The sequence below is a fragment of the Peribacillus suis genome, assembly GCF_059384845.1.
Map to the genome: position 1 here is coordinate 2,017,352 of NZ_CM182019.1, position 230,686 is coordinate 2,248,037.

The 230,686-nt window shown below is 37.4% G+C and carries 215 protein-coding genes, 7 pseudogenes and 1 riboswitch (1 of these 223 only partly in view); of the genes and pseudogenes, 42 read left to right on the top strand and 180 right to left on the bottom strand.

Annotated features, from left to right (window positions below; all coding sequences use genetic code 11):
- Positions 1–1,825: 1,825 nt before the first annotated feature.
- Together AC503W_RS09815 and arfA are read left to right on the top strand one after the other, a co-directional pair.
- The gene (locus tag AC503W_RS09815; RefSeq protein WP_494917108.1) at positions 1,826–2,035 is read left to right on the top strand and encodes a hypothetical protein; all 210 of its coding nucleotides are present in this window, start codon (positions 1,826–1,828) and stop codon (positions 2,033–2,035) included.
- A gap of 122 nt (positions 2,036–2,157) precedes the next feature.
- Positions 2,158–2,292, top strand: coding sequence for an alternative ribosome rescue factor ArfA (gene arfA, locus AC503W_RS09820; RefSeq protein ID WP_402991715.1), 135 nt, complete (start codon positions 2,158–2,160; stop codon positions 2,290–2,292).
- 270 nt (positions 2,293–2,562) lie between these two features.
- On the opposite strand, the gene AC503W_RS09825 is transcribed toward arfA, so the two are convergent.
- From AC503W_RS09825 to AC503W_RS09835, 3 genes are all read right to left on the bottom strand, one after another.
- Positions 2,563–2,820 (bottom strand): hypothetical protein, encoded by a 258-nt coding sequence (locus tag AC503W_RS09825; protein WP_402959434.1) that lies wholly within the window; start codon positions 2,818–2,820, stop codon positions 2,563–2,565.
- 497 nt (positions 2,821–3,317) lie between these two features.
- Positions 3,318–4,295 carry a bile acid:sodium symporter family protein gene (locus tag AC503W_RS09830; RefSeq protein ID WP_494917111.1) on the bottom strand — a complete coding sequence of 326 codons (978 nt, stop codon included), beginning with the start codon at positions 4,293–4,295 and terminating at the stop codon, positions 3,318–3,320.
- A gap of 4 nt (positions 4,296–4,299) precedes the next feature.
- The gene (locus AC503W_RS09835; RefSeq protein ID WP_494917113.1) at positions 4,300–5,688 is read right to left on the bottom strand and encodes an FAD-binding oxidoreductase; all 1,389 of its coding nucleotides are present in this window, start codon (positions 5,686–5,688) and stop codon (positions 4,300–4,302) included.
- 394 nt (positions 5,689–6,082) lie between these two features.
- On the opposite strand from AC503W_RS09835, the gene AC503W_RS09840 reads away from it, so the two are divergent.
- Positions 6,083–6,835: a FadR/GntR family transcriptional regulator gene (locus AC503W_RS09840; RefSeq protein ID WP_494917114.1), complete on the top strand. Its 753-nt coding sequence runs from the start codon at positions 6,083–6,085 to the stop codon at positions 6,833–6,835.
- Between the two features lie 84 nt (positions 6,836–6,919).
- Here AC503W_RS09840 and AC503W_RS09845 read toward each other — a convergent pair whose 3' ends face one another.
- On the bottom strand, positions 6,920–7,216 hold the full coding sequence (locus tag AC503W_RS09845; RefSeq protein ID WP_403122838.1) for a hypothetical protein: 297 nt from the start codon (positions 7,214–7,216) through the stop codon (positions 6,920–6,922).
- Positions 7,217–7,559: 343 nt separating this feature from the next.
- Here AC503W_RS09845 and AC503W_RS09850 point away from each other — a divergent pair, with 343 nt between their 5' ends.
- Positions 7,560–7,829 carry a Parvovirus coat protein VP1-like protein gene (locus tag AC503W_RS09850; RefSeq protein WP_402872983.1) on the top strand — a complete coding sequence of 90 codons (270 nt, stop codon included), beginning with the start codon at positions 7,560–7,562 and terminating at the stop codon, positions 7,827–7,829.
- 461 nt (positions 7,830–8,290) lie between these two features.
- Here AC503W_RS09850 and AC503W_RS09855 read toward each other — a convergent pair whose 3' ends face one another.
- The 10 genes from AC503W_RS09855 to AC503W_RS09900 all read right to left on the bottom strand — a co-directional run bounded on the left by AC503W_RS09855 (position 8,291) and on the right by AC503W_RS09900 (position 19,332).
- Positions 8,291–8,761, bottom strand: a complete 471-nt coding sequence (locus AC503W_RS09855; protein ID WP_402872986.1) for a hypothetical protein — start codon at positions 8,759–8,761, stop codon at positions 8,291–8,293.
- A 47-nt stretch (positions 8,762–8,808) separates the two neighbouring features.
- The gene (locus tag AC503W_RS09860; protein ID WP_402959423.1) at positions 8,809–9,291 is read right to left on the bottom strand and encodes a (2Fe-2S)-binding protein; all 483 of its coding nucleotides are present in this window, start codon (positions 9,289–9,291) and stop codon (positions 8,809–8,811) included.
- Positions 9,284–10,126: an FAD binding domain-containing protein gene (locus AC503W_RS09865; RefSeq protein ID WP_402959421.1), complete on the bottom strand. Its 843-nt coding sequence runs from the start codon at positions 10,124–10,126 to the stop codon at positions 9,284–9,286. The genes AC503W_RS09860 and AC503W_RS09865 overlap by 8 nt, the downstream gene beginning before the upstream one ends.
- Positions 10,126–12,450 (bottom strand): xanthine dehydrogenase family protein molybdopterin-binding subunit, encoded by a 2,325-nt coding sequence (locus AC503W_RS09870; protein ID WP_494917124.1) that lies wholly within the window; start codon positions 12,448–12,450, stop codon positions 10,126–10,128. The genes AC503W_RS09865 and AC503W_RS09870 overlap by 1 nt, the downstream gene beginning before the upstream one ends.
- A gap of 13 nt (positions 12,451–12,463) precedes the next feature.
- Positions 12,464–13,069 carry a nucleotidyltransferase family protein gene (locus AC503W_RS09875; protein WP_402959417.1) on the bottom strand — a complete coding sequence of 202 codons (606 nt, stop codon included), beginning with the start codon at positions 13,067–13,069 and terminating at the stop codon, positions 12,464–12,466.
- Positions 13,066–14,019 carry an XdhC family protein gene (locus AC503W_RS09880; protein ID WP_494917126.1) on the bottom strand — a complete coding sequence of 318 codons (954 nt, stop codon included), beginning with the start codon at positions 14,017–14,019 and terminating at the stop codon, positions 13,066–13,068. Before AC503W_RS09880 ends, AC503W_RS09875 begins: the two co-directional genes overlap by 4 nt.
- 258 nt (positions 14,020–14,277) lie before the next feature.
- A complete protein-coding gene (locus tag AC503W_RS09885; RefSeq protein ID WP_427591311.1) occupies positions 14,278–14,724 on the bottom strand; it encodes a HEAT repeat domain-containing protein in 447 nt (148 codons plus the stop codon).
- A gap of 273 nt (positions 14,725–14,997) precedes the next feature.
- Complete coding sequence (locus tag AC503W_RS09890; protein WP_494917128.1) at positions 14,998–16,728, bottom strand: glycine betaine ABC transporter substrate-binding protein; 1,731 nt, start codon at positions 16,726–16,728, stop codon at positions 14,998–15,000.
- A complete protein-coding gene (locus AC503W_RS09895; RefSeq protein ID WP_494917134.1) occupies positions 16,725–17,936 on the bottom strand; it encodes a quaternary amine ABC transporter ATP-binding protein in 1,212 nt (403 codons plus the stop codon). The genes AC503W_RS09890 and AC503W_RS09895 overlap by 4 nt, the downstream gene beginning before the upstream one ends.
- 256 nt (positions 17,937–18,192) lie before the next feature.
- Positions 18,193–19,332 carry a glycerate kinase gene (locus AC503W_RS09900; protein ID WP_494917139.1) on the bottom strand — a complete coding sequence of 380 codons (1,140 nt, stop codon included), beginning with the start codon at positions 19,330–19,332 and terminating at the stop codon, positions 18,193–18,195.
- 203 nt (positions 19,333–19,535) lie between these two features.
- Here AC503W_RS09900 and AC503W_RS09905 point away from each other — a divergent pair, with 203 nt between their 5' ends.
- Positions 19,536–21,140, top strand: coding sequence for an FMN-binding glutamate synthase family protein (locus AC503W_RS09905; protein ID WP_402873010.1), 1,605 nt, complete (start codon positions 19,536–19,538; stop codon positions 21,138–21,140).
- Positions 21,141–21,217: 77 nt separating this feature from the next.
- Here the strand turns inward: AC503W_RS09905 and AC503W_RS09910 are convergent, their stop codons facing one another.
- The 4 genes from AC503W_RS09910 to AC503W_RS09925 all read right to left on the bottom strand — a co-directional run bounded on the left by AC503W_RS09910 (position 21,218) and on the right by AC503W_RS09925 (position 24,794).
- Entirely contained in the window at positions 21,218–22,453 is a 1,236-nt protein-coding gene (locus AC503W_RS09910) for an MFS transporter (protein WP_402959406.1), read from the bottom strand.
- Positions 22,454–22,625: 172 nt separating this feature from the next.
- Positions 22,626–22,898, bottom strand: a complete 273-nt coding sequence (locus AC503W_RS09915; RefSeq protein WP_402873015.1) for a hypothetical protein — start codon at positions 22,896–22,898, stop codon at positions 22,626–22,628.
- A gap of 177 nt (positions 22,899–23,075) precedes the next feature.
- On the bottom strand, positions 23,076–24,014 hold the full coding sequence (locus AC503W_RS09920) for an MBL fold metallo-hydrolase (protein WP_402959404.1): 939 nt from the start codon (positions 24,012–24,014) through the stop codon (positions 23,076–23,078).
- Positions 24,015–24,200: 186 nt separating this feature from the next.
- Positions 24,201–24,794 carry a branched-chain amino acid aminotransferase gene (locus tag AC503W_RS09925; protein WP_402959402.1) on the bottom strand — a complete coding sequence of 198 codons (594 nt, stop codon included), beginning with the start codon at positions 24,792–24,794 and terminating at the stop codon, positions 24,201–24,203.
- A gap of 176 nt (positions 24,795–24,970) precedes the next feature.
- On the opposite strand from AC503W_RS09925, the gene AC503W_RS09930 reads away from it, so the two are divergent.
- Both AC503W_RS09930 and AC503W_RS09935 read left to right on the top strand, forming a co-directional pair.
- A complete protein-coding gene (locus tag AC503W_RS09930) occupies positions 24,971–26,086 on the top strand; it encodes an NAD(P)/FAD-dependent oxidoreductase (RefSeq protein WP_402959400.1) in 1,116 nt (371 codons plus the stop codon).
- A gap of 348 nt (positions 26,087–26,434) precedes the next feature.
- Positions 26,435–28,039 carry an esterase/lipase family protein gene (locus AC503W_RS09935; RefSeq protein ID WP_402959398.1) on the top strand — a complete coding sequence of 535 codons (1,605 nt, stop codon included), beginning with the start codon at positions 26,435–26,437 and terminating at the stop codon, positions 28,037–28,039.
- Positions 28,040–28,273: 234 nt separating this feature from the next.
- Here AC503W_RS09935 and AC503W_RS09940 read toward each other — a convergent pair whose 3' ends face one another.
- From AC503W_RS09940 to AC503W_RS10000, 13 genes and pseudogenes are all read right to left on the bottom strand, one after another.
- Positions 28,274–28,846: a tyrosine-type recombinase/integrase gene (locus AC503W_RS09940; protein WP_402873024.1), complete on the bottom strand. Its 573-nt coding sequence runs from the start codon at positions 28,844–28,846 to the stop codon at positions 28,274–28,276.
- Positions 28,847–29,647: 801 nt separating this feature from the next.
- Positions 29,648–30,619, bottom strand: a complete 972-nt coding sequence (uvsE, locus tag AC503W_RS09945; RefSeq protein WP_494917144.1) for a UV DNA damage repair endonuclease UvsE — start codon at positions 30,617–30,619, stop codon at positions 29,648–29,650.
- A 206-nt stretch (positions 30,620–30,825) separates the two neighbouring features.
- A complete protein-coding gene (locus AC503W_RS09950; RefSeq protein WP_494917146.1) occupies positions 30,826–31,323 on the bottom strand; it encodes a PCYCGC motif-containing (lipo)protein in 498 nt (165 codons plus the stop codon).
- A gap of 263 nt (positions 31,324–31,586) precedes the next feature.
- Positions 31,587–32,153: pseudogene (locus tag AC503W_RS09955) on the bottom strand (helical membrane plugin domain-containing protein); the annotation flags it as partial.
- Entirely contained in the window at positions 32,146–35,109 is a 2,964-nt protein-coding gene (gene fdhF / locus AC503W_RS09960; RefSeq protein WP_494917148.1) for a formate dehydrogenase subunit alpha, read from the bottom strand. The gene fdhF and the pseudogene AC503W_RS09955, both read right to left, overlap by 8 nt.
- Positions 35,110–35,339: 230 nt before the next feature.
- A pseudogene (pulA, locus tag AC503W_RS09965) lies at positions 35,340–37,292 on the bottom strand (type I pullulanase); the annotation flags it as partial.
- A 436-nt stretch (positions 37,293–37,728) separates the two neighbouring features.
- A complete protein-coding gene (locus AC503W_RS09970) occupies positions 37,729–39,855 on the bottom strand; it encodes an ATP-dependent Clp protease ATP-binding subunit (protein ID WP_494917151.1) in 2,127 nt (708 codons plus the stop codon).
- Between the two features lie 201 nt (positions 39,856–40,056).
- Positions 40,057–40,500 (bottom strand): C40 family peptidase, encoded by a 444-nt coding sequence (locus AC503W_RS09975; RefSeq protein ID WP_427651816.1) that lies wholly within the window; start codon positions 40,498–40,500, stop codon positions 40,057–40,059.
- Between the two features lie 189 nt (positions 40,501–40,689).
- Complete coding sequence (locus AC503W_RS09980) at positions 40,690–41,316, bottom strand: metal-dependent hydrolase (RefSeq protein ID WP_427591298.1); 627 nt, start codon at positions 41,314–41,316, stop codon at positions 40,690–40,692.
- A gap of 261 nt (positions 41,317–41,577) precedes the next feature.
- Positions 41,578–42,543, bottom strand: coding sequence for a nucleotidyltransferase family protein (locus AC503W_RS09985; protein ID WP_494917157.1), 966 nt, complete (start codon positions 42,541–42,543; stop codon positions 41,578–41,580).
- Positions 42,543–43,007, bottom strand: a complete 465-nt coding sequence (locus tag AC503W_RS09990; protein ID WP_494917159.1) for a signal peptidase I — start codon at positions 43,005–43,007, stop codon at positions 42,543–42,545. The genes AC503W_RS09985 and AC503W_RS09990 overlap by 1 nt, the downstream gene beginning before the upstream one ends.
- The gene (locus AC503W_RS09995) at positions 42,997–43,263 is read right to left on the bottom strand and encodes a PqqD family protein (protein ID WP_494917161.1); all 267 of its coding nucleotides are present in this window, start codon (positions 43,261–43,263) and stop codon (positions 42,997–42,999) included. The genes AC503W_RS09990 and AC503W_RS09995 overlap by 11 nt, the downstream gene beginning before the upstream one ends.
- Complete coding sequence (locus tag AC503W_RS10000) at positions 43,263–44,033, bottom strand: hypothetical protein (protein WP_494917163.1); 771 nt, start codon at positions 44,031–44,033, stop codon at positions 43,263–43,265. Before AC503W_RS10000 ends, AC503W_RS09995 begins: the two co-directional genes overlap by 1 nt.
- Positions 44,034–44,594: 561 nt before the next feature.
- On the opposite strand from AC503W_RS10000, the pseudogene AC503W_RS10005 reads away from it, so the two are divergent.
- From AC503W_RS10005 to AC503W_RS10015, 3 genes and pseudogenes are all read left to right on the top strand, one after another.
- Positions 44,595–45,002, top strand: a pseudogene (locus tag AC503W_RS10005) (Ig-like domain-containing protein); the annotation flags it as partial.
- A gap of 51 nt (positions 45,003–45,053) precedes the next feature.
- On the top strand, positions 45,054–46,874 hold the full coding sequence (locus tag AC503W_RS10010) for an Ig-like domain-containing protein (RefSeq protein WP_494917325.1): 1,821 nt from the start codon (positions 45,054–45,056) through the stop codon (positions 46,872–46,874).
- A 15-nt stretch (positions 46,875–46,889) separates the two neighbouring features.
- On the top strand, positions 46,890–47,042 hold the full coding sequence (locus tag AC503W_RS10015) for a hypothetical protein (RefSeq protein ID WP_494917164.1): 153 nt from the start codon (positions 46,890–46,892) through the stop codon (positions 47,040–47,042).
- Positions 47,043–47,191: 149 nt separating this feature from the next.
- On the opposite strand, the gene AC503W_RS10020 is transcribed toward AC503W_RS10015, so the two are convergent.
- From AC503W_RS10020 to AC503W_RS10035, 4 genes are all read right to left on the bottom strand, one after another.
- Entirely contained in the window at positions 47,192–47,620 is a 429-nt protein-coding gene (locus AC503W_RS10020) for an IS3 family transposase (RefSeq protein WP_494917327.1), read from the bottom strand.
- Positions 47,595–47,885: an IS3 family transposase gene (locus tag AC503W_RS10025; protein WP_494917166.1), complete on the bottom strand. Its 291-nt coding sequence runs from the start codon at positions 47,883–47,885 to the stop codon at positions 47,595–47,597. The genes AC503W_RS10020 and AC503W_RS10025 overlap by 26 nt, the downstream gene beginning before the upstream one ends.
- Before the next feature lie 59 nt (positions 47,886–47,944).
- Positions 47,945–48,160: a hypothetical protein gene (locus AC503W_RS10030; RefSeq protein WP_494917168.1), complete on the bottom strand. Its 216-nt coding sequence runs from the start codon at positions 48,158–48,160 to the stop codon at positions 47,945–47,947.
- Positions 48,161–48,295: 135 nt separating this feature from the next.
- Positions 48,296–48,505 (bottom strand): transposase, encoded by a 210-nt coding sequence (locus tag AC503W_RS10035; RefSeq protein WP_494917170.1) that lies wholly within the window; start codon positions 48,503–48,505, stop codon positions 48,296–48,298.
- A gap of 251 nt (positions 48,506–48,756) precedes the next feature.
- On the opposite strand from AC503W_RS10035, the gene AC503W_RS10040 reads away from it, so the two are divergent.
- Positions 48,757–51,090 (top strand): right-handed parallel beta-helix repeat-containing protein, encoded by a 2,334-nt coding sequence (locus AC503W_RS10040; protein ID WP_494917172.1) that lies wholly within the window; start codon positions 48,757–48,759, stop codon positions 51,088–51,090.
- A gap of 236 nt (positions 51,091–51,326) precedes the next feature.
- On the opposite strand, the gene AC503W_RS10045 is transcribed toward AC503W_RS10040, so the two are convergent.
- From AC503W_RS10045 to AC503W_RS10185, 29 genes are all read right to left on the bottom strand, one after another.
- On the bottom strand, positions 51,327–52,880 hold the full coding sequence (locus tag AC503W_RS10045; RefSeq protein ID WP_494917174.1) for an oligosaccharide flippase family protein: 1,554 nt from the start codon (positions 52,878–52,880) through the stop codon (positions 51,327–51,329).
- A gap of 359 nt (positions 52,881–53,239) precedes the next feature.
- Complete coding sequence (locus AC503W_RS10050) at positions 53,240–54,418, bottom strand: polysaccharide pyruvyl transferase family protein (RefSeq protein ID WP_494917176.1); 1,179 nt, start codon at positions 54,416–54,418, stop codon at positions 53,240–53,242.
- Positions 54,415–55,527, bottom strand: a complete 1,113-nt coding sequence (locus AC503W_RS10055) for a glycosyltransferase (RefSeq protein WP_494917177.1) — start codon at positions 55,525–55,527, stop codon at positions 54,415–54,417. The genes AC503W_RS10050 and AC503W_RS10055 overlap by 4 nt, the downstream gene beginning before the upstream one ends.
- Positions 55,524–56,564 (bottom strand): glycosyltransferase family 2 protein, encoded by a 1,041-nt coding sequence (locus tag AC503W_RS10060; protein WP_494917178.1) that lies wholly within the window; start codon positions 56,562–56,564, stop codon positions 55,524–55,526. The genes AC503W_RS10055 and AC503W_RS10060 overlap by 4 nt, the downstream gene beginning before the upstream one ends.
- 8 nt (positions 56,565–56,572) lie before the next feature.
- Positions 56,573–57,703: a glycosyltransferase gene (locus AC503W_RS10065; RefSeq protein WP_494917179.1), complete on the bottom strand. Its 1,131-nt coding sequence runs from the start codon at positions 57,701–57,703 to the stop codon at positions 56,573–56,575.
- Between the two features lie 18 nt (positions 57,704–57,721).
- Positions 57,722–58,912, bottom strand: coding sequence for a glycosyltransferase (locus tag AC503W_RS10070; protein ID WP_494917181.1), 1,191 nt, complete (start codon positions 58,910–58,912; stop codon positions 57,722–57,724).
- Positions 58,913–58,921: 9 nt separating this feature from the next.
- Positions 58,922–59,656, bottom strand: a complete 735-nt coding sequence (locus tag AC503W_RS10075; RefSeq protein WP_494917183.1) for a glycosyltransferase family 32 protein — start codon at positions 59,654–59,656, stop codon at positions 58,922–58,924.
- A gap of 3 nt (positions 59,657–59,659) precedes the next feature.
- Positions 59,660–59,998 carry a helix-turn-helix domain-containing protein gene (locus AC503W_RS10080; RefSeq protein ID WP_494917184.1) on the bottom strand — a complete coding sequence of 113 codons (339 nt, stop codon included), beginning with the start codon at positions 59,996–59,998 and terminating at the stop codon, positions 59,660–59,662.
- 61 nt (positions 59,999–60,059) lie between these two features.
- Positions 60,060–61,166 (bottom strand): DegT/DnrJ/EryC1/StrS family aminotransferase, encoded by a 1,107-nt coding sequence (locus tag AC503W_RS10085; RefSeq protein ID WP_494917329.1) that lies wholly within the window; start codon positions 61,164–61,166, stop codon positions 60,060–60,062.
- Positions 61,167–61,215: 49 nt separating this feature from the next.
- Positions 61,216–61,860: an acetyltransferase gene (locus AC503W_RS10090; RefSeq protein ID WP_494917186.1), complete on the bottom strand. Its 645-nt coding sequence runs from the start codon at positions 61,858–61,860 to the stop codon at positions 61,216–61,218.
- Entirely contained in the window at positions 61,857–62,471 is a 615-nt protein-coding gene (locus AC503W_RS10095; RefSeq protein ID WP_494917188.1) for a sugar transferase, read from the bottom strand. Before AC503W_RS10095 ends, AC503W_RS10090 begins: the two co-directional genes overlap by 4 nt.
- Positions 62,472–62,490: 19 nt before the next feature.
- A complete protein-coding gene (locus AC503W_RS10100; RefSeq protein ID WP_494917189.1) occupies positions 62,491–62,634 on the bottom strand; it encodes a YwzD family small protein in 144 nt (47 codons plus the stop codon).
- A 16-nt stretch (positions 62,635–62,650) separates the two neighbouring features.
- Positions 62,651–63,724 (bottom strand): UDP-glucose 4-epimerase GalE, encoded by a 1,074-nt coding sequence (galE, locus tag AC503W_RS10105; protein ID WP_494917191.1) that lies wholly within the window; start codon positions 63,722–63,724, stop codon positions 62,651–62,653.
- Between the two features lie 26 nt (positions 63,725–63,750).
- Positions 63,751–64,833: an EpsG family protein gene (locus AC503W_RS10110; RefSeq protein WP_494917193.1), complete on the bottom strand. Its 1,083-nt coding sequence runs from the start codon at positions 64,831–64,833 to the stop codon at positions 63,751–63,753.
- Positions 64,834–64,868: 35 nt separating this feature from the next.
- Positions 64,869–65,759, bottom strand: a complete 891-nt coding sequence (locus AC503W_RS10115; protein ID WP_494917195.1) for a glycosyltransferase family 2 protein — start codon at positions 65,757–65,759, stop codon at positions 64,869–64,871.
- Positions 65,760–65,777: 18 nt separating this feature from the next.
- Positions 65,778–66,881: a glycosyltransferase family 1 protein gene (locus AC503W_RS10120; protein ID WP_494917197.1), complete on the bottom strand. Its 1,104-nt coding sequence runs from the start codon at positions 66,879–66,881 to the stop codon at positions 65,778–65,780.
- An 11-nt stretch (positions 66,882–66,892) separates the two neighbouring features.
- Complete coding sequence (locus AC503W_RS10125; protein WP_494917198.1) at positions 66,893–67,960, bottom strand: glycosyltransferase family 2 protein; 1,068 nt, start codon at positions 67,958–67,960, stop codon at positions 66,893–66,895.
- Positions 67,923–69,089: a glycosyltransferase family 4 protein gene (locus AC503W_RS10130; RefSeq protein ID WP_494917200.1), complete on the bottom strand. Its 1,167-nt coding sequence runs from the start codon at positions 69,087–69,089 to the stop codon at positions 67,923–67,925. Before AC503W_RS10130 ends, AC503W_RS10125 begins: the two co-directional genes overlap by 38 nt.
- Positions 69,090–69,124: 35 nt before the next feature.
- Complete coding sequence (galU, locus tag AC503W_RS10135) at positions 69,125–70,003, bottom strand: UTP--glucose-1-phosphate uridylyltransferase GalU (protein WP_494917202.1); 879 nt, start codon at positions 70,001–70,003, stop codon at positions 69,125–69,127.
- Between the two features lie 12 nt (positions 70,004–70,015).
- The gene (locus AC503W_RS10140; protein ID WP_494917207.1) at positions 70,016–71,842 is read right to left on the bottom strand and encodes a polysaccharide biosynthesis protein; all 1,827 of its coding nucleotides are present in this window, start codon (positions 71,840–71,842) and stop codon (positions 70,016–70,018) included.
- A gap of 282 nt (positions 71,843–72,124) precedes the next feature.
- Positions 72,125–72,829: a CpsD/CapB family tyrosine-protein kinase gene (locus AC503W_RS10145; protein ID WP_494917209.1), complete on the bottom strand. Its 705-nt coding sequence runs from the start codon at positions 72,827–72,829 to the stop codon at positions 72,125–72,127.
- A complete protein-coding gene (locus AC503W_RS10150) occupies positions 72,801–73,589 on the bottom strand; it encodes a YveK family protein (protein ID WP_494917211.1) in 789 nt (262 codons plus the stop codon). Before AC503W_RS10150 ends, AC503W_RS10145 begins: the two co-directional genes overlap by 29 nt.
- Before the next feature lie 192 nt (positions 73,590–73,781).
- Entirely contained in the window at positions 73,782–75,578 is a 1,797-nt protein-coding gene (locus AC503W_RS10155; protein WP_494917213.1) for an ABC transporter ATP-binding protein, read from the bottom strand.
- A complete protein-coding gene (locus AC503W_RS10160; protein ID WP_494917215.1) occupies positions 75,575–76,771 on the bottom strand; it encodes a nucleotidyltransferase domain-containing protein in 1,197 nt (398 codons plus the stop codon). Before AC503W_RS10160 ends, AC503W_RS10155 begins: the two co-directional genes overlap by 4 nt.
- The gene (locus AC503W_RS10165) at positions 76,764–77,195 is read right to left on the bottom strand and encodes a lasso peptide biosynthesis B2 protein (protein ID WP_494917330.1); all 432 of its coding nucleotides are present in this window, start codon (positions 77,193–77,195) and stop codon (positions 76,764–76,766) included. The genes AC503W_RS10160 and AC503W_RS10165 overlap by 8 nt, the downstream gene beginning before the upstream one ends.
- Before the next feature lie 63 nt (positions 77,196–77,258).
- On the bottom strand, positions 77,259–77,564 hold the full coding sequence (locus AC503W_RS10170) for a lasso peptide biosynthesis PqqD family chaperone (protein WP_494917216.1): 306 nt from the start codon (positions 77,562–77,564) through the stop codon (positions 77,259–77,261).
- A gap of 3 nt (positions 77,565–77,567) precedes the next feature.
- Positions 77,568–78,497, bottom strand: coding sequence for an aldolase (locus AC503W_RS10175; protein WP_494917218.1), 930 nt, complete (start codon positions 78,495–78,497; stop codon positions 77,568–77,570).
- 120 nt (positions 78,498–78,617) lie between these two features.
- The gene (locus tag AC503W_RS10180; RefSeq protein WP_494917221.1) at positions 78,618–78,755 is read right to left on the bottom strand and encodes a paeninodin family lasso peptide; all 138 of its coding nucleotides are present in this window, start codon (positions 78,753–78,755) and stop codon (positions 78,618–78,620) included.
- A 4-nt stretch (positions 78,756–78,759) separates the two neighbouring features.
- Positions 78,760–80,706 carry an asparagine synthase-related protein gene (locus AC503W_RS10185; protein WP_494917223.1) on the bottom strand — a complete coding sequence of 649 codons (1,947 nt, stop codon included), beginning with the start codon at positions 80,704–80,706 and terminating at the stop codon, positions 78,760–78,762.
- A gap of 704 nt (positions 80,707–81,410) precedes the next feature.
- On the opposite strand from AC503W_RS10185, the gene AC503W_RS10190 reads away from it, so the two are divergent.
- The gene (locus AC503W_RS10190; protein ID WP_494917224.1) at positions 81,411–82,079 is read left to right on the top strand and encodes a VTT domain-containing protein; all 669 of its coding nucleotides are present in this window, start codon (positions 81,411–81,413) and stop codon (positions 82,077–82,079) included.
- A 37-nt stretch (positions 82,080–82,116) separates the two neighbouring features.
- Here AC503W_RS10190 and speD read toward each other — a convergent pair whose 3' ends face one another.
- From speD to AC503W_RS10210, 4 genes are all read right to left on the bottom strand, one after another.
- Positions 82,117–82,971 carry an adenosylmethionine decarboxylase gene (gene speD / locus AC503W_RS10195; protein WP_494917226.1) on the bottom strand — a complete coding sequence of 285 codons (855 nt, stop codon included), beginning with the start codon at positions 82,969–82,971 and terminating at the stop codon, positions 82,117–82,119.
- Positions 82,972–83,327: 356 nt separating this feature from the next.
- Positions 83,328–84,419 carry a S1C family serine protease gene (locus AC503W_RS10200; protein WP_494917228.1) on the bottom strand — a complete coding sequence of 364 codons (1,092 nt, stop codon included), beginning with the start codon at positions 84,417–84,419 and terminating at the stop codon, positions 83,328–83,330.
- Positions 84,420–84,717: 298 nt separating this feature from the next.
- Positions 84,718–85,395 carry an oxidoreductase gene (locus AC503W_RS10205; protein ID WP_402958851.1) on the bottom strand — a complete coding sequence of 226 codons (678 nt, stop codon included), beginning with the start codon at positions 85,393–85,395 and terminating at the stop codon, positions 84,718–84,720.
- Between the two features lie 60 nt (positions 85,396–85,455).
- Positions 85,456–86,034, bottom strand: coding sequence for a histidine phosphatase family protein (locus AC503W_RS10210; protein WP_427687135.1), 579 nt, complete (start codon positions 86,032–86,034; stop codon positions 85,456–85,458).
- Positions 86,035–86,381: 347 nt separating this feature from the next.
- Here AC503W_RS10210 and AC503W_RS10215 point away from each other — a divergent pair, with 347 nt between their 5' ends.
- Positions 86,382–86,912, top strand: coding sequence for a DUF2179 domain-containing protein (locus AC503W_RS10215; RefSeq protein ID WP_402958845.1), 531 nt, complete (start codon positions 86,382–86,384; stop codon positions 86,910–86,912).
- A 40-nt stretch (positions 86,913–86,952) separates the two neighbouring features.
- Here AC503W_RS10215 and hlpB read toward each other — a convergent pair whose 3' ends face one another.
- From hlpB to pdxS, 25 genes are all read right to left on the bottom strand, one after another.
- Positions 86,953–87,231 carry an HNH nuclease-like protein HlpB gene (hlpB, locus tag AC503W_RS10220; RefSeq protein ID WP_427687134.1) on the bottom strand — a complete coding sequence of 93 codons (279 nt, stop codon included), beginning with the start codon at positions 87,229–87,231 and terminating at the stop codon, positions 86,953–86,955.
- Between the two features lie 190 nt (positions 87,232–87,421).
- Positions 87,422–87,625 carry a hypothetical protein gene (locus tag AC503W_RS10225; protein ID WP_427687132.1) on the bottom strand — a complete coding sequence of 68 codons (204 nt, stop codon included), beginning with the start codon at positions 87,623–87,625 and terminating at the stop codon, positions 87,422–87,424.
- 64 nt (positions 87,626–87,689) lie between these two features.
- Positions 87,690–88,445, bottom strand: coding sequence for an exodeoxyribonuclease III (locus tag AC503W_RS10230; protein WP_402873103.1), 756 nt, complete (start codon positions 88,443–88,445; stop codon positions 87,690–87,692).
- A gap of 77 nt (positions 88,446–88,522) precedes the next feature.
- Positions 88,523–90,028, bottom strand: coding sequence for a cardiolipin synthase (cls, locus tag AC503W_RS10235; protein WP_427687130.1), 1,506 nt, complete (start codon positions 90,026–90,028; stop codon positions 88,523–88,525).
- A gap of 103 nt (positions 90,029–90,131) precedes the next feature.
- Positions 90,132–91,568, bottom strand: a complete 1,437-nt coding sequence (glgA, locus tag AC503W_RS10240) for a glycogen synthase GlgA (RefSeq protein ID WP_427687128.1) — start codon at positions 91,566–91,568, stop codon at positions 90,132–90,134.
- 13 nt (positions 91,569–91,581) lie between these two features.
- Positions 91,582–92,688, bottom strand: a complete 1,107-nt coding sequence (glgD, locus tag AC503W_RS10245; RefSeq protein ID WP_427687127.1) for a glucose-1-phosphate adenylyltransferase subunit GlgD — start codon at positions 92,686–92,688, stop codon at positions 91,582–91,584.
- 16 nt (positions 92,689–92,704) lie between these two features.
- Positions 92,705–93,871 carry a glucose-1-phosphate adenylyltransferase gene (locus tag AC503W_RS10250; protein WP_402873115.1) on the bottom strand — a complete coding sequence of 389 codons (1,167 nt, stop codon included), beginning with the start codon at positions 93,869–93,871 and terminating at the stop codon, positions 92,705–92,707.
- Entirely contained in the window at positions 93,871–95,811 is a 1,941-nt protein-coding gene (glgB, locus tag AC503W_RS10255) for a 1,4-alpha-glucan branching protein GlgB (RefSeq protein ID WP_402988607.1), read from the bottom strand. The genes AC503W_RS10250 and glgB overlap by 1 nt, the downstream gene beginning before the upstream one ends.
- A gap of 257 nt (positions 95,812–96,068) precedes the next feature.
- Complete coding sequence (locus AC503W_RS10260) at positions 96,069–97,082, bottom strand: glycoside hydrolase family 15 protein (RefSeq protein WP_427687125.1); 1,014 nt, start codon at positions 97,080–97,082, stop codon at positions 96,069–96,071.
- Positions 97,083–97,351: 269 nt separating this feature from the next.
- Positions 97,352–97,678, bottom strand: a complete 327-nt coding sequence (locus AC503W_RS10265) for an AzlD domain-containing protein (protein WP_402958824.1) — start codon at positions 97,676–97,678, stop codon at positions 97,352–97,354.
- On the bottom strand, positions 97,669–98,406 hold the full coding sequence (locus tag AC503W_RS10270) for an AzlC family ABC transporter permease (protein ID WP_427687122.1): 738 nt from the start codon (positions 98,404–98,406) through the stop codon (positions 97,669–97,671). The genes AC503W_RS10265 and AC503W_RS10270 overlap by 10 nt, the downstream gene beginning before the upstream one ends.
- 25 nt (positions 98,407–98,431) lie before the next feature.
- Positions 98,432–98,938 (bottom strand): mismatch-specific DNA-glycosylase, encoded by a 507-nt coding sequence (locus tag AC503W_RS10275; protein WP_402873129.1) that lies wholly within the window; start codon positions 98,936–98,938, stop codon positions 98,432–98,434.
- A gap of 227 nt (positions 98,939–99,165) precedes the next feature.
- Positions 99,166–99,387, bottom strand: a complete 222-nt coding sequence (locus tag AC503W_RS10280) for a hypothetical protein (RefSeq protein WP_427687120.1) — start codon at positions 99,385–99,387, stop codon at positions 99,166–99,168.
- Between the two features lie 657 nt (positions 99,388–100,044).
- Complete coding sequence (locus AC503W_RS10285; protein WP_427687118.1) at positions 100,045–100,659, bottom strand: NAD(P)-binding protein; 615 nt, start codon at positions 100,657–100,659, stop codon at positions 100,045–100,047.
- A complete protein-coding gene (locus AC503W_RS10290) occupies positions 100,640–101,401 on the bottom strand; it encodes a sirohydrochlorin chelatase (protein WP_427687116.1) in 762 nt (253 codons plus the stop codon). The genes AC503W_RS10285 and AC503W_RS10290 overlap by 20 nt, the downstream gene beginning before the upstream one ends.
- A complete protein-coding gene (cobA, locus tag AC503W_RS10295; protein ID WP_427687114.1) occupies positions 101,401–102,177 on the bottom strand; it encodes a uroporphyrinogen-III C-methyltransferase in 777 nt (258 codons plus the stop codon). The genes AC503W_RS10290 and cobA overlap by 1 nt, the downstream gene beginning before the upstream one ends.
- Before the next feature lie 18 nt (positions 102,178–102,195).
- Positions 102,196–102,414 (bottom strand): DUF3906 family protein, encoded by a 219-nt coding sequence (locus tag AC503W_RS10300; RefSeq protein WP_402988589.1) that lies wholly within the window; start codon positions 102,412–102,414, stop codon positions 102,196–102,198.
- Between the two features lie 14 nt (positions 102,415–102,428).
- Positions 102,429–104,057 (bottom strand): nitrite/sulfite reductase, encoded by a 1,629-nt coding sequence (locus tag AC503W_RS10305; protein WP_427687112.1) that lies wholly within the window; start codon positions 104,055–104,057, stop codon positions 102,429–102,431.
- 16 nt (positions 104,058–104,073) lie between these two features.
- Positions 104,074–104,673, bottom strand: a complete 600-nt coding sequence (gene cysC / locus AC503W_RS10310) for an adenylyl-sulfate kinase (RefSeq protein ID WP_402958809.1) — start codon at positions 104,671–104,673, stop codon at positions 104,074–104,076.
- Positions 104,674–104,702: 29 nt separating this feature from the next.
- Positions 104,703–105,851, bottom strand: a complete 1,149-nt coding sequence (gene sat, locus AC503W_RS10315; RefSeq protein ID WP_402873151.1) for a sulfate adenylyltransferase — start codon at positions 105,849–105,851, stop codon at positions 104,703–104,705.
- A 27-nt stretch (positions 105,852–105,878) separates the two neighbouring features.
- On the bottom strand, positions 105,879–106,583 hold the full coding sequence (locus AC503W_RS10320; protein WP_494917331.1) for a phosphoadenylyl-sulfate reductase: 705 nt from the start codon (positions 106,581–106,583) through the stop codon (positions 105,879–105,881).
- A 167-nt stretch (positions 106,584–106,750) separates the two neighbouring features.
- Positions 106,751–106,867 (bottom strand): YezD family protein, encoded by a 117-nt coding sequence (locus AC503W_RS10325; RefSeq protein WP_402873240.1) that lies wholly within the window; start codon positions 106,865–106,867, stop codon positions 106,751–106,753.
- A 168-nt stretch (positions 106,868–107,035) separates the two neighbouring features.
- Positions 107,036–107,143: riboswitch (SAM riboswitch) on the bottom strand.
- Positions 107,144–107,383: 240 nt separating this feature from the next.
- On the bottom strand, positions 107,384–107,920 hold the full coding sequence (ssuE, locus tag AC503W_RS10330; RefSeq protein ID WP_427687110.1) for an NADPH-dependent FMN reductase: 537 nt from the start codon (positions 107,918–107,920) through the stop codon (positions 107,384–107,386).
- Positions 107,921–108,109: 189 nt separating this feature from the next.
- Complete coding sequence (gene pdxT / locus AC503W_RS10335; protein WP_427687108.1) at positions 108,110–108,703, bottom strand: pyridoxal 5'-phosphate synthase glutaminase subunit PdxT; 594 nt, start codon at positions 108,701–108,703, stop codon at positions 108,110–108,112.
- A 2-nt stretch (positions 108,704–108,705) separates the two neighbouring features.
- Complete coding sequence (gene pdxS / locus AC503W_RS10340) at positions 108,706–109,593, bottom strand: pyridoxal 5'-phosphate synthase lyase subunit PdxS (protein ID WP_427687106.1); 888 nt, start codon at positions 109,591–109,593, stop codon at positions 108,706–108,708.
- Between the two features lie 131 nt (positions 109,594–109,724).
- Here pdxS and pdxR point away from each other — a divergent pair, with 131 nt between their 5' ends.
- Complete coding sequence (gene pdxR / locus AC503W_RS10345) at positions 109,725–111,152, top strand: MocR-like pyridoxine biosynthesis transcription factor PdxR (RefSeq protein WP_427687104.1); 1,428 nt, start codon at positions 109,725–109,727, stop codon at positions 111,150–111,152.
- Positions 111,153–111,165: 13 nt separating this feature from the next.
- Here pdxR and dsdA read toward each other — a convergent pair whose 3' ends face one another.
- The 7 genes from dsdA to AC503W_RS10380 all read right to left on the bottom strand — a co-directional run bounded on the left by dsdA (position 111,166) and on the right by AC503W_RS10380 (position 121,915).
- Positions 111,166–112,497, bottom strand: coding sequence for a D-serine ammonia-lyase (gene dsdA, locus AC503W_RS10350; protein WP_494914103.1), 1,332 nt, complete (start codon positions 112,495–112,497; stop codon positions 111,166–111,168).
- Positions 112,498–112,531: 34 nt separating this feature from the next.
- Positions 112,532–114,280, bottom strand: coding sequence for an aminodeoxychorismate synthase component I (gene pabB / locus AC503W_RS10355; protein ID WP_427687100.1), 1,749 nt, complete (start codon positions 114,278–114,280; stop codon positions 112,532–112,534).
- A gap of 89 nt (positions 114,281–114,369) precedes the next feature.
- A complete protein-coding gene (locus AC503W_RS10360) occupies positions 114,370–115,392 on the bottom strand; it encodes an LLM class flavin-dependent oxidoreductase (RefSeq protein ID WP_427687098.1) in 1,023 nt (340 codons plus the stop codon).
- A gap of 88 nt (positions 115,393–115,480) precedes the next feature.
- Positions 115,481–116,479 carry an LLM class flavin-dependent oxidoreductase gene (locus AC503W_RS10365; RefSeq protein WP_494914104.1) on the bottom strand — a complete coding sequence of 333 codons (999 nt, stop codon included), beginning with the start codon at positions 116,477–116,479 and terminating at the stop codon, positions 115,481–115,483.
- Between the two features lie 271 nt (positions 116,480–116,750).
- Complete coding sequence (locus tag AC503W_RS10370) at positions 116,751–118,997, bottom strand: AAA domain-containing protein (RefSeq protein WP_407406898.1); 2,247 nt, start codon at positions 118,995–118,997, stop codon at positions 116,751–116,753.
- Positions 118,998–119,213: 216 nt separating this feature from the next.
- Positions 119,214–121,010 carry an oligoendopeptidase F gene (pepF, locus tag AC503W_RS10375; RefSeq protein WP_494914105.1) on the bottom strand — a complete coding sequence of 599 codons (1,797 nt, stop codon included), beginning with the start codon at positions 121,008–121,010 and terminating at the stop codon, positions 119,214–119,216.
- Between the two features lie 170 nt (positions 121,011–121,180).
- Positions 121,181–121,915 (bottom strand): YqcI/YcgG family protein, encoded by a 735-nt coding sequence (locus AC503W_RS10380; protein ID WP_427687093.1) that lies wholly within the window; start codon positions 121,913–121,915, stop codon positions 121,181–121,183.
- A gap of 239 nt (positions 121,916–122,154) precedes the next feature.
- Here AC503W_RS10380 and AC503W_RS10385 point away from each other — a divergent pair, with 239 nt between their 5' ends.
- On the top strand, positions 122,155–122,409 hold the full coding sequence (locus tag AC503W_RS10385; protein WP_402868617.1) for an alpha/beta-type small acid-soluble spore protein: 255 nt from the start codon (positions 122,155–122,157) through the stop codon (positions 122,407–122,409).
- A 196-nt stretch (positions 122,410–122,605) separates the two neighbouring features.
- On the opposite strand, the gene AC503W_RS10390 is transcribed toward AC503W_RS10385, so the two are convergent.
- Positions 122,606–123,694 carry a branched-chain amino acid aminotransferase gene (locus AC503W_RS10390; protein WP_402868619.1) on the bottom strand — a complete coding sequence of 363 codons (1,089 nt, stop codon included), beginning with the start codon at positions 123,692–123,694 and terminating at the stop codon, positions 122,606–122,608.
- 551 nt (positions 123,695–124,245) lie between these two features.
- Here AC503W_RS10390 and AC503W_RS10395 point away from each other — a divergent pair.
- Entirely contained in the window at positions 124,246–125,517 is a 1,272-nt protein-coding gene (locus AC503W_RS10395) for an L-lactate MFS transporter (protein WP_427687091.1), read from the top strand.
- A gap of 373 nt (positions 125,518–125,890) precedes the next feature.
- A complete protein-coding gene (locus tag AC503W_RS10400; protein WP_427687089.1) occupies positions 125,891–126,703 on the top strand; it encodes a formate/nitrite transporter family protein in 813 nt (270 codons plus the stop codon).
- A gap of 120 nt (positions 126,704–126,823) precedes the next feature.
- Here AC503W_RS10400 and AC503W_RS10405 read toward each other — a convergent pair.
- Both AC503W_RS10405 and AC503W_RS10410 read right to left on the bottom strand, forming a co-directional pair.
- A pseudogene (locus AC503W_RS10405) lies at positions 126,824–127,307 on the bottom strand (HIT family protein).
- Between the two features lie 55 nt (positions 127,308–127,362).
- A pseudogene (locus AC503W_RS10410) lies at positions 127,363–127,582 on the bottom strand (IS1595 family transposase); the annotation flags it as partial.
- Positions 127,583–127,868: 286 nt separating this feature from the next.
- Here AC503W_RS10410 and AC503W_RS10415 point away from each other — a divergent pair.
- Complete coding sequence (locus AC503W_RS10415; RefSeq protein WP_427687087.1) at positions 127,869–128,945, top strand: AI-2E family transporter; 1,077 nt, start codon at positions 127,869–127,871, stop codon at positions 128,943–128,945.
- A 93-nt stretch (positions 128,946–129,038) separates the two neighbouring features.
- Here AC503W_RS10415 and AC503W_RS10420 read toward each other — a convergent pair whose 3' ends face one another.
- From AC503W_RS10420 to yknW, 14 genes are all read right to left on the bottom strand, one after another.
- Entirely contained in the window at positions 129,039–129,497 is a 459-nt protein-coding gene (locus AC503W_RS10420; RefSeq protein ID WP_402988534.1) for a YueI family protein, read from the bottom strand.
- Positions 129,498–130,060: 563 nt separating this feature from the next.
- Complete coding sequence (locus tag AC503W_RS10425) at positions 130,061–130,183, bottom strand: hypothetical protein (protein WP_402868629.1); 123 nt, start codon at positions 130,181–130,183, stop codon at positions 130,061–130,063.
- A gap of 114 nt (positions 130,184–130,297) precedes the next feature.
- On the bottom strand, positions 130,298–130,720 hold the full coding sequence (locus AC503W_RS10430) for a nucleoside 2-deoxyribosyltransferase (protein WP_402988525.1): 423 nt from the start codon (positions 130,718–130,720) through the stop codon (positions 130,298–130,300).
- A 472-nt stretch (positions 130,721–131,192) separates the two neighbouring features.
- The gene (locus tag AC503W_RS10435) at positions 131,193–131,543 is read right to left on the bottom strand and encodes a hypothetical protein (protein ID WP_402988520.1); all 351 of its coding nucleotides are present in this window, start codon (positions 131,541–131,543) and stop codon (positions 131,193–131,195) included.
- 124 nt (positions 131,544–131,667) lie between these two features.
- Complete coding sequence (locus AC503W_RS10440; protein ID WP_427687085.1) at positions 131,668–131,934, bottom strand: DUF4190 domain-containing protein; 267 nt, start codon at positions 131,932–131,934, stop codon at positions 131,668–131,670.
- 141 nt (positions 131,935–132,075) lie between these two features.
- Positions 132,076–132,726, bottom strand: a complete 651-nt coding sequence (locus AC503W_RS10445) for an amino acid ABC transporter permease (RefSeq protein WP_402868637.1) — start codon at positions 132,724–132,726, stop codon at positions 132,076–132,078.
- A gap of 14 nt (positions 132,727–132,740) precedes the next feature.
- Positions 132,741–133,379, bottom strand: a complete 639-nt coding sequence (locus AC503W_RS10450; RefSeq protein ID WP_427687083.1) for an amino acid ABC transporter permease — start codon at positions 133,377–133,379, stop codon at positions 132,741–132,743.
- Between the two features lie 122 nt (positions 133,380–133,501).
- On the bottom strand, positions 133,502–134,329 hold the full coding sequence (locus AC503W_RS10455; protein WP_402868641.1) for a transporter substrate-binding domain-containing protein: 828 nt from the start codon (positions 134,327–134,329) through the stop codon (positions 133,502–133,504).
- A gap of 22 nt (positions 134,330–134,351) precedes the next feature.
- Complete coding sequence (locus tag AC503W_RS10460) at positions 134,352–135,080, bottom strand: amino acid ABC transporter ATP-binding protein (protein ID WP_402868643.1); 729 nt, start codon at positions 135,078–135,080, stop codon at positions 134,352–134,354.
- A gap of 457 nt (positions 135,081–135,537) precedes the next feature.
- Positions 135,538–135,948 (bottom strand): hypothetical protein, encoded by a 411-nt coding sequence (locus AC503W_RS10465; protein WP_402869851.1) that lies wholly within the window; start codon positions 135,946–135,948, stop codon positions 135,538–135,540.
- Between the two features lie 240 nt (positions 135,949–136,188).
- Positions 136,189–137,382 (bottom strand): ABC transporter permease, encoded by a 1,194-nt coding sequence (locus AC503W_RS10470; protein ID WP_427687081.1) that lies wholly within the window; start codon positions 137,380–137,382, stop codon positions 136,189–136,191.
- On the bottom strand, positions 137,382–138,071 hold the full coding sequence (locus AC503W_RS10475) for an ABC transporter ATP-binding protein (RefSeq protein ID WP_427687079.1): 690 nt from the start codon (positions 138,069–138,071) through the stop codon (positions 137,382–137,384). Before AC503W_RS10475 ends, AC503W_RS10470 begins: the two co-directional genes overlap by 1 nt.
- On the bottom strand, positions 138,068–139,189 hold the full coding sequence (locus tag AC503W_RS10480) for an efflux RND transporter periplasmic adaptor subunit (RefSeq protein WP_427687077.1): 1,122 nt from the start codon (positions 139,187–139,189) through the stop codon (positions 138,068–138,070). The genes AC503W_RS10475 and AC503W_RS10480 overlap by 4 nt, the downstream gene beginning before the upstream one ends.
- Entirely contained in the window at positions 139,189–139,863 is a 675-nt protein-coding gene (gene yknW, locus AC503W_RS10485; protein ID WP_402988510.1) for a YknW family membrane protein, read from the bottom strand. The genes AC503W_RS10480 and yknW overlap by 1 nt, the downstream gene beginning before the upstream one ends.
- A gap of 339 nt (positions 139,864–140,202) precedes the next feature.
- Here yknW and AC503W_RS10490 point away from each other — a divergent pair, with 339 nt between their 5' ends.
- From AC503W_RS10490 to AC503W_RS10500, 3 genes are all read left to right on the top strand, one after another.
- Positions 140,203–140,670 carry a nucleoside deaminase gene (locus tag AC503W_RS10490; protein WP_402958745.1) on the top strand — a complete coding sequence of 156 codons (468 nt, stop codon included), beginning with the start codon at positions 140,203–140,205 and terminating at the stop codon, positions 140,668–140,670.
- Between the two features lie 35 nt (positions 140,671–140,705).
- Positions 140,706–142,469, top strand: a complete 1,764-nt coding sequence (gene ade, locus AC503W_RS10495; RefSeq protein WP_427687075.1) for an adenine deaminase — start codon at positions 140,706–140,708, stop codon at positions 142,467–142,469.
- A 136-nt stretch (positions 142,470–142,605) separates the two neighbouring features.
- Positions 142,606–143,667 carry a lactonase family protein gene (locus AC503W_RS10500; protein ID WP_402869853.1) on the top strand — a complete coding sequence of 354 codons (1,062 nt, stop codon included), beginning with the start codon at positions 142,606–142,608 and terminating at the stop codon, positions 143,665–143,667.
- A gap of 159 nt (positions 143,668–143,826) precedes the next feature.
- On the opposite strand, the gene AC503W_RS10505 is transcribed toward AC503W_RS10500, so the two are convergent.
- The 3 genes from AC503W_RS10505 to AC503W_RS10515 all read right to left on the bottom strand — a co-directional run bounded on the left by AC503W_RS10505 (position 143,827) and on the right by AC503W_RS10515 (position 146,987).
- A complete protein-coding gene (locus AC503W_RS10505; RefSeq protein WP_494914114.1) occupies positions 143,827–144,624 on the bottom strand; it encodes an endonuclease I family protein in 798 nt (265 codons plus the stop codon).
- Between the two features lie 90 nt (positions 144,625–144,714).
- Positions 144,715–145,329, bottom strand: a complete 615-nt coding sequence (locus AC503W_RS10510; protein ID WP_402868655.1) for an NUDIX hydrolase — start codon at positions 145,327–145,329, stop codon at positions 144,715–144,717.
- A 317-nt stretch (positions 145,330–145,646) separates the two neighbouring features.
- The gene (locus tag AC503W_RS10515; protein WP_407406770.1) at positions 145,647–146,987 is read right to left on the bottom strand and encodes an aspartate aminotransferase family protein; all 1,341 of its coding nucleotides are present in this window, start codon (positions 146,985–146,987) and stop codon (positions 145,647–145,649) included.
- Between the two features lie 393 nt (positions 146,988–147,380).
- Here AC503W_RS10515 and AC503W_RS10520 point away from each other — a divergent pair, with 393 nt between their 5' ends.
- Positions 147,381–148,346, top strand: a complete 966-nt coding sequence (locus AC503W_RS10520; protein ID WP_494914115.1) for a D-2-hydroxyacid dehydrogenase — start codon at positions 147,381–147,383, stop codon at positions 148,344–148,346.
- A gap of 180 nt (positions 148,347–148,526) precedes the next feature.
- The gene (locus tag AC503W_RS10525; RefSeq protein WP_071349777.1) at positions 148,527–148,727 is read left to right on the top strand and encodes a cold-shock protein; all 201 of its coding nucleotides are present in this window, start codon (positions 148,527–148,529) and stop codon (positions 148,725–148,727) included.
- Positions 148,728–148,940: 213 nt separating this feature from the next.
- On the opposite strand, the gene AC503W_RS10530 is transcribed toward AC503W_RS10525, so the two are convergent.
- From AC503W_RS10530 to AC503W_RS10565, 8 genes are all read right to left on the bottom strand, one after another.
- Positions 148,941–149,771 (bottom strand): enoyl-CoA hydratase-related protein, encoded by an 831-nt coding sequence (locus AC503W_RS10530; protein ID WP_402868662.1) that lies wholly within the window; start codon positions 149,769–149,771, stop codon positions 148,941–148,943.
- A 199-nt stretch (positions 149,772–149,970) separates the two neighbouring features.
- Positions 149,971–150,963, bottom strand: coding sequence for an ABC transporter ATP-binding protein (locus tag AC503W_RS10535; protein WP_494914117.1), 993 nt, complete (start codon positions 150,961–150,963; stop codon positions 149,971–149,973).
- Positions 150,964–150,975: 12 nt separating this feature from the next.
- Positions 150,976–151,986 (bottom strand): ABC transporter ATP-binding protein, encoded by a 1,011-nt coding sequence (locus tag AC503W_RS10540; protein ID WP_402868665.1) that lies wholly within the window; start codon positions 151,984–151,986, stop codon positions 150,976–150,978.
- A gap of 48 nt (positions 151,987–152,034) precedes the next feature.
- Positions 152,035–152,964 (bottom strand): ABC transporter permease, encoded by a 930-nt coding sequence (locus AC503W_RS10545; RefSeq protein WP_402868667.1) that lies wholly within the window; start codon positions 152,962–152,964, stop codon positions 152,035–152,037.
- Positions 152,964–153,893, bottom strand: a complete 930-nt coding sequence (locus tag AC503W_RS10550; protein WP_402869855.1) for an ABC transporter permease — start codon at positions 153,891–153,893, stop codon at positions 152,964–152,966. Before AC503W_RS10550 ends, AC503W_RS10545 begins: the two co-directional genes overlap by 1 nt.
- Before the next feature lie 119 nt (positions 153,894–154,012).
- Positions 154,013–155,647, bottom strand: coding sequence for a peptide ABC transporter substrate-binding protein (locus AC503W_RS10555; RefSeq protein ID WP_427650520.1), 1,635 nt, complete (start codon positions 155,645–155,647; stop codon positions 154,013–154,015).
- 531 nt (positions 155,648–156,178) lie between these two features.
- Positions 156,179–156,760 (bottom strand): GNAT family N-acetyltransferase, encoded by a 582-nt coding sequence (locus AC503W_RS10560; RefSeq protein ID WP_402868670.1) that lies wholly within the window; start codon positions 156,758–156,760, stop codon positions 156,179–156,181.
- A 63-nt stretch (positions 156,761–156,823) separates the two neighbouring features.
- Positions 156,824–158,059: an NAD(P)/FAD-dependent oxidoreductase gene (locus AC503W_RS10565; RefSeq protein WP_494914120.1), complete on the bottom strand. Its 1,236-nt coding sequence runs from the start codon at positions 158,057–158,059 to the stop codon at positions 156,824–156,826.
- A gap of 343 nt (positions 158,060–158,402) precedes the next feature.
- Here AC503W_RS10565 and AC503W_RS10570 point away from each other — a divergent pair, with 343 nt between their 5' ends.
- Complete coding sequence (locus AC503W_RS10570; protein WP_427687069.1) at positions 158,403–159,029, top strand: CAP domain-containing protein; 627 nt, start codon at positions 158,403–158,405, stop codon at positions 159,027–159,029.
- A 202-nt stretch (positions 159,030–159,231) separates the two neighbouring features.
- Positions 159,232–159,831, top strand: a complete 600-nt coding sequence (locus AC503W_RS10575) for an exonuclease domain-containing protein (protein ID WP_402868676.1) — start codon at positions 159,232–159,234, stop codon at positions 159,829–159,831.
- Positions 159,832–160,007: 176 nt separating this feature from the next.
- Here AC503W_RS10575 and AC503W_RS10580 read toward each other — a convergent pair whose 3' ends face one another.
- The 11 genes from AC503W_RS10580 to AC503W_RS10630 form a co-directional block, all read right to left on the bottom strand.
- Positions 160,008–162,398, bottom strand: a complete 2,391-nt coding sequence (locus AC503W_RS10580; RefSeq protein ID WP_494914123.1) for a YhgE/Pip family protein — start codon at positions 162,396–162,398, stop codon at positions 160,008–160,010.
- A 320-nt stretch (positions 162,399–162,718) separates the two neighbouring features.
- Positions 162,719–163,720 (bottom strand): NAD(P)H-dependent flavin oxidoreductase, encoded by a 1,002-nt coding sequence (locus AC503W_RS10585; RefSeq protein WP_427591230.1) that lies wholly within the window; start codon positions 163,718–163,720, stop codon positions 162,719–162,721.
- Positions 163,721–163,875: 155 nt separating this feature from the next.
- Entirely contained in the window at positions 163,876–164,616 is a 741-nt protein-coding gene (locus AC503W_RS10590) for a Cof-type HAD-IIB family hydrolase (protein WP_494914130.1), read from the bottom strand.
- A gap of 119 nt (positions 164,617–164,735) precedes the next feature.
- Positions 164,736–165,731 carry a cation diffusion facilitator family transporter gene (locus AC503W_RS10595; RefSeq protein ID WP_402868684.1) on the bottom strand — a complete coding sequence of 332 codons (996 nt, stop codon included), beginning with the start codon at positions 165,729–165,731 and terminating at the stop codon, positions 164,736–164,738.
- Positions 165,732–165,930: 199 nt separating this feature from the next.
- A complete protein-coding gene (locus AC503W_RS10600) occupies positions 165,931–166,701 on the bottom strand; it encodes a hypothetical protein (protein ID WP_427687064.1) in 771 nt (256 codons plus the stop codon).
- Between the two features lie 178 nt (positions 166,702–166,879).
- A complete protein-coding gene (locus tag AC503W_RS10605) occupies positions 166,880–168,139 on the bottom strand; it encodes a glycoside hydrolase family 18 protein (RefSeq protein ID WP_494914132.1) in 1,260 nt (419 codons plus the stop codon).
- Between the two features lie 327 nt (positions 168,140–168,466).
- Positions 168,467–169,216 (bottom strand): (S)-benzoin forming benzil reductase, encoded by a 750-nt coding sequence (locus tag AC503W_RS10610; protein ID WP_402958719.1) that lies wholly within the window; start codon positions 169,214–169,216, stop codon positions 168,467–168,469.
- A 48-nt stretch (positions 169,217–169,264) separates the two neighbouring features.
- The gene (gene cls, locus AC503W_RS10615; RefSeq protein ID WP_402868691.1) at positions 169,265–170,722 is read right to left on the bottom strand and encodes a cardiolipin synthase; all 1,458 of its coding nucleotides are present in this window, start codon (positions 170,720–170,722) and stop codon (positions 169,265–169,267) included.
- A gap of 248 nt (positions 170,723–170,970) precedes the next feature.
- Positions 170,971–171,234 (bottom strand): metal-sensitive transcriptional regulator, encoded by a 264-nt coding sequence (locus AC503W_RS10620; protein WP_402868692.1) that lies wholly within the window; start codon positions 171,232–171,234, stop codon positions 170,971–170,973.
- A 136-nt stretch (positions 171,235–171,370) separates the two neighbouring features.
- Positions 171,371–171,817 carry an SRPBCC family protein gene (locus AC503W_RS10625; protein ID WP_427687060.1) on the bottom strand — a complete coding sequence of 149 codons (447 nt, stop codon included), beginning with the start codon at positions 171,815–171,817 and terminating at the stop codon, positions 171,371–171,373.
- 206 nt (positions 171,818–172,023) lie between these two features.
- Positions 172,024–172,632 carry a flavin reductase family protein gene (locus AC503W_RS10630; RefSeq protein ID WP_494914140.1) on the bottom strand — a complete coding sequence of 203 codons (609 nt, stop codon included), beginning with the start codon at positions 172,630–172,632 and terminating at the stop codon, positions 172,024–172,026.
- Between the two features lie 575 nt (positions 172,633–173,207).
- Between AC503W_RS10630 and AC503W_RS10635 the strand changes: the two genes are divergently transcribed.
- On the top strand, positions 173,208–173,807 hold the full coding sequence (locus AC503W_RS10635; protein ID WP_494914142.1) for a nitroreductase family protein: 600 nt from the start codon (positions 173,208–173,210) through the stop codon (positions 173,805–173,807).
- A 165-nt stretch (positions 173,808–173,972) separates the two neighbouring features.
- Here AC503W_RS10635 and AC503W_RS10640 read toward each other — a convergent pair whose 3' ends face one another.
- Genes AC503W_RS10640 through AC503W_RS10650 form a run of 3 tightly spaced genes read right to left on the bottom strand, consistent with a single transcriptional unit; the run spans position 173,973 to position 176,270 of the window.
- Positions 173,973–175,034, bottom strand: coding sequence for an alpha/beta fold hydrolase (locus tag AC503W_RS10640; RefSeq protein WP_494914144.1), 1,062 nt, complete (start codon positions 175,032–175,034; stop codon positions 173,973–173,975).
- Positions 175,035–175,036: 2 nt separating this feature from the next.
- Positions 175,037–175,471 (bottom strand): hypothetical protein, encoded by a 435-nt coding sequence (locus tag AC503W_RS10645; protein WP_427687052.1) that lies wholly within the window; start codon positions 175,469–175,471, stop codon positions 175,037–175,039.
- A 22-nt stretch (positions 175,472–175,493) separates the two neighbouring features.
- Positions 175,494–176,270 carry an SDR family oxidoreductase gene (locus tag AC503W_RS10650; protein ID WP_407408609.1) on the bottom strand — a complete coding sequence of 259 codons (777 nt, stop codon included), beginning with the start codon at positions 176,268–176,270 and terminating at the stop codon, positions 175,494–175,496.
- 202 nt (positions 176,271–176,472) lie between these two features.
- On the opposite strand from AC503W_RS10650, the gene AC503W_RS10655 reads away from it, so the two are divergent.
- Complete coding sequence (locus AC503W_RS10655; protein ID WP_402988461.1) at positions 176,473–176,925, top strand: OsmC family protein; 453 nt, start codon at positions 176,473–176,475, stop codon at positions 176,923–176,925.
- A gap of 46 nt (positions 176,926–176,971) precedes the next feature.
- Here the strand turns inward: AC503W_RS10655 and AC503W_RS10660 are convergent, their stop codons facing one another.
- The 6 genes from AC503W_RS10660 to AC503W_RS10685 all read right to left on the bottom strand — a co-directional run bounded on the left by AC503W_RS10660 (position 176,972) and on the right by AC503W_RS10685 (position 180,276).
- A complete protein-coding gene (locus AC503W_RS10660; protein ID WP_402868709.1) occupies positions 176,972–177,223 on the bottom strand; it encodes a YkuS family protein in 252 nt (83 codons plus the stop codon).
- A gap of 108 nt (positions 177,224–177,331) precedes the next feature.
- Positions 177,332–177,493, bottom strand: a complete 162-nt coding sequence (locus AC503W_RS10665) for a hypothetical protein (RefSeq protein WP_407408608.1) — start codon at positions 177,491–177,493, stop codon at positions 177,332–177,334.
- 97 nt (positions 177,494–177,590) lie between these two features.
- Complete coding sequence (locus AC503W_RS10670; protein ID WP_402868713.1) at positions 177,591–178,529, bottom strand: magnesium transporter CorA family protein; 939 nt, start codon at positions 178,527–178,529, stop codon at positions 177,591–177,593.
- A 19-nt stretch (positions 178,530–178,548) separates the two neighbouring features.
- The gene (locus AC503W_RS10675; protein ID WP_402868715.1) at positions 178,549–178,674 is read right to left on the bottom strand and encodes a hypothetical protein; all 126 of its coding nucleotides are present in this window, start codon (positions 178,672–178,674) and stop codon (positions 178,549–178,551) included.
- Positions 178,675–178,866: 192 nt separating this feature from the next.
- Positions 178,867–179,133: a YbyB family protein gene (locus tag AC503W_RS10680; RefSeq protein WP_402988456.1), complete on the bottom strand. Its 267-nt coding sequence runs from the start codon at positions 179,131–179,133 to the stop codon at positions 178,867–178,869.
- A gap of 60 nt (positions 179,134–179,193) precedes the next feature.
- Positions 179,194–180,276: a nitric oxide synthase oxygenase gene (locus tag AC503W_RS10685; protein ID WP_402958711.1), complete on the bottom strand. Its 1,083-nt coding sequence runs from the start codon at positions 180,274–180,276 to the stop codon at positions 179,194–179,196.
- Between the two features lie 266 nt (positions 180,277–180,542).
- On the opposite strand from AC503W_RS10685, the gene catR reads away from it, so the two are divergent.
- Together catR and AC503W_RS10695 are read left to right on the top strand one after the other, a co-directional pair.
- On the top strand, positions 180,543–180,866 hold the full coding sequence (gene catR / locus AC503W_RS10690) for a catDE operon transcriptional regulator CatR (RefSeq protein ID WP_402868720.1): 324 nt from the start codon (positions 180,543–180,545) through the stop codon (positions 180,864–180,866).
- A 132-nt stretch (positions 180,867–180,998) separates the two neighbouring features.
- Positions 180,999–181,913 carry an NAD(P)/FAD-dependent oxidoreductase gene (locus AC503W_RS10695; RefSeq protein WP_403122732.1) on the top strand — a complete coding sequence of 305 codons (915 nt, stop codon included), beginning with the start codon at positions 180,999–181,001 and terminating at the stop codon, positions 181,911–181,913.
- A 96-nt stretch (positions 181,914–182,009) separates the two neighbouring features.
- On the opposite strand, the gene AC503W_RS10700 is transcribed toward AC503W_RS10695, so the two are convergent.
- Positions 182,010–182,156: a lmo0937 family membrane protein gene (locus AC503W_RS10700; RefSeq protein ID WP_402868724.1), complete on the bottom strand. Its 147-nt coding sequence runs from the start codon at positions 182,154–182,156 to the stop codon at positions 182,010–182,012.
- A 259-nt stretch (positions 182,157–182,415) separates the two neighbouring features.
- On the opposite strand from AC503W_RS10700, the gene AC503W_RS10705 reads away from it, so the two are divergent.
- Positions 182,416–182,742, top strand: a complete 327-nt coding sequence (locus AC503W_RS10705) for a DUF2680 domain-containing protein (RefSeq protein ID WP_402958705.1) — start codon at positions 182,416–182,418, stop codon at positions 182,740–182,742.
- Positions 182,743–182,929: 187 nt separating this feature from the next.
- Positions 182,930–184,906, top strand: a complete 1,977-nt coding sequence (locus AC503W_RS10710; RefSeq protein WP_494914149.1) for a S9 family peptidase — start codon at positions 182,930–182,932, stop codon at positions 184,904–184,906.
- Between the two features lie 48 nt (positions 184,907–184,954).
- Here the strand turns inward: AC503W_RS10710 and AC503W_RS10715 are convergent, their stop codons facing one another.
- From AC503W_RS10715 to AC503W_RS10745, 7 genes and pseudogenes are all read right to left on the bottom strand, one after another.
- Positions 184,955–185,386 (bottom strand): CBS domain-containing protein, encoded by a 432-nt coding sequence (locus AC503W_RS10715; RefSeq protein ID WP_402988437.1) that lies wholly within the window; start codon positions 185,384–185,386, stop codon positions 184,955–184,957.
- 55 nt (positions 185,387–185,441) lie between these two features.
- A pseudogene (locus AC503W_RS10720) lies at positions 185,442–186,280 on the bottom strand (MBL fold metallo-hydrolase).
- Positions 186,281–186,381: 101 nt separating this feature from the next.
- Complete coding sequence (locus AC503W_RS10725; RefSeq protein ID WP_427687044.1) at positions 186,382–187,365, bottom strand: ABC transporter permease; 984 nt, start codon at positions 187,363–187,365, stop codon at positions 186,382–186,384.
- Positions 187,358–188,272, bottom strand: coding sequence for an ABC transporter ATP-binding protein (locus AC503W_RS10730; RefSeq protein WP_427591216.1), 915 nt, complete (start codon positions 188,270–188,272; stop codon positions 187,358–187,360). The genes AC503W_RS10725 and AC503W_RS10730 overlap by 8 nt, the downstream gene beginning before the upstream one ends.
- Positions 188,269–189,066 (bottom strand): SGNH/GDSL hydrolase family protein, encoded by a 798-nt coding sequence (locus AC503W_RS10735; RefSeq protein ID WP_427687042.1) that lies wholly within the window; start codon positions 189,064–189,066, stop codon positions 188,269–188,271. The genes AC503W_RS10730 and AC503W_RS10735 overlap by 4 nt, the downstream gene beginning before the upstream one ends.
- Before the next feature lie 261 nt (positions 189,067–189,327).
- The gene (locus tag AC503W_RS10740) at positions 189,328–190,500 is read right to left on the bottom strand and encodes an MFS transporter (protein ID WP_427687040.1); all 1,173 of its coding nucleotides are present in this window, start codon (positions 190,498–190,500) and stop codon (positions 189,328–189,330) included.
- A 42-nt stretch (positions 190,501–190,542) separates the two neighbouring features.
- The gene (locus AC503W_RS10745) at positions 190,543–192,729 is read right to left on the bottom strand and encodes a PAS domain S-box protein (protein WP_427687038.1); all 2,187 of its coding nucleotides are present in this window, start codon (positions 192,727–192,729) and stop codon (positions 190,543–190,545) included.
- Between the two features lie 357 nt (positions 192,730–193,086).
- On the opposite strand from AC503W_RS10745, the gene AC503W_RS10750 reads away from it, so the two are divergent.
- Complete coding sequence (locus AC503W_RS10750) at positions 193,087–193,995, top strand: YitT family protein (protein WP_402868742.1); 909 nt, start codon at positions 193,087–193,089, stop codon at positions 193,993–193,995.
- 91 nt (positions 193,996–194,086) lie between these two features.
- Here AC503W_RS10750 and AC503W_RS10755 read toward each other — a convergent pair whose 3' ends face one another.
- Positions 194,087–194,281: a cold-shock protein gene (locus AC503W_RS10755; protein ID WP_402868744.1), complete on the bottom strand. Its 195-nt coding sequence runs from the start codon at positions 194,279–194,281 to the stop codon at positions 194,087–194,089.
- A 916-nt stretch (positions 194,282–195,197) separates the two neighbouring features.
- On the opposite strand from AC503W_RS10755, the gene AC503W_RS10760 reads away from it, so the two are divergent.
- Positions 195,198–196,357 (top strand): IS3 family transposase gene (locus AC503W_RS10760; RefSeq protein ID WP_427689212.1). Its coding sequence is split into 2 segments (ribosomal slippage): positions 195,198–195,456 and positions 195,456–196,357, totalling 1,161 coding nucleotides; the frame shifts between segments, so codons are not numbered across the junction.
- Positions 196,358–196,409: 52 nt separating this feature from the next.
- Here the strand turns inward: AC503W_RS10760 and AC503W_RS10765 are convergent.
- The 3 genes from AC503W_RS10765 to AC503W_RS10775 all read right to left on the bottom strand — a co-directional run bounded on the left by AC503W_RS10765 (position 196,410) and on the right by AC503W_RS10775 (position 199,812).
- Positions 196,410–196,616: a cold-inducible protein YdjO-related protein gene (locus AC503W_RS10765; protein ID WP_402868746.1), complete on the bottom strand. Its 207-nt coding sequence runs from the start codon at positions 196,614–196,616 to the stop codon at positions 196,410–196,412.
- A 133-nt stretch (positions 196,617–196,749) separates the two neighbouring features.
- On the bottom strand, positions 196,750–198,870 hold the full coding sequence (gene recQ, locus AC503W_RS10770) for a DNA helicase RecQ (RefSeq protein ID WP_427688735.1): 2,121 nt from the start codon (positions 198,868–198,870) through the stop codon (positions 196,750–196,752).
- A 135-nt stretch (positions 198,871–199,005) separates the two neighbouring features.
- Complete coding sequence (locus tag AC503W_RS10775) at positions 199,006–199,812, bottom strand: 3D domain-containing protein (protein WP_427688737.1); 807 nt, start codon at positions 199,810–199,812, stop codon at positions 199,006–199,008.
- Between the two features lie 257 nt (positions 199,813–200,069).
- Between AC503W_RS10775 and AC503W_RS10780 the strand changes: the two genes are divergently transcribed.
- Genes AC503W_RS10780 through cotJC form a run of 3 tightly spaced genes read left to right on the top strand, consistent with a single transcriptional unit; the run spans position 200,070 to position 201,154 of the window.
- Positions 200,070–200,303: a spore coat associated protein CotJA gene (locus AC503W_RS10780; RefSeq protein ID WP_402868751.1), complete on the top strand. Its 234-nt coding sequence runs from the start codon at positions 200,070–200,072 to the stop codon at positions 200,301–200,303.
- 2 nt (positions 200,304–200,305) lie between these two features.
- Entirely contained in the window at positions 200,306–200,572 is a 267-nt protein-coding gene (locus AC503W_RS10785) for a spore coat protein CotJB (protein ID WP_402868753.1), read from the top strand.
- A gap of 12 nt (positions 200,573–200,584) precedes the next feature.
- Positions 200,585–201,154 (top strand): spore coat protein CotJC, encoded by a 570-nt coding sequence (cotJC, locus tag AC503W_RS10790; RefSeq protein WP_402868755.1) that lies wholly within the window; start codon positions 200,585–200,587, stop codon positions 201,152–201,154.
- A 48-nt stretch (positions 201,155–201,202) separates the two neighbouring features.
- Here cotJC and AC503W_RS10795 read toward each other — a convergent pair whose 3' ends face one another.
- From AC503W_RS10795 to AC503W_RS10810, 4 genes are all read right to left on the bottom strand, one after another.
- On the bottom strand, positions 201,203–202,075 hold the full coding sequence (locus AC503W_RS10795; RefSeq protein ID WP_402958689.1) for a CvfB family protein: 873 nt from the start codon (positions 202,073–202,075) through the stop codon (positions 201,203–201,205).
- A 285-nt stretch (positions 202,076–202,360) separates the two neighbouring features.
- A complete protein-coding gene (locus tag AC503W_RS10800; protein ID WP_427688740.1) occupies positions 202,361–205,093 on the bottom strand; it encodes an ATP-binding protein in 2,733 nt (910 codons plus the stop codon).
- The gene (locus AC503W_RS10805) at positions 205,068–205,451 is read right to left on the bottom strand and encodes a response regulator transcription factor (protein ID WP_427591207.1); all 384 of its coding nucleotides are present in this window, start codon (positions 205,449–205,451) and stop codon (positions 205,068–205,070) included. The genes AC503W_RS10800 and AC503W_RS10805 overlap by 26 nt, the downstream gene beginning before the upstream one ends.
- Before the next feature lie 129 nt (positions 205,452–205,580).
- Entirely contained in the window at positions 205,581–207,032 is a 1,452-nt protein-coding gene (locus tag AC503W_RS10810; protein WP_402988398.1) for a GGDEF domain-containing response regulator, read from the bottom strand.
- Positions 207,033–207,527: 495 nt separating this feature from the next.
- Here AC503W_RS10810 and AC503W_RS10815 point away from each other — a divergent pair, with 495 nt between their 5' ends.
- Positions 207,528–208,721: an alanyl-tRNA editing protein gene (locus tag AC503W_RS10815; RefSeq protein ID WP_427688742.1), complete on the top strand. Its 1,194-nt coding sequence runs from the start codon at positions 207,528–207,530 to the stop codon at positions 208,719–208,721.
- A 73-nt stretch (positions 208,722–208,794) separates the two neighbouring features.
- Here the strand turns inward: AC503W_RS10815 and AC503W_RS10820 are convergent, their stop codons facing one another.
- Entirely contained in the window at positions 208,795–209,208 is a 414-nt protein-coding gene (locus tag AC503W_RS10820) for a hypothetical protein (RefSeq protein ID WP_427688744.1), read from the bottom strand.
- A gap of 78 nt (positions 209,209–209,286) precedes the next feature.
- Positions 209,287–209,478: a hypothetical protein gene (locus tag AC503W_RS10825; RefSeq protein ID WP_402958677.1), complete on the bottom strand. Its 192-nt coding sequence runs from the start codon at positions 209,476–209,478 to the stop codon at positions 209,287–209,289.
- A 141-nt stretch (positions 209,479–209,619) separates the two neighbouring features.
- Between AC503W_RS10825 and AC503W_RS10830 the strand changes: the two genes are divergently transcribed.
- Positions 209,620–210,141 (top strand): GNAT family N-acetyltransferase, encoded by a 522-nt coding sequence (locus AC503W_RS10830; RefSeq protein WP_427688746.1) that lies wholly within the window; start codon positions 209,620–209,622, stop codon positions 210,139–210,141.
- 53 nt (positions 210,142–210,194) lie between these two features.
- On the opposite strand, the gene AC503W_RS10835 is transcribed toward AC503W_RS10830, so the two are convergent.
- Positions 210,195–212,438: a HelD family protein gene (locus tag AC503W_RS10835; RefSeq protein ID WP_427688748.1), complete on the bottom strand. Its 2,244-nt coding sequence runs from the start codon at positions 212,436–212,438 to the stop codon at positions 210,195–210,197.
- 518 nt (positions 212,439–212,956) lie between these two features.
- Between AC503W_RS10835 and AC503W_RS10840 the strand changes: the two genes are divergently transcribed.
- Positions 212,957–214,576: an ABC-F family ATP-binding cassette domain-containing protein gene (locus AC503W_RS10840; RefSeq protein WP_402958671.1), complete on the top strand. Its 1,620-nt coding sequence runs from the start codon at positions 212,957–212,959 to the stop codon at positions 214,574–214,576.
- Positions 214,577–214,697: 121 nt separating this feature from the next.
- Here the strand turns inward: AC503W_RS10840 and mnmH are convergent, their stop codons facing one another.
- Both mnmH and selD read right to left on the bottom strand, forming a co-directional pair.
- Positions 214,698–215,735, bottom strand: coding sequence for a tRNA 2-selenouridine(34) synthase MnmH (gene mnmH / locus AC503W_RS10845; protein ID WP_427688750.1), 1,038 nt, complete (start codon positions 215,733–215,735; stop codon positions 214,698–214,700).
- A gap of 114 nt (positions 215,736–215,849) precedes the next feature.
- The gene (gene selD, locus AC503W_RS10850; RefSeq protein WP_427688751.1) at positions 215,850–216,899 is read right to left on the bottom strand and encodes a selenide, water dikinase SelD; all 1,050 of its coding nucleotides are present in this window, start codon (positions 216,897–216,899) and stop codon (positions 215,850–215,852) included.
- 167 nt (positions 216,900–217,066) lie between these two features.
- On the opposite strand from selD, the gene AC503W_RS10855 reads away from it, so the two are divergent.
- Entirely contained in the window at positions 217,067–218,125 is a 1,059-nt protein-coding gene (locus AC503W_RS10855) for a permease (protein ID WP_427688753.1), read from the top strand.
- Between the two features lie 285 nt (positions 218,126–218,410).
- On the opposite strand, the gene AC503W_RS10860 is transcribed toward AC503W_RS10855, so the two are convergent.
- The gene (locus tag AC503W_RS10860) at positions 218,411–218,992 is read right to left on the bottom strand and encodes a hypothetical protein (protein ID WP_402868781.1); all 582 of its coding nucleotides are present in this window, start codon (positions 218,990–218,992) and stop codon (positions 218,411–218,413) included.
- Between the two features lie 193 nt (positions 218,993–219,185).
- Between AC503W_RS10860 and AC503W_RS10865 the strand changes: the two genes are divergently transcribed.
- Positions 219,186–219,446, top strand: a complete 261-nt coding sequence (locus AC503W_RS10865; RefSeq protein WP_494914165.1) for a hypothetical protein — start codon at positions 219,186–219,188, stop codon at positions 219,444–219,446.
- 440 nt (positions 219,447–219,886) lie between these two features.
- Here the strand turns inward: AC503W_RS10865 and AC503W_RS10870 are convergent, their stop codons facing one another.
- From AC503W_RS10870 to AC503W_RS10905, 8 genes and pseudogenes are all read right to left on the bottom strand, one after another.
- A complete protein-coding gene (locus AC503W_RS10870; RefSeq protein ID WP_402868785.1) occupies positions 219,887–220,750 on the bottom strand; it encodes a 3-hydroxyacyl-CoA dehydrogenase family protein in 864 nt (287 codons plus the stop codon).
- A 176-nt stretch (positions 220,751–220,926) separates the two neighbouring features.
- The gene (locus tag AC503W_RS10875; protein WP_402988383.1) at positions 220,927–222,078 is read right to left on the bottom strand and encodes a thiolase family protein; all 1,152 of its coding nucleotides are present in this window, start codon (positions 222,076–222,078) and stop codon (positions 220,927–220,929) included.
- Positions 222,079–222,143: 65 nt separating this feature from the next.
- Positions 222,144–223,292 (bottom strand): acyl-CoA dehydrogenase family protein, encoded by a 1,149-nt coding sequence (locus tag AC503W_RS10880; protein WP_494914166.1) that lies wholly within the window; start codon positions 223,290–223,292, stop codon positions 222,144–222,146.
- A 60-nt stretch (positions 223,293–223,352) separates the two neighbouring features.
- On the bottom strand, positions 223,353–224,393 hold the full coding sequence (locus AC503W_RS10885) for a phosphotransferase family protein (protein ID WP_427688756.1): 1,041 nt from the start codon (positions 224,391–224,393) through the stop codon (positions 223,353–223,355).
- Positions 224,371–225,582: an acyl-CoA dehydrogenase family protein gene (locus AC503W_RS10890; protein ID WP_427688757.1), complete on the bottom strand. Its 1,212-nt coding sequence runs from the start codon at positions 225,580–225,582 to the stop codon at positions 224,371–224,373. The genes AC503W_RS10885 and AC503W_RS10890 overlap by 23 nt, the downstream gene beginning before the upstream one ends.
- A 72-nt stretch (positions 225,583–225,654) precedes the next feature.
- Positions 225,655–226,413, bottom strand: coding sequence for an SDR family NAD(P)-dependent oxidoreductase (locus AC503W_RS10895; RefSeq protein ID WP_427688759.1), 759 nt, complete (start codon positions 226,411–226,413; stop codon positions 225,655–225,657).
- 104 nt (positions 226,414–226,517) lie between these two features.
- The gene (locus tag AC503W_RS10900) at positions 226,518–227,306 is read right to left on the bottom strand and encodes an enoyl-CoA hydratase/isomerase family protein (RefSeq protein ID WP_427688761.1); all 789 of its coding nucleotides are present in this window, start codon (positions 227,304–227,306) and stop codon (positions 226,518–226,520) included.
- Positions 227,307–227,343: 37 nt separating this feature from the next.
- Positions 227,344–227,520: pseudogene (locus AC503W_RS10905) on the bottom strand (acyl-CoA dehydrogenase family protein); the annotation flags it as partial.
- Between the two features lie 924 nt (positions 227,521–228,444).
- Here AC503W_RS10905 and AC503W_RS10910 point away from each other — a divergent pair.
- On the top strand, positions 228,445–228,711 hold the full coding sequence (locus tag AC503W_RS10910) for an SDR family oxidoreductase (RefSeq protein WP_427688762.1): 267 nt from the start codon (positions 228,445–228,447) through the stop codon (positions 228,709–228,711).
- Between the two features lie 77 nt (positions 228,712–228,788).
- Here AC503W_RS10910 and AC503W_RS10915 read toward each other — a convergent pair whose 3' ends face one another.
- Together AC503W_RS10915 and AC503W_RS10920 are read right to left on the bottom strand one after the other, a co-directional pair.
- A complete protein-coding gene (locus tag AC503W_RS10915; RefSeq protein ID WP_427688764.1) occupies positions 228,789–229,895 on the bottom strand; it encodes a TRAP transporter substrate-binding protein in 1,107 nt (368 codons plus the stop codon).
- Positions 229,896–230,026: 131 nt separating this feature from the next.
- Positions 230,027–230,686 carry the 3' portion of an SDR family NAD(P)-dependent oxidoreductase gene (locus tag AC503W_RS10920; RefSeq protein WP_427688766.1) on the bottom strand. The gene runs 108 nt beyond the window's last position, so the window shows 660 of its 768 coding nt (coding positions 109–768); its start codon lies off the right edge, out of view — the gene reads right to left on this strand; its stop codon occupies positions 230,027–230,029.

Genomic DNA, 230,686 nt, shown 5'->3' on the forward strand with positions numbered 1-230,686 from the left:
TCCAGAATCCAAAATTATTAATTAATTTGCAGTTTAGTAATAAGTACATGTACTATGATTACTTATTTCACTAACCTCCTTAATTAGAACTTCATCTTACTCAAAACAAATTACTTTAATTTGAGTAAGATATTATTAAAGGTTACAATTGATTTTTTTCTTAGTCAATGCGAGTAAAGTACTTTACTGATAGTAGGTATAATGGAGGAATGTTTAGAAATATAGTTTTAAATCTGTATAACTTTGCTTATAAAAGAAATCTATATCTAACTAATTAATTGACTAAAGTGTGTATTCAATTAATAGTTAGGAGTGACACTTGTCCATTTATACTCAGCGAACTTATTAGTGAACGTATTAACGGAATTGCTATCATTCGTAACAAAATCAGACTGGAGGGAAAACGGAAAGGAAACATAATTATCATTATCAGTTTAATTTATGGAAAGCGGCTACAGTTATATTTAACAATTGGGAAGGTTGTGATGTTGAAAAGAATTTATAGATATTATTAGTGTTAAAGTGGAAATCACTAATAAATTCGAATGAATTTATTATTCTGAAATACTTTTATTGAAGTGTTAACCCGTGATTTTTATCATTTTAGTTATATTTATATATATTGATATAGTAATGGGCGTTTTAAGAATATCTTGTTCATTCGTTATACTTTTGATTGATTGAAGCCAGTGAAGTAAACGGATTTTACTAATATATATAATACGAGATAGAAGGGGAAGGGCGGGTAATATTGATAGTGGGTTTAAAAACAATTCAAGTCAATACACATCCAAAATTGAGAGATATTACTCGTATAGTAAACCAAAGTTTACATAACAATAAAAAAGTATTTTGGATGTTGTTTCATTTAGAATTAAAGACTCTTGGTGGTTTGCTGTTATAACGTACAGGCTTGATACAAAATGTGATACAAACGCTTGTTATTATTTGGTAAGTAATTTAAAGCGAGACTAATATTAATAATATAAGCAGGAGCTCATATTATTAATATTTCTGTTATGGAAATAAAATAACACTGGAGTTTCCAGATTACATTTACTGTGAGTGCATTAAAATGAATGAAAATTGTAAGTGATCCTGATCAAGAATAATCAATAATAGTTTTATAAATTATTTACATTAAATCTAAATCATTTAAATAGATGAAAACTTGTATGTGTTATAAAATTCATAGTTATGTTAGAGCTTTATATAAAAACATAAATTTTGATTTGGTCTCACTTAGTTAAGTATTCTTATGATATGAGACAAATGTTGATATTATTTTATAACTTCCTATAATATATATTATGTAAACTAGAATTATTCATTTTGCTCTGTGACAGACTTTCTGCCCTAACCTTTCATGACTGATGACATTAATCTATTATATATTTTACATTCCATTAAAGTGTTACCTTCTTTCCATAGATTCTGTTATACTTTAATATTGATTTCAAGAATAACCACTTTTTGTGATCTTTTTATTAATCTAAAGCCCCATTAGTTCCCGTTGAAAATCAAAATAATTCTAAAGTAATTCCTGCATTTCATAACACTATGGTAGCTGGAACTTTGGATGCTCCAGGTAATTAATGCTGTTCTTTCAGAATTGGGATCAATGTTACAAGGTTATGTATAAGCATATAATGAAAAAGCAGAATTAATTGCTGTTAAACGTTCAATTGGCTCATGAGAATAAAAAGCTCGGATAACCTTAAGCCCAACCCCTCCTTCTCTTTCTAATTTTGTGTTATTTGTAAATATTGGATGTTATTATAATGAGAATACCAATACATACATAAATTAGGATTGGAGGATACCTATGAGTAATAATCAAAAGTTATTTTTAATATTGACCTTGATACCTTTAGTGATCGCTCTTGTTATTGTATTTAATCCCGACTTTTTAATACCATTAGGGTATGAACTAGGTGTCAATGGTCTAGTCATTTCAAGAAATCTTTATGTCTTGTTTATCTTATACTTGATAACTAAGATCGGTTTTTATTTTGCAGAAAAGAAAAAGGATTAGCCATATAAAGCTAGTCCCTTTTACTTTATGTTTGACATCTTATTTTCCTCCCTTCCATAGAAAGGTAGCCATTTCCGGCTGTCTTTTTTTATTTCTACATATCTACGAAAGAAGGAATACATATGGCTAAAACTAAAAAGAAAACAATTGGCGAACTAACAAATAGTAGAATGTGTTGGGCTTTCGACCCCTCCACTCGTGTAATCAAGAATAAGAAAGGAAAGGGTTCTTATAATCGTAAAAAGGTTTCCGTATAAAATGCTACACAGGTTTCGCTCTTTAATGCACCAAAAATTTTATAATGCACCAAAACGATTTAATGAGCGGAGCTGAGATAATAAATAAGAGCAGTCCATTTAAGGCGCTGCTCATTCCTATAATATCTATACTAGTGAAGTTTTCTTCTTCCAGTTCCTCATAATGACTTCTCCTTCTTAATGTCCGATAATCTCTCCTTTTAGTAAAAGGAAGTGCCCGACTCGTTATTGAACTAAAGCCCCTATTTGCTCAATAAGTGTATTACTTTTTTAGGATTTTCCATTATTCTTTGAATTCACAATACGTTCATTTCCTCTTTTAAAGTTCCCTGTGATCTTTGCCAATATCAGTTGCACTGCTTTTTCATTTTCAGCAATGTTAATCTTTTCTAAAATTTTTTCAGCATCTTTACCTTTTAATAATTTTACTTGTTTTCCCTTATAATCGATAAAAACAGTATTACTTTTGGTAATTCTGTAACTAAACGGAGCTTCATCTAATCGTTTTCTATTATCAATATTGCCCACTTATATACCTCCCTAATAAACTCCGAATCTACATTCCATTTAATCTCATTCGATTCCCGCCCCGTGCTCAAAGGCAATTATTTTGCCCCATTTTCTTTTTCATAAGCATTTCACAGAAAAAGGCCAATCCTACTTGGTTCAGGAATCCTTCCAAAATCTTTTAATATGCAAATACCATTCGAAATATTTTACAGATTTCCTTTTATTGAACGACAATATATTGTTGCTGTCGAACGTAGTTCTGAATTTTTTCATTATATGTTCAAAGGATCTCCAAATAGAATGAAATTTTATTTGGAGACCAATAATAGATACTATTTCATATGATGTACATGATTATGTGAGACAAAGTGTTACTTTCACCTTGTCTGAATTCTTGTCTGATCCCAAAAACTCTACTGTTCGACATTCTACTATTGGATCTAAATTCTTTGGACTTTTCAATTTCAGACAAAAAAAGAATCCCATGAAGAATGGAATTCTTAAATCATTCATATTTAAACCTTCGTCTCCATTGGCTGCACCGGTATTTCCTCGATCTCTTTATTACCAGCAGACTTTTTTGACCAGTATGTCGCAAGAATGGGTCCGGATATATTATGCCAAGCAGCCGCCAGAACGCTTGGGAGCGCTGCTAACGGTCCGAAATGAGCAGTTGCAAGGGCAACGCCTAATCCAGAGTTTTGCATGCCCACTTCAATTGAAATCGCCCTTCTATTCACTTCATCAAGCCCAAGCGCTTTTGCCGCAAAGTAACCAATCAGAAGTCCGAATCCATTGTGAAGCATGACTGCCGTGAAAATAAGGAACCCAGATGTAGCAATACTGGAGGCGTTTCCTGAAACTACTGCGCTTACAATCGTGATAATAGCTACAACAGATATAAGCGGTAATACGGTTAAGCTTTTCTCTACTATAACTGGGAAAAACTTTTTAATGATCAGACCTAAAACAATGGGAAGAATGATGACTTGAACGATGGACATGAACATTGATGAAAAATTAACCGGCATCCATTGGCCTGCCAGCAACAGCAGAAGCAATGGTGTCATAATTGGAGCCAGTAAGGTTGATACCGAAGTCATAGCAATTGACAAGGGAACATTCCCTTTTGCTAGATATACCATAACGTTCGAGGCGGTCCCGCCTGGTACACAGCCAAGTAACACCAACCCTGCAGCCAATTCAGGTGGTAAATTCATGACTTTCGCAATAAAGAATGCCACTAATGGCATGATGACAAACTGTGCGGCAACACCAATGATTACGGGCAGAGGTTTTGTAATGATGATTTTAAAATCAACTGCCTTTAACGTAAGACCCATTCCGAACATGACAATGCCTAACAATATCGTAATATACCCTCCAAGACCCAAAAAGGGATCTGGAAACATAAAGGCAATGACGGATATTAAGATAACCCAAACAGCAAAATATTTTCCGGCTAACGCACTGAGAGTTTCTAGAACTTTCATCTCGTCACTCTCCTTCTTGCATGAATATTTTACTTGGATTTAATAGATTGTCAGGATCAAGGGCTTTTTTTATTTTTTCCATCACCAAGAGTGACTCCCCATGTTCTTGTTTCTGATATTTTTGTTTACCGACTCCCACTCCATGTTCTCCCGTACATGTTCCGTTGCGTTCAAGGGCGTATAGAACAATTTGTTCATTTAATTGTTTAGCCCTTCCCACCTCTTCTTTATTTTCGTTATCGATCATTAAGAGGATATGATAGTTGCCATCGCCTACATGGCCAACGATTCCACCGGTCAGACCTAATGAATCCACCGTTTCCCTGGCGTGGTGAATGGCTCCAGATAGCTCCGATATCGGCAGGCAGACATCCGTTACCATCAGTTTTTTCCCAGGATGGCCGTGAATATAAGCATAGGCAAGATTATGGCGAGCTTCCCATAGGCGGTTCCTAGCAGCATTATCTGTTTCGAATTCAATATCGAGGCAATTATGTTCTGCTACTATTTCTTTTGTGAAAGCTACATCTTGTTTCAATCCAGCTTCATTCCCATGAAACTCCAAAAATAGCGTAGGGCCTTCGTTATAGCTTGTTTCGCTATGGAGATTCACCTGTTTCATGGATGGCTCATCCACTAGCTCTACCCTTGCGATTGGAATGCCAGCCTGTAATATAGATACTACGCCTTCAACTGCATCATTCAATGAAGGAAAGGATGCTCTTGCGGCCATAATATGCTCAGGAATTCCGTAAACTCTAAGGGTTAATTCAGTAAAACATCCTAGGGTCCCCTCAGAACCAACGAATAGGCCGTTTAGATGGTAACCTGATGATGATTTAGCGGCCAAATTACCGGTATGTATAATTGAACCATCCGCAAGAACCACTTCAAGATCACGGACCTGGTCTCGCATTACACCATATTTAACTGATGTAGTTCCACTGGCATTGGTAGCAGCCATCCCTCCTAGGGTAGCATCTGCTCCCGGATCGACGGAAAAGAATAAACCGTATTTTTTCAATTCTTTGTTCAGTTGAGAACGAGTCACGCCAGGCTGCACCTTTACAAGAAAATCATCACCACGTACTTCCAATACTTTATTCATTAGTGAAAAGTCAATGGTGATACCATGTTGGTATGGGATGACATGCCCTTCTAAGCTAGATCCCAATCCAAAAGGAACCACTGGAACTTTATGTATACTTGCCACCTTTACAACTTCGCTCACTTGCTGCGTTGTTTCCGGAAATACAACAATATCCGGAAGGCTTGTAGCATGATAGGATTCATCTCTGCCATGCAGTTCTCTTACTGTCTGGTTTTCGGTTACTTGACTTTCCGATAGAACTTCTTTTAAAGCCTTTACTAAATCTACGCTAGTTGCTTCCATCCCCATCTCCCACTTTCTACTCAAATATCTGATTGTAATAAAGTAAACGATTTCATAAACGAGTTATTTGTCCACGAGTTATTATGAACCTTAATAATTGGTCCAACCAGTTTTCATTATACTAAATATTTTGATTTTTTCAACAACTTTCCGTTTTCTTGAAATTAACGCTAATAAAACACATATTTATTAAAGATTGGTAGGTTCCTCCAATATCACCATGTATGAAATCTATCTTTTATAAGGGGGAAAGTTATCAATATTGGTCTAACCAATGTTAAGACTCGTATTTATTATGGAAAGTGAAAGTACATTCCACTTATCCGCTTGCTACAATGAGAAATGCTTGTTAAAATGAGTCCACTTATAGTGGGATAAGGATGTGTAATGAGTAATGGATTCTATACCAGTTAAATCGCCAAAAGTATACGAAATAATCTTCAATCAAATTAAAGAATCTTTTATTATCGGGGAACTCAAACCTGGTGATAAGTTACCCTCTGAGCGGGATCTATCCATACGGTTTAAGGTGAGTCGAACTTCTATCAGAGAAGCTCTTCGGGTATTGGAGATTAACGGAGTCATAGAGGTAAGACCAGGCGATGGGAGATTTATAAGACATTCTGAAGTTCAGTCACTGATCAATCAGTTATCTACCACCATCACTGATGCTGAGAATGATATGGTTTATGAAATGCTCGAAGTTCGTAGAGTAATTGAAACTGAGTGTGCATTTTTAGCCGCACAGAAAGCAACCTCGCTAGATTTACAAAAAATGCTTAAGGCTTTAGAAGATATGGCGAATTCAGAACACGATGATGAATTGGGTTTACAAGCAGATCTGTTGTTCCATAATAGTATTGCACAAGCTACAAACAATTCCATATTTGCAGGCCTGGTACATACCCTTAGTGATCAAATGAAAGAAACGATTCAAGCGACTAGACATCACCGTTTTTCTAAACCAGGTCACTTTCAAGAAACCCTTCAAGAACATAAAGATATCTATATTTCTATCGCATTAAAGGATGCCGACAAAGCCAAGCACCTAATGGATGTCCATATTAAACGTATTAGAGAACAAATGGCCACAGCTACACTTGATAGCATTGGAGATAACGGGGAAAATAAGCTTCCAATAGTTTAAAAAAATCGGAAAGGCCGTATTTCATGCTACCGTCCCCTTTTCGCTTCCTACTTCATTGCATATAGTTCGTGGAAAATTTACTAGCTACTTTTTTTGTTTGATTTTGGCACCAGTAATATCAATTTCATTATATTTGCTTTTGTAATATACTTTGTCACCTTTATAATAGATGTTCTTTTGTTCAGTGGTCATCACATTACCATCAGGCAATTCGATTGTTAACATTTGATCACTTTCATTTGAACTTCCCCCAGCCGGAACGAAAGTATTCTTATTCTTGGCTACCTGATTCCATGTGCCAAGAAAAAGGATAAGAGTAAAGATTGCTATGGCTATATATAAAGTCCATTGACGCTTTTTTAATCTATCACTTCTGTTCAATTTAGTTCTCCTTTAGTAAGTTTTTCATAAGTCACAAAATAATGTACTCCTTAAAAGGAACGAGTTCAAGAGAAAGGGTTTGGAACTTATAACCAACCTCCGAAATCAGGAAGCTATTACCCTTTTAAAACCTCATAGTATCAGTAATCAAACGATATCTATCCATATAGAATAACGTTTTGAAAATAGGATAGCGTGCTTTGTCTTCATTTCATTTTCTCATTTCCAAAGCCAATGCCCTTTTCCTATATATTTTATGACAGTCTGCAAAAAGCCCTACCGCTTCCAGGTATTCCTACATAAAGTATTATAGCTAATCCCTCTTAGGAAAGAAGGCGGTATTTTGAACAGAAGTAAACGATTAAATCGAGGTTTTTGTGTACCAGGGTATAGATGGTGTGGTCCGGGTTGTTCGGGACCTGGTGCACCTACTAACGCGGTCGATTCGTGCTGCAAATCACATGATATTTGTTATGAAAAATATGGACCTTCAGAACACTGTGATCGAATCTTCCAGAATTGTCTTCGTCCATACATGAATACACGTAACAAAATGGGTAGGGATGCTTCCTTATTTTATGGAATTACGAGATTAAATAATAAATTCAGGTGAAGGCACGGCTCACCTTATGATGTAATTAATATAGGGAAGAATCTATTTTATAACCCATGTTTTTTCACTATTTGTCTTACCTGTCGCTCTCTACCTATTATGCTTAGGTTATGAAAGAAAGGGATGGCTCACTTGTCACCTAGAAATAATGCTCTCTAATCAGGAACTCTGGTTAAGCAGGGCTGTATTTAGTGGATACCTTCTGATCACGTGTCTGTCACTTAATTGCTCTTCCATTGAAGAGTCCAATATTACCTGTCACTTTGGTCCATGAAGTGTATGAAATAAGAAAGGTAAAGCCATTTGATATGCTTTACCTCTAAATGTCTATAAAATGATGACAATTCCTTTTTGTAGTTTATTGGTCCGTGGTTTTTTGTTGAGTGAAGAAAAAAATGAAAAAAATTATAGGAAGAGCTATTAGAAATACATTGTACCTCGAATTTTTTACGGTAGGTATATCAGTTAATGACATTATACTCATTCCCTCTTAATTTAGTTACCATTTCTGGAGGAACGTTGTAATGTTTACTTACGATTTTATTAAAAAAGTCATAATCTTCAAAAGGCAGTGCAGGGACAACTTCCGGGTAACCAAAAATGGGGCCCGAAACATTAATGGAGAAGTCACCGGATGAAACGAATGTGCCAGTAACATGTATGACGTTATTGATGAGTAATATAGCTAAAATAATATCAAGTATATCGATGAAAAGATTTCCAACTTCCTCATGATTCTTTCCCTCTAAACGATGCCCTCCAAAAAGTGGCCCACCTAAAGAGAGGCTAAATCTACCCGGTCTTACAAACACGCCAATAATTGTGATCTGTCCGGTCAATAAAAGGATCGCTGTCGTAATTTCAATACTACGCTGAAAGGAGTGAATTATCGTTAAATTGGTATCCTTCTCACAGGATTCATTCAATATCATCACTCCCCATGTAGGCATTTTATTCAGGTAAACAGAAATCCGTCACTTCATTCATTGAATTTTAAATTGTGTATGGCTGAATGCACCGCTTCTTCAATTTCTTTGTACCCGGTGCATCGACAAATATTAGAAGAAAGCCATGTTTTGATTTTCTCAGGGGTTGGGTCGTTGTCATTAAGAAGTAAAGCCGTAGCATTCATGATAAATCCAGGTGTACAGTACCCGCATTGAAAAGCAAAATGCTCAACGAATGCCTGTTGTATGGGGGTTTTGTGAAGACCTTCAATAGTAATGATTTCTGTATCATTGGCTTCAATCGCTAATACTAAACATGATTTCATTGGCTGTTTACCCATGATTACCGTGCATGCCCCGCAATCACCATTTAAGCATCCTGGCTTGGCTCCCGTGAATCCTATTTTTCGCAATACATCTAGTAATAGATCTGAGGCCAGTATCTCTCTCTCGTACCTCTCCTGATTAATTTTTAAGCGAATTGTTGTATTTTGATTCCCCAAATTTCTATTCATATTCTTCATCACCCAACTTAGACAAAATAGAAGTTAGCGTATTTTCCAATACAAATAGTCGATATTCATTAGATCCTTCAATGTCATTTAAAATTGAATTAGGCAAGTATTCAAAAGATGCCAAAACTCGGTCTTTATAGGATAAATTCTGGTCATTGAGGGTTTCTTCCATTGGGATCGAACGAAAGGGAAATGGACAAACTCCGCTAAATGCAAAACGTACATAACCGTCTTTTTTCAGGGAAGCCACGGTCAAAAGTGGATATCCCGTATCCCATTGTTGCCGTTTCTTAATACTCAGATGGGGAGCAGGAAGATACTCTTTTTCTGTAAGGATTTGCACTAGAAATTCACCTTCTTCCAGTTGTAATTCTTTATGAAAAACTTTGCTTAATAATAATTTTCTTATTCCTTTAGGTCCTGCAATAATTACAGCACTATCCGCTAATAAGAATGGCAGAACAGACTCTCTATAAAAAATATTCCCACATATATTCCCGCCAATTGTAATCTTATTTCTTGAAGTATAATCTGCAACTTCTTTTGAAGTCTTCGTTAATAAAGGGAAAAGCTTTTTCTCTTCAAAATCGCTTAGGCTCACCATAGAACCAATAATGAGTTCATTATTTTGGAATTCAAATATATTACATTCGTAAATTCCTTTTAAATCTATAATAGCATCGGCGTATACAAGATTCAGTCGTCCTAATGTTATAATCTCTGTTCCTCCACCATAGTACAAAGGAGTCTTTCCTTGAACTTTTAATGTTTGAAAAAGGTCAAGAGCTTCTTGTATGGATTCTGGTTTATAATAATCAAAATGGAAGGGTAACATCAGTGATGCCTCCCTTCTTTCTTCCCTTCCCAAATTAGTTCGGGAAGTAAGGGTAATTGATTTAAAGGTATACCCGCAGCAAGAGATAAACAGTTACCTAATGCAGCTGGCATTCCTAACAGGCCATGTTCACCAAGACCTCTTGCCCCATATGGTGCTTCTAAATGTGGTGTTTCTAAAAACTCACAAATGTATTCGGGATTTTCACCATATCTTAAGGGTCGGTACGTCCTGAATTGCGGGTTAAGGACTCTGCCTACATGGTCGAAATAGAACGTTTCACGACCAGCAAAGGCTAAGCCCATACTCATTGCCCCCATTATTTGACCTTCTGCCGTTTTTTGGTTCAGCACTTTCCCTGCATCGATGACGGATATGGCTCTTACTACCTTATAGGTATATTCATGGGTATCATATTCTACTTCAACCCCTTGTACGCCTACTGTCCATTCAGGTCCTGGGTTCCCTGCTCCCGTTTCGGAATCTAATTTGGAAATATGGGGAGTTATATAATGTCCTCTACCGATGATTTGTCCTCCAATGGCATTTCCATTTGGATAAGTATATCCATAAACTAGCTCCTTGAAAGGAATGCGTATTGTTGGATCACCCTTGAGATATACAATTTCCTGACCGATTTCAATGTCTTCCAGGGGAACTCCTAATACAACCGAAGCAAGTTTCTTGATTTGAAAGATAGCATCTTCAGCGGCTTGGATTGCTGCTCTTCCAGCCATGAACGTTCCACGACTAGCGACCGTCTTCCAATGCTCAGGAGTACTTAGCGTATGGACTCCCATCTGAACATTCACACGATCGACTTCTATCTTCAATTTATCTGATACAATTTGTGCCAACACCGTTTTCGTACCTGTGCCGATTTCCACTACTCCTGATATAAGGTTAACACTCCCATCAGGATTGAATGTTAAAATCACACCGGACCCTGCGTTTGTATCAATGGTGGAATTTTTCCATACGCAAGCTATCCCCTTCGCCAATACTGTTTTGTCACTTTTTCTAATGAACTGTCCTTCTTCCCAATTCATTTTTTTCTTGAGGACATGTATACACTCAGGAAGATTCCCTACGGTACTTGAATTCAACGTAACTTGAGTTGGAGTAGAATGTCCAGGAAGTATCGCATTCCGTTCACGAAGTTCAAGTGGATCCATGCCAAGTTTTTTTGAAAGAGAATCCATGGTCCTCTCAAAAGCAAACAAAACCTCTGCATGGGCAAACCCTCGATATGGAGAGGCGTATGGATGATTTGTATACATACAAAAAGAATCACACCAAACATTTTCAATGTGGTAGGGTCCCGTGCAATCCACTGCTCCAGCACGACTAAGGTCTGTAGCCTTGTCAGCATATGCTCCCCCATCCCAGAGATAAGTCAATTCAGCTACCTTAAGGACCCCAGACTGTGTGCATCCCAGTTTCACTGTCGCATCTAAACCTATATGGCATGGGGATGTAATGATATCCTCTTCACGACTATTTTCCACCTTAACCAACTTTCCACCGACCGCTTTAGAAGCGATATAGGCTAATAGCTCAAGTTGTACTGAGGCTTTACCGCCGAATCCTCCTCCAACCAAAGGAGTGTTTACGACGACTTTTCCGATTTCAACGCCAAAGTAATCGCTTATCAGCCGCTTGATCATGAAAGGAGCTTGCGAAGAAGAAGTGATGAAGACTTTTTGATCTGCATGAATTTCTGCCAATGAACATCTTGTTTCCATTGCAACATGATCAGAAGGAGAAAAGGAGAAATTTTCTTCAACGATTATATCGCTCTCTTGCCATCCACTTTCTTTATCACCTTTTCGGATTTTTGAATGATTTGCTATATTCGTACCTGGTTCAGGATATACCTCGAATATTTTTGTATATGTACCTAAATGGGAATGGAGTAGAGGAGATGAAGGGTTTATGCTTTCAGTCGGAGAATTGACAACAGGCAAAGGTTCATAAACAACTTTTACCTGGTCAGCAGCCATTCTTGCTTGTTTAGGCGTGTCCGCGACTACGAGTGCGACAACTTCACCGTGATAACGGACTTTGTCTTGAGCTATGGGATAACGATCTCTAATCTCTTCTCCTGTTAGGGGTAAATTTCCGCCTGTTATGATTGCACGGACCCCACTGATTTTTTCAGCTTTCGATATATCAATCTTTCTAATTAGTGCATGAGCATAAGGACTGATCACCTTTTTAACGGAAAGGATATTTGCATGATGATGATCTCCTGTATACCTGGCTTGACCGGTCACCTTATCCCACGCATCTTTACGAATCACACCTTTTCCAATGATATCCATATAAATCCCCTCATTATCTGTTTGATTCTACGTGTTTTTTCCAAAACAAGTACTCATCCATATAATCAATGTCAGTAAACAGTTTTTCGTCATTAAAGGGTAAAAGAATTCCTTGCTCCATTTGCTCCTTCAATATCTTTTTTGCACCTTGATCTCCTGTTAAGTGAAGTATCTTGGAAAAAAGCTGGTTATCTAAAAGAATGGGTGGCTGGATAATATCAAGAAAACTAGAGGCAACAAAGGAGGTAGTAGGTTTTTGTTTATATATTTTAATGAGTTGATTTATCATATCTGTCGTAATAAAAGGTTGATCGGCAAGTAAAATGATGACTGCATCCGAATGTAAGATGTTCGCTTGTTCTATACCGACTTTAAGTGAGTGAGATTGTCCCGCATTAGATTTGGTAACTTCTACTTCCATTACTTTTTGGGTGCATAATCCAGATAAGTCTAGTCGATTTTGGTGTTGAGAAATGAGGATAATATCATCCAGATTTGAATCGAGGGCCTTTTCTAAACCCCATCTACCTATTTCTTTATTACCTAATGTTAAGGTTAATTTATTTGTTCCCATACGATAACTATTACCAGCAGCCAAGTATATACCGGAAATTCTCATTGACTGGTCTTCCTTGTTTTTATATGAATTAGTTCAGCTATGATACTTACTGCAATCTCATATGGTCCTACAGCTCCGATCGATAAACCAATGGGTGCATGTATATTCTTAGGGATTTCATCATCAAATAGACTTGCCGTTCGCTTTCTTGAACCTAAAATGCCTAAATAGAATAATGACTCATCTTTAACAAAAGAAAGGATTTCCTTATCTCTCTGAAAGTTATGGGTCATCATAATGACATAATCGTCTTTTTTGAAGGAAATTTGTTTCTCAATTTCTTTTGGGAAGCCAATTATATACTTATCCGCTTCAGGTATATTATGTTCGTTACAAAGTGATTCTCTCCAATCACAAACTGTAACCGAGAATCCGGTTTGGGAAGCTAAAGAAACAACTGGATGTGCATCTGCTCCAGCACCAAAGATAATTAATCGAGGTTTTGGCGAGAACTTTTGAGTAAATACATAATTAGATGTTTGACTATATCTAAGCGATTCGTCTTTGAATGAATCTTCTGGTGAAAAATAGGATTCTGATAAGTTCCATTCATTACTTAGTACTCTTTGATAAATGATATCCTTACCCTTGGTGATTGTGTCGTTGATACATAAAAGATTTTCTTTTAACTTATGATCTACATATTCAAGTAAAATATATAAGATTCCATTACAACCTGTAGATACTCCCCAATCCAAATCTTCATTATTTTCCATGTTATAGACGATGGTTTCCGCTTTTTTACTTTCAAATATTCTTTGAGAATGATGCAATAAATCGGTTTCCAAACAACCAGCACTAATAATGCCTGTGAATGTGCCATCTTTTTTTATGAGCATCGAGGTACCTTCACGCAAGTATGCCGAACCTTTCACCTGAATAATTGTTGCTAAGACACACTCCATAGAAGTGTTTTGCACTTCTTCCAAGATTTCGAATAGTTGATTCATGATCCTCCCCCGGTCATGTATGAATTCAAATAGGGTATTACTATCATTATGTTGAGTTATGAAAAAAATGAATCTTAGTGGAGAAAGTAGGATTACTACTTTTATGATTCGATGTACAAGCTCTAGGAGATTAGGCCTTTCAATGGTTTATGAATATTTAGAATATGTTACGAGATGCATATTCAATCTAATATGTATGCATAAGAAAAAGGAGCAAAATGATTGCTCCTTTTCCCTATACTATGAAACTAAATCGAATTACTTTTTCGATAACCCTTCCCAGGTAGACTGAAGCCACTTATCGAAGTCGGCTCCCTTTTCGCCTTCGTAGGCATCATATATATCAATTCTCATCTTTTTGAACTTCTCTTTGAACTCGTTATACGTATGGCCTTCAGGTAAGCTCTTTTTAATTCTTACCAAGACTTTGGTTACCCCTTTAAACAATTCACCTTTTTTCTTTGCGGGTAACTGGACATCTTCACCTAAACCTTTTAATTGACGGTAGGCTGCCTCTTGTACTTTATATACAGCATCGTTATTCATAATATGTGTTAGAATATCAATAACTTGTTGGTTTTTCAGCTGTCCTAACTCTTCGATAGCATCTAACCGTTCTCTCCAGTTCGCAGTACGGTGTGCCGATTTTTTTAATTCCTCATAATTTGCTGGTAATTCGATTGCTTTTGCTTCTTTATTATTCAAACGTATCAATTCTCCTTCTGTCTGTATGTAAGAATCAAGTTCTGACTAAATGAAACCATTCTTACATGTGGTACTAAGAATATATATATTCTTATCTATCTAGTATACCCTTTTCTTTATGTTAATATAGGAAAATTTTATAGACTGCCTAAGTAAATGTCCTATTCTGCACAAAAGTATAAACAATATTCACCATTTTGGTTTTGTTACCTTACATTCTGCTTCAAATAGTCTAATGCAAAAAGGGATCCCCAAAATGAGAATCCCTTTTCTTTAGTCATTTAATTCTTCAATAGAATCGATATCCATATAGGTTGGTACCACTAACCCGAGTTTCGTACCTTTCAAGTTTGGCCCAAGATCTACAATATCTTCTTTGTATTCTTCGTAATATTCAGCTGAAGTGGTTGGTAACCAGGCGGCAACCATAGCATCAGCGCTACCATTTGCGATTCCTGCGAACATAGGACCTATCTCTACTTGCTGTAAAGTAACCTTGAACCCTTGTTGTTCCAGAACCTTTCCAATTACATGGGTGCTAGCGATTTCTGATTCCCATGCTACGTAAACTAGACTGATACTTTCTCCATTTCCTTTTTGTGCCCCGTCTGTCCACTCTGCTACTTGTTTTGGATGTGCCGCTATCCATTTTTCTGCAGCTTCTTCGGGTTCCATTCCAGTTGCTGTATCTGCCATCACTTCTTCCATATCACTCGATTTCCAGAAGAATTGATCCAGTACGGTATGGGCTCCTTTCGCATCCTTTTCAAGGCCTTTTCTAGTAATGGTATGAATGTCTTCATCTTTACCATAGGAGTTTTTGGGGTCTTCAAGATATTTTAAGTCGAATGATTGAAACATCCAGTGCGGTGTCCAGCCAGTTACAATGATGGGCTCTTTATTGCCATAAGCCTTTTTCAATTCCGCGGTCATGGCAGCGGATGACCCTTCAACAAGGGTCCAATCATCCAGGTTATAATCTTCCATAGCCTTTTTGGTGGATTTCATGATTCCTGCTCCTGGGTCAATGCCGATAATTTCATAATTCGTCAGACTGCCTACACTACCTGAATTCTCTTCGGAAGGATTCTCTCCTTGTAAAGAAGCAAAAATACAGGCACCTAGAAACAAGACGCCAAAAACAGAGAAGACTATTTTTTTACTCAAAAATTTCGTATAGGCAGGATTTCGTAGGTTTTGTGTGATTCTGTCAAGGATAATGGCGATTATGACAATAGACAAACCCGCTTCAAATCCTTGTCCCACTTTGATTTGAGAGACAGCCCGATAAACTTCTGCGCCTAGACCTGGCGCTCCCACCAACGAAGCTATAACAACCATGGAGAGAGCTAACATAATACTTTGATTTATGCCGGCAAAAATGGTTGGCGCAGCCAATGGTAATTGAACTTTGAATAATTTTTGATTATTTGTTGAACCGAATGCATCAGAAGCCTCAATTAAATCTTTGGGAACTTCCTGTATGCCAAGATTGGTTAAGCGAATTGTCGGTGCAACTGCAAAGATAATGGAAGCGAAAATACCAGGAACAACGCCTATTCCAAAAAATAAAATGGCTGGAATCAGATACACGAAAGCTGGCATTGTCTGCATGAAATCCAGTGTCGGAATGATGATTTTTCTCGCCGTAGGACTTTGGGCAGCCCAAACCCCAATCGGAATGCCAATCGCAATTGTCAAGATCGCCGATGAAAGAACGAGGGCCAAAGTTTGGACACTAGCTTCCCAATAACCAAGATTATCGATTAACAGGAGCGCTACTAATGTAAAAATCCCTAACTTCCATTTACTCGTATAGGCAACTAAAAGCGTCAAAAATATAATTAAAACCAGGGGTGGCCCTATACTCAAAGCATCCACAAGTATATTTAAAATTCCCTCGATCAATCGCGTTAGAAAAGAGAATAAACCAGCGAATGTGATGGTGATCCAATCAACGATTTTATCAACCCATGTGCCTAAAGGAATTTTTGCGATATTCATGTATTCACTTCCATCTCGTTCAAGGAATCTTTATTACCAGCCAATGCACCAATGACGGCTCCACGGATAATGACTCCTTTCAATCTTTTCTCTTCATCGATTACAGATATCGGAAGTGTAGAAGTAGACATCACATCTAGGATTTCAATGAGTAATTGGTCTTCCTTTGCTAGCGGTATATCAGTTGTCATGACCTCTGATATGGGTTGATGGCTGTCTATAGCTTTTAGGGCCTGCTCTGCGGTAATGGCACCCAATAGCCTTAGCCTTCGATCAACTACAAAAATACTTGAATATCCTTGTTTCCGCATAATTTCCAATGCGACCCTAGGACCACGGTCCACACTGATTTTCTCTGCTCTTTTCATAACATGGGAAGCGGTTAATACCTTCGACAAATCTACATCTTCAACGAATTTCTCAACATATTCATTTGCTGGGTTCATCATGATCTGTTCAGGCGTCCCGAGCTGGATGACGCTTCCATCTTTCATCAATGCGATTCTATCACCAATCCGTAAAGCTTCATCCAAATCATGTGTGATGAAAATGATGGTTTTCTTAAATTGGTCCTGTATCTCAAGTAATTCATCTTGCATATCTTTTCGAATTAGCGGGTCAAGCGCACTGAATGCTTCATCCATTAAGATGATATCAGTATGGCTAGCAAGAGCCCGGGCTAAGCCGACACGTTGCTGCATTCCACCGCTCAATTGCGAGGGTACCTGATTTTCATACCCTTTTAGCCCGACAATCTCAAGGGATTGCATCGCCCTTTTTTCTCGTTCTTCTATCGGCACTTTTTGTATTTCTAATCCAAACTCGGTGTTTTCCAAGATCGTTTTATGAGGGAATAATGCAAAGTTTTGAAACACCATACTAATTTTTTTTCGTCTAACTTCCCTTAATCGAGAAGCATTCATTTTAACAATGTCTTCATTATTGATGAGGATTTCTCCCCTAGTAGGTGAAATTAAACGATTGAACATTCGAATTAAGGTGGACTTCCCGCTTCCAGATAGCCCCATGATCACGAAGATTTCACCCGGATAGATTTCGAAGTTCACTTTATTGACACCAACTGTTTGACCAGTTTCTTTTAAAATTTCCTTTTTGGATTTCCCTTTCTCTAATAAATCGATGGCTGTTTTTGGAGACTTACCGAAGATCTTTGATACATTCCTAACCGTTACAATTGGTTCTTCCATCAACTCACCTCTTCATTCATTATGTGTTCTTAACGAGTTATGTATAGAATGTGCTTCCAAATCAAATACATTCGTATGCAACTAAGTATGTACAATCATCCCATCGAGGATTCAGGAACTTTGTAGATCCACCGGATGTGAAAAGGAATGTTCTATAAGGATATGTTCTTATCTGGCATACGATAAAAAAAACACAGCAAGTACACTGTGTTTAAGGAATTTCCACTATTATTTTCTCAATCCCTCATGTTAATAATTACTGTCCAGAAGAAGCAATAAAGGTACGTAGAACTTGTTCAGTCAGCATCTCTAACAGTTCTGCTCCACGTTCCATAGCTTCTTGTAGTGACATAGGTTCGTTGACAAGGCTATGCACACTTGTAAATCCATGTAGATATAAAGCATCAACTCCTTTGCCTATTGAGCCAGCTAGGGCAAATACAGGGATTCTTAGTTTCTTCGCTTCTTCAGCCACTCCCATTGGCGTCTTCCCTGATGCCGTTTGAACATCGATTTGTCCCTCTCCAGTAAAAACACATTGTGCATCCGTTAACTTTTCTACAAGACTTGAATATTCCATGACGATATCGACGCCTCTCCTCGTTTTAGAAGGAAAGAAAGCTTGAAATGCACCACCAATTCCACCCGCTGCACCAGCCCCTGCTTTATGATGTAATCGGACACCTGTCTTGAGTTCCACCAGATCGGCCCAGGTTGATAATGCCTCTTCCAGCATTTCAACCATGTCTGGGGTTGCCCCTTTTTGCGGACCGAATACTTTAGTTGCCCCATCGGCTCCAATCAACGGATTTTGGACATCTGTAGCAATGATGAATTCACATTCCGCTATTCTTGGATCGAAATCATGCATCTCAATTGCTGTCATGCGTGATAGTTCCGCTCCTCCAGGTCCGATTTCTACCCCTTCTTTATCTAAAACCTTCATACCTAACGCTTGGAGCATACCGACACCAGCATCATTTGTGGCGCTACCACCGATGGCTAATATGAATTTTCGATACCCGTCATTTAGCGCTTGATGAATAAGCTCACCCGTTCCATAAGTCGTCGCAATTAAAGGATTCAGCTTATTGGGTTCAACTAGACATAAACCGGATGCAGAAGCCATTTCGACTACACAGGTTTCTTCATCTCCTAAAACCCCATAGGCAGCTTGTACTTTGTTTAATAGTGGTCCATATACTAGTACGTCAACTCTTTGACCATGTGTCGCAGCTATTAGACTTTCCATCGTTCCCTCACCGCCATCAGCCATGGGGACTACTACTGTTTCTGCCGCAGGCAAAACCCTTTTAACGCCACGCTCCATTGCCTGTGCCACCTCAAGGGCAGTCAAACTTCCTTTAAAGGAATCTGGTGCAAGAACGATTTTCATAATTCCATCTCCTTCCTAAGCGGTTTATATATACAGTTAATTATAAACTTAATAGACGGATTATTCCTTCTTCTATTGAATCACGCAGTAAACGGGGACCATGAGGAAAAAATGAAGCGCATGTGCCCCCATTGGATAATTGTATAAATGCAGGAAGGACCGCGTAGATTAAACGATATAGTTCTGCATATAGGAGGGGTAAAATGGATGTCATAGCCAATCTTTTGATTATCTTGGGATTCGCTCTTGTCTTTATCATTATAATTATGGCTGTCCTGATGTTGATTTACATGATTTTCTTTGACCGAAACCAGAAGCATCATGCAATACTTAGAAACTATCCCGTACTCGGAAGGGTTCGCTATTTCTTGGAAAAAATCGGACCAGAAATGCGGCAATATTGGTTTAACAGTGATAATGAAGGGAAACCTTTTTCCCGTGATGAATACGAGCATATGGTTAAAGGTTCTAAATATTTAAGAGATGTGGTAGGGTTTGGTTCAAAACGTGATTTTGATGAGGAAGGTCTTTTTGTTCGAAATAGTATGTTCCCAAAACTAGCCGAAGAAGAGAAATACGATAGGGAAACAAAAGTGAAAACCAAAAGGTATATCCTCCTAAAAGATCCTCTCTTTTCGCAAAGAGAGGAAAAATGGGAAGATGAAGAATCACTTGCCTTTTTATTGCACGACAATGATACGGTAGTTATAGGCCCAAACGTAAAATACCCATTTAAATTAAAAGGTCTTATCGGAATGTCTGCGATGAGCTATGGATCTCTGGGTAAGAATGCTATTACAGCTTTGTCTGAAGGGTTAGGCATGGCTAAAGGTACTTGGATGAACACGGGTGAAGGTGGTTTGTCTCCTTATCATTTAGAAGGTGGAGTGGATATCATCATGCAAATCGGCCCCGCAATGTTTGGCGTACGGGATAAGTTTGGTGAGATGGATTGGGATGAACTGAAAAGGAAAAGCGAAATTCCACAAATCAAGGCATTTGAAATAAAATTAGCTCAAGGAGCTAAAACTCGCGGAGGACATATCGATGCAGAAAAGGTAAATCCTGAAATTGCCGAAATACGAAAAGTTGAGCCTTATAAATCGATAGATAGCCCGAATCGTTTTCATCAATTTAGTGATGTAGGTACTTTATGTGAATTCATTGAAAAAATCAGGAATCATACAGGGATACCAGTAGGAATCAAGATGGTCATCGGGGGAAATGATAGTGTCGAGGAATTGGCTAAATATATGAAAGATACTGGAAAAGGGCCTGATTTCATTTCATTGGATGGTGGGGAAGGCGGTACGGGAGCTTCATATCAGGAATTGATTGATAGCGTAGGATTGCCTATTAAATCGGCGTTACCCATTCTTGTATCAACCCTTGAGAAATATGGAGTAAGGAATCAGGTTAAAATCATTGCCTCAGGAAAATTATTCACCCCGGATCGGATAGCAATTGCTTTAGCCATGGGAGCTGATTTGGTCAATATTGCCCGGGGATTCATGATAGCGATTGGTTGTATACAGACAATGAAATGTCAATCCAACGCATGTCCAGTCGGAGTAGCGACAACTGACCCAGACTTGCAAAAGGCACTGGTCATTGACGAAAAGAAGTACCGGGTCGTTAACTTTCTTGTCACTTTACGAAAAGGTCTTTTTCGTATATCGGCTGCTGCTGGTTTAGATTCACCTGTCGATTTTCAACCAAAGCATATTAGCTATAAAGATGAAAAAGGCATCGTAACTTCATTGGAAAATATCATGCACGAAGTAAAAGAAAAAATAGCCACACAATAACGTCTACTCCTACACTTTATTTTCATAAAAGAAAAGGGCCTCCCGACGAGAGACCCTTTTCATATATATATCAAGAATTAGGCATTTAAACGAAAATCCACTTTTTCCTCTTCAGGTTTCTTGTTCTTGTCTACCAACTGACCATGGCGATAATAGACATACACCGCAGAAATAAAACCTATTATTGAGAGAAAAGCATCGAAAATGAATATGATAGATATATTCCCACTTTTCGACATCATCCCTGTGATAAGCGGCATGACAATTGATGCCAATCCAGCTGCGGTTGCAACAAATCCTGTAACGGTCCCTTTTTTCTCCCAAAAGAATTCAGTCATAATTGTAATGGCTAATTGGAAAACGCCTGCAGTAGAAAGGCCAATAAAAAAGGCTGTAATGGACACGATGATAGGTATCTTAACTAAAAGGATCGTCAAAATAGAAATAAAGGTAATAATCGGATAAACCATGATGACGGTAATTGGTTGTAAAAATTTCTTTAGCAATACAGATAGAACCAAAACGGAAATGAGAGCACCCAAACTATAATAACTTAATAGTTTTATTGAATTGGCCATACTCATGCCTACCGCTTCCTGTCCATATGATGGAAGCCATATTTGGGAAACGGTGAACAAGCCAGTCGATGTAAACCCAATTAAAATAAGGGCAAATCCCTCTTTCCTCAACACCGGTTTCCCTTTGAACTTGCTCTTCTTTGTATTATTCTCGGAAATGCTGGCATTACCTTTTGGGTTACTCGGGAAAGATACAGTAAATAAAAATAGCATATTGATTAAATAAATAGCAGCAGGTATAAAGAAGGCGTATCCGTAAAACATATCATGATCTGAGATAAATAGAATCATGAAAGGAAGAAGGAATGCTCCTGCAGACATAAAGGCTTTAACTAAAACACTAGCAGAGCCAGCTGAATTAGGAAAAATCTCGATCAGACCCGGATATGAACCGGCATCCATCGATGAATTGGCAACACCTGCGAGTATTGCAAAAACAAAAGCCAATTGATAACTCGGGGACAGGGGAATCCCGATTAGAAAAATGCCCATACCGAATGCAGAGGCATAGACTAGCGGTTTCCGCCCGATTTTATCTGATAAATAACCAGTATAGGCATATGTAAGCAATTTCCCTACTCCGATAGCAGCAATAATATAACTAATACCAGCACTATCCGTATCCCATTGCTCCGATAAATAAGACATATTCGATGCCAGCATGATATTCACCATACCAAGCAAGAAATAATTCATATAAACTCCTGTTGCGGTATTCAAATGCCTGTTCTTCATTCTCAAAACTCCCAACTAATTAGTGACAGAGAATCAACTTTAAATTTTCTGAATAATATAATTATATAACACTTTCCATCATATTACGATACCCCGTCATGTAAATAACGCCATATATTCATATTTTTAATGAGTATGAATAATCTCCATCTCTTAGTGCTGTCCTATTTTCCTAACTTAAAGAATTATACGTATCGATCAGCAGATTAAGTTGTTTAATATCCTCTCTTCCTCTGATTCCTCTGCAAAGATCCGCCATCTTTTGTAACATGATTATTTGTTGTTCATATTTAAAAGCTTTATTATTGCTCTCCACTCTACTAGTCTTTTTATCGACATTCGAAATTATTAATCCTAAAAGCCGGTTTTTAATTTTCATTTGATTAGTAAGCTCTTTAACGAAATGTTCTTTCTTTGCTTTATCCCAAAATAATACTTTGTCCACGGAGTACCCTCTTCCTTTCACTTGATTATTAGTATAAACTTCGAAACAAAAAAAGAATAATGGTAAATCTCAACTTCAATTGTAAGATTACAATGGGATAGAACAATGTTGGCAGTTTTTTAATATTGAATATATTGGGTCAAAACGATAAAAAAGCTCATAAAATGAGCTTAATCATTAAATCGATTGGTAATACCAAATCCCATCTCTTTTATATTTTCGGCATTTTCCTTTGGAATGGAGATACTCTAGGTGAGCCAATGTCTCCCCAATTGCAAACCGAGATTCGTGAGTCGATAGGTGTTTGAACAGAATCTTACAAGCAGCTTGTATAGTGGTCGGTTCTTTCATATTTTCATAGGCTACATGTAACCGTTCTTGGTGGTGATCTAATAATTCCGTAATTCTTTTATTTGCGTCTTTGAAGGGCTTTCCATGTGAAGGAATCACATAGTCTACATGTAACTTCTGAATTTTCTTTAAGGAAGTAAAAAAAGCCTCCAACGGATTGCTGATTCCTTGAAACCAATAAGATATGTTTGGAGAGATTCTCGGCAATATATGGTCAGTAGAAAAAAGAATGCTGTTTTCCTTATTGTATAAAGTAATTAACCCGTCTGAATGTCCTGGTGTAAAAATCACCTCATACTCTAGCTTGCCAAATAAAATCTTCATTCCTTCCTCAAGATGATGGTTAACCGTGGGATAGGGCTTTACCTTTGGAATAAAGCTGCTTTCATCACTAGATAAGGCTTGGGCTAAATCCTCTTCCATACCGCATGATTCATAATTAGATTTCAGGAAATCGAGTGTTTCAGGTTCCCAATAGGTAGTGCCTGCTTTTTCATCCACTTCCGTCATCCACACATCAGCACCCGTTAACCGTTGTAAATGACCTGCATACCCAAAGTGGTCGGGATGATAATGAGTAAGGATAATATCCCCTATTTCATGTTTTTCGATTATCGGTTTCCATATATCACGTGCTGTTTGGTTGTTTAATCCTGCATCGATAATTGTCCACCCATTCGCTCCTTCGGCTAAAAAACAATGCACGTGATCTAACCTAAAAGGCAATGGAATCGTCACTTGTGTAACTCCCAATTCATTCAGCAAATATAATTACTCTCCTTCTAATTCTGGATTTTTTATATTAAATAAAAAGAGAACTAAATAAGAATTCAATGTTATTTACTAATTCGGCACTTTTTCAATAGTTCCTTTAATTTGGTTATGACAATAAAAATAAAAGGATGCACATGAAGACCCCCATCAAACAATGATGGGGGTCATTCATCTATTTTATTGTTCTTCTTCGATTGCTTCATTGAGGTTAAAAAGAAAATGGTAAATTAGTTGGAACGCTTCACCTAACGTCATCTCTTCCTTAAATCCTTGTACAGCATTCAAGGCAAAATTAACGTCCCATAGCCCGTCACCTTGGTTAAATATCATGCTGAATGTTCCCATATCTCCTTGAAGTTCTTGATTGAAATATGCTTTAAGTGCGTCTCCCATTTTTTTCTGGAATTTCAACCCGAACATGGCGTTATAAGTGCCGAATACATCATCTACTTCCAAAGAAAGCGCCTCAACTCCAATTAAATCAAACCAAGATGATTCAAAGTAAAGGAATTCATTTTTATTCGTTTTTAAGTATTCAAGCGGCTGTGTTAGAAATGCAGCGGTTTCTTCTTTAATCAATTCTTCGGTTTCTTTATCACTGAGTTCGATATAAGCATCAGTAAAGCGGGTAGTGTTTTCGATTTCTTCTATAGTTATATCATCAGCGAGCAACTGATGCTTTTTTACATACGCCTTTTCTTCTGTATATAACTCAATCGTATCTCCATTCAAAGTCTTCGATATGTATGTTTCCATTTGTTTTCTTAACATCGGTATTCGTCCTCCTAATATCTTTTCAAGCCTTTTCCTCTTAATCATAGCATAACTTACAGAGATAAAATAACTGTGTGAATAATCAAATACCATTCAAGATGTAGCAATCGGATAGTGTCTTCGTTATAGTTATAGAAGAACGTTTACACATATGAAAGAAATGGGATGTTTATATGCAAAAAATCATTATAATAGGTGCAGGGATTTTAGGCGCATCCACTGCCTACCAGCTTGTGAAAAAAGGCGCTGAAGTAGTCATTATAGATCGTCAAGATAATGGGCAAGCCACCGCTGCTGCGGCAGGTATCGTTTGTCCTTGGATATCGCAGAGACGTAATAAAGCATGGTACCATCTTGCTAAAAATGGGGCCCGCTTTTATCCAAGTTTAATTAAAGAGCTTGAAAATGATGGGGAAACAGAGACAGGCTACGCTAAAGTAGGGGCCATCAGCTTACATACTGATGAAGAAAAACTGATTGGCATGCAAAAAAGAGCGACAAAGCGTAAGGAAGAGGCTCCTGAAATTGGTGATATCACCATGCTCAGTGTGGAAGAAACACGTGCTCTCTTCCCGCCACTTTCGGATGAGTATGCTGCGGTTCATATAAGTGGTGCGGCACGGGTTGATGGTCGCGCGTTACGAGATAGTCTATTGCGTGCGGCACAAAAAAATGGAGCGACATTGATTCATGGTGATGCTTCACTGAACTTCGAAGAAAATTCTGTAACTGGTGTAATGGTTGAAGGCAATAGCATGGTTGCGGATAAAGTAATTGTCTGTGCAGGTGCATGGGCGTCTCATTTACTTGAACCATTAGGAGTAAACTTTCAAGTTAGCTTCCAAAAGGCGCAGATTATCCATCTAGCATTACCAAATAGCAACACAAATAACTGGCCTGTCGTAATGCCCCCTAGCGATCAATACATATTAGCTTTCAATGAAAATAAAATTGTAGCAGGAGCCACTCATGAAAATATGGAGGAATTTGATTACCGAATGACGGCAGGAGGTATGCAGGAGGTTTTTGATAAAGCTTTACATACTGCGCCAGGTTTAGCCGAGAGTACATTTACTGAAGCAAGAGTCGGCTTCCGTCCCTTTACCCCTGGCTTCCTTCCGGTCATTGGCCCCCTTCCTGATTGGGATGGCATCATCGTAGCCAATGGACTTGGTGCTTCTGGTTTAACAATGGGACCTTATATTGGATCTCAACTGGCGAACCTTGCTCTTGACAGGGAATTAGACATTGATTTAGAAAACTATGACGTAAAGGGTGCAATAATGTAAATCTTCATTTCGACTTAAGTAGAACAAAAAGACCAAGGAATAGATTAATTCCTTGATCTTTTTGTTTTGCTTCTTAATTAATCTATCATAACTATATTATGTAAACTAAACATTTGCTCCCATCGCGAACAACATTTTATCACGGAGAAAACCCCTATATACCTCTTGGACCATTTTTTTCACTCATATCAGTTACTTTATCCTGTTTATCTTCATTCTTCGATGGTATGAGCTAGACTTATTCACTCATTTTATTAAAAATTGAAGGAATAACATAGGCGACGCCTGAATTTAAACTTAAGAGTCAAGGTTGGTTTTGGAAATTATAAAGCACAAGGAGGAATGTGTATGAAAAGAATATGGTATCAAATCATTCTTGTTACTTTTCTATTTTCATTATTTTTGTTTATGAATTGTCCATCTAAAACTTCAGCTGCAGAAATCGAGCCCTATGGTAAGCTAAAGCCCCCCAGTGAAAGTTTTACACCTGGTGATTGGTTTCTAGGCAGCACCCCTCCTAATTATAACTCAAGTAAGCCGCCCATCGTTTTTGTTCAAGGGAAGAACGGATCTTCAACCAGTTGGTACGGTGAAACGGAATATCATGGAATCAATGATATGTATACAAAAGCATACGAAGCGGGGTATCAAACGGTTTTTGTTCAGCTTTATGATGCAGCAGGAAATGGATCTTCCAGTCAATATAAGAATGGGAGGCTATTAGCTACTAAGCTTGGTCAAATCAGTGCACACTTTGGTGGAAAAAAAGTGAATATTATCGCTCATAGTAAAGGGGGACCAGATACACAAGCTGCACTAGTCACATATGGAGCACATCCATATGTGGGTCGAGTTATAACCCTTGCCTCCCCTCACCACGGTTCCAACTTAGCCGATTTGGCTAACAGCTGGTATGCGGGATGGCTAGCTTCTCTTCTTGGAGCAAATGATGAAGGAACGGCTTCGTTACAAATTGGACAGATGGCTGAATTTCGCTCTGTCATCGATAACCATGCAAATTCAAGGAAAAATAAATACTACACGCTTACCGGTACCAATCAGGGGCCAGCACTGTCTGCATTATCAATTGGAGGGCTGTATTTATCATCCTATGGCAGTAATGATGGGCTCGTCAATGAGTGGAGTTCAAAATTACCCTATGGTACCCATCTCTTTACTGATAGCAAATATGATCATGACAATATCCGTACAGGATCCGCTGTTTTCTCAAGAATTGAACCCTATCTACGCAGTTCCTCGACTGCAGGGATTGCTAGTTTAAGTGAACAGCCTGCCAAAGAAGAAATTATTTCGACTACACACAATCAAATTATCCACGGTGGTCCTTTACAATCAAATAATTGGATAGAACAGCCTATCCCTTTGAATGAATCAACTAAAGATGGTGAAGTAACCATTTATACGGCAACTGCAGATGTTGATATAGAACTAATCTCTCCATCAGGAGTGGTTTATCCAACCTTCCAAGTTTCACAGGCTTCTAAAGAAGAAATGTCTTTTCTTGCAGGTGCCTATATTCACACTTTAAAACAAACGAATATGGAACCTGGAAAATGGATTATTAGAATGAAGACAAAGGCCCAGCAAGATGCGTATTTACTTACCGCAAAAGTGGATGACAAGGAGCCGCTTGTTCTTGAAATGCCAGGGAAAGTAAAGCAGAATGATGCACAGTTTGTACTTAAATCTCCTGTCAAAACCAACCTCTTAACCAACCCATTAACATTTGATGTTCACCTAACAGACGAAGAAGGTGTTGAAATTAAAAATAAGGGTTCTCTTAATAAAGTGAATTCAGGTACCTACTTTGGTAATCTTCCGGCCGTCCCAAAATCGGGGACCTATAATCTAACGATCGATGTAAAAGAAAAAAATATGACTGGTCAAATGGTGAATCGCACCATTGTTCGTTCTATTTATATTAATAAGTAAGGGAACCACTGTCCCAAACTGTCGTTTACTTGGCGGTTTGGGAAGATTTCTAATTAATATGAATAAAATAAGTTTTAAATTGGATAGTTTCTATAGTGAGAGGCTAAGAAGTTTTTACTCTTTCGAATTAGTAACGAATCACTGCTATTTATTTATTTTTCTATCACTATTTTACCTTGTTTACATAATGCTATTATGGGCAATATAAAAAAAGACCATTTCTGGTCCCTTTTTTCAAAAATAAAAATCCATCAATGTTTCATCCATCAAATCTTGAGTGAGTCCTATGTATATCATGGTGTCTTTCGGATTAGAGTGATTAAGGATTTGTTGGAGCAAAGCTATATCCTTAAACTTCTGATAATGGAGATAACCGAAAGTTTTTCGGAGTGTATGTGTCCCCACGTCTGGAATGTCAGCCATTTCAGCGGCCTTATTCAAAACACGATAGGCTTGAACCCTGCTTATGGGACCATTGCCTTTGCGACTAGGAAATAAATAGTCATCATTTTTTAATTTCATTTTTTTTACATACTTTCTTACTTCTTTACGAAGTTGTGGGTTGACTATGAAACGTTTAATTTTTTCAGTTTTTTGCTCAACAATGACAATATGCGTCCCTTCCAATATATCCCGGACGCGTAATTTTAAGAGATCACCAATCCGTAGACCGATGTTGATTCCAATAGAGAACATCATGTAATCACGGTAGCTGCAATATTTTAATAGAGACTTTTTCATCTTATCTATATGATCTAGCCGGCGTATCGGCTGGACATTTTTTATTCGTTGTGAGGTCCTTTGCATCTGTCATTCATCTCCCCTTTTCCCTCTTTATATTGTACGTTAAGACGCAAAAAAAAGCCAAGTTTTTTGATTTTCATAAGGCTTATAAACGTTGATTTAAAGGGATTTCGAATGTATCAAAACAGGTCCTTTGTTACATTCGGAATATTTTGTTATATTGTGACGGAATATCATTAAAAAACATAGAATCTCATTAAACGATCTTATTGGAGTAATACAGATCATTTAGGTTCTAAGGTACCTATTACTCTAGTTTTAAATTATAAGCACCTTAAAATAAGAATATGGAAGCCGTTTTTGATTCATCTTTGAGAACGCTCTGTCGATTTTAATGAATATCACACTATATTGGTGTTAATTATTTCGAAATATCATGCTGGTTCACGATGACATTTAATTTTCCTACTGAAAATAATTTTGTGCATAGTTTTGTTCCTAATTGTTCTATTTGAGAATTTTCTCCTTCCAATAACTGCAACTATAGCGTCAATCCTCTTAAATCAATTATATGATACCTTGTGTGCACTTAAATCCTTTTGATACCTATTGTTCTAGTAAAATAAAATAGGTATCTTAAAACGGAAATATGAGCCTCGTTTTTTTGAGAATCTTCATATTTTCCGTATAATTTCAGATAGTGGTCATAACTTAAACCTATGCAACCTATCCATATTTCTGCTTTATCGTTTTTGTTCCTTTTTATAGATACCATAATTATATTATGTAAACTAATATATAAATACCTGATAAATTCATAAAAGTCAACTATTTTACCAAGTATTTAAAAAATATTATATTTTATCAGTGTATATAAAAGCTCCCCCCATCAATGATTTCAATTTCAGGAAATTCTTTTATTTGGTCCATTAACTGGAATAGAGCTCCATCCTTTTGTTTTGCTTCAATCATACAATCCAACTGTGGTAAACTCCCCTTGATTTCCCGTAAAAAATCGACAAACATATTAACATCCACAAAATCTGCATGTGCTCTAAATTCTTTTTCATTCCTAGGACTAGAAATGTGCATTTTGGGTGGTAATTTCGAATAGTGCCATGTATTAAGGATACGATCCCAATGCTCGCTCCAATCTTCATCCTTAGAATGATGAGCTAGATAGTGATGATAATCAAATACAAGAGGTACGCCCAGTTTTTCACATAAGTAGAGTGTCTCTGATAAAGTGAAAGTCGTATCGTCATTCTCAAGGATAATCATCCTTTGAAGAGATTCTGGGATGATCCCCCAATTTAGTATGAACTGTTCCAAAGCTTTCTCGTTTTCGCCATACCCTCCACCTACATGGAGAACACACCGATGCTCAGGATCAATACCTAGTTTCTTCAATAATAAAAAGTGCATTTTCAGTGTTTTCATTGAAGTTTTTAGTATATCAATATTGCTACTATTCAAGATGACAAAATGATCTGGATGAAAGTCTATCCGCACTTCTGGATGAGATAGAAGGAAATCTTTTATCTTGTTCAGTTCATCAGCCAGTGGTTCAAGATAGTCCCATTTTGGTATTTCTGGATGGTTTACTAGAGGTATAAGTTTTGAAGAAAGACGAAAAAACTGGATATCATATGCCGCATTATGTATGAGAAGACGCCAGCAATTTTGGAGATTTGAAGCGGAAATCCTTTCTAACTTTCGTATTGCAGCTTCTTTATCTTTAATTTTAGAGAATTGTGCAAAAGTCATCGTTTGAGAAGGCGAACAATGTGGTACTTGATTGCTCATAGCTACATAACCAAGGCGGATTAAAGTCAATATGAAAACTCCCTTGAATGTCTTATATGAGGAAGTATCCCCATAGCTCCTATTATTATTACATCTTGAGCTTAGGATTTCTGATTGCAAGATTGGAATCAATGCCTACAAAGAAAAAGGGATAAAATAAAGAAACAGATACATAAGTGCACCTGTTTCTTTATTTTGGATTTATTTTCATTCCTTTTTAGTACCTGAACTCTTACTTACACTTCAGGAGTCGGAGTTGGTTTAGCATACCCTTTTTTATAGGCTTTATCTACTTTGTCCCGTATATCCTTTATCGTCATTCCATCATTTAAATCAAGGATGGATTGTGCTGCTATCTCTAGGCATACTCCACATTTGGTCCCATGATCATCCCAAACTACTGCTCCATTTTTTTTATTTTCATGGATAAAACAATCGTAATTGTTTTTGTGGCCAGCTTCCTCTCCACATCCACAGTAACACGGTATTTTTTCCAATAACGCCTGGTTTTGGGCAACGGCTAAATAGATGGTTTTCATGTCTTCAGGTTTTCCAGAAAGAAACTCAGGTGCTGTAGCTTTGTTAATAGTTTCTTGCTGAACATCCCCAGAAACGGTATGGTCATGGCTCTCATGACTAGTTTCTTGCTTCACTTCACTTTTCTCTTCAGTACATGCTGAAAGTAATAAAGACGAACACATACCGAGACTTAACGCTGTGTATTTAAGTTTCATTTTTACACTCCTTGAAAATTTTGGTTACCCTTATTTTATGTGTAAAAGTTTTAAACTACAAGTGGATTGTTTAAATGAAACCTTAAAAAAGGACCCTCAGTATAAGGATCCTTCTCTCGTTATTATTCAATTTTATTTTGTTCGTTCTTTTGCCTCTTTGATAGAAGCGGAAGGGTCATGAGGGAAACCCCTGCTGCAATCCAAAGCCAATTACTGCTTTTTCTTGATTCTCTTCCGCTTTTACTGGGCATACTTGAACCGAAATCTTTCTTTGAAGTCGGTCTTTGAATGGTTGCCTGTTCATTTTCTTTATGAACTTGTTGATCTTCTGGTAATTGAGTGGTTCGTTCTAAATCACTTGTGTCTTCTCCCATTCCTTTTAAGAAGGTCATCAATAACGTCATCGCTTGTTTTACTTCTTTGTCATTTAATGAACGTACCAATGAAAGGTAGCCGGATTTTTCATCCGATTTATCAATTTCTGCGACTCTGGCTATACCTGAATTCACCTTCAGGATAAGTGGCTCCAGCTGTTTAACATTTAGCGTTCCTAATGTTCCAAGCATGAGAAGAAGGTTTTTTAGAGTATTGGCTGTTTCAGGAGTATCCGCTGTTTTGACCAGAATATTCAGGACTTTATCTCCTTCCTTCAGCAGGCTGTTGACCATGGAAAGTATCCCACGGTCCTGCATGCCTTTCATGACTTCGAACGTTTCTTTAATGACCTCTTTATTTTCGAGAAGAGTTCTTTCAATATCTTCGAATTCAATTTTTCGTAATTCCTCTTCACTGAGTTCTATGCGATTGATTACTTTTGTCGCTTTAGCCACGGTTCCTCAACTCCTTTTTTAATTTTAAGAGGTCACCAGGGAAAATATAATCTTCACGGGCCCATTTTTTCTGTACTTGTACCCCGATTTGAGGTTGAGGATTACCATTACGATGGTTGATGCGAGGTAATGGATTTTCTCCTTTCGCCTTCAATACTTCCATTTTTGCCTGTACTTCTTTATAGGCTGGAGTATCCGTGTCTTTATCAGCATAGCTGCTGGTCAAAAAGTTGATGGCGCCATCTCCCGAATCATTCATTGGCAAGTAGACCTCTTTACCTTTCACTCGATCGGTAATGAGACACTGTATTTTTACATTTCCGTATGGAGAAGAAAGGCGGACTAGCGTACCATCCTCTAGGCCTCTTTCTTCAGCCAATTCAGGTGAAATCTCAAGAAATGCATTTGGAGTCTTGGAAGTGATTCCTTTCGATTTATATGTTAGATTTCCTTCATGGAAATGCTCTAATAATCTTCCATTATTCACATGGATATCGTATTCTTCTCCAAAATCGATTGGTTTTGACCATTCAACCGGGAATAGCCGTGCTTTCCCATCCGGGAATGGGAATTCTTCTGTAAATAGAAGTGGTGTATCCTGACCATCTGCGGCAACGGGCCATTGAAGGCTATTGTATCCTTCTAACCGCTCATAGCTTACACCTGCATAAATTGGTGATAAGCGAGCGGCTTCATCCATGATTTCACCTGGGTGAGCATAATTCCATCCGGCACCTAACCTATTTGCCACTTCCATAATGATTTGCCAATCAGGTTTAGAGTCACCAAGGGGTTCAAACACTTGGTACAATCTTTGAATACGGCGTTCCGTATTTGTAAACGTACCCTCTTTTTCAAAACTTGGGCTAGCAGGAAGAACGACATCCGCAAATTCAGCAGTTTTGGATAAAAAGATATCTTGTACTACGAAAAAGTCCAGCTTTTCAAATGCATCATGTACATAGTTGATATTGGAATCGACTAATCCCATATCTTCCCCTTTTAAATACATGGCCTTTAAGGTGCCTTCATGGATGCCCTCGACCATTTCATGATTGTTCAGTCCAGGCTTTGAAGGTACTGGTGTGCCCCATATTTTTTCATATTTATCCCGGACTTTTTTATCTGTGACCATTTCATATCCAGGAAGTTTGTCCGGCGTACTACCAAAGTCGCTGGCTCCTTGAACATTATTATGACCTCGTAATGGATAGGTACCTGTTCCTGGTTTTCCATAGTTACCAGTAATAAGCATGAGATTGGAAATGGCGGTGCTTGTATCACTTCCACCTATATGCTGTGTTACACCCATTGCCCAAAGGGAAACAGCACTGTTAGCTTCATGAAGTGCTTCTGCAATGGTGATTAAATCTTTTTTGCTTACTCCCGTATGCTTTTCTGCATAGTCCATTGTAAAAGGTTCCAGGCTTCTGATGTATTCATCCATGCCATTCACACGATCTTTGATGAACTTTTTGTCAGCCCAGCCTTTATCGATGATATATTTAGACACGGCTGATAACCAAACGATATCTGAACCTGGAGCCGGTTGAATGAATAAATCAGAGCGTTCAGCCATTTCATGTTTCCTGATATCAGCAACGATTAATTTTTGCTTTCCAAGTTTATGTGAACGTTTAACCCTGGTCGATAAAACTGGATGAGATTCTGAAGTATTCGATCCAATGATCAAAACAAGTTCAGATTTTTCTATATCCTTAATTCCACCTGTATCCCCACCATAACCGACGGTCCTGAACAAACCAACGGTTGCTGGGTTTTGGCAATATCTAGAACAGTTATCGACATTATTGGTTCCAATAACGCTTCTGGCCAATTTTTGCATCAAGTACGATTCTTCATTTGTACACTTTGAGGAAGTAATGAAGGCTAAAGAATCAGGTCCGTTTTCTTTTTTGATTTCAGTGAATCTCCTAGTAATTAAATTCAGTGCCTCTTCCCATTCGGCTTCGCGGAAAGCATCGCCTTCCCTTATCAATGGCTTAGTTAGCCTTTCTTCACTATTCACGAAATCCCAACCGAATTTACCCTTTACACAAGTAGAAATACCATTTGCCGGTGCTTCTGCTTGTGGTTCTACTTTTAATATTTTTCTATCTTTTGTCCACACGTCAAAGCTGCAGCCTACACCGCAATATGTACAAACGGTCTTTGTCTTTTTGATTTTTGCATCACGCATGGCAGATTCCATATCAGAAATGGCTAAAATAGATCCATATCCAGTTTCGACATTTTTGGTAATTTCAATCATTGGTCTAAGGGTTTGTTTAGCAATGCCTGTCAAAAAGCCCGCTTCCCCTTCCATTCCTTTTTCCATCATCGCGTTACATGGGCAAACAGTTGAACAATGGCCGCATGATACACATGATGATTCATTGATAGGAACATTATTATCCCAAATGACCCGTGGTCTTTTGGCTTCCCAATCAATCGATAATGTTTCTGTTACTTGAACATCTTGACAGGCTTCTACGCACCGGCCACAAAGGATGCATTGATCAGGGTCATATCGGTAAAATGGATTGGATTGATCCACTTCATAAGGTTTTTGATCAAACGGAACACTTTGGTGGTTCACTTTCATTTCTTTCACCGTATTGTGGATTTCACAACCGCCGTTATTATAATCACAAACCGTACAATACAATTCATGGTTATATAATATCTTATCCATTGCCATTACCTGTGCTTCTTTCACATCAGGTGCTAATGTATCAATCACATCTCCGTCTTTGATTTCAGTTGAACAAGATCTCACAAGTTCACCATTTACACTAACGAGACACGTATCACAAGTTTCAATCGGCCCTAAGCTTGGATGATAACAAACACTAGGAACCTCTATTGAACTATCATTAAGCATTTGTAGCACTGTTTGGTTGCCATCCAGAACTGTCTCCGCTCCATTAATTTTTATATGTACTTTTTCTCGCAAAATAAACTCCTCCTAATACAAGTGGTCAATCTATAAATCTAATTTACCCTGCTTAAAAACGCCTTAAACTTGTTAAAATAATGGATAATCACATCTGTCCTGGAATCTTCCGGTACTTTTGATAGCATTTTAGATTCAAACTTGCCATTAGAACGATTCATCTTATCTTTTTTCACGAAAAAAAGAAAGAACGCAATTTACCGTTCTTCCTTTTCGGTTCTCATGAGATATTAATCGGCAGCACTTTTTATCACAAATGAACTTAAGGGTGATACGTTAATATGACTACCATGAATTACTTCTATTGTTTCTAGACCCGCTTTCTGTCCATTAACTAAAAGTGACCACTTTTTTAGATGAGGCAAAGTAATGTCGATTGAATGCCAGTTTGCATTATGAATGACAACTATATTTGAATCTTCTGTCATTAATGAATAAGCTATTACATTTGCAGGAGCATCGAGGAACATCAAGTGCCGTTCAATCTCTTCAGCCGAAGTAAGTCTAAATACAGGATGTTTTTTTCGCAAAGCAATTAATCCTTTTACATACTCTACTTCATGGTCGAATTCCGCTCTTCGTTTCCAATTCAGTCGATTGATCCAATCTGGGGATTGATAGCTATTTTCATCTCCATCTTTTGTTCGCATGAATTCTTGACCGGCATGTATCATGGGGATTCCCTGAGATAACAATACGACAGAAGTTGCCAATTTATGCATCTGTTTACGTTCTTCATCTGACACGTCAGGTTGGGTGATGACAAGCTTATCCCATAAAGTATAATTATCATGTGCCTCTACATAATTTATGACCTGGGATGGGGTCTGGTACGTAGCTAAATGATCATCGTATTTCAATCCACCAGCAATTCCCCTTTTTACGATATCTTCCATGCCTTGTTTGCCGTTGACAAAGCCCCTATCGTATTTATCCATTACAAAACCTTTCAAGCCATCTCTAATGGCGTCATTAAAATGAGCAATACCCGGCATCTTATGCGCGTTTTTCTGGTTTGCCTTCAAGGAAGCATCCAGTGGTGTATTCATATCCCATCCTTCACCTAACAGAATGATAGACGGATCAATTTCATGAACAGCTTTTTTCACCTCATTCATCGTCTCCACATCATGAACCCCCATAAGATCGAACCGGAAGCCATCGAGGTGATACTCTTTTGCCCAATAAACCACAGAGTCGACAATGAATTTACGCATCATGTTATGTTCGGAAGCGGTGTCATTCCCTACCCCCGTCCCATTAGAAAGTGTTCCGTCTTCGTTATAGCGGAAAAAGTAATTGGGTACGAGTTTATTAAAATTTGAGTCATCCACTGTATATACGTGATTGAAAACTACATCCATGATGACACGTAAACCTTGATCATGCAGCGTTTGAATCATCTGCTTTAACTCTCTAATTCTTAGTTTCGGCTGATAAGGGTCCAATGAGTAGGATCCTTCGGGTGCATTATAATTTTTTGGGTCGTATCCCCAGTTATATTGAGGCTCAGTCAATCTCGTTTCATCTACCGTAGCAAAATCAAATATGGGGATGAATTGAACATGAGTTACACCTAAGTCCTTAATATGATTGATTCCTGTTTTCGTACCATATGGGCTTATAGTATCTGTTTCAGTCACACCTAAATATTTACCTTTTTGTTGAATCCCACTGTCAGGATGAATTGATAAATCCCTGATATGAAGTTCATATATAATCGCATCCTCCGGTTTAGCTAACGATGGCTTATCAGTACTCCATTTTTGGGGATTGGTATCATTTAAATTAATGACTACCCCTCTATTCCCGTTAACTGTGACGGCACGGACGTATGGATCCACAGCTTCATTCCATACATTACCGACTTTCACTTTGTATGTATAAATCAAGCCATCTTGATCACCTGGAAGTTCAGCCGTCCACGTTCCCTTCTCCGAGCGCTTCATATCAAACTCGGTACCAACAGGATCATCCCAACTTTTATACGTAACAAGCTTAGCTTCGCTTGAAGTAGGTGCCCAAAGACGAAAAGCTGTTCGATCTAGTTGAAAGTCATTCCCCAAATCATTTCCATCATAATAATAAAGGTTATCCATTTCTTGCGGGCTCATTGGGTCAATTTCTGCAACCGGCAAGGAGTCCAGAATTTTTTCGATTTCTTTTTCCTTAGGTGCTTGATTGGTATTTTCCTCTTCGAAATAAGAAAGTGAATCTTTCATAGGTCACTCCTCCAATGAAATTCCCCTTATGAAATAGGAATTCGTTTTTTTATATACTATTTTGATTTCATTTGAATGGCCCAATCCATAAAAGTGAATGCACTTTCCTTTTAATTCCACAACTGTTTCACCATCAAACATATACCATTTTTCCCATCGTTACACAATATTATATACTATGCTCTCTGCAAAAAGAAATAAGTCCTTGTTTATACCTAACAGTTTTCTATTGCAGTTCCTTCAAGTAATTGGTGTCATTATCAAAAAAACTATTTCAAACAAAGATTTCATTAAAGGAATTCTAATTATTCAACTAAAGTAGCGGTCTTTATAGAACGTTTTAAAAAATGCCCCCATTACAGTCATACTGTCTTGGAGGCATTTCTAGTACTAATCATTATGAATTGATAATTTTCAATTGGTCATCTTCAACGACTGCTTTGAAGTTTTTCACCTCAGGCTGTTCAAAAATATAGTCTGTTATGCCATCTTCAAGTTGTTCCTGAAGAACACGGCGAAGCGGCCTTGCACCAAACTGTGGGTGATAACCCATTTCAATCAATTTGTTTCTGGCTTCATCCGTCACGACAAGTGATAAGCCTTGAGCAGTCAGGTTTTCTTCAAGTTCATGAATCATGATATCGACAATTTGTAATAAATCTTCTTTCTTCAGTGCGGAGAACTCGATAATACTATCAAATCGGTTTAGAAATTCCGGTTTAAAGAAACTGCCCAATGATTGTAGGATTGAAGCTTCTTCAACAGCAGTGCTCGTACCGAATCCCATAACTTTTTGCTTTTCACCGACTCCAGCATTACTTGTCATGATGATGACAGTATCTTTAAATGTTACAGTCCTTCCTTGACTATCCGTCAGACGACCATCCTCAAGAATCTGTAAGAACATATGCATCACATCAGGATGGGCTTTTTCAATTTCGTCCAATAAAATAATGCTGTAAGGTTTACGGCGAACTTTCTCAGTTAATTGTCCTGCTTCCTCATGACCAACATAACCCGGAGGAGAACCAATCAATTTAGAAACACTATGTTTCTCCATGAATTCACTCATGTCAAGGCGAATCATAGCTTCTTTATCGCCAAACAGTTCCTCGGCTAGCGTTTTAGCCAATTCAGTTTTACCCACGCCGGTCGGTCCAACAAAAAGGAAAGAGCCGGTCGGACGGTTTTTGGATTTTAAACCTGCACGGCTTCGACGAACAGCTTTTGCAACCTTTTTGACTGCTTCTTCTTGACCAATGACTTTTTTCATTAAATCCTCTTGAAGATGAATCATTTTTTTCTGTTCATCTTCCTGCAGCTTGCCTATAGGAATTCCCGTTTTTTGTTCTATAATCCTTTGAATATCTTCTACAGTGACATTCGGTTTAGCTGCATTGGCTCCAGCCTGTAGGGATTTTTCCAACTTTTCTTCTTCATCTCGAAGCTCAGCCGCTTTTTCGTAGGCTTCTTCTTTTAGAGCCAATTCTTTTTCTTTAAAGATTTGTTCAAGACGTTGTTTTACTACATCCTCTTGACTATATTCAATCGTCAAATTTTGTTTTGAGCCGGCTTCGTCCATTAAGTCAATTGCTTTATCTGGTAGAAAGCGATCTTGGATGTAACGATGTGAAAGTTCGACAGCTGCTTCCAGCGCTTCCTCCGTATATATGACTCCATGGAAAGACTCGTAACGATCTTTCAGACCTTGTAAAATGACTATCGCTTCTTCTGTTGTCGGCTCATCAACTTGTACGGGTTGGAATCGTCGTTCAAGTGCCCCATCTTTTTCAATTTTCCGATATTCAGAAAGGGTCGTTGCACCCACAAGTTGAAGTTCACCGCGTGCTAAGGCAGGTTTTAAAATATTCCCTGCATCCATTGAACCTTCAGCTGAACCAGCACCTACGATTTGGTGAATTTCATCAATGAATAGAATGACATTCTTTCTATCTTGTAATTCACTGATTAATTGTTTCACTCTTTCTTCAAATTGACCACGAATGCCTGTGTTCGTTACAAGAGATGCCATATCGAGTGAAAAAACCAGTTTGTTACGCAATTTTTCCGGGACCTTTCCTTCAACAATTGCTAAGGCCAATCCTTCTGCAATAGCTGTTTTACCAACGCCAGGCTCACCAATCAAAACTGGATTGTTTTTGTTTCGTCTATTTAACACTTCGATGACTCTTTTGATTTCTTCATTTCTTCCAATGACCGGATCAATGAGTCCTGCTTTTGCAACATCATTCAGATTGTGACCATACTCTTCAAGCAAACCTCCGTCTTTATCTTCTTGTACGGGTTTTGATGGAGGCATGTTGCTACTATTAAAAGGGTTGAATGAATTTGAAAATCCATCAAATTGGAACTTTCCTGTATCCATTCCTCCCATGGCTGCACCAAGTTTATTTTGTTCTTCTTTATAACAAGTGGAGCACAATTTGACATCATGCTGTTGCCCATTCATATTGAGATGAACCTGAATATTTGCTTGGTTTTCATGACATTTTTCACATAACATATGAGTACTCCTCCTTATTTATTATTACGAGTTATCATTTGACTTTGACTAACTTTGACCTTATGCCTTTATTATACATTGACCTTCTTTGACTTTCAAGAATTTTGCTTGACTAGTTTTAGTGCACATTTAATCTGTTAAATAAAAAAAGAGACTGAATTCAGCCTCAATTTCCGTTTCTATAAGGAATAGTTTTACTAATTATATACGTTTTGCCCCAATATACTGTGGTTTCCAATAACTATTATTCGTCTTTGCGTAGGTAACTCCCTTGGAAGATGCGGAGTGTATGAATTTATTGTCACCTATATATATCGCTACATGCGTTGGTTTTTTTGCTTTATTCGGTGAGAAGAACATTAGATCCCCTTTTTTCAAGGTTTTAACTTTCTTTCCTTTTTTGTAAATGTCAGCAGCTGTTCGCGGTAATGTCTTTCCAGCTTTGTTATATGAATATTTCACCAAACCTGAACAGTCAAAACCGGAAGAAGACATACCACCCATTTTATATTTCGTCCCTAATTCACTTTTAGCGGTTTTAATTGCTTTGGTATGATAAGATGCAGCTTCTACATTGTTTCCAGTAAAGGAACCAAATCCAATCATTGTAACTAACGACAATCCGACAAAAATTTTCTTTAACAATATAACTTACCCCCTGATGCAATATGCTAAACCTAATATACTAGAAAAGTCATAACATGCGCATCACAGGGACTTTACAATTATATTACATTAGTAGATTTAGGAAATAAACGATACTAAAATAAAGATCACCTTATATAAAAGGAAAGGAGCCGCAATGTCTCTATTAAAGAAACACTGCGGCTTTTCCTAAAATTCCTTTGAGAAAAATGGTAGCAATAACTTTACCCCCCGTTTATTAAAGGGCAGAAACTTCATATCAGCCAGCAAATGACTTATGTACCCTAAAATGCAAGTAGTGAAAATCCCTTCAGTCCCCAATGTCTCTTGGAACTGAAACGCAATCACTCCAAAGAATAGAACCCCCGCTATCGAATGGGTATAACTACGGTGCGGTGTAAAGGAAGCTAGTATAATATAAATTCCTAAAAGCCATAGCCAGTCAACATCTAAAGAGAGCCCAGTCCCTAAAATACCAAGACCTGTAAGAGTCAACATATGTCTTTGTGTTATAAAAGAAGAAATGATAATAATACCGATACCTGCGCCTACACCTAGCCATCTCTCCGTTTCAGAACTTGCTAAAAGACTATAAATGATCATAAGAACTCCGATGGTTTGAGCCAAAGTTCGAATGAATTTGTGAGAAAAGGTAATCTTATTACTCAACTTCCCGTCAATATCCATGTCAGGCATTAATCCTGAAACTCCACCTACACCGACTAGAAATAACGTGGTGGTTGGATCGGTCTGTAGAGTGTTCGCCGTTAGAAATCCTACTGTTGCCCCTATTGCCATATGTGCTGTTCCGTTCACTTTCTCTCCCCTGTTCCTCTAAGAAGTTAGCTTACAAACAAGAAACGAATGTTTGTTCGAATCTCGTCTTTTTAACTATACATTATTTTGGATTAATTTTCTTTAATTTAGGGAAGAAAATTTACCTGTATATTATCTTAGAGAGCTATATTCTTTATTGGAAGAGGGAAGTCATCAGATTGTTTTACGAACGAGAGTTAAACACATGAAAGTTCAAAGGAGCGAAGTAAAATAGTTGTGTATGTGGATCCTATCTGGTATTTAATATTTAGGATGCAGCCAATGATAAAGCTCAACCATGCTATGTTTTGGGGAATCGTAACTAAGGAATGAATAATCAATGAAATCCACATACTTTTTTAATGGTGAATTCCGTTGATCATAAGAAGTCGGAATCTCATCAGGAAATTTTTTGATTAAATGAAGAGTCGGTAACTGATGGTATACAATTGATAACGTTCTGATGATTCTTTTTCTCGTTTTGTGGCGGCTTGCATCTTCCAGTAATCTTTTATAATCAATATCCAGAGTAGAAATCAGTTGGATAATATCAATAAAATATTTTAATGATTCCATATTATGCCGCCATCCGTGTAGGCAAATCATATAAAAAAGATGAAACTCAGAAAATTGTTTAATAAAGAAAGAGTCATTTATTGATAATGCTTCCTCCCAAATTTCTTCAACACAAAAATTTGCAGTAGTCTGCTTTAAAATATCCCAATGAAGTTCGACCGTTAAGGGAATAGAAGAACCAGGTAGGACTTTACTGTATGAACGATGAAAATGGAATGGGATTGGTTTCCTCTCTTCTATGTATCCCAAGCTTTTAACTATATCAATAGCACGATCCATATCAGTAGGTTTAATTAATAGATCAATATCAGAGGTTGGTCGTGATCCTAGATGACCAAAATGTTGTTCAGCAAATGCAGTTCCTTTTAACGGAATGATATCTATGCCGCTTTTTTCAAAAACATTCAGGATTTGGTTCGTTTGATTTTTAATAAGGATATTTTGGAATAAGACACGTTGAAATTTTTCTTTTAATATTTGTTGATAGAACACCGGAGTTGCCTCCAACCTCCCTCCCTGCTTCATAATAGTATATGTTTGTGCGTGAACATTCGATTTTTCAATATCATCAAGAAGCCCCCAATAATAGGCTGAATCGTTGGGCAGCCCTATATGTGAATCATATAGAATGTGCAACAATGTAGGATTCATTAATTAACCCCTCCCTTTTTCCTTCGTTGAAAATTGATATACCTTCGTAAAACAATCGTCAACATTGGAACAGACATAATCAGTTTCCCCCATGTTTTAGCTAGAAAATTAGAAACATAAAGTTTAGTATGCCTTTTTTGAACATAAAGCAGCTTACCGACAATCTGTTCTCCATGTATGGGCTGATCGTAGCCCAAATTCGTGTCTCCTTTGAAAAGGAATTGCCGCTGTTGATTATTCTTCATTTCCTTATAATAACGGTGCGCAATCAATCGCTTTGTTGCACTATAAAACAATACAATATCTCCCTTTTTCAATTGAACTAGCTTACATTCATTAAAATAGCAGATATCACCGCTTTTTATGAAAGGGTACATACTATTCCCTTGAGCTGGTAGATGAAAAGATCCTTCTTTTTTCACCACAGTTTTAAATAAGTCTACTGTCTCTTTATCAAACAACATTCTGAATTAAACCAAAATTTAATAAGTCAGTTAAGTAATTTTCTATATCAATTTTAGATTCATCTTCTGTCGTGTCATATTGATTCGTGATTTTCTGAATCAAGGAATCCACCGTTTGAGCCTGGCTTAGAAGATCCCAACAATATCCCCCGAGTCCGTTTAATTTTGTGACTGTGAATGTATCCGTATGTAAAATAATCCACTCATCATCAAGCTGTGTAGCTTCCACATGATTACTTTGTATATATTGAATCATTACGAGATCAGCTCCCAAAAAGAATTATTTTTTTGAAAAAAAAGATTATATCCTGGCACCTGGTTTGCAACTTTAGTTAACATGCCCAAAATCACTTTAGTATTCACTGGCTCATCGGACCAATAAAACACTTTATCAATCAAAGTTAAAAGCGTGTCCGACTTCGCTAATTTACTTCTTCGATTAGTAAGTGACTGATGTAAAAATTGTATACTACCTAATGGTAAGTGGCCCTCTTCTCCCTCTGATCGTAGTTCACTTCGAAAAGGTGAATTAAAAACTTCTACTTTATCAGGGGTAACTTTTAAAATGGTCGCTTCGTCCGACAGAAGATTTCTGGGATATGATAGTTTAGCAGCCGTTGATTTTCCAGCTCCCGAGTGCCCAGCAAAAATGTGAGCTTTTCCGTCATCAATCACACAGGAGGAGTGAAGTAACAACCCCCATTCATGATATACAATGAATGAACTATATAAATTTATGAATGCATGCTTTAAAGCCAACTCATTATAAGCGGAAATTTCGGCAAATTGGTAACCTGCATCTACTTCTACTAGATAATCCGATCTTCGGAAATAAATTCTATCAGCCGTTTTAGTAACATTCACCTCGTAATCTACAAAAGGTTCTCCAAATTCCATCTGGACGGTTATGGTAAGATCAGGATTTTTATTTGAGTTTCCTAAATCACGAAACATTCCGTCTATAGTATCAGGAGCATTTTCTATCTGGATAAAATGTTCCCCTATTTTAGTTTGAATTATTTTCATAATTAGTTCCTTTCTTTATGATATTAGTAATATTATCCTATAGAGGTCATTATAAGGGATTGTTTATTCTTTTTAAAGAACAAATTGCAAGCGATATATAATATATTGCTCATAAATTTAAACATACTTGCCATTTCCAAAGTCAAAATGATGAATTAATGAATTCATTAATTATTTTTCAAACGTATTGTTCTTTATCAAGAACGATGGTATTCTGAAAAATATAGGGTATTTAGTTCTATATAACGTGAGATATATCGAGTGAGTGAGGAATACATACCATTACCTTCAACCTGTTCTCTCCGTGCTTATTCTTTATAAATAAAGATATTTTGATAGGGGGAGGGTACCAAAGATAGTTTAGTTTCTATAAAACATTCTTTACTGGGGGAAGATTTTATGTTGTTTACAAGGTATTTTAAAACGCTCACTATTTTAATGCTAACGATTTTCTTTATTTATCTAAACGGTAGCTCGCAAGCCTATGCAACAAATGGAGGTGGAAAAGGCAATAAATCTGTCCCTGTAACGGGTGTTTCCTTACATCCGGATACCTTATATATGAACGTTAAGGAAAAAGATGAAAGACTTACGGAAACGATTAAACCTTCTAATGCCACAAATAAACAGGTCACCTGGACTTCTTCAAATACTAAGGTAGCCACGGTATCTGGCAGTGGAATTGTCCACTCTGTAAGTGCGGGGTACACTACGATTACTGTCACTACAAAAGATGGTAACTTTAAAGCTAGAACCACAGTAATTGTAAGTAATCCAAATATTGAAGTAAAAGGTGTTTCTTTAAATCCACATTCATTAAAGCTAAACATCGATGATAAAGATACTCCACTCAATGCGACAATTAAACCATCGAATGCCACTAACAAAAATGTCACCTGGACTTCATCCAATCCGAGTGTAGCTACAGTTTCAAGTAGCGGGCTTGTACATCCTGTCAAACCGGGTACAACTACAATTACTGTTACAACACAGGACGGGAATTTTAAAGACAAAGTCACTGTGACGGTTTGTGATCCGGTTATCGCTGTTTCATCTGTGCATTTAAATCCGAAAATAGTAACCCTTACTGTTGATGGAGAAGACGCAACATTAAAAGCAACAATTAAACCATCGAATGCGACAAATCAGGAACTCATTTGGTTATCTTTTAACCCAAAAGTAGCTACCATATCTTCTGATGGAGTAGTGCGCGCCATAAGTCCTGGAGTCGCCATAGTAAAAGTATTTACCAAAAATGGACATTACGATTGGTCCTTGATAACCGTGTGTGCTAGTAAACTAGTACCTGTTAAAAGCTTATCAATCAATCCAAAAAATGTAGACATGACTGTCGGTGGAAAAGATGCCGCATTAACAGCCGCAATATCACCCAATAACGCTACTAACAAAAACGTCGTCTGGTCTACTTCTGACCCTAGTATTGCCACTGTGAAAAATGGCATCGTCCATGCTGTCGGTCCTGGCACAGCTATTATTACTGTTTCAACAGAAGATGGCAAACTTCAAGACAAAGCTAAAGTTAGTGTTGCAGTACCGGTGACAGGAGTAACCGTTGATCCTAATTCTCTCAATCTTACTGTTGGTGGAAAAGATGCAACGTTAACTGCTTCGATCGCTCCATCCAACGCATCAAATAAAAATGTCACTTGGTCTACCTCTGACCCAAGTGTGGCAACTGTCGATAACGGAGTCGTTCACCCAGTCGGACCAGGTAAGGCTATGATTACCGTTACGACAGAAGATGGCGGGTTTACCGATACAGCAACTGTTATTGTAACGGTTCCTGTAACCGGTATATCACTTGACCCTAAATCTCTTGACCTAATCGTAGGCGGAAAAGATGAAACACTAACTACTACGATTGCTCCATCCAATGCATCAAATAAAAATGTTACTTGGTCTACCTCCCACCCAAGTGTCGTAACTGTCGATAACGGTGTCGTTCACCCAGTCGGACCAGGAAAAGCTACAATAACAGTTACGACAGAAGACGGTGGTTTCACCGATACAGTAGCCATTACCGTCACGGTTCCAGTTACTGGTGTATCAATTGATCCAGAAATACTTAATCTAATTGTTGGTGGAAAAAACGCAACGTTAACTGCTACCATTGCTCCATCCGATGCCACTAACAAGAATGTCACTTGGTCTACTTCTGATTCAAGTGTAGCCACTGTAGAAAATGGTATCGTCCATCCTGTTGGACCAGGTATAGTAATTATTACAGTTACGACGGAAGATGGGGGATTCATAGATACAGCAACCGTTACTGTAACAGCGCCAGTGTTAAGCGTATCACTTGACCCTAAAACACTGAATTTTAATCTAGGCGATGCGGACCAAACCTTAACGGCAACGCTAAATCCGTCCAATGCCACTAATCAAAATGTTACTTGGTCTACCTCCGATCCGAGTGTAGCCACTGTAGAAAATGGTATCGTCCACCCTGTCGGTCTAGGCCAAGCCACCATCACGGTCACGACATTGGAAGGTGGATTAACTGATACAGCTATCGTAACGGTTATTGACCCAGACACAATACCGCCGGTCACAAAAAATAAAATGACTCCTATTTTCAACGATAAAAACACCTATATCATCGCGTTAACCGTTACTTACACAGCGACTGATGATAAATCCGGTGTAAAAGAAACCTTATATCGTATAAACGGTGGTGCTTGGCAAGTCTATACAAATCCATTTGATGTCTATGCCGAAAATACCCACACCTTGGAATACTACAGCATTGATAAAGCGGGCAACAAAGAAAAAATCAACGTATACGATTTTGACAAAGGAACATGCTCTTGCTCCAAGTAAAAAGGAGGAAATATAATGGAAAAGAAAAACAAAGTCAAACTGAAATATGAAGCACCTAAAGTTTTGCATCATCAAAATGTTACCTTTGAAACAGCTATCTCTGCTGCTGGACATTGGGAGTTTCAAATTGTTAATGGTGAGTGGATGAGGGTTTTTGTTCCAGGTTAATTGGAAATGAAATTTAATATTGAAAAATCCGTTATAATCGTATAAGTGATGTGACCCCTAAAAGTTAGAGTTTTATATTACGCAGCCAATTGGTTGGTGTGAAGATGGTATTGAACCGGGCTCATACCAGCCAATTTCTGTTTAATGCGTTAGTTATTATAATAATGAACGTAGGATTCGATATCTCGTTTCAGTTCCTCGTACTTGGGAAGTGGTTCACCATAATACATCTCTTGCTTTAACAATCCGAAGAAGTTCTCCATAGGCGAGTTATCTAAGCAATTTCCCTTTCGGGACATACTTTGGAACACGTGATGTTCTTTCAATGTAAGAACCCATTTTCTATGCTGATAATGCCAGCCTTGATCTGAATGGATGGTCGTTCGGTACCTTGCCTCTTTTACTACTCGAAGAATTTCCTTCAAAGGCTCCATCACGAAGTCCAGTGTCGGATGCATATTCATCCCATACGAAAGAATTTCACCATTATACATATCCATAATCGTACTGAGGTAGAGTTTACCTCCATCCGCACACTTAAATTCTGTAATGTCAGTGGTGAGTTTTTGAAAGGGAATAGGGGTTTTGAACCGGCGATGTTCTGTTCTTCGCTACCTTGCCGATCGTTCCTTTGTACGAACTAAAACGACGTGATTTCCGGATGAACTTATCCCCCTTCAAACCTCTCTTTTTCATGATGCGTTGTACTTTCTTATCATTCACTAGGATTCCCCGGTTCTTTAATGCTAAACGAATCCTGCGATAGCCATAGTTTCCATTGTGCTCAACAAAAATGGATTGTATCGTTGTTTCCAGATCCTGATGAGAATTTTTTTGATTCATTATTTTTACATGATAATGATAAGAGGATTCTGGAATGCCAATGACCTGAAGCACATCCTTCAGTCGGAATTCTTCTTTGAGTTCGAATGATAGCGCTGCTTGTGCTTTTCGAGATAGCCTTCCGGATTCATCTGAAAAGCTCGCAACTTTTTTAGGTACTCAACCTTCAAACGGAGAAGTTCATTTTCACGTTCTAGTTTCTGTTCACATATCATCTCTTTGTCTTTTACAGGTTGTTTACTTCTTTGACTGTTCTTCTTCGCTTTGTCTGACATGGCTGGCCTTCCTTTCGGTTTGTCCAGGCCTTCAGCACCACCCTCAAGAAGTTTTTATTCCACGAAGAAATCATCGATGGATTCGTTAAGCCGAAGAGAAGAGCTGTTTCAGTTAAAGATGCGCCTGTCCTTTTCCTAAAGCTTAGTACATCCAGCTTGAATTGAACAGGATAGTTTTTTTCTAGAAAGTCCAACAGCACCGTGTTTCTTGTATATATTTACCCAATTTTTAAGTTGCGTAGATGATTTGATTTCGTATTTACGCACGAGTAGTTCGTAGCCAAGGAGACCCTTCAGATACTCTCTCACAACCATCAACTTAAAATCCTCACTATATTTAGCCATACTAAAACACCCCAAAAGTTAGATTTTGACTCTAACTTTTGGGGTGCACTTCAAAGTTACGATAAGATCCAACACAAGTTCTTAGATTTTTCAGTTATGCCAATTCCACAAAGTTTAAGTTGACATTAATTAGCTTACTTGTCCAATCAAAAAAATTTCCACTTCATATAATATCTTAAAAGAGTTAAAGAAACACAGTAAAAAACATAAAATATTTATCAATTAAACATTAAAAAGGAGTGTCTTAAAGCTTGTATACAATTGACCTTGTCAAATGGAACATAAAACAGGGATTACCTAGCAAGCCTTATACAGTCGCAGATTATATGACCGCAGATGCAAATATTCAAGGGATAAACAATGCAATCCAATTTGCTACAAATAATGGGTATACGACTATAGTTTTGCCAAGAGGACAATACGCACTTTGTTATCCAAGAGCGATAAAAATGGTTAGCAATATGACTTTGGACTTAAATGGATCCACCTTGAAAGTCATTTATGATTCTGATAAAAAATCTCCTTTTGATAACAGGACAACAACTGATTATTACAATTTCAAAGGTAATAGTATAGAATTTGATAATACTACAAATGCTCATTTAGTTGGCGGAACAATTATTGGTTGCAGAGATGACCGAAGCTTTTCAAATCCAACAGCTGAAAGAAAAATGGAACATACTTATGGTGTAGTGTTTCAAAAGAGTACAAGATATAGTTCTATAAAACATTGCATTGTAAGAGATTATATGGGAGATAATATTACATTCACCAGTTCAGCAATTAAAGAATTAGTCGAATTTAACATGTATCTAACATTAAATTCATTAGATTATACAACTGGACAATTAGCTACTTCTTCCAATTCTTTAACAACAGGATATATTAATATTCCAACTGATGTAGAATTTTCTTCTTTTCAAATCGCTGGTGCAGGTTATTCAAGATTAACTAATTTAATGAACAAGGAAGTAGATGTCTTCTTTTACAAAGCAGATAATACTTTTATTGGAGTGCTTAAAAAGAAAAAAATTTATACTGATATTTCTATACCTGTTTCAGCTTCGAGAATGAGAATGCAATTCACCAACGAAACTAATCCTGGTAAAAATCTTCAAATAAGTTTAAAGTTTGGTTTAATTCCCCACCATAATCTAGTTGAATTCAATGAGATATTTAATGGCCATAGAGGAGGCATTTCACTTGGAGGAAGTTATAATATTATACAACACAATACAATTAGAGATAATGGGAAAGGAACTAACAGTTTTCTAGACGGCAAATATATTTTTAGCGATTCAACTAGATACGGGATTAATCAAGAAGACTCATACGGAGATAACTGTGTGATTAGAAACAACCTCATATATGGAAGTAATCACGGGATTCTTGCTGGATGTTATTCTATACAGATTGAGAATAATCACATTTACAATATGGATATGATTGGTATTAATCTGTATAGTCTATTATATGCTAACATTAAAGGGAATATAATACACAATTGTGGATCCTCAATTGGATTAATGAATTCTAACTTTGTCAATGCCTATGTTAATATATCAGAGAATAGTATATACGGAGGTAATTTCGGTGTCGCTGCAAATAACTCTTACCAAATAAATATTGTTAATAATAATTTTGTGGATATCACAGGAGTGGATTTGGGGGTTAGTAATCTTAACAATACATTTAGGAATAACCGTATAAAGTTCGCTACTTTAGTCGGCGTACCAGTAATTTCGATGTATAAAATGGAAGATTGCATAGTGGATTCCCTATCATTAAAAGAAATTAGTTTTAAGGTTTATAAATTTAATAGATGCTCATTTAACAACTTGAAGATAAACGTGCAGACCCGTAATGATAAAACCTTTAGTGAAAAAGTTATTATGGATAATTGTGAATATACCAATAGTATTATTAATAATCATACTTTTATTACCAAAGATAGAGAAGTAACTATTTTAAATTCAAAACTCATAGATACTGTTGTGAAGGTTGGAAATATTAATTCTCAAGGTTTTTCCTCAACGACTATTCTAAACAATTGCGAAATAGTTGCTATTACTTTAACTTATATATTCGCAACTGATTTTAATCAACCTAGCGGAGTAATAAAACTAAATGAGTGTAATATTGAAATTTCTAATCCTAAATTTAATTTTCTCATCTTTCACGAAAAAATTGTTAATCAGGTGTTCACTCTAATTATAAACGACAGTAATTTTAATTATAAAGGAACTAATCCGATTTTAAAACTAGCTTATTATAATAATAGTAAACCTATGGTTAAACTAATTTCATCAGAAAACACCTTCAATAATATAACTTTACCTATACCCGATACAGCCATTTTCGTGGGATTTAATCCAGAAATTGAGTTCAAACAAACTGTAACCCTTCAATCAGATGGCAATAAGTTCTCAACTACCATTGTGCATAACTTAAATACACTAGAACCATTTATTTTATGTGTATCTGGCTCTACTATTATTGATCCTATAATCACACTAGTGAATGAAAATACAGTTAAAATAACCTATTCAGATAAAATAAATGTGAAAATTTATGTGAAAAGATAATTTTATATTTTTCTTTTCGATTTTTTTGAAATCTACCAATAGAAGAAATTGGTAATACTTCTTGGTTATTTCCTAAATGTATAATAATTTATTATACATTTAATATTTGCATTGCGGCTCCACTGGATAAAAAATCTAGTGGAGCTTTAGGAAACTTTCCCCCTTTCCCAGCAAGATATTAATATACATGTTTGTTTATATAAAAGAGAAAGATAACCTCCGGTAATGCTTAATTTTCAAATTCCAGCGTCTTTTTTATTTGGGAGTTTCTGTTTATATTTACCAATTGGTGTCCTGATAAGAGAAGAAAAAATATTCTTTTCAAATGTATTCATACCTAAAGCATACATTAAAATAGAATAAATAAAGCTATATAAAAGTATTTTAATAATTAAGAATGTTATACTATTAATGTCTATTAATATATTCATTAAAAAACCCACTAATAAACATAACCATATAGGTAAGCTCATTCTCGAAATTTCAAACCAAAATTTCAAGATATCAATTTTAATTTTCTTATAATAATAAATATTCATAATAAGTATATTCCCAATTATCATTGAAATGGCAGTACCTAGAGCAGCACCAATACCTCCATATAATTTTACAAGAGGTATACTTATTATTATATTACCGAAAGCAATAAAAAGTAATACAATGGATCGAAAGCCATGTAAATTTTTAGCCTGCAATATAGTAATTCCGGTATTTTGTATAAGCGGAATTGTAAACGGAGTTATTAAGATAATAGCCATTATATAAGCCTGGTGATATTCTGGTCCTGCCCACAATAATATAAACTCTTTACCAAAGGAAATAAATCCAGTTAAAATTAAGCCAAGTGTTATTAGCTGAATTCTACCTATTTTAATAAACAAATCTGTAAGTTCTTTATCTTTTGATTTCTTTATGACCATACCTGTTATTCTAGGTAAAAACATCCCTGAAATTGCCGTTGAAAACTGCATATAGTACATATTAATTTGTGAAGCTATAGCAAAAATAGAAATGGTTATAGTCCCAGAGTAAATCCCCAATAAAAAATGATCTGTTGTCCAATAAATTTTATCTACTACGATTGCTAAAAAGATAAAGAAAGTATATATGAACATTTCTTTTAATAACTGTAAATCAAATTTTTTAAAATGTATTTTAATTTTTAATTTCTTAAAACAATAGTAGACATTAACCCACAAAAAAACTATGTTAATTATCGTATTTGTAATAACCATTGCTAATGAATCATAGCCCATATACAATACCGTTAAAAGTGCTATAGGGTTTATTAGAGTTCTAATGATTCCAATTATTTTTGGAAATATAAATTTTTCATATGCAACAATGATGGAACCAAATACAGCAAACGGAAAGCCAATTGCTAAATTTAAAACTAATATCATAAACATTATTTTGAATTTTTCGATTTCTTCGATTGTTAAACTTTCATCGAATAATCCACCAATGTAATAATATGAAATTAAACCAATAATTAGAGTTAAACAACCTATGACTGTATATATTATTAAAAACATACCATTCACGCTATATTCTTTTTTCTTATCTCCTAATATCCTATATTTAGATATATACCTTATACTTGCATTACCAAATCCTAAATCTACTATACTTAACATAGCTATCATTGACCCGACAAGTGAATATAAACCATACTCAGCTTGCCCAAGTAATCTTAACATGATTGGCGTGTATATAATGCCAACTATATTTCCCATAAGAATGGAAATGTAGGATAATATAGCGCCTAATTTATATTGTTTATTATGCATACTTCACCTTTTTTATTCTAATTTAATAATTAATTAATTGATTTAATATTTGGTAGCAAAAAGTTAAAAAGTATATAAGTTGTAATTAGTTTCCTAAGGATAGTTCCATACAATTGTGTATCTCTTTTTTTGCTATATCCTTCTCAAAAACTCGGACCAAACTTAAATTTTGTTGATCATCTGGTTCCTTGATACTATTAATTCTTCCTAATCCCGGAATCAAAGGTAATACCTATGTGTTAAATTAAATGGATGTTCCCTTAAGTCTTATGAAAGGTAATACACTGATTTTTTATAAAAAAGCAAGTTTATCGATTTCAAGGCTCATGCTAATCATCAAGTATCCTTGAGTTCCAAAATTAATTAAATTTCATTAATTCCATTCCAGCTAGATCACATTTATCCTTATATATTGGCATTAGCTTTGTTAACTGGCTTCTTATTTTTAATTCATTTTCTTTGATAAATTCATATGCATTGATTAAATCTATATGGTTATCCAACTCTTGAATCTGTATCACCATTTTTTCTTCACTTCCAAATATATCTCTCGCTATCCCTCTTGATTTAACTGAATAACCTAATACTAAAGTAGGGACACATGATGAATAAGCAGCTATTGTGGAGTGGGTCCTTGCTCCTATAAATAACTTGCATTGGGAAATAATGTATTTTAATTGCATACAATTATACTCTTCATTTATTAATACTACTCTATCAGTTTCCTTTACCTTGGAGTATATTTCATTTAATACTTCTAAGTCATTATTATGACTCCAAAAAACATGGGGTATTAATGCTATTTGCATATCACTGGTTTCAATAATATGCTTAATTAAGCATAAATATAGTTCAACAACTTCATCTTTAGAAATCTTGCTCTTAAAGATATAGGGGCTTAAATTGATTCCAACAGTATTCCCTACTCTAAATCCAAAAGGTAATTTTGTCTCCTCTATATCTAATTGGAACGCGGGATCAGGATATAATTTTGATTTATTCTCAAGTCCATGATTTTTTAACAAGCTATATGTAATACTTTCTCTAGCAATAATAAGATCATAACTATTTAAATCTTTTATCAGTTCTTCATTCATGTTATTCTCTTCTAATGAACAACCCCATAAAACTGTTTTAGCATTTCTTTTTTTTGCTGCTGAATGACTTAGATATAACCATTTGGAATTTGAATAACAATAATTATCTCCCCCTATAGATAATGCTATAGTTTCTTTATTAAAGTTCTTATATAGATCCTTTTGTGCTAATGTAATGTATTTTTCGTTATTGTGAGTAAATCGATTATTAATTGCTGCTACTATATGATTAAACGATTTTCTTTTTACATAATTAGAATATTGAATTATGTCATTAAAACCAGAAATTCCTACATCGTTATCTTCTTTTTTGTTTAATGAGCAAAGATAAAACATTCTATCACCATTAATATTATCTAACATTTTTTGGGTACTTCTTACAATTGCTTCACACCCGCGATTTCCACTCCCACCATGGCTAAATAGTACAATCTTTTTCATAGTGAACTCTCCTCCAGCATATTTTCAATTTGCGAAATTATATAACTTTTTTCAAATTTATTGAAAGTTTCCAAATTAAAGTTCTTGTAGTCCATAAAAAGTTCTCTGTTATCTAACATACTTTTTATTCCTAATGATAAAGAGTCATAATTATTTTCTACTAACAAACCATATTTACTATTATCTAAAATTTCTTCTGGCCCTCCACATTTTGTTGATAATACTGGTATATTTAAAGCTATTGATTCTACAACTGATAAACAAAAAGATTCTGTTATGGAACAACAAACTAATAAAGAAGATTTACTCAAATAGGGGTATGGATTGTTTTTATATCCTAATAATTTTATATAACCTTCAGCGTTAGCCATCTGAACTCTATTATAAAGATCTTCATGTTTATGGCCTTCCCCAATAATTATTAATTCAATATTTCTATAATAATAATGTAATGAAATCACACTTTCTACCAACATATCAACTTGTTTTTCTTCTGATAATCTACCTAAATAACAAATTCTAAATTTGCCATTTGAATCAGTAAGATCAAAAATATGTTCGTTGGATAATTCTTTTATTTTCTTAAAATCTATAGGATTATATATTACTTGTATTACAGTGTTTAAATCTATATATTTTTTATAGCCCTCAACAATAAAGTTTGAAACGGCAATAACATTATCAAACTTATTTAAATTTTTTTTTAATTGTTTTTTACTTCGAAAAAATGGGAGGTTGAAATCATAGTAATCTGGATCATTATGAAGCCAGCAAACTTTTTTTGTTTTTCTATGTGCTCCAGATATTATTTTCGTAGGATATCCTTCTTGAAATGAGATTTCTATATCATAATATTGTTTAATAAAAAAATTATGCAGTAAAAAAGGAGGGAAATAGACTAATATACTATCTAAACCTCTAAACTTTTTTTTAAATAAATTTTTATAATATATATTTTGTGGAAGGTTGCGGTGTATTTCCTCATTATAACTACCCGTCATAACGGTAATTTCGTATTTGGATATGTCTAGTGAACATACTATATCTAATAAAACCTTTTCTAACCCACCAATCGTATCACTTTTACTTATAAAAAGTATCTTTTTCATATAATACCTCCAAGCTTTCTTTTTAGTATTAAAGAATAATAAATAATTATATATCTAATAGATTTTTTTGATTCAATGGCTTTAATTAAAGAAACTGGATATTTATTAATAATGGGGTTTTTTTCAGAAATGAAATTACAAGTATTTTCATCTTTTAGAATTTTCGATATATTTTTTATTTTCTTAATAAATCTTTGGTTATTATTTAAACTTAAATTTTCATCTAAACAGAATTTAATTATTTCTAAAAACCTTTTATCTAATACTTCTTTTACCTCTTCGGAATAACACTTCTCTTCTAAACAAAATTTCAAAAGTTCATTAGATACATTACATAATAAAACAAATTTATCATCCCTTGGTTTATATGTAAGGGTTTCATTAGAATGGATTAAATAGTTATATTCCGCGTTAGATAATATAAAAATATTTTCACTATGTTTGAGTACATCTATTACAAAAAGCGTATCTTCACCCAGGCTAACATTTTTATCAAATCTAATATTATTTTCAATTAGTAACTTTTTTTTAATTAATTTTGAATAACAATAATTAATATATGAAGAATTTATTAACTCAGCCATTATAAAAAATAGATTCTTTTTTGTATACAACCCTGAATCTTTTGTTTTAATTTCTTTTATAACCTCTATTATTTGATTATTCATCTTAACTTGTTTAATACCACTTATAACTATGTCAAGCTTCTCTCCTTTTAATGCACAAACCATACTAGAAATATATTTCTCATTGATGAAGTCGTCTGCATCTACAAATTGTATATATTCACCTATACTTTTCTCAATACCATAATTTCTTGCATTTGATACTCCTTGATTAGCTATATGGAAAACCTTCACTTTTTTATTTAAGGATTGATATCTGTTACAAATTTCTCCACTTTTATCTACAGATCCATCATTTATTATTAAGATTTCATAATTTGGATAGTCTTGTATCAATAATGAGTCAATACACTTTATGATATGATTTTCATTATTATAGATAGGAACTATAATACTTACAAAAGGATTCATATTATCACCTACATTAGTATTTGTTCAATTTCCTTTATTACTGGTTCAACTTCAAATATTTTTTGTCTTTCCATAGATTTATTTTTAAAATCATTACGCATTTTTTCATCTGTTAACAATATCTTAAGCCCTTCATATAATGAATTTTCGTTATTTTCAACAATAAGGCCATACTTTCCATGTCCCAATAACTCATTAGGTCCCGCACAATTTGTACTAATAATAGGAATACCCAATATAAGTGATTCAGCAATTGCTAAGCTAAAACCTTCAGCTCTAGAGGAACAAACGAAAAGATCACACATATTCATTAAATTATAAGGGTTTTTTTGAAAGCCCATCATCTTAATATTTTCCCCCATATTATTTTCAGTTATATATTGTTTTATATTATTCTTTTCAAGTCCATCTCCTATTATCCATAGTTCAAATTCCAATCCATCATCCATCAATTTTTTACATACTTTAAGTAACCTGTCGTAACCTTTTTGATTTGTAAGTCGACCAACAGTACCAATTAATATTTTTTCCGGCTTTTTCTGTTCAATTATTTCTTTACTCCTATTAATTATCATCTCTCTATCAACAGGGTTATATTGAACAATAATATTCTCATGTTCGTACATTTTTTGTTCAAATGCTTGTTTTACACTATTTGAAACACAAACAATGCTATTGTACTTTTTATAACACTCAACTTGAGTTTTATTATTCCTATAATAATTATCCGCGTAATCTCTATTTATTGGATCTACATGAACCCAAGCAATTTTTTTACTCTTAGTATTGTATGAATGAGCTATGAATTTTGTAGAAAAACCCTCAACAAATCCAATTTCTATATCATACTTTTTTTTAACATAAAGTTTATAGACCCATGAAGTAGGAATTTTGTAAATTAACTTATATTTTATTTTATATAAAAGCTTGCCAAAAAATCGATTATACTCATTGTGGTTTTTTAAAATACTTAAATATTTACATTTTTTGATTACATCTTCCCTATATACGCCTGTATCAACAACAGTTAGAACAGTAATATCGAATTTTTCTTTATCTAAGTTATTAACTAATTCTATTAAAACTTTTTCTGCTCCTCCACCTGCTAGACTTTCTAAAAAGAAAAGAACTTTCTTCATTTCAACACGTCCAATTTTTTAGAATAAACTATATAATTTGTAAAGTTCCTCACTGTTTTTGTAGTCTTCTTTCTTACAATTATTAATTAATTTTATTCTTAATTTTTCATTCGTATACAAGCTTCTTATACCTTCAACTAACCCATCAATTGATAAATCGGTTATTTCCCCATCAAGACCAGAATTAATTTGACTATGAGCAGTAGAATAATTTGTAATTAAAATGGGTTTTCCAAGTATTTTTGCTTCTGTAACAGTAACGGCCTTTCCTTCATACCTAGATGGTTGTATATATAAATCAGCAGCCTTAATAAAGGGGTAAGGATTTGTTTTTTTACCTAATAATACAAAACAATTTTCAAGTCCGTTTTTAATAATTAATTCTTGGATTAATTGTTCATCTCCACCATATCCAACTACATACCAGGCTATCTTATTTATCCCTCTACCTTTGAGGATTTTCATAGCTTTAATCGCAAGGTCTATTCCTTTTGCATGAGATAACCTAGCTACTGTTATGATCTTAAATCTTCTATCATTTAATAATGGATTTTCTACGTTCTCTTCTGCCATTTTCTTAATAAAATCTGGCGAAGTAATATTTTCTATAACTTTAACTCTTTCTTTTAAGGTGGGATACTTTACTAAGAATGATTGTTTACAGGCATCTGATACTGCAATTATATGGTCAAACATTTTCCACATTTTCAAATCCATTTTGATATTTGTCTCTACATTTGAATAGTCCGTATGGATCCACGCTATCTTATTTTTGGCTTTTACTTTTTTGGCAATAAAGTAATGGGGCCATAAGAAGCTAATAGCTGTATCATATTCTTTATCTAATTTAGGTAAAAAAGGTAAGGCATATTTCCACATTAATTGCATTTGGAAATACCCAGGCTCTGATGATTTTTTAATATTACCAATGAACTCTGCATGTGCTTTTGAAAGTAATCTTGTCATCCCAATTGTGTATTGTTTATCTTTTATTGTATTGCTTATTGATTTTCTGAAAGTAGAATAAAAAGGATTTTCCGTTAATAAATTTACATCCTTTACAATTAAATTCATGAAATCCCCTTGATGCTTGTATAGCATTAAATCGACACTATAGTTTTCATAATCAAAATTATTTAGCATACTTACTAAACTTCTTTCAACTCCACCGACTTCCATATCGAAAGAAGAAATCAATATTTTTTTCATTTTTCTCTCCTAGGTAACCAATTTTCTAATTCTAGCAATATTTTTTCCACCTATTAATTTGGCTAGTAATTTTTTTATTAGACTTTTAAATCTTACTTTTGCTGGCAGCCAACTTTTATAAAAATGATGCATGGCATACGTTTCACCTGTTATTAATGTCCTGCAATTAATATAATCATATGGTGAAAAGTAGGTTCGGGGATAAAATACACCCATATCCTGAAGTTCTTGGTACTCTCCATTTTTGATTAAACCTAGATTTTCTATTAATTTAGTTACAATCGCTACATTTGTTAACTGATCTAAGCTACCATCTTCTTTTATGAAACTTTTCTTCTCGTATGAATCAAGAAACATTTTTATTAACTCATTCTCTTTAGCTGCACCAATCGTACTTGTCGCAATGTAATTCTCCTGTTCAAACCCCCAAAACGAATCATGGTGAAGTAGATCATCAAAAGGTTTAAAGATTTCTACGTCAGTATCTAAGTAAATACCACCCATATGATATAAGGTATAAACACGAACATAATCACTGACAAAAGCAAACTTTTTTGCTTCATATGCCTCTTGTACATAAGAATTTATATTAAGATTGAAATTTTCTTCATTCCATTCAATAATTTCATATTCTGATAGGTGTTTCTTCCAACTTTCCAAGCATTTCTTCACAGTTTCAGGCTTTTCTTTTCCTCCGAACCAACAGTAGTGTATAACTTTCGGAATTTTATTATTTAGATTCATAAATTAATCCCTCTTATTTTGCCATTTAATGAACTCAATTAATGGTTTGTACTCTTTTATTTGGTCTTTTTTAAGACCATTTTTTTTAAGTTCTTCTACAAAATCTATCCATTCTTTTTCTAAGTAGCATGGATTAACCTTGGTAGTCTCTTGTTTTAGTAGTGTTACGAAATCAACATTTAATACGTTCGCAATTTTCTCCATAACTTGCAATGAGGGATTTTTATTAAGGTTACGTTCTATATTACTAAGATAAGACTTCGAAATTTCTGCCTGTTGAGCAAGTTCCGATAAGGTATACCCTCTTTGCTTTCTTAACTCTGCAATGTTTTTTCCAATCATATGTTTACCTCTTCACTGTTTTTTTCATTTACCAATTGGAGTAATGGAGTGTAACCATTCTTTATGTTAATAGTTTTTTTATTGAATGAATGACTCTCAGTTGATCGTCACGAGTCATATTGGAACCTGAGGGTAAACAGATTCCGGTATTGAATAGTTGTTCAGACACGCTTGTTTCTCTAGTATGAGAATAATAATTGTATTTCTGAAAAAGAGGCTGCAAGTGAAGTGGTTTCCAGACATGTCTAGCTTCAATATTTTCTCCATCAAGAAAAACAAGTAGTTTTGATATAGGAATTTTTATTGCTTGTTCATTCAGTGTTAAAGCTGTCAGCCACCGATTAGATAGGGTATTTTCTAATTCAGGCATAAATGTAATTCCAGGTAGATAAGCCAGTTTTTGATAATATAGATCGTAAATTTCTCTTCTGGCTTTAACTCTATCCGTTAACACCTCTAATTGACTTCTTCCAATCCCAGCAAGAATGTTACTCATCCGATAATTGTAACCTAGTTCACTATGCTGATAATGGGGTGCTGTATCTCTTGCTTGAGTGGCTAAAAACCGAGCTCGTTCCATTGCTGAAGTATTATTAGAAACAATCATGCCCCCGCCAGAAGTTGTAATGATTTTATTTCCGTTAAATGAATAAATACCTAAGTCTCCAAATGTACCACTGGCTTTTCCTTTATAAGTGGCACCAAGTGACTCTGCTGCATCTTCAATTATTGGAACTTCATACTGATTACAGATTGTTAGCAATTCATCCATTTTAGCGGGTTGACCATATAGATTTACTATGATTACAGCCTTAGGAAGATTCCCTGAATAAGCAGCTTCTTTAAATGCTTTTTCTAAGGCAAGCGGTGACATATTCCAAGTTTCTGGCTCTGAATCAATGAAAATAGGTTCTGCATTCTGATAAAGTATTGGATTTGCAGTTGCAACGAATGTAAGACTAGAACAAAAAACGGTATCTCCTTTCTCCACATTTAATAAAGAAAGAGCCAAATGGATTGCTGCAGTTCCAGAACTAACTGCAACGGCTTCTTTCACCCCTACATATGCTGCTACTTCTTTTTCAAAAGCATCAATATTAGGTCCTGTAGGTGCAATCCAATTTGTTTCAAAAGCTTCTTTAATATACTTATTTTCATTTCCGCTCATATGTGGTGATGAAAGGAAAATCCGCTTTTTAATAGTAGCATTTAACACTTTACACACCTCCTAATCCTATTTTATTTTTCAATATGGCTGGAGTACCGACAGCTAAACTATAAGGTGGAATGTTATTAATAGCTGTAGATCCAGCTCCGATTACGGACCATTCTCCAATTTCCACATTCGGTATTAGAGTAGAGCCGGCACCAATATGAACTCCTTCTTGTACCTTGACAGAACCAGTTAATGTAGCCTGAGGTGATATATGTACAAAGTCTCCAATGTTGTTATCATGTTCTATTACAGCACCAGTATTGATAATTGAATGGCGGCCGATTTTAGCGTCTGCATTAATGACTGAAAATGGCATGATTACTGTGCCTACACCTATTTGTGTACTAGAGCTAATAATTGAAGAAGGATGCTGTAACGTTATATAAAAAGAGTCAGGTATATTTAATTGATGAACAATACTTTTCCGAACATGGTTGTCACCTATTGCGATAATAAACTTTATATCCGTGAAATAATCTAGTAAATTAGATACCGTTGAAAGCGGTGCGAAAAAAAGATGTTCTTTAACGAGTGTTTGTTCATATTTGTCGTCTAAAAATCCAATAATCTCATAGCCCTTAATTGAATCTATTATGTCTTTTATAACTTTACTGTGACCGCCTTCTCCAATTATTACAATTCTCATCTCTGCTCCTCTCTTTCATTACTTGCTGAACCCTTAAAAGGACTCATGGTTACATGTGTAGTAGAATTTATCCCTTCAGATTGAATAACTTTGAATATCGTAAACATTAAAATTTTGATATCAAGTAGGAATGAACGATGATTTACATACCAAACATCTAATTTGAATTTTTCTTCCCATGTTATTGCATTTCGCCCATTTATCTGTGCCCATCCAGTAATACCAGGGCGAACATGATGACGTTCAGCTTGATCTTCTGTATATAACGGAAGGTATTCCATTAAAAGCGGCCGTGGCCCTACTAAACTTAGGTCTCCTTTAACAACATTGACTAGCTGAGGCAATTCATCTAGGCTAAACTTTCTTAGTGAGTTACCAAATGAATTTAATCTCAAGTGATCCGGAAGAAGTTTTCCTTGATCATCCTTTTGATTATTCATGGAACGAAACTTATAAAGATAAAATGGAGTTCCGTTTAGACCTGGTCTCATCTGTTTAAAAAGAATAGGTGATCCAAGTCTAATCTTTATTAAGACACCAATAATTAAGATTAGTGGGCTTAAGCATAGTAATAAAATGATTGATATGAATAAATCAAACATTCTCTTCATATTTTCACTTCCAGCGGATTTATTTACGATACGAAACAACTAATTGTTGTTTGATTTCTTCTAATAAATTAGAAACCTTCATGTTTTCTGATTCCGTACCCAATTTGTATGCATGTAATAATAGATTTTTGAACTTCTCCTTATTTAGTTCTTCTTGTTCCATTCTTTTCACCATATTTCTATTTATTTTTCATTAAAAAATCCTCACTTTGTTCGAAGCGGGGATTTTCCGTATCTTTGTTCTTTTTGTACCCATTAGGATTTCGAGATTGCCATCTCCAAGAATCTCGACACATATCACTGATGTTTCTCTTTGCAGTCCATTTCAACTCTTTTTCTGCTTTTGTAGGATCAGCATAGCAAACTGCAGCATCTCCTGGTCTAGGTTGTGTAATTTTAAATGGAATGTTAACACCTGTTGTTGATTCAAATGCTGATAAGACTTCTAAGACGCTGTAACCTTTTCCAGTACCAAGGTTATAGATATTTACTCCAGATGCTTTTAGAGTTTTATCAAGTGCTACTACATGTCCGTGTGCAAGATCGACTACATGAATATAGTCTCTGACACCTGTACCATCGATAGTTGGATAATCTTCCCCAAAAACCTGAAGTTCTTTTAATTCTCCTACGGCTACTTTAGTGATATAAGGCATCAGATTATTAGGAATTCCACAAGGATCTTCACCTATCTCTCCACTTTCATGAGCACCAACCGGATTGAAGTACCTTAGAATTGAAATGCTCCATGCAGTATCTGATATATATAAATCCTGAAGTATTTCTTCAATCATTAACTTGGTTCTCCCATATGGATTTAATGCTTGTAAAGGAAATTCTTCCGAAATTGGCACTCTTTCCGGCATCCCATAAACAGTAGCAGAAGAACTAAATACAAGTTTTTTCACTTTGTACTTTTGCATGAGTTCACAAAGAATAATGGTAGACGTAATATTGTTTTTAAAATATTTGAGAGGAAGATCGACTGATTCTCCTACTGCTTTAAGTCCAGCGAAGTGGATAACAGCATCTATTTTATTTTCTATAAACACCTTTTCGAAAAGATCTCGATTTAAAAGGTCGACCTGATAGATCTTAATTATTTTCCCTGTTATTTCACAAACACGCTTTAAGGATTCGGGTTTACTATTAGAAAAATTATCAACCACAATAATATCATAGCCCTCATTCAAGAGCTCAACACATGTATGGCTTCCTATGAATCCAGCTCCGCCGGTGACAAGAATGGTCAAAGCATACACCTCCATTATGAATTGGTTTAAAATAATCTACTTAATACATCACTTTCGTACAAAATATTCAAACTAATAACATTTTCATAATAATAAAAAATAAAAAACAACAGAAGTATTAAATAATATAGAAGTTTTCGGTCTTTTTCACTGAAAAGCTCAATGATCCAAGAAATTAGAATCAGTTGATATAAATTAAAGTAAATAGAAACCCTTGCAAATATCCATTGTTGTGTTGAAATGATCATAAAGACTAAGCCTAACAAAGCCATATTTACTATATAGTCACTTTTGGGAAATATTTCTCTAAGTCTTTCTTTTCCCAAGTAGGCAATCAATAATGGTGCAGCACTTACAGCTACTCTTATTAAATTAGCTCCCCCTTCATTAAATTCAGAATAGTCACTGTATTGAGTATCTTCTAAAGCCGAAAATAATATAGAGGAAAATTGTCCAAAACTAAGAACGATAAGGACAGATAAAAATAACCATGCAAATGTTGTTTTAGTCCATGCCTTAGATCTAACAAAAAAATAAATTGGAAGAAGGATGAGTGCGCTTTGGTGAAAAGTCGACGCAAATAGAACAATCATTGCATATCTCGGGAAATCTCCATTTAATAAGTACTTTGTGGCAGTAAAGAATATGGCTGCTGCTAGTACTTGACGTATTCCATTCATCGATACTAAATGTAGTCCACCTGTAATATATACAAATGTACTTAGTTCAAAAAGTCGTGAATATTTATATAAAACTATAATAATTAGGACATTAGTTATTAAAGCTGTAGTAAATATCATGATCTGTGGATCATCAGAAACCTTTTTTAATAGCATCTGTAAAATTCCAAAGCCGATATCCTTTTGTGATGAAATATACTCCCAATTAAAATCATTTTTTATATAAGAATTCTTATAAGTAAAAGTATCTCCAATATTTGTTCTAAGTCCTGAGATGAAAACTAAACATACAATAGCACCGAGAACCAAGACCTTATTTGGTTTATAAATTTGTACGCCAGTTGTAGTTATAAGTGAATACGTAGAAAAGTACCTACCAAAATATGAAAAAATTAATACTATGGCGAGATTAATCCAAAGTATGGTCATATAATAATTCCTTTCAATATTTCCTGATTCTTCAATTAGACTGACCTAGTTTTACTAATTATGAGGACATATAATAGGAAGCCTAAAGGAAAGGCAAAAAAAGTAAGAATCTTCTTAGGTGTTTCCATAAATAGTTTCCAATTCTTCATAAGAAGATTGCTGGATACATAATGTGTTGCTTGTTTAAATTTATAGATTCTTCCTCCAAAAGGTAATTTCATAAGTTCTTTTCGAAAAAACGAAAATCCCATTGGATTTTTGCGATACTGGTTAAACATATTTAGTGAAGAACCGTCTGGAAGGTATTCAACATGACAAAGAACTTCATTCATAATTAATAATGGCTGTATTTGATCGATTAAAATATATTTGTAACTTAGAGGACAGTATTTTTCACCTGGAAATAATGGATAAGGAGGAGTTATCTTTGTTAATTCAGTTCTGAAAACTAATTTTTTATCCCCTTTTATCTGATGTTTTTCATATAGTTCTGTAAGCGTGGAGGCTTTAATCGTAGAAGGAAGGAAGGTACCAATAATTTCGCCTCTTTGATTTGCATCCAAACCTACTATTCCTGCATAGTTCGAATTCCCATTTTCTTTCCAAAATTTAATGATTTTTTCAACAGCATTATCCGACAAGTAATCATCCGAGTCTATACAAACATTCAGTTCCGTTTTTATTAATTCATAGGCTGTGTTATGTGCTCCATGCATACCTTGATTTTCCTGAAAGTAATACTGGATAGGAACTATATTTTCTTCTTTCCAATCGGCTACTAATTTCTTAGTATTATCTATGGATCCATCGTCAATGATTAACCAAATGAAGTCTTTACAAGTCTGTTTTTTTAAACTTTCGTAACATAGATGAAGTGTATAGGCTCTATTATACGTTGGAGTAAAAATTGTAAGGATTGGGGACAAAAAATATCACCTCCGAAATTATTTTGCTTGATAATCCATAGAGTAGTAATCTGAAAGCCATTCAGCCATGTACTTAGCGTCATATCCATGCTCTCTTAAGTCATTTAACGTATTTGCATGTTCATAATTGAGAGATAAGATTATATTCGCCCATTCAGACTGATGACTTCTAAGACTCACAAAATGAACTCTTCCAGTGACATCAGTTTCTTTTGTAATTGAATCTGATACTACACATCTTAATCCTGCAGCTTGACCCTCAACCAGGACAACCGGTAGTCCTTCGAATAATGAAGGAAATAGAAATAAATCCATTGCTTGCATCAAATCGGGAATATCGTCCCGAACTCCAAGAAATTTCACTTTTGATGATAACCCCAGATTCATTACTTTCTTTTCAATTTCGCTTCTTAAATGTCCAACTCCTATAAGCAAAAGAATCGATTCAGGAAGTTTATCATTCACAGATTTAAAAATATCTATAAGAAAATTGTGATTTTTTTGTTTATTAAATCGACCGACGTGGCCTAAGACCAATTCATCTTTTATACCTAATTGGCTTCTTACATTATTTCTTGTAATTTGATTAAACGAAAATTCATCAGCATTCACTGCATTATTCAAAATAATTACATCATTCTTATTCTTACCGAATAACCATTTTCCTGCTTTTTCTGAGCATGCAAAGTAGTGATTCGGGCAATCTTTCATTAATAAACGAGCATACATACGAAACGGGAATTTAAAATCCATCCCTAAATCACTTAAATGGCTGTGAGCAATTCTTATAGGTATTCCAAATTTCTTTGCAGACCTTAATACAAAACTGCTATTCTCATTTATGTGTGAATGAACTATATGAAATTCAGGATGGTTTAAAAAAAATTGATCAAGCGACTTGAAGTATTTGAGGTAATTTCCAGGTTTTATCTGGGGCATGTGAAAGATTTGCCCTCCAAGCTTCAATATTTCTTCATCATAATGCCCTTTTTCTGTACGATGTACCATAAAATCAAACTGTATTTTACTACGGTCCATTTTTCTGTAGTAATTCATCAGCATGGTTTCAAGGCCACCTCTATTCATTATTGTTACAACTTGGAGAATACGTTTCGGTTCCAAAAAATTCACTCCTACTTTACAATCTTTCGTAGCTTTTCAATTATTAACAATATAAGATAAAAGCAAATTGAGGATTGTGTTTTTGCACAAAAGTAAAACGCCTTCCAAACAATTGATAAATGAGTTAACTCAAATTGTTTGAATGAACGCTGAATTCTACTATCATTAAGAATTAAGTTTAATTTTTCAATTTTTTTAAAAGAAGAGTCTTTATTACCTTTACAGACTGTGTTTAATCCAAGTCCTAATGTACCAAGACAGATACGATTATTAAGTGCAGAAAAATAGTCATCATTCATTTTTCCATTTTCAAGAAACATGTTAATTTTGCTGTATAGAGTAAACCATTGATTCATTAAATTTGGTTTATAATTTGATGTTTCAGATGAATCATTATTTCTCCAATAGTGGTAATAAGGAACATTTAAAAAGACAAATGATTCCGCATAATAAAATGCCTCAATATTAAATAGTGAATCCTCATTTGTTCCTATTTCTTTTAAATCCGTAAAATTAAGTTTATGCTTGAACAATAGGTCAGCTCGATATAACTTAGACCATACAGTTCCCCATGCATCGAGTAATTCAGGATTAGAAATCTCTTCATTAATTGGACCTATCAGTCTCCTCATTATATTATCTTTTATATCATTCCCACTATAGAGAACTTTTTGGGGCATATTAAATATCTTTTCCTTAGAATGAGACCCAAACTCTCTAATATAGGAACACATAACGATATTCGCATAATGTTCAATTGCTTCATTATACATATTTTCATACATACAATGATCTATCCAATCATCAGGATCTACAAAACCAATAAACTCTCCTGTGGCATTATTTATGCCTAAGTTACGAGCTGAAGACACTCCACCATTCAATTTGTTAATTACCTTTATGCGTTTATCTTTTTTTTCATACTCCTTAATAACACGATAACTTGAATCGGTAGAGCCATCGTTTACGGCGATTATTTCTATTTCTTTTATGGTTTGATTTAGTAAACTATCGATGCACCTATTCAAATATTTTTCCACATTATATATAGGCACGATAATACTTATCTTTGGTCTCATTAGAATCCTCCACCATATACCTTGAGTAAATTTCACTCAATTCTGTACCAACTCTGTTAAGATCATATCCTTTGATAATCATCTCACTTTTCCTGCCCATCTCTTTACGAAGATCACTTAAGTGAAACATTTCGATTATTTTTTGACTGAATAATTCAATATTTCCAGACGGGATTACAAAACCATTTTCTTTATTACGGATAAGTTCAAGATGTCCCCTGTTAACATTTCCAACAACAGGTAGCCCACACGCCATTGCTTCCATAATATTAACTGGTAAACCTTCTCTCAAACTAGATGCCACAGCAAGATCACTTATCTTCAGTAACACATCAATATCATTCCGAAAACCTAGAAAGTCGACATTTTCACTTATACCTAGAGTCTCTGCCAGTTTCCGACAGTCATCTAACAATTGTCCTTCTCCAGCCAGTAGTAACCGAGCATTTGGTATCTCATCCTTTATTAAGGAAAAAGAGCGCAATAATAATTGTTGGTTTTTGTTTTTATTAAATTCAGCTGCGTAGAACAAAAGAAAATCATCATCACTATAGCCTTTCTCTAATCTAAGTACAGATCTGTTAAAAGGAGAAATTGGATGAAAACATTCTGTATCCACTCCAACACCATGAACATGCCTAATCTCCTTTGCTTTGAATTTCCTATTTCTTGCAAGCTGAAAATCTTCTTCATTGATCGTAATCAAGCAATCTGTTAGTTTTGCTAAGTATTTTTCAATAGGATAGTAGAGTAGCCAATTTATTAAAGGAGCACCTTTACAAAAATGGAATCCATGTGCCGTATATATCATCTTTGTTCCTTTTTCTCTTGCTTTCCGTCCAGCGAGCCTAGCAAGAACTCCTCCCATAGGAGTGTGACAATGAACAAGTTGAAAGTTGTTACTTTCAATGAGCTTTTCTAGATCTTTGTAGGCTTTAAGGTTTTCAATTTTAATCGGAGACCTTTGAATGGGTATAATATGCTTTTTATCAACAAAAGGAAGAACTAAATCACCATGTGCAGCTGTATGAACTTCATATCCTTGCTCTTTAAACCATTTAAAGTAAGGTAGGTGAAACGCTTCAAAATGATAATCCTTTGTTGCACAAAATAGGACTTTCTTCTCCATGAGTCACCGTCCTTTCCGTATCCATTTCAAGTTTTTCATTTAATTAATTCTCGATTCAATACTGTTGTTAAGTAATTTAATATATTTTCTCTTAAGTCCCCACGTTGTAGAGCCATTTCAATAGTTGTTTGAATAAAGCCCATCTTTTCACCTACATCATACCTGATGCCTTCAAAATCATACGCATAAACACTTTCATATTCATTCAAGCGGCTGATTGCATCTGTTAACTGAATCTCGTCGCCAGCACCAGGTTTTTGGTCTCCAAGAATTTTGAAAATTCCAGGATTTAAAATATATCTTCCCATAATAGCTAAGTTGGAAGGTGCATCTTCTTGTTTTGGCTTTTCAACTAGACTTGTAACATTGTATAAACGGTTTCTAATCTCATTGGCTTCAATAATTCCATATCTGGATACTTCCTCATTAGGAACTTTTTGTACTCCAAGAATTGAAGCTTCAGACATTGCATACTGTTCAATCATCTGTTGTAGACACGGTTTCTTCGCATCTACAATATCATCACCTAGCAAGACGGCAAATGGTTCGTCACCTATAAACTTACGCGCACACCAGACAGCATGTCCTAATCCTTTAGGTTCTTTTTGTCTAATATAATGTATATCAACTAACTTAGAAGATTTCTGAACTTCCTTTAATAATTCAAACTTTCCCTTTTCGAAAAGGTTTTGTTCCAATTCAAAGGAATGATCGAAATGATCTTCTATTGCTCGTTTCCCCTTCCCAGTCACAATAATAATATCTTCAATGCCTGATTCAATTGCCTCTTCTACGATATATTGAATGGTAGGTTTATCAACAATTGGTAACATTTCCTTCGGCATAGCCTTTGTTGCCGGAAGAAATCTAGTTCCTAATCCTGCAGCCGGTATGATGGCTTTTCTAATTTTCAAGGTGATTCCTCCTTAGTTTGAGAGTGGCACCAGCGAAGGTGTGGTGAGACGCTCATTGGCCAAATCAACAAGTATTTTTCGTAATGATTCTTTATCCATATCTGAATAACTATTTATGATATCCTCAATTTCTTTAGAATAAAGTTTGCCTGTCTTGCCTACGTATATATTGGGATAGATTTGCTGTTCGTGAATTTCTTCTTTATTTAACAATTCTTCAAATAGCTTCTCTCCCGGTCGCATTCCAGTAAATTCTATGGATATATCTTCTTCCGAATGTCCTGAAAGTTTGATCAAGTTTTTAGCCAAGTCGACTATCTTTACAGGATGCCCCATATCTAGCACGAAAATTTCGCCTCCTTTAGCAAGGGCCCCCGCTTGGATGACCAGTCTAGAAGCCTCTGGGATTGTCATGAAATAACGAATCATATCAGGATGTGTAACAGTAATGGGTCCACCTTTTTCAATTTGCTTGGTGAATAAGGGGATGACACTTCCACGACTGCCCAATACATTCCCAAAACGAACTGCAACAAATTTAGTGTCACTGTCCTTATTCATTTGCTGAATCGTCATCTCCGCGAGTCTTTTAGTGGACCCCATTACACTAGTAGGATTAACTGCTTTATCACTAGAAATCATCACAAATGTTTTAACTCCATTCCAACTAGCGGCATTTGCGGCGTTCATCGTACCTATTAAGTTATTTTTGACTGCTTCTTCCGGATTTCGTTCCATTAGGGGTACATGTTTATGTGCAGCTGCATGATAAACGACATCTGGTTGATATGTAGCCATGACTGATAGCATTTTTTTATGATCCTGAAGGTCAGCAATTTCTGTTATAAACTCAATTTTAGAGTGTTGATATGTCTCTTTTAATTCAAGTTCTATTGTATAAATGCTATTTTCTCCATGCCCAAGTAAAATTAGTTTTGAAGGGTTAAAATTTGAAATTTGCCGACAGATTTCTGAACCAATAGAACCGCCAGCCCCCGTGACTAAGATAACCTTTTCAGTTACATATTCTGAAATTCCATCGATATCCAGCTCTACTGGCTCTCTCCCAAGAAGATCCTGTACCTGTACATCTCTAAATTTATTAACAGATACTTTACCTGTCAGCAAATCTTCTAACATAGGGAGGATTTGAGTTTTAGCATTTGTTTTTGCACATTCTTGAAATATTCGATTCATTTCCTGTTTTTTTAACGAGGGAATGGCAATAATAATATGTTCAATATGTAAGGCTTCAACTTTTCTTGCAATTTTGCTTACTCCTCCAACTACTGGAATTCCTAAAATATCGAGTTTTTGTTTTCGAGAGTTATCATCAATAAATGCTACAGGTAATAAATCCACCTCATTATTTTTTAGTAATTGCCTTGCAACCATCGTGCCAGCTGATCCTGCTCCTACAATTAACGTTCTTTTTTTATTTTCATCTTTAAGTAAATACTGATCTCTATACATTCTCCAGAAAAATCTAGAACCACCTATCAACAACATATGAAGTAGCCAAGTTACCGCTAATAAACGGTTAAAAACGTCTTGAAAAAGAAGTGCCTGCACAAGTCCTGTTATAAAAATTGATGCCGTAACCGTCTTGAAAATAATGACTAATTCACCTATGCTTGCATACTCCCAAGCTTTTTTGTATAAGTTAAAAGAAATGGCAAATAAATGATGACTGAGTAAGAGTGTAATAGAACTGAGTACTATTGGAATCGTAAAAACATAAATACTAGCATTTACTAAAAAACGACCTAAGAAAATAGCTGATATGACAATACATGAATCTATTAATATAAATAATGATAGTCTTTGCTTATACGTCATATGAATTCACCTCACTTTTTCCTTTTTATCGATAAAGTACTAATGAATGCAGTCCTTACTTAAAAACTGCATTCATTAGTACTTTAATAGAAATATAGGGCATTTAACCCCACCTCACTCCACACTCTTGACGACTAGCGTCTAAGGTTTTGCAACCCACAGCATGATCGAGTGCCTCCGTTTATATTGGCAAGGAGACATCACCAAAATTTTATTTAATTGTTAAAACATTCGTTAGTTCTTAATAAAGAACATACAGGATGAAAAAATTTCTAATTTTGTTTAAAGGATTTTCTTAACCATATTGATAAATCGATTTTGTGGATTTTCATTTAAGATTACTCCAACAACCTTATCTTCAACAAACTCAAGGATTCTTTTCGTCGCTAGGGCATTTTTTAATTCCGTTTTTCCATAATTGAATACGAGGACAATTCCGTTACAATAATTTGCTAGAATTTTTGTGTCTGTGACCTCTAAGATTGCCGGAGAATCTATAAGTACTACATCATAAACCTTTTCACACTGAGTTAAAAAATCCTGCATTACTTTCAATCCAATAATCTCCCCTGGATTGAATGGTATAGGGCCACTTGTTAATACATCTAAACTTCCCATCCCTGTTTTATATACAGTCTCTTCCAGTGATGGTTGTAACGACTCGGATAAAATGCTAGTCAATCCTACTTTATTTGAAGTCTTAAAAATTGAGTGGATGGAAGGACTTCTTAAGTTAGCATCTATTAGTAAAACCTTTTCTTTATTTTGTGCCATAGAAACTGCTAGATTTGCTGCAGTGGCTGATTTACCTTCTCCAGAATTTGGGGAAGTAACCATAATGATATTCCTTTTTATTGAAATAGAAGAAAATTTAATATTCGTTCGAATCGTTCTATATTGTTCGGAGATTAGAGAATCTGGACTTGAGTACGCTACCAAATTTCTTTTTTTTAGTTTATCACCTGATTTTTGTTGAATTATCGCCATGTAATCCGCCTCTCAATTCTACTCTTGCGTTATTTGATTGTTTAGCTTGCTGCGTTTCTTTGAATTTTTGTATATTCTTTTTATTAACATTTGAATTCTTTTTATTCATTTTGGAAACACGTCCTATAACCGGGTATCCTATAATATCTTCTATTTCTTGTTCGGTACGCACTGTATAATCCAGGGAATTCAATAAAAATGTTATACCAATGCCTATAACTAAACCGATAATACCACTTTTGATAATTGTTCCATTAGCATCACCATTAATTCGGGAAAAGTTTACCTTTGCTGATGACAAATTCTTTATTTTTTTAAAATTCACTATATTAGGTGCTTCTTTTTTGAATACCTCAGCTGTCGTATTAGCAATCTCGGGAGCCAAATATGGATCGGAGGATATGGCACTAATACTTACAACTTCAGAGTCCTCTACACTGTTGACGTTAATAGATCCAGCTAACTCTTCTGGTGACATTGGTAATTCCATTTCGTTTACAACTTTTTGTAAAACTGTAGTATCTTTTATGATAACTTGAAGTGTTTTCATTTTATCTTGGTTCGCCTCGATGATTATTCTTGTAGATGCTTGATAAAGAGGTGTTGTTGTCAACGTTTTTAAATATCCTGCCAAAATAAATAAAGCTGTGATAATAAAAACAATCCAGAAACGTCGTTTAATGATGCCTATCAGTTCTTTTAAATTTATTTCTTTGGCAGGTTGTAGGTTTTCATAATTTCTTTGAGGTTTATTTGTCATGAAACCACCTTTTTTTTTTTTATGATAAGGATTTTTCAACGAAATTTCTTAATAAAGAACAAAAGGGTTAGTTAAAGATATAAATCAGCAAAACCAACTACTATACTCTTATAGTAGTTCGTTATAAAGAACGTGTCAACGAAATATTGCGGAATTTACTAATAAATCTCAATTTTGGTTTTTTTCTTATTCTTATTGAGATATGACTTCCAATTGATTACCAAGCAAGTGGCTGAATAAGCCTTTACTTTCTTCAGCTAGTTCATGAAATTCACCTCTTTGAATAATCTCACCTTGGTCCAAAACAAGAACTTGGTCAGCATTTGAAATGGTTGATAAACGATGTGCAATAACAATAATAGTCATACTTCCTTTTAGGCTTTCTAATGCTTTTTGAATTTTAGTTTCATTTTCGGTATCCAATGCACTTGTTGCCTCATCTAATATTAGGATCGTTGGTTTACGTAAGATAGCCCTGGCTAGAACTATTCTTTGGCGTTCTCCGCCTGATAAACGTATTCCTCTATCACCAATTAAAGTATCAATACCTTGGGGAAGTTGTTTTACGAAATCCGCAGATGCGGAAAATTGTAATGCCTCCCAAAGCTGTGCTTCACTGGCCTCAGGTTTAGTTAACAACAAGTTTTCTTTTATCGAGGTATTAAACAGAAATGGTTCCTGAGGAATATAGCTAATTGATTTTCTTAAAGGTAGTAAATTGTCGGATGTGAGAACTGTATCATCTATTAGAACCTCTCCTCTTTCAGGATGGTTTAAGCCCATTATCATATCAATTAATGTGCTTTTCCCTGCTCCTGATCTCCCTACTATAGCCGTCATTTGATTTGTTGGTATGTGCAGGTTTATTTTTTTAAGAGTAAATGAATCGACCGCATGGTTATATCGAAAATATACATTTCTAAACGTTAACCCTTTGTCTATATCAAGGGACTTAACATTAGAGTATTCAGCAGTATCCATCTCTTTGTTTTTGAGACTATCATTCTTTAATTCTATTAATGCTTTAAACGAAGGAATAATAGAAACTAACTGTTGCATTTGAGACTGAATACCTGTAATTCGCGGCCATAACCTTGAAAAAATTAACATGATCAGAATCATCTGAGCCGGCTGAGTTTTAAAAAAAGTAATAGAAAAAAACAGAAGAATGGTGATTAAAATGGCTGATGCTACCTTATAAACTATAGTTGATGTTGTACTCAATTTTACAAAATTCACTATATTATTTTCCATCTTCTTACTCAATTTAAGAAACCACATTAAATGAGTTTTCTCAAGGGTATTACTTTTGATATCTTTAATTCCATTAAATTGTTCTGAAATTCCTGATAAATAGGTTCGAGTGATTTGAAGTGATTCGGTTCCTAATATTTCTGATTTTTTTAAAAAACTTCTGGATAAAAAGAGAAGAATGACTCCAAATACAATGATAAAACTAGTCATTTTAAAGGACAGCCAAAATGCTATACTAATTTGAATCAATGTAAATATAAGAGAGGAAAGAAATTGCAAAAATATATTGATTCCCCCACTGACACGAAATATTTCAGATGTCATTATGTTAATTAAATCTGATTTTCGTTTTTTTAAATGAAATCCCCAGTTTGCCTGTAATAAATTTCTATATGTTTCTTCTCTCAAGTATCGTGTAAAACTTTGTTGGATTTTCGCATTTAAAATTGTTTGATTTCGCTGAAAGATGCTTTGCCCAGTAATCAATAGTAAAAAAGTTACTAAAATAATGATTAAACTTGCTGATTGTGGTAACCCTTGAAAAAATTCTGATAACCAAGATAATCTAAAATCTGTTTCTGTCCCCATGACTCCAATAAATCCCAATAAAGGAACTAATAGAAAAATCCCTATTCCTTCAAAGGTACTAATCAAGATCATACCAATTAGATTGATATAAAGAATTTTTCCAGAGTAAGAATGTATTTGTCCGGCAAAGTATAAAATTTCTTTCAATTTCTATCCTCCTCATACAAAGTATTTCTCCTTGTTTTCCTCCAAACTGCTAAAAAGGGACGCAATGGAAAATATAATATGTGTAATTTTTTAGGCAAAGGGAAGGTTTCTAGATCACTTGGATAGGGGTACAATGTGCTTAAGGCATATAAGCATTTCTGCTGGATGGACATCATGGAGTAAAGATGATGTTTATGATACTCGGCTATCACTTCAGGTAATGGTTCTGAATGGAGATTAACCATTCTTTCCATATAAAATATGGAATCCTGAGCTAATTCCTTCGGACGATTTCCTTCTATTATATTTTGCATGTTTTTTGAAAGAGGTGTGTGGAGTAATACATTTGAAAGAATAAAAGCTTGTCCAGCTATGTTAAAAGAATGAAATTTTTTAAATAATTTGCTTACTTTAAACCAATTGATATTATGTTGTACAATCCGGTCTATATCCACTAACCAACGAAGCCTAGACCAGCCATGACGTGCTCCATGAGTAATTAAGAACAATAGTAAATCTTCTTTTCCTAATAAATTGATAGAGTACCCCGTAATTGAACTAGTGTTTTTTCGGCCCCATAATTCAGTGAAACTAGGTTCTTTTCCAGGCCCAGGATGTAATCTCCAATGGATTTCAATTTTAATTTCTTTATCAGGATGTACAAATGTAAAATGATGATGTCTCCAGGTCCAATCATTTAGAACTGTCTGGATATAATCTTCTTTCACATATCCATTATTAATAAGTAGAGCTTCTGCTTTCTCTATATCTACTATTGGAACTAGAAAATCTATGTCACTCGATGTCCGAAGTGAAATGTCTCCATATAACTCGGTTCCAAGGATAGGACCTTTTAAAAAAAGGGTTGGTATCTCATTCTCGGTAAAGTATTTAGCGATTTTCTCTAATTCCGCTGCTAGATGTAACATATGAAAGATATTTCGTTTATAATAGTGCTGAATAGTTTCGAGAATCTCTTTCGGCACACATTTTTCGTTCTTTTTTAATTTTGTATATAATAAAGGGTATATTCGATGGTGAAGTGCTAAATCAATAAATAAGTTCCAGTCTATATCTTGGTATTTTTCAATGATATGTTTAGATTGTTCATTACTCTTCATCGTTATAATTTCAAGTATCAGTAATAATTCATGAGGTATATTTGATAAATCAAGTTCGTTGTTTTTACCCATTACTATCTCCTTGAAGAGTTTGCTCACTCATATTTTTTGAAAACTTACTAATAATTGTGTACTGTTCCATTTCCTCGAATCCCGTTATATAGAACGGACCGCTCCGCAACCAAGCATGAGCTATTAACCTTCCATCTTCAGATTTCGCTGTTCCTAAGTAGAGAGTGCTATCGATATTTCTTCTTTCTAACATTTTCATAGCTGCCATTGCTTTCACTAAACATAAGCTGTCCCATATAGTATGACGGCTCATAATATTTATAGCCCTCGTTATTTCGTGTAATATTTTTTCATTTGATTTATCGGTAAAAGAGGTTTCAATCATTTGCTTCCCTAATAGCGGGGCAACTTTTGAAAACTTAAGGCTTTTAAGAATTCGGGCCCATCCTAAAAATAAATATGCCTCCACTAAAAGAAGTCTCATCTCTCGTTTGAATGACAAGAAATTATTTAGTTTTTTCAATTTTTTATTCCTTTCTATTATCCATTAGGACAAAGCATTTTCTTCTATTTTAATTAGCCCTTCCTTTTGTAAACTTTTAAGAAATGAAAGTACTTGTTCCTGACATTCAGCATAGTCTACTTTATACTCTTTCATTAATGAATCAATAATCTTTTTAATAGAATCGTGCTCATTCATTATTTCCCAAATATCACCACCAATTCGTCCTAGATTATAATATTTTCCATTTTCAATACTAAGCATAACTTTTTCACTACCCATATCACTAACGATGTTGCCTTCAAGTTGATAAGCGAAATGTTCAAGCGAGATATTCTTATTTTGGATCATGTATTATTCCTCCACATTTAAAGTATTTAAAATTAAGGATGTTAATTTTAAAGCGGGACAACCTTCCTCAGGTCGACGCAATTGTAAAACTTCAATATGATTCAAGATATTAGCAGATGTTTTAAAATGCCAATCCATAAGACCTAAGCGAGGGATAATAAAATTTCGGTATGTATGTTGGTAGAGTGTTTGCAAACTTTCCAGTTTATTTAATTCTTGAACCTTCGGTGATTCCGTCTTTTCCTTTATCAATTCAAATATACCACCAAGTGGGAGGACTTTATTATAAAATTGAGAGGTTACTGGCACACTGTATTTGGTTTCTCGACCAAAAATAGAGGTATATTCATTTGATGTCATTCCAAATTCAGCAAGACTTTCTTGCCATAATTTTTGCTGCGGGTAAGATGGTGTGACAAGTGGAGGAAGGTTAACATCTGAAAATGAAACGGCTATTACGTCATCACTAACTAACTTATACCCACGGCTTATGAAGGCGGCAGCCAAAGTTGACTTTCCTACCCCTGATTCAGCAACGAAAGCATAAGCTTTTCCGTTAATCTCTATAGCACTTCCATGTAAAGGTATTACCCTTCTCTGCATTAGAATTACTCCCATACAGGTACCTAGAATATATAGACGTAACAAGCCTTCATCTGCACCATTTATCGGGGATACAGTAATTTGTTTTCCTGCTTCAACTGTAAAAGAGGCTACTTCCGGAATGTGAAATTGAACTTGACCTTCTTTAACAAAGTGTCTATATGGATTATTTTTTAGTTCATTGTCTTCAAGGAGCATATAATTAATTTGAACAGTGATATCAATGTCTTGTTTCAAATTATTTAATATTTTCAATTCTGGGAAAATGAGATCACTCATCATATTTAACCCAAAAACTTTGTAAATACACTTATTTGCGGTTTTCACCATGATACCACCTCATTTATAATACTCTGTTAAGTTAATAGCCCTTATACATTGTTAATGTACAAGGGCTTAATAACATAAACCCTATATATTAACTATCCTTGTGTTCATTTTTATACATTTTCAACTAGTAAAACGTGGTTTTTCGCTCCATTGACCGGGTACATAAGCTTCGTCGGTATATGGACCATTGGTAATGGAAGCCATTGTCATATTGATATTTAGAACTTCTAATACAGGCTTTTGCCAATCTTTTTTCATATTATCACCTCCTTTCAAAAAGTTTAATAAATCGATAAACTATTAAACTTCTCATTAAAATTTTATAAGTGGGATCTGTCGCATGTTCAGATTGTGGATCTTCTCCAATTTTTTCAAGAGCTTCTTTTATCAGTTTCCTGTTCAAAAAGTTTGACACTCTATCATCTTCAAGAAGTTCACTGATTTCCTCTATAATCTCATTCCAATAAGGCTTTATCCTATGAACCCAATCTGCTCCCTGTACCCCATGAACGGAATGGTTTAACCTCACCGATTCCGGTAAGCAATCTTTAGTGGATCTTCGAATAAGCGCTCGGTCTAATCCATTTTGAACATATTGATGTTCAGGTAAGGACAGACAAAAACGGATTACTCTTAAATCATTCGTTGGATCTCTTTTCCAAAGCGAGTAGCGTAGAGATAACTTTGTAGCTAAGGTATTACTTGCGTTCCAATGGAATAAATCACTAAAATGTCGTTTTCTTTGCTTTAAAATATCTAGATTTGAAAACCATCCCGTATCATCTATATCGTATTTTTTAAGTTTTTTAAAAACACTTCTATTTTCAGAAAAAACAGTGTCAATAATTGGAGGAATGGTATAACTAGTTTCTATAGTATTGAATCTATCTAAAATAGGGAGAGCTTCCCTAAGAATATCTGGTATTACTTGTCGTTTTCCAGTCTTGTGGTAATTTTTATAAAGCTCTAATTCATTATTAAGGTGGATCCATTTAAAACTTTTTAAAAGACTAGCGAAATAGGGAATAGCGGGCCCCCAAGAAATTGATAAGTTTCCTCTCCCTCCATTTAACAAAATACCTACGCCTTCTAGTTGAGCCTTTTCAAACATGCCCTTTAACCAAAAAGAATTTTCAAAAAACTTATAAGGCATCTCCATTATGTTAAGAATGTCGTCTATCTCGGAATAAGAATCTCTTTCTTTAAAATCATGATAAGAATCCTTAATATCTCCGATGTACTCAACTGTACGTTTTATATATGGCCTTTCATCTGGCATTATATTTTGAGGAGTAAAGTCTTTAAAATCTTCATGTGGAATATAACTAAACGTGTGAAGTTGTTTGTTTGTTTTTCGTATTGGTTTAGCTGCAAATCCAACGACTGCTCCAGAATCCAGACCTCCACTTAATTGGGCACCAACTTCCTTGTGTGTACGTAGGCGTGATGAAACTGCATCTTGGAAAACATCTTGAAACGCTTCTACATATTCCTCATCAGTTTTGAGTTTTAGTTTCTTCCCGGAAGTTAAGTGACAATATCTCGATAAAGTTACATTATTCTTTGTTACAGAGATACTATGTGATGGTGCTAGCTGCTCAATGTTCTTATATACTGTAATGGATGTATCTACCACATCAACCATTCCTGATATAGCCAGGAACTCAGCCAACCATTCCTCATTCAACCTCTTCTCGACATAAGGTAATGCAAGCAGCGGTTCTATCGTCGTTGAAAATGCTAATTTATCTTGATTTTTGAAATAATATAGAGTCCGACTTCCTGAAAAGTCCCTTGCTCCGAAAAGCTTGCGTTGTTTTTGATCCCAAATCATAAAAGCGAAATCACCTACTAAATACTTTGGTGTTACATCTCCCCATTTATGGTAGGCTAGCAGGATTAACTGGCTATCGGTCATATATGGTCGATCCGATTTCTCTACCTGTAAGCGATTGAACAATTCATCTCGATTATCAATGATCGCATCAGCTGTTATCGCAAGTTGTCTAGCATAATCATAGAATGGCAGAGTTTCATTCACCGATTCAGGAGTAATCCATTGATTATGGCAGCCAAGGAAGATTTTTTCATCATTCCAAACTTGAATGCTCTCGGCCGGGAACTTACGAAATGAATTCATTAATAGCTCTCCATGCTGGAGATCGATTGGTTCTTGATTTAAATGATAGAGTCCCGCGATTGCACTCATGTTCTCTTCCTCCCAGCGATGATTAAAAAAGCTTATTAAAGTCCTTTATTAACTACCTATCATAAAAAAAGTTGTAAGATTCCTTTTTTCGTTCTTTATAAAGAACTTCTATATGTACAAAGTAACATCTCCCTCTATTAAATGTCAATAACTTGTAAATTGATTTGTGCAATAATTAAATTTTTCCTTCTATTTCGACATTTACTTTATTTATCATGTATATATTTGGGTATAAAATTATTTAATATGTAGTCTTACAGAGATGAATTCACCTGGAGATAATAAGAATTCAAACATTAATTTTTTTTACAAATCTCTTTACTTTCATTGAATAAAGAAAAAGACCATCTTATGAATTCCTCTTGAACTTGAACAATTTATATTTAATTTGGTTATCTTCACACCTGAGATTTTGCTAACAATTACAGAATAGCAGTCTTACCGCACTCTTCTCAACAATGTGGGATCCATCCTTGAAGTCCTATACTCCAATACAAACACTTTTCCCCCTCCATTACATTTTATTACTCATTTCACCCCCATATTCCCAGTTATAAACCATTTACTTGGCATAATATAATATGTAATATTACTAAGGGTATAAATGTACCTTTTTGCTTTAATCTTTATTCCGTCTCTGGCCTTATTTTTACCAAACTGCATTTTGGATTTTTTTTTATTCTCATAAAGGAGGGTGCATTAATTTGCATAACCTTTTACATGTTACTCAATCAATCGATACGGATCTGACTCAATATATCACTGTTTTCGGTAAACAAATTTATGTCATTTTATTCATCATCATTTTTGCGAAAACGGCTTATATTGTACTGACTTTCCTGCCTGGGGATGCGACATTGTTTGCCAGCGGTACCATTGCTGCGATTGGACACTTGAGTTTCCCTACACTTTTGTTCCTTTTCTTCCTTGCGACTGTTGCGGGGGATGCCCAGAACTATTTTATCGGGAACCTGATTGGAAAATCCACGAAGAAAGAAAAGAAATACTCAGTATTTAAGTACATCCCAAATAAATCGATTGAAAAGACCCATCGATTTTTAACCAGTTATGGAAAATACGCGATTATGTTCTCCCGATTCGTTCCTTTACTTAGCACAACCTTACCTTTCATTAGTGGGTTCACACGCTATTCGTTCAAACGATTCATCGGACACAATATGGTCGGAGCGATGGTCTGGACGATCACTTGGGTATGCGCGGGATACCTACTCGGCAACCTTACATGGGTAGGCAGTCATTTATTCCTCTCATTGCTCGGCATTACTCTTGTCAGTTTTATCCCTCCATTCATCGCATTTGCCATTGAATATACGAAAAAGAAAACGGCTGCCGCAAAAGTCCTTGAAATCTGACTTTTGCCAGCAGCCGTTTTGGCTTCATTTTCTTAATTTAGAGCGCGAACAAGTTATTCTTACCCAAGGTGCTAGTCTTACTTGGGTACTGGAACATTTGCCCGTAAAAAATTTCATCCATTTCCGTTTGAAGCCTTTCGATAATTTCATCACGTTCAGCTGGTTTCAGTTTTTCTTCTGAATAACCAAATAGATAATTGTTTAGTTCGAATCTTTTCAGTTTACATTTAGTATGAAAGATATTTTCTTGGTACACATTCACATCGATCATATCGTATAATCCCTTTACTTCATCAGGGATATAATTTTGGATGGAATTAATATCATGATCAATGAACAATTTTCGACCATTTGTATCTCTGGTAAATCCTCGAACTCGGTAATCGATCGTGATGATATCGGTGTCAAAAGAATGTATTAGGTAATTAAGTGCTTTTAATGGAGAAATTTCTCCACACGTAGATACGTCAATATCAGCTCTGAATGTGCTGATTCCCTCATTTGGATGAAACTCAGGATATGTATGAACCGTAATGTGGCTCTTATCCAATTGCATGACAACATTGTTCGGCAAAGGTCCAGGCGTTTCCTTATAGGTATCGGTGGGTACTTCTACCACGGGCCCCTCAGAAATAAGCATCGTCACGCTTGCTCCCTGTGGTATGTAATCCTGTTTGGCTGTATTCAAAACATGAGCTCCAATTAAATCCGATACATTCTTCAATATGCTAGAGAGTCTTTCCGCATTGTATTGTTCATCAATATATTCTAAGTATGCTTCACGTTCCTCTTTCGTTTTCGTATAACAAATATCATACATATTAAAACTTAATGATTTAGTAAGATTGTTAAAGCCATGAAGTTCAATTCTTTGCTCAGGTGTAATTTTCATGAACGATTCCCCTTAATTTTTTTACCAACCATATTTATAGTTACCCATTATTTGAGAATAGAAACTTTTAATTATCGTAGAGGAGTTTACCTATATATAACTTCTAAATTAAACTAAAATAGGTAATTGGAATTAAATGTATTTTCGATTGTTGTTCATAGCTTAACCACTATTTAGATTTTAAATTGATATATTCTAGCGAGGTTATTATTGGAATAAATATTTAAGATATTTTAATATTCTATAAAAAAGGTGTTTTATTAATTTTTTTCAGGAAAATAGTGTTTTCAGTAAAGAATCCATCCCTGTTTAATCGGAATGGATTCTTTACAGTTATAAGTTTCAAAGCCCGTCATTTAATAGTCACCATCATCTTCATTACCTTCGTTATCCTCATAATTCTCGTAGTCTTCATCTTCATAGTCATATTCTTCATCTTCGTCTTCATAACCATCTTCGTCAGAATAATCTTCGCCATCCTCAGCCAAGTCTTCGTCTTCATAGTCCGAATAATAATCTTCATCCATATCTTCACTATCATCTTCGTCTATAATTTCCTCTTCATAGTCTTCAAAGTCTTCCTCTGATTCTGACCATTCATCTGGGATATCATAATAACTGTCTTCTTCATCATTATAATCGCCCCCCTCGAAATACCACTCACCATCTGATTCGTCTTCGTAATAATAACTGCCGGATTCATTGTAAAACAAATCGCTAATTTCCTGTTCTGAGAGTGGTTGAGCGATCCAGCCTTCGATTAACAGGAATATATCCTTTATTGGTATGCTGAACCCTACGGATTCATCCGTTATTAACCTTGCTGAATTAATGGCCACAGCCTTTCCTGTTTCCATGGAAACAAGAGGTCCACCGCTACTACCTGGAGCAATATGAGCTGACATTTGATAAATATTATCATATGAACGCTCTCCAATAAAGAAACTGCGATCCACTCCAGTTATGGTCCCAAGCGTTGCTGTATTCTCAAGGCCCAATGGACTGCCAAGTGCGACTACTTCCTGACCAATCTTGGCCACTCCTGTTTTTTCAACATCAATTGGCTTTATCCCGGCTAATTTGGGAACTCTAATAATGGCTACATCTGTATCGGTGGAATAACCGATAACCTTTCCATTATACTCTGTGCCACCTTTATCTTTAATACTTGCTTCAAGATACCCTTCCACAACATGTGCATTTGTCAAGACATCACCTTTGTCATTAATTAAAAATCCAGAACCTTGGCTGTCCCCGGCAAAAATGGTATACACTTTTTTCTGAGATTCCTCGATGATCTGCGTGACACTTTGTTTTGTACCTTCTTTCATCTTCTCAACTGGCTTTGATGCAACCACCCTTGTTACTTCTTTCTTTTTCCCCGTTTCATTTTTATCTTTTTTGGTTTCTACTACAGTAGGTATAGTGGCTGTTTTTTTATTGTCCACTTCACCCCAATAATATTTGATGGTAAACACAAAAGTTAATGTGCTTAAAATACTTAATATAACTAAGAATGGTATTAATTTAGATTTCTTTTTCTTATTTCCACAACTAGGACAATAGCGACCATCGCTTGATAGTTTCTTACCACATGTTGAACAAAACAAAATATCACCTATTCATCTAAGACTTTATACCTATTATATTGAAAAATAAGGAACTTGTATATCAAAATTCATAAAAATAAAAACGAGCCTCATATAATTGGCCCGCTTTCGTTTTTTTATCTTATCAATCAAACTGCTAATATAGTTCTCTCTCATTAGCAAGTTCCTCAATTTCATTGGACTGGTACACATGGTTTCCTGAATTAACGGATTTTGCCGCAATACTCATGGCAGTAGCCACCGTTTCTACATGTATGGCGCGATATGGGCGAAGAGGTCCCACTAACAAAAATTTAAAAATCGAACTCAGTTTACCGGATATCTTTTCACCGATACGGAGTTCTTTTCGTTCTCCGATTAGTAACGAAGGTCTGAAAATATGTAAAGAATTCAATTTTAATTGTTTTAGTATTTCTTCCATATCTCCCTTTACTCGACTGTAAAAGAAACTTGATTTAGAGTCAGCACCGATAGCACTTATAACTAACACATTCTCTACATTTGCCGCTTTTGCCAATTTTCCCGCCTCTACAACGTAATCATAATCAACTTTCCGAAAAGCTTCTTTAGATTTCGCTTTTTTAATCGTAGTGCCTAAACATATGAACACATCATTGACATGAAACAAATCTGCAAATTCTTTCATATTATCAAAATCGACAATATGCACTTTACAGACGGAATCTTTATATTCTAGTTCTCTTCTCGTAAATAGATGTATGGTTTGATAATCCTTACTAGTACATAACCTTTTCAATAGTTGGGTGCCTACAACCCCAGTTGCACCTAAAACTAACGCAGTTTTTTTAGTCATGATTTCCTTCTTTCTCGTATAGGCTGCTCAATAGCAACCGAACTGTTAAATTAGAAAGGATTAGGACAAGTGATTCACTTGATTATAATCGGCTATAACCCATGAATTCAGTTCAAACTTGATTGTACTCAGGCAAGCATTTGATAATCTGGTTTCAGTTGATACAATCTTTTCATTCGACATCATACGTAAAATCATATGAATGACCGCCCCATGTGCAACTAAAATTACTTTCTTATCAGGATATTCTGCTTCAATATCCTGTAGGCCTTTCATAAGGCGTTCTCGTAAACTTTCCTGGTCTTCCTGATTAGGGTATTCTTTATTAAAAAATGTGGATTCCCTCTCATCAGCTGTCATTCCTTCAGCGTCCCCAAAATTCTTTTCAATGAATTCCTCTTTAATAATAATTGGGGAATCGATCATTTCACCTATAATATTGGCTGTATCCCTTGCTCTTTTTAGAGGACTAGTAAAAATTACATCCCACTCGTCTTTGAATAAAAACTCTCCACACTTCCTGGCCTGCCTCTTTCCATTTTCATTAAGTGGTATGTCTGTTTGCCCCTGTAACCGTCCTTCTGCATTCCAATCTGTTTCTCCATGGCGTACTATACAAATCGTTGTAATAACCTTCAACCCTTTCGTTTTAGAGTGGTGAACTTTTCACAGTTTTAAATTTCCTTTGCATGCTTTTGCAGGTGAACATGAAAATCCTTAATACTAGGCAATTTAACATGAATTGGACCAACAAGTGAAAGCAGAAGACACCCTCTTCTTCACATGTGATAAATAGTTAGAACAATAATACCAAATTTAAGATTGATTTAGTACCTAGAACTACTAACTAAAAAAGCGATAGGATGTGCATGCCCATGTTCATGCATAATATTTCCATAGCTTTATTGTGTGCCATATGTTTAGATTATGGAAGATGTTTCATATAGAATAGTTAATGGACTTAATTATAATGGAGAGGTGCCCAATTGAAGGAAATATTATTAATCTTATTATTGCAACTTATTTATGTTCCCATCTATACATTACGTACCATATTCTTAGTCAAAAACTTAACCTCTTTGGCCTCTATTTTAGGCATAGCCGAGATGTTAGTTTATGTATTTGGACTATCCCTCGTATTTGGTGGAGACCAAAGCATATTGGCCATGGTTGTATATGCAGTTGGTTTTGGAATAGGTATCATATTCGGGACGAAAATTGAGCAAAAACTTGCTATTGGTTTTATCAATGTTACCGTTAATACACAGACGAAAAACACCCAATTGATGGACACATTAAGGAACAACGGCTTTGGTGTTACTCTCTATACAGGCGAAGGAAGGGATAGTAACCGTTATCGGATGGAAATATTAACAAAACGTAACCGAGAACAAGAATTAATTGCTACAATTGAAAAATTCGAACCTAAAGCTTTCATCATTTCTTATGAACCGAGGTATTTTAAAGGTGGATTTTTACTGGATCGTTTAAAGAATAGGGGAAGCATGAATAGATAAATAATACGAAGGCCCATCTAATTCAAGATGGGCCTTCGTATTATTTAATTTTGGACTTTCTTGTTTTTACAGATTTGCTAGCAGGTTGCTTCTTGATCCATTTTATATATTTTTTCAAAGCTTCATCATCTTTTAACAATATAACGGTATATAATCTTATGGCTAACTCCCGGTTTGAATATAAGGCATGAATTTGCTTGTGGCACGATTTACAAAGAAAAGCGGTTGGTAACTGACTGCCTCCTTCCTCCCTGGGCGTTAAATGGTGCACAGTCAGTTCTACCTCACTTCGAGAACATAATTCACACGTCCCTTGCATGGCTCTACCTCATCCATTCATGGTTTTAATATTTTTACCTTCTTCTACATTATGAAACATCAAATGTTCCATGTGATGAATTGGACCATACTCTTGCTCTTCTTCCTCCATCCCTTGCAAATAAAGAACCATGAATTCATAACAATCATTTCTTGAAAATGAATAACAATCACTAGGATCATTGTTTTCTTCAGGATATAGAAGGATGAGATGGGAAAGGAGTCCGTCTCCATTTTTGGTCAAAAAAGACAAAACTACCTACATTTTTTTCAAGTTCGAATAACCTTCGGAAACCACTTGCCCCTGCTTCAATAAATTCACTGGCTGTAAGCTTTTGTACTTGCATGCTATCTATATGATTTTCTTGATGGAAGCTTGCAATAAACGTTCTCATCACGTCACCCCCCGTTAAGCTGGATAACGGATAGTATATTCCCATACCATCAGATTTATCCTACTTAAAAGGCCGTTTCCAAGACAATTGGACAATGATCGCTACCCATTATATTTGAATGAATGCTAGCATCTTTTAAATCTACAGCCAACCGCTCCGAAACAATAAAATAATCAATCCGCCAGCCAATATTTCTTTCTCTTACCTTGCTCATATAAGACCACCAAGAGTATGAACCTTCTTTGTTTGGATAAAAATGACGAAAAGTATCAATGAAACCCGATTCTAACAAGTTAGTCATTTTACCTCTTTCCTCCAGGGTGAAGCCGGAGTTTCCAACATTCGTTTTGGGGTTTCTTAAGTCTATCTCGGAGTATGCTACATTAAGGTCCCCACAATAAATGACTGGTTTATTCATATCCAAGGCTTTTAGATATTCGATCATTTCATCTTCCCATTCCAAACGATAGTCCAGTCTCGTTAAATCTCGTTTGGCATTAGGCGTATACACGTTTACCATATAAAATTTTTCAAATTCAAGAGTTATTATTCTTCCTTCAGGCTCTTCATCTCGGTCACCAACTCCATATTTAACCGAAATAGGTTTTTCCTTCGTGAATATCGCTGTTCCTGAATACCCTTTTTTCAAAGCATAATTCCAATATTGATAATAGCCTTCTAAATCAAGTGTGATTTGCCCTTCTTGAAGCTTTGTTTCCTGCAGACAAAAAATATCGGCATCCACATCTTTAAAGTAATCTAAAAATCCCTTTTTCACACACGCTCTTATGCCATTTACGTTCCAAGATACCAATTTCATTTTTTATTCTATTCTCCTTATATCTATCTGTTTTGACTTCCAATCCTACTATACTATGATTTCTTAATGCATGCCCATCATAGAATATTGGAAAATAGTCGGGCAAATGATTCTTTTGAACGTTCCAATAGTGTCCTATTTTTATAGGTTAATGGATCAATCCTTTCACAATCTTTTATATCTTCTTGAAAATGAGTGGCTAAATCAGCAATAGAACTATTGCCCATCAAGAAGACATTTACCTCAAAGTTTAAATGAAAGCTTCGCATGTCCATATTTGCCGTACCTATCGAAGCCATGTCTCCATCCACAATGATTATTTTTTGGTGTAGGAAACCTTTTTTATAGGAGTATATTTCTACGCCAAATTGTAGAAGCTCACCAAAATAGGAGCGGCTCCCATACTGGGTTAAGAACCCGTCATTTACAGCAGGAACCATAAGACGAACTTGTATCCCTTTTAAAGCAGCATTCTTCATCGCAGCTTTAATTGCTTGATTGGGGACAAAGTATGGACTTGCTATCCAAACTGATTTGGTTGCAGTCGTTATGAGGGAAAAATAATAATCGCTCATGATTCCCTGCTGGGTATCGGGTCCACTCGCAACAACTTGGACAGCTCCATCTCCCTTTTCAAATTTATTCATTTTTGGTCGTTCTTCTAAGACATCTTCTCCACTTACATATTCCCAATCCATTAGGAATACGGTATGAAGCATATAAACAGCTTCCCCTTTAAGAACCATATGTGTATCACGCCAAAATCCAATGTTTTTATTTTTTCCAAGATATTCTTCCCCTACATTCAGTCCGCCAACAAAACCAATCTCTCCATCTATGATAATTATTTTCCGGTGATTTCTAAAATTGAATTTTTGATTAAAAAATCCGTGCTTTAACGGCGAAAATGGAAATATCTTCACACCTGCCTCTTTCATTCTATTGATTTCTTTATTTGCTAGACTTAAGCTTCCTGCTGCATCAAAGATAAATAATACCTCTACCCCTTCCTTTGCTTTTTCAATGAGGATATCGATGATTTCCTTACCAAGCCTGTCAGAACGAAAAATATAATATTCTATATGTATAAACTTTTCCGCCTTTTTTAACTGTTGAATGATTTCTGTAAATGTTTCATTCCCATTTTTCAATACTTTCGTTTCTGAAGATGTACTGATGGTTGTTTCTGAAGCATTCTTTGCAAAATCCGCAAAAGATTGCTGATGATTATTCAGAAACGATAAATCAGGAGCTGATATGTCATTGACAAGGTTCTTCCATTCTTCTCTATCTTTTCTTCTTTTAGATTGAAATAAATATCCTTTTAGATAAAGTTGACCTGAAAACAAATAGAAAATAAATCCGAAAACAGGAAAACAAAAAAGAACATACATCCATAAAAGTGTATCATGGGCAAATCTATTTTCTAGCATAAGTGAGATCATCGTAATAAGCATAACCAAGATATATAATCCCATAAAAAATAGCTTCACATTGAAGCTAGCAGAGCTAAATAAAACCATATAAACAGATGCGATTAAAATAAATAAAAACACAATTTCCATTCTTCTTCTACTTTTCATTTTTCATTCTCCTATAAATAATTTATATCTATACATACCCATGAAGTATGATAAAAGAAACAAAAACACTTACGAAAATTAATCGTAAGTGTTTTATACTGTCTTATTTTTTGATTGTTAATAAGTTTTCATATAAATCTATATATTCGGAAGATGAGGAATCCCAACTGAAATCTTCATTCATGGCATTTTCAGTCAACTGCTTCCATCTTTTTGGTTGGAATTTATACATTCCTACCGCTTGTTCAATAGTATGAAGCATATCATGAGCATTATAGTTCGTAAAACTAAAACCATTACCTTCGCCTGTAAATTGATTGTAAGGGATGACCGTATCACGAAGGCCACCAGTCTCTCTCACCAGCGGTAAAGCACCATAGCGCATTGCTATGAGCTGACCGATTCCACATGGTTCGAATTGTGACGGCATCAAGAAAATATCAGAGCCCGCATAAATCCTCCTGGCCATTCCTTCATCAAAATATGTGTTGGTTGATACTTGATTAGGATATTGCTCAGCCAAATTACGGAAAGCCCATTCATATTTTTCCTCGCCCGTTCCTAGTAATATGAATTGAATGCCTTGACCCATCATTTCATGGAAGACATGCAGGATAAGGTCTATCCCTTTTTGGTCAACCAATCGTGTCACCATTGATATAACTGGAACCTCATCATTGACTGGCAAATTCAATATTTCCTGTAATTCGCGCTTGTTTTTCATTTTCCCTTCATATGTGGAAAAAGGCACGGGTAGATATTCATCTGAAGCAGGATTATAGGATTCATTATCGATCCCATTTATGATGCCTTTAAGATCCCCGTTCCGTTTACGCAGATAGCCATCCAGTTGCTCTCCATAATATGGAGTCTGTATCTCTTCTGCATAACTTGGACTTACGGTTGTAATATAGTTAGAGAAGGCCAGACCCGCTTTAAGATAACTCACATTACCGTGAAATTCAAGACCATCCATATTGAAATACAATTCACTTAAATCCAACAATTCCGCTAGGACAGTTTTAGGGTAGACACCTTGATAGAGTAAATTATGTATGGTGAATACCGTTTTAATATTTTCATATAATGGATGTTTTTGATAATGTGCTTTCAACAAGACACTCACAAGACCTGTTTGCCAATCATGACAGTGGATGATTTCTGGGTGATCGTCTAAAAAAGGTATGGATTCTAATATGGCACGGGAAAAAAATGCAAACCTTTCACCGTCATCAAAATATCCATAACTTCCGTGTCTTTTAAAATAATATTCATTATCAAGAAAATAATATGTAATCCCATTGGCAACCAACTTTTCAATTCCACAAAATTGTTGGCGCCAGCCTACAGGGACCTCGATACTGGTCACGTGCGTCATTTCCTGTTTGATATGAAAAGGAAGGTCTTTAAACTTTGGAAGAATTACACTTACATTGACCCCCTGTTTTTTAAGTGCTTTTGGAAGTGCGCCTATCACGTCTCCAAGTCCTCCGGTTTTTATGAAAGGAGCGCATTCTGAAGCGGCAAATAGAACATTCATAGCTGTACCTCCATTAAATAACTTCTGCTTTCTTTATTACAGTTGGTTGTTGTAGGCCAATTACTTCTTTATCCCGTGTAATTCTAACTTCTTTATCCGTTATAATATTTTCTACGACTGCCCCTTCTTCTATCTCACCTTTTTGCATGATGATGCTGTTCTTTACGACTGCCCCTTTTTTCACCTTGACTCCTCTGAATAGAATACTGTTTTCAACTGTACCTTCAATATTACACCCATTGGCAATCAATGAATTAGTAACCTTGGAGGATTGTGTGTATTTAGCCGGAGCCTCGTTTTTAATTTTGGTATAGACATCCCATGTATCCCCAAAGAAAGTCCGAATGACGGCAGGATTCAAGAAATCCATATTACTCGAATGAAAACTTTCAATAGAATGTATGAACGGCATTTCTCCAGTGAAATGATAGCCTTTAACCGTAAAACGATGAAGATTGGCTTTAACCGCATCTTTCAAGAAATCGTATTCCCCATTGGCAACACAGCTCTTAATCAAATTGACCAAAAGGCTTTTACTGATAATGAAGGTTTCTAGACAAACATGGTCTCCCGGTTGAGGTATGGTAAAAAAGCTAATGTCGGTGATGGCGCCATCCGAATTCACTGAACATTTGTGGTAGATGGGTTTTTCAATGGACTCTCCCACATAATCTTTATAGACGACAGTGATATCCGCTTTCTCTTTTTTATGGTAAGAAAGCACTTCGTTAAAGTCCAATTTACAAACATGGCATCCAGGAGATATGATGACGGTGTCGGCATCTGCCCGCTCAAAAAAGCTGAGATGGTCATAAAATTGTTTCATGTCTCCAGTGACCGTTTCATCAGGATGTATAGGTGGCAAAATGAATAATCCACCTGAACGCCGGTCTAAGTTCCATTCTTTCCCTGATCCTAAGTGGTCCATAACAGAGAGGTATTTTTCCTTTGGAAAGACAGCGACCTTTGAAACATCCGCATGAATAAAGTTCGACATTGTGAAGTCGATTAGACGGTATCGTCCGCCAAATGGCACAGATGCCACATTACGGTGAGCAGTCAATTCTTTTAAATGTTGTTTTTCATTAATTAAATTGATGATTCCTAACACATTTTCCATTGCAGCTCCCCCTTGATCAATTAAGAGTTATCTTTTTTTTATTTGAATCAGTAATGGTCTGATTTTCTCCAATTAAGGTAATGTCAGAAGTCACGGTTGAATTACCTACCACTGCTCCGTCTTCAATCACGCAATTACTTGCTATGATACTTCTTTCAATGTGGACATTATTGCCAATGGTGACATTCGGCATTATGACCGAGTCTTTTATGGTTGAGCCAAATCCAACCTTGACATTATAGGATAAGACGGAATGGTCAATGTTCCCATAAATCATGCAGCCTTCATTCACGAGCGATTGTGTGACTTCCGCTTCTCTCGAAATATATTGTGGCGGATGATTAGCATTTCGGGCGAAAATTTTCCATTGCGGGTCATCTAACTGGAAATTAGGGTTTTCTTCCAATAAGTCCATATGGGCTTGCCATAGGCTCTCAACCGTTCCAACATCCTTCCAATATTCATTAAATCGATAAGCATACAATTTCTTTCTATCTTCCAGCATCTTTGGAATGATATTGCTGCCAAAATCATTGGAAGAATTCACATCTTTTTCATCATTTATAAGATATTTTCTTAATGTTTTCCAGTTGAAAAGGTATACACCCATTGACGCCAGATTACTCTTCGGGTATTTTGGCTTTTCATCAAATTGAGTGACCCTATCACCTTCATTCGTATTCATAATGCCGAAGCGGCTTGCTTCCTGCCAAGGTACTTGAATCACTGCTATAGTTGCCTCAGCAGATTTTTCGATATGATAGTCCAGCATTTTGCTATAGTCCATTTTATAAATATGGTCGCCTGAGAGGATTAACACATGCTCAGGATCATAGTTATCGATATACTGAATATTTTGATAAACAGCATTAGCTGTACCCTTATACCATTCCCCACCCTCTTTTCCTTGATAAGGGGGAAGGACAGAAACGCCACCCACATCTAAATCCAAGTCCCATGCTTTTCCGTTTCCGACATAATCATTAAGTATCAATGGCTGATATTGAGTCAGGACCCCAACCGTATCGATACCGGAATGAGTGCAGTTACTTAATGGAAAATCTATGATTCTATATTTACCACCGAAAGGAACTGCAGGTTTTGCCAATCCAATAGTTAATTCACCTAACCTTGAGCCTTGACCTCCTGCCAATAACATCGCAATCCACTTTTTTGCTCCCATTATTCGTTCACTCTCCCAGCCCTTTTTTTTGTTTGCTTCATAAAAATTGAAACCCCTAATGGAGGAACTGTAATATTCATACTGTATCTTTGGTTATGATAAGGTTCTTTTTTTACATGAAGAGGTTCTTGATTGATTTGTCCAGACCCTCCAAAGGTAAGGTCATCACTGTTAAATACCTCCATATACTTCCCTAGAGATGGGACACCAATTTTATGCTGATAGTGTGTCTGCTCTGAAAAATTACAAACCACGATACAATAATCTCCTTTTCGCTTACCTTTTCTCATAAATGTAAGAATGCTCTGGGAACGATTATTGGGATCTATCCATTCGAAACCATCCTGTACGTGGTCCTGTCGCCATAAAGATGAATGTTCTCGATAAAATTGTTGCAGGGTTCGAAAATAAAGAGCTAACTTTGTATGGGACTCATACTCCAAAAGAAACCAATCCAACTGTTCATCATCTTTCCATTCAATAAACTGTCCAAATTCCCCGCCCATAAAGAGAAGCTTTTTTCCTGGGTGCGTCATGAAATACCCGAGGAGCAAGCGCAAATTAGCAAACTTCTGCCAATAGTCTCCCGGCATCTTATTCAATAAAGACTTCTTTCCATGAACCACATCATCATGAGAGAAAGGCAAGACGAAATTTTCTGAAAATGCATAATGAAATGAGAAGGTTAAGAGGTTATGATGACTGGGTCTATCACTTGTTTCCAATTGCATATATCGGAGGATATCATTTGACCATCCCATATTCCATTTATAATTAAAGCCTAGACCTCCTATATCAGTTGGAGAAGTAATAAGGGGTCTATCTGTTGCTTCTTCAGCCATCATTAAGGCATTAGGATACTTATCAAAAATCACTTCATTCAATTTTTGTAAAAACCGAATCGCTTCTAGGTTCTCTTCCCCGCCATATTGGTTTTTAAGTTTTACTGGCAAGGGATTATCATGATTCAAATAAATCATGGAAGAAACGGCATCCACACGTACACCATCAATATGGTATACATCCATCCAGAACATCACATTTGATATGAGAAAACTAATAACCTCTGGTTTCGTAAAATCAAAATTAAATGTTCCCCATATTGGTCGATTAGCTCGATCAAATTCAATTGGTTCATAGAGTGGAGTACCATCAAAACAGCTAAGACCATGGGAATCCTTACAAAAGTGTGCGGGAACCCAGTCTAATATGACACCTATCCCTTTTTGGTGGCAAAGGTTCACCAAGTATTTAAAATCATTTGGAGATCCAAAGCGGCTATTTACTGAATAATAACCGGTCACCTGATATCCCCATGATTTATCGAAAGGGTGTTCCATTATGGCCATCAGTTCAATATGGGTAAATCCATTATCAACCACATACTCTACTAAGCTATCAGCCAACTCTCGATAGGTATAAAACTCGGACATCGCTGTCTGTCTCCATGTACCAGGGTGCACTTCATAAATGGACATGGGTTTTTGATAAACATTTCCCTTTTTCCTATCACTCAGCCATTTCGAGTCAGCCCAATCGAAGCTATTCAAACCATGGACAATGGAGGCTGTATCTGGTCTCTTTTCAGAATAAAAAGCATAAGGATCTGCCTTTAGAAATTGCTTATTTCCCGGTGAATGTATTTCGTATTTATACAAATCACCTTCTTTTAATCCAGGTATAAATAATACCCAGATACCGGAATTATCGATACGTTTCATAAAATGATCTGTACCGTCCCAATTATTAAAGTTTCCCACTACTGAAACTTTCTTGGCATGAGGTGCCCAAACCGCAAATCTTACACCTTCTATACCTGATGATGTTAGAATATGCGCCCCAAGCATTTTATAACTTTCATAAAGCGTACCTTCATGAAATAAATATAAATCAAAGTCACTTGGATAACTATCTTCTAGTTGGCCAATCATTGTCTTCATTTATCCGCCTCCATCAACATGAACAATATAAACTCGATAGCATATTCGTATCAATAAGTACCAGTTAATATATATATTCGTTAAACATGGCATTTATCCTTCAAACAGAGGCGATATATTGTAATAAATGCCCTTTTTGCACTACCTTTAAACATTTTAATGGAAGAATACCCAATAAATGTAATAAAATATTTCCCCCAAAATAAATGTAAGCCCTTCCCTTGATGGGAAGAGCTTATTTTCATGCTCTAAATGACTTATTTAATTTTTTCATTCTGCATCATATTTGTTTTCTCCAAAAATAAATATGATAAAGAAACTGACCAAGCTAACGGGGTATTTCCGTTAGGGACGTCTCTTCCTCCAATATATAATTCGGGCACCTCCCAATTTAAAGGAATGATTTTTTTTGTTTTATCAATATAATCCATCGCCTTGTTCACCATACCTAGTTCAAGGTAGCAAAGTCCAATCCAAGGGAGCCCGAAGCACCATTCGGCTTCTTGCCCTTCATTATAATAAAGATCCTTCTCGTAACGTATACAACCGTAAGTCCTTTCAAGACGATTCGTAACATTCTCTAAAATTTTCAGGGCAGTATTTCGATCAACTAGACGGTATGGATAAATTAATGATAAAAGGGCAAGATCGGTTTCCTTCGTATAGCTTTCTCGTGGAAGCAGGAAACGAAGAGCTTCCTCTCCCTTCTTGATTAATTCTTCCTTAACGGTCACAAGCATTTTTACGGAAGTTAAACCGGCTACACAAGCTCCAATACTTGATGCATGTATTTCAATATTCTCTTCCCACATCCCATTATCTCCGGCCTGCCAATATTGAAGACACTCAAGATAATCGACTAACTTTTGCACAATTTCCAAGTCATGTTCATCTCGTATGACCTTTTGCCCATTCCGGTAACCTTCGCCAACCCCCCATAAAAAAGCACCAATTGAATCATTCTGGGCATGGCCCCATACAACTGGAAGTTCTTTTAAATCAGTGGAGTACCGAGCATGAATATATTCAAAAAGATATTGAGGTTTTTTTTCGGTATGAATGTCTATTTTCCATTCATACATACGAAATATATCAAATAATGCATGATAGGCATTCATATATCGATCGGATGAATCAGTTAAAAAAGGTAACACTGTGTAAACTACATCCCTAACCCATACATAATTATAATCTTCAGAAAGACTTGCTGTATATGCCCCATTAGAAAGACGCATACGATCAAGGACTTCTAAGGCTCCATTTATATTCATTACTTAAACACCTCCGTAGCAATTTGCTTATTTCCATTATTAACAGCCATTCAATTATTAAACATTCATCCAATCTTTAAAGCGCTTACAATACGAATTCTTTTATTATAGAATATGTAAGCCCGCGCGTTTTTGATAATCAAGCTTCCTAAACCTTTTAAGTTAAGATAAATCCCCACCCAATTATCACGCACCAAAAAAACCAGTGAGGCGAACCTCACTAGTTATATCGACTCATTCAATAAAAAGTTAGTACTTTTTAAACTTTTTTAAAAGAATATTCTTAATGCCATTAATGAAAGAACTCCTCCAAGTACGGTAATTAGTAAGCTTCGTGTGAAAATGGCTATTGCAAATGTAGGCAGTGCAGCAGCTAGGCTCAATAAATTTTCCCTTAAAGAAAACGATTGATCCACTAAAAGAAGTTCCTGAGCAAGTAGGGCAGCCATGACAGCAACAGGAACATGTTTCAGCCAATTGATGCCCCACTCAGGAATATGCATTTTGCTAAGTAACACTAATGGTAAGACTCTAGGGATGACAGTAACGATGGCGGCCCCTAAAATCACATAGAAAATATATGCGTTTATTTCCACCTTTCAATCACCACCCCTATGGTTGATGCTATTATTGTTGCCACGATGACACCTGTGCTTCCAGAAAAAACAAAGCTTGAAGCCACTACAATTATGATGGCACCGAGAGCTACCAAACAGTCAAGAAAATACTTTTTATGTCTTAAAATCTGCAAAACAAGAAGCCCAATAAACATTGCAGGCAATGCAAAGTCCATGCCATATTTCTCGGGATTGGGAATCCATTGCCCTAAAAAGCCCCCTGCCATGTTTGCCACGAACCAATTAAAGTAGGCGGCAACATTCAGACCTAACATCCATTTAAAATTGATGGCTCTATTTAGCTGTGCATGATTAATGGCAACGCCAAAAGTCTCATCTGTTAACAAGGCACCTGTTAGTATATTTTGCTTCGTTGTTTGATGACGGAAATATGGTGCCAATGCCGCACTTAGTAAAAGATGGCGGCTGTTGATGAAAAAGATCGTAAAAACAATGGCAGAGATCGGGTGACTTGCCGCAATCATGCCTGACGCTATAAATTGACCGGATCCTGCATATAATAAGAGGGAAATAAGGGCAATTTCCACCATGCTTAAGCCCGATGTTTTTTCGACTACCCCAGCCGCAAAGCCGATACTTAGATATCCCAGTAAAGTTGGGATACAGTCCTTCACCCCTTCCCAGAAACTTTGCCCTTCATTGACATCTGTATAGATACGCTCTTCTCCCAAACTATCCTGCCTCATAAGTCTCCGCCCTTATTATGTATTTTCACTTCTTCAAAAGCTCCGGCAATTCTCGATAGATTTCAATAATATCCTCTATCCTCATCCTAACCAAACCGCTTGAAGATGGGGCTACAAATTCCATCGTTTCCTTCGACAAAGGATCTTTCTGTAAGCCCCATGGAACGTCTCGTTTCTGCCGATACTCTTGATATACTCCCTTACCGACGAAACAAACAATCCTAGGCTTGAAAAGCTTTATCTTTGCAAGTAGTTGTTTTCTTCCCTCTTTGTATTCTTCTTTAGTGATATCGGCAGCCCCTTTTGTCGGTCTAGAAACAATATTAGTAAATCCAAAACCCAACCCTAATAAAGCGAAGTCTTCAGAAGGATCGTATTTTCTTTCGGTTAATCCAGCTTCGAAGAGAATCTTCCAGAAGCGATTATTTGGATTGGCATAATGATGTCCTGTCTGTCCTGAACGGATACTAGGATTGAAGCCAACAAACAGGATATCCAAATTTTTCGCTAGGTGATCGGGTATGCTGTACATTTTAAAACTCCTTTTATAACGTTAAGTTATCTCTTTTATATTATTGTACAAAACTGTAAAATATTTAACTACCTTTTCAGATGTTTTTATCTCGATAATAAATCCATGATGACTTAAAAAGGCAAAACTCTTTATAGATCGACCTATAAAAAAACAGCCATCCATTCAGATGACTGATTCTTTAAGAAGATTACTGGTCAATCTTGACACATAAATCATGGAATGGTTTAATCATTTTCTTTATTGTCGTGTTTGTTTTTTCGTTCCTGACACGTCTCATCTTGCTTACACTCTTTCTCCTTTTTTTTCTTGAGTGTAGCGTTGAACTTGTTATTGACTGTGAAGATATACCCGGGAACGATCTCTAATGAAAATGAATCGCCAGCCCGAAACCGTGCTAGAACTTTGCCTAGCCTTGAGCCTGTTGAGTCTTTTGAAAAAATGGACATTGATGTACCCCTTTCTTATTTAGCCTCAACAATAGTATATGGATACCTTGTCTCATTCGATTGGACTTATTATAGTAAGAAAACTTCTTAAAAGGGAAGAAACTAAATTCCTCGTATAAATGAACTGATTAAATTTTAGAATGAGGTTTCCATGGAATGCAAAAAACAACCACAAGGGTTGTTTAAGAGTCAATTCGCTTAGGCTGAATATGTTCCTAGCTTTTTTGCTAAAGACAGTTTTGTGACTCTATGGTAGATTCCGAGACAGCCTAAAAAGACATGTATTCCATTTCCCCTGGAAACCATGCGATAGACTATATTCTTGTCTACAATACCAAGGTTGATAGACGAGGCCACTGAAACAGCGGTGGTTCCAATTCTGATAAGGGACGGATAACATGCTAAACTGAAGCAACTGCTGGAGTAGTTCAAAACATCAATTGGAGTGAAGATGAACTTTCCCATGACTGTTCCAAGTGAACCATCTATTCATTCTTGAAAAACTGATGAAAGCTAACACGATGAACTTTCCCATGACTTCCTCCCCATTAATACACTGACCTTATATACACCATTCATGTATAGTCAAAAGAGGCACCTTGCAATGATAAATTATCATTGCAAGGTGCCTTCCTTTTCTCTGATGAGCGCAATCTATTAATCAATTTCAACCGGCATAAGACTCACTAAAAATCGATATCTTTCCTTAACGGAATGCTTATACAACACGTCGATTGAATTTTTTAACAACATGGATTTTTCTGTTTTTGAAAATGAACTGCTTTTTATATGCTGTCTTGCTTCGAATAGGAATTCGAGATAATCCTCATACGATTCATCATATACTTCCTGTAAATCATTACGGATCTGTTTAGCTAGCTGAGGGCTTGCCCCATTTGTGGAAACACTGATTGAAAGCTTTCCTCTATGTAAAGTTGCCGGAATGTGGAAGTTTGCCATCTCGTGATTACTGATGACATTGACGAGTTGATTTTCATGAGCATTTTTGTAGATTTCTTCATTAACCTTGGATGAGTTGGTTGCGGCAATGATTAAAAAGGCTTCTTGATAATCCGATGCTTCCACCTCTTTACGAACAACATGAACGGCCCCTTGTTCTTGAAGTTGCTGGAACCCTTCACAAATCTCAGGACTTATCACAGTGACAATAGCTCCTGCTTTTATTAAAGGGTTAGCCTTAAAAAAGGCTATTTTACCGCCGCCGATAATGACGCACTTTTTATTTTCGAGATTAAGCGTAATCGGATACATAAGCACTCTCCCCAGATAATTCCTGAATTCTATCTGATATTGCTTGTTCAATCTTAGGATGATAGCCAAGATAAGGACAAAGGACAAATTTCTTGTCGCTGTTTCTCTGGACTTCCGATATTGCCCTTTCCATCGATTGCATTAAAAGACCAGTAAACAATAGATAAGGGATTACGAAAATTTGGTTTACAGGAGTCGAATTCGCTTTTAACAGTGCTTCTCCAAAGCTTGGTGACGCCGCTGTCAAATAACAGTCCTTCACTCTAGTGTTTGGTATCCTGTTTTGAAGTGAATTGGCTATATGGCCTAAGTCTCTTTTTACATCAGGATCACTGCTTCCCCGCCCAACCAATAAAACAAGTGAATTTTCCGTTATCTTTTCTTTTGTTTCTACCAAACGTTCCTCTAAGATATCCACCATTCTGTCACTGACCCCTATTGGCCTACCATATTTCATTTCCACATCAGGAAATTGGTTTTTCATTTTACGTAAAACCTGTGGAATATCATGTTTAGCGTGCGCAGCAGTTAATAAGAGAATCGGGATCGCTTTAATTTTTGTTGCTCCCCTGTATACACAAGCTGCATATGCTTCTTCTATGGTCGGGCTTTCCAATTCCAGAAAGCAATACTCTTGAATAACATTGGGGTGTCGTTTCATACAAATTCGAATAAAATCGATAGCTTGCGCGGAAGCCTCTTTAACGCGACTACCATGACATATGTAAAGAATCGCTTCCATTAAAAGGCCTCGTTAGCCAATAACTTTTCGACTTCCCTTGGTTCGAACCAATTAATTTTCCCACTTAAGTTAACTACTTCTCCAACGACGATCATACAGGGATTTGAGATTCCTTCGTTTTGGACAGTTTTTAGTATAGTGCCTAATGTACCGATAGCCGTCTTTTGTGTATCCAATGTCCCCCAATGGATTAATGCTACAGGTGTCTCTGGGCTTTTCCCATGTTCCAAGAGTTTTCCTTGAATATACGGAAGGTTCTTAATACCCATGTATATCGCCAATGTATCGATGCCTTTAGCAAGCGATTCCCATTTGATGTTATCGTCTTCACCCTTTTTACGATGACCGGTTACAATGGCAAATGATGATGCATGGTCTCTATGGGTAACCGGAATACCTGCATAGGCCGATGCGGCTATGCCAGCTGTAATGCCCGGTACTATTTCAAAGCGTATTCCATTTTCGACAAGAGCCTCCGCTTCCTCTCCGCCTCTACCGAACACAAAGGGATCTCCGCCCTTTAATCGGGTGACCACCTTACCCTTTTTTGCATATTTGACGAGAAAACGATTGATTGTTTCTTGTTGCAAGAGATGGTAATCCGGCAGTTTTCCACAATTAATCAATTCTACGCCATCTTTGGCATGAGTCAACAACTCTTTGTTTACAAGGCGGTCATATAAAATAACATCAGCTTCCTGAATACATCTTAACCCTTTTACTGTAATTAAATCTGGATCTCCGGGACCGGCTCCTACTAGATATACTTTCCCCATTTTGCAATCCGCCTTTCCTCAGAGTACTGTTTCGAAATTCGTTAAAACGAAACCTGCTCCATTTTTAATTTGTTTCTTTTCATATAATGATACGTCATTAACCATCGGCATTTTCAAAAACCGTTTTTCCAGCTCGATATCGACAAGCTGGAAAGCCATTTCATCTGAATCTGCGGCAATGACGACATGACATAATTCATTCTTAATTGTAACTTCAAAGCGATAAAGATTCATCATTTTTTTACCTCTTTTTAAACAGCAATCATGCTCGCTAAGACATTATCCAGTTTATTCTGTAATTCCGACGTTCCAACCCGTTCAACAAATTCAAGAAAACTTTCCGAGGGAAGTTTTTTGTCTTTAAAATAAAGAATTAGCTCTTTCAAGACATGATAAAGTTGTTCCGCTTCCACTTTTCCTTTTAGTTTTTCATTGAATTTTCCGCCAGCATTTAATGTTCCGCCCACGTATATTTCGAAAGCCTCAACCATCTTTTTATCTTGGTTTTTCATTTTTATCCCTTGTAATCCTATATCAGCAATCGCTCGCTGGCCACAGTTATTAGGGCAGCCAACCATATGCAGCCTTACCGGAACATCTAAATCAATTTCCTTATCCAATGTTTCGGCAATGGTTTTCATCCTGTTTTTCGTTTCAACAAGTGCTAGGTTACAATATTCTATACCTGTGCAGGAAACGGAGTAACCGAGAAATTTCTTGGGCTCGTATGGAAATCTTTCAAAGATTGTTTCCTGTTTTAAGGCTTCCAGATTTCCATCCGATACATTCGGAATAATCAGGTTTTGTGAATTACAATTCCTGATTTCCCCATTTCCATATCTTTTAGCTATTTCGGCGAACTCGATAACCTCTTCGGGCGTTAGTCGACCAACTGGAATATTGACACCCACATAGTTGAGGCCTTCCTGTTTTTGTTTATGTATGCCGTAAAAATAACCAGCATTCCATTCCTTCAACGCACTTTCTCCCTTGTCAGGTAGCGGCCCAGTGTATTCCAGTACTTTTTCCGTGAATTGTTCAGGGCCCCAATCAGCAACAAGAAACTTCAAACGTGAACGGTGGCGTTTTTCCCGGTATCCGAAATCACGAAAAATCGTTGTGATCGCTACAGCCACTTCTACCGTTTTCTCAGGTAAAACGAATAAATCCAGTTCTTGTGCCAGCATAGGGACTGAGGATAGACCCCCACCAACTTTCACATGAAAGCCGACTTCTTCTTTCCCATCTATGACCTTTGTTGCCGGATTAAAGGAAACGCAATTGATTTCGGAGTTTGAAGCATTATGTATATTAGCACTGACTGACATTTTATATTTACGTGGAAGGTTCGAAAAGTCTTCATTCATTCTGAAGTATTCAAATACATCCGTAAGGACTTCCCGCGTATCGAATAACTCATCTGGATCGATTCCAGCTAGAGCGTTGCCGATAATATTCCGTGTTATGTCTCCGCAAGCACCCGCTGTTGTCAATCCTACCTGATCTAGACGATTTAATATATCAGGGACTTGCTCTATCGTCAACCAATGAAATTGTATAGCTTGCCGTGTAGTGATGTCATAGACATCGTGGCCATAATCCTTAGCAATATTTGCAAGGGTGATCTGTTGGTCGTATGTGAGAATCCCTCCTGGAATCACAACACGCATCATCCAATAACCAGCTTCTTTAGGACGTTGTAAGTAAAGACCTGCCCATTTGAACACATCCCATTCTTCTTTAGGGATGGAGTCGAATCCATTTGCCGCGTAATGAGGAATATCGTCAAAAATCTTCAAAGCATCTTTTTCCAGTTTCCGAATTTCCATTTTGTTTTTGGCAAGCGCTGGATTGTCCGCCCAAATCTTCTCGTACACCATTTCTTTTCCCCCTAGGTTAAATCGCTCTCTTTGTTGTCAAATAGTCTATAACCTGTTCGACGCACTCTTCTACACTAAACTGACTGGATTCCAATACGATTTCCGGATGTTCCGGTTCTTCATATGGAGAATCGATTCCAGTGAAATTTTTAATGATACCTTTACGCGCCTTGTCGTAAAGACCTTTTGGATCACGGACTTCACATTCTTCAAGTGGACATTTTATGTACACTTCAATAAACTCGCCTTCTCCAAGCAGGTCCCGAACAATTTGACGATCTGCACGAAAAGGTGATATAAATGCCGTTAATACGAATTGACCACTGTCCACGAAGAGCTTGGATACCTCTCCAATCCGTCTAATATTTTCTGTGCGATCTTTTTCTGAGAAGCCTAAATCCTTGTTAAGTCCATGACGGATATTATCCCCATCCAAAACATAATTTCGGATATTCCGATTATACAACTCTTTTGCAACAGCATTGGCGATCGTTGATTTCCCAGAACCTGAAAGCCCGGTAAACCATATCACCGTGCTCTCATGACCGTTTTGCTTCCGTCTAAGTTCCTTCGTTACCGATGCATCATGCCAAGTTACATTAGTACTTTTACTCATGAGGATCCTCCTTCTAAAACTTACAATAATTAGTTATATACCTCGTTCTTCTTAAGCCCTTCTATCAATACTTCGATTACTTCTTTGCGGCTGAAAGTGGCTGGTGGAATTTCCCCATTCCGTAACATTTCCCTAACCTTCGTCCCAGAAAGGATGACGTGATCTTCTTTACCATGCGGACATGTTTTTGCAGAAGCCATATTCCCACATGTTTTACAATAGAAGCTATGTTCAAAGAATAATAATGTTATCCCTAACTCATCAGAAGTGAAGTTCCCGAAGATCTTTTGTGCGTCATACGTACCGTAATAATCGCCCACACCTGCATGGTCGCGTCCGACAATGAAGTGAGTACATCCGTAGTTTTTACGAACCATTGCATGAAAAATCGCTTCTCTAGGTCCTGCATATCGCATGGCTGCTGGGAATACCGCAAGTGAGACACGGTCCTTTGGATAATACTTTTCAAGTAATACTTTATAGCTTTCCATCCGAACGTCAGCAGGAATGTCATCGGACTTCGTGGCACCAACTAATGGGTTTAAGAATAATCCATCCACTATCTCCAATGCTGTTTTTTGAATATATTCATGGGCACGGTGAACGGGGTTTCTTGTTTGGAAACCGACAACCGTTTTCCACCCTTTTTCTTCAAATGTTTTTCGGGTATCAACTGGGTCTAAATAATGATCCTCGAATAATGGACGCTCGATCCGTTTAATAAGCTTGATTTTACCACCTACATATACATCGCCACGATTATATAGATTTTTTACACCTGGGTGATTCTCATCATCCGTTTGATAAACTAAAGTTGCCTCCACTTGCTTATCAGGTGTAAATATATCGGAAACGGCAAGGACTCCATAAGTTTGGCCCTCATGAGTTAACTTTACTTCTTCTCCGATTGTAAGAGCGTTTGCCACATCAGCGGAAAGTGGTAATGTAATAGGAATACTCCAGACATGCCCGCTGCTAAGCCTCATATCCTTTACTACTGTTTGATAGTCTTCTTTTGAAAAGAATCCCTCAATGGGGCTGTATGCTCCAGTCCCTATAAGTTCCAAGTCGCTTAATGAGATTTCATCAATTTCAACGGATTGTTCTATTTTAGTTAAATCATAGTCTGGTTCAAAGCGATTGATTAATGTTCCTCCGTGCGGCAAGCTAATGGTCATGCTGATTTCCCCCTGAATTTTTTATAATTATGATAAATGTAATCCGCATTCTGTTTTTTGGGCACCTTGCCATCGTCCTGAACGAAGATCATCAGCATTAATGGCAGGTGCTGTACATATTTTACAGCCAATACTTGGATATCCATTATCATGAAGCACATTATATGGTAAGCCATTTTTATGCGCATAACGCCATACATCTTTCCATGTCCAATGAATGAGCGGACAAATTTTGATAGATTTGAATTTGTTGTCCTTGTTTATATATTCAGTCAATGCACGGGTTTCCGATTGCTCCCTGCGCAGTCCCGAGAGCCAAGCCGTCGCTGTTGATAATACTTCAGTGAGCGGCGTAATTTTGCGGATGTTACAGCATTGATTTGAGTCATGAAGCCATAATTCATCACCAAATTCAGCGGCTTGTTCTTCCAATGTCATTTCCGGTTTCTTCATTACAATGGAAAGCCGTGGGTAACGATTTTTCACTTGTTCGATTAATTGGTAAGTCTCAGCGAAATGAACATCCGTATCCAAGAATACGATTTTGGCGGAAGGATTAACCTTTGCCAGCAAATCTGTCAGTACAATTCCTTCAATCCCAAAACTACAGGCATAAATGAGTTTATCTCCGTACTCTGAATTTGCCCATTCCAATACTTCTAACGCGCCTTTTGTATCGCTATCTTCCGGGAACGAAGGTAATGTCGCTGTATCAATATTTTCATAGTCCACTAGCTCTGCCAACTCTATACCCCCTTTTAAGAATCACCCTATGGTACAGCAGATATCTTTGAAAGCCTTTGAAACACCATTTCTTATAATGAAAAAGGCGGCTTTAACCAATAGTTTCCTATTTATATCAGCTAAATCCACCTCTAGTTTTCTAGTCAGCAGTCCATTTATTTAATTCTCAATTTTTCGTTTCTTTCCATTTGTATAACCTTACCGTCCTGAACGATAAGGGTTATGGATCCATATTTCATAGTTTTTAGCATTTCTTGCAGCCTTTCAAATATTTCCCCCAGCTGATTTTCCTTTTCCAAGGCTATTCCTCCTTTAAGAAAACTCGTCGACTAGCTTGTCGTAAGATGATCAGCTTGTAAATGAATTCCCCCAAATTAATAAAATCAATCAGAAAAATCCTTCCATGCCAAGATGGAAAGATTGATAAGGTAATCTTATTTACCTTATCTTCCAAAATGATGACATTTTGTTGGATGTAGCACCTTGCATTCATGATGCAGGTTGCTGGACTTCAAAGGGCCAAATCCCTCCGTCGCTCTTGATAAGTTTTATTATTTTAAATATTAACACATATCAAATCATTGTCAATGGAGTTTTCATATAAATTAACTTGGTTTAATATTTTGGTTTAACTTCAATTATTATACACAAATAGTTCAAGTTTGTTACAGTGATTTGTTAAGCCAGTAAAAAAGGTTCATTCATCCTGAACAAGCTTGAATAAACCTTTAAAGTAGCCTATAACTTAACTCGTTGATGGGAAGGGTCAAGATAAAAAGAAGAAATCATCAATTTCTTCTTTTTTGTATGGCTTCTACAAATTCCTTTACTTGACTCTTTGTACGATCAAGTAATTCCACTTCCTTAATCGGATGTTTTGGATTCTGCTTATCGATTTCTTTATCCACAAAGTATAACCCCTGCATCGGTTCCCCTTTTAATATTGATATAAGAGGTTTCAGCGCATAATCTATAGCCAATAAATGCCTGTTGCTTCCCCCAACCATTATGGGCAAAACTGGCTTATCCTTAAACGCGCCCTCGGGTAATAAATCAATTAGAGCTTTCAACACTCCTGTATAAGATGCCTTATAGACAGGTGAACCAATAATGATACCATTAGCTTGCTTAATCTTTTCTGAAAGTCTTAGAATATCCTCGCTATCATAACGACCTTGGAATAAGTCGTTTGCAGAAAACTCGGTAATAGAATGATAGTTCGTTGTAAATCCTTCTTTTTCCACCAACGTTTGGATATATTTTAATGAAATATCTGTTCTTGATGGTATAGCAGGGCTGCCTGATAAAATTATAATTTCGCTCATATCTATTCCTCCTGTATGTAAAATCTGCAAAGGATCTGGGTCCTTTCCAGTTAAGCAACTTCAATTAATTATCTTAATTATCAGAAAAATAAAAGTCAAGTAACTTAATTGGAATTTATATTTTTGAAACACTAATAAGAATCGTATTATGCCATTGACTAAAAATCCTGCCCCGTTAGGGCAGGATTTTTAGAGCTTTTCAACTCTATTGATTGAGTCTTTCACCATTTTTAAAAAAAGTTGTATAAATCGTTGATCACCGGTCAGTTCTGGATGAAACGAACTGACAAGAACCTGTTCTTGTCTAGCCGCCACTACTTTCCCGTCATAATTTGCTAATATCTCCACATCTTCACCTACGCCAACGGCAAAAGGTGCTCTGATAAAGACACCCATGAAAGGTTCTTCCATTCCTTTAACTATAAGGGGTGCTTGAAAACTTTCCCTCTGACGACCAAAACCATTTCTATTCACTGTAATATTGATAAAACCAAGATGGGGATGTTCCAAACTAACCATTTCCTTTGCCACTAATACCATCCCTGCGCAAGTACCGAAAATCGGTTTTTTTTGTTCGAAAAATGCCGTAATCGGCTCCATGAAACCATAATGGTCCATTAGTTTTCTCATAGTGGTGCTTTCTCCACCCGGAATGATTAGGCCATCGATATCCTTTAACTGTTCTGGGTTCTTAACTAATATCGCATGCTCACCGGCTTCCTTGATTTGGTTCATATGTTCATCTACAGCACCCTGCAAACCTAAAACACCTATGGTTACCATGTTTACCATCCACGCTCCTGCATTCTCTCAGCTGGGGCCAACTTAGAAATATCAATTCCTTTCATCGCGCTTCCCAATTCTTTAGACAACTTGCCTATTAAATCATAATCGGTGAAGTATGTAGTTGCTTGTACGATGGCAGCAGCGAATTTATCGGGATTTTCCGATTTGAAGATTCCTGAGCCCACAAATACACCGTCTGCCCCAAGTTCCATCATCAGGGCGGCATCTGCAGGAGTCGCAATTCCACCTGCTGCAAAGTTTACTACAGGTAATTTCCCTGTGCGCCGGATTTCCTTCAGAACTTCATAAGAAGCACCAATACTTTTTGCTTCAGTCATTAATTCATCCTCGCTCAGCATGCATACTTTACGAATTTGAGATTGAACTTTTCTCATATGCCGTACAGCTTCCACAATGTTCCCTGTCCCAGGTTCTCCCTTCGTCCGAAGCATCGAGGCCCCTTCGCCGATACGTCGGGAGGCTTCCCCTAAATCCCGGCAACCACATACAAAAGGTACTATATAATCGCTTTTCAAAATATGATATTCTTCATCGGCCGGAGTCAGTACTTCACTTTCATCAATGTAATCCACTCCCATGGATTCCAAGATTCTCGCTTCCACAATATGACCGATCCTTGCTTTAGCCATCACTGGGATCGAAACAGCTTTCATCACTTCCTCCACGATCCTTGGGTCGGCCATCCTTGCCACACCGCCTGCAGCACGAATATCTGATGGTACCCTCTCAAGAGCCATGACAGCCACCGCCCCCGCCGCTTCAGCAATTCTTGCTTGCTCTGCATTTATGACATCCATGATTACGCCACCCTTTTGCATCTGCGCCATTCCTCTTTTAACTGTATCGGTTCCTACAAGCTTTTCCATTCTTCTTCCCCCTAATATTTGCATAATTAAGATTTGTTCATTAGTATAAGAAATAGTTGACCACATTGAAAGTGTCAGTTTTAATGAAAATGATAGGGTCAGATAGAAACCACGAAAAGGGCGGTAAAAAAATGGATATGCTAGCATGTAATTTAAACCGTATGGATGAAGTGCCATTATATGAACAGTTATATTCACACATAAAAACGGAAATTGTAAATGGGCGGCTCCCTTTTGGTACAAAGTTGCCTTCAAAACGGAAACTAGCCGAATTTCTCCACATCAGTCAAAATACTGTCGAGACAGCATATGAGCAATTATGTGCTGAAGGCTATGTTGAAGTCATCCCACGAAAAGGGTATTACATTCAAACTTCCGAGGATTTGGAATACACACAACCTGTGAATGCCCCAGTCGAAAAGACGGTCAATAACAAGAATGATTTCCTGTTTCATTTTCACCCCAGCCAGATAGATACAGAAAACTTTCCTTTTGAAAAATGGCGTAAATATACAAAAAACACTATAGACATATCAAATCAAGAACTCCTTTTACTAGGAGACCCTCAAGGCGAATATGAGTTACGTTGTGAAATTGCCCATTACCTGTACCATTCTCGCGGAGTCCGGTGTGTGCCCGAGCAAATCATTATCGGTGCAGGGCTGGAGATTATACTGCAACAGCTGATACTACTGTTTGATAAAAAAACAGTATATGGTGTCGAAGACCCCGGATACCATTTAATTTTGCGGCTTCTGAAAGGCTATCCAAATGATGTGTATCCACTAGAAGTGGATGAAGAAGGCGTGAAGGTGGATAGAATCGATCAATCCAATATTGACGTCCTTTATATAACCCCTTCTCATCACTTTCCCTATGGAACGGTTTTGTCCGTTAACCGACGTAGTCGCTTGTTGAACTGGGCTCAAGAGACGGAAAACCGCTATATCATTGAAGACGATTATGATAGTGAATTTCGTTATAGTGGAAAAACGATTCCCTCTCTACAAAGTTTGGATGCTGGTGATAAAGTGATTTATTTAGGATCATTTTCTAAATCATTGATTCCTTCTATTAGGGTCAGCTATATGGTTTTGCCTCTCGCTTTACTAGAAAAACATAAAGAGGAATTATCTTTTTACCATTCAACTGTCTCCCGAATCGATCAACATATTTTGACACAGTTTATGAGAGAAGGAGATTTCGAGAAACATTTAAACCGAATGAGAAAAGTTTATCGTAGAAAGTTGGAAAAGGTTTTGGAACTATTTAAACCCCATCATCAGCAGATAACGATAATTGGCGAGCGATCAGGACTTCACATCGTCCTCATCGTTAAAAATGGTATGAATGAAGAGGATCTTATCCTAAGAGCTTCAAATGCTAATATTAAGATTTACGGACTATCTTCCTATAGCATTCAACATAAGAAAGAAAGTCCACCCAAAATCATTCTTGGTTTTGCAGGAATTCCTGAGAAGGAACTGGAAAAAGCCATTCAACTATTGCTGGTTTCATGGGGATTCGACACAAAAAAAGAAGTTCAGAATGGTTACTGAACTTCTTTTTTTGTTACATTCTTGTTAAGTATCTTTCCATCATTTCTTTCGGGACCATACTTCCCCCTGTAGCCCATATGATGTGCGTGGACTGATTTAACCTTCCTGTCAATCCTTCCTTAATGATATACTTTTCTCCTTCTTCCCTACTGAATATTTGAACCGGTCCATATGCTCCTGCCAGGGCTGATGGCTCTAAATAATAAGCTTCCGTTTTAGCCATCATTCGAAGGAAGTCAAATAATCTCTCGTCCCCAATCGTGAAACTTCCACTCAACATAGAGTCCATCATATTCGAAACCAACTTGGAGGGTCTACCGACTGCCAGGCCATCTGCTTCCGTTTTATTATCCACCCCAAAATCCTGTACGGAAACTTTTTCATGAAGTCCTGTTGCCAACCCGAGCGTCATACATGGTGAATGGGTTGGCTCTGCGAAAAAGCAATGAACATTTTTTTGAAAGGCCAGTTTAAGCCCATACGTTATCCCTCCTGGGCCTCCACCCACACCACAAGGTAAGTACACGAACAGAGGATGTTCTTCGTCAACTATAATCGACTTTTCATTCAATTGCTCTTTTAGCCGTGTTGCGGCCGTTGCATAACCAAAAAGTAAATCGACTGAATTTTCATCATCAATAAAATGACAACTGGGATCGAGAGAGGCCTGTCTGCGCCCCTCCTCAACGGCTTTACTGTAGTCCTCTTCATATTCCTTTACGATGACACCGAGCGACCTGAGTTTATCCTTTTTCCACCGCTTGGCATCAGCTGACATATGAACGGTTACCTTAAACCCAAGGTGGGCACTTATTATCCCAATGCTTAAACCTAGATTCCCTGTCGACCCGACAGCAATGGAATAGTGTGAAAATAACTCTTTATATTCATCACTGGCCAATAATTCATAGTTATCGGTTTCTTTAAACCCCCCATCTTTCATCGCTATTTCTTCCGCCCGTTTTAATACCTCATATATGCCACCTCGAGCCTTGATGGAACCGGAGATCGGTAAATGACTGTCACACTTAAGCAGTAGTTTACCTGGGATGGCAATTTCATAGATTTTTTCCATTCGACTCTTCATGGAAGCTATTTCGACTAATGGAGATTCAATGATTCCATTCATGGGTTTTGTTTCCGGAAAGGCTATGGCAATATACGGAGCAAACCTATTCAATCTTTCTTCTGCCTCTTTCACCTTTGCTGCTTGAACAATTGGATGATCAAACATGCTTGTGTAGTTCGGATTTAACCAGAAAGTTTCTTCAGTGTCCATTAGTTGTTTAAGTAATGGATTTTCCTTCCATTTTTTTATCAGTCCCGCAACTGTATGTTCTTTCATGACACCCCTCCAAATAATGAATGTTATAGAGTTTTTATTGATTGGTAAGCTGAACCTTAATCCTTCCTCTTACACTATTAATAAACCAAATTTCCTCAGCAGTAACCAATTCTTCCTTTTTTATGACCCTTTCCTGGATTTCTTTCCTCTTTAATAGTTCTCGACGAAAAGTTCCTGCAAGCAAGCCTGATTCCAAAGGGGGAGTGATGAGTTCCCCATTGATTTTCACGACAATGTTTCCGTTCGTGAACTCCGTGACATCCCCTTTTTCATTCCAGAGCAATACGTCATGAAAGTCAGGATACCTTCTTTTAAATTCATCATAAACGCCTCGATTCGTAGTTTTATGATGAAGAAAAGGATTTTCACTATGAATCGGACTTTCGGCTACGATAACTGATATTTCCGGATTTACCCCATCAATTATTTGCCCAGAGACACTAATTTCCCCATTTTCCGAAACTAGCACACGAATCTTTTCTAACGTGTCGGTATGTATGGAGGCGTATTCTATCAGTTGATTTCTAAGCGTCTTTTCAGGGAGCCTGAAGCCAAAATAATCTGCAGATTGCATCACTCTTTCAATATGTTCCTCCAATAAAGAATATTCGCCATTCTCAAGCCTGATTGACTCTAAAAGCTGGTAAGCCGGGTGCTCTTCCGTCAATAGTTTTGCTTTCAAGAAGGCTTCCTCGTATTCTTCCAAAGAAGCCGAGTCCCAAGTGATTCCCCCTCCGACTCCATATGCAGCCTGACCAGTTTCCTTATCAATTACTACTGTCCGTATCGGTACATTGAAAACTGCTTCCCGATTAGGATTGATGTAGCCAATGGCGCCACAATATATTTCACGCGGTGAATTCTCAAGTTCAGCGATGATTTCCATTGTTTTAATTTTCGGTGCACCCGTTATCGATCCACATGGGAAAAGTGCCTTGAATAAATCAATAATAGTCGTTTCCGGCTTCGTACTTGCAGTGATTGTCGATGTCATTTGCCAAACTGTCGGATATTTTTCGATTTCCTTAAGCTTAGATACCTTAACAGTCCCTTTTTCCGATACCATCCCCATGTCATTTCTAAGCAAATCGACAATCATTAAATTTTCGGCTTGATTTTTTTCGGAATTGGCTAACCATTTGGCATTCTCCAAATCTCTCTCTCTATTTCCAGCCCGCTTTACTGTCCCCTTCATGGGACGGGTGATTAATTGTCCATCTTCCCATCGAAAGAATAACTCTGGAGAAGCGGAAAGAATCCGATATGTTCCCAGATTTAAATAAGCACTATAGTTGGAACGTTGAGCTCTTACAAGGCGATTATAAAATGCATAGTCATCCCCTTCAAACTTCGATCGTAACCGCATTGTGTAATTCACCTGATAGCTGTTACCTCTCTCTATCTCTTCTTTAATCCTTTGAAATCCAGCATGATAGGATTTAGAATCGGTTTCGGAATCCCAATCGGCCATATGAAAGGCACCCAACGTTTCTTCTATGAATTCTCCCGGACTTTCAAAAATCCCAAACCATAATAAAGGCATGTTTCCACCCTCTTTTACTTTCAAACAGTTATTAAAGGCTGGGGCGGCTTCATAAGAAACATAACCTGCTACATAATATCCTTCATCAATCGCTTTCTGTACTTCATCGAATTTGATTAACACTTCTTCAATCGAATGGGCAATCAGAATCTTTTTCGGCTTATTAAAATACATGGGCTTTTTATGTCCATATTTATCTGTAAAATGAAACAATAATGATATTGGAACTTCCTGGGTCATGTTTTGCTCCTTCAGTTTTAGTGAATAAAGATATCCCGTTTCCAGTTTTAAAAAAGAGCTTGCAGTGTTTCTGCAAGCTCTTTTAACCCTCATTTCATTCCAGTGACCTCGGCAACGATTTCATAAGAACGAAGTCGAGCTCCGTGATCATAAATCGCCGAGTTTATAATCATTTCATCCGCCTGTGTTTCATCAAGGAAAGCCTGTAATTGTTCCTTGACTTGTTCCGGATTCCCGATGATCGATGCGTTCAATTGCTTCATGACGATCGCTTTTTCGTATTCGGTCCAGAGCCCCTCCATCGAATCGACCGGCGGCGCCATTTGGCCAGGGGTATTCCGAATTAAATTTAAGAATTGTTGTTGATAAGAGGTCGCAATTTTGTGTGCTTCTTCAGTAGTGTCTGCCGCAAATACATTGATGCCTACCATCGCATGTGGTTTATCAAGTACATCGGAAGGTTGGAAATTATTCCGATATCGCGCTAATGCCGGTTTAGTGTTTTCGGGTGAAAAGTGACTGGCAAATGAGAAAGGCAGACCAAGTTTTGCCGATAGCGCTGCACTGAATCCGCTTGAACCGAGTAACCAAATAGGGATATCCTGTCCTTCCCCAGGTATAGCCCGGACCCGATTATGTTTGGAATCGGCACTTAGATAGCTGCGAAGCTGTTCCAACTGTTCCGGAAAATCCTGTCCATTATTACGGACATCACCGCGAAGAGCCATAGCAGTATACTGATCGCTTCCTGGAGCTCTTCCTAGACCCAAATCTATTCTGCCCGGATACATCGCCTCAAGTGTACCAAACTGTTCCGCAATAACAAGAGGAGCATGGTTCGGAAGCATGATCCCCCCTGAACCGACCCGGATTCTCTCCGTCTTGCCAGCGACATGGCCGATTAGCACGGAAGTCGCAGAGCTTGCGATGCCGGGCATGCTATGATGCTCAGCCACCCAGAAGCGGCGATATCCCCATTCTTCTGCGTGCTGGGCTAAGTTTACGGTATTATGAAATGCTGCAGATACTGTACCGCCTTCAATAATGGAGGCTAAGTCCAATACGGAAAAAGAAATATCACTCAGTTTTTTTGTTGATGTGTCATAATTCATATATTCAACTTCTTTCTCTTTTTAAAATGAATGGTCGCAAAGCCATCATATAGAAAATGCAGGGAAATTGCACATGAATTGCTTATACTTACTTTCCAAAAAGCTCCTTGGCAATCAAACGGAACGAGTTCAAGCGGTCTTCCAATAGATGTGTGATCGTGATAATCATGATTTCATCCGCTTGATATTGCTCCTTTAGGTCCAAAAGGCGACGCTTGACTTGTGATGGAGAACCAACAATCATCTTTTCATCTATTTTCCTCTTCCATTCTTTTTCCCTATCCGTCCATACATATTCGCTAGCCTCTTCTATACTAGGAACCATACTTCTTTCCCCTTTATCGCTTTGAATTCTCCATAAAGTATTGCTCAATGCAATTTCTTTTGCTTTTTGTTCATCTTCTGCACAAATTACAGATACCGTTAAGATTGTTTTCGGGGACAAAAGGTTCCCTTTTGGTTGAAAGTGGCTGCGATAATGCTGTAAACTTTTCACACCATCATTTTGGCTCATGAACTCGCCGAATGCGTACGCAACACCATTCTCCGCAGCAAGCTTCGCACTTTTTTCACTTGTGCCAAGAATCCATGGTTCCGGTAAAGTCTCTGGGACAGGTGCAGCCGCAACATTAGAAAACTGGTGATTCTCCGGAAAATCCCCTCTCAGAAAATGTAGCAATTCCTGTACTAGCTCTGGCATTTTGTAGACATTTTGCAAATAATTATCTGACAGTGCCATCGTTGCTTCTGCAGAACCACCTGGGGCACGTCCAATCCCAAGATCGACCCGACCTGGAAAAAGTGTGCCCAGCATGTTGAATGTTTCAGCCACTCGATATGGCTTATAATGTGGCAGTAAAACAGCACCTGCCCCAATTCTAATGTTCTTCGTTTGAGTACCAATGTAACTAAGCATCACCTCGGGTGTAGCACAGGCCAAACCTGGTAAATCGTGATGTTCCGTCAACCAAATTCTGTTGTATCCCAGTCTATCACCTTCCTGCGCTAGAAGTAGTGAATCATGTAAAGCTTGTTGTGCCGTTTGGCCAGATGAAATGGGCGATTGATCTAAAATACTAAGCTTCATTTCTTCCTTCCTTTCATGTTCTCTTTATACTTCATCGTAAATCATTGGTAGAAAATTGTCGCCTAATTGGCTTATACGTTGAATTCCTTAACTAAGACGATAAGGATTGGAACAAATTTCAGGATGAAAGGGTGATAACGATATTCTAGCGAGGTTATCTATTGGATAATGAATGATTTTTGGTCAAAAATAATTACTTATTCATATATTTTAACGAGTTGAACTATAAAATATTCACAAAAAAAGACCCAATCAGGGTCTTTTCGTCAAATTATTCATTTCTTTTAAATTGAGAGGAAAGTTCCATGGCGATGATTGACGAATCCAGTCGAGCGGATATAAACGGTGGCTGAATTCGATTATTTGTCTCAATAGGGACTCCCAGCCAGACAAAGCGTTTATCAAAGATGATAAACGAGAAGGAAACCGGCAAACTTATAAAGGAATGTAAAGGGATATCCGAATTTCTCTTTCCGGATATGATTGTCAACTTCACCTTGGGGTTTCTTTTCAACAAAATCTGCTTCCAATCATCTGACAGCAAGTTTGCATCAGGGATTGCCATAATCATCTCATGGTTGGTATTACCCAGATCCTCCAAGACTTTTTCCAGTTTTCGTGCATGCATCCACTGCAATCTGGAATGTTGGTGTTTCACCCATTTCCCAATGTCTTTCCTTGGAATCACCTGACCGTTATGCGTTTGATGGTCCACAAGTTGTCGAAGCGTTTTACTACGATATACATGTTTATTTATAAAAGAAGTATCGCACACATGCAGAAATTTACCTTTTGTCCGCGTTATTGCTACATTAATGAGCCGTTCACTTTCTCTTCCTGTCAATAACATCCCAGCTCGATCCTGTGGATAGCTATCTACCGTATCAAAAACCATTACATCACGTTCACTGCCCTGAAAACGATGGACAGTTGCGGCAATAATATCAGTGGTTTGCCGTTCGTTCCGGTACAGATCATCCAATAGCTTTTCCATCCATTCAGCCTGTGCCCGATATGGTGCCACATAACCAATCGATTTAGCACCATCAACATATGCTTCATGAATCAGCTGAAATGATAATAATAATTGCCAAAGATTCATCCTTGAGTGGGAAGTACGCTCCGTCATGCAATATTCACCAGAACAGCTCGTATCAAGAAGAACAGAAGCCTTGTTGGCAAACGGTTCCGCAGCCCTGATACTTTCTCTGCTCATCGAAACACTTTCATGATCTCCCACAAAATTGTTGTAGACAACACGGTTTGTAAAGGCCGAAATCTCTGGATGCATACGGCGCTGTTCTTTTAAAAGGAATAAATGTGGATGAAGCGTCCCTTCTTCAACTGATTGCGCAACTCCAGCCCTATGGAATATATCCTCTTTCAACCAAAGTTTCACTAAGGAATCACGGGCTGCTGCGATCGGTGGAAGCTGTTTGAAATCACCTGAAACTAAAATGTGTTTAGATAAAGCCGCAGCAAATGCTACTTGCGGTACGTATGCCATGCTGGCTTCATCCAAAATGATCAAGTCATACTCCCTAGTGTATAACGTTTCATCTTTAGCGGCTTTTGCCAGGGTCGTCCCGATTATTTTAGCTTCTTTTAGGAATTCTATCTCTTTTTGACGGATTTTCTCCAAAACCCGCGCCAATTTCTTTTCTAATTCAAGCAATTCGTCGGTGTCCCTTTTACTGAATGAACCTGCTAAATCCTGTTTCAATAAACGTTTTTCTCCTACAAGTTTCTCTTTATCCGCTAATAAGTCCGGTTCATGCTTCCCTAGTAATTGCCCCGTTACAATATCTTCATGAATTGCTAAGGATTCACCGATTTGTGACCCATATCGAAGGACGTCCCCTTCGTGAAAACGTTCTTTCCTTTTTATGAATGAAGAAATTTCGGCCATCAAAACATCAACAGCTTGATTACTATGAGACAGGACGAGTATCTTTTTACCTTGAAAATAATGGTTGGCAGCCGTACGAGCCAATGTATAGGTCTTTCCAGTCCCGGGTGGGCCCCAGACAAATGTGACTGGATTGAACTTTGAGCGTGCATACAATTCCCTCACACTACTTTGTTTCTCGCTGGAAGGATGTTTTTGTGGCATGGAAGGATCCATAAGACGCTTAATCCTCAGCCTCTTTTTCTTACTTCTCTTAACTTCATCTAACCTTGTGATTAGTTGCTCTAAAAGTTCCCAAGGATCGTGGTATAGAAATGCTTCCCCTATTAAATCACCCAATGACCGTTCAAAGGAAAGGATGATGCTTTTTCCTTCTGACGATAAAACTCTCCCATCCTGTTTGATTCCTCCCCATTCCAGCCGTACAATCGACCCGACCGGAATTTTCACTGAAGAGCCCGTTTCGAAGAAATAGGTGAATGAGCCATCACTTGAAAGGAGATGGCCATTTGAAACTAAATATTTTGTACTTCCGTATTTCTTTAGATGCAGAATTTCAAGTTGAAGGGCCTGTTGCCATTCTTTTATATAATTTACCGTTGAATTCATTGTTCACGTTCCCTCACAATTTATGCTAATGAATGAAAAAGAAAGCTATACTAAAATACTTTTGTGAGTAAAATTCGGCCACAAAAAAGTGTATACTCTCTCAACATACGGAATAAGACCCAATCAATGAAGATTGGGCCTCTCTTTTGCCAATAATCTTACTATAGCATCTTTTCATTCATCGTACCATGGGCTGTTTTGGAAGAAATGGGTACATTAGCCCTCGTTCAGCTCGGCAAATTGTTCAACCAAATCACTGAAAATTTTCATCGCATTTTCAATCGGTTCCGGTTTGGTTAAATCCACTCCGGTTTTCTTAAGCAATTCTAAAGGAAAATCCGAGCTGCCGCTTTTCAAGAACGTTAAATAGCTTTCAAGGATCTCTTTGTCTCCAGAAAGGATTTTATCCGCAATGGTGATGGCAGATACATAGCCCGTAGCATACTTGTAGACGTAAAATGGACGATAGAAATGAGGGATGCGTGACCAACCATATTTCACTTCCTCATTGAAGATGATCTCCGGACCATTATACGTGTGAAAAATCTCTTCATAAGCTGTATTCAAAACCTCTACATTAAGAGGTTCATCATTTTCCGCCTTTTCATGGACAATCTTTTCAAATTCAGCAAACATGACTTGCGTGAAGAAGGTTCCTTTAAAGCTATCAATAAAATGATTGAGCAAATGCTTCTTCTTTTGAAGGTCCTCGGTCGTTTTAAGTAAATGACGTATCAGTAAAATCTCATTTACGGTTGAAGCTACCTCCGCAACAAAAATGGAATAACCAGCTGTGATTTTTGGTTGATATTTTGAGCTGAAGTACGAATGCATGCCATGACCGGACTCATGAGCTAGTGTAAACACACTGTCAAGATCGTCACGGTGATTCAGCAATATGAATGGATGCACACCGTAAAGTCCCAAGTTATAGGCTCCAGACCGTTTTCCCGGTGTTTCCCTTACATCATAATAGCGGTTTTCCTTAAAGCTTTTTAGGATTTCTACATATTCCTCACCTAATGGCTTCAACGCATCGATCATTAATGCAAATCCATCATCATAGGTAATGTCTTCTTTAGCGCCTTCAACAAGTGGCACGCTTAAGTCATATGCACGCAATTCATCCACACCCAATACCTTTTTGCGCAAAGCGATATATTTATGCATAGGTTCGATATTTTCTTTTGTGGACGTGATGAGATTATCGTACACTTCTTTTGGCACTTTGTCCCCGAATAGGGATTTCTCTAAAGCGGATGGATAGTTCCGAAGCTTCGATAAGTTGACATTATTTCTTATTGCCGTTGAAAGAGTGGAAGCTATTGTATTTTTTAATTGTAGATAAGGTTGGTAATAAGCCAAATAGGCCTCTTTCCGCTTTTCCCTGTCATCATCTTCTATTAATTTTGAATACATTCCGCGGGTCAACTCTACTTTTTGACCTTTTTCATCTGTCACTTCACCGAATTTAATATCCGCATTGTTAATCATCCCGAAAGTTTTTTGCGGAGCTGAAAATGCATCACCTATTTGGGAAAGTACTTCTTCCTGTTCCTTCGATAACACATGGGCTTTATAACGGTATGAATCAAGTAAATCTTCCTCAAAGTATTTTAACCCCTCTACTTCTGCTATGTATCTTTTAAGTGTTTTTTCATCTAAGCCTAGTAAGAATGGCATAAAGAAGGCAGATGCACTGCTAATCTTTCTGCCTAACTGACCTGCTCGGTCAAGTAGTGCCTGAGATGAGGTGACACGGGTATCCAAATCCGCTTGGAGCATGGCAAACACATAGAGTTTATTATAGGTATATCCGATTTCTTCACTTAAATGTAAGTAATCAAACAACTCTTGAGCTGTATGAATATGACCGTCAAAAGCCTTTAATGTATCAGTTACAGTAAGGACTTCTTGAAAATCCTTCTCCCAATCATCTTGGTTTTTATAAATATCAGTAAGATTCCACGTTTCTTCCTGTTTTACTTCTTCACGTGTCTTGAATGTTTTCATGATAACACTCCCTTTCATATCCCTTATCCTCTTATTATAAGCGACTTTCCGGAAAACCTGCACAGAAATGCATGGTTGAGGATTTTTATTTTTTTATTGTTAATTGGATTAAATCTTACTATCCATTTCAAGAAGCAGATAATGAAAAAACGAGAGCATCTTGCCCTCGTTTACTTGGAATCTTTATGATGAAACGGACATTTCCCAAGGATTGGTTCGCTATCATCACCTATGAAGAATTGTTTCCATTCATTGTGGTTGACATCTCCATAATGACTGATGTCTGGATGCGTGGGCAGGTTATCCCACTTTTCGACTCGTTCCCTTACCTTTTCACGTGACATGATTCCTCCCTTTTCCGTTCCTTCTAACCCTTCAAATATCATTCGAGGTTGAAATCCTAGGACGAGGCTATTACCTAAATCACGCGTTTTACGCTGTTTATATGCCGGTGCATTTCCAAAAATAAAGATGGGCTCCCCTGCAAAATGAAAGTCCCACAGATAATGTTCAGGATCCTTTGGCTTCTCTATCGGCCAAGGTGTATGATCATGGGCATGTAAATATTGAAGGATATCCCAGAATCGCTTGCGATATAATTCCAAGTCACGTTCTTCTTTTTCCGGCTCCATAAAAACAAAAAGACCATGCCTAATATATGGAGGCTCCTGAAATAATTGCAGAAATTTTTCTACAGCCTTTGGGAGATTGGACCAATCTTCCTGAGTGATATATGCATAACGCAGTTCACCTTTATTTTCTGCCTTCATGCCAAAATAACAAGGAAAAGTCTTGTCTGTTACCGTATCATGGAAAGTTTGATATTCTTTAATCACCCATTGTGGTACTCTTTTTGGGTTCGTCATGTCTTCTTTCGTTAATAAACAAGAATTCGCAGTCAGCATTTCACTACTCCTCACAAATATTATTTATATTTATGTACCCGTTGCCTAAAAAGTAAAACGTCCGAGGTGACTGCAATTATTGACATTCCACGTTAAAATTTCCCTTTACCTTTCCTTTTGTTCGTTATTTGAAATGACAAATAGAAGAGTTCATATGAAAATTTTTCAATCGATCACTAGCATGAGCATATGATGTTTTTTTACCTTTTGGACAGCCTAAAATAAAGGGGTGATAATCGGTGTCAAGAAGAAATAAAATCCTAGTAGAAGAAGCCCGAGCAGACCTTAATCAACTAAAAGCCAAAGTTGCTGGATCAAGAACCCATGAGGAGGCGAAATTTGAAGCTGCCAATGAAGTCGGCATTCCTTTAAAAAAAGGGTATAATGGCCAAATGACAGCAAAGCAAGCTGGTAAAATTGGCGGTCATTTGGGAGGTAATATGGTTAAGTCACTTGTTGAAATGGCCAAAGAAAACCTAAAAGTCCAAAAGTAATGTTATATAAAGTGTGGCTCCTCATTCCAGAATAAACATATCTTCCCCATTCTTAACTAAACTATATTGAACATGGTATCCTGTTATTCCAAAATTTTAAAAAGGGGTCTGGAAATAAATCATTCCAGACCCCTTTTGATGAAGGCAAAATGTTTTTTCCTAACATTCCGACTCATTTCTGTATAACTTCAAAATCTTAGAGAGTAACTTTTTCTTCAACTTTCGTAGTCCAACCCAATTCATCTTGAATTTTACCTGTTTGAATTCCAGTTAGCGTTTCATATAGTTTTTTGGATAGTTCACCCGTTTCACCATTTTGAACGACCATTTCTTCACCATTCCATAGGAATTCACCTATAGGAGAAATGACGGCTGCAGTTCCAGTACCGAATGCTTCTTCTAATTGACCTGATTTATAGGCATCATAGACATCCTGCATGGAAATTCGCTTTTCACTCACTGGAAGGTTCCAATGTTTTAACAATTCAATGATGGAATCGCGAGTGATGCCCGGAAGAATGCTACCATTTAAAGCTGGAGTAATAATTTCTCCATTGATTTTAAAGAAAACATTCATGCTTCCCACTTCTTCGATATATTTCTTCTCCACTCCATCAAGCCATAGAACTTGCGAATAACCAAGCTTTTCGGAAACCTCCTGAGCTTTAAGGCTCGAAGCATAGTTTCCTCCGGTTTTAGCTTCTCCAGTACCTCCATTCACTGCACGCGTAAAGGATGACTCAACCGCTATTTTCACTGGGTGAATACCTTCTTTATAATAAGAACCTACCGGCGACATAATGATGATGAATTTGTAACGGTCTGATGGAGAAACTCCTAAATAAGGTTCCGTCGCAATAATGAAAGGACGTATATATAATGATGTACCCTCTGCTCTAGGAATCCAGTCGTTATCAATACTAATTAACGTTTTTAACGCCTTCAATGCATAGTCGACATCTACATGAGGGATACATAAACGATCATTTGAATTATTTAAGCGTTGGAAATTCTTTTCCGGACGGAATAAGATAACTTCGTCTTCATCTGTTACATATGCTTTTAATCCTTCGAATACAGATTGTCCATAATGAAATATCATTGATGAAGGCTCTAATTCGAGCGGTTGATAAGGAACAATTCTTGGATCATGCCACCCTTGCCCTTGTGTATAGTCCATAATAAACATATGATCGGTAAATGTTTTACCGAACTCCAGCTGTTCAGCCTTTGGCTTTTCTTTCTTCGTTGTACTAAGCGTGATTTGCATGTCTTGTTCCTTCATTACCAAAACCCCTTGTTGAATATTTTTACAAGATTTCACTTCCATAAAACCTATCTTAATTAGTTTACTCCTATAAGGTTTCATAGTTCAAGCCCTTATAACTAAATTTTCCGAATTTTTTAAATAAAATTTCGTTTTCATCTAATTTTTTCGTCATTTAGAGGAAAATCCATTCTATTATGTAAGTTATTTGGTCATATCATTCCCTCCCATGCTATCGTTTATTGAATATTTATATGTTTTCAGCTAGCAAATTATCCAGTTTAATTGATTATTATCTCCTATCCCTACATATTAATTAAAAAAATTCTTTTCTCTCAAAATTTAATGGTGTGTATGTTTCTTCTATAAACTCTTTTACAAAAACACTCCCTTAATTAAGGCTTACTGTCATTTAATCTCATTTTTATTAAAAAAATTTAATTTAGTAGTTTACTAGTAAATAATAATCTTATATACTAAGGCAACGAGATAGATAAAATGCATATAACTTAACGAACCATAGATAAAACGCATGAATCTTTCTCATAACTGTGAAAAGGGGTACCAACATGACAAAAAACAGATGGTTAATCGCTTTATCAGCTATCGCTATCCACCTTTCTATAGGAGGGGCATATGCTTATAGTGTTTACAAAAAGCCCATAGTAGAAGCAATGGGCTGGTCAGAGACTGAAGTTACTTTAGCGTTTACTATAATGATGGCACTTGCAGGGACCTCTGCAGCTTTCTTTGGAAAGTTCGTAGAAAAAAATGGGCCAAGGAAGTCAGCCATGGTTGCCGCGGTACTATTTGGTTTAGGTCAAGCCGGATCTGGCGTGGCGATTATGATTGATTCGCTTCCACTTTACCTCCTTACCTATGGGTTTTTAAGCGGACTAGGAATGGGTATCGGTTACATATCACCAGTTTCGACCCTTGTTAAATGGTTCCCTGACAGAAGAGGACTTGCAACTGGGATGGCAGTGCTCGGTTTCGGTGCAGGTGCACTTATTACGGCGCCTGTTGCAGCTAGCCTTATGCAGTCTGTAGGAATATCTACTACCTATTATATTTTAGGCGCTGGATACTTCATCCTAATGTTTTTAGGTGCTTCTTATATTGCACCGCCCAAAGCAGGTTGGATTCCAGAAGGCATGAAACAAGACATCGAATCAGGAAAAAAGGAATTGAAAAAAGATTTAAGACAATCTACCGCGAAGGAAGCGGTTAGAACAAAACACTTTTGGATGTTATGGTTCATGAAATTGATCAACACTAGTGCAGGAATCATGATGATATCAGTAGCTTCTCCCATGGCTCAGGATGTAGTCGGGCTTTCAGTTGCTGGGGCGGCTACCCTAGTTGGTATCATGGGGATTTTCAATGGTGGTGGAAGACTTGGCTGGGCAGCCGCTTCCGATTATATCGGTCGTCCTAATGTTTTCGTCATTTTCTTCATCATCCAAATTGCGGCATTCCTATTACTTCCGACCACTACCAACTCCTTATTATTCCAAGGTCTGATTTTACTCGTTGTTAGTTGTTATGGAGGAGGGTTCTCTAACCTCCCTGCATTTGCCGGTGATTTATTCGGAACGAAAGAAATCGGTGCAATCCATGGTTACCTATTAACAACTTGGTCTCTTGGTGGAGTTTGTGGACCTATGTTGGTAACTTATATCAGAGAAAGTACAAATAGCTACATTCCTGTGTTTTACGTTTTCGCAGTCTTGATCACGATTGCATTCGTCATCTCCATATGGCTTCGTTTAGATATCAAGAAAATGAGAAACGCACAGGAACAACAAGGATTCAAGGCTCCAGTGGAAAAAATCTCCTGACATGAGCCTTGATTCATCAACTGAATAAGCTAAAAAAGGCATTATCGAAGCAGGCCCTTTGGGCAACATGCTTTTGATAATGCCTTTTTAGCTGCCTGAGGATTACATCCTTTACCAAGGCACACTATGCATCTGGTTATTTTTTCATTATTTTATTTTTTCAATATATTTATTAATTTTTCTCAAAACCCCAAAAACCCCATTAAAATCTATTTTTTTTTAAAAAAAAAATAAAAAAATGTTATTTTGTTATAGAAAAATCTAAATAGAAGTGTATAATAACTGATGGTATTGTTTATATGGTAAGTAAGTCCTTGCCTCTTAACTACTAAAAAATAAAAAATAGAGAAAGTATTTTTCAAGGGGGAGCAAAATGAGTTATAACAACCCGCAACAAATGGCGCAAATTGCAATCAATGCAGGGAAAAAGAAAGCCACGTTGCCACTAAGAAGCATTTTAATTTTAGGATTCCTTGGAGGCGCGTTTATTGCCTTAGGTTTTCTATTTTACATCCGCGTTACGGCCGGATTACCGCCAGAATGGGGTACACTGAATAATCTTATAGGCGGATTAGTTTTCCCGCTAGGATTAATCCTTACGGTCGTTGCAGGCGCAGAATTGCTAACAGGAAACATGATGGCAGTCTCAATGGCAGCACTAGCTAAAAAGGTCACTGTTAAACAATTGACGATTAACTGGATTTTAATTGCCGTTACAAACCTAATAGGCTCCGTCTTTGTAGCATACGTATTCGGACACCTTCTTGGTTTGACCGAAACAGGGGTTTTCCTGGATAAAACCATTGCAGCTGCTAGCTCAAAGGTTGATGCAAGTTTTATTGAATCTTTCATCTCTGCAATAGGATGTAACTGGCTTGTAGCATTGGCTATTTGGATGAGCTATAGCGCAGAAGACACTACTGGTAAAATTGTTGGTTTGTTCTTACCAATTACAGCCTTCATCGCTATTGGATTCCAACACGTTGTAGCCAATATGTTCATCATTCCAGCTGGTATTTTCGCAGGTGCACTTACTTGGGGAGATTATATCATGAATTTCATTCCCGTATTTCTAGGTAACGCTGTCGGTGGGGGAATATTGGTAGGATGTCTTTACTACGGTGCTTTTGGACGTTCTGAAAAACAACCCGCAAAAGAAGTACAAAGTTTGAAAAAGTCATCATAAGGTTCGGATTAGATCTCCATTTTACATGGAGGTCTTTTTTTTATATAGGCTTTGTTATAGTTTAAGTTAAATTTTGATTTTAAAAAAGTAGAACTTCTTAAAAACGGAAGTTCTATTAAATTATTTATTTAGTTCTTCGGTAAGAATGTTGATGGCTTCCATAACTTCTTCAACATTTTCCTTGTCATTCATTTCATTTCTAGCGTGAAGTAATACTGGTCGAACTGACTCAACTGAACGCCCGAATATACATCCATTCATATCTTGGAACCATCCAAGTATGAAAATGATGGGTGGTGTCCTCATTGTAAAAATAATAGACATATTCAATTCCTAAAACGTCTCTTTGTGCTTTTCTTATCCTTGCTAAAATTTTTATATAGTCTAATCTTTCAGACTCGGTTAAATCATCTAGACATTTGATGTGTCTTTTAGAAGCTAAAATTATTAGCCCTCTAATTGGATATGCGACATCTTGATGGGCGTGAAAGAGCTCTGTTTCAATGATCACGCCGCCATCTGGTTCAACTACTCCACTTGTTAATGCACAACTAAGACACTCAACTTCTACCGTTCCTCCATTAGATAAGGTGATTTTTCTCAAGTGTTTTCCCCCGAGCAAAAAATATTTTACTTATTCCAGATATAACTCCATTTGGTTAAATATATAGTTTATATCTCGAACTCAGATAACCCAATTGCACTATATATATTTCTTTATTTGGAATTAAATTCCCCTTAACTAGTATATCTTTCATTGTGACTTCTTCTTTGAGGATGGATACTTTCTAATAGGTGTAACCAAGCGAGGTAATTATTTAGACATTTGGTTGCTACACCGTTAAATCGCTGTATCCATCCTTTAAGGCTGCGGTGGTAGGCACAACCGATGCTTTTCTGCTGGATTACGTTTTTGGATGAATTTAAGGATTTCAGTTGCTCTCATAGTTGTCTCCCATTCATATTTGATAATTCCATCATAGAACATTCGTTCCTTTAAAGTGAATATCAGACCTTTAACAGAACCTTTATATAAAATATTCAAGAATTTGTCCATTCATTTCTACTCTATCGAAAACCACTGAAAATGGCATAAAAGTTTAGTATAGCGTCATTCAAGGGAAATAGTGATAGTAAAAGTAGATGTAGAAGGGGGAATTCAATTGTGTGGATAAACAAACCTTTTTTTAAATATGCAACAGGGATTATTTTAACCATACTTATCATTGTATTACTTGGTAAGATAGAATATGTTTTTAGACCCATTCAAAATATCATTGCGGCCGTATTTTTCCCCATCCTATTAGCTGGATTGTTATATTACATATTAAGGCCGGTTGTTCAATTTCTAAGCAAGTTCATTCCTAAAACTTTGAGTATTTCCTTAGTTTTTCTGATAATATTTAGTGCAATTGGTTATGGCAGTTACTTTGGAAGCCCAGTTCTCGTTGATCAATTCCAAAAATTATCGGATCAATTCCCAGGTAAAGTCAAGGAACTTTCTGAACAATCCGAAGATGTCGAACATGTGATAGAGAAAAATGATTTTGGCATGGTAAATATAAAAACCCTTAAAGAGAACTCCGTAACCTATTTTAAGAATTTTTCAGATAAGATCATGGTAAATATCAACACCATTTTCACTACAGTAACAAGTGTTCTAACTGTTATAGTCATAACCCCGTTCATTTTATTTTATTTTCTGAAAGATGGCGAAAAATTAAGGCCGTTCTTATTAAAGTTTATTCCAAAAGAAGTGGAGGCAGAGGGAAACACTATATTAAAAGACGTCGATAAGACTCTATCGACCTATATTATCGGCCAATTCATCGTATCAATCGTAATTGGGGTCTTATTATGTATCGGATACCTCATCATTGGACTCGATTATGCATTAGTATTTGCCCTTATAGCTATGGTATTTACGATTGTACCCTTCCTAGGCCCACTGATAAGTGTACTTCCAGCTATTTTCATCGCTTTGCAAACAGATGTTGGTTTGGCGATAAAAGTCACCGTTGTCTTTATAGTGGTTCAGCAAATCGAAGGTCACCTGATTACTCCAAACATTATGGGAAAGAGACTTAACATTCACCCATTAACGATTATCTTGCTGCTCCTCGTTGCCAGTTCAATATATGGATTCATCGGTATGTTAATTGCAATTCCTGTTTACTCAGTCCTAAAAACCACCATCGGTAACTTTAGGAAGTTTTATAGATTGAGAAAGAAACGAACATAAATATATATGTTCTAAGAAGTGAGGGCCCATTATTGGTCCCTCTTTCTGAGGTTTTTTTCCATAGACTATTCCCATACCTTCGCTAGATTGCTCTTATCGTGGTTTCTTTAGTACTTTTTTTACATATCTCTTAATCCTTGCTTTTAAACTATTCTTCTTAACAGTTTTAGGTTTACTCTTTTCTTTCTCTTTCTCAATATAAATATTCCCTTTATCAATAGCATTTTTTTCGGCCAATACCAGACCTAAATCGGAATTGTATTCCTGATTTAAAACAACCTTGTACGGAATCTTATATTGATTAGATAATTTAATGTATTTCCCTAAGTACTGATAATCCATTTGACCATTCAGAAGTAAATTAGCCCGTGGATATTGTTTCATCCTATTTTCTATTTCTGGATATAGATTGTTTTCAAAGACTTGTGATTTTGTTAATACGATAATGACTCTTTCCCGTAACGTCCCAAGAAACTCCCTACGTTCACCCGGCTTGATTTCTTTTGTTCCATAAATTCCTTGTTCAAGGTAATCCTCCACTTTGCGAGACAAGTATTTTTCACCTCCTACATTCCTTCTTCATTATATGTCATTTTCCCTCTTATGGTGCCCAATTTCCTGTATGCTTCTAAATAAGTATGTATAAAAAACATGAAATTTAACCTCCATTCTTAAAGAGGCGTTAGTACTATGTAGAACTTTAAGAACAAAAAACTGTGAGGGATAAAAACTCTTAGCAGTGATAAACTAAAAATCCAATGACAAGTAGAATGATACAATTTTATACATTTAGACATTTTTCCCCAACTAAATTTATGAATTTCATGTTATAATTTACAAATAAACAGATGTTGATTTAAGCATGATCACACACTACATATAAGGAGGAAATACAGATGTATGATGGACTTCTCTTAACGATTATTGAATCAGTTTTTGTTGTCGGAACTATTTCCATGTTTGTTATTTTAGGATTTGTAAAGGGCCGCGTTTTTTAATTTCCACTACTATTCATTCTATTCTCACATGCCTGATTACTTACTCTTGTAATATTGGTAATCAGGTTAAACTTATTTACAAAAGAAAAAAGCATATCCATTGCGGCATGCTTTTCTTTACCAATTATCCGTCTTATCTAATAACTTATCAATGTCAAATGTATAGAGATGAACTGGAATTGATTCTTCGGCCATTTCTTCAGTAGCTAGTAATAACTTATCAATGTCTATAGTAGCCAAATAAACTTCCTCCCTTTTTTAGTAACCTATACCCGATATTTTTATATACTAAACATTACGTTTTGATTTTTATTTTTTTGGGGGTATATTCAACTGTTTATACAAAAGACATTATTAAGAATTCATAGGACTTGGATCATCTTGTTCTGCTGGGGCAAGTGATTGAATTAATTTCACCAACTTATATAAAGTCCCGCTGCAGATGATGGCACCAGGGATATTATGGAATATTGATTTTTTGTTAATATGATAATTCTCTTTTTCAGGCGAATACACAACTATTTTTTTATTTGAAGAAAGGGCATGTCCTAGTTCATAAAGGTTTCCCTTTCCCGCAGTAAGAAAGATTAACATAAAATCCGCTTCATCTATTCCTTCCTTTTCATAATCCCCTAAACTATTAGTGGTTTCTTTATTACCATTCTTGTCAAAAAGATTCCACTCATTTACACATGAGAACCCCTTTGCATTCAATTTCTTTATTAATGATTTAACTTGCTTTATATTTTTTTCATCCGATGCTATATAATACTTCACTAATACACCTCCATATTATTGATACTTTTTACCTATATTATCTACACTATACATATTCGTTATAAAGAACTCAATATCCTTTCAAAAATAAAAATAATTGTTTCTATTCTCTATATAAATCGGCTAGTATCAATAACACCATTGATGCATCAAGTTAATATGACAAAACTAAGCTATAATTTCTTGGTCTCCCAGTGGATATGAATACTTTTCTACCTAAGAATGATTAAACGAAGTAATTACCATTTTTCAATAAATTCGAAGAAAGACAGGCATGATAGCCTATTTAAATAACCCCTCATACATCTTATTCCTAAATGCTCGCCATTTGAAACCGTTAAAGTGCGAAGCTCTACTATCCTTTCGGAGGTACGTTCAAAAAGAACCTCTGCCATTCAAAATGAATTGTCATTATACTTTCCATAACCGTAGATTAAATACAGAAATCCCTTTTTCACACAGAAAAAAAGCCTTATCCTCTCCGTAGGGTAAGACTTTGTCTTTCTTTTTCATAAGTAATATGTTCAATTTCAATGCGAAATGGGTCAGCCTCGCAAATATTAATTCCTCGATCTACATTCACTTTTTCCATTTTAGTTGCATCAGGGATTAGTTTCTTTGAATGGATAAAATGTTCGACCATCGAACACAATAGTTCTTGAGCACAAGCTAGAGCGTCGCCCCTATCTCTTCCGCTAACGGAAGATGTGAAACCCTTTCTCTTAAAATCAGGAAAACACACTTGAATTGAAAATGAATCCATGATTAAAGGGTGCTTTTCATAATAAAAAACAGCAGGATACTTAAATATCTGATTGGACAAAAACAACATCCCCCCCTTAATATTTAGTTCATGTCAATCATAACATATTTTCCCAAAATAATCCTAATGAAGTATTTCCTTTATCTTCATATTTTCAAATTAGATAAGTAGAATTATCGCTATTTTATGACGGAATAGAAAATAAGAGGATAATAAGGACTATGATCATATTAAAAATGATCCCAATAATACTGCATACTTTTCCTGCTGTCGCCAAATTGATACCAGTCTCTCCCGAATGTACAATTTCTTTTGTACCATTTGAAGCAAAAATCAGACCTAATATCCCTAATATAACTCCGATAAAGGGAATGAGAAGGGATAGAATTCCTAGGATTAAAGAGGCTAGTGCTTTGCTATTGGTACGCTTAATTTCAGACAGCTTTTTCACCTTCTTTCCTCTTCATATGTATACGATTTTGAAATGCATATGATTCACATTATCGCTCATTACGAGTCCCCTCCTATGGAATAGAAAGAAAAAATAGCTGAGATATGATAAAAACTCCGACTCAAATATGAGTCGGGGGATTTAAGTACGTTTTAATTCTAGTCTCCTGGCCACTAAAGATAAGCTAAAATTAACGGCAAAATACATTAGGGCTACTAAAATTAAAATTGGAATCAAGAAATTTTGACCTTGCCCATAGATGATTTGCCCTTGATGGGTCAATTCTGGCAATGAAATCACTACCGCTAATGAGGTGTCTTTCAATAGAGAGATGAATTGGCTCACTAGAGGTGGGACCATTCGGCGTAGTGCCTGCGGAAGTATGATATGTATCAAGGCTTGCACATAACTTAAACCAGATGAACGAGCTGCCTCCATTTGTCCTTTATCAACTGATTTCAACCCACTTCGTATTACTTCGGATATCATGGCTGATTCAAAAACGGTCAAAGCAACAATCGCAGCTGGAATAATTTCCAACTTAATTCCTACTTCAGGCAACGCTAAATATGTAAAAAGAATGATTAACAACAATGGTAAATTACGAATGGTTTCAACGCCGACAGCTAAAATTTGTGATACAACTGGTATCTTTGCATAACGTAAAATGCCGACTAGTCCCCCGATGATAAAACTTAAAATGATAGATACAAAAGCCACCTGAATCGTTACCCAAAAACCTTCTAATAAAAACTTTAAATGATCTGGTGTGTATGCTCCTAAAAAATCCATGTCTTATACCTCCCTCAATTACTCTTAGCCAGACGTTTTTCTAAATAACCAACGCCAAGGCTTAAAGGAATGGTAAGAATTAAATAAAACGCTGCTACGAAAATGTAAACATCGAACACTACAAAGGTTCTTGAGGATATTAAATCACCGTGATACATAAGATCTAATCCAGCAACGACTGCTAAAATGGAAGAATTTTTAACGAGATTGATGAATTGGTTCCCAAGAGGGGGAATGACAATTTTCACGGCTTGTGGCAAGATGATGAATCTCATCGCCTGTCCATATGTCAGTCCTGAAGAACGGGCTGCTTCCATTTGTCCTTTCGATACCGAAAGAATGCCGGCTCTAATGGCTTCCGCAATAAATGATGATGTGTATATAGTCAAGGCTAACGTACCTGCATATAACCCACTTAATTTCAGGCCGAGGAAAAAGAAAAATGTGATGATCAATAAGGGTATATTCCGTATGAACTCCACATATGCGGTCCCAAACCAATTCAGAGGCTTAATCGGAGCAATTCTCATGATAGCAATAAGCACACCAAGGATTAAGCTTGATACTAAAGCAATTAAACTAGATATGATTGTATTTTTAAAACCCATTAAATACATATCTAAATTCTCTGTCAAAATGGAGAAATCAAGCAAGACATCCACTCTCCTCTAACTAATCAGGATGAGCAAATTGCTCATCCTGACAGATCCAAATATTATTCTTTTAGTAGGTAAGTAAAAATCCTATTTCTTCTTACCACATGTAAATGAATACGTTATTGCTTAATCCACTTATCATGAATTTCATCATATTTCCCGGAGTCTTTAATTGATTTAAGAGCTTTGTTCAATTCATCTACAAATTTTTCATTTCCTTTTTTAACTGCAATTCCATATGGCTCATCCGTAAATGTGCCGCCAACAAGTTCGTAATTTGGATCTTCATCAGCCATACCATAAAGTATGGAATCATCTGTCGTCAATGCATCACCTTGACCTGATTTAAGTGCTGCGAATGCTTCCGAATAATTTTCGAATTCCAAAACATTTGCTTCGGGAGCTTTTTCGCGGATATTTATGGCTGAGGTAGAGCCTTTTACAGCCAATACCTTTTTACCTTTTAAATTATCAATACCTTTGATGTCACTTCCTTTTTTAACAAGTAATGATTGTCCAGCATCGAAATAGACATCAGTGAAGTCAACTTCTTTTTTACGTTCTTCCGTAATGGTCATAGTCGCAACAATCGCATCGATATCCCCATTGTTCAATAAAGGCATTCTTGTTTTAGACGTTACTTCTTTGAATAATACTTTTTCTTCATCACCAAGGATCTCCGCTGCAAGTGCTTTCGCAATGTCGATGTCAAATCCTTCTACCTCTTTTGTATTTGGGTTTTTCAATCCAAACAGACGCGTATCATTCTTTACCCCGAATACGATTTTATCGTTATCCTTAATTTGAGTTAGAATATCTTTATCTTTGTTCCCGCTTCCACCATCTTTACCTTCATCAGAATCCTTTTCCCCGCCACAACCTGCTAATAGTATGACAGCTAGTACTGAAAGCAATGATAATTGTAACCATCTCTTTTTCTTCAACATGTAAATCCCCCCTATTTTTTATTTAATGATTTAATATACGGCTGAGAAATAGACGCGCCCTCTCTTCGTGAGGGTTTTCGTAAAAATCAGCCGGTATTGCCTCCTCCAAAATCCTGCCCTCATCCATGAATACGATTCGGTCCGCCACTTCACGGGCAAATCCCATTTCGTGTGTGACCACGACCATCGTCATTCCTTCTAGAGCAAGCTTTTTCATCACATCAAGTACCTCGCCAATCATTTCTGGATCCAAGGCTGAGGTAGGTTCATCAAACAACATGATTTCCGGTCCCATTGCCAGTCCTCTGGCAATGGCAACACGTTGCTGCTGTCCACCGGAAAGCTGTGAAGGATAAGAATTCGCCTTATCCGAGATCCCGACTTTTTCCAAATACTTTTGGGCAATTTTTTCCGCTTGCGCATTCGTTTGTCCTAAAACCTTCTTAGGTGCCAACATAATATTTTCCAATACGGTTTTATGAGGGTAAAGATGAAAATGTTGGAAAACCATACCGATGTTTTGGCGCAACTTATTAATGTCTGTTTTTTTATCCGCAACATTCATCTCATTGATGGACAGTGAACCTTCCGATATCGTTTCTAAGCGATTAATACAACGAAGAAGCGTACTTTTTCCTGATCCAGATGGACCGATTACTACGACCACTTCTCCCTTATTAATTGTTAGATTAATATCTTTCAATACATGAAAATCACCAAAATACTTATTAACCTGATCAAAAACTATCATAACTAATCCTCCCTAGCCTGCAACATTTTTCAAAAAACAAAAACAGTCCAAATAATCTGAATTAAAATGCGAAAAATGCAATAATTTTGATACCGGCCATCTTAGTTTACTTCATTCTATACCTATGTATAATTTTCTTAAGAGAGAACTCTTCTGAAAGTTATATCAAACTATTAATTCTATAAAAATTCATTTACTATAACACTTTTTATTATATCCAATTCTTCATATAATTTCCATAAAAACTTATATTTGTTATTTTTTCTACCTTATTCATTTTTAATAAAGTCGAATTTTATCATATTTCGTACAGAACAACACGTTTTTAGACTAAATGAAGGAGTGCTGCTCTAAATAGATCTTTTTCTAGTAAAGTAATGGAAAAAGAAGAGGCAGAAATAATAAATCGTTTCTGCCTCTCCTTTTTATACCCCTTCAGATTCCTTGTTCTCACCATTTATTCCTTTATAATAGAATCCTCAAATGGTGCTGAAAATAAACCCTTTGGACCTAGCATATCTGTTTCAGACTCTCGCTCATCACCTTTGACTTCATAAGAACCCGCAGGAAAGAAATCAAATAATTCACTATCCTTATGTAATTCCAGAAAGTACTCAGAAAGCTCATCCATAAGTTGCTGATATTCTTCGTGTTCGATGATTTCACCGGACTCATCAATTCGAAAATTCATATTAATCGCATCCTGTAGCCGTGCATGGTTCGAAGCTGCAATATATAAATCTACGTCTCCACATTCCATACATAACAATTCTCCTTCTTCCCTTGCCTCTTCATAAGAATTTCGAACCATTTGCTTAAGAATACTATCTATTTCATTAAGGTTATCTAGTTGTCGTATAGTCTTCATCACACAATCGCCCCCAAAATCTTAAAAATATTTTTTCGATTTATTACGTTTTATCTACTGCAAAGAAAATAGAACTAAAAACTATGTTACTACCTTCAATTACAAACGTTTTGTTGTTTTTTCAATTCATGTGCAACACGGAGGTTAGCCTACCGGTATAATTGTATACCATAATAATAGCATGATAGGAGAAAAGAAGAAAAAAAACCTGTACTCAAGTACGTACAAGTTTCGAGATGCTTATTCATATCGCAAGGATTCAATCGGATTCATTTTGGAAGCCTTATTCGCCGGTAAAATTCCGAAAACAATGCCTATTGTCATGGAAAAGGCTACACCGCCAAGGACAACCTGCCAAGAAATAAGAGAGGGAAGCCCCGCAAAAAGAGAAATTAGTGTGACAACGATCCACCCTAAAACGATGCCCAACAATCCACCAATCAGTGTTAAGATGATCGATTCAATTAAAAATTGAGTTAGTATCTGTCTCCTTGTGGCTCCTAGCGCCAAACGAATGCCAATCTCTTTAGTCCGTTCCGTAACGGATACAAGCATGATATTCATTACACCAATCCCCCCCACGACAAGCGAAATGCCTGCAACAGAACCGATTATCAAAGTCATGATCCTGGTAATTTGACCAATTGCCGAAGCGATTTCTTCCATATTTATAACTTGATATGATTCCCCTGCATTGTGAATAGAATTAAGTTTGGCAGAGGCTTTTTTACCGATAGTGTTCAATTGATCAGTATTTTCTGCCTGCAACAGAATAGAGGTCACATCATTTTTACTGAAGACCGTTTTCCATGCATTAGATGGCATATACAATTGCACTGTATCAAAAGCAAGGAGCCCTGTTGATTTTTCCATTACTCCAATAATTTCAACGGGTTGCGTTCCAATCCGAATGACTTGTCCAATTGGTGATTTTCCATCAAATAAATCCTCTTGCATCGTATGGCTTGCAATGGCAACTCGCGCTCCACCCAAAAAGTCAGCAGAAGTGAAATTTCTTCCACTGGCCACATTAAGTCTATTTAAATCCAGAAAGGCATCATTTATGCCTACCACAGAACTATCGATGGATTCTTGTTTGTGGCTAACTTTTGTAAACTCTGAACTTGAAGCAGCCACCCGTTTAACACCGTTAAGATTTTCAAGTATTCGGATATCTTCCTGATTAAAAGCAGCTTCATAGATAATATTCGGATTCGACTGCATTTCTTCCTCTGAGGGCTGATAAAATAATTCAACCGTATTACCCGGACCTACAATTTCCGATTTCAGCATCGCTTCCCCACCTTGCCCTATTGCAACTACGATAATGACAGCGGCTACTCCAATTATGATGCCCAACATCGTTAACATAGAACGCAATTTATGAGCTTTTAGAGAACTCAAAGCCATCGTGACATTTTCGAATACACTCATTAATCCTCCCCTCTTTCTATGAGGGTAGCAGGAAGAATTTCACCGTCGCGTACAAATATGGTCCTAGAAGAGTATTCGGCAATTTCGGCTTCATGTGTTACCACAACAATTGTGACTCCCTCTTCATTCAACTTCCTGAATTGTTCCATTATTGCCACACTCGTGATTGAATCTAGTGCACCAGTTGGTTCATCCGCTAAAATTAATTGGGGTTGTGTGACAATAGAGCGTGCAATAGCAACACGCTGTTTTTGCCCTCCAGAAAGAGCATTCGGTAGATGACTCATTCGGTCTTCAAGTCCCACCTTCTTTAATGCTTCTTCTGAACGGAATTGACGTTCTTTTTTTGAAACGCCGGCATAAATCATCGGTAACTCAACATTTTTCCAAGCTACTAGTCTTGGTAATAATTGAAATTGTTGAAAAACGAATCCTATGGATGTATTTCGAACCCTAGCCAATTCGTCTTCTGAATAACCAGAGATATTTTGGCCCGAAAGCCAATACTCTCCAGTTGTTGCTTGATCTAAACATCCGATTATATTCATCAATGTGGACTTTCCCGAGCCTGAAGGTCCCATAATCGCAACGAACTCTCCATTTTCAATGGAGACATTCACGTTTTTCAACACATGTACATCCTCTTTACCTAATTGATACGTTTTTGTTATTCCTTTTAACTCGATCATTCAACCGTCACTTCCATTCCTTCTTCAATCTTGTCTGAAGGATCGATAACAACTCGGTCGTTTTTGTTTATGCCTTTGATTACTTCGATTTTTTCACTGGAAATGATACCAGGCTTTATTTCTTTCTTTTTTACGGATTTCCCGTCCACCATATAGACGAACATCCGTTCACCCTCATCGATAATCGCATCCATTGGAAGCACAAGTGCCTTCTTTTTATCTGTTTCAATTTCCATAAAAAGCTGAAAACCAGGCTTTAAAACATCCGTTTCACTTATTAGTTTAGCCGTTACTGGATATTGGACAGCCTGGGAATTCCCTTGACTGAGATCTGTTTTCTGAGGAAGGGAATGTATATTCACAATTTCCCCTTTCCACTTCTCATCCTCAACGGCATCAGAACTAAAACTCACACTTTGCCCTTTCTTTATTTTCAATGTGTCGTATTCAGAAAGAACTCCTGAAACTAGCAAGTTACCAAGATTGCCGATTTGGATAAGAGGTTCAGCCGTACCTGTTACAGCTAAGGACTCTCCCTGTTTACTTACGGTGAGCACGACACCATCCACCTTACTCTCCACTTTCAGATCCTGTATCTGTTCATTCAACTGTTTTTCCTTCAAAAGCACCTGTTTCAACTCAATATCTGCTAATTTTGTATCCGTATCAATTTGATCGAATTCTGGATTTAATTGTTCTTCTGCTCTATCATCCCCAACTTGTTTACTTAGTTGTTTTTCCTTTTCTTCAAGTTGTTCCTTCTGCCTTTTTAACTGATTGATTTTCAAATAAGCAGATTCTTTTGATAGGTTGTTTTGTTCTAATTCAGATTCTAACTGAGGATTTTCATAAGTCAGCAGAAGATCACCTTTTTTCACTTTCTGACCTTCTTTGACTTCAACCTTTTTAAGTTCTCCCTTTTCTGTGGAGAAATAAACCGTCTGTTGATTTTCCATCGCTACACTACCTGGAATCATGATGGTGGAAGAAATATCCTCCATTTTGGGAACTATCACCGAGACCGATGGTCCTTTAGCCAAAACCTGCCGGTAAACGCTAACAGTGACCATTATTACAATAAGTAGACTGACTCCTATAATGATCCATTTCTTTTTCATTACATGCCACTAATTCCCGAGAATAAACTACCGATGAACGCCATACCTATTTGAAATAGGAAAAAAATAATAGCTATCGTCACAGCTACTCCCTTAGAGAGGTTCGCCACTTTATTTAGACCAATGGCCATCAAAACAGTGGCCCAGATGGTAAAGACCTCAAAGACTCCCAAAATCTTAGAATCCGAGTTCAGTAAACCTGCCAAACTCGTAACATACACTTCAGGATTTCCACCAATCAGCAAACGTATAAGTCCGTTTAAAAAAAGTCCTATAGCTGTGATTAAATAAATAAACGTCTTCATTGAAAATATTTGTTTAAAACTCACTTCTGAATTTGCGATTTTAGCCACTGCTAGCAAAACAGCACTGGAAATTAGAACCGATACCACTGGTGAAAGAACACCGGTAATAACCATGGTAACCAAAGTAACCATCTTAACAATTTCAACTTGCCCTGAAGGAACTTCTTCCCCAATTAATTCATTGATGTCTAATGATAGACTTAAAAAATATGTACCAATTAAAAAAAGTAAAGTGATCAATAGCATTGGAACCCAAATCTTTGGCTTGCTTTTGATTCTTTCGAATTGTTCCACAGGACTTGTAATCATTCCAAACAAAGAAGGACCCTTTATCTGCTCCTGATTTAAATCTCCCAACCTTTTTTCCATATAAAAACACCTCTTCCTTAAATTTACTTACATTTATTCTACGAACAAATTTTCATTAAGTTTCAAAAAAGTATAAATGTAAACGGGGATGGACAACTTTTAAAAAAACTAAAATGGAGAAGTTGATGAATTCACGATTTTACCGAGATGACTCGCAATACAAAATCCTTTTTACCTCCCTTATTATTTCTTCCATAATAAATTTCTCAAGAATGAATGATTTAAAAAATTATTTTCAAAAATGCGTTCAACGATTTCCTAAATATGTTATATTATATATAAATTTCATGTTATGTAATATAACACAGCTTTTAAATATAAGTCGGAGGGGTGTTTTAGATGAATATAAAATTCATGGAAATGGCAGTGCAACTGGCTACTGAAAATGTGAAGAAACAAAACGGTGGTCCTTTCGGAGCCGTGATCGTAAAAGATGGGGTCATTATAGGAAGAGGCTGTAATAATGTCACTACGGCGCTTGACCCCACTGCACATGCTGAAATCCAAGCTATTCGCGATGCTTGTAAAAACCTGAACAGCTTTCAGCTTACAGATTGTGAAATCTATACTAGTTGTGAGCCCTGCCCGATGTGTATTGGTGCTCTTTATTGGGCACGACCTAAAGCAATCTATTATTCTTGTACAAAACAAGATGCAGCTCAAATCGGGTTTGATGACGATTTTATTTATCAAGAGCTTGCGATCCCAATGGAAAACCGCTCCATCGCCATGCATCGTATAGATTTCACCGACCATGATTTACCATTCCGCACATGGGAATCTCAAGCAGTTAAAGTGGAATACTGACAATAAGCCTAAGTCCAGATGAGGAGGAGGTCTCTTTGAAATCACACTTAATGAAAAAGAGAATGGACGTTGCAGCAGGTAGAATACCTGCTGATTACGTCATTAAAAATGGGAAAATCATTGATGTATTCAATGGGGAAATTTATACTGGCGACGTTGCTATAGTAGATGGTTATATTGCAGGTATTGGGAATTACGAGGGAATCTCTGAAATAAATGCCGCAGGTAAATACGTATCACCTACATTTATCGACGGACATGTTCATATTGAATCATCCATGGTACGGCCTTCTGAACTGGCCAAAGTTCTACTTTTACATGGAGTAACTTGCGTCGTGGCGGACCCACACGAGATCGCCAATGTATCAGGAAGGAAAGGGATACAATATATGATTGAACAATCGGATCACCTCCCTTTCGACTTTTACTTTATGATGCCATCTTGTGTTCCGGCAACTGACTTCGAGGATGCGGGCGCTGTTTTAAAAAGTGAAGACTTATATTCTTTTTACAAAAATCCGCGGGTGCTTGGTTTAGCTGAAGTGATGAACTTCCCAGCCGTATCCAATGCAGATGAAGATATGATTCAAAAAATCATCGATGCATACAAGAATGAAAAAAAGATTGATGGTCACGCTGCCGGACTTACTGAACAGCAACTCAATGTATATATGGCTGCCGGTATCCAAACCGATCACGAATGCACCACCGCAAAGGAAGCAAGAGACCGACTACGGAAAGGAATGTATCTTATGATTCGGGAGGGAACTGTAGCAAAAGACTTACGAAATCTGCTCCCTGCCGTTACTGAACAAAATTCCCGCCGTTGTTTATTCGTCACCGATGATCGCCACCTAGATGATCTTGTAACTGAAGGTAGCATTGACCACAATGTCAGAATTGCCATAGAAGAAGAAATCCCCGCTCTGACCGCGATTCAGATGGCAACAATAAATGCCGCCGAATGCTTCGGGTTAAGAGAACATGGTGCCATTGCACCTGGATATAAAGCCGACTTTCTATTATTCGAAGATCTCCAATCCATCCAAATTCAATCCGTTTTTAAAGATGGCAAACTAGTTTCTAAAGATGGCCAGTTAGTGAACTTCCCTGAAGCCCCGAAAAACAAGTTGGAGGAAGAATTAACACAGACGGTACACCTTCAAGATTTGTCAGATATAGATTTTCATATAACGTTACACAATGCCCTTGCCAACCTTATTGAAATCATACCGAACAGTCTAGTTACTAAACATATAATCGAACCGGTCGCTCTCAATCAAAATGGCCTATTTCAATTTTCCCCCTCCATGGATCACGTAAAGCTTGCTGTTATAGAACGGCATCAAAAGACAAAAAAAATCGGCCTTGGAATCGTCAAGGGTCTTGGCCTACAATCAGGTGCAATCGCCACAACGGTTTCTCATGACTCGCACAACTTAATTATCGCTGGTACGAATGACCAGGATATGCTGGTAGCTGCTGAGGAAATAAAAAAAATGCAGGGAGGATTAGTCATTATCCAAGATGGTAAAACTCTTGCCTCCCTACCTCTTCCGATTGCTGGACTAATGAGTACAGGGACGTATGCGGAAGTTTTACACAACTTAAAGGAAATGAATCACGCGTTATTGAAGATTGGTGCCAACAGACACTTTAATCCATTCCTGACGCTTGCTTTTTTAGCGCTTCCCGTTATACCTGAAATTAAATTAACAACACAAGGCTTATTTTTAGTTTCATCATTTCAACATATATCAAACCAAGCCAGTACATCTAAAAAAATCGAAACCATATAAAATCTTCAGTAAACGAGTACCTTTTTCTGTTTCAGCAAAATTTTATTGTTAATTAAGATTCAACTCCATTAAATTCGGGGAAAGATATATGAGTTCATCGTATGTTAAAATAAACTCATTATCTTTCTAGGAGGGAATCAATATGGAAAATCCGAAACAAACCTTTACCGGATACATCGGTACTTATACGAAAGGAGACAGTAAAGGCATTTATCGTTTCACACTTGATAGTAACGAAGGGAAGATTACAACGCCCGTCCTTGCTGCTGAATTAAAGGATCCTACTTATGTAACGATTAGTGAAGACAAACAACATTTGTACGCCATCTTAAAAGAGGCCGGCAGCGGAGGTGTTGCTGCATACTCTATTGATGAAGGATCAGGTGATCTTACTTACTTAGGTAAGGAGCTAACTCCTAATGGATCCTATTGCCACATTAGTATCGATAGCAAAAAAAATGTTTTGGTCACAGCCAATTACGGAGATGGGATTATCGAAGCTTACAAACTTAACCCCGACGCAACACCTGCTTCAGTATCATCCACGATACGCCATACCGGAATGGGACCTAACAAAGAGCGTCAGGAAAAGGCACATGCACATTATGCAGGCTTTTCACCTGATGAAAAATACATTGCCGTAGTTGATCTTGGAATCGATCAAATAAACACATATGGAATACATAATGGAGTATTGGAAAAAGTTAATAGTTTGGCAGTCACCCCTGGAAGCGGGCCAAGACACCTAACCTTCCACCCTAATGGAAAAATCGCTTATGTTATGACAGAACTTGCACCTGAAGTCATTGTATTGGCGTACGATTCCCAAAATGGAAGTTTTTCAGAATTGCAAACCATCCGGACAGTCCCAGAAAATTTCCGTGAAAACAATCAAGGAAGTGCGATTCACATATCTGCGGATGGGGAGTTCGTTTATGCAGCAAATCGTGGGCATGATAGCATCGCTGTCTTCCAAACCGATAAAAAAACCGGAAAACTAACCTTGGTTGAATTAGTTTCAACAGAAGGACACTGGCCACGTGACTTCGCCCTTGATCCTAGTGGGAAGTTCCTTGTTGCCTCTAATGAGGAATCAGGGACCTTGACGTTGTTTTCTCGAAATGATATAAATGGTAAATTAACGTTACTTCAAAAAGATATCCAAGTTCCATTCCCAGTTTGCGTGAAGTTTCTTTAAACCCTTTTCATACCATATAAAAAATAAAAGGATTGAGGCAGTGGAAGCTGCTCAATCCTTTTTGAGTTCATTATCCTGTAGGCTTCTTTCAATATAACATTCAAGAGAGACCCTAACCTCATGTCCATACATATTTTAGTTCGCAAAACAAACGTCTTTTTAAGTCCACTCACCTGCCATTTCGGGGAAATCGATAAATGGGTTGCGATTCCCTTGTACTTCGAATATGGCCTGATTACGATGTTTTTCATATAAGTTAACCGGAAAACGATGATGCCAGTCCAATAATAGATTGATATCGATATTCTCTTGATCAATAATCCCTTCATATCGCAGTAAAAAATACAAAGTGGCCCTCGCTACGATTCCTTTTCCATATTCAGGCTCAAATTTTCCTTTTTCAGCTTTGCCACATCCGGCTTTTATCCCTCGTACTTGAGGTTCTGGGGAATAGTCCACAAAGTCATGATAAGGGGAATTCCCGCGGCTACTATTACAAGTTGGCTCACAGGCAAATAAATGATGTAAGTCCCCCATCATTGGTTCTTTTTTTCTAAACCATGATTGAGGAACGACATGTTCACAATTAAGAGACATACTATTAACCTCAAAGGATTGACTTCCTTTCGTTAACAGTTCAAGAACTCGAATATCTGCTTCTATGACTTCGACAGGATCCATACCTTTACCGGAATACAAGCTTTTCAGCTTTCCATCTTCCTGAAGATCAACCCATGGATATAAAAAACGATGGGGTGAGTAACTCGGCTGGTTTACATGAGAACTTCTTAACAAGGAGTTTAAGTGTTCCCTAGTCCAGGGACCGCCAAGATAATAAATTTCCCGACTTTTCAAATCTTTTATTTCATCATAGTACTCATGGCTCACTTTATATTTTTTAAGCTCTGCTATAGATTGTTCTCGTTCAATTTCCAATCGTCTCATCGTGTATCTCATCCCTCATCCCCCTCTTCATCAAAAACCGTTTTTTACCATATATATAGTTTATTTGGATTTACTGACAAAGAAAAGGTGCTTTAGAAGGGTCTAACGTAGAATTTTAATAAAGTGGGTAAGTATGGTTGCCGTCATTCCCCAAATGACACGGCCTTCATATTGGTAGAAATATTCTTTCGTCTGTCTTGGTTGCCATTTATAATTCTCTCCACCAACAACTAAATCGTGTGGAAAGTTTTCTAATGGCTCGACTTTAAAATTCACATGATATATCTCTGGGGGCTTTTCCATGAAAAACGAAAGTGGAACAGTAAAGACCGTTTCGACTTCAGATGGGTTGGGTGCCAATGGTTGATCACCTCGGATAAATCCCACATATGGGTACACAATCATCCCAAAAGGGGATACAAGATAATCGATTGGAAATACATTATATATATCCTCTTTTGCCACACCTAGTTCTTCGTACGTTTCACGAAGGGCAGCCGTCTGCTCATCCATATCAAGATGATCAATTCTTCCACCAGGAAAACAAATATCCCCCGGTTGCCTTCTCAATTGATGTGAGCGCTCTTCAAACAGGACGTGTATGCCATCCTCCTTTTCGATAAGCGGTACTAAAACTGCATATTTTGCAAAGTCCCCACTGCCTAAAATAACAGGCGTATGTAAAGTTAATTTTTTCGTTATTTCTTCATTGTTCATGAACCACACCTCTTCTGAGAGTTAATCATTTTTCTAGTTCTTGTCTACATACTTTTATTATGTACCAAAAAGACCATTTTTTTAAACCAAAAAAGTTGATAGCCCCTTCCATTCAAATGAAGTGCTATCAAACTATCAATTTAATAAAGAAAAATGGCCTGTATCTCTTTACTTTACAAGAGAGCTAACTTAACGCTAAGCACCCTTAAACAACAAAATATTTTTTATAGTATATCATTTCCAATGGCTAATAAACAAAAAGAAAGAACAGAATGAGATATCTTCTGTTCCGCCTTAATACATTTCCGTTTCTATCTTTAAAACTCAGCTAAAGTTCGCTTTAAGGTTGTTACGATGAAAGAATAATCCTCTTCGGTGATACTTAACGGGGGTGCTAGTGTCAATACATTATTAAAACCTGCTACCGTATCGCCATTTTTTCCGATGATCAATCCATTTTCCTTGCAAGAAGCAATAATTTTATTAATTTTGGATAATTCAATCGGTTTTTTCGTTTGCTTATCTTCTACAAGTTCAATTCCGACTAACAAGCCTTTACCACGTACGTCACCAACATTAGGGTGGGATTTCATTTCATCTAAATCCTGCAAAAGGCGAAGGCCTAGTTCTTTCGAGCGTTCAATCAAATTTTCTTTTTCATAGATTTCCATATTTTTTAAGGCGAGTGCGCAAGAAGCAGGGTTACCACCGAATGTATTTACATGCCGAAAACGGTCATAATCTTCTGTACCTACATATGCCTCATATATTTCCCGTTTGACAGCCGTTGCGGATAAAGGAAGATAGGCACTTGTAATCCCTTTTGCCATTGTAATGATATCCGGCTGTACATCATAATTCATAAAACCGAACTTCTTACCCGTACGACCAAAACCACAAATCACCTCATCTGAAATCAGCAAAACGCCATTTTTATCGCAAATATCTTTAACCTTCTTCATATACCCCTCTGGAGGCATAAGAATACCTCCACCTGTAATGATTGGTTCCATAATAACTGCAGCAACAGTTTCACTCAATTCCCATGTGATGGCACGTTCAATTTCAGAGGCACTTTTCTCTCCACTTTCGTCCTCTGGATTTCGATATGAATCAGGAGGCGCCACATGAAGAAAACCTGGAGCAAGCGGTTCGTATTTATATTTTCTCTGTGCCTGACCTGTTGCTGCCAACGCCCCCATTGTATTCCCATGATAGGACCTGTAACGAGAAATGAATTTATAACGGCCATGTTCCCCTTTTTGCTGATGATACTGCCTTGCAATCTTAAATGCTGCTTCATTCGCTTCTGAACCACTGTTGGAAAAGAAAATTACATAATCACCGCCGAGCCAATCATTCAATTTTTCTGCCAGTTTAATAGCTGGAATATGACTATTCGTTAAAGGAGAATAGGGAAGTTCCTTTAACTGTTCATAAGCTGCTTCAGCAAGTTCTTCCCTTCCATATCCTACATTGACACACCATAAACCAGACATTCCATCCAGATAACGATTTCCATCAATATCAGTAATCCAAGCTCCTTTACCTTTTTCAACTACCATCGTTCCTGGATTTGGTCCAGCACCTTTCATATTATGCCAAATATACTTTTCGTCCATTTGTTGTAAATCCTTCAATTCTTTTTTAACTTGCATAATCCTCTGCACCCCTTTCTATTCTATAAAGAAAGGTCGAACCTGATATGTTTCGACCCCTATTTCGTATGAGTATTTAGCCATAAATCGCTTTTTTCTTTACGGTTGCTGGATCCCACTTTTTCATTCTTGACCTCTGATTCCATCCGAAAGATATTTCTTGTTTTCATTATATTTTTTAAACGGATTTTTTACATTAGACGTTTTGTATAGTAAACGATTGAATATTTAAACATTTTGTTCGCTGTGATAAACCATCATGGTGAATATCAAAGTTTTTATCTCCTCTTCAAATTTCCCTCACATATAAATAGCCTATAAAAGGCACTATCATTGTATTCCCAAAGAAGTTTACGTATAATTCAGAAAAGTGAATTAGATGGGAGGATTTAAATGAATAAGCGGAAAATCATTATAAGCCAGGACTTGAATGAACAGTTGTTGAATCAAATTAAAGAGTTGATTCCGGAGTGGAATATTATAATAGGGAGAAATCCAGCGATATGGAAGAATCATATTCATGAAGCTGAAATAATTGCAGGTTGGAAAGCAGAAATGAAGCAACCCATTATACAAGGGGAAGGAAAAAATTTAAAATGGGTACAGACATGGAGTGCAGGAGTAAATGCTTTGCCACTGGATATCCTTGAAAAAGATCATGTTCAGATTACGACAGCAAATGGAGTTCATGCCTACCCTATTTCTGAAACTATTTTCGGCTTACTCCTTGCTTTCACTAGAAAAATTGATACGTATGTTAAACAACAACAGAAAAAAAACTGGCATCACGCTCATATGAAACAGGAAATTCACAATAAGACTATCGGAATCATAGGGGTTGGGAAAATTGGTAAAGAAACGGCGAAGATTGCCAAAGCCTTCGGGATGACGGTCATCGGAGTTCGCCAGTCAGGTAGGCCAGAAGAATTCGTGGATGAAATGTTCAAACAGGACCAATTACAAGATGTTCTTCCTAAATGTGATTACGTAATCGTCACTTTACCTCTAACCTCTAAAACAAGGAATATGTTCGGCACAGATGAGTTCAACTCGATGAAGTCCTCTGCTTTCTTCATTAATGTTGGTCGTGGTCCAATCGTAATTGAAACCGAATTGATACAAGCCCTTGACGCTCATCAGATTGCCGGTGCGGGGCTTGATGTATTTGAAACTGAACCACTTCCAGAAACTAGCCGATTATGGGAGATGGATAATGTCATCATGACTCCACACACTTCAGGAAATACTGAATTTTACAATCAACGTCTAATTGAAGAAATCTTTATACCGAATTTAAAGAACTACCTTTCTGGCGAAAGCCCTGAAATCAATTTATTAAATTATAAAAAAGGTTATTGACGGGATTTACCATGTAAATAAAAGGATCAATACTATATCCATTGCAAAATCCGACAGTATCTGTTATTCTTAAAAAGAATTATTTTTGTTCTTGAAGATTGATAAGTGAAACACTTTCCTTCTGAAAATTGAGCAAGGGTAGTAACACAATGTGTGGATTCACACTAGGAGGCAACAAAAATGGAACAAGGTAAAGTAAAATGGTTTAACGCAGAAAAAGGATTCGGCTTCATCGAACGCGAAAACGGAGACGATGTATTCGTACATTTCTCAGCTATTCAAAGCGAAGGCTTCAAATCATTAGACGAAGGTCAATCAGTTACTTTTGAAGTTGAGCAAGGTCAACGTGGACCCCAAGCTACTAACGTTCAAAAAGCATAATAATATCCATCATATATAATGGACTCTACTCGTAGAGTCCATTTTTGTTGTTGTTTTTTATAGAAAAAAAACCCATCAAATTGACGGGGTACACGAAACAAGTTTAGTAAATGGTAACCAAAGTATAACACACTAAGAACGGAAACCCTAATTATTCCGAAAAGTACAATAACAAGCCTGTTTACTTCATTATATTATCGAAATTGCTCCTATTCATTCGACACCCCATGGATAGAACGGTGGCATATCCGTACTGCTCTTCATCGTAAATTTTGCTTTCCGATTTTCCAGATAAGCTCCAATCCCTTCTTGTGCATCCGCTTGTTTCCCAGTCCAATGGAGCATCTTAGATTCAATTTTATGTGATTCATGGGGATGATTGGCCCCCAGCATCGTCCACATTAGCTGCCTAGATAATGTAACAGAAATAGAAGAGGTATTTACCGCTATCTCATTGGCAATTTTCATGGCTGTAGCCATCAACTGATCAGGCTCGACAACTTCGTTTACTAATCTTGCTTCATACGCTTCTCGTGCGGAAATCATTCTACCGGTAAACACCCATTCAGTTGCCTTACCCATGCCCACGAGTCTTGGCAGGAACCATCCACTGCACGCCTCCATCGTAATTCCCCGCTTTGCAAAATCAAAGCTCATTTCCGCATCAGATGAAGCAAGCCGGATATCCATTGGTAAAGTCATAGTGATTCCAATCCCGATAGCAGAACCATTGATTGCAGCAATAATTGGTTTTTTCATATCAAATATTCGTAATGACAAGACCCCACCAGCATCTCGATATTCCACTAAAGGAGTATGGTCCATAAATGTTTCTACGCCTTTTTCCAAATCCATACCAGAACAATACCCTTTTCCGGCACCGGTCATTATAATCGCCCGTACTTCATCATTTTCATCCGCTTTATCAAAGACTTGAATCAGCTCTTGACACATTTTTTCATTAAAAGCATTCATTCTTTCAGGGCGATTGAGTGTAATTATCATAACATGATCAACAATTTCAGCTTTTATTGTAGAATACATTTTTATTCCTCCTTATCTCACAGAGCATAAAGACACCGAATAATATTTTTACATATAATTACATTTTATATGTTTGATTTCCAAAATGATAGAATTAAGTATAAGAGTCCTTAATCTTTTCTGTTTATTTAGTTGAGATTCCTCCCTTGGATGTAAAAAAGACCAGTTGCAGAAAAGCCAACCGGTCTTACTATTTGATTCACCAGTATAAATGGCAAGCAACGAAGTGCCCTGGCTTTTGTTCTTTCCATTCTGGTATGGCACTGGAACACACTTCCATGGCTTTTGGGCAACGTGTACGGAATACACACCCGCTCGGCGGATTGATTGGACTAGGTACATCACCTTTCAAAGCAATCCGTTCCCTTTTAACTGTAGGATCTGGAATGGGTACAGCAGATAGTAATGCTTGTGTATAAGGATGTAGCGGATCCTTAGTAAGAGAATCACTATCCGAAAGTTCCATCATCCTACCTAAGTACATAACTAAAATACGGTCTGAGATATACTTTACCATTGATAAATCGTGTGCGATGAATAAATAGGTCAACCCCATCTCCTTCTGCAATTCTTTGAGTAAATTTACTACTTGGGCTTGGATGGATACATCAAGAGCTGATATGGGTTCATCACACACAATGAATTTTGGATTTAGCGCTAACGCCCTTGCAATCCCGATTCGCTGACGTTGTCCGCCACTGAATTCATGTGGGAACCGACTGATATGTTCAGGATTTAGTCCAACCAGCTTTAGCAAGTCTTCTACTCTCTTCTTTTTTTCTTTACCTTTTAAAATCCCATGAATGGCAAGAGGTTCTCCTATTAGTTCCTCTACTTTCATACGAGGGTTTAGCGATGCATACGGATCTTGGAAAATCATTTGGATTTCTCGACGGACTTTCGACATTTCCCCCTGTTTATAATCAAAAATATTTTTCCCTTGAAAAAGGACTTCTCCATCTGTCGGCTCATATAGTCGTGTGATTGTACGTCCTGCCGTGGATTTACCACAGCCGCTCTCCCCAACAAGACCAACAGTCTCCCCCTCAAATATCGTAAGGTCCAGTCCATCAACAGCTTTCAACGAATCGGAACCGATAGGAAAATACTTCTTTAAATTTTTTATTTCAACAAGAGTAGACCTTTTGCTGAGATCTTTTTCTTTTAATGACTCATTTTTCAGTGAAACCATGACTCTCCTCCTTTATACCGTAGTCGTAGATTGATCCCTTGTTGCTTTTGCCATCGGATGATGAAGCCAGCATGCTGCCGTCTGTCCCACTTCCACCTCTTCAAGTTCCGGGTTATGGTCTTTGCATACTTTCATTGCATATTCACATCTTGGATAAAAGGGGCAGCCCTTTGGTGGATCTAATAAATCGGGAGGAGACCCAATGATTGGAATCAAAGGATCCGTTTTTTCCATATCTAGCCTTGGCACGGTTTTGAGAAGACCCTTTGTATAGGGATGCTGTGGATTTGCAAATATCGCTTCTACCGTTCCAGTCTCCACAACCGTGCCCGCATACATTACTATTACTCGGTCGCAGGTTTCTGCAACAACACCTAAATCATGTGTTATAAGGATAATAGAAGTATCCATCCTTCGCTGAATATCTTTCATAAGTTCTAAGATTTGTGCTTGAATCGTTACATCCAATGCAGTTGTTGGCTCGTCAGCAATTAATAATTGTGGATCACAGGCCAGGGCTATCGCGATCATTGCCCGCTGACGCATCCCCCCCGAAAACTCATGCGGATATTGTTGCATCCTTTTTTCCGGTTGTGGGATGCCCACCAACTTTAAAGTATCTAAGGCCCTTTCATACGCATCTTTACGAGAGATTTCTTTATGTTTTAAAATAGACTCCATGATTTGAGTGCCTATCTTGGTTGTCGGGTTAAGCGAAGTCATCGGATCTTGAAATATCATACTGATGTCATTGCCTCGAATTTTCTGCATTTCCTTTTCATTGGCTTTAACGAGATCTTTTCCATTAAATAGTATCGATCCTTTTTCATACTGTGCCGGTGGTGTTTCCAACAATTTCATTATGGACTTTGCCGTTACGCTTTTTCCGCACCCAGACTCTCCTACAATCCCAATGGCTTCCCCTTTTTCCACCTGGAAGTCCACACCTCGGACAGCCTGCACTTTACCCGCATACGTATGGAAGGTGATGTGCAGATCATTGACCTCTAACAATTTCCCCATTAACGTCCCTCCTATTCTAGTTTCAATATCTTTATGTTTAGGACTTTATTATTTTCTAAGCTTTGGATCCAGTGCATCCTGAAGCCCATCACCCACTACATTGAAGGCAAACATCGTCACCGAAATAAGGATGGCTGGGATTAAAAGCTGATAGAAATTACCGACTAAAATACTTCCCAAAGCATCACTTGTAAGGGTACCCCAACTAGCTTGAGGAGCTGGCACACCTAGCCCTAAAAAGCTCAACGTCGCCTCGGCAAAAATTGCAGTAGGAACGGTCAATGTTAAATTCACTAAAATAGGTCCCATTGTATTGGGAATCATATGTTTCCTTAATGTCCAATTCGTATTGGCACCAGAGATAGTGGCTGCATGGACATATTCATTTTCCTTTAGCTGTAATACCTGGCCCCGGACCAATCGAGCCATTGGGATCCAGCCTGTGATCGTCATTGCGATGATAATTGGTAATATACCAGGATCTAAAACTACCATCATTAAAATGACCATCAGTAAATATGGAATGGCATAGATGACTTCGGCAAACCGCATCATTAAATTATCCGTGCGCCCACCACGTATAGCTGAAATCCCACCATAAATGACACCGATTATAAAATCGATAAGAGCAGCCATCAATCCTATAAATAAGGATATCCTCGCCCCATACCAGGCTCTCGTAAATAGATCTCTTCCGGCTGTATCCGTACCGAACCAATGTTCAGCGTTTGGTCTAAGATTCTTTTTTGCAAAATCTTGTTCGTAATATGAATATCCATTCATGTAGGGCCCGAAAATAGCCATAAACACTAATAGGACAATTAGAACAAAACCTGCCATGGCCAGCTTATTTTGCTTAAACCTTCGCCATACATCAGACCAAAATGATATGGTTGGCCTTGATATTTTTTCCGCTTCCTTAAAATTATCTTCTGCGGGCGAGAACATTTCTTCGGTTAAATGCACTTTTTCTGCCATTATTTACTCTCCCCCGTCACTTTAATTCTCGGGTCAATCAACGTATAGGCTACATCCACTATGAAAATCAATATGACAAGCACTGCACTATACACTATTGTGGAACCAAGAATAACCGGGTAATCCCGATTGAAGATTCCTTTTACAAACATCTCTCCCATCCCCGGAATTCCAAAAATGCGCTCAATAATGAAACTTCCCGTTACAATGTTGGCCGTCAGAATGCCAAGAATCGTAATGACAGGTAAGATGGCATTTCGAATCGCATGTTTGATAATAATGCTACTTCTTTTCAAGCCTTTGGCCTTAGCGGTCAATATGTAGTCCTGACCCATGACTTCCAGCATGCTCGTCCGCATTAACCTTGCAATAAAGGCCAGTGGCATCATGGACAGGGCGATAGAAGGTAAAATCGTATGTTTCCAAGTCGCCCATGTAGCAACTGGAAACACTTTGAATTCTATAGCGAGATAATTAATCAGCACTGTAGCTAAGATAAAGTTCGGCACTGATATACCAACAATCGCAATGATCATTGATAGATAATCAGGTATTTTATTTCGATATAAGGAAGCCACTACACCTAGAATCAGACCAAAGAAAACGGCAATGGCCAACGCTTGCGCACCTAAATGTAAAGATACTGGGAACCCGTTCACAATATAGTCATTCACGGAAATGGATGAAGATTTTAAGGAAGGACCAAAATCAAATCGAAGCACTTCCAATAAATAATTTCCATATTGGGCTAATAGTGGTTTGTCCAATCCATAATGGGCTTGTAGATTTTCATATACTGCAGGAGGCATTGTCCCTTCTTTAGCAAAAGGATTTCCTGGTATGGAATGCATAATGATAAAAGTGATTGTAATGACCGCCCATAAAGTTATAATTGCCCATTTTAATCGATTCATCGTATATCTCAACATGGTAATCACCTCAATTCTCGTTTTCATAGAAGTTTAAAGCAGAAATGAATTCATGAAATTTTCAACTGAAAAATGGGGTATGTCCGAATAAGGACATACCTCCCATCACTATCGTGCCTTTATTTTTTGTCTGCGTAAATAAAGTTCGGATATTCGTTGATTGGTGCATAAATTCCTGTAACATTCGATTTAACCATGTATGGTTTAGTATAGAAGTAAATCGGGATAATCGGCATTTCATCAATTAATACTTTTTCAGCCTTGTGTAGAATAGGCATGCGATCTTCCGGTTTCAATGCAGTTTTTGATTCCTTAAGATACTTGTCGTATTCCTTGTTAGACCAATCTGCATCATTATAAGCGCCATCAGTCTCCCAAAGCATGAATGTCATTGGATCGACATAATCACCAACCCAGCCAGCACGTGAAATTTGGAAATCTCCCGCTTTTTCACGGTCTAATTTAACCTGGAATTCAGCATTTTCCAATTTGACTTCAACACCTAAATTTTTACGCCACATTTCTTGAACAGCTTCGGCAATTTTCTTATGGGCATCTAATGTGTTAAATAAAATGGAGAAATCAGGCATTTTTTTCATACCCTCTTCTGCAAGGCCCTCTTTTAATAACTTTTTAGCTTCATCTACATTTTCTTCAAAAAGGTTTCCTGTATTTTCCTGGAAATCACCAGTGGCATCAGGAATACCAGGAGGAACGATACCATAGGCTGGCTGTTGGCCACCTTGAGTAACATTATCCGTGATCATTTTACGGTCAATGGCCATGGATAAAGCTTTTCTGACTTTAATATTATTGAATGGTTTCACTTTAGTATTTAAGTTGTAATAGTAAACGGCAAGTTCTGGACCATTTTGGAATTCTTTATCTCCAGAGTTAACCAGCTGGCCTTGTTTGTCCACTGGTAATGGATATGCCAGGTCAAGTTCACCATTCTCATACATTTGCCATGCTGTATTTTCGTCTTCAATTAGAGCGAAATTTACAGCATCCAATTTAACTTGATCTTTATCATAATAATTTTCGTTCTTCTCGATTTTAATGCTCTCTTTATGTTTCCATTCTGTTAATTTGAATGGTCCGTTCGAGACATGCGTCTCTCCCTCTTGAGCCCATTCAGGATTTTCTTCTTGGACTTTTTTATTGATTGGGAAAAATGCATAGAATGATGTTAAGTCCAAGAAATATGGAGTAGGCTCTTCTAATGTAACTTCTAATGTAAGATCATCCGTAGCCTTTACACCAACATCCTCTTCCTTGCCTTTTTTCGCGTTGTACGCTTCTCCCCCTTTAAGGTAATAAAGTTGGTAAGCATAGTCAGCCGCAGTGTCAGGATTCAAAGCATATTTCCATGCATATTCAAAGTCATTGGCGGTAATGGGATCTCCATTCGACCACTTTAAACCATCTTTTAATTTAAATGTCAAAGTTTTACCATCATCACTAGTCTCCCATGATTCTGCAACCGCTGGAACGATTTCGCCTTCCTCGGTCTTCTTAGTCAACCCCTCAAAGGTATGATTTAGAATCCAAGAATCATGAGTTCCTTGTGCTTTAGCAGGGTGTAGTGATCCAGGTTCGGATGAGTTATTCAGATTTAACACCTTTGGTTCAGTGGATTTATTAGTGCCTTCCTCTTTTTCTTTCGAAGTTTCCTTCGATCCTCCATTACACGCGGCCAATACCAGTATCATGGCTAAAAACAATGATAGTACTGAAAATTTAGACTTTTTCAAATGTTTTCCCCCTCTGTACGATTTAATTGTGGAGTCACCCAAGCTCAGGCCCCTCCCATTTCTACTCTATCAACTGCCGGCTTATTTCATTCCGGAAATTTTCTGCGAGGATTAGTTAGAAGTTTAGCGTTCATCATTACACTTAGTCAGCAAACCGATTACACTCGTTTTGCCCTTTTCCTCGGAAAACCCAAAAAACAGCAGTTTAATAGCTTAAAACCACCTTCCTTTCAAACCTCGCAAAAGGATAATATTATTATATTCGACCATAATTTGCTAAACCCTTCAAAATATTACAAAATTAAATAATCTATTTTGTACCCCTGATACTACATTTTTAAATATATACGGCTTTAAAAGTGGACTAAGTTCCCGGATAATCTGGTTTCAAATGGCTGGATGGTTTATGATTCTAACAAAACGATGAATGGATGGAACTTTGGACGTTCATCTATAAATGTTCACATATCAGGCACAAAAAAAGCCCATGATTGGGCATTTTCTCTGATGCACTAAACAAAACTCTCTGTTTCAGTCCCTATAGAAAGCGGGGGGCAATGAGCCAGAATTCAATGCACTATATTCACTATTCAATAACGAAAAGATCCGGACATCTTGAGATTCTTTATTAAAATATAGATAATTTCTAAGCGTTCCTTCTTCCTGAAATCCAACTTTTTTCAATAAGTTAGTCGAAGGCATGTTATGCGGAAAAGCCATCGCGGCAATGCGATGCAACTCAAGTTCATGAAAAGAGAATCTCAATACTTCTCTGACCGCTTCCCACGTATAGTACTTTCGCCGATAATCAGGGTGAACTTCGTAACCTATTTCTGCCCTTTTATTAGACTTATTCAAATGATTTAAACCTACCGTCCCAATGAACCTTCCTGTATCTTTTAAGACCATTCCCCATTGGATTCCTCTTTCATTAATGTATGAGCTTCTAAAAGAATGAATAATCCTCTGTGACTCTTCTAAGCGAAGCAATGTTTCAATGCCCCCATACCGGGTTACCTCTTCCCTTGAAAGGATATCAAACAGACTTTCTGCATGCTGCTTACCTATTTCTATCAAATACAGCCTATCCGTCTCTAATTCAGGAAACTTCATTTCTTTTCCCCCTAGTAATCATCCTTTCCTCTATTATTCTATTCTCTAGGGCGTGTTTCCTGTTTAACCGACAGTTCCTTTCATAAGAGACCTTTCCTTTAAGTATAAGTTTGAATCGGGATGTCTATTCTTTGTTATCAAATCTCTAATGATTTGTGAGAGAATGACACTATAAACTGTACCATTTCCCCCATACCCCATTAAGAAATAGCAGTTAGGGTAATTCGGATAAATCCCAATGGTTGGTAAACCATCATGTGACTCACCAAAGAAAGCACCCCAATAATAATCTGCTTGGACCACGCCCTCCAATTCTGGGAATAAACAGACAAGTTGACTCAACAATTCATCTCGCTTATGTATGATTTTTGAATCTCTCTTCTCGGAATAGGTTATTCTTTCGTCTAATCCACCTATGATGATCCGGTTATCAACCGTTTTCCTTGCATATAAATAAGGCCTTGCCGTTTCCCAAATCATCATTCCTTCATCCCATTTGGCAAGATTCGCAATCTGATTCGTTGCAACGGCATAGGAACTGAGAATCATAGCATTCGGATCATTCACTTCTTCTTGGGCTTCATAGCCTGTGGCAAAAATAACATGATGTGCACGGATAGAATGACCTGTATCTGTGATTAACTCCGTATGATCATCTTTTAAGATTTTTCCATTGATTTTCGTATTGGAAAATATACGTACACCTTGTTGATAAGCCTTTTTCAGTAATAAATGAGCATGCTTATAGGGATTTATTTCGGCGTCATTCCCTGTGACAAGCGCCCCTGCTTTTAAAAAGGAAAAATGTTTTCCTATTTCGTTTTCCGAATAATATTCTACTGGAAAGTTGCGGTTTTGAAGGTTCTGATACTCTTCTTTCAACATAGAAACATCCTCTGGATTAGAAGCATAATACAAACTCTTTCTAATCTTAAAGTCTGAGTCATCAGCTAAGCTTGGGACAACCTTTTTTTCAAGCGTACGTATGGCTTCCAAGCAGAGCTGGACATGTCGAGTACCAGCTTCTTCTCCAAAACTATGAATCAGAGATGTTAAGGATTTATCATTTGAATATTGTAAAAGACCCGTGTTAGCCACCGTACTGCCTGTACTTAAGTCCCTCTTATCTACAAGAACCACATTTAGTCCCGTCTCCGCGAAAAAATAAGCACAATGTGCTCCGGACGAACCAGATCCCACTATGCAAACGTCACACATAATGTCTTCTTCCAATATTGGATATTTCATTTCTTCATGGTAAGTCTCATTCCAATATAACTTTCCGGATTTCAAATCCATCCTTACCTTCACCTTCCTATTAATGTACGATTTGTACTTGTTTTAGTTCTATATCTATACAATAGAGTCTTATAAACTAATCCTTCTTTACCCTTATCATGGTAAAATGCAAACAAAAAATAATTCTTTCCGAACAAATATTGATGGATATCATACGGAGACAATGGACTAGCTATACCATTACGCCATCCAAATCAAGAAAGTATGTACCTACTTTCTTTTTAGATAGAGCTAATTCTTTCATCCTGGTTTTCCCCTTTTCAAAAATTAACCAGTTTACGTTATCCTAATTTTATAGCATACTAGATTTTCATTACTGAATTTTGTAAAAGGAGGAAGTTCAATGAAGATAATAATTTTACCGTCTGTACTAACTTTATCGCTACTTTTCCCAACTGTGGCTTTAGGGTCCAATTCCTATACAGTGAATAATGGAGATACTTTAACGAAGATTGCTACTGAACATAGTATCAGCCTTTCCGATTTGCTTATGGCGAATCCTATTTTAGATGATCCTAATCAAATTAAAATTGGCCAGGCTATCTCCATACCCACCACCAAAAATGAAACAACCCACGAAAGTAACTCTTCAGTTGCACAACAAGTTCTTGACCTAGTAAATTCTGAACGTTCAAAAGCTGGACTGAAAGACTTGGAATTGGATCAAGAGCTCTCAAATGTTGCAAAAACAAAATCAGGGGATATGCGTGACAATCATTACTTCAGCCATACAAGTCCTACCTATGGTTCCCCTTTCGACATGATGAAGTCCTTTGGTATTGGTTATACATATGCAGGGGAAAATATTGCAGCTGGCCAAACAAGTGCATCTGCAGTGATGAAATCATGGATGAATAGTCCCGGACATAAAGCCAACATTTTGAATGGGAATTATACGCATATTGGAGTTGGATATGTTCAAGGCGGAACCTACAGCCGTTATTGGACGCAGCAATTCATCGGAAAATAAGAAAAAATGCAGCTTATTCGCTGCATTTTTTTCTTTACCCTTTGGCTTTAATAAAAATCCCCCTGAATGTATAGATGGCTCCTTTCATTAGTTTGCATCTTTTTTTAAACTTTTATATTATACTAGTCTTTAACGGCTGATATTATACTCCGTTCGCTAAATAAAAAATTTCAGATAGTAGTATACATTGGAGGAAAAGTAATTGTCTAATAGAGTAGGTTTAGTTCTGGATGTTGAGACGACAGGATTGCGACCGGGATCGGATGAAATTATCGAACTTGCTTTAATCCTTTTCACCTATAACAGCGAGACTGGAAATATTTTAAGTCTAATTGAACAAGATTCATTTTTAAGAGAACCACTCTCATATCAAGCAAAACGGAATTACGGTCAAGCATACAGAGTTCATGGAATATCCTATAGTTCTGTAGAGGGGAAAAGTTTTCATGATGAAAAAATCAAATCATATATAAACCGTGCCGATTCCATTTTCGCCCATAACGCCTCCTTTGACCGCAGTTTTCTCTACCAGATGTATCCGGAAATCAATGATCATAAGTGGTTTTGTACAATGCGAAATGTCCCTTGGAAACAATATGGTTTCCTAAATAGTAAACTATTAACCCTGCTTCAAGCCCATGACATCACTAACTTTCAAACACATCGAGCCATGGATGACATTTCATACTTAATGCAATTGTTGCAAAAATCAAATCCATTAGGCCTTCCTTATTTAAAGGATGTTATCGCTAAAAAACCAATGAGAAAATATTCGCCTTCTTCTCAAAAATCTCATGTATAAAAAAAGCAGGAAAATCCCCAGTGAATTTTCCTGCTTTTCCACGTGTATTCCGTTCTGCAAAAAAAGCCAACACTCTTTAAAACGATATAACGAATGAGACTGGCTCACCATATTGTCGTTGTTATCACCTACACCCATTCAAAAAAATAGCGGACTCAGATTGAGTCCGCCTTCCCTTATACCGCTAACTCTTCTTCTTTAGCTAATGCATTTTTTTGCTTTTTGAATCTTAAGCTGTAGTAAACGATAGATAGAATCAAAGCCACTACCAAGAAAATCGCCAAAGTGCCAAGATTATGCCACATGAAACCATAATCGCCTGTGGAGATAACCGCTCTAAAAGCATTAATCGAATAAGTCATCGGTAAGAATGGTGTAAAGTGTTGCAAGAAATTAGGCACCAATTCATTCGGGAAAGTCCCCCCGCTACTAGTCAGCTGAAGAATCAAAATAAGCAAGGCTATAAAACGCCCCGGGTTATCGAAAGCTGCACCTAGGAACTGGATTATCGCCATAAAAGTGAAGCTGGCCATAATGCTAATCATGAAGAATAGCGGGATGCTTGTAACTTCAATTTCTAAGCCTAATATCAATATCGTATCCACCAAAATGGCTTGACCTAGCCCGACTAGAGCCATGACACTATATTTACTGATAAACCAACCGAACCCATTTTTAGGAATGACGGCTGGATCCCTCAACGGGAAAATAATCGTCAATACGATTGCTCCAATAAACAAGCTCAATGAAACCAAATATGGTGCAAAACTTGTACCATAATTCGGTACATTATTTATTGGCATTTTATCGACTTTAACCGGACTTGCAAACATATCATAGACATCATCATCCGCTTTGATGTCACTTGCATCCTCCGCTCCATCTTTCAATTCATCATGTAATTCTTTTGATCCATCCGAGAGTTTGGCAACGCCATCTTCAAGCTTAATGGCTCCATTGGCCAATTCTCCCATTCCATTGGTCAGGCTTGATGATCCGTCTTTCAATTTATCTGTTCCAGCAACCAGACTTTTCGATCCTTCTGAAAGTTGGGAAGTTCCACTAGATAATTGCTTGGAGCCATCTTCTAATTGATCAAGTCCCGTGACCAAATTATTGCTGCCTTCCGTTAATTGACCAAGTCCATTCTGAGCCGTATCTATGCTTTCACCGATTGTCGTTAAACCGGCTACCAATTGTCCCTGTCCACTTTCTAGTTCACTTGCTCCACTAGCCAGTTTTCCTTGTGCTTCGGACAATTGGCTGAAACCATCACTAAGCGCGTCCGTTCCTTTTCCCAATTGACTTGCACCATCACTAAGACTTGTACCGCCTTTGGAAATTTCAGAAGCACTAGCTGAAAGTTTTCCTACTCCCTCGGAAACTCCCTTGCTTCCCTCATTAATTTTAGTCAATGAGGTAATAAGACCTTCCAAACGCGCTTTTTCAGCTGGGTCTTCCGAAGCCTGAGATTGTTGTTTCAATCCAGAAATAACTTCATCGAGCCCCGCAGAAACTTGAGCCGCACCTGTTTTTGCTTCACTGGCAGCAGCACTCCAATCGTTCAATGAAGATGAAAGTTGACTTGCACCCGCCGCTACACCATTAGCTCCTTCAGACAGAGTTGGGAGTTTTCCTTCAATCTGATTGAAACCTTCCAAGGATTGTTGCAAACCTGTTGCTAACGTACCCGTTCCTGCTTCAGATTTCTTTGCTCCCTCTAAAAGTTCCGTTTGTCCTGCTTTCATTTGCCCGAAACCAGAACTGAATTGTTGTAATCCTTGGTTTAGCTCTTTTGAGCCACTCGCTGCTGAACCGACACCATTCGAGAAGGTCACCGATTTTTCGGCCAACTTTTCAAGGTTATTTTGGATTTCAACCGATCCTGACTGAACAGAACTAATTCCTTCATCCACTTTCTCTGCGCCTTCTTTGGCAGAGTTAATTCCGGTACCTAGCTCTTTTGTTCCGTCTTTCACACTATCCGTACCATCCTTCAGCTCACCTGCTCCATCGCTAGCATCTTTAAGGCCGCTCGCAACATCTTGCAAACTATCGAACATCGACCCCGCATAAGTTTTCGTAACTGCTGAAGAAACCTCTGCCTTGATTTTTTCGGATGCGGCATCACCAATCTTAGTGGAAATGTAGTTATAGCCTTCATTAGATGTGTAAATCAAATCCAATTTTTCCGGTTCATCATCTTGCAAAGTGGTTGCATTCTTAGAGAAATCCTCTGGAATTTCTATTTTCATATAATAGTCCAGATTTTTCAGTCCTTGATCCGCTTCTTTTTGACTAACAAAATGCCAATCAAAGTCTTTCTTTTCCTTCAACTCTCCCACTAAATCTTTTCCAATGGTGAGTTCCTCTTCATTAAATTCAGCCCCAACGTCATTATTGACAATGGCAACCGGCAGTTGGTCAACCTTTCCGTATGGATCCCAAAATGCCCACAAAAACGTTCCGCTATAAAGAAGGGGAATACTGATGATCCCTATGATCGAGATTAGTATTATAGGATTCTTTATAATCGCCAAAAATTCACCCTTTAACGATTTAAACATGATTTTCAAATCCTCCTCCAAGAAGTACTGACCAATTCATTCATTCGGTCATTATCTGCGAGTAATATACCATTTCTTATGTTATTTTTCAACCTTTTAATCGTTAGAATTCAAAATGATAACGATTTTCCTAAATGTGGTCATGTATAGGATTTTGAGCTTTGCGTTATTCAGCTATCATCAGAATTGTATATAATGCTCGGAAATTATCCATTCCAAATCACTTACCAAATTCATGCAATAGGTTCATGTCCAATTAAAATAGAGGGCCCAGTATGGACCCTCTACAACTTTCACAAATCAGCTAAAGCGCTTTCAATTCATCTAGATATGATTCCTTTTATTTTTCCGGCCTGTTCGGTTAATCTTCCAAGGGAATCACGATACTCATTTTCGAGTTGCTTGATAATACCAGCTGTTGTATCAATCTGCTTTATGGCGCCGACACCATGACCTGCAGACCAGATATCACGCCATGCTTTAGATTCCGATGATTTTGACATGCTATCAAAATCGACTTTTTCTTTTTTGGCTAATTGCTCTGGATCCAATCCTTCTTTTCTAATACTTGGTTTAAGCATATTGCAGTTAACACCTGAAAATGCATCAGTCAAAATAATATCATCTTGATTAGACTCTACAAGCATTTGACGGTATTGGTCATTCGCCATGCTCTCTTTTGCCACGATAAAACGGGTGCCCATGTAAGCCAAGTCAGCTCCTGCAGCCTGGGCGGCCAATATACTATGACCCGTACTAATTGATCCGGCGAGTAGAATGATTCCATCCCAGAATGTCCTGACACTGTCCACAAAAGCAAAGCTATTTATTTCACCTGCATGTCCTCCTGCACCTGATGCTACAAGGATTAAACCATCCACGCCGGATTCAGCGGCTTTTTTTGCAAAATCCACACTGCTGACATCAGAAAAAACCAGGCCTCCATAGCTATGTACAACATCCACAACATGTCTTGGCGATCCGAGTGAAGTTATGATGATGGGAGGCTGATGCTTTTTGACCAATTCCAATTCTTCCTCTAGGCGACTATAGGTCCGATGTACTACCATATTCATTGCCCACGGCGCGATTTTGCTGTTTGGATCCTTGTCCCTTGCCGAAATGAGTGTATCATTAATATCACCCATCCATTGGTCCAAGACTTCGATAGGCCTTGCATTCGGAGCTGGAAACGAGCCTATTACCCCATTCAAACAACACTCTTTTACTAAATCCGGACCAGAAATTAAAAACATGGGTGCAGATATGACCGGTAAAGAAAGTTGACTCCACCAGTGCTCAGGAATAGATTTGCTCATCATTATAACCTCCCAATGTTAATATATTACCAAAATATTACACTACAAGAGTATCATACTTCTAAAATACAAAATTTTCAAGAAATAATTGTCCATTTTAACGTGTAGAAAAAAACTGCATATGGAAGGCGATTCCACATACAGCATCGTTTTCATTATTAAGAAAGTACCCATTTACGTATCGCTTTTGCCACTCCATCTTCCTGATTGGTCGAGGTCACCCAATCGGATTCTTCCTTAACGATTTGTTGGGCATTCCCCATAGCTACTCCTATTTTTGCTTCTCGAATCATGGCAAGGTCATTTAGACTATCCCCTACTGCCATGACTTGGTCCATAGTAAGATCGAGCATTGAACAAACACGTTCAATTGCCTTTGCCTTATTTACGCCATGAGCATTCACTTCAATATTCGTTGGGCTGGAATTACTGATTTCAAGATTCTCTTTTGTCCTAAGCTCTTCCATAATCTGTTGACGGATGGCATCGTCCTTGGTATCGAATCCAAATTTAAGCCATTGTGATTCATTAATTTTTTCGGGCATCTCAGCCCGGTAGACACGATCACAGCTGGTTGCCCAGAAATGGGTTCCATGCTTTTGGCTTAATTCCCACATCCATTGTACATATTCGCTATCGACAATATGCCTTTCCACCAATTCACCATCGTTATTGTATATTTCACTGCCATTGACCGTTATTAAGTATGATTGAAGTTCCATGGACTTCGCAAAGTCATTACATGTAGCAAAGGATCTTCCCGTACTCAAAATTACATGAACTCCCCGCTGTTCTGCTTTTTTAATCGTACGTCGATTTTCTTCTGAAATCTCCCCTTTTTCATTTAAAAGCGTCCCATCCATATCGAGTGCAACTAATCGTATGTCTATGTTATCCATGAATAAACACCCTTTCTCTTTTCTATGTAGATACCTATAGCATACTGTATCTTGCTGTTCCAAGGAAGAAATCTGATTGTATAGGTAAAAGATCTCTTCTTACTTACTCAAAAATTTGCTCATCTCTTCTTTTTCTCTTCCTTCACTTTGGAATGAATCTTTTCCTGCCAATTTGCAACACCGTCATTTTCATCGAACTCTATAATGACATCCGTGACTCCTCTTTCTTTGAAGATTTCTGCAATCAATCTGTCCTTTATCATATCCGCTTCAGCAATCGTTATATGCGCATCCAGCTCAACCTCAAGTTCCACATGAAAGTTTTCCCCTTCTTTAATAACGGCAAGTTTCTGAATATCACGAACTTCTGGATCTTTCATGACCATCGTTCCGATTTTCAGGCGCATATCAACGTCAGCTTCACCTAGTGCACCTGCTGCATTTTCAAGGAATACCCGACCCACTACGTAAAACATTCCGAGTCCAATGAATACAGAAGCTATCCCTTCCGCTTGCCTAAAAGGAGTGAAATTCGCCAGTAAAATCGCTATGATTGCGAGTAGACCACCACCTGTCGCTACCATATCTTCCATAAACACCAGTTTTGTGGCTGGTTTTGCACGCCTTAAACCCGAAAAGCTTTTAACTATAACCGCAGCAGCCCCCTTTGCTTCGATATTCACTTCTTTAACCACTTCTTTCATTGCTTTAAACAGGACATAGGATTCAAGGACAACCGCTGCGAATAATACGGTTAAGTTAATGACAATCCCAGTTGATTCAGTAGGATGCAAAATATGATGGAAGCCTTCCTTTATCGTTTCATAAGACATGATCCCAACAATCAATACAGCTCCTAAAAGCACCAGGTTCACCAAACGGCCAAAGCCTTCCGGGAAGCGCTCTGTCGGTGCCTTTTTACTTAAGGCAGAACCAATGAAAACGAAAAACTGATTGGCAGCATCCCCCAAAGAATGGAGTGTTTCGGCGAACATCGCAACATTTCCGGTCATAAAATAGGCAATTCCCTTTAAAATGGCGATGATACTATTAACACAGGCTGCAATAAAAGCTGATTTATTTCCCTGCTTAAGCAATAACATTAATTTTTTCATATCAGGCATACCCTCTTCACTTTTTATGATTTCATAAGTTGTATTATCTCCAAAGCCATTTAAATGAATCATAATAAAAGCAAAACGGGATTGTACTTACAAAGGGCCATCCGACGCCGTATTTCAAATCTTTTATAACACAAAAAATGGTAGTAGACCAAGGGCCTATTACCACTTTTTTAAAAATATGATTATAGAATCAAGCTTCCGTGCTTTTAACCAGTTTGGATGGGTTGTTCACTTTATAACGAATTTCCTTATTGTATTTCTTCTCTACGACTTTTCCGTCAAATTCTAGAGCGTCGCCTTCTACTAGTTCAGCTTTTTTTAAAGTTTTGCTATAACCACACCATGCATCCCCAATGAGAAGTTCTGGATCCGAGGTAACTTTTACGTTTTCTAATAAGATGACTTCATCCTCTTCACCCGTAAAATGATTCATTTTAGCTGTAAACTCTTTGACTGTTGCCGTAAAATGAACTTTTTCAGCAGGTAAGTCCAATTTCGGTTTAGCAGGTTCCTTTTTACTCTTTGACTTTTCCTTTTTTGGTGTAGCTTTCGGCGCTTCAGTGCTGCTCTTTCCAGGGTCCTCTATTCCCTTACCTTTCGCATCCTGCACAACTTCAGTCAAAGACCCTGGAGCAGCAGGACCGCTCAATAATTCTTTCCCAAAATTCGAACTTTGCATTTCCTTTAAATAAGCGGGATGAATACAGCTAAGCCTGCCATTATCAAATTCGACAACAATAGTATCCAGACCATTTCCATATTGTTCATAACCGGCCAACTTTACTTTTGTTTGAAAGCTTCCACTTTTATATAGTAATTCTTTTTTTACTGATCGAGCAGTGAACAGTTTCCACTCTACCCCTTTTGCAATATAATCCTCTTCATCTGAAAAAGAGATATAGTCTCCTTTTGGTTCAATATAGTGAACCAGTTCCTTAGTTTCTGCTGGAGTTTCAGCCACAGTCAACACTCCTATTTTTTCTGTATGCTTATATATTAGCAAAGGAATGGCAAGTTGCAAATGAATGGGCATGATTTACTAAAAACTTCTGTCATTACTCTGTATGCTTTGAGTGGTATTACATAAATTATTTCTGTCTCTCATCATTTCCCTATTCGTATCGAAAAAAACTGTATAACTATTTTATTATCAAAATATTCTCCTGTATATATGCCCAATTCTGTGGAAAACGCAAACCAATATGCCAATAGGTGGTACCAGCCAGTTCATATGCATCAATCACTTGATATTTTGCAGTTATTGAGCGAATATCTTCAAACCAAACGATATGTTCTGATTTTTCTTGTGTATATGAGTAAGTAGGAGAGGCGGCTTTCCTATCAAAGCGAATTTCTGAATTTGTTGCGATTGCTAAGTTTTGGGCATTTTGTGCTGACATCGCGCTCGTCTCATTGCTAGGGACGAGCCAACCATATCCGTACATAGGAATGGCTACCTGTAATTTATTCGTAGGCATCGTAGATATAGCATACTGGATGACCTCAGTCATCCACCAAATAGGGGAAATTGGTTCTGGGGGGCCGGTCGGGTAACCATAATCGATGGTCATTACGGCGACTAAATCGGCAACCTTTCCAATGCCCTTATAATCATGTCCGCCAACAATTCGATTTTCTGGATTATCTTCCGTTTTCGCATGTACATTAACTTGTAAAATCAGTCCGTTCAATTCCGCTTTTAGCTCTTGTAAAAAAGTCACATATTCCTCCCGTTTACCTGGAGGGACGAATTCCAGGTCCATACTCACTCCGCCATACCCTTTTTCCTTCACGAAATTCATCATACTTGTGATGAGATTTCTACGATAAATGGAACTGGTGAGGACATCACCCGCCAAGTCCGCATCAAAATTACCGTTCTGAAAATTCCGAATCATCAATAAAGGTGTGACTCCATTTTGTTCACATTTCTCTATAAGGGGTAAATCGTCACCTTCTATATAGGCAAAGCCTGCCTGCGTAAATGAATAGGCTACAATAGCCAGATAGGTTAGCTTATCCCCGTTCTCCTCAAGCATTTCAAACACTGTACCGCTTGAAACTGGAAAAGAAAAGCCCATCGTAATCAATCTTTTCTTATAGGGGGAAGGAACGAGTATTCTTTCCCCTATCTTAAGTATGGCTGATAGACCCGGATTAGCTTTTTTAATGGCTGATACGCTCGTCATATATCTCTTTGCAATCCCTGAAAGCGTGTCATTCTGTTGGATTAGATATGTACGTTTTCTAACTCCTGTCTCGGGGATATATAGGGCTAAACCAGGAACCAGTGCTGTCGTTTCCAGACCATTCAATTCCACTATCCTTGCAGAATCAACCTTGTACTTTTTAGCTATGGCCTCTAAGGTATCTCCTCTTTTGACGACCTGGATTGTCATCTCACCCTCCACTCCTCACAAAAGTAAATGTAAAGTTATACTAGTGTCACTACACTTTTCATTTTGACCTTTATCATTAATGTATTCTATTGATATGGCCTAAATGTGTAATTTCATCTAATTAGTTTTAACAGGGGTATAGCAGGGATGTAGCTTGTACCCATTAGAACGCTGTTATGTAAATAGGAGCTTAGTTTCACACATAGAGGAGAGGCTTTGATTTTTCAACAATTCCATGGATAATCAGGTTCTAAGGAAGGCAAAAGGGACCTTCTATATGGAGGTCCCCCTTTTACCTAGAGCTTATTTGCTACCTATTCATAAAGATCAAAGTAATTGATTGAGTTCGTAAAACTTCCCATTTTCCAACTTATTGACCTCTAACAATTGCAACAGTTTTTCTGCCACGAATTCTGGGCTCCTCAACAGCCCCTTTTCCTTATAGTCATGAAATTTAGTTCTGTCTGAAAAGTCCTTTTCATCAGCAGAACGGATGGTTTCTTGCATTCCTGTATCCATCACCCCTGGTGAAAAAGATATGAGCGTCGTCGGATAAGTTTCTTTCTCCTGTTCTAGTCCAGCTACACGGGTGAACATTTCAAGACCCGCTTTTGTACTGCAATAGGCTGCCCAGCCATGATAAGGATTCTTGGCTGCTCCTGATGAAATATTGACCATCACCTTTTTTTGTTTCCATTCCTTTGTACGTTTGATGAATGCATCCGCCAACACAACAGGTGCCATGAAGTTCACACGTAGGCTGAGTTCTATATTTTCTTGTGCTAAATTCCCAACTGTCTTGATTGGATCAATAACACCTGCGTTATTGATAAAATAAACATCACTATCTTCATCCAATTCTGTAAAAATCTTATCGATTAATGGCGCAAGTTGTGAACCGTCGAATAGATCCATATAGATGAAACTAAGCTTCGCTCCGGCCATAACTGCTTTTTCAGCCATTTCAGGATGAGGGGTACGAGAAATTAAGATACAATGATTCCCGTCGCTCAAGCACTGCTCTGCTAGAGCTGCTCCTAGACCTCTTGAGGCCCCTGTGATTATAAAAGTTTTCACCGCAATATCCCGCCTTTTTCTAAATGTATTTTTATCCGATACACCACATTATAAAATCGGTGATACCAGTCTCGCGATGGACTCCTTAAATCGAATCCACTTAGAACGTTTTTCAAATTCTTCTATGGTTAACGGTTTGGAAACCTCTATATCCCTATAAAAAATCTTCGTCAATTTTTCGGCAATTCCTTCGTCATAAATGAAAGCATTCACTTCAAAATTCAGTTTAAAACTTCGGACATCGATGTTTGCCGTCCCGACCGAAGAAACTTCTTCATCCACGACAATCATTTTTGCATGGATAAAGCCCTTATCATAGATATATACTTTAGCCCCTGCCTTTAATAACTCTCCAACATTATAGAGGGTTGCCCAATATACGAAAAGATGGTCAGGTTTATTGGGAATCATGATATTTACATCAATACCCGATAAACTTGCAATTCGGAGCGCATCCAATAAGCTTGCGTCCGGAATGAAGTAAGGAGTTTGAATAAGAATTGAATGTCTCGCTGAAGAAATTAATTTAATATAGCCATTCTTTATTTGTTCCCATTCCGAATCGGGTCCGCTGGTTACAATTTGCAAATCGGTAGTACCTTGATAAACAGGGGTCGGAAAATAATGCGGTTGATAGGTTATGTCATGATGCTTCGATGCTTGATTCCAATCCAGAATGAAACGGGTTTGGATGGCTTTAACTGCAGGGCCCTTGATTCGAAGGTGTGTATCACGCCAATATCCAAATTTGGGATTCAACCCTAAATATTCATCTCCTACATTAAAGCCGCCAACATAACCGACTTCCCCATCAATAATGACGAGTTTACGATGATTTCGAAAATTCAAGCGTAAATTTATGAATTTCAACTTAGATGGAAAGAACGCTTCCACTCGCCCACCTGCTTGTCTAAACTCCTTAAAAAAGCCTTTTGTCAATTTCCTCGATCCCAATTCATCATATAATAAGCGGACCTTCACTCCTTCATTGGCTTTTCTGGTCAAAGCCTCGATGAACCGCTTGCCCAGAACATCTCTTTGGATAATGTAATATTGAATATGTATATGATTTTCAGCCGCTTCAATATCCTTAAAAAGTTGTTCGAACTTTTCTCTTCCGTCCGTAAAAATATCAACCTGATTATCTTCCGTTAATACGGCATCATTATATCGAAGGTGCATATAGATCAAATCACGATAATGGCTCGATGAATTATTACGATATGGAAAATCGTCTGTGCTAAGGTCAATCATTTGTTTTTTTAGGATTTCCTCAATCCCGATCTTCTTTTTGTCCTCCCACTGAAACAAGTGGGCGTGTCTCAAACTCGTCCCGAAAAGGAGATATAAAATAAAACCAACAACGGGAAGGAAATACAAGACTAACAGCCAGGCCCATGTGTTGCTTGCTTCTTTTCTTTCAAAAAATATTACGACCGTGGCAAATAATATATTTAAAATAAGAATGAGACCGAATAATACGGATGTAATTTGCGTTATTTCCATGGCAATTCCCTCACATAATTTTTATCCCTTTAAGAATAACACGCAAATCCTTTTATAACAAAGCGATATCGTGCTCTAACTGGCCAAGATGTAGTTGCATTTCCCGAGATTTCAAATAAAAAATCCAGCTTCCCTATATAAGCGGTGCTGGATCCAATCCATTAATGAAAATTGATGATACCTACGTAATCCTCTACCCATATTATGATTTGCCTCTACCATGTAAAAGTAAGAAGAATCTTTAATCATCAGCGACTTTTCACCAACAAATTAACTGCTTCTTTAACAAGATCATCAGGGTTCTTGTCTCCAGACTCGTTTGCTTCACGTACACACTCTACAAGATTGGAGCTTACAATTACACCTATCGTCCGATCTATGGCAGATCTTGTAGCAGACAATTGGGTGATTACCTCCCTACAATCCTTATTATCTTCCATCATTTTCAAGATACCCCGTAGTTGACCCTCTATCCGTTTAACACGGTTCTTCATTTGCTTTTCATATTCCATGTGAGGTTTACCTCCTATTTCACTTTACATCCTTTATCTTACCACGTGCTTATTACTATGTTCATCCCTTTTCCCAGAGTTTAAACGTATTTTACATCTTATACCCCATGAGAGATGTTTTAGCCAATGTACCAAATCACCTTTTTTGCAAATGAAGCCTTTGAGCAATGGTTTCAGCAAATTCAACCGTCATTTGTGGGACATGGGATTTCATTAATGCGTTGATAATAGGGGCCTTTGCTCCTTTTGCTGTAATATCTAAGCACCCAGTCATCTTTGTTCGCTTCATTTCTACACTTTCAGCCAAAAAGTAACCATATCCATCAAACTTCTCGTTTATTCCCTGAAGATTGAACGTGATCTTATTTGGTACTTGCCATTCCATTATCTCAACTGCCAACTTGATTTTCTTTTTCATTAAACCGAGATCACTCTTAAACTCCCAAATAAGGGTGCGTTCATTTAATAGTTCGTGCTTGATATAGCCTGGCACTAGCGGTGCCCATTGTTCAATATCACTGACAAATGCCCAAACTTTCTCAATAGGTACGGATAAGTCAATACTATGTAATCCTTCTGTCACTGGGGGTCCCCCTTACATATTTTACTACATCATCAAACCCTATGCCTTCCATACATTATTAGAACCACTTTAAATCCAGAATGTACTTGAAAAATGAGCCATGCCACCTGAAATGGTTACCTAATTCATAAGAAATCTTCTCTATGAAAAAAGACGATATCTATTGATAGATATCGCCATTTGTCAAATTAAGGGTCGAGGGGGAATCAAGGACGTTGTAGTTCAAATAATTCCCCAAGTTTCGTATAAGTTTGTCCAGCCAAACGAGCTACCGGCTTAAGACCATTCTGGTCGATTCTTCCTTCATGATAGATGCCTTGGTCGATATGATAGCAGACTACTCTACCTATTAATAAATCACAGCCTGGATCGTCCACTGAACCCGCTAAAGGAATAGCTCGTTCCAATTTACATTCAAAACGCACTTTTGCTTCTTTCAAGCCAGGCACTGCCACTTTATCACTAGCAACAGTGGTAAATTTAGTGAGAGTTAATTCACTCTCTTCAGGTCGGAGCTCTGCCGCCGTTTGGTTAACATCTTCAACAATGTCCTCATCTGTGATATGAACGATGAATTCCCCACTTTTAATCGCATTTCGGGCGGTATCCTTTTGGACTCCTTTTTTTCTTTGAACAGAAACAGAAAGCATAGGAGGATTGGAACTGACTATATTGAAAAAACTAAAAGGTGCTGCATTTATTACGCCAGTTTCTGATTGTGTCGTAATAAGAGCAATGGGTCTTGGAATTAAACTCCCCGTCAGAAATTTATAATTTTCCCGCTCACTTAAGCTTTCAGGATTTATTGAAATCATTTTTTATCCCCTCTCAATTATAATTAGTGCTCAGATCAAAGAATAGCCATGATCACTTCCACAAAGAGTGTGAATGGACCACCTCATTGCCAAAGCCTGACTGAATTCCTCTTATATTTTCATACTCTTACTCAGAAATACTTATTTATATGATTCGTGATCTCTTCTTCGCGAAAGAACATCTCCTATGTACTCGGACCATAGAAAAGTTGCACCGCAAACTAACAAAATGCCTAGGCGAGCGATTCCGTGTCTCAATTGTAAACACCCCTAGGCTTAATGAATCCCTACGACCATGAAAACTACGCCGAACCTGTAGAATTCGTTGAAACACCGGGCGGTCTCTATGAGGATCGAGTGAAAGCTATCTATAATTCTATTATATAGAAGAAAAACAAAAAGTCAGCCTGCAATTGCAGAATAAGACGGATTTTACTCGCCGCTTATACCCCACTTACCTACCCTCACCAATGCCAAAAGTAAACACCATTGGCCTGAATCCATTAATTTCTTAACATATTCCTACCATTACGAGGCACCATAATTATGTAGTAGATTTAATGGAGGTTAGTAGCATGAAGAAAGATTTTTGGCAGGCAATTGAAGATAGACGGTCCTATTATGGAATCAGCAAAGAAGCGGTTGTCCCAAATAGCAGAATTAAGGAAGTGATCGATCATGCTGTTCAATATTCCCCAACAGCGTTCAATTCTCAAAGTGCAAGAGTAGTCGTTCTAACAGGTGAAAGCCACAATCAGTTTTGGGATATCACCAAAGAAACCCTCCGCAAAATCGTTGATGAAAAAGACTTTAAACAAACAGAAGACAAAATGCTTTCCTTTAAAAATGGATATGGAACTGTACTATTTTATGAAGATCAATCAATAGTGGAACATCTTCAGGAACAATTTAAATCATATGCGGATAAATTCCCTATATGGTCCAATCAATCCTCAGGCATGTTACAATTTGTGGTTTGGACCGCCTTGGAGGGTGAAGGATTTGGAGCCAGCCTCCAGCATTACAATCCATTAATTGATGAGGAAGTTACAAAAACATGGGATTTGCCGAGGAAGTGGAAACTAATTGCGCAGATGCCATTCGGAAAACCAACTGCTGAGCCAGGGGATAAAGAAATCGTTCCGCTTGATGAGCGAGTGAAATATTTTCCATAAAGAAAGGCTGGTTCATGAGTGAGCCAGCCTCATTTGTTCTAAATTAAAGTTCCCCTGCAAAAAACCTTGAGAATATGACCGATGCAAATCCTAAATATCCTAACACTGACATAACTTTATATTCATTATTTTCCTTTATCATGGTATATAGCCCCCTTCTCCGCACTATTTTACTTTCTTGATGGGTGAAGATCGCGCAGGAAGCCACTCTTTAAGATACTGGGGTAGATTACCGGCATAGTTGTTGGAAGCATGTCCACTTTGAAGGAGTTTGTAGGTTTTGTCCTTACTTTTTAGAAGCTTCATTATGGGGGAAATCATTTCCTGTGGTACTAAACGGTCGTTTTCACTTGCAACCACTAGAACGTTTGCATCAATATTGGTGATTTTTGCTTTTTCACCCTTCACTTTCAAGTGTCCCTTAACCAGACGGTTATTGATAATAAGGTCATCTGTTAGTTGTTTTGCAACTGCACCAGATAAAGGGACATGACCATTCGTCCAAGCGTTGAACCTACGCCAGTTTTGAACATATTGTTCATTATCCGCTTGATTTAGCAAAGATAAATATGGAGAAAAGTAAATAGGTGAAGTGATTAATCGAATGCCATTTTTCACCCCACTGGCCGGTATGACTTTCATGATGTCAAGCACTTCATCAAAATTGGCACTTCCATCCCTCATCGATGCCTGCCATTGATCGAATACTTGCGAATCACTAAAATCGATGGGTGTCACCGAAAGAATCAGGTTTCTAATTGGCTCATTTGCAATAGCAGCATACATCGTAGCTATCGTCCCACCCAAGCAAAAGCCCATTATGGAAATTTCCGATGCACCTGAGTGAAGAAGTGCACGCCGTACCCCACTCCGGATATATTTTATAATATAATCATCTATCGTCGTATCTCCGTCTTCATAGCCTGGACTACCAAAATCAATCAAATACACTTCGAAGCCTTCGTTAACAAAAGCTTCTATCAAACTATTTCCTGGTCCTAGATCAAGAATTACAGGTGTATTAATCAATGAATAGATGAGAAATACTGGTACTTTATATTTTTTTTTGATCGGCGGATAATACCATAATGTTGATTTGTTCTTGTTCCAAACCCGTACCCTCGGTGTAGTGCCCATTTCCGGCATCGGCTGATTTGGAATATCCAAAAAGTGTTTCCATTTAGGCGTCGCCATAGTTTTACGACCTGATTTATTCATTTCCTTCATGTTCATAAACCTTTTACTTGTACCTTGGCGTTGGATAATAAGGAATCAAAAAGAAAGTCACTGATCTTCTTTTTATCACGTCCCTGCCCTGTACTTTCCCTTTTTTTATTTCGTGAACTTCTTCTACTGGATCGTTTTTCCCCTTCAGTGAGATGTAAAAGTAGCTCTTCAACCTTGTCTACTTTTTCCTCAAGTTGAATGACTAATTTGGCTACATTAGCAACATCCTGTTTGGTTGGGTAATTCATGATGATGGACATTCTCTCCGAAGCTTCCTGAAACTTATTTATACGCGGAACCTGTTGCTGTGAATTGTTGCTGATGGATTCAATAAAACTCCTATTATTAATGAACTCACGAATTTTATCATTTAACTCTTGTTCTTTTTGAGTGCCCAAGAGTTTTAACCCTTTATAAAAATCTGTTTTTTTTGGCATTAATGTTTCCCCTCTTCTTTGTTTAGATTGTAGCGGCGATGCCTCCATCAACGATCAGAACATGCCCCACTATATAGTCTGAAGCCTTCGACGCTAAAAGTATTGCCGCTCCTTTTAAATCCTCACCATTACCAAATCGATGTGCCGGAGTTTTTCCAAGAATGTCATAATCGGATTCTTCAAGGATTTTCTTTGTAATCTTAGTTGGAAAAAAGCCTGGTGCTATCGCATTCACCTGGATACCATGTCTAGCTAATTTGACACCAAGATCTTTTGTCAAGGTAATGATAGCTCCCTTGCTAGTGTTATAAGGAATGGTCACCATCAACTCAGGGTGAGTGCCTCCAAGCCCTGATACCGATGCGATATTAATAATTTTCCCGGATTTTTGTGCCATCATGATTTTTGCTACGGCCTGTGAAAACAAGAATGTACCTGTAACATTAACGTTCATTACCTTTTCCCATTTATCCTCGGGAATATCTTCTAACGGACCCGACCATGAGGTCCCGCTATTATTGACAAGAATGTCAATGCTACCGAAATGATCCATTGTTTCTTTTACAACTGAATCAATATCGCTTTTGTTCGTAATATCACATTCAATGGCCAACGCCTTCGTACCCATTGAATGTAAGTATTTACAAGTTTCTTCACATACAGAAAGTTTCCGTGAAGCAATTACAATATTTGCACCCGCCATAGCCAGTGCCAACGCTATTTGTTTTCCGAGACCTCTCCCGCCTCCTGTTACAATAGCCGTTTTATTCGTCAAGTCGAATAGATCCAATGTAGTCAACTCCCCAGCCCCTTCATTATAAAATCATTTCTTTTACAATCTATATTATTATAGAAAAGCCTATACGATATTGTGCTTAAAATAGTCTCATGCCCCAGCCTGTTTGGAATTATCATTTTCAACAGCTTATGGACGGTGCATACTCTACACGAGCAAAATCCCCCAATAAGGTTTAAACTAAAGAAATGTAGGGGGGAGACTTATGACATTACATCATTTTCATTTACGCGCGAATTGGCCTGGTGGAAGAAATGGCACTGGTACGATACAGGCAGGTAATTTACAAACGGAAATTAGTGTGCCTCCGGAAATGGATGGACCGGGGATTGGGACCAACCCAGATGAAATGCTGCTCGGTGCAGCATCTACTTGCTATATTATTACGCTTGCGGCCATGCTTGAACGAAGCCATATTGAAAAGGCCAGTTTGACGATGGAATCCGAAGCCTTTGTGGATGTTACGAATGGGGTATTCACATACAAGAAAATCATTCATCGACCATCTCTTGTTTTAACTGATGAAGCTACGGATAAGGACTTGGAAAAAGCCCGAAAACTTGTGGATAAATCGGAGGCCTCTTGTATGATATCGCGTGCCATCAAAGGCAACGTGGAAGTAGAGGTAGAACCGGACATTTCCATCGCTCCACGTTAATGTAAAAAGAGTGCCTAACCACGATTCAAGGATAGGCACTCTTTACTTATTGGATGGAGTTCATTTTGTTTTCTACCTGACGGCATACTTCATCAGCCGTTAAACCGTCTGCATCTATAATGGAAGCTTTGATGGAAGTATCGCTGATTCCCATTACGTTCGTTTCCAAACCTGTTACAACACAACAATCCAAGTTCTTCGCATCTGCTTCTTGCTTGATTTCAACTACATCAAAACCTTTATCGCGGAGTGCTTCTTGGATATTCGTTAATGATTCTTCAACACCGATTTTTGACATCTTCACACACCTCCTCTACGTTTAATGATTTCCTTTCCTTGGGCAATTTATGTATGGTCCTTATTTTCCTTAAAGACAGGAAGAGACCTAATATCGGTCTCTCATTCTTCATAAATTTTGTTTAAGGATTTCTTCTTGTATTTGCTCATTTTTTAATGGTTCATCACCATTTTTCCCTGCCTTTGATTTTCCTCCCACAGCTCGCTTCGGTTTCATATCACTAGTCTTTAGATTATTATTGGGAGCTGCCTGTTCATTCCATTCAGTCATCGCGTTCACCTCTCTAATGTTTAAAGTTCCCCTTGTTTCACGAATTCATGAATTCTTTCTTCATAACAAAACCGGCTTCACTAGAAAGCCGGTTGTTTTAAAAATATTTCTTTTTCCAAAATATAAAGGCTGTTGTGCCTGCCAGACTGATAGCAATTAATAAAGTGAAGATAAAAGCGTATGGGTTATGCTCAAATGGTAGATTCACATTCATTCCATAGAAACTTGCCACCATGGTCGGGAGCGTTAGTATAATCGTAACCGATGTTAGGAACTTCATGGCATTATTGACGTTATTGGATATAATGGATGCGAATGCATCCATCATCCCGCTCAAAATTGATAGGTACACTTCAGCCATTTCAATCGCCTGGCCATTTTCAATGATTACATCCTCTAATAATTCTTTATCTTCTTCATACATTTTCAAGTAATTAAAACGGAGGATTTTGTCGAGAACAACCTTGTTTGACTTCAAGGATGTCGTGAAGTAAACCAGACTTTTTTCCAATGCCAAGAAGGTGTACAGTTCTTTATTTTTCATGGACTGATGCAGTTCTCGTTCGGCTTCATTAGTCATCTTGTTGATTTGCTTAAGATAACGTAAATAATAGGACGAGATTTCAAATAATATCTGCAGGGCAAATCTTGTTTTCTTATTAGAGTAAAAACCTTTGATTTTATTATTTTTAAAATTGGTTAAAATGGGTGAATCTTTGAGAGATACCGTAATGAAACAATCATTCGTAAAAATCATGCCGATTGGTATCGTTTCAAAAATGGGCAAGTCCGCTTCATCCTTTGTCAAATAAGGGAAATCGACGATAATCAGTAAATGATCATCCTCTTTCTCTATACGAGGCCGTTCCTCATCATCTAATGGATCTTTCATGAAGTTAATCGGTACTTGCAAAGTGGAGCAAATATATTGTATTTCATCTTCTGTCGGTGCCACTATGTTCACCCATGAACCTTTCGTCATTTCATCGGTTACGTTCAGCATGCGGCTTTCATTCGTCTTGTATATCTCAATCATTCAAACGACCTCCTCTTTCTTAGAGAAAGCTCAATTTACCATCTTCGAGTAGATACTCATGGAGAATAACAGTCTCGACGTCTAGCATCATATCGGCTTCCTCTTGCTTACTGGGTTCAGGGTCGTCATAAGAACTGATGCCCACTCGTATCACATCCTTTCAATTCCTTTATCTTAATCCTAAATCTTCTAAAGCACAATAAATAATTCCCCAAGCTCTTTTCACACCATATGAAAATGCTGACTAGTTTCTTAAGCGCTATAATTGGTTAACTTTCTAAAAAAATCATTTCATAAAAAAATCGCTTGGGATATTTCCCAAGCGATGGTGTTTCATTTAAGTGTGCTTCACAGTATTATAGTAATTTACGCTATACATAGCGCCTTCATCCACCATTTTATTGTCTTCGTGATCATATGGGTCAGGATGTCCTGCCTTTTCAATTAAGGGATCTACCGATTGTCGTTTATTCCAAAAACTCATTGCCTTCGTTTTTGCACTGGACCATACATTTTTCGCTTTCCCTCGGTTCGTTTTAGATAAAAACGAGACTCCGGCAACTCCGACTCCGAGCAGTACTACATTCTTTGCTAATGCCATCATTACCTTCCTCCTTAACGTTGGATTAATATATATGTACCCTCACCTATTAAATGTAAACATTCATTTAACGTAAGGGGCCTTTTTATAAAAGAAGTTGGGCTTAACGATTTCATTTTGATACGATTTATGAAAAACATGCGTCGTTGCTGGAGAGACAGGTGGAATTAGCCATGTCCAGTCCCCCGTTACATTCCGTTTACATGATGCCTCCCTTTCTTCGAAAAGCTTAAATTGCTTGGCGGCTGTATGATGGTCAACCATACTCACACCAGCTTTTTTAAACGAATATAGAACCGCTTCATTCAGTTCAATCAGTGCCCGATCCTTCCATAATGTGGAATCTCTTCGAATGTCCAATCCCATTCTCTCTCCGATGCTGGGAAGCATATTGTAGCGATCCTCATCCGCAAGGTTTCTAGCCCCAACTTCAGTCCCCATATACCATCCATTAAATGGGGCCGCCGAGTACGAAATACCGCCAATCTCCAGTTTCATTCCGGAAATAATGGGCACAGCATACCACTTAAGACCCAAGTCCTGGAACCAGGAAAACTCAGGATGGCCAATTGGTACTTCTTTAATGATTTCTTTCGGGATTTCATATACTCTTGGAACTTTTCCGCCTACTTGAATCACGAGTGGTAAGATATCAAACGATCCATACTTCCCCTCCCATCCCAAGGCCTGACACTGTTTGGTGAAAGCTATCGAACTAGAATCCCCAACTATGCCCGTTTCCGTCTCATATCCGGCATATCGTATAAGCTGATGATTCCATATCTCTATCTTATTTTCTATGTCCTGCTGTTTAAAAACGGTGATGATTGGCCTGATATTTCCATCATTCGTTGCCCATTCAATATGCTCAATCAAGGCAGACACAATATCATCCTCACTTTGGAGAGCCCTTTTATCTAGCACCCGCAATGAATCCCAAAACAATCTACCAATACAGCGATTACTATTTCGCCAGGCCAATTTAGCCCCATATTCCAATTCTTCCGGCGTATGTTCATACCTACCCGTATCTTGGATTTCCTTTTTGATTTGACTAATTCTATCCATCGCTTCTTCATCTGTTTTACCCATTTCATCATGATATATCTTGATGAAGGAGATGGCTTCATGTAGTAATTCACTCATCTATCCCACTAATCCTTCCATCTATACTGACCTGAGATACTAATAACGTATCATAGATCTTATCTCTATCTCTAAAAGAATACCTTAAAGAAATAGTATTTCTTTAAAAGATGTGACAATTTCTGGTCAACACGACCCATCAATCTTACTATATGTAAGTAGCTATACTTTTTTATATAACAACCTATACAGTAACTAAATAATATTCAGTAAAGTTGTTACATACGAGGTAAATGCTTTATAATGAATACCAACGGGGTGATATGATGAATAATGTGACACTTTGTCCTCGATTTGAAAAAGGCATGCAAATCTTGAGTAAACGTTGGACAGGATTGATCGTCAATCAATTACTTAATGGACCTCAACGGTTTTGCAATATTGAATCTGCCTTCCCAATCAGTGGCCGAATTCTTTCTGAACGGTTAAAAGACTTGGAATCTGAAGGCATCGTAAAAAGAGATGTTTACCCAGAGACACCTGTCAGGATTGAATATTCTTTAACAGAAAAAGGCGAAGCGCTTGCACCGGTGATTCACGAGATACAAAACTGGGCACAAGAATGGATCAAACCCATAGAGGACCAATAGGCTATCCTATAAAAGAGAGGAACCATATATAGAGGTTTCTCTCTTTTTTATGTCTTACCTTTGTTTATTCGTATATGTTCAGTGGTATATTTTTCTCATAAAGGGTAACTCCTAAAAGCAGGCGGTGAATTTATGAAAAAAGTGGACTGCATCATTATTGGAGGAGGCATCGCCGGTTTACAGGCTGCCATCCAACTCGGAAGATACAATCACAATATAGCGGTGATAGACGCTCAGAAAGGCCGTTCATTGATAGCTAAAGACTATCAAAACATTCTAGGTTGGCCTGAAGGAGTGAGCGGAAAACGGTTAAGGAGCCTAGGGAGACAGCATGCAGAAAAGTTCGGAGTCGAGTTCTTCGACGGTACCGTGACCTCACTCGAGAAAAAAGAGGATCTTTTTATAATGTGCACAGATGATGATATCCATTATGAAGCGAAAACGATTTTTCTTGGGACAGGCGTTACCGATAACATTCCAGCTATAAGGAATCTCTATCCTACTCTTGGTATCTCCACTTATATTTGTCCAGACTGTGATGGGTATGAAATTAAGCATAAACAAACAGTGGTCATTGGTGGGGGAAATACGGGGGCTAACATGGCGCTCACCCTTTTATATTGGTCAAAAGCTATCATCTATGTAAACCATTCAAAAACCAAGATCAATGAAACGTTCAGAAAAAAGCTAGAGGAAAACCAAATACCTGTATTCGAAGAAGAAGTAGAGGAAGTTAAAGTCGATGAATCTCAAAATCTTCAAGCTATCCAATTGGTAAATGGGAAAAGGATAGAAGCAGAAAAAGCTTTTGTAGCATTTAAAGGGAACAAAATAAATAATGCACTTGCCAAACAACTTGGTGTTGATGTAAATGAGACAAATCATATTCATGTGAACCCACGTACGAAAGAAACAAATATTCCGGGAGTATGGGCTGGAGGAGATCTTGCCGCCCATTCCGAGCAAGTAACCATTTCAATGGGGGACGGAACTCAGGCTGCCATTTGGATTCATAAACGCCTGATGGGTGAGCTACCTCCTGATTAGGGGACAGAAAAAAGTATCGGTACCCTCATTCAAGGAAACCGATACTTTTTTTATAAACTGTGTATTACTATTACTATTTAGCGCTACGCTCGACGTCTACCTTCGGCGTATACCTTGAAATACTTTTACCAGGATCAATATGACTGCAATGATAAGCAGGATGTGGATAAAACCCGCCGCAATTTTAAATACCAAACCGAGAATCCATAATAAGATGATGGCACCAATTATCGTCCAAAGCATTGTACTCTCTTCCTTCCTTCATTGCAAACACTTACAGATATCCTTCTAAGCCATTGCCGTAAGCGTGTGCAAATTTAATCTTACATATAAAATACCCCAATCTTCCACTAACAAACCTACTCTTCCGCCAACAAAAATATACATAAATCTGTTAATACTGTAAAAGATAATCATGTAAAGTTCTTGATCAGGATAATTTCCAGATTATATTCATGGGTGGTACCCTTATGGTGAAAAAAATTTAAAAGGAGTGTTTTAAATGAAAAAAATAGGTGTAATGGTTGCAATCTTTTCCCTATTACTTTGCATGCCGATCCTTCCTGCTTCAGCTGAGGAAAACCAACAATCCGTTAAGCAGGATAACGTACAATTCACAGAGTCCCAAAAAACAGAATTAGCCACTATCCAAAAAAGGATACTAGCAGACAAAAAGGAGTTAATTGAAAAATATGTGGAATATGGTGCACTTTCTAAAGAAGAGGCAGACAAAATGTACGCACATTTTGAACGACACTACAAAATGATGGAGCAACATGATTTTCAAATCCCTTCGCACCGCCCACATACAAAACACATGCCAAAGTAATGAAATGACTGATTTTTCTTCTATTCCGCCCTATACATAGGACGGAATTTTTTCATCCTAGGCACTTATTCATTCTCGTGCCTGAATATTCGCTGTGCACTTGTTTCCAAAGTGTAAAATATTTACTAAAGGATTTGGAATTCCCTGTAGCGAATACATAGAGACGAGAAATGAAAGGATGAAGAATATGCACAAAAAAGGAATATCAGCAGAAGACCTATTTCAGATGAAATCTGTAACCGATCCAAAACTTTCACCCGATGGCAGCATGGTCATTTATGTACAAACCACCATCGATGAACGAACGGAAAAATACATCTCCAACTTATATATGTATAGCCTGATCACCGCTGAAACGAAACAATGGACATTCGGGAATCACCGTGATACCTCACCAGGCTGGTCACCAGACGGAAAGTACATTAGCTTCTTATCAGACCGTTCTGGAAAAAAACAAGTTCATATCATTCATTCAATCGGTGGGGAGTGCCGACAGCTGACGCATTTCCTCGATGGAGCAACCAATCCCATCTGGTCCCCTTGTTCGAGAAAACTGCTGCTATCCACTATGGTACCTGAAAATAAGGCGGTGTTATCCGAAAGAGAAGAAGAAACCTCATGCAAAGATGTACAGCGTTATAATCAGATAAAATACAAATGGGATGACAGAGGATATTTCAATCATCACTATAGTCAACTCGTCTTGGTGGATATAGTAAATGGTGAATTCAAATTACTAACGGAAAATCTGACGGACAGTCACCCAAATGCCTGGTCTCCAGATGGTTCTCAAATCGCTTATGTTAGCGGTGAACCGGGGAAGAGTGATTTGGACCTATTCACAGATATCTACATTATGGATGTCAAGACGAAAATTTCCCGAAAAGTAACTGGCAGCTCTGGATATTACCGTGATCCAAAATGGTCCCCTAATGGTGAATTCCTTTCCTACATTGGCCACAACAAAGAATTTGCCGGTGCAACCTCTTCAAAAATCTGGTTGTACTCTGTTTTGGATGAAACCATACAATGTTTGACGGAAGGTTGGGACGTTGAAATAGGAAGCTCCGCCATCGGTGATTTCCAAATGGGCGCAGTGGATCCTGGCATTCTGTGGACGAATGACAGCCAAGGCTTTTACTTCTTAATAAGTGATTATGGAAATACCGGTGTTTATTATGGATCGATTGAAGGGGCCATGTACCCTTCCCTTCTCGAGCCTCAACATGTATATGGGTTAACAATCAACCCGGATAGCCATCATGCCATCGTAGCCATAAGTACACCTGTTCATCCCGGTGATTTATTTGTTTATAACCTCATGACTGGCGATAAAGAACAGATCAGCTTTGTAAACGATGAATACTTACAGGATAAAACTATAGCTATTGCCGAGCCCATTTCCTTCCGTTCAACAGATGATACCCTCATCCACGGCTGGATCATGAAGCCATGTGAATTTGTGGATAATAAAAAGTATCCCCTCATTTTAGAGATTCATGGTGGGCCTCATGCAATGTATGCGAATAACTATGTTCACGAATTTCAGACTTTGACGAATGAAGGCTATGTTGTATTGTTCATCAATCCACGCGGAAGTGTTGGATATGGACAGGAGTTCGCTAATGCCAACCGTGGTGATTATGGTGGAATGGATTATGAGGACTTAATGGCTGCTGTAGACTATGTTCTAGATTCCTACTCCTTTATTGACGCTGAAAAGTTAGGTGTAACGGGTGGCTCCTATGGAGGGTTCATGACCAATTGGATTATCGGTCATACAAACCGCTTCAAGGCGGCTGTGACCCAGCGTTGCATTAGCAATTGGATAAGTTTCTATGGAGTCAGTGACATCGGATATTATTTCACCGAATGGGAAATTTCAGGAGATGTCATTAACTCACCAGAAAAATTATGGGAACACTCCCCATTAAAGTATGTAGCAAATGTGCAAACTCCTTTGCTATTACTTCACGGGGAAAAAGACTATCGTTGTCCTATTGAACAGAGTGAACAATTTTTTGTAGCATTGAAAAGGCAAAAAAAAGAAGCGGTGCTTGTTTCCTTCCCAAATGAAAACCATGAAGTATCCCGAAGCGGGTCACCCAAAATGCGTCTTCGTCATATAGTGGAAATCAAGGAATGGTTTAATAAGTACCTTTAAAAACAAAAGAACTCTGCTAGCGTTCCCGCTAGCAGAGTTCTTTTGTTTTTAATGTTGGATCTGATCTCGGTTCTCAGAAATAGAATGTAAAGCGATACCCGCTTCGGAAATTGTCTGATGGTGAACGGCAAGGTCGCCCAAAGCGATAATACCAACCAATTTTTCCTTTTCTACAATCGGCAGTCTTCTTACTTGTTCACTCGCCATCAAATCCTCTGCTTCTTCCACTGACATATCCGGCGAACCCGTAACAAGGTCTGTGGAGATAATATCGGTGATTTTTGTTGAATTTGGTTTTTTCTCTGCGACAGAACGGGTAACAATGTCCCTATCTGTAATAACACCAATTAAACGATTGTTTTCTAAAACGGGAATAACTCCGACATTACCATCCTTCATTTTTAAAGCTGCTTCGTATACATTATCTTCAGCCGTACAAAAATCCACATCGGATGTCATAATATCTCTTATTTTCGTCATATAATTCCTCCATCTAAATGAGATCTTAATTTATTCGAAAAATAGTGTTTCTTATTTATTCTACGTATTCCCCGTAATCTGGCCTTGCAATAGAATCAAAGTTCCTTGCTAGGTTTGCTAAACCTTTCGTAAGTTCCTCTCCTTCAATCGGATAACCATGACCCGTTATCGCAAGCCTCGGCTTTAAATCAGCTAGGGTTAATACCGATTGTTTGGCTGCATCCCAATCAGTTGTCAAATAGCGTGGAGGACCAGTCAATTCTTTTTCCTGAGTGATGACTTTATAAAGGGAATCTTGTCTGACGTTAACAAAAGCATCACCCGCAATCAAGCTTCGATCGCCTTTTCTAAAAAGGGAAACATGCCCAGCTGAGTGTCCAGGAGTATGGATCCATTTCCAGTCGGGAAGTCCGGGAACACTATGGTCATCTGGCAGGGGCTGAACTTGCTCAGCCAAATCAATTCCCTCGTTTGGAAACATCCAAGATATCTTCGCGACCAAACCACCTTCCACCGTGGGATCAGGTTCTGGATAATTCTCTTTGCCGGTTAAATAAGGCATTTCATTTATATGTGCATAGACCGGAACCTTCCACACTTTCAATAAATCTACTAGTGCTCCAATATGGTCGAAGTGTCCATGAGTGAGGATAATGGCCTCTGGAGGATGATTTTCTCACCATAAATCTCTTCAGCTTCTTTCTTGATCATATCTGCTGAACCGGCCATACCCGCATCAATCAGGACCCACTTCTTTTCATCTGGTGATCCTATGAACACGACATTCACAATTTGAATAGGAAAGCAATATAAATCCTTATTCACAAACTGACCTTTCCCACTGGATACTGATGTCATTGGAATGATTTTTTTGTTCAAATTATTATTATCCATAAGCCCCTCCACTTATTGATTTACTAAACGTTGCTTTCATTTAAAAGGATACCCACCTTTGAATAATAAAAACCGGCCTTGATGCAACAAGCCTTCCTCGATTAAAAAACATCCTTCCGTGTAAATACCGAAAAAGATACAAGCAGGGCAATGGCCCACCAAGCAAGTAGGGTAATCATAGATGATGATAAGGTCATACCCTCGATAGGAGGTGCTGTCCCACTAACATATGAGGTCAACTTTAAATTCACCATAAAGAAATATTTAGCCGATTCCCAAGAAGAAACCATGTTGCTTAAAATGGCTCCTGATATTAGGGAGGCGAGCATGATACCCATCCCTGCAGGTGTACTTCTAACTAGTACTGACAACATGAATGAAAGGGTTCCTACCACTACGGCCACCAGCCAGACTAGGCCCATATCCATCAAAAGGAATTTCCATTGTTGGACCATTCTTACCTGGCTTATATCCACTTCTCCTCCGCCATTTATGCCAAAACCGGTAATGGTCGGAGCATTCCAGCCATGATACCCAAAAACAAGACCTGATAGAAAATAAGCGAGAAAAGCGGTCATCGCCACTATCAAGGAAACAGCCAATAACAAAGTAATATATTTACTCAAAAGTATTTGCCATCGTTTCACAGGCCTAGTGAGCAAGAGTTTAATCGTTCCCTGACTACTCTCCGAGGATACGAGGTCACTGGCTACAATCATGATTAAAAGGGGAATGAATAGGTCTATTGAATTCTCCAAAAACATACGTGTAAAAGTTGCAGCCCCAGGTTCTGAAGGGTTAATGTCGTGGTCTAGATAATATTGCTGCTGTTTTAGGGTGACCTGAAGCTGCTCTCTCCATTCATCCAACATCCTGCTTGAGCTCAATCTGTTCTGAGTATCGATGATTTGCTGTTGAACTGCAGTACGCCAATCATCAGTACCTAACTTCTCTCTTTGCTCCTCCACTTGTTTATATTGTGCGTATGTAAACATCAACACTAGTATACCTACGATAATTCCAATGATGAGCAGCCGTTTCTTTGCCAATAACTTCATCATTTCATTTTGAATCAGGTTACTCAATTCCAGCACCCCCACTTCCGGTTATTTGTAAAAATAACTCCTCCAAGGCTGGAAGTCTACGATTCATTTCAAGTACCTTCACACCCGCAACATTCAGGGCGGCATTCCATTCGGGAGTCCTATGTTCATCAAATTTTGTGACGATATAATCGTATTCCACCATTATATCCGTAAACGCACTAAGGATTTCGCTTCCCTTTTGCAATGGCTCAACACGCCAAATCATCTTTTCCTGAGTCTTTAATAAATGTTCTACCGTATCAGTTTGGATGATTTCACCTTTTGTAATAATGGCCACTCGATCACAAAGAAGTTGTATTTCCCCCAGTAAATGGGAAGATACCAAAACACTCATGCCTTCTTCTTCTGCAAGTTTCCTAATGAACTGGCGCATTTCACGGATTCCTGCGGGATCAAGTCCATTTGTCGGTTCATCCAGGACCAATATTTTAGGTCTGTTTAGCATAGCTTGTGCTATACCAAGCCGCTGCCTCATACCTAACGAGTATGTCTTCACCTTTTCATGAATCCGAGCCTTAAGACCAACTAACTCAATGACTTCATTCATTCTTGATTCATCAACACCCGGTAGCATTCGTGCAAAATGGAGCAGATTGTCCCAACCACTTAAATATGGGTAAAGTTCTGGATTTTCTACTATACAGCCTAAATTCTTCATGGCTTCCGTAAAGTTTTTACGTACATCGTACCCACATATTTCAATGGAACCTGATGTTGGCTTAATTAGGCCAACCAACATTCTGATAGTCGTCGTTTTCCCGGCCCCATTCGGACCTAAAAAGCCGAATACTTCCCCCTCTCTTAGCTCAAACTCTATTCCCTTTATGATTTCCCGCTTGCCAATCGTTTTTTTTAGATTCTTCACGCTCAATGTCACATTCCTCATTTTGCTTCCCCTTCCCATTGAATTAAAGGAGAGATCCTATCCGCGATCAAACGATACCCTTCCTTATTGGGGTGAAATCTATCCGAATACAAATACTCATTCACTGATAACTGAAATAAATCAAAAGTCGGTACGAATACGGCATTTTCATAGGTCGCAATCACCTCAGCTGTTTCGTTATTCCAATCCCGAACAATTTTATTTGTATCAAAGTCTTCATCCAATTCGATGAAGGGGTTGTACAAACCGACCATGAATATGGTGGCTGAATCATTTAATTTAGTGATTTCCTTTAAAGTCTCATTCAAATTTTTCAAATAGTCCTTTTGCAATTCACTGGTAACCTCAAGATCATAATCAAATAAGGTCTGACCTTGCTGAAAAAGATCATTCCCGCCGATTGTAATCATGATGACATCCGCTGACTGTATTTGGCGACCTATCTCCGATTGTTTCACCTGTTCAGCCAATTCTTTGGATACTTGCCCCTTTACTCCAAGGTTATGAACAAGGGGTTTGTTATTAAAGCGACTTTTCAAGTCTTCGACCACAAGGCCCACATAGCCTTTCCCTGTCTCATCGCCAGTTCCCCGAGTCAGAGAATCTCCTAAGGCCACTAAGGTGAAATCATCTGGAACATTTTTTTCTATTGATTTTGAATTCGCTTCTTTCAATTCCACTTCAGAGGATTTTTCTCCATAGTAATCGTAAAGTGTCCACCCTACACAAAACAGAAAAAACAGTCCGATAAGCGCTGCTATAATAGTTGTTGCAATAACCCTGACTTGGCTCAATCACATTCATCCTTCCGATGGTTTACTTAATTCCATTAAAACACATTATTTCCAATAATAAAAAGATGTCGACCCCGTTAACTAAACTGTCCGTTCTTTTTTTCATAAACGCATGACAACCATGAGCCGATTCCAGTAGGCTTCCACGGTAAAAACAAGATAACCTACCAACTAGCACCGTATTAAACTCAATGGATTAGCAAACAAAAAAAGACTTATTCACAAATGTGAGCAAGTCCTTTAAAAATTATAAATTCTTTACTATATGGGCTGACCTCCCGTCTTTCCCTCCATTATCATAAGCCATACCGTAAGTATGATACCAAGCACCGAAAGACTTCCAAAAAAGAGATAAACCATGTAAATACCTGATGTATCCATGATCATGCCGCCGAAAAATGTACTGAACCAATTACCGAACCCGTTCCCTATCGCAGAATAAAGTGTGACTGCCGTAACGATATGAACTGGTACAACCTCTTTAATATATTGCAGACCTGCTGGAATGAATAATCCAAGTGAAAAACCTTGCATGATAGATGAAATATAAACAATGGCTAAACCAGGTTCCATAAAATAGAGAACCCATCGGACCAGCGAGGCACCCCCTGCCAATAACGTGATTGGCAGCAACCCCCATTTATGAATCCAACTTCCTGCGAGACGTAAGAATGGAATTTCGGACAGCACCGCGAGCAGAAATGCAATGCCGATTCCTGTATAGGTTCCACCCCTAGCCTCCACGAATAGGCCATAATAGACGTTATTCGCCAGGTTGGGACCAAAAATCAGGAATGTTACGGCAAGAAAGACGACAAAACGTTTCATAATAAAAAGTTCCTTTATTCCACTGAAAAGCTTTGCTTTTTTTTGCGATGACTCCTCGGGTAAATGCAGAGCTAGAAAAGCAGCAAAAAGAAGGCTGATAAAAAATACGTAGAAAATAACGGATGGGCCTATGAAAGTTTCCGATAACCTCCCCATCACAAAAACGGCAACCCCAAAACCAAGCGAACCATATAAACGGATTTTCCCATAATTCGCGTTGATACTCGTCGTATATTGCAAGGTGATGCTATCAGACACAGGGATAAGGGCACTTTGAAAAACTGCCAGTCCCACTGAGATGCATACTAAAAATAGAAAAGGTTCAAATAAAACATATCCTAACCCAAAAATTCCAGCAAATAAGGTAGTCAACGCCAGTATCCTAGTGGGTTTTCCAGTCCAGTCACAAATCAGTCCCCATATAGGTTGAAAAAAAATCATCACCAGTGGTCCAACAGACATGATGAACCCTATTTCAAATCCATTCAGTCCGACCTCATTAGCTAAATAGACACTTAAAAGTGGTGTCAAGCTACCTACCGCAAAAAAAGAAAGAAGATAAAACCCTTTTAATCGTGTTATATGAACCTTTTCAAGTTTATTCACTAAAATATCCCCCATGAAGTCATCTAAATACTATTACAAACACTAGACAGTTAGTCCCAGTTCCCTTTCTTGTCTCTTTCTTTCTTGCAACAACTCCAGAGGGAGGACAATGTTAAATACAGTCCCTTTATCAACTTCACTTTCTACAAACACTCGTCCTTGATGACTTTCAATGATTTTAAAGCTAACCATAAGACCCAGCCCATTCCCGGATTTTTTTGTAGTGAAAAACGGTTCACCCAATTTTCTTAATTGATGGGGAGGGATTCCTACTCCCGTATCTGTTATAGAAATATGAACCTTCCTTTCCCTTAATTCCATAGTGACCCTCATTTCTCCTCCTTGCGGCATCGCTTCCATTCCATTCTTAATGAAATTCAGAAAAACTTGTTTCAAACGATTTTCATCGCACTGAACATGGATTTCTTCTTGGAAACTAGTAAAGAAGAGTATAATATTTTTCTTCTTCGCATCATACTCAGTTAGCGAGATAACATTCTGTAAAATCGGGACGATATTCTTTGTTTTCAGATTCAAGGACTGTGGTTTTGCCAGATCCAAAAATTCTTCAATAATCTCATTTACCCGGTTGATTTCATCTAAAATGATATCCAAATATTCTTGTCGCTCACTATCCGTTTCATCTAATTGTAAGAATTCCGTATACCCTTTAATCGATGTAAGAGGATTTCTTACTTCATGGGCAACTCCTGCAGCCAGTTGTCCGACAGCTGCCAATTTATCCTGGCGATAAAGCATTTCTTCTGTTTGTTTTCGCTCTGTGATATCATAGCGAATCGCGAGAAATTGATAGGGTTTGCCTTCAACTGTATAAAAAGGGACAATCGTGGTATCCACCCAATAATAACTACCATCTTTCGCTCTGTTTCTAATTTCCCCTTTCCATACTTTGCCCTTATGTATGGTCTTCCACATATTCTCGAAAAACTCACTTGAATGATATCCGGAATTCACCATTTTATGCGTTTGTCCAATTAACTCGTTTCTCGTGTACCCAGAAATTTCAGAGAATTTTTCATTAACCTCGACGATGATTCCTTTATCATCAGTTACGGCCACGATAGACGATTGATTAATGGCATAGTACATATCACCCAATTCTTTAATAGAAACCTTTAAATCCTTCTCAGCCTTTTTCCGACTGGAAATATCAGATCGTATGGATATATATTGATATGGTTTTCCTTTCTTCATAAAGGGCACAATCGTGGTATCCACCCAATAGAGCTCCCCGTTCTTTGCCCGATTACATATCTCACCATGCCATGTCTGTCCATTACTGATCGTTTTCCATAGATTGAAAAAAAACTCTTTAGAATGATAACCCGAGTTAATGATTGAATGATTTCTTCCAATCAGTTCATGCTCTTCATATTGGGATATTTCAATGAATTTTTCGTTAACATAGGTTATGATGCCTTTTGCATCCGTAATGGCCACAATCGAGGATTGATCTAAAGCATAACGGATATCACTCACTTGGTTGTCACTCTTCACCAACCGTCTTGCAACAATTGTGCTCGAGCCAATTAAATTCGCTAGTATGAAAAGCGAAACAAAGCATACGAGATAAAGCATAAAGGGTGTTAATTGAGCGAGTCCTTTCATATTCACCATTTCTGGAGTAAGTGGAAGCCCTCTCAAAAAAAGAAAATGTCCTCCAATAATTGCTCCGCTCATAATAATCGTACTGACTGGTTTTAAGAAGGGTTGACTCCCTTTTCCATTATAAAATAATAGTGAAAATCCGCTTACAAACAACAAAAAAATTATAACTAGCGTACTACCTAACAACCATGGATTAAGTTCCAAGGACTTACTCAATGGATACAGGCCAATTAAATAATTTGATAAAAGAGCCATCGTAAACATAAAGCTACAGAAAACCATTTGCAACATGGAAGGGTTATGGGCAATGGCCAAAAGGCCAATCCCTACAAATATGGCTCCTAATATTAATGAAAGCATGATTAAGGAAAAGCTGTAAGCCGTAGTCCTGTCACTTTCATAAGTAAAAACATATACAAAATTCATCGTCCACATAGTCACTCCCATGGAGCAAGTACTTCCCAAATATAAAAGACGTTTATATTTTTCTGCCGAAATATATGTTGTCAGCAAATCCAAGGCGGTATAGCAAGCCATGAAAGTCAGGAGTGCTGCAATTATAAATAGGATTGGATTGGATGATACAATTGATTGTTCCATTAACCTTCTCACCTCTATCGTTCTATTATCCTATATTGTAATGTAAATTCCGAATTGCTTAAAGACTTTTATTTCTTTATACCTGTCTTCCTGAGTTATTTAAAGTTATTTTCTGTATATTCAATAAATAAATCTTCGACAACTATGTAAAAAAATAATAGAATGACAAATATTTTTCCTATGTATCGAGTAAAATAAAAAGTGTTTATCAATCGTTCTCCTCCTGAGAACAATGATTACAATTCATGAGTACGTGCAAAACAAACTACGTTCGGAGAGCTTATTTCTTTTTTTAATCCCTTTTATACGTTTATAATTAAATAGAGAATATATATAAAAAGGAGTGGGGGCATGATAATGTCGGACCTAGCAAGCGCAAATACAGCCGAAATTATACAAAAGAAGACGCAGCATAAAAAACTGACGCGTAGGCAAGTTTTACAAAGAGGTCTACTCATAACGATTGGTGCCGTATTAATGGCTGTCGGCCTTGAGATTTTTCTTGTTCCGAATAACGTTATCGATGGAGGCATTACCGGTATTTCCATTATGTTATCTTATATCACCGGCATGAAACTTGGTATCTTTCTTTTTGTTTTAAACCTTCCTTTCTTTTTTATTGGATATAAACAAATCGGAAAAACCTTCGCTTTATCTACCCTATATGGAATATTAATCCTTTCTTTAACTACCACATTGCTTCATCATGTACCAGCTTTCACTCAGGATATTCTCCTTGCTTCAGCTTTTGGAGGCATGATACTTGGAATTGGGGTTGGAATGGTAATTCGGTATGGTGGTTCATTAGATGGAACTGAAATCCTTGCCATTCTAGCTAGTAAGAAACTTCCTTTCTCTGTTGGTGAGATTGTCATGTTCTTCAATTTATTCATCCTTGGCAGTGCAGGATTTGTTTTTTCCTGGGATCGTGCCATGTATTCGATTCTGGCTTATTTTGTAGCGTATAAAACGATGGATATCGTTATAGCCGGTTTGGATGAATCTAAATTTGTTTGGATTATCAGCGATGAGTTTTTGGATATAGGGGATGCAATCATGCATCGCTTAGGACGAGGCGTAACTTATCTAGCTGGAGAAGGCGCCTATTCAGGGGACGATAAAAAAGTTATATTCTGCGTAATAAACCGTCTTGAAGAAGCAAAACTTAAAGATATCGTAAAAAGTTTCGATCCTTCTGCTTTCCTTGCCGTCGGTGATATTGCCGAGGTTCGAGGTGGGCGGTTCAAGAAGAAGGACATCCATTAAAAATATCCTTCTTACATTTGCAATATTCAGTTATGGTTATGTAGCAAAAAAAAGCTGAAGGGAAGAATCCCTTCAGCTTTTTTTAATGGTATTAATAATTTCTCGGATTATTAATTGCTTGTAGCATTCTTGTACCTTGTTTCATTTTACTACCGCATAATGGGCAAAGATGCTCATCATTGCTCGTAAAGTTATCCCGAATCCACCCTTTACAATCTTCTGATGTGCATTCCCAAACCTTAGTTTCTTCAGGAATGATTTCTTCCGTATTATTTCTTCTATACATGTATCTCACTCCTTAGATTTAAATTGACTTAGCACAGATTTTTTGTGCCGGTGCCATAAAGATAAAGAAGAATAGCTAGCGATTAATCTAAATAAATGTGAGTATAGCCCATTTACTTATCTAAGATTAGTTACTATACACTCAAGATAAATGAGTGGAAATAACAGGAGATCACAACCAATTTTAAATATCTCATTATACATTATAACATATTTCTTCATAAAATATTTAAGTAAAGCTTAGGATACCTACAATTCCAAATCCAAGTATTCACAATCCAGCCTTTGACTACCTCAGAGCTTATAAAGACTGGACTGTATTCAAGAATCATAATCATGATTCTTCCAGCTTGTTCGCTTAGTATAAAGTCGAATCAAGCATGAGAGTAATTTTAGTGCCATAACCTAAAACAATGAAAGCCCTGCCTCTCTCTCATCCATACGGCTCCTAGACCGTGCCTGTGAGAATCAGGTGAAAGCTGATAAGTACATGTTTATTAATTAAACCGTCCGTAATTCCAATTGGGAAAATTAAATCCAAAAGATAAATGGCTACATAGAAGTAAGTTAATGAAGAACAAAATGAATCGAGGAAAATACCTGGTGATTAAAACGTATTTCTTTCTAGTTGTTTTAACTTGTTTCTACTTCATCATAAAAACGATGAAAATTATTTTATTAATAAAAATGTATCTTTTAAATTACCCTCTTAGTGTTTTCTAATAACAACACTGAAATTTAATTATAGCACACGTTTCTTATGATGTAAAGAGTAGTTATTATATCTTGATGAAAGCCTAATTACATTCCCAAAATAAAAAGAGGTAAGTACTTGGTATTATCCCCTACAGGTAGACGGAGTAAAAAGAGAACATGATAAAATGTTCTTAACAGTCTATCTGGGAGGGGATTTTTCTATGGCAAAAAAGGGGCAAATCTTTCAAACATATACAGAAGAATTAAAGCGAGAAGTTGTTCGTTTGAAGTTAGAGGAAGGCTGGTCATATCGTCGGCTTCGTGAGCGATTTGGTATCAAAAGTGATGCACAAATAGCGAATTGGGTAAAGAAAGTGCAGAATAATGAGCCTTTTGAAGACCAACGTGGTGTATGGAACCGTAAGAATTTTACTAGTGTAGAAGAAGAAAATGCTTATCTGAAAGCGCAGGTGGACTATTTAAAAAAGCGCAATCCAAATCTACATGGGAAGGAATGGTCCTGAAAGCCGAAAGGTTTCAAGTGATTGATGAATTGAGGAAAGTACACCCACTCACGTGGCTAATAAAAATCGGTGAAGTTTCAAGATCTGGTTATTATAAATGGCGGAAGACTCAGTCTAAACGATCTCTAAGACTTGAGAAAAACCTATGGATAAAAGAACATATATTAGCCATTCATAAGATACATCCATACTACGGATATAAGCGAATGACTCGAGCTTTATTTAGAGAGGGAATCGTTGTAAATCATAAGCGTGTGCGTCGCTTGATGAGAGAATTGGGAGTTACATCTGTAATTCGAAAGAAACGCCCTTTCTATGGTAGAAGAGGATCCGTAGTATTTAAGAATGTTTTAAACCGTGAGTTCTATGCAGAGTCCATGTTTCAAAAGTTAGTAACAGATATAACCTATGTGCGGATTGGAGACACGTTTGCCTACTTATCTGCCGTTTTAGATTTGTATAATAATGAAATTGTCGCATGGGAAGTTTCTTCTCGAAACGATCTTGAATTGGTTCATAATACGTTGAATCAGTTAAGGGATAAGTCATTCGAAAAGGGTGCCCTTCTTCACTCTGATCAAGGATTCCAATATACGACGAAATCATACGAAAAGCAGATAAAAGAACTCGGTATCCAAGGAAGCCACTCTCGTCGTGGCAATTGTCATGATAACGCTTGTATAGAAAGTTTCTTCTCGCATTTAAAAACAGAGAAGTTATATTTGGTAAGCCTAAAAACAACAGAGGAAGCTTATATAGCTATTCAGGAGTATATAGAATTCTACAATACGGATCGCTTCCAAGAAAAATTTAACGGCCTTTCCCCGATTGAATATCGAGAAAAGGCCGCAGCTTGAAATACTCTTTTTTTATTGTCTACTTGACAGGGTTATGTGCAACTTACCCCTTTTATTTATACGCATTATATTCATTTTCAATTTTCGGAAGTTCTCTAACTTCTTCAATTAATTGACTTCCACACATTGGACAATCATAGTTTACTGAGGCAAAGTCCTTCCTCATCCAGCCATTACAATCCGCTGATCCGCACGCATATACAATAGTATCTTCCATTATGATTTCTGGTTCCTCTGAATTCTTTTTGCCAAAATACATGAGCAACCTCCTTTTTCAAATTACACACCAAGTTTTAAGCCAATGAACTTTTCGGCTGTTTTACTTCTATAGTATACGTATCAAATCAACTTCTTATTTATCCAGCGCTAAAAAATAACCATTATTTGATCAATTAGTTAGCTAATGTGGCTTTTACCTTGATCGCTTTTATCTGAAAGTATGAAAAATGCTCGGGAAGGGCCTCTTTAAGAGGTTTTAGCTTTCCGGAATCAAGTTGTTTAGCAGTTTCCAGTACTAAATCGTACTCTTCTTGATTGAAGAAACCCTCCCATTTGATATCCATTTGTTCTTCCGCACACTTTAATAAATGATTTTCGATGGAAATTGTAGACAGGCCTCTTATCGTTGCAATTTCTTTGATTGACTTTCCTTCTTGATATAAACGATAACTTTCGATATGTGAAGGTCCTGTACTGCTTTTCGTCGTTTCTTTTTTATATATTCTATTCGACTCAATGTCAGGATGTGCTTGTAAATAATTCGAAACTACCTCTAAAAATGTCCTACCAAAACGATCGTATTTTTGTGAGCCCACGCCTTTGACCTCAAGGAAATCTTGTTCTGTCACAGGTAACCTTGTTGCCATATCCTTTAAAGTGGCATCCGAAAAAATAATGAATGGCGGCACATTTTCCGTACTTGCGATGTCTTTTCTTACACGTCGTAATTCTTCAAACAAACCATGATCCACATTAATGCTGGTGACTTGTTTCACTTCTTTGCGTAGCACTTGCTTCTGATTTAGCAACACTTCCCTACCAGCATTTGTTACTTTAAGAACAGGAAATTGCCCACCTGTCATTTCGATAAATTGCTTGGCGGTCAAAAAATCTATGAAATCGGCAACATCTTTAGCTGACTGATTATTGATAATTCCATATGTCGAGAGCTTATGGAATCCAAATTGTTCTATCTTTTTGTTTTTTGAACCTGTAAGCACTTGACTGATCATCGTCTTGCCGAACCTTTCCCCCATTCGCAACATGCACGAAAGGACCATTTGCGCCTGAGTTGTCACATCTACGGCATCACGTTTATCCGTACAGTTTTCACAATGACCACAATCTTCCGGATTCTCTTCACCAAAGTATCGAAGGATAAATGCTTGTAAACACCCTTCTGTAAAACAATAATCCTTCATCCTATTCAGCTTCTTCAGTTCTTGGGCTTGCCATTCTTGAGAGGGATTGGATTGGTCGATTAAGAAACGCTGAATCTGCATGTCTTGAGGTGAATAAAGCAGAATACATTCACTATCCAATCCATCACGTCCTGCACGACCTGCTTCTTGATAATAACTTTCCATATTCTTCGGCGTTTGGTAATGGATGACATAACGAACGTTTGATTTGTCAATGCCCATACCGAAAGCTGAGGTTGCAATCATCAAAGATATATCGTCACGAATGAATAGCTCCTGTTGTTCAGATCGATCATGTTCATTCATTCCAGCATGATAACGCCCTGTTTTAATACCCGCTTTGTTGAGTTTGGCATGTAATGAATCGACTTCTTTTCTTGTTGCAGCATATATAATACCGGACTCATTTTTATTCTTCTCAATATAACGCATTAAATATCGACTGCGGTTCTCTTCCTTGACGACGGAAAAAAATAAATTTTCCCTAGCGAATCCTGTGGATACCGTATGGTTTGCAGTAATTCCCAATGACTGACAGATATCTTCTGTTACATGCGGGGTTGCTGTCGCTGTTAAGGCAAGAATGGTCGGAGCAGTCGGCATTTCTTTCAAAAAGGTTTTGATTTTTAAATAACTTGGTCTAAAATCATGACCCCATTGAGAGATGCAGTGAGCTTCGTCTATCGCGACCATCGATATATCCACACTAGCCAGATCCCTCTGAAAAATATGGTTTTCCAATCGTTCCGGTGCCAGGTATACCAGCTTGTACCTTCCCTGCTTAATATCTCTCATCCTATTGGAAGCTTCCGTACCAGATATGGAGCTGTTGAGAAAAGTGGCATCGATGCCGTTTTGTTCGAGGGCATCAACCTGATCTTTCATCAAGGAGATTAACGGGGATATAACGAGTGTGACGCCTGGCAAAAGTAGGGCTGGAATCTGGTAGCAAATTGACTTTCCTCCTCCAGTCGGCATAATTCCAGCTGTGTTTATTCCATCTAAGACTTGCTCGATAATCTTTTCTTGGCCTGTCCTGAATGATTCATAACCAAAATACTGCTGTAAATATTCGCGTGCTTTTTCTATCAAAGTGTGACTCCCCCAATTGACTATTGTTTTAATATCTCTATTGTACTCGTTTTTTTCATACACCAAAAGAATAAAAAATAGACACAGTTATTATCTGTGTCCATTCCTTCTTTCATATAGAGCAATTGTCAGTTCTTAATTAAGGATTTTTAGATTAACGTTTTTGACGCCCCAGTTTAGAGCATCTTCTTTATTTGGAATGAAAATATCGACCTTATTTCCTTTAATCGCACTACCTGTATCAGCTGCCGTTGCATAACCGTAGCCTTCTACATATACTTTTGTTCCTAGCGGTATGACAGATGGATCAACGGAAATGACTTTTTGATTTGGATTTGCTTTCAAATCCACCCCTGTCGCTGTGACGCCGCTACATCCTTGGCAATCTGCTGTATAGGCTGTTGCCCTTACAGTCATTTCTTTTGCTACATTGTCTTGATTTGATTCATTTTGCGATACATTTTTCTCTTTTTCTGTTTTTTCAGGTTGTGTAGGTGCAGTTTTTTGTACTGGTGCAGTCTCTTGTGCTGGTGCAGCTTGCTCTGCCTTATTATCTGGACCTGTACTTGCTGCCTCCACCTTATTTGCCGCTGGTTTAATAACTAGGGCCTGTTTTGGATGAATTGTATCTGTATTTAAATTATTCCATGATTTAAGGTCCTTAATCGAAACATGATATTTATTCGCTATTTTCGATAATGTGTCTCCAGCCTTTACGGTATATTGCTCTTCTTGAGAAATATGTAAAGAGTCTCCCACATATATATAATCTGACGTTAATTGATTCCATGATTTAATATCTTCTACTGAAACTTTATGTGATTGAGATAATCCCCATAGTGTGTCACCATTTTTGACTGTAACTTCCTCAGCTTGAACCGGTATTGTAAATGCTCCTGATATGGCCACCACGGCCGTTAACGATAAAATTGATTTTTTCATATATCGTACCTCCTTGTGAACTCTTTCAAAAGCTATGTTCTAAATACTATCACAGATTGTTCCTATACAAAGAACAAACAGATGAAGAATAGATGTCAAACATCACAGAAAGATAACAAGAGGATAACAAGCCCAAAAATACAAAAATGATTCCAAGTAGAGTCTGTCCTACCTTTTGACCGTTTTTCATTAGGCATATTTTATTAACAACAGCATAATTATTAATGGCTGACCTTATATTGAAAGGAGGGGTTTCCTTGGCAAGTGAAAAGACTTTTACCTTAATCAAGTCCTATAAGCCTTTTCATAGCAAATTCGATCCATGTCCACCAATCGGAAGAAAGTATTACCGTACGCCTCCGAATTTGTATATTAATTTTCAGCCGCCTAACCTGGAACAATTTTCTCCAGAAGAAGCTTTGAGGTATGGTACGCTTTGGAAATTTTTCTACGATTTTTATGATAATCCATATCGTGAAAGGGAGAAATAGTAATGAATAGGAAACTGGATGATGAATATTACCAGTTACTCGGCCAAATACAAGCTGCCGATTTCGTGTTAGTCGAGCTGACTCTGTATTTGGATACACATCCCCATGATCAGCAAGCTTTACAACAATTCAACCAATTTCAACAATACTCAACCAAATTGAAGGCAGCATTTGAACCTAAATACGGCCCATTGTTTCAATTTGGAAACAGTCCAGATGGTGAAAATAAATGGGAATGGGGCCAAGGACCCTGGCCATGGCAGGTTTAAGGAGAGATATCTATGTGGATATATGAGAAAAAGCTACAATATCCAGTAAAGGTTGGTACTTGTAATCCCACACTGGCTAAATATTTAAGAGAACAATATGGAGGCGCTGATGGTGAATTGGCTGCCGCACTACGATACTTAAATCAACGCTATACAATTCCGGAAAAAGTGATCGGATTGCTCACCGACATTGGAACGGAAGAATTTGCCCATTTAGAAATGATTGCAACGATGATTTATAAGCTTACAAAAGACGCCACACCGGAACAAATGCTAGAGGCCGGTCTTGGTGACCACTATGTTAATCACGACAGCGCCCTCTTCTATGAAAATGCAGCAGGAAATCCATGGACGGCTACGTATATTCAAGCAAAGGGCGATCCCATAGCAGATTTATATGAAGATATTGCAGCAGAAGAAAAGGCCAGAGCAACCTATCAATGGTTGATTGACATTTCGGATGATCCGGACATCAACGATTCATTAAGGTTTTTAAGAGAAAGAGAAATTGTTCATTCCATGAGATTTCGTGAAGCGGTGGAGATTTTAAAAGAAGAAAAGGGGAAAAAGAAAATCTTTTAATAAGAACCATAAAAAAGCAGCGGAGAAGTTCATTCCGCTGCTTTTTTATCATTTACGATCAGAAGAGTATGTCCATCCTTCTTCTTGATAAATCTTTCCTTCTTTCATCAATTTACCAAGAGCACGTTTGAAGGCTCCCTTACTTAAACCGAAATGGAACTGGATATCACTAGGCGGAGTCTTATCACCATATGGCATGGCTCCACCGCGATTCATTAAATAAGTATAGATGATATCAGCATCTTCTTCCATTAGATCTTGCTTGAATGGAAATAGAGAAACGTTAAGTGTGCCATCTTCCTTACTGTCGATTACACGCCCCTCAACAAATTCTCCTAGGCGCGGCTCTTCTTTTCTCTCACTTTCATGAATAAAGCAACGATACCCTTCCTCAGAAACAAAGAAGGAACCGACCATCAGCAATCGATATACATTCCCTTTTACGGTAGTATTGCGGACTCCTTTTAATGGAGCTGGAACAGTGATTTCTTGAATGATATCTTCCGTTGTAAGTCTGCCGAATAAACGATCATTCCGATCTGTTTTCAGGCAAATATAGAGACGATCCCCCACTTCCGGCCATAAACGATCGATGTTCGGAAGGTCGTCCAAAGATACAAGAATATCTTTAGAAAGCCCAATATTCACAAAGACGCCTAGCTTCTTTTGTACATTGACGACTTCTGCCCAGCCATATTTGTCAATCTGTATTTCCGGAATATTCATGGTAGCCGTTAACCGTGCCTGTTTATCATGATAGATAAATACTGTAACTTCATCACCAATTTCAAGTTCAGTACCTTCATTCGCTTCATTATGGTGTAGCAAGACATCTTCCGAACCATCAGTCAAGAACCATCCGAAATCAGCCTTACGTTCTACTTGTAACTCTACAGCCAAACCGGCCTGAATTTTTTGCATGTATAAAAATCCTCCTGTAACTTACCTTTACCTACAATTGTACCCAAATATTTATTTTTCCATCATATTTGAATCTATCATTTTTTTATCTTTCTGTACACCTATTCTAACATTTTTATTTTTCAAAGGCTTCTTTCGGCTTCCCAGGATGGACGTGGGACCATAATCTGGCCTTTTTTTCCATTGCTTAATAACGTATGCATGATCACCTTTGATAATTGACTTGGTTTATAAGGTTTAACCAAGTATTCCTTTGCCCCAAGCGAAAAACCTTTTTCTTTTTCATCAAGCGCAGTCGATACAAAAAATGGGGATGTCCTTTAACTCCGGTCTTCCTTTCAACTCTTTCATGATTGACCACCCATCCATTTCCCCCTCTTCAAGGAGAATGTCAAGGACGATGGCATCCGGAGGCGATTGCTTCAATTTCTGAAGCGCCTTCTTTCCGCTTTTGAAATAACTGACTTGAAAACCGCTGTCAACCAGTTCGTATCTTAATAACTCCGCTAAATTGAAATCGTCTTCAATGACCATGATATCATAGCTCAATTTTTTTGAATGTTCATCATTCGGGGTACGTTCTTCCTTAAGGGTTATCTTAGGGAATGAAAGGGTGAATGTACTTCCACGACCGTACTCTGATTTTACGGATATATGCCCACCATGCGATTTGACGATTTCCTCCACGATGGATAACCCTAAACCCGTTCCTCCTATCCGCCTGCGGTCCGAATTGTCCACACGGTAAAATTTCTGGAACAAATGTTTAAGGGATTCCTGTGGGATTCCCAACCCCTCATCCACGATATCGATGGATAACGTTTCTTTCTTGCTGTACACCCGAATAAGAACTTTCCCTCCATCTGGAGAGTATTTAATTGCATTACTCAATAGATTCATGATAGCTTGTTCGATTTTTGCGCGGTCACCTATAATCACGAGATCATCAGTTTCCGCAAGAAGACGAATATCATGGAGTGATGTGCTAATTTCAAGGTTCTCTATGACCTTTTGCAACAACGGTAGAATCTCAACATATTTCTTCTCATATGTTTGTTTACCCGATTCCATTCGTTGCACATCCAGAAAGTCATTGATTAAAGCGGTGAGCCTCTTCGCCTCATTATAAATAGTCTGTAAATACTTTGTTTGTCTTTCCGGTTTTAACGGTTTATTTAACATTAATTCGGTAAAGCCTAGAACACTCGCAAGCGGGGTACGCAATTCATGACTGACAGTACTGACAAACTCGGACTTCATTTGGTCCACTTCATATTCTTTCGTAATATCACGAAAAACCAAAATGGTGCCATAAGCTTCTTCACCATACTTTATGGTTTCAAAGTACACCTTGAGAACCTGGTTGTTTTCTTTCTTGTGAAAAGTGAACGTGCGCTCTTCAGAGTCCGCTTCTTCATCCGCTCTTTTTAATGCTTTTTCCAAGGTATCCAAGAAATCTTCTTGGGCAATCCGGCTATCCATTTCACTACTCCATCTTTCCCATGGAGATCCGATGACATGTACTGGTTTTGACCCCGGTTTGAATAGGTCACAAAATTGTTGATTCACTTGAACAATCTTTCTATCTTGGTCTATTAATTGAATGCCTTCCTGTATAGTGCTCAGGATATCCTGATTTAACCGGCGATTATCTTCCGTTTGCTCGTACAGCTTGATTTTATCAAGTGAAGTTGAAATCTGCTTAGCCAATGTTTCACATTCACTCATTTCTTCTTCTGTATAAGCGGATCCATAACGGCTGAAAACCATGATTGCGTCGACCTCTTGCAAAGCGGATAGAACGGGAAGAAATAAATCATAACTGTAATTCGTATTTTCATGGTATCCCTTTTCACTGACATGTTGCTCTCTTTTAACAGTGAATGGCTTTTTTCCTTCTATTAAGCGTTCATTTAACCCAGTATTGATATTCTTTCGGTATTGCTGTACTCCATATTCCGATATGCCGAAAGAAGAATATGCATCTTCATTAATTAGAGTAATCATACCACGGTCAGCTCCAATCAAACTGCTCATATTACAGACAATACTTTTAAGAACGTCATTTTTATCCAAAGAAGTGGAAATACCATTTATTAGTTCATTTCTTCTAGTCAGTTGTTTCTCATTCTTCGTTATAAGCCCCAACGTTTCTTGTAATTCATTCTGCTGGGCCTGAAGTTCATCTTGCTGAGCAAGCAATTCTTCATTATGAGCCATCAATTCCTGCTCTTTATCCTGAATGCTTACAATCATCTTTCTAAAGGCAATGGCCAAAACCCCTAATTCATCTCCCCGGCCTTCATCTACTGAAATGATGGCGTCCCTACCAGCTGCAATCTCATTAGCTGCAAATGAAAAATCAGCCAAAGGCTTTCCGATATTCCTAATAATGCTTCTCACGACTTTCTGAAAGACCAATAAGAAAACAAGTACGAATCCGATAAAGGTCCCTTGTAAAATGGACTGTTCTTTTGCCAATGCATTCACATTCTCATCAAGCTTTTCTGAAAGCGCAGACGAATACGACCTTACACTGTCGCGAAAATCCGCAACTTGGGCAGTGATCTCATTTTCTATTTGCTTACCCTTATCCCTACTCCCGTCCATTTCCATATTCGAAAAAACAGGCTTAATGGCATTAAAATAATAATCAGTAAAATTCACGAGATCGGTGTGGGCTTTTTCATCGGCTTTTGAACTTGATAGGTCCTTGAAAGTGGAAATATCATGTCGTATCTTATCTTCCCTGCTCCAAACTTTGTCTTTATATGTCTCATTTCCAAATGCAATATAACCTCTAGCATCCAAAAAGACATTATTATATTGCTCGTAAATTTCATCCAACAACAATTCTTTCTCAACAATTCCATTTCTTTTCTGGATATATTCTGCATTCACAGTCTGCAGCACATAAAATAAAATCCCTGTACCAACTATGAATAAAATGATACAAGCAGTCATTAGACTCACTACTTGACGAGAAAGACTCTTATTTGAATAACGTTTCAGCTTCATCTAAAATGGCCTCTATTTTCTCTAAAAGCTTCATTGGACTAAAAGGCTTGGCCATGAAATAGTCCGCTCCCGCTTCTAAAATTCTCTCTTGTTCAAATTGCTGGCTTTTCGCTGATAGCATCAGGATTTTCCCTTTATTTTCAATTTCAGTTGATTCGATTTTTTCAATGATTTCTAAACCGGTATAGCCTGGCATCATATAATCCAAGATGATGAGATCATAGCTATTCTTTTCAAGTAATTGAACCGCTTCAATACCATCAGAAGCTTCATCGACTTCGTAATCTTCATCCTCTAATGTATCCACAACAAGCATACGCAAAATTTCTTCGTCTTCAGCTAATAAAATCCGTTTCACTTTTTCATTCTCCTTACGATCAGTACTGCAATAGAAGGATCAATTCGTTTCAAATGCATGTGACTCTTTGAAACCGCAACCCTACTTTCTCTTTTATTTTCCTATCGAATAGAAAAAATGGTCTACTGCTTACATTATTTTTTTTATCAGACGTTCCATTCTTGCCTGAAGATCAGTAATATTAAAAGGTTTTGTGACATAATCATCCGCTCCCAATTTTAATGCTGTAGCAATGTCCCCCGAACTTTTTCTACCGGTTAACATCAAAACGGTAAAAGAATCGGCATTGCTACCCTTTTTCACTTTCTTCAGTACGTCAATGCCATCCATAGTTGGCATTACTCCATCAAGTATCAAAAAATGGGAGATGTTTTCGTTTGCCCGGTTTGAATTCAAAAAAGAATCCCCATCTTCATATACGGCTATATGTAAATCATAAAGAGGAAAATCCATCGACTGCAATATTTTCGTTAAGATCGTTCTAATAATGATATCGTCATCTATCACTGATACATTAAGGTATTTCTTTTTAATGCTAGTTTTTTGAATGCTCTCCACCCGCGCTCGCCCTAAACGCTTTGCTTCATACAAGGAACTATCCGCTTCCTCAAAAGCCTCTTTAGGAGTAATGCTCTCATCATGTACCGTATAAACACCAGCAGAAAAAGAAACAGAAAAATGTTGTTGTTCATAAGTGAAACTTTTGGTAGAGAAAATCTTTATTAATTCTGTTAGTTTATTCCTGGCTTCCTCATTTGCTGTCTGAGGAAATATAATGACAAATTCTTCACCGCCATACCGGCAAATCAAATCGGAACTACGGATATTGTTTTTAATAAATTGGGCAAACTCCAACAAAACGACGTCACCCATCGCATGTCCATATGTATCATTTACTCTTTTAAAGTGATCCAGATCTATGATACTAATCGAAAACAGATTTCCGTTTCGTTTGAAATCCTGAAAATAACGCGGTAGCATATCTTCAAAGAACCTACGATTATATACTTGAGTAAGTTCATCAATTAGGACGGATTGATCGAAAATTTTCTTACGCTGAATATGTCTTTCTATTTTCACAACAAATTCTTCAATATCTATAGGCTTACTAATGAAATCATCCGCCCCCATTTTATATGCTTTAATTCGTGATTGTTTGTCATTTTGAATGCTAATCATGATTTTAGGAATGAAATATTTTTCATTATGAAAGTGGATATCCTGCAGAACTTGATAACCATCTTTCGTAGGTAATTGAATATCTAGAATTAAGCAATCTGGCTGCATCTCAAAATATTGTTTTGTAGCTTTAACCGGATCAGAACTCGTTATGACCATCCACCCTTTTTCTTCAAGGATGTCCTTTAATAAAATCAGCATCGATATATCGTCATCAATGATTTGAATGAGTGGGGCCTGTGTATCATGGGCTGGCTTTTCTTTTATCTCCACTTCTGCAAAATGCTCATATTCATAGGTATGTTCAATTAAAGCAAATAGTAGATTTTCAAGGTCATCTTGTTTCCATACTCCATCACTGTCTTCATCGAGCTTTCCTAACAGATTTTCGGATATTAACATGAGACCACCTAACTCTATGGTGCCTGCAGTCCCTTTAATAGAATGAAGAAAACGGTATACCTCATTTGTAGTAACCATCTTCGTTTTATCTAATTCCAACCAATCAGAAAGCTGTTTTTTAATATTTCGATAGAGAGTATTTTTGTATTTTTCCATATTGACTATGTGCAATTCTAATCACTTGACCCTTTCTAACCTACGTAAATAAACATATTGCATAGAAAAAAAGATAGTCGACTTTCACACAAAGCCTGTAAATAGTCGAGCCCCAATTCCATATTTTTATTTTAATTAGGTCTAAAGTATATTCTTTCAGGAATATTTTACATCAAAAGGTTTTTTCTATAAATAGTATAATGACGGTCTCATGAATTTTTTTGAATCTTTGTCATAAAGACTACATATTTTACTGTAACATCCGATAAAGGTTCCTTATTCCATTAATATGGTTGGGGGTGATATAATTTACTGAATAAAGATGGGATAGGGGTTATTATGACAAAGAAACTATATTATGAATCATCCAAGGTATCTGAATGGGGCGCGAAGGTCCTCGACATTTTTGAAGAAGAAGGCTTTTATTATATACTGCTCGATGAAACAGCTTTTTACCCTGAGGGTGGAGGTCAACCTGGGGATATTGGTAGCATAGATGGTATACCCGTTCTTGAAATTTCAAAAAATGAAAATGAAGATATCCTTCATAAGGTTGGAAACAGCCCCGCCTCCCTTTTCGTACATTGCAAGCTTGATTGGGAACGCCGTTTCGACCATATGCAGCAGCATAGCGGACAGCATTTACTTTCAGCCGTCTGTAGGGACCTTTTCAACGCAAATACCGTCAGTTTCCATCTTGGCCAAGACATTGTCTCCATTGATATTGATACACCTTCCTGGACTGATGTCCAAACAGTTGAAACGGAACGGATCGCCAACCAGTATATCTATGAGAATCGTAAGTTACATACATACTTTGTATCTGAAGATCAATTGAAGACCATACCCGTAGTCAAAATGCCTACGGTGACAGAAAACATTCGAATTGTAGAAATCGAGGGGATTGAATTTAATCCTTGTGGTGGAACGCACGTGGAACAAACCGGAGAAATAGGAATTATTAAAATCCTCAAAACGGAAAAACAGAAAGAAAGTACACGTCTCTATTTTAAATGTGGCTTAAGGGCGTTAAACGATTATACTGACAGCTTGACCTTACTTTCTACGTTATCATACAAATTTAATACAGGTCGTATAGATATCCTTAATAGGGTGGAAAGATTGGAAAACGAGCACGACAAGCTATCAATGGCTTATGAAAAGCTTAAACTGGAAAACATGGAGTTTTTCGCTTCATCGTTGTTGGCAAATAGAGAAGATGGGTCGATGATCGCTCATGTTTTTGAAGACCATACATTGAAGGATCTACAACTGCTCTCTTCAGCTATACATCGGAAAGAAAGCTCACTTCTCCTATTTATAACGTTACAGGAACAAAAGGCTCTGCTTTCACACGATGGCACCATCTCCATTCATTGTGGACAATTCTTTAGGGAATGGCTTTCTTCACACAATGGTAAAGGTGGGGGCAATGAAAAATCGGCTCAAGCGGGGTTTTCTTCGCGGGAAGATATGATGGCATTTTATACATTTGCCGTTAATAAGCTAGGTAACACTCATGGAAATACCTGATAACTTAAATGGAGAAATTGGGTTAATGAAAGGGAGAGGAATAATTGAGGTTCCTCTCCCTTTCATGTTTTCTTCATTTTTCAATTTTCAAATGTTCCAGACCATTCTCTTCTATATACAGATGGTATTTCTCTTCAAGTTCAAGTACTCGTAAAAATGCTTCCTCTTGGCTGAAATTTTTGAGCTTCGATTCCTTCACAAACTCGTTTCTTGCCATGTGATAGGCAAGCTTATCCAGGAAAACACCATCTTCATACTCATTAATTACTTCTTGGATTTTTTCTTCAAGCTCACGACTCACATCGTAAATCCCATACTCTTCTATATATTCAATTCCTTTCACGCCAAAATTCTTCGCATAGGAATTCAAATACTGCTCTAACTCACTGAATTCTTCATTTTTTTCCATATCAGATGCTATCCAATATCCATACTGCACCAATTTAATTAATGTATTATATTGGTTGTTCGTAAAATTAATTTTCATCACTGACTCCTTTAAAGTATTTCTATCTCAAAAAAAAGAATAAACCGTATCGGAACAAATGTCCAATACGGTTAAAAATCAATCAGCTATTTCTGTCACCGAGAAGTATGCAGCCTTTTCAGTGTCTACCACATAATGTGTATCGCCTTTAACTAAATTATAAAAGCGGTGCTTCTGAATATTTGAAATGATTTGTGTACTGTCATCCCCATCGACCTCATGCTCAATCTCTTTACCACCTGGAAAATAAAAACCAACTTTCAATTTCATCTTTCTCAACCTTCCCTTCATCTCGTTGAATGACTCTTTTATTTCTTTTCCTTTATAAGAAACTTTTAAACATAAATCTGAAGTTTATTCTCTTCTGTCATGATATTCTATGGAAAACTACTAAATGGAAGGTGATTTCACATGCAAATCAGAAAGGCTACAGAAAACGATATAACTGGTATAGCCCACGTTCATATAAAAAGTTGGCAATCCACTTACAAAGGAATTCTCCCAGACTCATATCTGAACTCTTTAAATTTAGAAACCAGGAAAAAAAATTGGTCAAGAAATCTAACGATGCTTCATAGTGCAACATATATAGCTGAAAATGGTGATGGAAAGATCGTCGGCTTTGCAGCAGGTGGTCCAGAACAAACGAATCATCTTCATATCCAAGGTGAGGTATACGCCATTTATCTGTTAAAAGAGTACCAACGGCAAGAGATCGGAAGAAAACTAATGAAAGCAGTGGTAGATGAACTTGTACAAAAGCAACATGCTAATTTAATTATATGGGCGTTAAAGGACAATCCATCAAGGGGTTTTTACGAAGCACTCGGCGGCCGCATAATCAGCGAAAAAACGGTTAAAATGGCCGGAATCGAGTTAGCCGAAGTTGGTTATGGCTGGGATAATATCCTAGATATCCTAGTGAAATTATAATAGGCAGGACAAAATAGGAGGCACAGACGTCTATCGGCCTCCTATCTTATCCATCAAGCTAAAAGAAAATCTTCTTTTTCACTTCCAAAAAAGTAAAGGCGATGTAAAGGTCTTGTCATGGTGACATAAAGCAATTTCAAATCAAGTTCATTCTCCAGAAGAAATGTCTCTTCCAGAGATAAGGCCACGACAACATCGAATTCAAGACCTTTGGATTGATAGGATGGGATTATCATCGTTTTATGCTTCGGAATCATACCCTCTTCATTAATTAAATGAAAATCATTGGACAGCTTACTCAATTTTTCATTCGCGAGCACGCAATCTTTCATCGTTTTGGCGATGATGGCAAATGTATGATACCCTTCCTCCTTTAACTTTTCGATAAGATCAATCAATTGCCCCTCCCAATTGCTTTTGATGGATATGAATTCAGGTTCGTTTCCATGACGGACCACAGGCTCGACCTCAGGGAAATCATAAGGTAACATTTTTAGAATCCGATTGGCCTGCCCCATGATTTCAATGGTCGTCCGGTAGCTTTTTTGCAGTTCTGTATAAGTCGCTCTAGGAAAAATGGAACGATGAACATCTTCCCATGTTTGAAGTCCCCTATACGAATGAATGCCCTGGGCAAGGTCTCCAACAAGTGTGAACATATCCGTGTCAAAGGCTGTCTTCAATGCTTGCAATTGCATAAAACTATAATCCTGGGCTTCATCTATGACAACGTTTTTGGCTTTATGGTCTTTATTAACACCAAAAATTAATTCCTGTAAATATAACAAGGCACCTAAATCCTCGATTTCGTAGCTTTTTTCATGAAACAATTTTTGGTTATATTCACATAACGTACGTGCATCCTCGAAGCTTAGTTTACCGTTGCTGTAGAAGGCAAGACGTTCAGGATCCTGATATAACTCCTGATAATACTGTAGCAAGCCTTTGTTTGTGAATGGCTTAAAATAAGCTTTAACTGACGTACGAATCGCCTTTTTCATCCGTTCGGTCCGTTCTATCATTTTGTCATGGCACTTTGTGACAAATTCCTTCCGCTTTACAGGGTCAATGTTCCTGGCGAAGGCTTTATCAATTTTCGTTTGATAAAAATCAGCAACTCGATCCAACATTTTTTTCTTTTTCAATTTCACTTCATTTTGTAAGATGTCCTTTAACTTATCAAGGCGTCCATAAAGTGGCAGGTACCAATAATCTTCTTCTAATAATCTAATAAACTTCTTGGCAGAATATAACCGGTAATTATCACAATAAAAATCTTCCACTGGGTGAAAGCTCCGGAAGATATCTTTTATATATCCGTCCAAAATCAATTTAAATAAAGGAGATCCTTTTAAACCCGATATCCAGATTGCCACTTTCGTTTCGTCATTATTTTCCTCCAATATACGCATCAACTTATCATCATGTATTAGATTTAAAGGCCGCCCAATTGCCACCTGGACGTATTCAGCAAATGTGAACTGTTTGACTTTATCGACTCCCAGTTCCGGCAAAGCTTCGGATATGTAGTCGATGAATACTCGGCTTGGGGCAAGGATCATTAACTGACGTGGGTCAAATAAATCTTTGTAATGGTAAATGAAATAAGAAATCCGGTGTAAGGCAATCGTCGTTTTACCACTACCAGCCGCCCCTTGTACGATAATGGGTTTATTTAAATCGGCACGAATGATTTTATTTTGTTCTTCCTGAATCGTCGTGATAATGTCTGTCAAGCGATTGCTTGAGCTTTTAGAAAGGGATTCCTGCAACAATTCATCCGTTGTAGTCAAGTCAATGTCCCTGACCTCTTCCAACTCGCCATCCTCAATCATCAGTTGCCGCTTTAACGTGATATCCCCGCTAAATGTTTCTCCCTCCGCTTGATAATTCACTTCTCCAATTCGACCCTCATAATATAGATTGGCAATGGGCGAACGCCAATCGACGATAATCTGTTCTTGGCTTTCACGTTGATACAAAGATGTTTTACCGAAATAAAGAATTTCTCCTTGAGTATGGTCATACCGGACAAAGTCTACTCTTGCAAAGTATGGTTTGTTCTTTGCTATTTTCAAACTATCCAATTCAGACTGAGACATTTCAAAGAAATTGGCGGTAGTCAGTAACTGGGAGTATAAACCTGACTCCGACCAATCCGCATCACCAAAAGCCTCTTGCATATTCTTCTGGAATTGATCCTTATTGCTCTCTGAAGTTTTGATCACTACATCAATGTACCTTTTTGTAAAATCCAACCGCTCACGTTCTTTTTCGAAATCGGGATGTCGTATCATTCTGATCCTTCCCCTCTACATGTTAGAACATGTGAAATTAAACCATGCCCTCGGAAATGGACATACATATTATCAAAGAAAAAGGCAATTGACAATTACATTCAACCTTTTTATTTATCTCAGACGGGTTTTTTTAAAATCTTTTTTAATGCAGTGAATCCAGTTTACGTTATATTTCGAATGAAAAACTATATATTCCAGAAAAGAATCTATTAGAATTAAATATTAGGAAATATCTTGTTATATTTATATCGGAGATATGATAGTTACGGCTATCTAGATGGGCTGACGGGAGCAAATATTTCTTTATTAAGCCAAAATAAAAGAACTAGTACCAAGTCATCCACATCACTCACATAAAGGATTAGAGTAGTTTTCTTATAAGAACGGTGTATAGAGCAAATTGCCAAATTATCATGCATATATCACTTTTCCCTTATGTTAACCTAAAATATTTTTATTGACCCCTCTTTCATGTTATAATTTTAAAGATATTGTCATTGGAGGAATGTAAATAAATGATTACAGTAAATAACGTTGGTTTGCGCTACGGCGATCGTAAACTGTTTGAAGATGTTAATATAAAATTCACGCCTGGTAACTGTTATGGATTGATTGGGGCAAATGGTGCCGGTAAATCCACATTCTTAAAAATTCTTTCCGGAGAAATTGAAGCACAATCCGGTGATGTGCATATGGGACCTGGCGAACGCCTGGCCGTTTTGAAACAAGATCATTTTGCTTTTGAAGAAGAAGAGGTCCTTAAAGTTGTCATCATGGGCCATGAAAGACTATACGAAGTCATGCAAGAAAAAGATGCAATCTATATGAAAGAAAACTTCACTGATGAAGACGGTATGAAAGCCGCCGAACTTGAAGGTGAATTCGCAGAACTTAACGGATGGGAAGCTGAACCTGAAGCATCCATCCTTTTAAAAGGTCTTGGCATCTCTGAAGACCTTCATACAAAGAAAATGGCTGAATTAACTGGTGGCGACAAAGTGAAAGTATTGCTTGCACAAGCCCTGTTTGGCAAGCCTGACGTTCTTTTACTTGATGAGCCTACCAACCACTTGGACATAAAAGCAATTAGATGGCTGGAAGAATTCTTGATTGGTTTCGAAAATACCGTTATCGTCGTTTCCCATGACCGTTACTTCCTTAATAAGGTATGTACACATATTGCGGATTTGGATTTCGGTAAAATCAAAATTTACATCGGTAACTATGACTTCTGGTATGAATCAAGCCAACTAGCTCTTAAATTGACACAAGATGCCAATAAGAAAAAAGAAGAAAAAATTAAAGAACTTCAAAATTTCATTGCCCGATTCAGTGCCAATGCTTCTAAATCAAGTCAAGCCACTTCACGTAAAAAATTATTGGATAAAATAAGTCTAGATGATATTCAACCATCATCCCGCCGTTATCCTTATGTAGGTTTTTCACCAGAGCGTGAAATTGGGAACGACCTCCTACGTGTAGATGGAATCACAAAGACCATTGATGGTGTGACCGTGTTGAATAACGTAAGCTTCATCATGAACAAAGAAGATAAAATTGCATTTGTCGGTAGAGATGAAATTGCTAAGACGACCATGTTCAAAATCCTTGCTGGAGAAATGGAACCAGATAGCGGTACTTACAAATGGGGTGTTACCACTTCACAAGCGTATTTCCCGAAAGACAACTCTGAATTCTTCGAAGGTGTCGATTTGACACTTGTTGATTGGTTGCGTCAGTACTCTCCTAATGATCAAAGTGAAAGCTTCCTGCGCGGTTTCCTAGGCAGAATGCTATTCTCCGGTGATGAAGTGACGAAAAAAGCCAGCGTACTATCAGGTGGAGAAAAAGTCCGCTGTATGCTTTCTAAAATGATGCTAAGTGGTTCTAATGTATTAATGCTTGATGAACCGACCAACCATCTTGATTTAGAATCTATCACAGCCTTGAATAACGGATTAATCAATTTCAAAGGAGCTATGATTTTCTCTTCTCATGATCACCAGTTCATTGAAACAGTTGCAAACCGTATAATCGAACTTACACCTAAAGGAACTATCGATAAGCAAATTAGCTATGATGAGTACCTTGAAGATAGCAAATTACAAAAGCAAATCGCTGACATGTATAAATAATAGAATATCAAAAAAAGCACACCTTTTTTAGGGTGTGCTTTTTTGCATTATAAAACGAATTAGGATTCAGGTAACCGATTAATTATTGATTGGAAAAGGAAAACCCAAACAGCACTACTGCTTATCCATGCTTTACACGTAACCGTTCACGAATGATCTCAATTGCTTCATCCACATTTTTAGCCTGGATTGTGATTTTTCGATCATCGGGAAAATGGTCGGCAGTATGTTGATACATAGGGTCATAGTAGTATTCAAGTAATAGTGCGACTGCCGACGAATAGTTACCGGATTTCAAATCATTTTCTATTTGAGCAGCAATGGGAGTATGAATCCGTCTTTTAATCCTTAAAAAGGCTTCTAGACACTCCTGTTCGTGTTCCCAAGGTTGATAGTCCTCTAAAATATGAAGAACTCTTTCTTCTATGGGTAAATCGATGAATACCTGTATTCCTTGTTCCTTTTTTGCTAAAACGGAATCGGGAATTATGACTTTACCAATCCTTTTACTTTCTCCTTCAATAAGAACAAAAGGTGATTGCTGAACTTTTTGGACGCTCTCGAGAAGTAATGAATCGAACTTTTTTTGATTATTCGGTTCCAGACCAATCTGGCCAAAAACAGACCCTCTATGATTTGCCATACCTTCAAAATCTAAAATAGGGTATCCATCTTCCCTAAGTCGATGCAGAATCGTCGTTTTTCCTGTTCCGGTAAAACCGTTCAATACATAGGCTTCGGGTTTCATGTCCAGTGTTTCTAAGTGATCTACCACCCAGTTACGATAGTTACGATACCCTCCATCCAATCGAAGGGCTTTAATTCCCATTAAGGATAGGACAGTGGCGGTGGTCCTGCTTCGCATACCCCCACGCCAACAAAAAACGGCTTTTTTGCCTTCTATCTTAGCAAAATCCTTTATAAACTGCGGTAATTTTACTGAAATAATTTCTAGACCTCGTTCTTTAGCAGCCTGGGCACTCACTTGTTTATACAGCGTTCCAACCTCTGCTCTTTCTGCATCATCAAAAAACGGTATATTTAAACTGCCAGGAATGGTGGCATCTTTATATTCAGATGGGGAACGTACATCAATTACCGTGAGTTCTTTCTTATCCTTTAAATCGAGCAATTCATCAACTGAAATATCTTGGAACACAATGTTTCCACCTTTCTGGATCTGTAAGAAAAACTTGAATATCTTCAAGCGTTGAGAAATGAGAATGGAAGAAATCAGCTTTCGTCGATTTCTTCCAAGCAAATTTTTCGTTAATTATATGACAACAATGTGTCCTGGATTCTCTTCGGTAACTTCACCAATTATTGCGGCTTCCACTCCTGCATCTAGTAAATCGGATAATAATGCATCTGCTTCTACACCTGCTACGGAAATCAAAAGTCCTCCAGATGTTACGGCATCACATAATATCCATTGATCTATCCGATCCATTGTTTCTGGGAAAGTGACATCACCTTGAAGATGGGCAAAGTTATTTTTTGTTCCCCCAGGCACGGCACCAGTTTCAGCTAGCTCTTTAACCCTCGGCAATATCGGCACTTGGGCATGATGGATACGAAGGCCGGTATTACTTCCTTTTGACATCTCTGAAGCATGCCCTAATAGACCAAAACCAGTAACGTCCGTACACGCATGGACATCATAGGATTCCATCGTTTCTGAAGCTATTTTATTTAACGTGGACATTACTTTTGTAACGTGGGCGATTTCTTCCTCTGTTAGAAGGTCCCTTTTAATCGATGTCGTTAAAATGCCCACACCAATAGGTTTAGTCAAAATAAGTTTATCCCCTGGTTTTGCCCCTGCATTTGTACGGACCTTGTCAGGATGAACAAGCCCCGTCACGGCAAGACCGAATTTTGGCTCATTGTCATCGATTGAATGTCCCCCGACAAGAGTGGCACCTGCTTCTTTTAACTTATCTCCTGCACCTCGTAAGATATCAGTCAAGACTTGTTTGTCCAATTTGGAAATTGGGAAGGCAACAATATTTAGCGCAGTTAGCGGTTTCCCCCCCATTGCGTAAATATCACTGATGGCATTGGCTGCCGCAACTTGTCCGAATGAATATGGATCATCAACGATGGGTGTGAAGAAATCAACGGTTTGTACAATCGCCAATTCATCATTTAAACGATAAACACCAGCATCATCACTTGTATCTAAACCAACTAATAAATTCGGGTTAGGAAGAGTAGGTGGTAAACCACGTAAAACCTGAGCCAAGTCTGCTGGGCCGATTTTACAGCCACAACCTCCTTTTGAGGATAATGAAGTAAGCTTAACACTATTTGAATTTGTCATAATTAAATCAACCTTTCTTTTCGTCTTAATTATTATAAAACACATAGTCAATAAAAGCATAATTCAGGCTTAAATTTGTGAAATTTACTATTTCACCAAAATAAATTAGAGATTAGTGGTATAATATATTGTCTTTTGAAATTTTTTTATTTTATTGGGAGGTAACCATGTCACAGCTAAGACCTACTCTACATGAACAACACTCGTCAAATACTAAAGCTTTGTGGTTTATCGTTTCATTTTTAGTAATCGCTATTGTAGGATTACTTTATATAAAATGGTGGCCCTATTATCAAAAAGGGATGCTAGCAGCCGATACACATTCCATTGGAACATCTATTTTGGGAGACCAGTCAAGCGCCACCCTATCATGGAAATCTGCCTGGGATTATGCACAGGTTTATTTTTCGTCCGTATGGAAAGCGGCCATACTAGGAATCCTGCTCGGCTCTTTGGTACAAGTCTTATTACCAACACAATGGCTTCTTAAATGGCTTGGGAAAACATCGTTCGGCAGCACATTCATCGGAGGGCTAGCTTCGGTCCCTGGTATGATGTGTACTTGTTGTTCAGCCCCAGTGGCGGTTGGACTACGTAAAAAAAATGTCTCGGTTGGTGCAGCTTTAGCATTTTGGATTGGAAATCCAACCATCAATCCTGCGACGCTTGTCTTTATGACATTTGTTTTATCATGGAAGTTCACGTTGATTCGCCTATTTTTCGGACTGATTTTAACTTTCGGAATCAGCTATTTAGCTAATCGCTTTGTTAAAGACAAACAACCGGTTGATATAGACCAGATAATAACGGACACTGAACCTACTGGAAACTTCCTTTCTAGATGGTTAAAAAGTTTAGGAAGTATGGTTCTTTACATTGTTCCTGCATATGTTCTATCTGTATTGCTTATAGGGGCTGCGCGTGTTTGGCTATTCCCTCAAGTAGACTCATCTACAAACGGTCTAATCGCCATTGTCATCTTTGCAATAGCCGGTATGCTTTTCGTTATACCTACTGCTGCTGAAATTCCAATTATACAAACGTTTATGTCTTTAGGACTTGGTGGAGGACCTGCTGCTGCCTTGCTACTAACACTACCAGCAATCAGTCTACCATCTTTAATACTTGTCGCTAAGTCATTCCCTAAAAGAGTCCTATTGTTTGTCGTGGCCTCTGTAGTGATTCTTGGAGTTATAAGTGGATTGGTAGGAATGGTCCTCTTATAAGCATGATTTTAATCGTTATTAAGTATAGTTTTTTTGGTAAAATCAAAGAACGGAATGGATTAGCTTAGGGCTAGTTCAATCCGTTCTTTTTTTACATCTCTTCTGTATGAACATTATCCCCATCTGACAACCCTCTAAACGTGAAAAGACTTGGACGATATAAGATCTGTCATAATCTAGAGGACTACCACTTAAGTTACCTTTTCTTTTGCCCCACTTCAAAAAAAACCCACAGAGAGAATGAAACTCTCTGTGGGTTCTCTTAAAAACAGGCCGACTTCTCAATTACTTTTCTTTTATTTCCTGGAGTTCAAACCTTATGGTCTTTTTATTAGAAGAATCAACAGATTCCTTTAAAATCTGACCTACACCCTTTGCATAATAGGTAAGATTGTATTCATCTGAACCATTTTCAGTCGTTCTAACCTTTACGACGTTATTAAAGGTTCCTGCTGGAGTTGTAACCGTTTCATCAACAGATTCAATGTTGAAAGTAAAAGGCTTGACATCCCACTTTTTGCCCACCTCTACCGGGTAAGCCAGTAGTTTATCGTCACCGTAAAATAAGCCATACTTGTTTTCCTTCTCTAAATAAGTATCCGCTCCATACCATGTATCATACCCTTTAGATGTTCCAATAAAGCTTAGTTCAAATTTAATATCTTTCTTTTTCTTTGCATTGTATTCCTGGACTATATATACTTTTTCCGTATCTTTCAGATAACTTGAATCTTTAGAAATTACAGTCGTATCAGCAGCTTCTTCAGAATTATTATCCGAGTTAAAAACTACCTTAGACACAAAAAACATCAATATAACAATAATAATGAGTGAAAGTGCAATTATGAGTTTTACTGGTTTTTTCAACGGTATCTTCCTTTACTCTAACTTTTTATTTTTTAAATCTTTTCAATCTTACCATATAAATATGATAGTGATAAAGTAAATACCATTTCTGTTTATTATTCCAGTATATATCATGTCATTTAATCATTTATTCCATTATCTTTGAATAGCTAAAAGGATATAAAGGTATATTGTTTTAAAGGAGTGAATACAGGTGGAATTAAATTTAGTAAAGCAAATTTTTGAAGATACAGGCTTTCAGTCATTATATGATAAATTCAGCTATCAACTTTATGTAACAGGATTATTCGACCTAGTAGATCAACAATCCATTATTGAAAAATTTCTGGATTCGTATGATTTCAATGAAAATCATACACTCCTTTTTGATGATTTCTCTTATTTCTTTAGAAGTTTTCATTACTCCCTTCAAAAGGCTGAGTATTGTTCTATTCTACAACCTGAATGGGATTAACAGTCCTACTTTAATGAAAAAAGTACCAAAGATGTACTGACGAGTTATGTATTCGACCATTAATTATCTAGTGTGAATACGGTATTGGACCAAACCCATGCTAGCTAATCTTTTTTAGATCCAGCCTTTTTCCTGAAATAATCATAGAGATATTCATTAAGTTCTTCATTCTCTATTCAGTGATCAAAATAATTATTCAAAAAGTGAAATAAGCCAAGGCATCTTTGGGAAAGTGCTTGGCCTATTTTGGTATCGAATTTTCAAGTGAAAATAATTGTATTCCCTATAGAACTTATTGAACTTTAGAGGTATATCCATTCGCCCTCTTTATAAACGTTACAACGACTCGCCAAGGATCATTAGCTTTTCTTGGGGTGACGGCATATCCTTTTGTTCAAACGACTGATGAACTCATGGGTTGTTAATGGATTATACTGCTACTAACTATAAGTATAGAAACCTTTTCCTGTTTTCCTTCCATATTCTCCATTAAAATATTTTTCTTTGATGACCCTTTGCGGCTTTTTTGATTCGTCGCCAGTTTCTTCATATAGGATTTGTCTGATATAATAATTCACATCAATTCCGGTTAAATCAAGCAAAGCAAACGGACCTATCGGGTGATTAAGCGCTTTCTTACAAGCAAGATCAATTTCCTCTACAGTCGCTACATCATTTTCTAGTAAATAAATTGCTTCATCAATTAGTGCACCCAAAATTCTATTAGCGACAAATCCGGAAATTTCCTTTTTTAATAAAATTGGAGTCTTGTTGATTTGTTTTACAAACTCAACCGCAGTGGCCGCTGTTTCGTTTGACGTATGGAGCCCCTTTACAACCTCCACCAATTCCATTACTAGCACAGGATTAAAGAAATGAAGATTACATACCTTGTGTGGACGCTTTGTCGCATCCGCTAGTTTCGAACTTACAATCGTCGAGCTATTCGTCGCGATAATCACATCCTCTGAAACCAATTTGTCTACTTCGGAAAATAATTGCCGTTTTACTTCCAAATTTTCCACAATGGCTTCAATCACAAATTCTGTATCGTTTAGTGCTTCTTCTAAAGACGTTACAAAATGCAGTCTTGAAAAAGCTTCTTCCACTTCTTGAGAAGATAATTTACCTTTGAGTATTCTTTTTTTCATATGACCATTCAATGATTCTTCTGCTTTTCTTAGGCTTTCTTCACTAATATCTCTTAAATAAACATCTATACCAGCAAGGGCTGAAACCATCGCAATTTGTGATCCCATAGCACCTGATCCAATGACAGTAAGGCGATTGATTATTTTTTTCAAAAACTCACTCCTCATGTTCTTTAATTTTATGATTAACAATGCGTGAAAGTTGTACGTTATTTATAAAATGCTTTGACACATTTTCTATCCTTCTTCAAGTGGAAGTATTTATCCCTTCCGTTTAGAGACTTTTTGAGCCTCATTTAAACCTATAGATTACCTGCATGAGTTAAATGTTAGTAGATTCTTTCTATAATAGTTCCATTAGCCATCCCACCACCTTCACAGATAGCTTGAAGTCCAAATCTACCACCAGTTCTTTCGAGTTCATGCATCATCGAAACCATAAGACGAGCACCTGTAGCACCAAGAGGATGACCTAAAGCAATTGCGCCACCATTTGGATTCAATTTTCTAGGGTCTGCTTCCATTTCTTCTAACCAACACATTGGAACTGACGCAAATGCTTCATTCACTTCATATACATCCATGTCTTCAATCGTTAGTCCTGCTTTATTTAATACTTGTTTAGAGGCTTCAATAGGTCCCGTCAACATTAAGATAGGATCAGAACCAATCACTGCACGGGCAGCGATTCGGAACCTAGGTTTAAGCCCTAATTCCTCCGCCTTCTCCTTGGACATAAGTAGTAATGCTGCGGCGCCGTCACTCATTTGACTTGAGTTGCCTGCATGAATTTTTCCATCCTCCGCAAATGCTGGTTTAAGGGTTCCTAGTTTTTCAATTGTTGATCCTTCCCGTGGACCCTCATCTTGTTTAACCTTGATAACTGTTCCGTCTTCAAGTGTGACCTTTAGAGGCATAATCTCCCTTTCAAACTTTCCTTCTCTTTGGGCATTCAATGCACGATTATGACTTTCTAGAGAAAACTCATCTAACTGTTTCCGGGTAAATTCCCATTTGTCTGCAATCTTTTCCGCAGACAACCCCTGGTGGATCATGTCGAAGCGAGAAGTCAGCATCTCACTCCAATCGGTATTTTTCCGCGATGATCCCATTGGGACACGAGTCATACTTTCCACACCGCCAGCGATCACAATATCCATATCCCCACTCATAATTGCTTGCGCCGCAAAATGTATCGCCTGTTGACCAGATCCACACTGGCGGTCAATTGTTGTCCCTGGTACCTGAATTGGAAAGCCTGCCATTAAGGCAGATATTCGGGCAATGTTATATGTTTGTTCTTCTATTTGGGTTACACAACCCAATATGACATCTTCTACGAGACTAGTGCTTATGCCCGCACGTACTACTACTTCGTTTAAAACATGAGCAGCTAATTCGTCCGGACGAATAGAACTGAGAACCCCTTTTCGTTTTCCAACAGGAGTCCGAACTCCCTCTATAATGACCACTTCACGCATATACATTCCTCCTAGTATGGATACTTAATAACTTTTATATGAAACTATTACTTTATTATTTTTTGTTACTCCAATACTTTAGATGAGACATTTTCAATAATTGTTTCCGATTTAAGATGGTTTACTCTTGCTATTCGAATCTCCTTATACCACCTTTCTATTGGCAAGTCACCAGCAAAACCAGCACCTCCATGAATTTGTAAGACATCATCCACAATTTTTGAAGCAGTTTCTGTAGCCTGAAGTTTCGCAGTTTGAGCAATTAGCTCCCAATCCTCTTCATTCTTATCGATCCTTTTTGCAGCATCTTGCACTATTAATCTAGCCGATTGCAACGAGATATACGCTTTCCCGAGCATATTTCGAATTGTTGGAAATTCAGCAAGCGGTTTTCCTCTCGTAATCCTCTTTTTCGCGAATTCTTTCCCATATTCAATAGCTTGAACGGAAACACCTAAGCATTTTGCGGCAAGTAAAACTTGTGATTCGGCTAACCACTGTTTTATAAATCTCGTTCCATCACCTATCGCACCAATACGTTGATTGTCACAAATTCGTGTTTGATTAAAAATAATAGAGTGTGCAGAATGTACATCAATTAAAGTCATTTCTTTCCTTTCCAATTGGTCAACAGAATCTAATAGAAAAAGAGTTGGTTTAAGCTCTCCACTTTCAAGTTGACAATTTACAAGGATAACACCAAAACCCGATGTATCTAGGTTTTGTATATAGGACTTTTCACCAGTGATGATCCAACTGTCTTGATCTCGAATAGCTGAAGTGGTTAATTTGGTTAAATCATTATCTTCAGCTTCCTCCCAAACTGCGATAAAACAGCCTTTTTCAGTTTTCATGGCAGGCTTTACAAAATAGTCCCGCTGTTTGTTCGTACACTCAGTTAAAAAACTTGGAAATGCCCCTCCGAACACATCTGCAGCTGGATGGTAAAGACCAAATGGGTGCTTGGAAGCTTCCTCTACTAATTTCGTTCTATCAAGTAAGGATATCGCCGCGCCGCCCCATTCCTCATTTGTACCGATTCCATCTAAACCATAATCATCAACTACTTGTTTTAAACGTTTAACGATTTCATTCGACAACTCTTTTCTATCTCTTTTGAATGACTTCTCAGCATCTTCTGCATAATCGCATAAAATGGATGATAAAATTTCTTTTACATTTTCTATCTCCGGTTTCAATAATTCGTTAGCCAAGGTCATTCCACCCCCATCATAATTTGGATTATTTTCTTAACTAATGGATACAGAAGAGTCTCAGCGAAGAATTTCTTTTCTCTGCGCCTTAGTGGCTTGTTCTAATAAATTCTTGATGCCTATATGCAATTTTCCAAACCGCTTATCTTTTGCCTCCCCGATTTTCCAACGATAATAGATTTGCTGAAGAATCACGGCAATTTTGTAAAAGGCGAAAGTCAAGTAATAGTCAATATGTGTGATATCCCGACCGCTTTTTTCACCATAAAGTTCTAATATTTCTCTTCTGGTAAAAAATCCAGGATTCATTGTAACGGATGATAACCCTGTCACTTTATCATCGGATTCGGTCCAATAGGCAAGTGTTGTACCTAAGTCGGTTAGTGGATCACCAATCGTACTTAACTCCCAATCAAAAACACCAATTACCTCTCCCGGGTCATAAGCTGCAAACATCATATTATTCAATTTAAAATCGTTATGAACAATGGTTGGCGAAAGAGAAGGTGGTATATTATCAAGAAGCCAATTTTCCAAAGAGCTGACAGCAGGAATATCATTTGTTTTCGCTTGGTGGAACCGCTTGATCCACCCATTCACCTGTCGACCTAAATAGCCATCTGGATAACCAATGGTATCTAACCCAGCAGTTTTATAATTAACAGCATGCAATTTGACTAGTGTATTAACCAAAGCTTTTGATGCACGTTGTCCTACGTTTTCCTTATTTTCATATTCATTTGGGATAGTTTCATCAAACACACACCCCTCTTTTTTCTCCATCACATAAAAGTGGCGTTCCATAATATTTGGGTCCGCACAGTATAAATACGGCTTTGGTGCAAGCGGGAAAGCACGATTCAATTTTTCAAGTATTTCGAACTCTCTTTTCATATCATGAGCCTTGGGAGGAATGGGACCAAATGGTGGCCTTCTCAAAACTCCTTGCCAGTCCCCAATAGAAATAAGGTAAGTTAAGTTCGAATATCCTGCTGAGAATTGGTTTACCTCAAGGGGGGAAGAACTGAGCCCTTGTATTTCTTGACGGAGATACTCCTCGACAATGGACCAATTAATCTCATTGACTTGTAGTTTGCTCATATAGTTTCTCCTTTGATTGGTAATTCTTTAATACCTGTCGAGCAACCACCATTCGGTGTACCTCATCCGCTCCATCATAAATTCGAGCGGCTCTTGCTTCTCTATATAACCCTTCTAGTGGTGTATTTGGCGTCAATCCCAACATTCCTAGATTTTGAATAGCTCGGTCGATGACATTATTTAAGACTTGAGCACCATATAACTTAGCAAGTGAAACTTCTTTCCTTGCTTGGTCCCCTTGGTCCATTTTCCAGGCAGCTTGTAGTGTTAGTAATCTGGAAGCCTGAATTTCTGCTTCTGAATCTGCAAGATCGTTTTGAATAATTTGCGAATCTGCCAGTGTTTTAGCCCCATCTTTTTTCGTTAAAGAATAGGCTATCATTTCATTCAAGGACCGTCGTGCTACACCTAGCCAGCGCATGCAGTGGGTAATCCTCCCAGGACCTAATCGAAGCTGAGCTAGTTTGAATCCATCTCCTCGTTTCCCCAGCAAATTATTCTCTGAAATTCGGCAATTATGAAACCGAACTTCACAATGTCCTCCTATATAATGATCTCCCATGACAGGAACTTCACGCACAATCTCAAAGCCTGGTGTCCCAGTATCTACAAGGAACAAGCTCGTGCGATGATGAGGCTCGGCTTCCGGGTCTGTTACGACCATCACAATGGCAAAAGCAGCTCCCTCTGCACCAGTGGTAAACCACTTATGGGCATTGATGATCCACTCGGTTCCATCTTTTATTGCTGTTCCTTGGAGTGTTCTTGGGTCAGAACCTGATACTTCCGGCTCCGTCATAGCAAAACAGGAACGAACTTCATAATCTGCCAGTGGCTTTAAATATTTTTGTTTTTGTTCCTCAGTCGCTGCATGAACTAAAATCTCACCGTTACCAGCATCAGGAGCCATTGAACCAAAAACATATGGGCCGATAGGACTTTGACCAATCACTTCTGACAGCAATCCTAATGAGACAAAACCCATTCCCATTCCACCTACATCCTTTGGTAGATGTCCAGCCCATAAACCATTATCTTTCACAATTTGTTGTAATGGCTTTAAGATTTCCTGAGGTAATCCACGATGCGGGATCATATATTTTTCATTTGGAAAAACATAATTGTGCATAATTTCGGTTGCTTTATCTACCATTGCTTTTTGCGCTCCATTTGGGGTAAAGTCAAACAAGATTATCCCTCCTTTTGTTTTTTTCTTCATTTATTTCATGATAGGGAAACATTGCCTCCCTAAAGAGAATACTTATTGAGCCAACCATCCACCATCTATATAAATCGTTTGCCCCGTGATAAAACTGCTAGCCTCCGAAGCTAGCAAAATAACAGCACCAGCTATCTCTTCTGGCTCTCCTAAACGATTCATCGGAGTCTTCCCAATCAGTTTGGCCCGGACCTTTGGATTGCTTAATTCTTGTCTATTCAACTCTGTTTCAATGTAGGCAGGGCCAATCGCATTCACTTGAATGCCATGTCTTACCCATTCAAGCGCCAGTGATCTTGTTAAATTAATTACTGCAGCTTTACTTGCCGTATAAGGAGCTATCCCATAATCACCGACAGCCCCCGCTACAGAGGCAAGGTTGATAATTTTCCCATACCCCTGCTCTTTCATTACCTTCCCCGCAGCTTGACAACAGAAAAACAGCGATTTTACGTTTAAATCCATTACCTTATCCCAATCATTCTCGGAGATATCGAAAGCTAGCTGCGTATGGGAGGTTCCTGCATTATTAACTAAAATATCGATTTTTCCGAAGTGTCTTACTACTTTCTCCATCATTTCTTTGGTTGCTGAGATATCTCGAAGGTTCGTTGGAATACTGATTGCCTCTCTTCCGTACTCTTTCACTTCGTTAACCACTTCTTTATTTTTTTCCTCATCTCGACTGACGATAACAATATCTGCACCAGCTTCCGCTAGCGCTAACGAAATCGCTTTTCCTAATCCGCGGTTGCCTCCAGTCACTATTGCCACTTTATTCTCTAAGTTAAATCTTCTCACTGATTCACATCCTTTTTTATTATTAACTAGAAGCGAATTTCCCTCCTTTACAAACAACGAGGCTAGATCAGTAATCTAAGTAACAAAAGAAAAAATTTTACACCTTATTGGTAAGAACCCGTAAAATTAGGTTTTGTTTTGTCAATGAAAGCACGAACCCCTTCTTGATGATCCTGTGTATTAAATACAATCCCTTGGACCATAGCTTCTTCATTGAGAATATCCTCCAATGAAGATTCCATACTGTGATTTAACATTGTTTTGGTTAACCCAATGGCAATAGGCGGATTAGCGACAAATGAATTCGCTAAGTCGGTGCAAAAATTCAACAGATTATCTTCCTCAACAACTTCTAGGCATATGCCATACTCTTTCGCTTCGCTTGCGGAAAGAATTCTATCTGAGAACGCAAGCTCCTTTGCTCTTGCCATCCCAACAATTCTTGGTAAATGATAGAGTGCCCCTAGATCAGGAACTAGGCCAACTTTATTAAAACTCAATCCAAATTTGGCCTTAGAGGAGGCAATCACAATATCACATGCGATTGCAATGCTGAATCCCGCTCCGATAGCAAAACCATTAACCGCCGCTATTACGGGTTTTTCCATATTAACCAATTCCTTTAGAAAGGAACTATGCTTTTGCATATATTTTCTCCCGCTGGCTGCAGAAGTCACTTTTGAAAACCCCTTTATATCGCCACCAGCACAAAAGGACCTCCCATTTCCTGTTAGAATAACAGCACGAATAGAAGAATCATTTTTTATAGAATTGAAGAAATGGTTCAACTTCTCAATGATTGCACCTGAAAGGGCATTGAGAGAATTAGGTTCATTCAGAGTGATTGTGGCTATCCCATTATTTACTTGCATTATGACCGCTTCATTTTCCATTGTAGTGCTCCCTCCCGGAAAGCTTTTTTAAACATGATAACCGCTCTTGTTGAAGTTTTTCCATTAAGTAATAAAATCCTTTACCTTCTTCTCCTAATAGATTTTCAGCTGGTACACGAGCTTCACCAAAGATGAGTTTAGATGTATCCGAAGAGTGTTGGCCAACCTTTTCTAACTGGCGTCCTTTAGAAAAGCCAGGCGTATCGCGTTCCACCTATCGGAACCCTTCTGTAATCATTGTAGTACCATCAGTAGTTCTAACAATTCGATTTCTCAAGGTAATCGGTCCCAGAGTAAAAGGAGAAAATTAATGTTGGTGTTTTGTTATCGTTTAATTACCCTCCTCTAACAAATTAGGAATTCAAAAAATGACCTTACATTCATAGTGCTTAAAAAATGTTTTCTAATACTTGAATCACCTTTCAATATTAATTGTAATAGATTGGAATTTAATTAGTCAATATATTTAGAATATTTTAAAAAATAAATTTTATATCCCGTTTCTTCCTGTTAAAAAGGTTTTTATGATAAATAATAATTTGGAAGTATTCTATCGATTTGATTCAATTACATTTCTCCTAATGATACGAAACTACTCATCCTTTTAAAATACTTTTTTCCTTTCTAGTTTCAAACTTATTACTAGCCTATCATCCCGCCATCAACGATATATAATGATTCTGTTACAAAAGAGGATTTCTCTTATAATAGAAAATTCATTACTGCTGATTCTTCCGGTTCCCCATACTGTCCTAAAGGTGTAGCCACCCTATTAAACGATTCATGTTTCCATAAATTACCAGATTACTCTCCAATCCTCCTTATCATTTGTTTATTTATCGTACTAGGACATACAGTGCTTACTAGAAACATCTGCTGCTACAGCTAAAACATTCGATTTCTCTAATCAAGTCCTCTGACACAATCCCTTGAAGCCCTTCTTCTGCCAAGTCCACAAAAGGTACTAATTTTAACCTCTTATTACCAGAACTTTGATCATGGGCCCTCCCACTCCCACCAGTAGCCCCTGTTAAATAGCTGTGATTGAATAATCATGAACCATATCAACTTCCCCCTCTTTAAAAGATTCTATATACTAAATAACCTAGAATATTGCAAAATATAGATAAGGACAATTATGGACACTTTTAATTATCTGGTAACTATTTTTAACACCATCAATATTAGGAAATATGGGAAACTAGAATGGAAAGCAGCTATCGTAACGGTGGAGCTTCAGACATTGGTTGAAAAAGGGGCAGCAGTTGTAATCTCTGATTTGTACGAGCAATCAGGAGAATTGGTCGGAAAAGAGTTGAGGGAAAATGGCAGATGTTCTGAAGAAAAATCCGTTAAAAATCTAGTAGCAGAAACGGTAAATAGATATAGGAAAGTCGATATGTAAAATGATCGACATAAATAAAGCTCCAGCTACCTACAGTAGTAGCTGGAGCTTTAAATCTAAAATCAACAAGACCAGGATTAAATTTCGAACGGAGGTTCAACACCTTCTTCTTCCATAATTCTCAATAGTCCGTCTAGAAGTTCCTGGCCATTATAGCCCTTTTTGTCAGCTTCTTCAACCCATAGCTTCCAAACATCTTTTACTGGTTTTATAAATCTTTTTAGTTCTTCTTCAGAAGGTTGAATGATTTCGCCTTTCTCCTTAACTTCTTTTTTAATTTTTTCATAGCTTTCTTTTTCTCCTTTAGAATAAGAAATATTAAGTAATTCCTCTAGATTTGGATTGAATGTTTCTTCGAATTTTTTTTGCAGCTCTGGAGACATGCTATTCCATTTATCAAGATTCATTACTACAGCTTGGGCAACAGTTGATATTGGTAAATTTGTTATAAATGGTCCAGGTTCATAGAACTTCTGAGAGTACGCGCCACCATATGCATAAACTGCAACATCTAGTGTTCCTCTTTCTAGAGAAGTATAAATATCTTCAATAGCAACAGAAACTGGAGAAGCCCCCCAACCACTAAGGAGCGGCAGCCATGAAGGCGCTTGCAGCTGTGTTTGCTTTCCTTTTAAGTCATCTACCGTGCGGATTGGTTCTTGACTAATAAGAACAGCAGGATCACTGGTGTAAATTCCCATTACCTTAATTCCTAATTTTTCTAAATCTTTGTTGATGTACTCATCTACAAATCTTTGGGCAATTTTTGCCTTTAATAAATGATCATCTGTGTTGATATATGCAAAAGGTAAATTTAGAACGGTTGTTTTAAATAATGGTGTATCCGGAAAGCCCTGACCAACAACAAAACCAATATCATATACACCGCCGCTTACGTCTTGGAGGACTGAAGAGGAAGGTCCTAATACAGCTCCGGGTTGGATATCAACTTCAACTAAACCGTCAGTCTCTTCTTTGACTGTTTCTGCCCAAGGTTCAGCAGCGAGAGCGTTAAGTGGATGTGTGGCGGGAACCGCCATTCCAAATATTAAATTAATTGGTTTTTGAGCGGATTCACCCGAGCTGTTTGCTGTTTCATTCCCACCGCAGGCTGCTAAAATTAACATAACTACTATGATAATAGAGGTTAAACTGTAAAAAGATAATTTGCTTCGTTTGATCATATAAGATTTCCTCCTGAAAAAAGGTGATTGATGTGTTATTGATTTTCTTTAGAAGTCCTCCAAAAGCGCTATCATATATACTCTATCTAACCCAATTAACTATTCGTAATTGATTTTATTGATTATGTTCTTTACCGAACCGTCCAAGCACTATCTACTGTTAAGACTTCACCATTAATAAATTTTGAATCATCCGAAGCAAGGAATAATGCTGAAGTAGCAATATCTTCTGGAACTCCACTATTAAATGGTCCAAGGTCAGAAAAAGCTTCCATTCCTATTTTGTCTATATGCGAAGGATCTTTTTTAGTCATTCCTGTTATGATAGACCCAGGAGCGATTGCATTAGCACGGATCTTTCCGTTGTTTCTGCCATAAAATGAGGCGATATGTCTGGTAAGACCAATGAGTGCATGTTTAGACATGGTATAAGCTGCCCCACCACGAGCACCAAGAAATCCAGCAATAGAAGAAACATTAATAATCGTTCCACCTGATTCTTGCTCTTTGAATACCTTAACAGCAGCACGTGATGCATAGAATGGACCGTTAACGTTAACGGCCATGACACGTTCAAATAATTCATTGGTGTAATTTTCAATGGATGTCAGGTCATCAGCAATTCCTGCAACATTTGCTAAAATGTCTAATTTACCAAATTCATCTAAAGCTTTCTTAATCATTGCCTCTACATCTGCTTCTTTTGAAACATCTGTTTTAATTGCAACTGCATGACCACCAGTAGATTTAATTTCTTCTAATGTTTCATTCAAGGAAACTTCATTAAATTC

What these genes read in the sequence shown, in the direction of transcription:
- AC503W_RS10390 (WP_402868619.1), bottom strand. Translation starts at nt 123,694, where the DNA reads ATGAAGGAACAAGACATGCAAATCACGCTTAGTACAACGAAGAAAGAA.
- AC503W_RS10470 (WP_427687081.1), bottom strand. Translation starts at nt 137,382, where the DNA reads ATGAGTGTATTCGAAAATGTCACGATGGCTTTGAGTTCTCTAAAAGCT.
- AC503W_RS10070 (WP_494917181.1), bottom strand. Translation starts at nt 58,912, where the DNA reads ATGAAAAAAATATTGATTTCTTCTTTCGATATGGAAGTCGGTGGAGTT.
- AC503W_RS09995 (WP_494917161.1), bottom strand. Translation starts at nt 43,263, where the DNA reads ATGATTCAATATATACAAAGTAATCATGTGGAAGCTACACAGCTTGAT.
- AC503W_RS10175 (WP_494917218.1), bottom strand. Translation starts at nt 78,497, where the DNA reads ATGGTGAAAACCGCAAATAAGTGTATTTACAAAGTTTTTGGGTTAAAT.
- glgB (WP_402988607.1), bottom strand. Translation starts at nt 95,811, where the DNA reads ATGAAGACAATGATTGGCCAACTAGAAGATAGTTATCCAAGTGACTTT.
- AC503W_RS10110 (WP_494917193.1), bottom strand. Translation starts at nt 64,833, where the DNA reads ATGACCATACTTTGGATTAATCTCGCCATAGTATTAATTTTTTCATAT.
- AC503W_RS10035 (WP_494917170.1), bottom strand. Translation starts at nt 48,505, where the DNA reads ATGGCTAAATATAGTGAGGATTTTAAGTTGATGGTTGTGAGAGAGTAT.
- AC503W_RS09935 (WP_402959398.1), top strand. Translation starts at nt 26,435, where the DNA reads ATGAAAAGAATATGGTATCAAATCATTCTTGTTACTTTTCTATTTTCA.
- AC503W_RS10280 (WP_427687120.1), bottom strand. Translation starts at nt 99,387, where the DNA reads ATGTCCATTTTTTCAAAAGACTCAACAGGCTCAAGGCTAGGCAAAGTT.
- speD (WP_494917226.1), bottom strand. Translation starts at nt 82,971, where the DNA reads ATGAAAATTACACCTGAGCAAAGAATTGAACTTCATGGCTTTAACAAT.
- AC503W_RS10655 (WP_402988461.1), top strand. Translation starts at nt 176,473, where the DNA reads ATGACATTACATCATTTTCATTTACGCGCGAATTGGCCTGGTGGAAGA.
- AC503W_RS09925 (WP_402959402.1), bottom strand. Translation starts at nt 24,794, where the DNA reads ATGTTAAGAAAACAAATGGAAACATACATATCGAAGACTTTGAATGGA.
- AC503W_RS10545 (WP_402868667.1), bottom strand. Translation starts at nt 152,964, where the DNA reads ATGGCAGAAAAAGTGCATTTAACCGAAGAAATGTTCTCGCCCGCAGAA.
- AC503W_RS10595 (WP_402868684.1), bottom strand. Translation starts at nt 165,731, where the DNA reads ATGAAAAAATTAATGTTATTGCTTAAGCAGGGAAATAAATCAGCTTTT.
- selD (WP_427688751.1), bottom strand. Translation starts at nt 216,899, where the DNA reads ATGACAAATTCAAATAGTGTTAAGCTTACTTCATTATCCTCAAAAGGA.
- AC503W_RS10305 (WP_427687112.1), bottom strand. Translation starts at nt 104,057, where the DNA reads ATGGTGTACGAGAAGATTTGGGCGGACAATCCAGCGCTTGCCAAAAAC.
- AC503W_RS10060 (WP_494917178.1), bottom strand. Translation starts at nt 56,564, where the DNA reads ATGAATCCTTTTGTAAGTATTATAGTTCCTATCTATAATAATGAAAAT.
- AC503W_RS09985 (WP_494917157.1), bottom strand. Translation starts at nt 42,543, where the DNA reads ATGAATCCTACATTGTTGCACATTCTATATGATTCACATATAGGGCTG.
- glgA (WP_427687128.1), bottom strand. Translation starts at nt 91,568, where the DNA reads ATGAATGTTCTATTTGCCGCTTCAGAATGCGCTCCTTTCATAAAAACC.
- AC503W_RS10170 (WP_494917216.1), bottom strand. Translation starts at nt 77,564, where the DNA reads ATGATCCAAAATAAGAATATCTCGCTTGAACATTTCGCTTATCAACTT.
- AC503W_RS09900 (WP_494917139.1), bottom strand. Translation starts at nt 19,332, where the DNA reads ATGAAAATCGTTCTTGCACCAGATTCCTTTAAAGGAAGTTTGACTGCC.
- AC503W_RS10300 (WP_402988589.1), bottom strand. Translation starts at nt 102,414, where the DNA reads ATGATGAATCTTTATCGCTTTGAAGTTACAATTAAGAATGAATTATGT.
- AC503W_RS10090 (WP_494917186.1), bottom strand. Translation starts at nt 61,860, where the DNA reads ATGAGAATTGTAATAATTGGAGAAGGCGGTCACAGTAAAGTTATAAAA.
- AC503W_RS10680 (WP_402988456.1), bottom strand. Translation starts at nt 179,133, where the DNA reads ATGATGGCATTAGCAAAGAATGTAGTACTGCTCGGAGTCGGAGTTGCC.
- AC503W_RS10565 (WP_494914120.1), bottom strand. Translation starts at nt 158,059, where the DNA reads ATGGATTTGAAATCCGGAAAGTTATATTGGAATGAGACTTACCATGAA.
- AC503W_RS10745 (WP_427687038.1), bottom strand. Translation starts at nt 192,729, where the DNA reads ATGGAACAATCAATTGTATCATCCAATCCAATCCTATTTATAATTGCA.
- AC503W_RS10835 (WP_427688748.1), bottom strand. Translation starts at nt 212,438, where the DNA reads ATGATACGACATCCCGATTTCGAAAAAGAACGTGAGCGGTTGGATTTT.
- yknW (WP_402988510.1), bottom strand. Translation starts at nt 139,863, where the DNA reads ATGGAAAAAAGGTTGGGAGATTTAAATCAGGAGCAGATAAAGGGTCCT.
- AC503W_RS10150 (WP_494917211.1), bottom strand. Translation starts at nt 73,589, where the DNA reads ATGACAAATAAACCTCAAAGAAATTATGAAAACCTACAACCTGCCAAA.
- AC503W_RS10180 (WP_494917221.1), bottom strand. Translation starts at nt 78,755, where the DNA reads ATGAAAAAAGATTGGCAAAAGCCTGTATTAGAAGTTCTAAATATCAAT.
- AC503W_RS10445 (WP_402868637.1), bottom strand. Translation starts at nt 132,726, where the DNA reads ATGGATTTTTTAGGAGCATACACACCAGATCATTTAAAGTTTTTATTA.
- AC503W_RS10045 (WP_494917174.1), bottom strand. Translation starts at nt 52,880, where the DNA reads ATGCATAATAAACAATATAAATTAGGCGCTATATTATCCTACATTTCC.
- pdxS (WP_427687106.1), bottom strand. Translation starts at nt 109,593, where the DNA reads ATGGAAAAGCTTGTAGGAACCGATACAGTTAAAAGAGGAATGGCGCAG.
- AC503W_RS09815 (WP_494917108.1), top strand. Translation starts at nt 1,826, where the DNA reads ATGAGTAATAATCAAAAGTTATTTTTAATATTGACCTTGATACCTTTA.
- AC503W_RS10660 (WP_402868709.1), bottom strand. Translation starts at nt 177,223, where the DNA reads ATGTCAAAAATCGGTGTTGAAGAATCATTAACGAATATCCAAGAAGCA.
- AC503W_RS10815 (WP_427688742.1), top strand. Translation starts at nt 207,528, where the DNA reads ATGACAAAGAAACTATATTATGAATCATCCAAGGTATCTGAATGGGGC.
- AC503W_RS10825 (WP_402958677.1), bottom strand. Translation starts at nt 209,478, where the DNA reads ATGAAATTGAAAGTTGGTTTTTATTTTCCAGGTGGTAAAGAGATTGAG.
- AC503W_RS09860 (WP_402959423.1), bottom strand. Translation starts at nt 9,291, where the DNA reads ATGAATAGAAATTTGGGGAATCAAAATACAACAATTCGCTTAAAAATT.
- AC503W_RS10620 (WP_402868692.1), bottom strand. Translation starts at nt 171,234, where the DNA reads ATGGAATATGAAAAGCAAATGAAGAACCGTGTTAAACGGATAGAGGGT.
- AC503W_RS09890 (WP_494917128.1), bottom strand. Translation starts at nt 16,728, where the DNA reads ATGAATATCGCAAAAATTCCTTTAGGCACATGGGTTGATAAAATCGTT.
- AC503W_RS10400 (WP_427687089.1), top strand. Translation starts at nt 125,891, where the DNA reads ATGAGTTATAACAACCCGCAACAAATGGCGCAAATTGCAATCAATGCA.
- glgD (WP_427687127.1), bottom strand. Translation starts at nt 92,688, where the DNA reads ATGGAAAATGTGTTAGGAATCATCAATTTAATTAATGAAAAACAACAT.
- AC503W_RS10050 (WP_494917176.1), bottom strand. Translation starts at nt 54,418, where the DNA reads ATGAAAAAGATTGTACTATTTAGCCATGGTGGGAGTGGAAATCGCGGG.
- AC503W_RS10830 (WP_427688746.1), top strand. Translation starts at nt 209,620, where the DNA reads ATGCAAATCAGAAAGGCTACAGAAAACGATATAACTGGTATAGCCCAC.
- AC503W_RS09840 (WP_494917114.1), top strand. Translation starts at nt 6,083, where the DNA reads ATGGATTCTATACCAGTTAAATCGCCAAAAGTATACGAAATAATCTTC.
- AC503W_RS10085 (WP_494917329.1), bottom strand. Translation starts at nt 61,166, where the DNA reads ATGAGCGGAAATGAAAATAAGTATATTAAAGAAGCTTTTGAAACAAAT.
- AC503W_RS10185 (WP_494917223.1), bottom strand. Translation starts at nt 80,706, where the DNA reads ATGAGTGCAATCGCGGGACTCTATCATTTAAATCAAGAACCAATCGAT.
- AC503W_RS09950 (WP_494917146.1), bottom strand. Translation starts at nt 31,323, where the DNA reads ATGAAACTTAAATACACAGCGTTAAGTCTCGGTATGTGTTCGTCTTTA.
- AC503W_RS10525 (WP_071349777.1), top strand. Translation starts at nt 148,527, where the DNA reads ATGGAACAAGGTAAAGTAAAATGGTTTAACGCAGAAAAAGGATTCGGC.
- AC503W_RS10730 (WP_427591216.1), bottom strand. Translation starts at nt 188,272, where the DNA reads ATGAGGAATGTGACATTGAGCGTGAAGAATCTAAAAAAAACGATTGGC.
- AC503W_RS10535 (WP_494914117.1), bottom strand. Translation starts at nt 150,963, where the DNA reads ATGGTTTCACTGAAAAATGAGTCATTAAAAGAAAAAGATCTCAGCAAA.
- AC503W_RS09865 (WP_402959421.1), bottom strand. Translation starts at nt 10,126, where the DNA reads ATGTTACCCTTCCATTTTGATTATTATAAACCAGAATCCATACAAGAA.
- pdxR (WP_427687104.1), top strand. Translation starts at nt 109,725, where the DNA reads ATGGATATGCTAGCATGTAATTTAAACCGTATGGATGAAGTGCCATTA.
- AC503W_RS10695 (WP_403122732.1), top strand. Translation starts at nt 180,999, where the DNA reads ATGAAAAAAGTGGACTGCATCATTATTGGAGGAGGCATCGCCGGTTTA.
- AC503W_RS09835 (WP_494917113.1), bottom strand. Translation starts at nt 5,688, where the DNA reads ATGGAAGCAACTAGCGTAGATTTAGTAAAGGCTTTAAAAGAAGTTCTA.
- ssuE (WP_427687110.1), bottom strand. Translation starts at nt 107,920, where the DNA reads ATGAGCGAAATTATAATTTTATCAGGCAGCCCTGCTATACCATCAAGA.
- AC503W_RS10065 (WP_494917179.1), bottom strand. Translation starts at nt 57,703, where the DNA reads ATGAAGAAAGTTCTTTTCTTTTTAGAAAGTCTAGCAGGTGGAGGAGCA.
- AC503W_RS10640 (WP_494914144.1), bottom strand. Translation starts at nt 175,034, where the DNA reads ATGAAGGAAATGAATAAATCAGGTCGTAAAACTATGGCGACGCCTAAA.
- AC503W_RS10130 (WP_494917200.1), bottom strand. Translation starts at nt 69,089, where the DNA reads ATGGAGAAGAAAGTCCTATTTTGTGCAACAAAGGATTATCATTTTGAA.
- pabB (WP_427687100.1), bottom strand. Translation starts at nt 114,280, where the DNA reads ATGACCCAGGAAGTTCCAATATCATTATTGTTTCATTTTACAGATAAA.
- AC503W_RS10750 (WP_402868742.1), top strand. Translation starts at nt 193,087, where the DNA reads ATGTCGGACCTAGCAAGCGCAAATACAGCCGAAATTATACAAAAGAAG.
- AC503W_RS10055 (WP_494917177.1), bottom strand. Translation starts at nt 55,527, where the DNA reads ATGAAAAAGATACTTTTTATAAGTAAAAGTGATACGATTGGTGGGTTA.
- AC503W_RS10275 (WP_402873129.1), bottom strand. Translation starts at nt 98,938, where the DNA reads ATGTACAGCATACCCGATCACCTAGCGAAAAATTTGGATATCCTGTTT.
- AC503W_RS10025 (WP_494917166.1), bottom strand. Translation starts at nt 47,885, where the DNA reads ATGAATCAAAAAAATTCTCATCAGGATCTGGAAACAACGATACAATCC.
- AC503W_RS10395 (WP_427687091.1), top strand. Translation starts at nt 124,246, where the DNA reads ATGACAAAAAACAGATGGTTAATCGCTTTATCAGCTATCGCTATCCAC.
- AC503W_RS10370 (WP_407406898.1), bottom strand. Translation starts at nt 118,997, where the DNA reads ATGAATTCAACGGTAAATTATATAAAAGAATGGCAACAGGCCCTTCAA.
- cls (WP_402868691.1), bottom strand. Translation starts at nt 170,722, where the DNA reads ATGGAAATAACGCAAATTACATCCGTATTATTCGGTCTCATTCTTATT.
- AC503W_RS09830 (WP_494917111.1), bottom strand. Translation starts at nt 4,295, where the DNA reads ATGAAAGTTCTAGAAACTCTCAGTGCGTTAGCCGGAAAATATTTTGCT.
- AC503W_RS10685 (WP_402958711.1), bottom strand. Translation starts at nt 180,276, where the DNA reads ATGAGTGAATTACTACATGAAGCCATCTCCTTCATCAAGATATATCAT.
- AC503W_RS10520 (WP_494914115.1), top strand. Translation starts at nt 147,381, where the DNA reads ATGAATAAGCGGAAAATCATTATAAGCCAGGACTTGAATGAACAGTTG.
- AC503W_RS09990 (WP_494917159.1), bottom strand. Translation starts at nt 43,007, where the DNA reads ATGTTGTTTGATAAAGAGACAGTAGACTTATTTAAAACTGTGGTGAAA.
- cysC (WP_402958809.1), bottom strand. Translation starts at nt 104,673, where the DNA reads ATGAGTAAAAGTACTAATGTAACTTGGCATGATGCATCGGTAACGAAG.
- arfA (WP_402991715.1), top strand. Translation starts at nt 2,158, where the DNA reads ATGGCTAAAACTAAAAAGAAAACAATTGGCGAACTAACAAATAGTAGA.
- AC503W_RS10915 (WP_427688764.1), bottom strand. Translation starts at nt 229,895, where the DNA reads ATGATCAAACGAAGCAAATTATCTTTTTACAGTTTAACCTCTATTATC.
- AC503W_RS10510 (WP_402868655.1), bottom strand. Translation starts at nt 145,329, where the DNA reads ATGAACAATGAAGAAATAACGAAAAAATTAACTTTACATACGCCTGTT.
- AC503W_RS10290 (WP_427687116.1), bottom strand. Translation starts at nt 101,401, where the DNA reads ATGGAAGCGATTCTTTACATATGTCATGGTAGTCGCGTTAAAGAGGCT.
- AC503W_RS10875 (WP_402988383.1), bottom strand. Translation starts at nt 222,078, where the DNA reads ATGCGTGAAGTGGTCATTATAGAGGGAGTTCGGACTCCTGTTGGAAAA.
- AC503W_RS10715 (WP_402988437.1), bottom strand. Translation starts at nt 185,386, where the DNA reads ATGACGAAAATAAGAGATATTATGACATCCGATGTGGATTTTTGTACG.
- AC503W_RS10160 (WP_494917215.1), bottom strand. Translation starts at nt 76,771, where the DNA reads ATGGGTAAAAACAACGAACTTGATTTATCAAATATACCTCATGAATTA.
- cls (WP_427687130.1), bottom strand. Translation starts at nt 90,028, where the DNA reads ATGAAAAGTAGAAGAAGAATGGAAATTGTGTTTTTATTTATTTTAATC.
- AC503W_RS09930 (WP_402959400.1), top strand. Translation starts at nt 24,971, where the DNA reads ATGCAAAAAATCATTATAATAGGTGCAGGGATTTTAGGCGCATCCACT.
- AC503W_RS09895 (WP_494917134.1), bottom strand. Translation starts at nt 17,936, where the DNA reads ATGGAAGAACCAATTGTAACGGTTAGGAATGTATCAAAGATCTTCGGT.
- AC503W_RS10205 (WP_402958851.1), bottom strand. Translation starts at nt 85,395, where the DNA reads ATGACTAAAAAAACTGCGTTAGTTTTAGGTGCAACTGGGGTTGTAGGC.
- AC503W_RS10250 (WP_402873115.1), bottom strand. Translation starts at nt 93,871, where the DNA reads ATGGGAGCAAAAAAGTGGATTGCGATGTTATTGGCAGGAGGTCAAGGC.
- AC503W_RS10460 (WP_402868643.1), bottom strand. Translation starts at nt 135,080, where the DNA reads ATGATAGTTTTTGATCAGGTTAATAAGTATTTTGGTGATTTTCATGTA.
- AC503W_RS10030 (WP_494917168.1), bottom strand. Translation starts at nt 48,160, where the DNA reads ATGTCAGACAAAGCGAAGAAGAACAGTCAAAGAAGTAAACAACCTGTA.
- AC503W_RS10505 (WP_494914114.1), bottom strand. Translation starts at nt 144,624, where the DNA reads ATGAGATACACGATGAGACGATTGGAAATTGAACGAGAACAATCTATA.
- AC503W_RS10795 (WP_402958689.1), bottom strand. Translation starts at nt 202,075, where the DNA reads ATGCAAAAAATTCAGGCCGGTTTGGCTGTAGAGTTACAAGTAGAACGT.
- AC503W_RS10820 (WP_427688744.1), bottom strand. Translation starts at nt 209,208, where the DNA reads ATGAAAATTAATTTTACGAACAACCAATATAATACATTAATTAAATTG.
- dsdA (WP_494914103.1), bottom strand. Translation starts at nt 112,497, where the DNA reads ATGAAAGAACATACAGTTGCGGGACTGATAAAAAAATGGAAGGAAAAT.
- AC503W_RS10140 (WP_494917207.1), bottom strand. Translation starts at nt 71,842, where the DNA reads ATGACGTATAAGCAAAGACTATCATTATTTATATTAATAGATTCATGT.
- AC503W_RS09875 (WP_402959417.1), bottom strand. Translation starts at nt 13,069, where the DNA reads ATGAGAATTTCCGGTATATACTTGGCTGCTGGTAATAGTTATCGTATG.
- AC503W_RS10570 (WP_427687069.1), top strand. Translation starts at nt 158,403, where the DNA reads ATGAAGATAATAATTTTACCGTCTGTACTAACTTTATCGCTACTTTTC.
- AC503W_RS10230 (WP_402873103.1), bottom strand. Translation starts at nt 88,445, where the DNA reads ATGAAATTGGTATCTTGGAACGTAAATGGCATAAGAGCGTGTGTGAAA.
- pepF (WP_494914105.1), bottom strand. Translation starts at nt 121,010, where the DNA reads ATGAAAACATTCAAGACACGTGAAGAAGTAAAACAGGAAGAAACGTGG.
- AC503W_RS10635 (WP_494914142.1), top strand. Translation starts at nt 173,208, where the DNA reads ATGAAGAAAGATTTTTGGCAGGCAATTGAAGATAGACGGTCCTATTAT.
- AC503W_RS10605 (WP_494914132.1), bottom strand. Translation starts at nt 168,139, where the DNA reads ATGACAATCCAGGTCGTCAAAAGAGGAGATACCTTAGAGGCCATAGCT.
- AC503W_RS10775 (WP_427688737.1), bottom strand. Translation starts at nt 199,812, where the DNA reads ATGAAAAAATCAATTTTATCGTTAACGGCCGTGGTGGCCATATCAGGA.
- AC503W_RS10225 (WP_427687132.1), bottom strand. Translation starts at nt 87,625, where the DNA reads ATGAGAACGTTTATTGCAAGCTTCCATCAAGAAAATCATATAGATAGC.
- AC503W_RS10285 (WP_427687118.1), bottom strand. Translation starts at nt 100,659, where the DNA reads ATGTATCCGATTACGCTTAATCTCGAAAATAAAAAGTGCGTCATTATC.
- AC503W_RS10700 (WP_402868724.1), bottom strand. Translation starts at nt 182,156, where the DNA reads ATGCTTTGGACGATAATTGGTGCCATCATCTTATTATGGATTCTCGGT.
- AC503W_RS10100 (WP_494917189.1), bottom strand. Translation starts at nt 62,634, where the DNA reads ATGGAACAAGAAGAACTAAATAAGGAGAAGTTCAAAAATCTATTATTA.
- AC503W_RS10515 (WP_407406770.1), bottom strand. Translation starts at nt 146,987, where the DNA reads ATGCAAGTTAAAAAAGAATTGAAGGATTTACAACAAATGGACGAAAAG.
- AC503W_RS10885 (WP_427688756.1), bottom strand. Translation starts at nt 224,393, where the DNA reads ATGAGCAAACTACAAGTCAATGAGATTAATTGGTCCATTGTCGAGGAG.
- AC503W_RS10665 (WP_407408608.1), bottom strand. Translation starts at nt 177,493, where the DNA reads ATGACTGAATGGAATGAACAGGCAGCTCCCAATAATAATCTAAAGACT.
- AC503W_RS10645 (WP_427687052.1), bottom strand. Translation starts at nt 175,471, where the DNA reads ATGCCAAAAAAAACAGATTTTTATAAAGGGTTAAAACTCTTGGGCACT.
- AC503W_RS10075 (WP_494917183.1), bottom strand. Translation starts at nt 59,656, where the DNA reads ATGAATCTAAATAATAAAATTCCGAAAGTTATACACTACTGTTGGTTC.
- AC503W_RS10080 (WP_494917184.1), bottom strand. Translation starts at nt 59,998, where the DNA reads ATGATTGGAAAAAACATTGCAGAGTTAAGAAAGCAAAGAGGGTATACC.
- AC503W_RS10145 (WP_494917209.1), bottom strand. Translation starts at nt 72,829, where the DNA reads ATGGCGATAATTCAACAAAAATCAGGTGATAAACTAAAAAAAAGAAAT.
- AC503W_RS10840 (WP_402958671.1), top strand. Translation starts at nt 212,957, where the DNA reads ATGATTACAGTAAATAACGTTGGTTTGCGCTACGGCGATCGTAAACTG.
- AC503W_RS10260 (WP_427687125.1), bottom strand. Translation starts at nt 97,082, where the DNA reads ATGAATATAAATGGAGCCTTAGAAGTCCTTGATCGTATGCGTCTTTCT.
- AC503W_RS10360 (WP_427687098.1), bottom strand. Translation starts at nt 115,392, where the DNA reads ATGAATTATGACACATCAACAAAAAAACTGAGTGATATTTCTTTTTCC.
- AC503W_RS10910 (WP_427688762.1), top strand. Translation starts at nt 228,445, where the DNA reads ATGGACACTTTTAATTATCTGGTAACTATTTTTAACACCATCAATATT.
- AC503W_RS09870 (WP_494917124.1), bottom strand. Translation starts at nt 12,450, where the DNA reads ATGGATATCATTGGAAAAGGTGTGATTCGTAAAGATGCGTGGGATAAG.
- AC503W_RS10855 (WP_427688753.1), top strand. Translation starts at nt 217,067, where the DNA reads ATGTCACAGCTAAGACCTACTCTACATGAACAACACTCGTCAAATACT.
- AC503W_RS10705 (WP_402958705.1), top strand. Translation starts at nt 182,416, where the DNA reads ATGAAAAAAATAGGTGTAATGGTTGCAATCTTTTCCCTATTACTTTGC.
- AC503W_RS10755 (WP_402868744.1), bottom strand. Translation starts at nt 194,281, where the DNA reads ATGTATAGAAGAAATAATACGGAAGAAATCATTCCTGAAGAAACTAAG.
- sat (WP_402873151.1), bottom strand. Translation starts at nt 105,851, where the DNA reads ATGACCATTAGCTTGCCGCACGGAGGAACATTAATCAATCGCTTTGAA.
- AC503W_RS10530 (WP_402868662.1), bottom strand. Translation starts at nt 149,771, where the DNA reads ATGTATTCTACAATAAAAGCTGAAATTGTTGATCATGTTATGATAATT.
- AC503W_RS09940 (WP_402873024.1), bottom strand. Translation starts at nt 28,846, where the DNA reads ATGCAAAGGACCTCACAACGAATAAAAAATGTCCAGCCGATACGCCGG.
- hlpB (WP_427687134.1), bottom strand. Translation starts at nt 87,231, where the DNA reads ATGCAAGGGACGTGTGAATTATGTTCTCGAAGTGAGGTAGAACTGACT.
- pdxT (WP_427687108.1), bottom strand. Translation starts at nt 108,703, where the DNA reads ATGGTAACCATAGGTGTTTTAGGTTTGCAGGGTGCTGTAGATGAACAT.
- AC503W_RS10765 (WP_402868746.1), bottom strand. Translation starts at nt 196,616, where the DNA reads ATGTATTTTGGCAAAAAGAATTCAGAGGAACCAGAAATCATAATGGAA.
- AC503W_RS10670 (WP_402868713.1), bottom strand. Translation starts at nt 178,529, where the DNA reads ATGATTGAGATATACAAGACGAATGAAAGCCGCATGCTGAACGTAACC.
- AC503W_RS10165 (WP_494917330.1), bottom strand. Translation starts at nt 77,195, where the DNA reads ATGAGACTTCTTTTAGTGGAGGCATATTTATTTTTAGGATGGGCCCGA.
- AC503W_RS10480 (WP_427687077.1), bottom strand. Translation starts at nt 139,189, where the DNA reads ATGAAAAAGAAATGGATCATTATAGGAGTCAGTCTACTTATTGTAATA.
- AC503W_RS10560 (WP_402868670.1), bottom strand. Translation starts at nt 156,760, where the DNA reads ATGAAGTTTCCTGAATTAGAGACGGATAGGCTGTATTTGATAGAAATA.
- AC503W_RS10015 (WP_494917164.1), top strand. Translation starts at nt 46,890, where the DNA reads ATGGAAAAGAAAAACAAAGTCAAACTGAAATATGAAGCACCTAAAGTT.
- AC503W_RS10580 (WP_494914123.1), bottom strand. Translation starts at nt 162,398, where the DNA reads ATGTTTAAATCGTTAAAGGGTGAATTTTTGGCGATTATAAAGAATCCT.
- AC503W_RS10585 (WP_427591230.1), bottom strand. Translation starts at nt 163,720, where the DNA reads ATGATGAGCAAATCTATTCCTGAGCACTGGTGGAGTCAACTTTCTTTA.
- AC503W_RS10455 (WP_402868641.1), bottom strand. Translation starts at nt 134,329, where the DNA reads ATGTTGAAGAAAAAGAGATGGTTACAATTATCATTGCTTTCAGTACTA.
- AC503W_RS10490 (WP_402958745.1), top strand. Translation starts at nt 140,203, where the DNA reads ATGAATATAAAATTCATGGAAATGGCAGTGCAACTGGCTACTGAAAAT.
- AC503W_RS10380 (WP_427687093.1), bottom strand. Translation starts at nt 121,915, where the DNA reads ATGCTGACTGCGAATTCTTGTTTATTAACGAAAGAAGACATGACGAAC.
- AC503W_RS10540 (WP_402868665.1), bottom strand. Translation starts at nt 151,986, where the DNA reads ATGGGGAAATTGTTAGAGGTCAATGATCTGCACATCACCTTCCATACG.
- AC503W_RS09855 (WP_402872986.1), bottom strand. Translation starts at nt 8,761, where the DNA reads ATGATATTGAATGAATCCTGTGAGAAGGATACCAATTTAACGATAATT.
- AC503W_RS09905 (WP_402873010.1), top strand. Translation starts at nt 19,536, where the DNA reads ATGGATGTCATAGCCAATCTTTTGATTATCTTGGGATTCGCTCTTGTC.
- AC503W_RS10550 (WP_402869855.1), bottom strand. Translation starts at nt 153,893, where the DNA reads ATGTTGAGATATACGATGAATCGATTAAAATGGGCAATTATAACTTTA.
- AC503W_RS10365 (WP_494914104.1), bottom strand. Translation starts at nt 116,479, where the DNA reads ATGAAGCTTAGTATTTTAGATCAATCGCCCATTTCATCTGGCCAAACG.
- AC503W_RS10785 (WP_402868753.1), top strand. Translation starts at nt 200,306, where the DNA reads ATGAATAGGAAACTGGATGATGAATATTACCAGTTACTCGGCCAAATA.
- AC503W_RS10900 (WP_427688761.1), bottom strand. Translation starts at nt 227,306, where the DNA reads ATGGAAAATGAAGCGGTCATAATGCAAGTAAATAATGGGATAGCCACA.
- AC503W_RS10800 (WP_427688740.1), bottom strand. Translation starts at nt 205,093, where the DNA reads ATGAAGCTGAAACGTTATTCAAATAAGAGTCTTTCTCGTCAAGTAGTG.
- AC503W_RS10475 (WP_427687079.1), bottom strand. Translation starts at nt 138,071, where the DNA reads ATGATCGAGTTAAAAGGAATAACAAAAACGTATCAATTAGGTAAAGAG.
- AC503W_RS10270 (WP_427687122.1), bottom strand. Translation starts at nt 98,406, where the DNA reads ATGAGGCAGGATAGTTTGGGAGAAGAGCGTATCTATACAGATGTCAAT.
- AC503W_RS10000 (WP_494917163.1), bottom strand. Translation starts at nt 44,033, where the DNA reads ATGAAAATAATTCAAACTAAAATAGGGGAACATTTTATCCAGATAGAA.
- cobA (WP_427687114.1), bottom strand. Translation starts at nt 102,177, where the DNA reads ATGGGGAAAGTATATCTAGTAGGAGCCGGTCCCGGAGATCCAGATTTA.
- AC503W_RS10125 (WP_494917198.1), bottom strand. Translation starts at nt 67,960, where the DNA reads ATGAGACCAAAGATAAGTATTATCGTGCCTATATATAATGTGGAAAAA.
- AC503W_RS09910 (WP_402959406.1), bottom strand. Translation starts at nt 22,453, where the DNA reads ATGAAGAACAGGCATTTGAATACCGCAACAGGAGTTTATATGAATTAT.
- AC503W_RS10590 (WP_494914130.1), bottom strand. Translation starts at nt 164,616, where the DNA reads ATGGATAACATAGACATACGATTAGTTGCACTCGATATGGATGGGACG.
- AC503W_RS10710 (WP_494914149.1), top strand. Translation starts at nt 182,930, where the DNA reads ATGCACAAAAAAGGAATATCAGCAGAAGACCTATTTCAGATGAAATCT.
- cotJC (WP_402868755.1), top strand. Translation starts at nt 200,585, where the DNA reads ATGTGGATATATGAGAAAAAGCTACAATATCCAGTAAAGGTTGGTACT.
- AC503W_RS10465 (WP_402869851.1), bottom strand. Translation starts at nt 135,948, where the DNA reads ATGAAGACTATACGACAACTAGATAACCTTAATGAAATAGATAGTATT.
- AC503W_RS09880 (WP_494917126.1), bottom strand. Translation starts at nt 14,019, where the DNA reads ATGAATCAACTATTCGAAATCTTGGAAGAAGTGCAAAACACTTCTATG.
- AC503W_RS10810 (WP_402988398.1), bottom strand. Translation starts at nt 207,032, where the DNA reads ATGTTAATATCCGAAAATCTGTTAGGAAAGCTCGATGAAGACAGTGAT.
- AC503W_RS09970 (WP_494917151.1), bottom strand. Translation starts at nt 39,855, where the DNA reads ATGTTATGTGAAAAATGTCATGAAAACCAAGCAAATATTCAGGTTCAT.
- catR (WP_402868720.1), top strand. Translation starts at nt 180,543, where the DNA reads ATGAATAATGTGACACTTTGTCCTCGATTTGAAAAAGGCATGCAAATC.
- AC503W_RS10095 (WP_494917188.1), bottom strand. Translation starts at nt 62,471, where the DNA reads ATGAAGAGAATGTTTGATTTATTCATATCAATCATTTTATTACTATGC.
- AC503W_RS10630 (WP_494914140.1), bottom strand. Translation starts at nt 172,632, where the DNA reads ATGATTTCAATAAATCCTGAAAGCTTAAGTGAGCGGGAAAATTATAAA.